At 56.9% G+C, this 205456-nt stretch carries 167 protein-coding genes (1 of these 167 running past the window's edge); 24 read left to right on the top strand and 143 right to left on the bottom strand.

Annotated elements, in window-relative coordinates; translation table 11 throughout:
- Positions 1 to 294: 294 nt before the first annotated feature.
- From I8J29_RS05885 to I8J29_RS05870, 4 genes are all read right to left on the bottom strand, one after another.
- On the bottom strand, positions 295 to 573 hold the full coding sequence (locus I8J29_RS05885; protein WP_208846720.1) for a hypothetical protein: 279 nt from the start codon (positions 571 to 573) through the stop codon (positions 295 to 297).
- Between the two features lie 186 nt (positions 574 to 759).
- Positions 760 to 1269, bottom strand: coding sequence for a DinB family protein (locus tag I8J29_RS05880; protein WP_208846719.1), 510 nt, complete (start codon positions 1267 to 1269; stop codon positions 760 to 762).
- Positions 1270 to 1570: 301 nt separating this feature from the next.
- Positions 1571 to 1828, bottom strand: coding sequence for a hypothetical protein (locus tag I8J29_RS05875; protein ID WP_208846718.1), 258 nt, complete (start codon positions 1826 to 1828; stop codon positions 1571 to 1573).
- Positions 1829 to 1965: 137 nt separating this feature from the next.
- On the bottom strand, positions 1966 to 2457 hold the full coding sequence (locus I8J29_RS05870; protein WP_208846717.1) for a SpvB/TcaC N-terminal domain-containing protein: 492 nt from the start codon (positions 2455 to 2457) through the stop codon (positions 1966 to 1968).
- A gap of 754 nt (positions 2458 to 3211) precedes the next feature.
- On the opposite strand from I8J29_RS05870, the gene I8J29_RS05865 reads away from it, so the two are divergent.
- The gene (locus tag I8J29_RS05865; protein ID WP_208846716.1) at positions 3212 to 3628 is read left to right on the top strand and encodes a VOC family protein; all 417 of its coding nucleotides are present in this window, start codon (positions 3212 to 3214) and stop codon (positions 3626 to 3628) included.
- 75 nt (positions 3629 to 3703) lie between these two features.
- Here I8J29_RS05865 and I8J29_RS05860 read toward each other — a convergent pair whose 3' ends face one another.
- From I8J29_RS05860 to msrA, 8 genes are all read right to left on the bottom strand, one after another.
- The gene (locus I8J29_RS05860) at positions 3704 to 4129 is read right to left on the bottom strand and encodes an SRPBCC family protein (RefSeq protein ID WP_208846715.1); all 426 of its coding nucleotides are present in this window, start codon (positions 4127 to 4129) and stop codon (positions 3704 to 3706) included.
- A 73-nt stretch (positions 4130 to 4202) separates the two neighbouring features.
- Complete coding sequence (locus tag I8J29_RS05855; protein WP_208846714.1) at positions 4203 to 5159, bottom strand: sigma-70 family RNA polymerase sigma factor; 957 nt, start codon at positions 5157 to 5159, stop codon at positions 4203 to 4205.
- Between the two features lie 151 nt (positions 5160 to 5310).
- On the bottom strand, positions 5311 to 6630 hold the full coding sequence (gene melA, locus I8J29_RS05850) for an alpha-galactosidase (protein ID WP_208846713.1): 1320 nt from the start codon (positions 6628 to 6630) through the stop codon (positions 5311 to 5313).
- A 49-nt stretch (positions 6631 to 6679) separates the two neighbouring features.
- Complete coding sequence (locus I8J29_RS05845) at positions 6680 to 7408, bottom strand: carbohydrate ABC transporter permease (protein ID WP_240545908.1); 729 nt, start codon at positions 7406 to 7408, stop codon at positions 6680 to 6682.
- A gap of 212 nt (positions 7409 to 7620) precedes the next feature.
- Positions 7621 to 9000, bottom strand: coding sequence for an ABC transporter substrate-binding protein (locus I8J29_RS05840; protein ID WP_208846711.1), 1380 nt, complete (start codon positions 8998 to 9000; stop codon positions 7621 to 7623).
- A 22-nt stretch (positions 9001 to 9022) separates the two neighbouring features.
- Positions 9023 to 9898 (bottom strand): carbohydrate ABC transporter permease, encoded by an 876-nt coding sequence (locus I8J29_RS05835; RefSeq protein ID WP_240545907.1) that lies wholly within the window; start codon positions 9896 to 9898, stop codon positions 9023 to 9025.
- A 245-nt stretch (positions 9899 to 10143) separates the two neighbouring features.
- Positions 10144 to 10941, bottom strand: coding sequence for a helix-turn-helix transcriptional regulator (locus tag I8J29_RS05830; protein WP_208846710.1), 798 nt, complete (start codon positions 10939 to 10941; stop codon positions 10144 to 10146).
- 469 nt (positions 10942 to 11410) lie between these two features.
- The gene (gene msrA, locus I8J29_RS05825; RefSeq protein WP_208846709.1) at positions 11411 to 11911 is read right to left on the bottom strand and encodes a peptide-methionine (S)-S-oxide reductase MsrA; all 501 of its coding nucleotides are present in this window, start codon (positions 11909 to 11911) and stop codon (positions 11411 to 11413) included.
- A gap of 383 nt (positions 11912 to 12294) precedes the next feature.
- On the opposite strand from msrA, the gene I8J29_RS05820 reads away from it, so the two are divergent.
- On the top strand, positions 12295 to 13185 hold the full coding sequence (locus I8J29_RS05820; protein ID WP_208846708.1) for an alpha/beta fold hydrolase: 891 nt from the start codon (positions 12295 to 12297) through the stop codon (positions 13183 to 13185).
- 91 nt (positions 13186 to 13276) lie between these two features.
- Positions 13277 to 14659 carry an MATE family efflux transporter gene (locus I8J29_RS05815; RefSeq protein WP_276316249.1) on the top strand — a complete coding sequence of 461 codons (1383 nt, stop codon included), beginning with the start codon at positions 13277 to 13279 and terminating at the stop codon, positions 14657 to 14659.
- Positions 14660 to 14793: 134 nt separating this feature from the next.
- On the opposite strand, the gene I8J29_RS05810 is transcribed toward I8J29_RS05815, so the two are convergent.
- The 13 genes from I8J29_RS05810 to I8J29_RS05750 form a co-directional block, all read right to left on the bottom strand.
- Positions 14794 to 15603: a sugar phosphate isomerase/epimerase family protein gene (locus I8J29_RS05810; RefSeq protein WP_208846706.1), complete on the bottom strand. Its 810-nt coding sequence runs from the start codon at positions 15601 to 15603 to the stop codon at positions 14794 to 14796.
- 56 nt (positions 15604 to 15659) lie between these two features.
- Positions 15660 to 16754, bottom strand: a complete 1095-nt coding sequence (locus I8J29_RS05805) for a Gfo/Idh/MocA family protein (protein ID WP_208846705.1) — start codon at positions 16752 to 16754, stop codon at positions 15660 to 15662.
- Between the two features lie 77 nt (positions 16755 to 16831).
- Entirely contained in the window at positions 16832 to 18169 is a 1338-nt protein-coding gene (locus tag I8J29_RS05800) for a hypothetical protein (protein ID WP_208846704.1), read from the bottom strand.
- Positions 18170 to 18247: 78 nt separating this feature from the next.
- A complete protein-coding gene (locus I8J29_RS05795) occupies positions 18248 to 18748 on the bottom strand; it encodes a hypothetical protein (RefSeq protein WP_208846703.1) in 501 nt (166 codons plus the stop codon).
- A gap of 15 nt (positions 18749 to 18763) precedes the next feature.
- Positions 18764 to 19639: an SMP-30/gluconolactonase/LRE family protein gene (locus I8J29_RS05790; protein WP_208846702.1), complete on the bottom strand. Its 876-nt coding sequence runs from the start codon at positions 19637 to 19639 to the stop codon at positions 18764 to 18766.
- A gap of 105 nt (positions 19640 to 19744) precedes the next feature.
- Positions 19745 to 21373, bottom strand: coding sequence for a glycoside hydrolase family protein (locus I8J29_RS05785; protein ID WP_208846701.1), 1629 nt, complete (start codon positions 21371 to 21373; stop codon positions 19745 to 19747).
- A gap of 239 nt (positions 21374 to 21612) precedes the next feature.
- The gene (locus I8J29_RS05780; RefSeq protein WP_208846700.1) at positions 21613 to 22647 is read right to left on the bottom strand and encodes a zinc-dependent alcohol dehydrogenase; all 1035 of its coding nucleotides are present in this window, start codon (positions 22645 to 22647) and stop codon (positions 21613 to 21615) included.
- Complete coding sequence (locus I8J29_RS05775) at positions 22625 to 23803, bottom strand: ABC transporter substrate-binding protein (RefSeq protein WP_208846699.1); 1179 nt, start codon at positions 23801 to 23803, stop codon at positions 22625 to 22627. The genes I8J29_RS05780 and I8J29_RS05775 overlap by 23 nt, the downstream gene beginning before the upstream one ends.
- Positions 23804 to 23815: 12 nt before the next feature.
- Positions 23816 to 24655 (bottom strand): amidohydrolase family protein, encoded by an 840-nt coding sequence (locus I8J29_RS05770; protein ID WP_208846698.1) that lies wholly within the window; start codon positions 24653 to 24655, stop codon positions 23816 to 23818.
- A gap of 17 nt (positions 24656 to 24672) precedes the next feature.
- Positions 24673 to 25467, bottom strand: a complete 795-nt coding sequence (locus I8J29_RS05765) for an IclR family transcriptional regulator (protein ID WP_208846697.1) — start codon at positions 25465 to 25467, stop codon at positions 24673 to 24675.
- Positions 25468 to 25479: 12 nt separating this feature from the next.
- Positions 25480 to 26643: a mandelate racemase/muconate lactonizing enzyme family protein gene (locus I8J29_RS05760; protein WP_208846696.1), complete on the bottom strand. Its 1164-nt coding sequence runs from the start codon at positions 26641 to 26643 to the stop codon at positions 25480 to 25482.
- A gap of 20 nt (positions 26644 to 26663) precedes the next feature.
- Entirely contained in the window at positions 26664 to 27425 is a 762-nt protein-coding gene (locus I8J29_RS05755) for a PIG-L deacetylase family protein (RefSeq protein ID WP_208846695.1), read from the bottom strand.
- 23 nt (positions 27426 to 27448) lie between these two features.
- Positions 27449 to 28105 carry an RraA family protein gene (locus I8J29_RS05750; protein ID WP_208846694.1) on the bottom strand — a complete coding sequence of 219 codons (657 nt, stop codon included), beginning with the start codon at positions 28103 to 28105 and terminating at the stop codon, positions 27449 to 27451.
- Positions 28106 to 28716: 611 nt separating this feature from the next.
- Between I8J29_RS05750 and I8J29_RS05745 the strand changes: the two genes are divergently transcribed.
- The 4 genes from I8J29_RS05745 to I8J29_RS05730 all read left to right on the top strand — a co-directional run bounded on the left by I8J29_RS05745 (position 28717) and on the right by I8J29_RS05730 (position 33844).
- Positions 28717 to 30474 (top strand): extracellular solute-binding protein, encoded by a 1758-nt coding sequence (locus I8J29_RS05745; protein WP_208846693.1) that lies wholly within the window; start codon positions 28717 to 28719, stop codon positions 30472 to 30474.
- Positions 30475 to 30573: 99 nt separating this feature from the next.
- The gene (locus I8J29_RS05740; RefSeq protein WP_208846692.1) at positions 30574 to 31539 is read left to right on the top strand and encodes an ABC transporter permease; all 966 of its coding nucleotides are present in this window, start codon (positions 30574 to 30576) and stop codon (positions 31537 to 31539) included.
- 12 nt (positions 31540 to 31551) lie between these two features.
- On the top strand, positions 31552 to 32436 hold the full coding sequence (locus I8J29_RS05735) for a carbohydrate ABC transporter permease (protein WP_208846691.1): 885 nt from the start codon (positions 31552 to 31554) through the stop codon (positions 32434 to 32436).
- Positions 32437 to 32464: 28 nt separating this feature from the next.
- A complete protein-coding gene (locus tag I8J29_RS05730) occupies positions 32465 to 33844 on the top strand; it encodes a GH39 family glycosyl hydrolase (protein WP_208846690.1) in 1380 nt (459 codons plus the stop codon).
- Positions 33845 to 34202: 358 nt separating this feature from the next.
- On the opposite strand, the gene I8J29_RS05725 is transcribed toward I8J29_RS05730, so the two are convergent.
- From I8J29_RS05725 to I8J29_RS05705, 5 genes are all read right to left on the bottom strand, one after another.
- Positions 34203 to 37244, bottom strand: coding sequence for a DUF4082 domain-containing protein (locus I8J29_RS05725; RefSeq protein WP_208846689.1), 3042 nt, complete (start codon positions 37242 to 37244; stop codon positions 34203 to 34205).
- A 351-nt stretch (positions 37245 to 37595) separates the two neighbouring features.
- A complete protein-coding gene (locus I8J29_RS05720; RefSeq protein ID WP_208846688.1) occupies positions 37596 to 39236 on the bottom strand; it encodes a glycoside hydrolase family 5 protein in 1641 nt (546 codons plus the stop codon).
- A gap of 312 nt (positions 39237 to 39548) precedes the next feature.
- A complete protein-coding gene (locus I8J29_RS05715) occupies positions 39549 to 40073 on the bottom strand; it encodes a DUF3231 family protein (RefSeq protein WP_208846687.1) in 525 nt (174 codons plus the stop codon).
- A gap of 57 nt (positions 40074 to 40130) precedes the next feature.
- Entirely contained in the window at positions 40131 to 40475 is a 345-nt protein-coding gene (locus I8J29_RS05710; RefSeq protein ID WP_208846686.1) for a DUF2512 family protein, read from the bottom strand.
- Positions 40476 to 40714: 239 nt separating this feature from the next.
- Positions 40715 to 41569, bottom strand: a complete 855-nt coding sequence (locus tag I8J29_RS05705) for a manganese catalase family protein (RefSeq protein ID WP_208846685.1) — start codon at positions 41567 to 41569, stop codon at positions 40715 to 40717.
- Between the two features lie 189 nt (positions 41570 to 41758).
- Here I8J29_RS05705 and I8J29_RS05700 point away from each other — a divergent pair, with 189 nt between their 5' ends.
- Together I8J29_RS05700 and I8J29_RS05695 are read left to right on the top strand one after the other, a co-directional pair.
- Positions 41759 to 43048: an MFS transporter gene (locus tag I8J29_RS05700; RefSeq protein ID WP_208846684.1), complete on the top strand. Its 1290-nt coding sequence runs from the start codon at positions 41759 to 41761 to the stop codon at positions 43046 to 43048.
- Positions 43049 to 43222: 174 nt separating this feature from the next.
- Positions 43223 to 43408 (top strand): hypothetical protein, encoded by a 186-nt coding sequence (locus tag I8J29_RS05695; protein ID WP_208846757.1) that lies wholly within the window; start codon positions 43223 to 43225, stop codon positions 43406 to 43408.
- A gap of 90 nt (positions 43409 to 43498) precedes the next feature.
- On the opposite strand, the gene I8J29_RS05690 is transcribed toward I8J29_RS05695, so the two are convergent.
- Positions 43499 to 44074, bottom strand: a complete 576-nt coding sequence (locus I8J29_RS05690; RefSeq protein ID WP_240545906.1) for an NADPH-dependent FMN reductase — start codon at positions 44072 to 44074, stop codon at positions 43499 to 43501.
- Between the two features lie 79 nt (positions 44075 to 44153).
- Positions 44154 to 44375, bottom strand: coding sequence for a DUF896 domain-containing protein (locus I8J29_RS05685; RefSeq protein WP_208846682.1), 222 nt, complete (start codon positions 44373 to 44375; stop codon positions 44154 to 44156).
- Between the two features lie 265 nt (positions 44376 to 44640).
- On the opposite strand from I8J29_RS05685, the gene I8J29_RS05680 reads away from it, so the two are divergent.
- Positions 44641 to 45108, top strand: a complete 468-nt coding sequence (locus I8J29_RS05680) for a hypothetical protein (protein WP_208846681.1) — start codon at positions 44641 to 44643, stop codon at positions 45106 to 45108.
- A gap of 125 nt (positions 45109 to 45233) precedes the next feature.
- Here I8J29_RS05680 and I8J29_RS05675 read toward each other — a convergent pair whose 3' ends face one another.
- From I8J29_RS05675 to I8J29_RS05605, 15 genes are all read right to left on the bottom strand, one after another.
- Entirely contained in the window at positions 45234 to 45545 is a 312-nt protein-coding gene (locus I8J29_RS05675; RefSeq protein ID WP_208846680.1) for a WGxxGxxG family protein, read from the bottom strand.
- 132 nt (positions 45546 to 45677) lie between these two features.
- Positions 45678 to 46583 carry a hypothetical protein gene (locus I8J29_RS05670; protein ID WP_208846679.1) on the bottom strand — a complete coding sequence of 302 codons (906 nt, stop codon included), beginning with the start codon at positions 46581 to 46583 and terminating at the stop codon, positions 45678 to 45680.
- 109 nt (positions 46584 to 46692) lie between these two features.
- Positions 46693 to 47673 (bottom strand): Ldh family oxidoreductase, encoded by a 981-nt coding sequence (locus I8J29_RS05665; protein ID WP_208846678.1) that lies wholly within the window; start codon positions 47671 to 47673, stop codon positions 46693 to 46695.
- A gap of 117 nt (positions 47674 to 47790) precedes the next feature.
- The gene (locus I8J29_RS05660) at positions 47791 to 48657 is read right to left on the bottom strand and encodes an aldo/keto reductase (RefSeq protein WP_208846677.1); all 867 of its coding nucleotides are present in this window, start codon (positions 48655 to 48657) and stop codon (positions 47791 to 47793) included.
- Positions 48658 to 48755: 98 nt separating this feature from the next.
- Positions 48756 to 49841, bottom strand: a complete 1086-nt coding sequence (locus tag I8J29_RS05655; protein ID WP_208846676.1) for a Gfo/Idh/MocA family protein — start codon at positions 49839 to 49841, stop codon at positions 48756 to 48758.
- A gap of 26 nt (positions 49842 to 49867) precedes the next feature.
- Positions 49868 to 51334 (bottom strand): alpha-ketoglutaric semialdehyde dehydrogenase GucD, encoded by a 1467-nt coding sequence (gene gucD, locus I8J29_RS05650; RefSeq protein WP_208846675.1) that lies wholly within the window; start codon positions 51332 to 51334, stop codon positions 49868 to 49870.
- A 68-nt stretch (positions 51335 to 51402) separates the two neighbouring features.
- Positions 51403 to 52278, bottom strand: coding sequence for a fumarylacetoacetate hydrolase family protein (locus I8J29_RS05645; protein WP_208846674.1), 876 nt, complete (start codon positions 52276 to 52278; stop codon positions 51403 to 51405).
- A 97-nt stretch (positions 52279 to 52375) separates the two neighbouring features.
- Positions 52376 to 53134: an IclR family transcriptional regulator gene (locus I8J29_RS05640; RefSeq protein WP_208846673.1), complete on the bottom strand. Its 759-nt coding sequence runs from the start codon at positions 53132 to 53134 to the stop codon at positions 52376 to 52378.
- 224 nt (positions 53135 to 53358) lie between these two features.
- Positions 53359 to 54960: an extracellular solute-binding protein gene (locus I8J29_RS05635; protein WP_208846672.1), complete on the bottom strand. Its 1602-nt coding sequence runs from the start codon at positions 54958 to 54960 to the stop codon at positions 53359 to 53361.
- A 92-nt stretch (positions 54961 to 55052) separates the two neighbouring features.
- Entirely contained in the window at positions 55053 to 55913 is an 861-nt protein-coding gene (locus I8J29_RS05630; RefSeq protein WP_208846671.1) for a carbohydrate ABC transporter permease, read from the bottom strand.
- Between the two features lie 12 nt (positions 55914 to 55925).
- Positions 55926 to 56885 carry an ABC transporter permease gene (locus tag I8J29_RS05625; RefSeq protein WP_208846756.1) on the bottom strand — a complete coding sequence of 320 codons (960 nt, stop codon included), beginning with the start codon at positions 56883 to 56885 and terminating at the stop codon, positions 55926 to 55928.
- 108 nt (positions 56886 to 56993) lie between these two features.
- Positions 56994 to 57842 (bottom strand): SDR family oxidoreductase, encoded by an 849-nt coding sequence (locus I8J29_RS05620; protein WP_208846670.1) that lies wholly within the window; start codon positions 57840 to 57842, stop codon positions 56994 to 56996.
- Positions 57824 to 58918, bottom strand: coding sequence for a mannonate dehydratase (uxuA, locus tag I8J29_RS05615; protein ID WP_208846669.1), 1095 nt, complete (start codon positions 58916 to 58918; stop codon positions 57824 to 57826). The genes I8J29_RS05620 and uxuA overlap by 19 nt, the downstream gene beginning before the upstream one ends.
- 28 nt (positions 58919 to 58946) lie before the next feature.
- Positions 58947 to 60107: a Gfo/Idh/MocA family protein gene (locus I8J29_RS05610; protein ID WP_208846668.1), complete on the bottom strand. Its 1161-nt coding sequence runs from the start codon at positions 60105 to 60107 to the stop codon at positions 58947 to 58949.
- A 19-nt stretch (positions 60108 to 60126) separates the two neighbouring features.
- Complete coding sequence (locus I8J29_RS05605; protein WP_208846667.1) at positions 60127 to 60813, bottom strand: GntR family transcriptional regulator; 687 nt, start codon at positions 60811 to 60813, stop codon at positions 60127 to 60129.
- Positions 60814 to 61200: 387 nt separating this feature from the next.
- On the opposite strand from I8J29_RS05605, the gene I8J29_RS05600 reads away from it, so the two are divergent.
- Positions 61201 to 62124, top strand: a complete 924-nt coding sequence (locus tag I8J29_RS05600) for an AraC family transcriptional regulator (protein ID WP_240545905.1) — start codon at positions 61201 to 61203, stop codon at positions 62122 to 62124.
- 156 nt (positions 62125 to 62280) lie between these two features.
- Here I8J29_RS05600 and I8J29_RS05595 read toward each other — a convergent pair whose 3' ends face one another.
- Positions 62281 to 64584 (bottom strand): glycoside hydrolase family 3 N-terminal domain-containing protein, encoded by a 2304-nt coding sequence (locus tag I8J29_RS05595; protein ID WP_208846666.1) that lies wholly within the window; start codon positions 64582 to 64584, stop codon positions 62281 to 62283.
- Between the two features lie 290 nt (positions 64585 to 64874).
- Positions 64875 to 65546 (bottom strand): NAD(P)H-dependent oxidoreductase, encoded by a 672-nt coding sequence (locus tag I8J29_RS05590; RefSeq protein ID WP_208846665.1) that lies wholly within the window; start codon positions 65544 to 65546, stop codon positions 64875 to 64877.
- Positions 65547 to 65695: 149 nt separating this feature from the next.
- Between I8J29_RS05590 and I8J29_RS05585 the strand changes: the two genes are divergently transcribed.
- Positions 65696 to 66052, top strand: a complete 357-nt coding sequence (locus tag I8J29_RS05585; RefSeq protein ID WP_276316248.1) for a winged helix-turn-helix transcriptional regulator — start codon at positions 65696 to 65698, stop codon at positions 66050 to 66052.
- 903 nt (positions 66053 to 66955) lie between these two features.
- On the opposite strand, the gene I8J29_RS05580 is transcribed toward I8J29_RS05585, so the two are convergent.
- The 5 genes from I8J29_RS05580 to I8J29_RS05560 form a co-directional block, all read right to left on the bottom strand.
- Complete coding sequence (locus I8J29_RS05580) at positions 66956 to 68788, bottom strand: ABC transporter ATP-binding protein (protein ID WP_208846664.1); 1833 nt, start codon at positions 68786 to 68788, stop codon at positions 66956 to 66958.
- Positions 68769 to 70508 carry an ABC transporter ATP-binding protein gene (locus I8J29_RS05575; protein WP_208846663.1) on the bottom strand — a complete coding sequence of 580 codons (1740 nt, stop codon included), beginning with the start codon at positions 70506 to 70508 and terminating at the stop codon, positions 68769 to 68771. The genes I8J29_RS05580 and I8J29_RS05575 overlap by 20 nt, the downstream gene beginning before the upstream one ends.
- Before the next feature lie 249 nt (positions 70509 to 70757).
- Positions 70758 to 71576 carry an arsenite methyltransferase gene (locus tag I8J29_RS05570; protein ID WP_208846662.1) on the bottom strand — a complete coding sequence of 273 codons (819 nt, stop codon included), beginning with the start codon at positions 71574 to 71576 and terminating at the stop codon, positions 70758 to 70760.
- 64 nt (positions 71577 to 71640) lie between these two features.
- Positions 71641 to 71991 carry an ArsR/SmtB family transcription factor gene (locus I8J29_RS05565; protein WP_208846661.1) on the bottom strand — a complete coding sequence of 117 codons (351 nt, stop codon included), beginning with the start codon at positions 71989 to 71991 and terminating at the stop codon, positions 71641 to 71643.
- A gap of 15 nt (positions 71992 to 72006) precedes the next feature.
- The gene (locus I8J29_RS05560; protein ID WP_208846660.1) at positions 72007 to 72303 is read right to left on the bottom strand and encodes a hypothetical protein; all 297 of its coding nucleotides are present in this window, start codon (positions 72301 to 72303) and stop codon (positions 72007 to 72009) included.
- A gap of 77 nt (positions 72304 to 72380) precedes the next feature.
- Between I8J29_RS05560 and I8J29_RS05555 the strand changes: the two genes are divergently transcribed.
- From I8J29_RS05555 to arsC, 3 genes are read left to right on the top strand one after another with little or no spacing between them, the layout of a single operon-like run.
- On the top strand, positions 72381 to 72695 hold the full coding sequence (locus I8J29_RS05555) for an ArsR/SmtB family transcription factor (protein ID WP_208846659.1): 315 nt from the start codon (positions 72381 to 72383) through the stop codon (positions 72693 to 72695).
- Positions 72696 to 72708: 13 nt separating this feature from the next.
- Positions 72709 to 74157, top strand: a complete 1449-nt coding sequence (locus I8J29_RS05550; RefSeq protein WP_208846658.1) for an arsenic transporter — start codon at positions 72709 to 72711, stop codon at positions 74155 to 74157.
- Positions 74158 to 74159: 2 nt separating this feature from the next.
- Positions 74160 to 74582: an arsenate reductase (thioredoxin) gene (gene arsC, locus I8J29_RS05545; RefSeq protein ID WP_208846657.1), complete on the top strand. Its 423-nt coding sequence runs from the start codon at positions 74160 to 74162 to the stop codon at positions 74580 to 74582.
- A 356-nt stretch (positions 74583 to 74938) separates the two neighbouring features.
- Here the strand turns inward: arsC and I8J29_RS05540 are convergent, their stop codons facing one another.
- The 4 genes from I8J29_RS05540 to I8J29_RS05525 form a co-directional block, all read right to left on the bottom strand.
- Positions 74939 to 75358, bottom strand: a complete 420-nt coding sequence (locus tag I8J29_RS05540) for a DoxX family protein (RefSeq protein WP_240545904.1) — start codon at positions 75356 to 75358, stop codon at positions 74939 to 74941.
- Between the two features lie 139 nt (positions 75359 to 75497).
- Positions 75498 to 76583, bottom strand: a complete 1086-nt coding sequence (locus tag I8J29_RS05535; RefSeq protein WP_208846656.1) for a GerAB/ArcD/ProY family transporter — start codon at positions 76581 to 76583, stop codon at positions 75498 to 75500.
- 39 nt (positions 76584 to 76622) lie between these two features.
- Positions 76623 to 77780 (bottom strand): Ger(x)C family spore germination protein, encoded by a 1158-nt coding sequence (locus tag I8J29_RS05530; RefSeq protein ID WP_208846655.1) that lies wholly within the window; start codon positions 77778 to 77780, stop codon positions 76623 to 76625.
- A complete protein-coding gene (locus I8J29_RS05525) occupies positions 77777 to 79222 on the bottom strand; it encodes a spore germination protein (RefSeq protein WP_208846654.1) in 1446 nt (481 codons plus the stop codon). The genes I8J29_RS05530 and I8J29_RS05525 overlap by 4 nt, the downstream gene beginning before the upstream one ends.
- Before the next feature lie 119 nt (positions 79223 to 79341).
- Between I8J29_RS05525 and I8J29_RS05520 the strand changes: the two genes are divergently transcribed.
- On the top strand, positions 79342 to 80013 hold the full coding sequence (locus tag I8J29_RS05520; protein ID WP_338113055.1) for a beta-propeller fold lactonase family protein: 672 nt from the start codon (positions 79342 to 79344) through the stop codon (positions 80011 to 80013).
- 114 nt (positions 80014 to 80127) lie between these two features.
- On the opposite strand, the gene I8J29_RS05515 is transcribed toward I8J29_RS05520, so the two are convergent.
- From I8J29_RS05515 to I8J29_RS05505, 3 genes are all read right to left on the bottom strand, one after another.
- The gene (locus tag I8J29_RS05515; protein ID WP_208846653.1) at positions 80128 to 80874 is read right to left on the bottom strand and encodes an SDR family NAD(P)-dependent oxidoreductase; all 747 of its coding nucleotides are present in this window, start codon (positions 80872 to 80874) and stop codon (positions 80128 to 80130) included.
- Between the two features lie 63 nt (positions 80875 to 80937).
- Complete coding sequence (locus tag I8J29_RS05510) at positions 80938 to 81690, bottom strand: SDR family NAD(P)-dependent oxidoreductase (protein ID WP_208846652.1); 753 nt, start codon at positions 81688 to 81690, stop codon at positions 80938 to 80940.
- A 276-nt stretch (positions 81691 to 81966) separates the two neighbouring features.
- Positions 81967 to 83142 carry an MFS transporter gene (locus tag I8J29_RS05505; RefSeq protein ID WP_208846651.1) on the bottom strand — a complete coding sequence of 392 codons (1176 nt, stop codon included), beginning with the start codon at positions 83140 to 83142 and terminating at the stop codon, positions 81967 to 81969.
- Between the two features lie 287 nt (positions 83143 to 83429).
- On the opposite strand from I8J29_RS05505, the gene I8J29_RS05500 reads away from it, so the two are divergent.
- Both I8J29_RS05500 and I8J29_RS05495 read left to right on the top strand, forming a co-directional pair.
- Positions 83430 to 83717, top strand: coding sequence for an ArsR/SmtB family transcription factor (locus tag I8J29_RS05500; protein WP_208846650.1), 288 nt, complete (start codon positions 83430 to 83432; stop codon positions 83715 to 83717).
- 327 nt (positions 83718 to 84044) lie between these two features.
- Complete coding sequence (locus I8J29_RS05495; protein WP_420831098.1) at positions 84045 to 85163, top strand: DUF2515 family protein; 1119 nt, start codon at positions 84045 to 84047, stop codon at positions 85161 to 85163.
- 114 nt (positions 85164 to 85277) lie between these two features.
- Here I8J29_RS05495 and I8J29_RS05490 read toward each other — a convergent pair whose 3' ends face one another.
- The 12 genes from I8J29_RS05490 to I8J29_RS05435 all read right to left on the bottom strand — a co-directional run bounded on the left by I8J29_RS05490 (position 85278) and on the right by I8J29_RS05435 (position 108073).
- Entirely contained in the window at positions 85278 to 86873 is a 1596-nt protein-coding gene (locus I8J29_RS05490; protein ID WP_208846649.1) for an extracellular solute-binding protein, read from the bottom strand.
- Positions 86874 to 86949: 76 nt separating this feature from the next.
- A complete protein-coding gene (locus tag I8J29_RS05485; RefSeq protein WP_208846648.1) occupies positions 86950 to 87822 on the bottom strand; it encodes a carbohydrate ABC transporter permease in 873 nt (290 codons plus the stop codon).
- Positions 87822 to 88748, bottom strand: a complete 927-nt coding sequence (locus I8J29_RS05480; protein WP_338113054.1) for an ABC transporter permease — start codon at positions 88746 to 88748, stop codon at positions 87822 to 87824. The genes I8J29_RS05485 and I8J29_RS05480 overlap by 1 nt, the downstream gene beginning before the upstream one ends.
- A 314-nt stretch (positions 88749 to 89062) precedes the next feature.
- The gene (locus tag I8J29_RS05475; RefSeq protein ID WP_208846646.1) at positions 89063 to 91357 is read right to left on the bottom strand and encodes a helix-turn-helix domain-containing protein; all 2295 of its coding nucleotides are present in this window, start codon (positions 91355 to 91357) and stop codon (positions 89063 to 89065) included.
- A 259-nt stretch (positions 91358 to 91616) separates the two neighbouring features.
- Entirely contained in the window at positions 91617 to 96230 is a 4614-nt protein-coding gene (locus I8J29_RS05470) for a DUF5722 domain-containing protein (RefSeq protein WP_208846645.1), read from the bottom strand.
- 139 nt (positions 96231 to 96369) lie between these two features.
- Positions 96370 to 97272, bottom strand: coding sequence for a carbohydrate ABC transporter permease (locus I8J29_RS05465; protein ID WP_240545902.1), 903 nt, complete (start codon positions 97270 to 97272; stop codon positions 96370 to 96372).
- Positions 97273 to 97285: 13 nt separating this feature from the next.
- A complete protein-coding gene (locus I8J29_RS05460; protein WP_208846644.1) occupies positions 97286 to 99202 on the bottom strand; it encodes an outer membrane protein assembly factor BamB family protein in 1917 nt (638 codons plus the stop codon).
- Between the two features lie 151 nt (positions 99203 to 99353).
- Entirely contained in the window at positions 99354 to 101054 is a 1701-nt protein-coding gene (locus I8J29_RS05455) for an ABC transporter substrate-binding protein (protein WP_338113053.1), read from the bottom strand.
- Between the two features lie 340 nt (positions 101055 to 101394).
- A complete protein-coding gene (locus I8J29_RS05450) occupies positions 101395 to 102495 on the bottom strand; it encodes a GntR family transcriptional regulator (RefSeq protein WP_208846643.1) in 1101 nt (366 codons plus the stop codon).
- A 184-nt stretch (positions 102496 to 102679) separates the two neighbouring features.
- Complete coding sequence (locus I8J29_RS05445) at positions 102680 to 105058, bottom strand: family 78 glycoside hydrolase catalytic domain (RefSeq protein ID WP_208846642.1); 2379 nt, start codon at positions 105056 to 105058, stop codon at positions 102680 to 102682.
- Between the two features lie 97 nt (positions 105059 to 105155).
- Complete coding sequence (locus tag I8J29_RS05440; protein ID WP_208846641.1) at positions 105156 to 106865, bottom strand: glycoside hydrolase family 71/99 protein; 1710 nt, start codon at positions 106863 to 106865, stop codon at positions 105156 to 105158.
- Between the two features lie 473 nt (positions 106866 to 107338).
- On the bottom strand, positions 107339 to 108073 hold the full coding sequence (locus I8J29_RS05435) for a phytanoyl-CoA dioxygenase family protein (protein ID WP_208846640.1): 735 nt from the start codon (positions 108071 to 108073) through the stop codon (positions 107339 to 107341).
- 469 nt (positions 108074 to 108542) lie between these two features.
- Here I8J29_RS05435 and I8J29_RS34580 point away from each other — a divergent pair, with 469 nt between their 5' ends.
- Positions 108543 to 109025 carry a DUF2798 domain-containing protein gene (locus I8J29_RS34580; protein ID WP_208846639.1) on the top strand — a complete coding sequence of 161 codons (483 nt, stop codon included), beginning with the start codon at positions 108543 to 108545 and terminating at the stop codon, positions 109023 to 109025.
- A 210-nt stretch (positions 109026 to 109235) separates the two neighbouring features.
- On the opposite strand, the gene I8J29_RS05425 is transcribed toward I8J29_RS34580, so the two are convergent.
- The 24 genes from I8J29_RS05425 to I8J29_RS05310 form a co-directional block, all read right to left on the bottom strand.
- On the bottom strand, positions 109236 to 109808 hold the full coding sequence (locus tag I8J29_RS05425) for an NAD(P)H-dependent oxidoreductase (RefSeq protein WP_208846638.1): 573 nt from the start codon (positions 109806 to 109808) through the stop codon (positions 109236 to 109238).
- Between the two features lie 41 nt (positions 109809 to 109849).
- A complete protein-coding gene (locus tag I8J29_RS05420; protein WP_208846637.1) occupies positions 109850 to 111358 on the bottom strand; it encodes a YhgE/Pip domain-containing protein in 1509 nt (502 codons plus the stop codon).
- Positions 111359 to 111427: 69 nt separating this feature from the next.
- Entirely contained in the window at positions 111428 to 112021 is a 594-nt protein-coding gene (locus tag I8J29_RS05415) for a TetR/AcrR family transcriptional regulator (protein WP_208846636.1), read from the bottom strand.
- Between the two features lie 265 nt (positions 112022 to 112286).
- A complete protein-coding gene (locus I8J29_RS05410) occupies positions 112287 to 112847 on the bottom strand; it encodes a hypothetical protein (protein ID WP_208846635.1) in 561 nt (186 codons plus the stop codon).
- 84 nt (positions 112848 to 112931) lie between these two features.
- Complete coding sequence (locus I8J29_RS05405; RefSeq protein WP_208846634.1) at positions 112932 to 114230, bottom strand: glycoside hydrolase family 5 protein; 1299 nt, start codon at positions 114228 to 114230, stop codon at positions 112932 to 112934.
- Positions 114231 to 114271: 41 nt separating this feature from the next.
- Complete coding sequence (locus tag I8J29_RS05400; RefSeq protein WP_208846633.1) at positions 114272 to 114814, bottom strand: GNAT family N-acetyltransferase; 543 nt, start codon at positions 114812 to 114814, stop codon at positions 114272 to 114274.
- Positions 114815 to 114918: 104 nt separating this feature from the next.
- Positions 114919 to 115833: a phytanoyl-CoA dioxygenase family protein gene (locus I8J29_RS05395; protein ID WP_208846632.1), complete on the bottom strand. Its 915-nt coding sequence runs from the start codon at positions 115831 to 115833 to the stop codon at positions 114919 to 114921.
- Between the two features lie 55 nt (positions 115834 to 115888).
- Positions 115889 to 116971 carry a glycosyl hydrolase gene (locus I8J29_RS05390; RefSeq protein WP_208846631.1) on the bottom strand — a complete coding sequence of 361 codons (1083 nt, stop codon included), beginning with the start codon at positions 116969 to 116971 and terminating at the stop codon, positions 115889 to 115891.
- A gap of 82 nt (positions 116972 to 117053) precedes the next feature.
- On the bottom strand, positions 117054 to 118010 hold the full coding sequence (locus I8J29_RS05385) for a carbohydrate ABC transporter permease (protein ID WP_208846748.1): 957 nt from the start codon (positions 118008 to 118010) through the stop codon (positions 117054 to 117056).
- A gap of 63 nt (positions 118011 to 118073) precedes the next feature.
- Positions 118074 to 118979 carry a carbohydrate ABC transporter permease gene (locus tag I8J29_RS05380; RefSeq protein ID WP_208846630.1) on the bottom strand — a complete coding sequence of 302 codons (906 nt, stop codon included), beginning with the start codon at positions 118977 to 118979 and terminating at the stop codon, positions 118074 to 118076.
- Positions 118976 to 121552, bottom strand: coding sequence for a DUF5696 domain-containing protein (locus I8J29_RS05375; protein WP_208846629.1), 2577 nt, complete (start codon positions 121550 to 121552; stop codon positions 118976 to 118978). The genes I8J29_RS05380 and I8J29_RS05375 overlap by 4 nt, the downstream gene beginning before the upstream one ends.
- Before the next feature lie 14 nt (positions 121553 to 121566).
- Entirely contained in the window at positions 121567 to 122187 is a 621-nt protein-coding gene (locus tag I8J29_RS05370; RefSeq protein WP_208846628.1) for a Yip1 family protein, read from the bottom strand.
- Positions 122168 to 123637: a gluconolactonase gene (locus tag I8J29_RS05365; RefSeq protein WP_208846627.1), complete on the bottom strand. Its 1470-nt coding sequence runs from the start codon at positions 123635 to 123637 to the stop codon at positions 122168 to 122170. The genes I8J29_RS05370 and I8J29_RS05365 overlap by 20 nt, the downstream gene beginning before the upstream one ends.
- 13 nt (positions 123638 to 123650) lie before the next feature.
- On the bottom strand, positions 123651 to 124517 hold the full coding sequence (locus I8J29_RS05360; RefSeq protein ID WP_208846626.1) for a carbohydrate ABC transporter permease: 867 nt from the start codon (positions 124515 to 124517) through the stop codon (positions 123651 to 123653).
- 3 nt (positions 124518 to 124520) lie between these two features.
- Positions 124521 to 125432 (bottom strand): carbohydrate ABC transporter permease, encoded by a 912-nt coding sequence (locus I8J29_RS05355; protein WP_338113062.1) that lies wholly within the window; start codon positions 125430 to 125432, stop codon positions 124521 to 124523.
- Positions 125433 to 125504: 72 nt separating this feature from the next.
- Positions 125505 to 128441 carry an extracellular solute-binding protein gene (locus tag I8J29_RS05350; RefSeq protein ID WP_420831095.1) on the bottom strand — a complete coding sequence of 979 codons (2937 nt, stop codon included), beginning with the start codon at positions 128439 to 128441 and terminating at the stop codon, positions 125505 to 125507.
- 242 nt (positions 128442 to 128683) lie between these two features.
- A complete protein-coding gene (locus tag I8J29_RS05345; RefSeq protein ID WP_208846625.1) occupies positions 128684 to 130102 on the bottom strand; it encodes an ABC transporter substrate-binding protein in 1419 nt (472 codons plus the stop codon).
- A gap of 653 nt (positions 130103 to 130755) precedes the next feature.
- On the bottom strand, positions 130756 to 131832 hold the full coding sequence (locus I8J29_RS05340; RefSeq protein WP_208846624.1) for a LacI family DNA-binding transcriptional regulator: 1077 nt from the start codon (positions 131830 to 131832) through the stop codon (positions 130756 to 130758).
- 59 nt (positions 131833 to 131891) lie between these two features.
- Positions 131892 to 132785, bottom strand: coding sequence for an ATP-binding cassette domain-containing protein (locus I8J29_RS05335; protein ID WP_208846623.1), 894 nt, complete (start codon positions 132783 to 132785; stop codon positions 131892 to 131894).
- A 3-nt stretch (positions 132786 to 132788) separates the two neighbouring features.
- Positions 132789 to 135674: an ABC transporter permease gene (locus tag I8J29_RS05330; RefSeq protein ID WP_208846622.1), complete on the bottom strand. Its 2886-nt coding sequence runs from the start codon at positions 135672 to 135674 to the stop codon at positions 132789 to 132791.
- 22 nt (positions 135675 to 135696) lie between these two features.
- Positions 135697 to 136710, bottom strand: a complete 1014-nt coding sequence (locus tag I8J29_RS05325) for an efflux RND transporter periplasmic adaptor subunit (protein ID WP_208846621.1) — start codon at positions 136708 to 136710, stop codon at positions 135697 to 135699.
- A complete protein-coding gene (locus I8J29_RS05320; protein WP_208846745.1) occupies positions 136703 to 137443 on the bottom strand; it encodes an ABC transporter ATP-binding protein in 741 nt (246 codons plus the stop codon). The genes I8J29_RS05325 and I8J29_RS05320 overlap by 8 nt, the downstream gene beginning before the upstream one ends.
- 358 nt (positions 137444 to 137801) lie before the next feature.
- The gene (locus I8J29_RS05315) at positions 137802 to 138335 is read right to left on the bottom strand and encodes a GNAT family N-acetyltransferase (protein WP_208846620.1); all 534 of its coding nucleotides are present in this window, start codon (positions 138333 to 138335) and stop codon (positions 137802 to 137804) included.
- 160 nt (positions 138336 to 138495) lie between these two features.
- A complete protein-coding gene (locus I8J29_RS05310) occupies positions 138496 to 138948 on the bottom strand; it encodes a VOC family protein (RefSeq protein WP_208846744.1) in 453 nt (150 codons plus the stop codon).
- A gap of 198 nt (positions 138949 to 139146) precedes the next feature.
- On the opposite strand from I8J29_RS05310, the gene I8J29_RS05305 reads away from it, so the two are divergent.
- Positions 139147 to 139536, top strand: coding sequence for a YmaF family protein (locus tag I8J29_RS05305; protein WP_208846619.1), 390 nt, complete (start codon positions 139147 to 139149; stop codon positions 139534 to 139536).
- Positions 139537 to 139687: 151 nt separating this feature from the next.
- Here I8J29_RS05305 and I8J29_RS05300 read toward each other — a convergent pair whose 3' ends face one another.
- A complete protein-coding gene (locus tag I8J29_RS05300; RefSeq protein ID WP_208846618.1) occupies positions 139688 to 140356 on the bottom strand; it encodes a Type 1 glutamine amidotransferase-like domain-containing protein in 669 nt (222 codons plus the stop codon).
- Between the two features lie 210 nt (positions 140357 to 140566).
- Between I8J29_RS05300 and I8J29_RS05295 the strand changes: the two genes are divergently transcribed.
- Entirely contained in the window at positions 140567 to 140989 is a 423-nt protein-coding gene (locus I8J29_RS05295) for a hypothetical protein (protein ID WP_208846617.1), read from the top strand.
- A gap of 67 nt (positions 140990 to 141056) precedes the next feature.
- On the opposite strand, the gene I8J29_RS05290 is transcribed toward I8J29_RS05295, so the two are convergent.
- The 8 genes from I8J29_RS05290 to I8J29_RS05255 all read right to left on the bottom strand — a co-directional run bounded on the left by I8J29_RS05290 (position 141057) and on the right by I8J29_RS05255 (position 153412).
- Positions 141057 to 142853 carry an RCC1 domain-containing protein gene (locus tag I8J29_RS05290; protein WP_208846616.1) on the bottom strand — a complete coding sequence of 599 codons (1797 nt, stop codon included), beginning with the start codon at positions 142851 to 142853 and terminating at the stop codon, positions 141057 to 141059.
- A gap of 317 nt (positions 142854 to 143170) precedes the next feature.
- Entirely contained in the window at positions 143171 to 144010 is an 840-nt protein-coding gene (locus I8J29_RS05285) for a phytanoyl-CoA dioxygenase family protein (RefSeq protein WP_208846615.1), read from the bottom strand.
- Between the two features lie 18 nt (positions 144011 to 144028).
- Positions 144029 to 145564: an extracellular solute-binding protein gene (locus I8J29_RS05280; RefSeq protein ID WP_208846614.1), complete on the bottom strand. Its 1536-nt coding sequence runs from the start codon at positions 145562 to 145564 to the stop codon at positions 144029 to 144031.
- Between the two features lie 163 nt (positions 145565 to 145727).
- The gene (locus tag I8J29_RS05275; protein WP_208846613.1) at positions 145728 to 146588 is read right to left on the bottom strand and encodes a carbohydrate ABC transporter permease; all 861 of its coding nucleotides are present in this window, start codon (positions 146586 to 146588) and stop codon (positions 145728 to 145730) included.
- Positions 146582 to 147547, bottom strand: coding sequence for an ABC transporter permease (locus tag I8J29_RS05270; RefSeq protein ID WP_208846612.1), 966 nt, complete (start codon positions 147545 to 147547; stop codon positions 146582 to 146584). Before I8J29_RS05270 ends, I8J29_RS05275 begins: the two co-directional genes overlap by 7 nt.
- 129 nt (positions 147548 to 147676) lie before the next feature.
- A complete protein-coding gene (locus I8J29_RS05265; RefSeq protein ID WP_208846611.1) occupies positions 147677 to 149434 on the bottom strand; it encodes a cache domain-containing sensor histidine kinase in 1758 nt (585 codons plus the stop codon).
- A gap of 6 nt (positions 149435 to 149440) precedes the next feature.
- Positions 149441 to 150997, bottom strand: a complete 1557-nt coding sequence (locus tag I8J29_RS05260) for a response regulator transcription factor (RefSeq protein WP_208846610.1) — start codon at positions 150995 to 150997, stop codon at positions 149441 to 149443.
- A 165-nt stretch (positions 150998 to 151162) separates the two neighbouring features.
- Positions 151163 to 153412, bottom strand: coding sequence for an FAD-dependent oxidoreductase (locus I8J29_RS05255; protein ID WP_208846609.1), 2250 nt, complete (start codon positions 153410 to 153412; stop codon positions 151163 to 151165).
- 133 nt (positions 153413 to 153545) lie between these two features.
- On the opposite strand from I8J29_RS05255, the gene I8J29_RS05250 reads away from it, so the two are divergent.
- Positions 153546 to 154337 (top strand): AraC family transcriptional regulator, encoded by a 792-nt coding sequence (locus I8J29_RS05250; RefSeq protein ID WP_208846608.1) that lies wholly within the window; start codon positions 153546 to 153548, stop codon positions 154335 to 154337.
- Positions 154338 to 154545: 208 nt separating this feature from the next.
- Here the strand turns inward: I8J29_RS05250 and I8J29_RS05245 are convergent, their stop codons facing one another.
- From I8J29_RS05245 to I8J29_RS05125, 26 genes are all read right to left on the bottom strand, one after another.
- On the bottom strand, positions 154546 to 155292 hold the full coding sequence (locus I8J29_RS05245; RefSeq protein ID WP_208846607.1) for an SDR family oxidoreductase: 747 nt from the start codon (positions 155290 to 155292) through the stop codon (positions 154546 to 154548).
- Positions 155293 to 155493: 201 nt separating this feature from the next.
- The gene (locus I8J29_RS05240; RefSeq protein WP_208846606.1) at positions 155494 to 156333 is read right to left on the bottom strand and encodes a hypothetical protein; all 840 of its coding nucleotides are present in this window, start codon (positions 156331 to 156333) and stop codon (positions 155494 to 155496) included.
- A 75-nt stretch (positions 156334 to 156408) separates the two neighbouring features.
- On the bottom strand, positions 156409 to 158271 hold the full coding sequence (locus tag I8J29_RS05235; RefSeq protein WP_208846605.1) for a sensor histidine kinase: 1863 nt from the start codon (positions 158269 to 158271) through the stop codon (positions 156409 to 156411).
- Positions 158272 to 158294: 23 nt separating this feature from the next.
- Positions 158295 to 159743, bottom strand: coding sequence for a response regulator transcription factor (locus I8J29_RS05230; protein ID WP_208846604.1), 1449 nt, complete (start codon positions 159741 to 159743; stop codon positions 158295 to 158297).
- Positions 159744 to 159901: 158 nt separating this feature from the next.
- Positions 159902 to 161341 (bottom strand): extracellular solute-binding protein, encoded by a 1440-nt coding sequence (locus tag I8J29_RS05225; RefSeq protein WP_338113050.1) that lies wholly within the window; start codon positions 161339 to 161341, stop codon positions 159902 to 159904.
- A gap of 269 nt (positions 161342 to 161610) precedes the next feature.
- Positions 161611 to 162507 carry a carbohydrate ABC transporter permease gene (locus I8J29_RS05220; RefSeq protein ID WP_208846603.1) on the bottom strand — a complete coding sequence of 299 codons (897 nt, stop codon included), beginning with the start codon at positions 162505 to 162507 and terminating at the stop codon, positions 161611 to 161613.
- Positions 162501 to 163481: an ABC transporter permease gene (locus I8J29_RS05215; RefSeq protein WP_420831094.1), complete on the bottom strand. Its 981-nt coding sequence runs from the start codon at positions 163479 to 163481 to the stop codon at positions 162501 to 162503. The genes I8J29_RS05220 and I8J29_RS05215 overlap by 7 nt, the downstream gene beginning before the upstream one ends.
- Before the next feature lie 340 nt (positions 163482 to 163821).
- Positions 163822 to 166134: an eCIS core domain-containing protein gene (locus tag I8J29_RS05210; protein ID WP_208846602.1), complete on the bottom strand. Its 2313-nt coding sequence runs from the start codon at positions 166132 to 166134 to the stop codon at positions 163822 to 163824.
- Positions 166135 to 166177: 43 nt separating this feature from the next.
- Positions 166178 to 167989, bottom strand: a complete 1812-nt coding sequence (locus tag I8J29_RS05205; protein ID WP_208846601.1) for a hypothetical protein — start codon at positions 167987 to 167989, stop codon at positions 166178 to 166180.
- Between the two features lie 18 nt (positions 167990 to 168007).
- The gene (locus I8J29_RS05200) at positions 168008 to 169585 is read right to left on the bottom strand and encodes a hypothetical protein (protein ID WP_208846600.1); all 1578 of its coding nucleotides are present in this window, start codon (positions 169583 to 169585) and stop codon (positions 168008 to 168010) included.
- Positions 169586 to 169609: 24 nt separating this feature from the next.
- On the bottom strand, positions 169610 to 171607 hold the full coding sequence (locus tag I8J29_RS05195; RefSeq protein WP_208846599.1) for a phage tail protein: 1998 nt from the start codon (positions 171605 to 171607) through the stop codon (positions 169610 to 169612).
- A complete protein-coding gene (locus I8J29_RS05190; RefSeq protein ID WP_208846598.1) occupies positions 171600 to 173579 on the bottom strand; it encodes a putative baseplate assembly protein in 1980 nt (659 codons plus the stop codon). The genes I8J29_RS05195 and I8J29_RS05190 overlap by 8 nt, the downstream gene beginning before the upstream one ends.
- Positions 173580 to 173600: 21 nt before the next feature.
- A complete protein-coding gene (locus I8J29_RS05185) occupies positions 173601 to 176783 on the bottom strand; it encodes a putative baseplate assembly protein (protein ID WP_208846597.1) in 3183 nt (1060 codons plus the stop codon).
- Positions 176784 to 176808: 25 nt separating this feature from the next.
- Positions 176809 to 177210, bottom strand: coding sequence for a GPW/gp25 family protein (locus I8J29_RS05180; protein ID WP_208846596.1), 402 nt, complete (start codon positions 177208 to 177210; stop codon positions 176809 to 176811).
- A 14-nt stretch (positions 177211 to 177224) separates the two neighbouring features.
- Positions 177225 to 177488: a PAAR domain-containing protein gene (locus tag I8J29_RS05175; RefSeq protein WP_276316247.1), complete on the bottom strand. Its 264-nt coding sequence runs from the start codon at positions 177486 to 177488 to the stop codon at positions 177225 to 177227.
- A gap of 59 nt (positions 177489 to 177547) precedes the next feature.
- The gene (locus I8J29_RS05170; protein ID WP_208846594.1) at positions 177548 to 178198 is read right to left on the bottom strand and encodes a phage baseplate assembly protein V; all 651 of its coding nucleotides are present in this window, start codon (positions 178196 to 178198) and stop codon (positions 177548 to 177550) included.
- Positions 178195 to 179280: a phage late control D family protein gene (locus I8J29_RS05165; protein WP_208846593.1), complete on the bottom strand. Its 1086-nt coding sequence runs from the start codon at positions 179278 to 179280 to the stop codon at positions 178195 to 178197. Before I8J29_RS05165 ends, I8J29_RS05170 begins: the two co-directional genes overlap by 4 nt.
- Positions 179281 to 179284: 4 nt before the next feature.
- Positions 179285 to 179914: a CIS tube protein gene (locus I8J29_RS05160; protein ID WP_208846592.1), complete on the bottom strand. Its 630-nt coding sequence runs from the start codon at positions 179912 to 179914 to the stop codon at positions 179285 to 179287.
- 21 nt (positions 179915 to 179935) lie between these two features.
- Positions 179936 to 180775 (bottom strand): hypothetical protein, encoded by an 840-nt coding sequence (locus tag I8J29_RS05155; protein ID WP_208846591.1) that lies wholly within the window; start codon positions 180773 to 180775, stop codon positions 179936 to 179938.
- Between the two features lie 3 nt (positions 180776 to 180778).
- On the bottom strand, positions 180779 to 181186 hold the full coding sequence (locus I8J29_RS05150) for a phage tail protein (protein WP_240545896.1): 408 nt from the start codon (positions 181184 to 181186) through the stop codon (positions 180779 to 180781).
- 42 nt (positions 181187 to 181228) lie between these two features.
- A complete protein-coding gene (locus I8J29_RS34405; protein ID WP_338113061.1) occupies positions 181229 to 181393 on the bottom strand; it encodes a DUF6760 family protein in 165 nt (54 codons plus the stop codon).
- Between the two features lie 11 nt (positions 181394 to 181404).
- Positions 181405 to 181773, bottom strand: a complete 369-nt coding sequence (locus I8J29_RS05145) for a phage tail assembly protein (protein WP_208846589.1) — start codon at positions 181771 to 181773, stop codon at positions 181405 to 181407.
- A gap of 28 nt (positions 181774 to 181801) precedes the next feature.
- Positions 181802 to 182239, bottom strand: a complete 438-nt coding sequence (locus I8J29_RS05140; RefSeq protein WP_208846588.1) for a phage tail protein — start codon at positions 182237 to 182239, stop codon at positions 181802 to 181804.
- A gap of 36 nt (positions 182240 to 182275) precedes the next feature.
- The gene (locus tag I8J29_RS05135) at positions 182276 to 184087 is read right to left on the bottom strand and encodes a phage tail sheath family protein (RefSeq protein ID WP_208846587.1); all 1812 of its coding nucleotides are present in this window, start codon (positions 184085 to 184087) and stop codon (positions 182276 to 182278) included.
- 39 nt (positions 184088 to 184126) lie between these two features.
- Positions 184127 to 184744 carry a Pvc16 family protein gene (locus I8J29_RS05130; RefSeq protein ID WP_208846586.1) on the bottom strand — a complete coding sequence of 206 codons (618 nt, stop codon included), beginning with the start codon at positions 184742 to 184744 and terminating at the stop codon, positions 184127 to 184129.
- Positions 184741 to 186918, bottom strand: a complete 2178-nt coding sequence (locus I8J29_RS05125; RefSeq protein WP_208846585.1) for an ATP-binding protein — start codon at positions 186916 to 186918, stop codon at positions 184741 to 184743. The genes I8J29_RS05130 and I8J29_RS05125 overlap by 4 nt, the downstream gene beginning before the upstream one ends.
- A 250-nt stretch (positions 186919 to 187168) precedes the next feature.
- Here I8J29_RS05125 and I8J29_RS05120 point away from each other — a divergent pair, with 250 nt between their 5' ends.
- Complete coding sequence (locus I8J29_RS05120) at positions 187169 to 188293, top strand: response regulator transcription factor (protein WP_208846584.1); 1125 nt, start codon at positions 187169 to 187171, stop codon at positions 188291 to 188293.
- A gap of 107 nt (positions 188294 to 188400) precedes the next feature.
- On the opposite strand, the gene lepB is transcribed toward I8J29_RS05120, so the two are convergent.
- The 4 genes from lepB to I8J29_RS05100 form a co-directional block, all read right to left on the bottom strand.
- Positions 188401 to 189807, bottom strand: coding sequence for a signal peptidase I (gene lepB, locus I8J29_RS05115; RefSeq protein ID WP_208846583.1), 1407 nt, complete (start codon positions 189805 to 189807; stop codon positions 188401 to 188403).
- Entirely contained in the window at positions 189797 to 190360 is a 564-nt protein-coding gene (locus I8J29_RS05110; protein WP_208846582.1) for an RNA polymerase sigma factor, read from the bottom strand. The genes lepB and I8J29_RS05110 overlap by 11 nt, the downstream gene beginning before the upstream one ends.
- A gap of 261 nt (positions 190361 to 190621) precedes the next feature.
- Positions 190622 to 191773 carry a serine hydrolase domain-containing protein gene (locus I8J29_RS05105; protein ID WP_208846581.1) on the bottom strand — a complete coding sequence of 384 codons (1152 nt, stop codon included), beginning with the start codon at positions 191771 to 191773 and terminating at the stop codon, positions 190622 to 190624.
- Between the two features lie 51 nt (positions 191774 to 191824).
- The gene (locus tag I8J29_RS05100) at positions 191825 to 192844 is read right to left on the bottom strand and encodes a phosphotransferase family protein (RefSeq protein ID WP_208846580.1); all 1020 of its coding nucleotides are present in this window, start codon (positions 192842 to 192844) and stop codon (positions 191825 to 191827) included.
- Between the two features lie 275 nt (positions 192845 to 193119).
- Here I8J29_RS05100 and I8J29_RS05095 point away from each other — a divergent pair, with 275 nt between their 5' ends.
- Complete coding sequence (locus I8J29_RS05095; protein ID WP_208846579.1) at positions 193120 to 193923, top strand: S8 family serine peptidase; 804 nt, start codon at positions 193120 to 193122, stop codon at positions 193921 to 193923.
- Here I8J29_RS05095 and I8J29_RS05090 read toward each other — a convergent pair.
- From I8J29_RS05090 to I8J29_RS05060, 7 genes are all read right to left on the bottom strand, one after another.
- A complete protein-coding gene (locus I8J29_RS05090) occupies positions 193920 to 197567 on the bottom strand; it encodes a hypothetical protein (RefSeq protein WP_208846578.1) in 3648 nt (1215 codons plus the stop codon). The two genes, I8J29_RS05095 and I8J29_RS05090, sit on opposite strands and share 4 nt — an antisense overlap.
- Before the next feature lie 57 nt (positions 197568 to 197624).
- Positions 197625 to 199166, bottom strand: a complete 1542-nt coding sequence (locus tag I8J29_RS05085; RefSeq protein WP_208846577.1) for a hypothetical protein — start codon at positions 199164 to 199166, stop codon at positions 197625 to 197627.
- Positions 199167 to 199204: 38 nt separating this feature from the next.
- Positions 199205 to 200203, bottom strand: a complete 999-nt coding sequence (locus I8J29_RS05080) for a hypothetical protein (RefSeq protein ID WP_208846576.1) — start codon at positions 200201 to 200203, stop codon at positions 199205 to 199207.
- Between the two features lie 7 nt (positions 200204 to 200210).
- Positions 200211 to 200843, bottom strand: a complete 633-nt coding sequence (locus tag I8J29_RS05075) for a DUF1906 domain-containing protein (protein ID WP_208846575.1) — start codon at positions 200841 to 200843, stop codon at positions 200211 to 200213.
- Positions 200844 to 201209: 366 nt separating this feature from the next.
- Positions 201210 to 201884 carry a response regulator gene (locus I8J29_RS05070; RefSeq protein WP_240545895.1) on the bottom strand — a complete coding sequence of 225 codons (675 nt, stop codon included), beginning with the start codon at positions 201882 to 201884 and terminating at the stop codon, positions 201210 to 201212.
- Positions 201881 to 203116 (bottom strand): ATP-binding response regulator, encoded by a 1236-nt coding sequence (locus tag I8J29_RS05065; protein ID WP_208846573.1) that lies wholly within the window; start codon positions 203114 to 203116, stop codon positions 201881 to 201883. The genes I8J29_RS05070 and I8J29_RS05065 overlap by 4 nt, the downstream gene beginning before the upstream one ends.
- Positions 203113 to 205456: the 3' portion of an ATP-binding protein gene (locus I8J29_RS05060; RefSeq protein WP_208846572.1), read on the bottom strand. It continues 986 nt past the right edge of the window; the window shows 2344 of its 3330 coding nt (coding positions 987-3330); the start codon falls outside the window, past its right edge; its stop codon occupies positions 203113 to 203115. The genes I8J29_RS05065 and I8J29_RS05060 overlap by 4 nt, the downstream gene beginning before the upstream one ends.

Here is a 205456-nt window from a genome sequence, read left to right as displayed (position 1 = left end):
CTCATTGCTCATCCTCCCGCATGCAATATAGTCGAGCAAGCCTTGCTGTAACAACTTAATTATAAGAGTCCTAAAAAAGGATGAAATATCACTTTTCTGCCATTGATAGCACTTTCATATCTGATTCTCGGTTGAGATCGCATTAAGATCGAACGACATCACGTGTTACCGCATTTTCCTACACCAAAAAAACCATCGTGCTAAAACGATGGTTTTTTAATGCGAGATCGTTTGGGAAAGCCAAATCTTGAGCTGCTTGGGCAGCAGAATACACGGTGAAAGAAGCGCCAAAACCTAAGAATTCAAGAATTTATAGGTAGTTTTTTCGATTAACTTTATTCTTTTTTCGTTATTCAAATAACGTCCTAGCGTTAAGCCGTTTGAATGATAGCAATGTGCGTAACTCTTAATTACACGTCCATCCTTCATAATAAATTGATATTCATCTTCATGTGGTCCCTTACCTAAATAAAAATGAATCCCTCCTATTTCCTCTACTTTATAGGCCTCAATCCGTTTTATTTCAGCTATTTCAATGTCGGCACGCTTCCTAAAAAATATGTACTTGCTCATCTTTTCGCCTTCAATTACCCAGTAGTATCCGAATTGCAGCCCGATCGTTCCGAGGCCGGCTGCCGTCGTGTCTGGATTGGGCAATCGTGTCCCGTTCGTTGAATGATTTTTTCTTGTGCTGCTGGTTTTTCAACCCGTCTTATCAGTTTATGAACGGGGCGGGAAGAGTGCCCTAAGCAAGGACGACTAACGCAAGTAACGATTTCGGATAACCCCTACATGATGAAGCTCGTGTCCTGCCATGCCGTAAGCGAGGGCGCGCGCCGTAATGCTTGCGTTGTTGGCTGTGCCCTTGCGGGACCACGCCTCCGGCGGCAACCCGCGCAGCAGCGTGATCGTCGCTTGCCGTACGGCCCGGTAGTCTTCGGCCAATTGCGCGGTTGTCCAGCTTCCGAAAGGCGAAATGAACAATTCCTGGTCGAAACCGGGCAGCGCCGTCTCATCCCCTCTTGCAAATCGGAGCAGCCGGTAGGACATGACGCGTTCACTGTCTGCGATGTGGCCCACGACTTCCTTCAGCGTCCATTTTCCTTCCGCATACCGATAGGCGCTCTGGCTTTCGGTCAACGATGCCAGCAGCTCGGTCATTTGCTTTTCCTGGGCGAGCAGAATGTCGATGATGTTGCCTTCGGGCACCAACCGGATATACTCGCCGGCGTCTCCTGCGTATTCTTCTTCTGACGCTCTTTGGTTCATGCGTAGTCACCTTTCTCTGAAGATATAGAAAACGAAAAGGCGCTTTCCAATTGCGCTGCCGCGATTTTTTCGCGAAAATCGCCTCTTCGGCATAGCTAATGAATTCGCGAGAGAATAGAACTTCCCTTCCATCAGTCGAGAATAAGCAGCCACTAAGTCGGTTGACCGCCACGCTAAATTGCCCGTTCGCACAGCGGCGGCTGCCGATCGTTCTAAGGCCGGCTGCCGTCGTGTCAGGATTGAACTATCGGGTTCCGCAATGAAAACCGTACACTAGCAATAAAGGAAAAACAGCTGGCCACTATGCATTCCACGTTATCGCAAGCCACAAGTCGGCAATGGAATTTTCGCCGAAGAATAGTTTCAACTCTCCCTTCGGTTTTGCCGGCAAGGCTATGCCGGTTGCTCCGCCGGTAAGCTTGCCGATCAGCAAGTTGGACAGTTCTGCTGCCTTGGCTAGGGTATCCTTCTTCGCCTCCTGCGGCTGATCATTGACTTGGTCAAAGACGTCCATGCTTGCAGGGGGCTGGGCCTTCGCGCTGCGTACCAAGATGTCCACGCGTGACACACCATTCAGCAACTCTCTAGCCCAGAACGGATAGTGCTCCGGCCGCAAGGCGAGGGACAATTCATACCGTTGACCGGGTGCCGTCGTTGGGGTCAGGAACTTGGCCCATTCAGACGGAAACTCCTGTCTTACGGAGAAGAGCCGGACAGAGCCTGCAGCGGTGGCAGGTCGCTCAGGTAGCGGGGGCGCCGGCCCTGGGCATCCAGCAAGGGCTTGAGGTTTCCGTACAGCACCCGCTGCAGGTAGCGTTGCGCGGTGCGGCGCGGATCGGAGGCATGGCCCCGGTTGCGCTGGTGGACTTGATTGAACGGATCGGCTTGACCTGGCCGGGGTTGGCAGGCGCCGTCCTCCTTCTTATAGAGGTAACGAATGCCGTTGCCCTTGTCATCGCGCGATTCGCAGATCAGCCATGAAAAGATGCGGCTAGCGTCGAGCGGGTCGGCAATGCGCGAATTCGCGTCATAGCCGTAGAGGGTGAGGATGTTGTCCTTGGAGATCGAGCGCCAATGGAGGGGTACGCTCATGGAACCGGTGCCCGTGACCGGGTTGGCGGCGAACTTCTCGCCCATGGCGCGGATCGCCCCGCCGCCCTTGGGCAATGTGATGGAAGGTGTCGTCAATACATGCTCGTCTTTGTTTTGACTTGCAGATTTATCCGACCATAAAGGTCATCCTCTTGTAACGGCGTATCCCACTCCTTATTATTAGTTTAATGGATAATTATTCCAATAAGTCCAAGCGACCATTTATTTTTGTCGCGTTCTTTTCAATTCGTCAATATCCCTCGGCATACCGGCCAGTTCGACCAAAGCAAATGGTTATTTAGGCATATATGCATTTTCATGCGTTACGCATGCGCTTGCGGCGAAGTTCACATTTCTCCAGAGTTCGGGAAATTGATCATATCCCTTGATACCGCTGATTTAATGAAGACTCAAAGCCTACATACCGGCGTGCATTCTCCATTCATTTCTCGCGTTCATCATCATTGAGCCGCCTTGGCTTGGAGGTTTCGAATCCGTTTTTTCAGATTCATATGCCTCCCATAAATCACTCAACATCCCACGTGCAACAACGGTACGGCAGCCGTTCATCCTAAGGCCGGCTACCGTCGTGTCCTATGAATCTACCGGGTCTCGTTCGTCGTTATTGTTCAACGTTCATCCTCTCATCGAGCGAAGGAAAAGCCGCTAAAGGTTCAGCATAACCGGCCACGCTAACTTGCCCGTTTGCGTGATGAATTCTGCCGAATCGTTCATTTTTCAATAGGTACGCTTTCGAATCCTTGAGACCGATGAATTCCCGGATCGGCTGTCGTCTATATAAACGAAGGTATATAATCACAAACTAATTTGACGAAGAGGAGTTTTGAAAATGGCATTAACGTCCGCATTCACGAGCTTCAACCTGCCTGTCAAAAACGTAGAACAATCGAAAGCGTTCTTCACCGGACTCGGATTCGAGCTCAACCCGCAATTCCCAGGGAACGAGAATTCGGCAGCCATCGTGATCGGCGACAACTTGCAGGTCATGTTGATCAATCAAGCCTTCTTTATTACGCTCACGGAGAAAGAATCCGTCGATACGAGCAAGTACGCGCAGATGACGATCGCATTGGCCTTCGAGAGCCGGGAAAAGGTCGATGAAATCGTGAATACCGCGGTCTCCTTGGGCGGGAAATTGCACGCCGAGCCGGAAGATCATGGGGTCATGTATCATTGGGGCTTCGTGGACTTGGACGGCCATCTGTGGGCCATTAACTACATGAACACGGATGCGGCCCGAGGTTAAGGCGAACGGCACGCTCGTGCATAGGTTCAACAAGAAAGACGCCGGGCATCTTCCCCGGCGTCTTCTTCGCGATGATTAGTTTTGTTCGGCATAGGCTTTGAAAGCGTCCAAGATCGCTTGCCAGCCTGCTTGCTGGAACTCGACGGGATTGGAGCTTTCCGCGTCGAACGTTTCCACGACCTTCGTTTCATTCCCTTGCGGGGCGAAAGCAATATCCACTCTTCTCCCGTCTTCCATGGCGTAGCCGATCGCCTCATGCCGGTTCACGACATCGTAGACGCCGCCAAAATCAAAGCCCATGCTGCCATCCTTCGCTTCCATCCGCGTCAGGAACTTGCCGCCGACCCGCAGATCGTTTTCGGCTCTCGGCGCATGCCAGTCCTCGGACGCTTGATTCCACTGCGTGATGTGATCCGGCTCGGTCCAATAGCGCCATACCTTCTCGACAGGGGCTTGAATGACGGCTTGCACGGTTACTTTGATCGGTTGACTCGTTTCCATGTTAAATAGACACCTCTTTCATGATATTCGTCGTTTGGTTCTCGATGATATAGACGAAAGCCAATGACGAAATTCATCGGTCCATTCGCTCAGGCAGCCCAAATCGCGAAAATAATGGCGTATGAATGAAGTTCTGAACGTGCAGGATTTGATTTTCTTTGGTTTCGATGACGTGAATGCCCCAGGGTACCAAGCCAGTGCCCTCTTCGCCCGGCATATACTGGGCCAGCGCCGGATAACCGCCATTGACCGTAATGGGCACGAATCGCGAACCTTCGCAATGCCAGCGCGTAAGCGAATAGAAGGCGGACAGATCTTCCTTGCCGCGGATCCACATCTCGAAGGGCGGCATCGACATGCAGCCTTCCTCGTGGAATAACGCGACGAGCGCGGCAATATCGAATTGCTCGAAGGCTTCCACATATCGGGACAGCAGCTGCTGCTCCGGTTGAACGTCCATGCTGCTGAGCTCATCCGAGCGAAGCTGCGCCCGGTCCATCGTCTCTCGCGCTCTTTGCAAGGCGCTGTTCACCGCTGCCGGCGACATCGCCAACGTTTCCGCGATCTGCTTGGAGGACCATTCGAATACATCCTTCAAAATGAGTACCGCGCGCTGCCGCGGAGGCAAGGTCTGCAGGAGCGCGATGAAGCACAGTTGAAGGGTATCTCTGCGGACGAGCCGATCCTCCGGATTGCCCCCAAAGTCGGGAGACGGCCAGATCCAGGCTGTGTCCGGCAGCGTATCGCGCGGCTCGGCGATGGCGACGGCCGGGTCGAACAGGTCAACGGGAAGCGCGCGGCGTTTGGATTGTCTCAGCTTGTCCAAGCATAGGTTGGAGGCAATCCGATAGACCCACGTTTTGAACGAAGCATCCTGTCTGAACGTGCTCCAGCTCTGCCAGACCCGAATGCACGTCTCCTGAACGGCGTCATCCGCATCGTCCATAGAGCCTAGCATTCGGTAACAGAACGACGTTAAGCCCGGCTTCAAGCCGGCAAATAATGATTCGTCAAATGCGGTCTCGTTCATCGCGGCCTCCCATAACGATCTCGCCGAAGGGGGTTTACTTCCACCCCCCTCTAACGCGGAAATACATCCTACACATTCTACGCCTCCAATACTTGGATAGTTGCGCCAAACTGTCCGATCGTTTAACAAAGATTCGAGTGCCTTTTGGCCTTTAACTCAAATGCTTGAACTGCGGCAGATAATCCCGGTTCGCTTCGAACAATTCGTCGACCATGGATTTGATCTCATTCAAGCTAAGCACGGCCGATGTCAAGGGATCGAAGCATACGGCATGGAAAATCTTCCTCGGATCCCCGGTCAGAGCGCCTTCGACAGCCATCTCCTCGCATCTGGCGCTGATATTCGTCAACGCGGCCAACTGACTGGGCAGCGCTCCCACATGAATGGGTTCGAGCCCTTTTCTGGACGCCAATACAGGAACCTCGACGCAACAGCCGCCTGGCAAATTATCAATCAGGTTCGTGTTGCGGACATTGCCGTTAAACTTGAATAACGTCCCGTCCCCGATCGTAGCATTGAAAATCGAAGCCGCATATTCCTCGCCTCGCTTCAAATCGATGGGTTCGTCCATCCATCGTTGCATCTGCGCTCTCCAATCGCTCTGCCGCTTCTCGTAGCCTTTGACGATATACGCGTATTCGCCCGGATTCCAGCCCGTTCCGTGCGTGCAGTATGCCTCGATCAAGTCGGGCCGCTTTCGGAACCACGCGTTGTACTCCGAGTTATGGCCGCTCGATTCGGTCACGTAATAGTCGAGATGTAGAAACATCTCGTTTCGTACTTGCTCCTCGTTGTAGATCTTGGCATCGTTCATCGCTTCCCGGATAAGCGGATAGGCGTCTTTGCCGTTCCATTGGAAGTCCAAATAAAACGCCTGATGGTTAATGCCCGCGCATAGATAAGTAATTTCATCCTTCGGCGCGCCGATCCATCTTGCCAGCATGGCAGCCGTCCCTTGAACGCTATGGCACAACCCCGTCACGGCGACGTTTGTTTCGCTCTGCATCGCCCTGCATAGCATCGCCATCGGATTCGTGTAATTCAGAACGATGGCCTGCGGGCAATACCGTTCGATATCGCGGCAAATGTCCAGCATCGCCGGAATCGTCCGAAGCGCCCGGAAGATGCCCGAGGGTCCCCGGGTATCGCCGACATTAATATCAACGCCGTATTTCTTCGGGATTTCGATATCTTTGCGCCATACGTTCAAGCCGCCGGCCAGGATCGTGCATACGACCCCGTCCGCTCCGGGAAGCGCGTCTTTTCTGTCGGTATGCGCTTCCACTTGGGCGCGATACTGCCCGGCGGCGATGATTTGCTCCACCGTCTTCTTCGCGTAGCCGAGACGTTCCTCGTCAATATCGACCAGCGAGATCGTACACGCGGAGAATGCGGGAAACGTAAGCAGATCGCGAACGAGATTTTTGGTAAAGACGAGACTGCCCGCACCGATGAATACGATTTTTTTCATCGTCAATCCTCCCTTATGATCGCGTAACAGGTTCCGGCAGGACGCCGGGTCATCCTTTGATGCCCGTCGTTGAAATCCCTTGAATAAAGGTACGCTGGGCGAAGAAGAACAAAACGATGATCGGCAGCGTCGCAACGGTCGAAGCCGCCATCAGCATTCCCCACCTTGTGCCGTACTGACCGATGAATTGCTGCAAGCCAAGCGAAACCGTGAATTTCGTTTCATCGCTCAAATAAATCAACGGCCCCATAAAATCGTTCCAGTTGTTGATGAACGTGAATAACGCCACCGTAGCGAGCGCAGGCTTGGCAAGGGGAAGAATGATCTGCCAGAACGTCCGGAATTCCGAGCAGCCGTCAATCTTTGCCGCCTCGGACAATTCGTGCGGGATCGTCAGGAAAAACTGCCTCAGCAAGAAGATGAAGAACGCCCCGCCGAAAAAAGCGGGTATGATGAGCGGCTTAAAGGTGCCGACCCAACCGATTTTTTTGAAAATCACGAAGATGGGGATCATCGTCACCTGGGAAGGCAGCATCATGGTGCTGAGCATGATGATAAACAGCGCGTTTCGCCCCGGCCATTGGATTCTGGCGAATCCGTAAGCGACAAGCGCCGAAGACGCGCATGTGCCGACCATGGCCCAGATGCAGATCGTCAACGTGTTGGTGACATACTTGCCGAACGGAACGAACGTCAGCGCTTCCGGGAAGTTGGACCATAAGAATTGATCCGGAATCCACTCCGGCGGCCAGATAAAGATCTGCGCTTCGGGCTTCAAGGCGGTAGACAGCATCCATACGAATGGAAACAGAAACGATAAGCCGAGTACGATCAAGCTAATATGGGTGATAACATGCGCGAGGGTCCCCCTGCTCCGCTTGCTTAAACTCCCCGAACCTTCCGTTTTAACCGCTAGCATTGAAACACTCCTTTCACGGTATCCGCCATAAGGCGGAAGGAAGCGGCTTCCTTCCGCCCGGCGTCGGAACGTTAGTTATCTTTGGCGATTTCGGCCTCGACTTCTTTCTGCAAGTTCTCCAGCGCTTCCTTCGGATCCTTGTTCGCGGTCATGACGGATTCCTCGGCTTTCGCCGCCCGATCCCAATAATACTGCTGAACCGGAATGACGGGCGTTATCTGCGCATTGGGGCTTCCGAGCAATTCGACGAACGTTTTCCTGGCCGGAATTTCATTGATGAAGTCCTGGTACGCCTGTTTCTCCGTAATGATTGGCGAAGGCGGAATCCAGCCGCCTTTGGTCAGCATGCTGGCCGCCCAATCTTCGTTATGGTAGCCGGTCAGCCACAGGATGAATTCCCATGCTTCCTTCGGATGTTTGGCCTTCTCGGGAATGATGTTGAAATTCCCGTTGACCCAGGTTGCATTCTCTTTGCCCGCTCCTTCGGGGTAAGGCAGCGGCGTAATGCCATACTTCAGATCCGGCGCGTAGTTTTTCAAATCCTCAAGGCGCCACATCCCGTCCATGGCGAAGACCTGTTTGCCGCTCAGGAACGGCCAAGCTGAATTCACGTTGGACGACATGCTCTTGTTGAAGGCGGCTACTTTCTTCGGATCGAACTTCTTGGCATAGGATCGGAACCATTCGAGCGTCTTCAAGTTATTCGGATCGGTCGCCGTTGGGTTGCCCTCCTGGTCCGCCCATTTTCCGCCGAACGACGGCGTCCACATCGTAAGACCGCTCGGCATATAGCCGACACGCTGGATGAACCCGCGGCTGTCCGTCTTCCACAATTTGTCCTGCATGGCGTCAAGCTCTTCAATCGTCCTAGGCGGGTTCTCCGCATCGAAGCCTTCTTCCGTCAAGATATCCTTGTTGTAGAACATGGCAAACGAATTCATGGAAAATGGAATCGCATACATGTGTCCGTCGTATTTGCCGATGTCTCTTACCGTCGGATACATCCAATTTTCAATGTCCGGCGCATCCGCTTGGATGTAGGGGTCGAGCGAGGCAATGGCTCCCTTCTTGGCCCACGACGGAATGATCTGGTTCCATTGCGTCATGACATCCGGCGGATCTCCCCCGGCTTGCGCGGTAAGAAACTTGGCGTTGGCATCGCCGGTAATGGACAGCGCGTTCACATGGATGCCCGGATGAGATTTGTTGAATTCATCGACAAGACTATCGATCAGCTTCTTCCAATCGCTCGTCCACATATGCCAATATGTAACTTCAACGACTTTGCCGTCCCCTTGGTTCCCTGCATTGGAAGGTTGATCATCGGCGGCGGAATCGGCGGCGTTCGGATTGTCTTCCTTCGCCGGGTTCGTGCCCGACGAAGAACAGGCGATTACACTGACGGACATGGCGGTAATAAGAGAAACCGCGATCAATCGTTTAAGGATCATGGACCTACACCTCCGGTATTGTCTATCTTTCTCCCCCGTAGAACACCCAGCGCGCGGAACTCCTGAATACGAGCAGCGTAACCGCCATGATGAGCAGGAACAAGATCCATGCCATGGCCGAGGCAAGTCCCATATGGAAGTAAGAGAAGGCGTTCTTGTACAGATACAGCGAATAGAACAAGGTAGAGTCGTTAGGACCGCCGGACGTAATAATATACGCCTGGGTGAAGTACTGGAACGATCCGATCAGCCCCATGATGAGATTGAAGAAAATAACCGGACTGATCATCGGCAGCGTGATGTAAACGATCTTGTGCCACCAGACGGCTCCGTCGATTTGCGCCGATTCATACATCTCCTGCGGGATATCCTGCAGACCGGCAAGATAAATAATCATCGAGCCGCCGACACCCCAAAGCCCCATCACGATCAGGGCGGGTTTGGACCAAGACGGATCGACAAGCCATCCCGGACCGGCAATGCCGAGGGCATTCAGCATGCTGTTGACCAGCCCGAACTGCGGGTCGAACAGCCACAGCCACAAGATGGAGGACGCCACGACAGGAACGATGCTGGGCAAATAAAAGATCGTTCGGTAGACGACCATTCCTTTGATCTTGATATTCAGCAGCAGCGCCAAGGCGACGCCGAAAACGATGCCCAGCGGAACCGCGAAAACGGTATAGTAGATCGTGTTGGAAATCGATTTCCAAAACAAAACGTCATTGAACAATTGCGTGAAATTGCTGACGCCCACCCACACGGGCGAACTTACCGCATCGTAATTCGTGAAGCTGTAGTACAACGACAATAGAAACGGAATCAATGAGAACACGGCAAACCCGACCAACCACGGCGATACGAAGAGCAAGCCGTTCCGGAGGTTTTTTTTCGTCATGCTGCTCATCTTGCGGGGGGTTGAACGGATTTGAAATGCGTCTCCAATCTCGGTCCTTGCGCTCGTCAAGCGGTCACCTCCCATAAACGACTCGGTAAAGCGGTTACAACACGACATGGCGGACGTTTACCTTCAAAACCGTCGGCCCTCCTTCCTTCATCTATTTAACTGACATGGCCATTTTACCCATATACGTCGGATGGGTATTTATAAATAAAAGGACAGTCTTTGTAAAAAAGAACACTTCAATCCTCGCGGCTGGCTATATGGTCTTTTCGCCATAGGGATGGCGATGCGCCCGTCTCTTTTTGAAACCAGGCGGAGAAGGCGTGGATACTGGGAAACCCGACTTGCTGGGCGATTTGCTGTATATTTTTGTCCGACAGTTTAAGCATCATTTTGGCTTCCGACATGCGGTATCGTTGCAAATATTGTTTTGGCGATAGGCCGTAGGTTTTTTTGAAAGAGGCGCGTAATCCGCTCTCGGATACATGCATCATTTTAGCCAGCTCGGAAATCCGAATATCCTTATCGATATTGGAACGAATATACGCGGAAATGCTGCCCAACGTAACCCGGTTATCCCGGTTTTCGACGCATTCCAATAAAAACAACAAAAACAGTTGGACCCACGTCCGAACGAATTGGTTAAACAGTTTCGTCGCGCGCAAGGATGAAATGTGGATCCAGATGCTAAACAGTTTCTCGTATCGTTCCAACGCATAGTACGCGAGGGGAAACAAGCATAGCGATTCTTCATTCGTGATTTGATGAAAGAGCTGTCGATGCTCCGAGGACAACGGGTCCACTTGCAAGACGGCGATGCGAATCGGCGTCTTGGAGCTGAAATCATGAGGCACGCCGGGATTAATCAGAATGGCATCCCCCTGCTGAATCGAATAGTGCCGGTCTTCTGTATAAACGGCGCCGCTGCCCAACATCACGACGGCGATTTCAAAATGGGGATGTTTATGCATCCCCATTTTCCACCCGGATGGGTAGTTATCGATTGCGGTGTATAGCGATGGCATCTCGTTCATCATGTTCCTCCTCTATTTCACGATTGTTGTAATCGAATGCCGGAATGTCGCTCCCTCTCTCCAAATAAGCCCAATGAAACCTTTTATTTACTGGACCGCATCTTATTAGTTTTCTCGCTGTTCTGCGCGAACTCCCTTTATAGGCATGAGCCTTTCTAGCGCGCATGGCAAAAAGACGTGCGGGGTATATTCGCTAAAAGCCTCGCACATCGCTCACTCCGGATCACGAGTGAAAATAAAAAAGGCTGCCGGAAGGCAGCCTCGACTTGCAGCTTAATTCGCACTCAATCCATGCCGTTCCTTTATTAAGAACGACCTCAACAATCGCATTTCGTTGGCCAAGCGATGGAACCTGAGGTTCCCAAATAAAAAAAGCCGCGGTATTCGCAGCTTTCGATGAGATCCTGTTCTTGTCCGCCCGGCTGTTACCGGAAGGTTTGTTTTTGAATGTCTGCTTGCGGGGATACTTCCATCAAGAATCTCTCCTGGGAAGGACCCAGTCGGGACGCGGGAAGTGGCAGGTGTAGCCGTGCGGATAGCGTTCCAGATAGTCCTGGTGCTCCGGCTCTGCTTCCCAGAAGTCGCCGACAGGCGTCACTTCGGTAACGACCTTGCCCGGCCACAGATTCGACGCGTTCACGTCGGCGATCGTGTCCTCCGCCACCTTTCTCTGCTCGTCGCTCGCATAGTAGATCGCCGAACGATAGCTCATGCCGACATCGTTGCCCTGACGGTTCCGCGTCGTTGGATCGTGGATTTGAAAGAAATACTCCAGTATGCGCCGATAGCTCGTCTCCGCGGTATCGAAGACGATTTCGATTCCCTCCGCATGCGTGCCATGGTTGCGATAGGTCGCGTTCGGAGTGTCGCCGCCGGTATAACCGACGCGAGTCGAAACGACGCCGGGAAGCTTGCGGATCAAGTCCTGCATTCCCCAGAAGCATCCCCCGGCGAGTACAGCGCGCTCATGCATGTTAAACCTCCTCAGCCTGATCGGGATATTGCCTTAGCCCCCGCTCTCCACGTCGTCGCGCGTTGGAAAGGCAACGTATTTTCGACTAACTTGAACCTTCGTGAGGCCATCAACCATTATACCCGCGGTAGGCGTGACTCAAACCTTCCGCCAAGTCGGCAGCCCTCATCAAGTTCAACTTGGCAGGCCCAATCCAATTATACGGCCAAATCACTCATCTCGCTCTAGTGATATACAAATCAACAAGATAAGCAGCCCAATCAGCTAAATCTCTCTACCGTGACCGTTCAACCTCACGCTTATAATTCTCCTGTACCGATTTTTATCTACGGGACGCTCCTAACGAGGCACGATTACCCAACCAACAGAAAGCAGGTAAATTTATGAATAACGCCGCGCTAACGCCGGGCACGCACGAGATTCGGATCGACGGGCTTCGGCAGACCTATCACGTAATGGGCAGCGGACCCCTTTGTCTTGTTCATCCCGGAGGACCTGGTTTTCATTGGAACTATTTACGTATGCCGCTACTTGAACGCTTTATGACGATGATTTATATGGAGCCGATCGGTACAGGTCAATCGGATTGGTTACCGGATGGCGAATATCGAATGGCCGCCTACGCTTATTTCTCCCGGAAGGTGCTCGAGCATGCGGGGGCTCCGCATGCCTATTTTCTCGGACACTCGCATGGCGGTTTTGTCGGGCTTCAATATGCGCTGGATTATCCGAATGAGCTCGCAGGGCTGATCGTGTATGACGGCGCTCCATGCAACGGGAAGGATTTAGGCAGGGAAGCGACCAAACAAATGGACCTCTTCGCGCGGCGTTGGCCCGAACAACCGGAAGCGCAAGAAGCAAAGCAGGCATGGGCGGATATGACGAGCGGGGCCATCTCGGTCAACGACAGAGAGTCGTTCCTTAATGTCATGCAAAGACTCCTGCCTGCTTACTTCGGAAACTATTGGGCTATGCCCGCGGGGTTTGACGATTGGAAAGCTTCAATCGACGCGACCATGGATCCGAATCGAAAACCGGCGATGTGGGATGTACGGGATGCGATGCGTACAATCCAGACCCCGACACTCGTCCTGGTCGGAGAGCACGACTTCATCTGCGGGACAAGATGGGCCAACGAGATGTCCGCCGCTATTCCTGCGTCGACGCTTGTATCCATCGAGCAGTGCGGACATATGGGGCATATGGAGAAGCCGGCGTTGTTTTCCGAAGCGGTAAGGGACTTCATGATTAGATCGGTCAAATACATGAAATAATTACAAAAACCAGCTAGATATTATCGCGAATGCCCCTATATAATAGTAGTTATGTCTGCTTGAACTCGGATTGGAGTTCAACGCAATAACGATGTGCAGGAGGCTTTCGCAGGTGCAGCTGGCAAAACGAATTTTACAATTAGCCTTACCTTCTATCGCTACGTTCTCATCGATGACCTTTACGGGGTTGCTCGTGCTTATGATCGTAGGGAAGCTTGGCGCGGCGGCCATCGCGGTCGTCGGCGTGACGAACATTCTCATTTACAATATGTGGGCACTGTGCGCCGGCATCCAGAATGCGATCAACTATCTGGTCGCCCAAAATTTCGGCTCCGGCGAAATGCGTTTAGCCAACCAACGGATGCAGATCGCGCTGCTGTTGACCGGTATACTCGCGTTCCTGTTATTCGCCGGCAGCCTGCTTGCGCCCGAGCTCATTCTGAGGGCGATGGGGTTGAATGAAGAGATCATCTCGCTTGGCTCCGATTACGTGATGGTGCGGATGATCGCGCTGATATTCAATATTTTTAGCGGCGCGTTCTTCGCCTACCTCCGCGCCATTGGCGACACCAAGACGCCCATGACGATCGCGCTCATCAATAGCGGCCTGGTGGTCGTGCTCACGTACTTGCTGGCTTACGGAAAATTCGGTTTCCCGGATCTGGGGCTTCAAGGTGCCGCGTGGAGCATCGTGATTGCGGAGCTCGTGCAGCTCGGCATGTGTCTTTGGGTGTATTACGGCTACCTGAACGCCACGTTGCTGACCCGGAGCCGCGAGCGGTTCGACCGGAAGCAAGTCAAGCTGATGATCAGCGAAAGCGCGAAGCTCAGCACGATGGAAATGTCCAACAGCTTAGGGATGCTGGTCTTTACCATGTGCATCTCTCGCCTCGGGACAGTCGCCATCGCGGCGAACGAGATCGCATTGAATATCCTCTCGTTCGGGTTCATGCCGTCGAACGGCTTCGGAGCCGCGGCCACAATCGGCACGGGACAGGAAATCGGAAAAGGACGGCCGGAGGAGGCGAAGCGCTTTGGTCTGATGACGGTCGTGCTAGGCGTCCTGCTGATGGTGCTGATCTCCATTCTGATGTTCATCTTCGCGCTTCCCATCGCGAAGCTGTATACGCCGGAGCGGGCGGTATACCTGGCCGTCATTCCGCTGATCCATCTGGCGGCGTTTATTCAAATCTTCAATACGTCGGGCATTATTTTCGGCGGAGGGCTGCGCGGCATTGGCGACACGACGTATCTGTTCCGCGTGGCGTTCGTGCTCAATTGGATCGTCTTCATCCCGGGTACCTTACTGCTGACCGTAGTACTGGATTACGGCCAGGTCGGCGCCTGGATCGCGCTGTGCAGTAACATGGTGCTGGGCGCGCTGTTAAACGGCTTGCGATACAGCAAGCTGGATTGGAGTCGAACGCGTGTCAAGTCGGGAAACGTGCCGACGGCCGCCATGGCTTCGCACTGAGTTATCCGGCGAACGGTGCCGACAGGAATGTTCGTTCAGTAAAAAAGTGCCCTCTAGTCACGACTAGAAGGGCACTTTTCCTTTTTTCCGGGCATCGGCTTTCGTTCACTGTCTCGATGCGGGCCGGAACTCGCCTAGCCAAGCGATTGGATGAACCGGATGTAAACAGGCAGCGCCGCTTCCGGCTCTTCGATATGCGGATGCCACTTTTTCTCCCATTCGAACGAAAGCCATCCGTCATAGCCGTTCCGCTTCAAGATGGAGAGGCAGTCCGCCAAGGGCAGGTCGCCTTCGCCCGGCAGCCGAATCGCTTCTTCTTTCCCTCTGCCGAACGAATCTTTCAGATGCGTATGCTTAATGAATGGCCCGAGTTGCCGGAAGGTTTCCTCCACGCTTTCGCCCCGGCCGTGCTTATACGGATTGTTGACGTCCCACAACACGCCGACGGCCGGGCTTGACGTGCGGTCGAGAACGGCCAGCACGTTTGCCGACGCTGAAAAATCGCCGTGAGTCTCAAGCAGCACTTGCACGCCTTTGTCCGCTGCGTAATTGCCCAGCAGTTCGAGGGCTGCCGACACCCGGTTGATGATCGCCGTCTTGTTCGCGCCGACGGGAATCGCGTCGCCGAAAACGCGGATAAAAGGCGCATTCAGTGTATGGGCGAGGTCGATGCTTGCAACCCCTTCTTCGATTGCCGCTTCGTATCGGTTCGGATCGTGAAAGGCGCAGGATGTATCGATGCAGCAGATTTCCAGCCGGTTGTCTTCGAGCTGGCGAAGCGTATGTTCGATGGCGTCCGGCCGAAAAGGCGGACATTTCGGCAAGTACAGCTCTCCTTCGAGGCCGCGCAGCTCAATGCCGTCGTATCCGAGCCTTGCCGCTTCGTTTACGATTCTATCCCAGCTCCAGGCCGGACAGGCCAGGGTCGTAAAAGCCGTTTTCATCCGATCAGCCTCCAAGAGAATAAGCGTTATTCCGTCGAAACCGCTTCCGTAACGCTTTACGATCCGCTCGATTTCCGATGCTTGCTTGCGAAAGCCTCGTTTTGTTCGAAGCATTGTTCGATAACCCGAATCTGCCTGCGGACTTCTTCAAGCGTGATCGGAAGCGGTTCCCCGAGCGCGATCGTATTGTACAGCGCCCGGTAATACGACTCAGCCGCCGCGGTATACGGGTTCGCTTCCCGTTCATTCGCCGGTTCCCAGCTTTCTTCGTACCACGTCAATTGCTCCGAGCAATACGCCGGCGTTCCGTCCGCATGCTGCAAGGCTTCCGTAATCAACCGCTGCGCTGGCGCTTCTTCCGGCTTGAAATATTTCCAATCCAACCGGCCGTGCGTGCCTTTGATGCCGCCATGCGTACCCTGCACGACGTAAGCTGCGCCGGGATAGGCCGAACAGGACGACAGTTCAATATCAACGGTAGGCCGCCCGGCTCCGTGAAGAATCAGCTTGACGTAATCTTCGGCATCGCCGAACGAATTCGCCCGATCCATCAGGCAGAACACTTCCGGCTGTCCCCCCTGCCCGAATAACCGCACGCCCTGGTCGACGGCATGCGCCCCCGTATTGAGCAGGTTCCCGCCGTTCTTTTCCTGAAGCGTCTGCCAGTCCCATCTTCTCGAGAACCCGTTGAAGGAAAGACTCGCCTGCACGACGCGTCCGATGCGGCCCGAATCGATAATGTCGCATAGCTTACGGAATGCGGGGGCGAACCGGAGCTGATGATATACGGCAACCCGTTGACCCGTCTGATTCGAAACCTCGATCAGCCGATCCACGTCGGCCGTCCACCGCGCGAGCGGTTTTTCGCATAGCACGTGAAAGCCGCGTTGCATGCACGCGATCGATACGGGAACGTGCATGTGGCTCGGCGTGGCGTTCACGATCAACTCGATGTCGCTCATCCGGTACAAATCCTGATCGTCGGCCGCGACGTCGCAGCGCAATTCCTTCCGCGCCCGCTCGCGCCGTTCCGGAACCGGGTCGCTGATCGCGACGATTTCGAACAGCTCCGGCATGTTCATCATCGTGGCGGCGTGAATATCCCGCCCGCTTCGTCCTTGACCGATAATGCCGACTTTTACTCTTCTCATCTCGAACCGCCTTTCCGGTGTCGTCGTCCTGAATCCGCCGTTCGGATGAACGGCTATTTCCCGATTTTCGCAAGGGTTCAGCCGGAATTGGTCAACGTCCAGGATTTCGGTTCGTATACCTGCTGCCCATCCGTCCAGCTCGCATCGCCGAAGTTAACCGTCACGACGGTTCCGTCTTGAAAGGCCGTTCGCTGTACCTGCCCGTTCTTGGTCAGCGCGTCATAAGCGACGATTCTCTGCCGGCCGACTTTTTGATGCAGATCGGCAATCGGCTTGGCCAGCATTAGCGCATATTGAGTCTGTTCATCATGGAAGTCCATCTCATAGAAGGTATAGCCGTTCGAGAAGAAAACATCGTCCGCGGGACGATACATCTTGCCGCAAAGGAATACATGCGGAGGCGTTCCCTGCAAAGCATCCCAGAGCGATTGTTCGAGCGCCTTGCCGCCGCCCGCGGGCGTTACGTATAAGTCCCGATGATGCTGCCGTTGATGATGCGGATTGTTGTAGCTGTCGCATTCCCACCACACATTCATCGCGCTGTCATGGAACACGAGGGAATTCAGCGGTACCGTCCACCAATCGCGTTCTCCCCAAGACGGATACGCCATGACGCTTCCGCAATGAATCGCCTCTTGAAAGCCGTCGCAGAAGCCCTCCGTCGATACGGGACCGACAACCGACGCTTGTTCGAATAGATGCCTCCGGCATTCCGCATCGGCGGCTCGATCAAACGTCTTCTTCCCATACAAGTGGGGAAAAACAAGGTTGCCGGTCACGTCGAAATGCTGCGCCGTTAACTCCGGCCACATATGCCGCTGCGCCCAATGCATGAATTGGACTTGCGCATCCCCGGCGACGCTATACCACTTGTAATCGCCCGTCGACCAGCCTCCGGCATAGTCCCCTTCCTCATTGAGCCCCATGATCGCCCATAAGCCCCGATCGGAATTCGATTGCACGGCCGCCTCTCCGGGCCATGACCAGGAAGCAACGTGATAGCCTAAGCGCTTGATGTCCTCGTGCAGCCGGCTGATATCGATCCACCTTGCCCCTTCTTTCAGCGGCAGATCCGGATTGAAGCTGCGGAACACGGTGGGGTATACGAAGGCGTTATCGAAACCCATCTCCTTGGTCTGCTTCATCGCCGCCAGGTAGTCATGCCCGCTATCGAAGTAGCCGATGAAGAATTGAGCAGCTCCGAACATGGATTCGAGTCCCGGCGTCGTTTGCAGCTTTTCGTCCCAGGTGACGAATTGCCCTTTCGCTATTTTATAATCGCGGTAGGTTTGAGCCACATCGAAGACGCGAGAACGGCAAGGGCGGAAATACGTCGTATAGGATGGCGCGTATTGTCCGAACGTGGTCATCGGCACATATGCGATCTCGTCCTCCAGGTTGTCGCGCGCGCGCACATAAAGGTCATGCTCCCAGTTCAACTCGACGATGGCCGAGAGCGCGCCGTCCGATCCGAGCAGCCCCGCTACGCCGAGTTAATAACGGCCATGCGAACCGGGCGCAATGAGCGCCGCATACTCTCCCTTGTGATGCACGATCCCTTGGTAGATAGGCACGACGGCCGGCGATTCTCCGGACGCCGCTCGAACAATGCCCGGTGAAACCAATCGCGTCTCCGCGTTCCCATAGTCCCACGCTATAACATCGGTTCGTACGCGCAGGCCGATGGCGTCGAGCTCCCATACCTGAACGATGCGCCCGCCTGGGCCGGCAAGCTCGACGTGCAGCGCTTGCTGATCGGTTAGGACGGACTGCACCGCCCATTCCTCCTGGGCAGCGAGTTCCACCTGATCCTTCCCGCAGTGATGATTTACGAAAAAAGAAGCTGCCGGGACGGTAACCGGCGTGACGTTGACGGCACCGAGCGTCGCTTCCGGCCACAGCCAACGCTGACCCGACGACCGGTCCTCGAGAAGGATTCCCTCCCCTTCGCGGTATTGTAAACGGTACGTATGTGCATGCAGGATTGCGGACATCGCGAACAGTCCCCCTTAACCCATGAATGGATGGCTTAACGTCCCTCTCACGCCAACTTTGACTCGAAACAGTCCTCCTGCTTGAGGCTGCTCCGATAATGCCTTCTCATCAAGGCCGCTCCGGGCCGTCGTGATGTAGAGCTCGTCAAGCCGATCGCCTCCGAAAGCGCAGGAGGTGACGCGCGCGGCAGGTAACGAGATGGCGTCTATCCGGTTTCCGGTGCGCGGATTCCAGCGGGAAACCCGGCAGCCGTCCCATTGTGCGACCCAGAGCATGCCTTCGGCGTCAATCGTCATTCCGTCCGGCACCCCTTCCCCGTCCGGGATCGTCACGACGGTCCGCTTGCGGGTAATCGCGCCGCTGCCGCGATCATAATCGAACGCCACGACCTGCTTCGTAGGCGAATCAATATAGTACATGGTCGTATCGTCCGGGCTCCAAGCGAGCCCATTCGAGCAAGCGACCTCTCCGAACAGATGTCGAACTTGTAAATCCGTATCGAGGCAGTAGAGGCTTCCGGTCGGATCCGAACCTTCCAGCGGCATCGTACCTGCCCAGAATCGCCCCATCCGGTCGCATTTACCGTCATTGAAGCGATTGAGCCGCGGCTCTTGATCCACATGGGCCAACAAGGTCACGCGCGCTTGGTCAACGGCATAGAAGCCTTGTTTCATGGCGAGGACGACGCCGCCCGATTTTCTGACCGCGACGGCCCCGGGGCTTTCCTCAAAGACGAACGTCTCATTCGTCTGCTTGGCAGGACTGTAGCAATGGAGCTTCTTCTCGATGATATCGACCCAGTACAGCCGCTTGTTTGTTTCGTCCCAGCAAGGTCCCTCGCCAAGCGTCGCGCGCGCGTCGACCAGCAGTTCCAATGCGCTCTCTGTCATCAAGAAAGCTCCTCCTTGATAGCTGAATAGGCTTTCGACTCCGCTTAAGTACCGGCGCGGATCATCCCTGAATCATACTCCGTTCTGCCTTGATAGACGCTGCGTTCATTGCGCCTGCCTCCAGCTCTCGCCGAGCAGCGGGTCGTGACCCGGGATGTCGCCGCGAATGGAGGCGGAGAAGTTGGCGACAATCGTCGTTCCGTCGGCAAAAGCGGTTTCCTGCACGTTGCCGTCTTCGGACAAGATACGGAAGTGGATCATCTCCTGCTTCCCGATTTTCCGATGCAGCCGCGCGACCGGAAGCGCTTCCCGTAGAGCGAATTGAACTTCGGGATCCTCGAAGCGATAGCGATAGGCAAAGGTTTCTTGCCCTTTCCCCGTCCACATATACTGGGCTCCGAACGGAAACACGTCCGGCGGGCAGCCCATTAAGGCGTCCATCGCCGCTTGAATCCTTGCGCGGCCCCCTCCGTACTCGTACATGTTGTTCCCGTTGATCCGGCCGAAATACGGATTATTGTAGCTGTGCATTTCCCACCAGGAATGAATCATGCTGTCGTGATACACGAGCATGGTGAGCGGAATCGGCCAAAACGGCCATTGGTTGAACATCGGGAACGCCTTGACCGAGCCCAAGTCGTATTCCTTCGAATACGCGTCGTTGAAGCCTTCGGAACTCACGGCTCGCGTGCCGGCTTGCCCCGCGGCCAGCAATTTTTTGATCCATTCCCGGTCTTCCGTTCGCGAGAGCGGACGTCCCGCGTGGGCCGGATGATCCAGCGCGTAACATTCGTTGTTGGCTGCGCAAGTAATGACGTCGAAGTGATCCCACGTCATGTCCGAGAACGCGCCGGCGTTCGCTTGTTGTTGGAATGCCTCCATAAATGTCGTACACGCCCAATACCACTTTTGATCGTCGATCGCCCAATGCGGGATACGATTGCCGTCCGGGCTCTTCCGGTAGATGCGCTCGACGAAACCGGAATTGTCGTCAAGCGCCTCGTTCAGCCAACTCCATGGCGCAAGGTCGTAGCCTAACCGTTTGATTTGTTCCACGGTTTGGCGGCTCATATGAATCGGGGGCAAGCCGCCCATCAGAATGTCATTGTTATACGTGTTGAATCGAGCCGGATAAATCAAGGCACGGTCGAATCCGAACTGCCGCAGTTTTTCGCATTCCTTGGCATAATCAAGTTCGTCTTGGCAGTAGCCCGCGAAGCACATCAAACTGCCGAACAGCCGCTCAAGCGCCGGTCGTTCGGCAATCTTCTCTTCCCATCCTTTGAAGTTGCCTTGCGCGATGATTTTGCTTCGGTACGTCTTGGCAAGCGAGACGATATCGGGTTCGGTAACGTAAATTCGAGCTACCCTGTCATATCTTAACGTTCCGAGAGATTGGGTTTGCAAGTAGTTCGCCCAGCAGCGGCCGGTCGAATCCTTGCCCACTCTGAGCTCCAGATCGTCTCTTGTCTCCGCGGTGACGAGCAGCCCGCCGCTTGGCGACAGATAGCCGACAAGCGGCATGGCAAATCCGCCGTGCCTGCCTTCGCCTAATCGCCAATCGAATGGCGCTCCGCCGCCGCGCCAGAGCATGCCTTGCATAATCGGGAGCACCAGCTCCAGCGTTTCGCCGGATGGAACGAAAGAGCCGGGAAGGGAGACGTTTCCCGCTTCCCGCAATCGATCCGCCAGTAGACGTACCTCTACATAGTCCGCTTCCATTCGATATCGCATCTCGACTTCTTCTTCGCCGGCAAGATACGAAACCGAAAGACAGCGATCCTCCGTTAGCCCTGCTTTGAACGGAATCAGGCGCCGGGGAGCTGATTTGGCGCTTGGCTGGGCAGGATCCGCATCAAAGCCGAGCGATTCTTCATCCATCTCCCAGCGACTCCCTCTGCGCAAATCGACGAGAGCCAGACGGCTTCCGTCTTCCTTGCAGTAAAGGGCGGCATGAGCGTTTCGGATGCTTATCATCGCTTCGTCTCCTCGTCCTGATGGAGAATCATGGCTTTGATCGGATGAAATCGATCGGCAACCAGCCGGTTAAGGGATGCTGCCGCCTCTTCGAAGGAGAGGCGGTGCGTGATGATGTCCCTGACGTTGACTTTACCCGCCTCCACGAGATCCATTCCCTTATTCCACAGCAGCGGCGCCGAAATGCATGTCACGAGGGTCAGATCCTTGGAAACGATAAGATCCGACTCGATCGTCGGCTTCTTGGACCCGTTAAGTCCGTACAACACGATCGTTCCGCCCTTGCCGACATATTCAAAACTATCCGTAACCGCTTCCACGCTGCCGGAGGCTTCGATCGCGATATCGAAGGTTTCCTCTCCGAGGACTTCCCGCAACGACGAAGAAGCAAGGTTAATCGTGCGATCCGCCCCAAGCCGTTTGCCCAGCGCGAGACGTTCGTCACTCATGCCGACGAGCGTTACGCTTAGCGCGCCGTAGGCCTTCGCGAGCTGAAGGAATAACAGCCCGGCCGGTCCCGGTCCGAACACGATGACCTTGTTGCCGGCGACGCGCGGAACGCGCTCCATGGCGCCGAGCGTACAATTCAGCGGTTCCATCATAGCGCCTTCTTCGAACGTCAACGCATCGGGCAGGCGATACAAATTGCTTGGTTTGACGGCAACGTAACGGCCGTATCCCCCGCTGCCGAAGGTAGTGCCCAGTTCGCCGCCGGATGCGCACAAGTATTTTTTTCCGGATAGACAGGGCCTGCAATGTCCGCAAGTGACCACCGGGTCGACGACCACTCGCTCTCCGGCGAGCCAACCGGTCACTTTGGGGCCGGTCTCGGCGATTACGCCCGACATTTCGTGACCCAGCACCCAAGGCGGTTTGGCAAAATCCAGCGTTCCCCTGACCATATGGATATCCGTCATGCATACGCCCTCGGCCCTGATCTCAACCAACACTTCATCGTCTAGCAACGCGGGCTTCGGCCAATCCGCATCGAACCGAATCGTCCCGTCTTCAATCCACACGAGTGCTTCCATTGGACCCTCCTACTTCGCGAATACGTTGGGTTGCGCCGCTTAGCGCTTCGGCAGCCGACTTCTTCAGTCTCAAGCAAGCCAGCATCTCGGGCGTGAGCGCGTCGGCAAAGCTTAGATCGGCCGTCGGAAAAGCACCGCTGTGGACGACCTGCTCGGCGAATACCGAAAATGCCGAATCTTGGTCGTACAAGCGCATGCCCTTCTGCACCGGAAGCATGCCGATCGTGCGAATATGACGCGCGAGACGCTCCGGCCGAATCAATTCGCGCAGCCATTCCGCGGCTTCGGTTACGGGCTCTCCTCCCGATACCAGACCGTAAAAACCATAGGAGGCGAAGGATAACGGTCTCCCTCCTTGCGGACATGGCATCATCGCGACGCGCAGCCGCGTCCGCGGATACCGCTGCCTTTGCAGCAACAGCCAGTCGGATGGCCCGACGGTCATGCCGATTCGTCCATCCAATAGCTGCTCCGCAATCGAATGGCTGGGCGAATCGAGCGGTATGTTGGCCAAGCCCCGCGCGACCATTTCCTGCAAAAACGCGAGCCCTTTTACCGACCACTCGTGATCAAAGCGCAAGTTTCCCTGGTCGTCCGTCCATTCGCTTCGACCTCCGGCAAACAAATAGACGTAGCCATGGTCGATAAAATGTCCGTCCGAATCATCGTTGATTCCATAGGGAATCACATCCGGGAACCGCCTCTTTAATCTGTCCGCACAGGCTTTGAGGTCCTCCCAGGTCTCGGGAATGGATGAAATGCCTGCCTCTTCAAACAGCTGCTCGTTATACATGAAGCACCAGACTGCTCCATAAGCGGGAATCCCGAATTGCGCTCCGCTCCATGCCCCGATGTTGAAGACGGAATCGGGATAAAGCGCTCGCCAACGTTCGATTTCAAGCGGCATGCACGACGATAGGTTGCGCAGCATTCCTTGCGATGAAAGAGCGGGCAGCCAGCCCCCCGGGATGTAGATCAAATGGGTCGAGCCGTCTCCTAAGAGGCCGGTCAAGTCATGCGCCCACGTCTCCCAGGGCTGCTCGATCAACGTGCCCGAGATCCCCTTGCTCCGCCGGATCTCTTCGAACTCGCGCCGGAGAAAATGTCTCTCGGCTCCGGAAGGACCATGGGGAGGCTTATGAACGATTACGCTCATCGGCGGTTCCGCCTATACGAAGCCGAGAATTTCCGGCGTATTGCGATGAATGATCGCTTCGATGGTCTCCTCCGGTATGCGGGGCAGCTTGGTTCCTTCGGTTAAATCATTTATGCGCCGAAACGAATCCATCGTCTGCGCGGTCGTAAAGAAACTGTAATCCGAGCCGAACAGCACTTTGTTCGGAACGCCGTATTCGACGACATTCATCATGGCGTTATAAAATTGCCAAGGACGGCTGCCGAGCGCGGACATGTCGGCGTATACGTTCGGATTCTTGCGGATCAAGGACACGCATTCGCCGTGCCACGGATGCCCCAAATGGGCGATGATCATTTTCAACTGCGGAAACGTCCGCGCGATCGGGTCCAGCATAGCCGGCCTCGACGCATCCAGAAAGCCTTGGGATACGAAAGAAGTGCCCTGATGCCATAGAATCGGAATGCCGAGTTCGTCCGCTTTGGCGTACAACGGAAAGTACCGCTTGTCGTCCGGATAGAAATTCTGGTAGATCGGCGCCAGCTTCAGCCCCGACATGCCCAGCTCTTTGACCGCATGCTCCAGCTGATCGGGCGCATCCTCGTCGTGCGGATTGACGCTCGCGAAGCCGTAGAGCCTGCCCGGATGCCGGTTCACGTACGTCGCCACGTATTCGTTCGGCACCACGACGCCCGTTGCCGGACAATTGAAGGCCAGGACGATCGCGCCGTCGAACGACTTGACCGTCTCCCAATGCTGCTCGGGCGTGGCGATCAATTCATATTGCTCGCCCCATGCCCGCTTGGCGTCCGCCAAAAAGCTCCCGCCCACGTGACCGGGTCCGAAGACATGCGTATGACAATCAAATATCACGTCTATTCCTCCGTCTCTTAAGTAGGCGATACGGCCGATTGCCCGTGCTGCTCGGAGAAGCCGAGCTGCCGCGACAGCGCTTCGGCCGCCTGCTTGACTTTCTTGCCCGTTACCGGAATCAAATCATGCAGCAAATCGGATTGCAGCGCGGTGATGCTTACCGCGGCGATGACTTCGCCCTCGTGGTTGAAGACGGGCGCGCCGACGCAGCGTACGCCGAGCTCGCCTTCCTCGTCCTCAATGGAATATCCGGTTTCGCGAATGGAAGCGAGCACCTTCTTGAACACGTCCGGCGACGTGATCGTGTTGGGCGTGTATTTCCCCATTCCCTTCTGCTCCAGGATTTCGCACAGCTTCTCCTCCGGCAGATACGCGGCCATCGCTTTGCCGAGGCTGCTGATATGCAGGTCGGAGCGCATCCCTTCGAAGGTCGAGAACTTAATGAACGATTTCAACTCCACCTTGTCGACGAACATGATCTGGCCGTCGACCAGAATACCGAGATGCGCGGTGTAGCCCGTATCCTTCGCCAGCGCTTCCAGGAACGGACGCGCGAGCTTCTTCAGCTCGATCTTCGTCATGTAGCGCATGCCGAGATTGTACAGCTTGACGCCGAGCGAATACCGCCCCGCCGCGTTCTTGTACACCATATCGTACATCTCCAGCACGTTCAGGATCATGAACGCGCTCGTCTTGGGCAAGTCCAATCGAACATGAATTTCGGTCACGGTCATATCCGCTTCGGCTTCCGCAAGGAGCTCCAGTATGGCCATTGCTTTATCTAATGCGGGAACGCTGTATTTTTTCATCATTCTGCAGCTCCATTAATCAAGATCGGTAATGCGGGTATGTTCCACGGTATATTTGGCGATCACGTCATGATTCAGTTCCAGGCCGAGACCGGGCTTATCCGGCACGACCAAAGTCCCGTCCGGTTCCAAACGGAGCGGTTCGCATACCAGCTCCCGGCTCAGCGGCGTGTCGTTGGTGCAGAATTCCTGAAAATGCGGATGCTTCTGATAGGCGTTCAAGTGCAGCGACGCGGCCGTCAACACATCGGAGGTCCAGGCGTGCGGAATGAGTATCTTGCCCGACTTCTCCGCGAGATCGACGAGCCGGCGCGCTTCGGTGAGCCCGCCCATGCGCGAGACGTCCGGCTGGATGACGTCGACGCCGCCTTCTCTGATCAGCTGCTCGTATTCGTACATACCGGCAAGCTGCTCCCCGCAGGCGATGCGGACGTCGACCGATTCGGCCAGCTTCCTGTAGCCGTTCAAATTGTCGGAATGAAGCGGCTCCTCGACGAAGAAGACGCCGTGGCGTTCCAGCTCCTTCACAAGCTGGATGACGAGCTTCACGTCGGCGGACCACATCCCGTCGACCATGATCTCCATCTCGCTTCCGGCTGCCTCGCGCGCGGCCGCCACGAGCTCGACGACCTTGCGCGGTTCTTGCGTGACGACGCCCCAGCCGAACTTCATCGCCTTGAAGCCCATGGCCCGATACTTCTGTACCGCGTCTTTCATTTCGGCCGGGGTGCCGCGGAACAGCGTGCTGGCGTAGGCCGTGATCCGTTCGTGATTCCGGCCGCCGAGCATGACGCTGACCGGATTGCCCGTCGCTTTGCCGATAATGTCCCAGACGGCGATGTCGATCGCGCTCATCGCATGAATGGCGGCGCCTCTGCGGCCTTGGTAGAACGCCGATTGGTACATGGCCCGCCCTATTTTCTCGTATTCGAAGGGATTCTGGCCGAGCACCGCGTACTTCAAGCCTTCCGAGAACTTCGAGATGTAGCAGGGTGCATCTATGAAGGCTTTGATAACATGCGGATGCGAATCGCAGTCGGCGATGCCCGTAATGCCTTCGTCGGTGTGAAGCTGGACGATCAAGGCGTACTTGGGACCGCGGGAATCGCTGTTGCCCGCATCGATGCCGTAATTGTACGGACTTTCCAGAATCGAGAGTTCAATGCCCGTGATTTTCATGCGTGCGCCACCTTTTCGGATCAGATCGATTCGATGCCGTTTTGCGTCGTTTTATAGATGAAGCGGCTCTCGCCGCTCCCGACCGGAAGCAGCCTTCGCGACAGTCCGCGATACCAAGCCTCCACCTTCGTGAAGCCCTCCGCATATTTGCAGCCGGCCTGATAGCCCCTGAACTTCCCGACCGTCTCGACGACGTCGTGCAGATCGACGTCCAGCAGGTCGCGGAAAATCCGGGTTTGGCTGGCATGCTGGGCAAGCGCCTCTTGCTTGAGCGCGATGGTCTCGGTAATATCGACGAATTCCGTCGGCTGAAACGCGATGCCGCCCAAATTATCCATGAAGTAAACGGTCACCTGGCGGTCCGTCGCCGGATGTTCCGTCTTGACGTTGCCTACGCCGGCTAGCGTAACCGCGTCCCACACCAGCTCGTGCGTATACCGATGGTCCGGATGATAATCGTTCGGGCCATGCGTAATGACCAGATCGGGATTGACGCTTCGAATCGCGTCGACGAAACGAAGCCGGGCCGGCAAGTCGTTGATCAGCATTTCATCCTCGTAACCGAGCCAAATCGGCGTTGCGCCGATAATCGCGCAGGATGCCCGAAACTCCGCTTCGCGGACGCGCGCCAGCTCCGACGGCTCCACGTCGAAATTGCCTTTGTCCCCGTTCGTCGATACGGCCATGAAGACTTCATGGCCCTGCTTGGCGTACATGGCCAACGAGCCGGCGCATTGCAGCTCGATGTCGTCCGGATGGGCGCCGATTGCCAATACTCGCATGATTCCCTCTCCATTCCTGCGGATTATAGGACACCGTATTTATCGTACACTTCGCGCAGTAACTTGCCTTCGAGCAATTCCCGCCGCGTATTGTTCTCGCTCTCGACCTTCCCGAGCGCTTGTTCCACCGTCGTCTCGAACACTTCCTTCGGAATAACGGCCACGCCGTCGATATCCGCGAAGATCACGTCGCCGGGCTTCACGATCACGCCGCCCGCGTCGACCGGGCAGTCATAGTCGATGACCATTCCCCTGCCCTTCGAATCCACCGGTTTAAAGCCGGTCGAGAAGACGGGGAACGCAAGTTCCAATATCTTTCTCGTATCCCGAACCAAACCGTCAATGACCGCTCCGTTTGCGCCGCGCATTTTCGAAGCCGTCGACAGCAGCTCGCCCCACAACCCGTTCCGCTTCGATTGGTTCGTGGCGCCGACAACGACTTCGCCGGGCCGGATGCTGTCGATGGCTTCGATTTCTTTGTCGTAGCAGTTGTCGTGCGCGTAGAAGGTGTCGACGGCGTGAATCGTCTTCGCCCTGCCAACCAGGATGTCGCCGGTTCTGAGCGGCCGAATATTCTCGGCCATGGCCTGATTGCGATAGCCAAGCGCGTCGAGCGTATCGCAGATCACGCCGGTGTAGAGATTGTTCCTCATCAGTTCAAACAACTGCGCATCCTGCATGTGAGCTTCCTCCTCGAATTAGGTGCTTGTGCCGCCATCCCCGGCAAGTCCCTCATGAAGCGCTATCGCAAGCGGGGATAACATAAGACTCGGAAGTATTCCAATTAGCCTACCGCGCAAAACGGTCGACGCCGGCGATGGTCGCGATGCGTTCGCTGATTGAAGAATGCCGTCCTCACATGAGACTGCGGAGCGAGCGTCTGCTGCAAGCCGTAGTAATAAGCCCTGCTTATAGCATCGGCCATGCTTCAGCTTTCCGCAACCTCTCTACCGTTTCAATTTCAATATATTTCCCCTCCCCATCAAAGTCAACCATAAAATTCAATATATAAAACGTCGTTCGTAAAAATTTCGAACCCTTTCCTCCTGTGTGACGAAGGATAAAAAAGGGAAAAAGAAAACTTCCGCGTCTTGCTTCCAATTTCATTAAAATCGCCATAAATCGCGAAAAATCGACTTGTATAATGAAATAAAACTCGAAGAACAACGACTTTCAATGAATGAATCCACCAGTTTACAAATTCCAAAAATCATGTTGACAGTTCCTATAGCCGTCCATTAAATTCTATATGTGGAACGTCGTTCAAATAAGTTGAATGAGGGGGATACCAATGGGAAAGAAGACAATGCTTGCTGCGCTATTGCTGACATCTTCCGTCCTGATCAGCGCTTGTTCCGGTAACAACAATGGCAACGGCGGCAACAAAGCCGCGAACGGCCCGTCCGCTGCGCCGGCCAACGGCTCGGCGAACGGCGCTTCGCCGGAGGGAACGTCACCGCCTGGCTCCGATCTTCCGCTCTACACGATCAAGGTTTTCGCCGACCCCAACTTTGCTACGTACGGCATCACGAAGAGCGATCAAACCGTGATCGGCAAGGTCATCAAGGATAAATTCAACATTGTCTTCGAGTACATTACTTCCTCCAACACGGCGAAGGAACAACTCAATCTCATGCTCGCCGGCGGGGATTACCCCGAGATCATGCGAATCGAAGATCAAGACCTCCTCGCAAAGTACATCGACTCCAAGGCCTTGGTTCCGCTCGACCCCTACATCGAGAACGCGCCGAATTTCCAGAAGCTATTTAAAGACGCCATTCCGTATTGGAAGTTCGAATCGGGCGACGGCAAAATCTACAACTACAGCATGAACCTCCCGCAGGACATGATCGGCTTCCCGGAGCATAACGACATCTACGTCCGCACCGACCTCCTCGAGCAGCAAGGCTACCCGAAACTGCTCAGCACCGATGATTACGTCGAATTCTTCAAGAAGGCCAAAGAAATGAACCCGACGACGAACGGCCAGACTACGATGGGCATGGTCGCGCCGTTCGCCGAGCCGTGGGGCATGGCGGGCATCGCGCCGGTTATGTACGAGAAAGGCGGCAAGTACGTTCAGATCGCGAACAACGCCGTCATCTGGTCGCCGACGGAGGATAAGTTCGTCGATATGCTGAAGGACGACTACGCCGTCGGATCGTTCAAATTCTTGAACAAAATGTACGTCAACGGCCTGCTCGACCCCGACAGCTTCACCGACAAGACGGACCAGGTCAATCAGAAGCTGGCTACCGGCGCGCCGATGGCCTCTTGGTACATCAGCAACTGGCAGGCGAACGCCGGGCAGGTCGCGGCCGGTCATCCGGAGCTGCAGTACATCGTGCTGCCGATTCAATTGCCGGCGCAGATCGCGAGCGGCGAGAAGCGCCTCAAAATGACGCAGGCGACGCGCCCCTTCGACATGGTCGTCATCACGAAGAACGCCAAGGATCCGAAGCGCCTGTTCGACCTGATCGAGTGGGCATCGTCCAACGAAGGCCAGCTGCTTCTGCAATCCGGCATCGAAGGCGTGCACTACACGATGGAGAATGGCAAACGGGTGCCGACGGACGAATACATGAAGAACCATAACGATCCCGCTTGGAGCTACAAACAAGGCTTCGGCGCGGGCGCTCCGCTTCCGAGCGCTCTGATCGCCGCGCCGGACGGCGAACCTTACGCGCTTTCGAAGGTCACGATGGTCAAGGAAGCGGGAATGGACGCGCGGGTCAAGGATACGTACACGAAGCTGGGCTGGACGGACTCCGAGCAATGGTGGCGCGAGAATTCCACGGAAGCGATCGTCGGTACGGCGCAAAGCATCTTCATGGATCCGAATTCCGAAGAGGGCCGTCTGGAGCAGCGCCTCGTCGAAGTGCGCGTGCGGAATACGCCGAAGCTGATCATGGCCAAGAACGACGCCGAATTCGACAAAATCTATCAGGACGTGCTGAAGGAATACGAGGCGCTCAAACCCGAAACGATCGTCGACCTCTACAATGAGCGCTACAAAGCCGCGAAGGCCGATCTGGAAGCCGCGAAGTAACCAGCCTCTCCCATTCAGCCGAAAGCAAGCAAGAGCAAGGGAATGCCTTGATTCTGCATCCGGGCATTCTCTTGCTCGACCTAAGAAAGGAGCCGAACGATGGCCATCGCGGAGACTGCCAAGATCAACAGTTCGCCCGACATCGCCCCCACCCGAAAGTTCTTGAACAAGCTGTACCGTCAGCGCTACCTGTTCATGATGCTCGCGCCGGCCGTGCTGCTGGTATTCACCTTCAGTTATTTGACGCTCGGCGGCTGGGTGATCGCCTTCAAGCAGTACCAAATCGGACAGAGCATGTGGAGCGCGGACTGGGCAGGCTGGTACCATTTCAAGTCCTTCCTGCTGGAAAGTCCCGACTTTGTCCGCCTGCTCGAGAACACCCTCTCGATGAACGTCATGATGCTGGTCGTGAATCTGGCGGCGGCGATGATCTTCGCCATCCTGCTCAACGAAGTGAAGTCCCGGAAATTCGCCAGAGTCGTGCAAACGCTCTCCTTCTTCCCGTTCTTCATCTCTTGGGTCATCGTGTACTCCATCATGAGCGCGCTGATGGCCGTATCCAGCGGCGCAATCAATGTGTCGTTGATCAAATGGGGCCTTCTCGAGCAGGGGCTTAACATTCTCGGCGATCCCAAATTCTCGTGGTGGCTGGTGGTCGCCTTAAGTTTATGGAAGTCGATCGGATATAACGGCGTCATTTTCATCGCGGCGATCGCCTCGATCTCGTCGGAGCAGTATGAAGCGGCCGACATCGACGGCGCCAGCCGGTTTCAGAAGATCATCTACATCACGCTGCCGAACCTCCTCCCTACTCTGATCGTGCTGCTGATCATGAATAGCGGATGGATTCTCAACTCCAACTTCGACATGTACTACCTGTTCTCGAACGCGACCAATTACGAACGCATGGAAGTGTTGGACATCTATATTTACAATTACGGCATCAAGCTGACCAACTACTCCTATGCGACCGCCGTCGGCATCATGAAGTCCGCGGTCAGTATCGCGCTGCTTCTCTTCGTCAACGCCATGGCCAAACGAATCAATGACAAGTCGATCATGTAAGGAGGAGGATCCATGAGGAAAAGCAGCAGCGCAAGCGGCCTTGCATTCGATTGCCTCAACGTCATTATCATGCTTGCCATCGTTGTCGCGACCGTGTATCCCTTTTTGTACATTTTGAGCTATTCCTTCAGTACGGCGAGTAAGATGACAGGCGGCCTGATGCTCTTCCCGGAGGGCTTCAATCTGGATTCCTACCGGATCGCGCTCGGGAACCCCGCTATTGTGAAAAGCGCCGTCGTATCCGTGGAACGAACGATCCTCGGTCCGCTCGTCATGATCGTCGTCACCTCCATGGCCGCCTACTGCATCACGCGGGACGAACTCATCGGCGTCCGGTACATACGCCGTTTCTTTGTTTTCACCATGTATTTCTCCAGCGGCCTTATCCCGTCTTATATGCTGATCAAGAATTTGGGCATGATCGGATCGTTCTGGGTGTACATCATTCCGTCCGCGGTCAACGTGTTCAGCATGATTCTGATCAAGACCTATATCGAATCGGTGCCGAAAAGCATGGAGGAAGCCGCCATCGTCGATGGCGCTAACGATTTCAAGCTTTATTGGCAGGTCGTCTTTCCGGTATGCACGCCCGTCATCGCCGCGGTCGTCCTCTTCAGCGCGGTAGAACAGTGGAACTCCTTCGTCGACACGCAAATCTACAACACCATGTATCCGAAGCTGTACACGCTTCAATACGTGCTCTATCAAACGCTGTCGGGCGCTTCCTCGTTGAGCCAGATCAAATCGCAGGCGATTACGGGCACGCAGTCCTTCGTCTCGCCGCAGACGCTGAAGATGGCCATTACGATCATTACGGTCGTGCCGATTATGTTCGTCTATCCGTTTCTGCAAAAGCATTTTACGAAAGGCCTGCTGATCGGCTCCGTCAAGGGCTGAAGCAAGCCGCAAAAAAGGAGATGGGCTCATGCTGACAAAACGCTTCTATTCCATGCCGCGTTCCGTCGTCCGTGTCGATGCGCAATCGCCCGAGGGACCTTACGAATGGTGGCGGCATACGATCAGCCACGGCGGCATCAACAGCCATCCGCTTCCAGAGCGGGTCGTCCAAGGCGCGAAGAAATTAAAGCCGCGGCTGCTCCGCACGTTCATCCAGGAATATTTCGCGATTTACCCCGAACACGGCCGTTTCGACTGGACCAAGCTCGACCCGTATATGGATTCCCTAGCGGCGACCGGCGCCAAGGTCGTAGCCGCGGTCACCATCAAGCCGAAGCCGTTGTATCCGGCCGTCAATCAGTACGAAGTCATGCCGAACGACATCGCCGAGTGGCAGCAGGTCATTCGCGCGCTCGTCAACCGGTATTCCGTCGAAAAACAGATCGTGACCTACTGGGAGATCGGGAACGAAGGCGATATCGGCGAAGACGGCGGATGCCCGTATTTCTTCCGCAACCCGGACGATTACAATGAATATTACCGGTTTACGTCCGAAGCGATTCTGGATGCGTTTCCCGAAGCGGTCATCGGTGGGCCGGCGCTCGCCAATCCGGACCATGCCATGATGAAGTCGTTCATCGACTACTGCGCGGCCGGGAATGCACCGCTTGATTTTATCTCTTGGCACGTCTATAATCGCGACCCGCAGGTGCACCGGGCGTACACGAACAAATTTCGCGGCTATTTGGAACAATCCGGGATCGTTCCGCTTCCGGAGATGCTCGTAACCGAGTATAGTACGAGCTTCGATACGGTTCACGTGGAAGAGCTGGCCTACGCGCCGGAGCGCGCTTCGATGATCGCGGCGGGCATTATGGCCATGATGGACGCCGGCCTCGATTATTCGTTCTACTACCACGTCTGGGACCAGGTCAATTACGTCCATGAATTCGAGCCGTTCTACGAGCACGTGAACAAGATCATGACGCGGCATTGGAACGAAACTCCGCACCGCTTCGGCATGTTCGGCGTCCATACCGAAGTCCGGCCGCATTACTTCGTCTATCAGATGCTCAGTCGGATGGGCGACGAGAAGCTTGCCGCGTCATCGGACCGGGACGACCTGCTGATCCATGCCGTTCGAAGCCAGGGCCGAATCGCCGCGCTGCTGGTCAATTACGGCATCGAATCGGCCGAAGACCGGATCGTAAAGCTGGCGTTTGCGAACCTGGCGCCCGGCCGCCGGATGATCCGCGTGTACCGGATTGACGAGAAGCGAAGCTGGTCCGCCGAATCGCTGGAGCTGCTGCCCGTCGAGCAGCGCGAGGTCGATACGGCCGCCGCTTTTTTCTGCGAAGTCTACAGCCCCGCATACAGCGTGACGATGTTTACGTTCGAGGACTTGTAACCGGGCCGGTTTAGAAAAATCGGAACCTCTCCCTAAGTTGATGGTTGAATTGATCATGCCGCATTCAACGAGGTCGCCAGCGCTTTCTGGCCGACCTCGTTTTTTTAGGGTCGTTAGCATTCGCACAGCCGGTTGGCGGACTATCGCCCCCGCGACTCCCCCTTTCTTCCCCCTATCGCCTCTTTATCCGCGGCGCGGCTTTTGGACGCAAATGCTCCCCTTCAAGCGCGATCGACAACCGCTCTATTTGAAGGGGAGCACATGCGACCGGAGGTGCCGCTTGCGATCCCGCGAGAAGACTGCCGGGTTCAACCGGCAGTCGGGCAGGCGAAGCAGCGCGTCGCTTCATTCGAGTGCATCATTGCTTGACGATTCGATAGAGATGGACGCCATAGCCCGCGAAGCTGTCCGCAAAGGCGCCGTTCTTGACGGCGAGGCTGCGGTTCTCGCCGATGACCTCGACGGTCTTGCCGTAAGGCACATGAATCGTAGCCTTCGTGTCTTCGCTGCTCGCGCCGGACGCGAATACGTACAGGTCCCCGTTGTGTTCCTTTGCGACCGAATCGATCCGAGCCGCCGAATTGGCCGCTGTAACGGATACGCCTTGGGCGATGCTACCGCTGTTGATAACGGGAGCGAGACTGCGGATTTGCCGGTTCAGCTTGGCAAGCGCCGCCTTCATGGTCTCGTCTTGGAGCGGCGTTGCCTCGATGAAGGTCGGATTGAACGAGTGCGTGAAATATTCCAAACCCGAGGCTCCTTGAATGATCGCCATCCATACTTCGGATCGTACCTGCTCCGGGGTAGGCGTATGACCTTCCACCCCGTTGTAATTAGAGGTCTCGATTACGGTCCAGACGGGTTTCCGGCCTTCCGTCCACGTCTTCAAGTTACTCACGCCTTCAGCGACCAGATGGAGCTTGCCCGCGACCGGCGCATCCGTCGAATTGACCGGATAGATGTCGAAGGATACGATGTCGGCGCCCTTCGCGTATTCCGGATACAGCTCCTGCTTGCCGGTATCCGTGCCGCGCCCGTACCAATCCTTCCACGCCACGCCTTGACCGAGATTCAGGAACACGGGTCGGGTTGGATCCGCCGCCTTCCACCGGTTGTAGTTCTGCACGACCGCGTCCGGCTGAATGGGCGGACCGTAGCCGCCGCTGCCGTCCGACTGCGCGTTGTCGGGTTCGTCAGACTGCATCCACGCATAGATCATCGAATCCGGCCAGAATTTGCGATCCGTTGCATCCTGCCCGAGAATCAGCTTCATATGCGCGGCGTCATATAAGCGATAATTGGCATCGGTCAGCCCGGAAGAAGGTCCCACGTACATGTTGATGCCGATATTTCGATAAGCCATCGCGTTGCTCGCGCTCTGCTGCCAGACGCCGACCGGATAGAAGTTCGGCTGGCCGACATCGGGATCCACCACGCTGTACAACAGGGAGACGGCCTTTGCCGTGGTGAGCTTCTGATTCGCACCCAGCCTGTCGCCGGAGACCGGCTTCAGATAGCCGCCTGCCAACGCGGCGTTGACGTATTTTCGATTGTCTGGCTTCACCTGTTTGGCATCCTTGTAGTTGTCGAGCTTGTTGACGGCAACGCCGGTATCGAGATTGGCGATTCGGGCAACGAGAACCGCGCCGTCCTCGATGGTCAACGGTTTGCCGGCGGGATAACCGAAGTCGCTCAAGCGAAGTGCTTCCCCGTCGCCGAGCTGCAGCGCGCGGTTCGCGAGTGCCGCGAATTCGCTTGCGGTCATGATCTCGTCCGGACGGATCGTGGCATCCGGATGACCGACGAGGAAACCGCGGTTGATCCAATCGGCCAGCATGCTTTCCTCCGGCCGCCCCTTGATATCGCCGAAGACCAAGCTGTCGAACCTGGCCTGTACCGCGGCCTGGTCGGCATACCCGGCAGCAGGCCGCTTCCGGATCATTTCCCGGGTAACCGCCTTTCTCTGCGTCTCGCTCAGCTTGTCGAAGAAGCCCAAAGCCAGCTGCAAATCGGGCGAGAGAAGCGCATCCTCCATCGCTTCCGGCACCGCCGCCCAATTCACGTATTTCAATGCCTTGGTCATCGATTGCCGCCGAACGTCCGCGATCGCGGTATCAAGCGCGGCTTGCGCGTCGGCCCGGGAAACGAAGCCTGTTTCGGGACGCTTCGCGAGAAGCAGCTCGACTGCCTGCACCTTCTGAACCACGGTCAGCCTCTCGTAGTCGGACAAGTCGAGGTGTAAATCTTGAATCGCGCCAAGCGCCTCGATCGTGTCCTTAACCCGGTTGAAGCGTTGGATCCCCTGAGGAATCGAGGCGTTCGGCTGGAACGTGATATCCCTTAAATAATTGCCTCCGCCGAAGGAATCCTTCGGCATCGCGCCGACAGCGGTCGAGAACACGCCCGCATTCGCCGGATAAGCGAGATGGCTTCCATTGGAGCCGGCTTTGCTCAGACCGCCCGGAACGACGGGATAATACTTGGCGTCGTCGCTGCCCGTGGACACGGCTGCCGTATAGGTGACGCCCGCTTGAATGCTCAATCGCTCCGGAAGCTCGAAGGCGACCCAGTCGTTGTTGCCCGCGAAGGCGAAGGTATACGGACCGGCGAGCAGCTTTCCATCGTCCGTCGACCAGATCCGAACCGTGTGGTCGCCCGTCTCGCCTTTCACCCCGAACACGTTGACGGCGGTGATCCAGCCCGCTGCGTCGGAGGAGAACTTCACGCCGAGCTCGTACGGAATGGCGTCCGTAGTCGGTTCCGGGCTTTGGCTCTTCCCGAACAGCGTCTCCGCCTCCGCCGCCTTCGGCACGAAGACGACGTCGCGGAAATAATTGGCGTCGCCGAAGGACGTAGAAGGCATTTGTCCCAGTTTGGTCGTGAATAGACCGCTCCCTTTATACGTAATGAGATTGCCATTGATGATCGGCTTGGAGAAACCGCCGCTTTCATGGGAATAGTACTTGTCTTCGCCATTCGAGACCGCGACGATATAATCCGTATCGCCGGCCGCCTCTACCGGCTTCGGCAGCTCGAATACCTTCCAGCCCGCCGTCCCGGCTTCGAAGGTCCATTCATAAGGGCCTCCGACCACGGCCGTCTCTTCCGCGTTCCAAATCCGGACGGTGTGCGTCCCGCCTTCGCTCGCCGATGCGTAAAGCCGAACCTTGGTAATGAGGCCGTCTACCTCCGCGGCGAACCGCGTTCCCAGTTCATAGCGCGTATCGCTGTCGGAGCCGGTCGGCGTCTGGACGGTGAAGATGGTCTGCTCTTCGCTCTGTCCGCTTGCCGCCGCATGAATCGGCTTGCCTCCCGTTGTGACCAGCGCCGTCAACATCGCAAAAACGACCAGCGCGGCGATCTGCCGGTATTGCTGTTTCATCCTTTGCATCGTTTGCATCGTTTCGCCTCCGATTAATTGTAATGAAGACTTACGCTCGGTTCACCTCCAATATTGAACAGCGTTTTATTAGTAAAATCATCCGCTTCTGAAGCCGATAATAAATCACGCGCGGATAGGTGTCAACGAATAAAAACCCTGCAATTTCGACGCCATTCCCCGGCATTTTCCGCGTAATTCGAGTTGACTTTCAAAAGAGGTTACTAGTGCGATGCATATTTTGAACGGTGTTTAAAATAGGCGCCTTTCCGACTTACCATGCCGCTATTCCAAGGCGTATACGCGAACGGCAAAAAAGGCCGCGGGGCGCTCCCGCGGCCGATCTTTGGAATATCTGGACGACGCAATCGCTCACTGAGCGTCCGCGCCGGTCGTGCGGCGCACGATATCGGCCCAGCCTTCGTGCCGGCGGCAGTTCCGCAGCAGGAACGACTGCATCATGCCGTCGATCTCCGCCTCGCTCAGCGCGGAGAATTGACGGGCGAACGGAATCTGCAGCTGAACCGGCGCGATGCATTCGCTCAGGCGGAACAGAACCGTTCGGTTCAGCTCCTCGGCCGAGGCGCTCCCGTCCAGGCCGCCAATCGTTTGATGGATATGGTTGCCGAGCTTGCGGCACAAGGCGATCCAATCGTTCTCGTCCGCATGGTCCGCGAACGGATTACAATGCAGCGCGTCGATCGCGCGGCTGACCGGAGCGGTGCGCCTCACCCACTCCGATGCCGGATCGACATGGACGATGCCGGTTTTGCCCAGGTCCTTGTAGATGCCGAACGTCCAGGAATCGCCCTGCTCCTCGGCGATCGAGAGCGTATCCTCCAGAAAACGCATCCGCGATGCTTGCGAGACCGAAGCGGGAAACGTGACGCTCGTCTCGCCGAACCAGTTGGGCACGCCATGCTTGCGCATGAACGCGCTCCGCTCGATATATTCCCGTTTCAGCGCTTCGCGGTCCCAGTATCGGCCTGAATGCGGATCCGTCCCGGGATATTCCGTATTTCCCATCCCGCAGGCGGAGTAGTAATGCATGCTGTACACCGCATTCTCGTCAAAAGGCGGATCAAGCTCGTCGAAGCGGGTCGCATAGCCGTCGCCTTCGATAAACACGATATGCCGCTCGTCCACCTCGCGGATAGCCCGAACCGCCTCGAGATAGAACCGGTTCAACTGGCTGATATGCGGCGGAATCGGCTCGTTCAGCAGATCGTAACCGGCAATGGCCGGCTCGTCCCGGTATCGGCGGGCGATCTCCCGCCATAATGCGGATGCGCGGTCCCGGTGGGATTGGTGGTCCCAGAAGGCGGCGTGCCCGGTTATGGTGTCCGAGTGGAAGTTCGGATTTTGCCCGCCCTGCGCGGCATGCATATCCAGGATCACGTAAATGCCGTTGTCGCGCGCCCAACCGACGGCTTGGTCCAGCCATGCAAACCCCTCGGGCAAATAGCCGTAGGGCGCCTCGTCCGATTCGAAATGCCGATAGTTGAACGGAATGCGCACCAGATTGCAGCCCAGGCTCCGGATGAAGCGAAAATCGTCCGCTTGAATGAAATGGTTCAAGAAGCTTGTGAAGAAATGCTCCGCGCGCTCTGCGCCCAGCACGCTTACGAGCGCCTGACGCACGCCCGTTTCATGCCCCGGCATGCCGAGAATGAAATTTTCCCAATTCAGCCAGCTCGCGAACGAAAATCCGCGCAGACGCACTTCGCGGCCGCGGCCGTCGACGATTCTTCGTCCCTCAACCTTCAGAAAGTCCATCGTTGCTCTCCTCCAACCGTAAGTGAATGAACGTGTTTGGGAAGCGCCTTCATTTTCGGCCGTCCCTTTGTTCGCGTTCCCCGGGGTTGACGCATCCGCGCCGGCCTTATTGCCTTCATTTTCGTTGCCGGCCGCGTTGACGCCGTTCCCGTTCGGCGTGCAGCCCGCCAACGAGCCGGTCAGCAGCACTGCCGCCGCCGCGAGGGCAAGCTGAATTTTCCGCGTGTTGACTACCATCCTGACACTCTCTCTGCTTGTGCTTATATTATAGCATCGGAATCGGTATCCCGGCGATATCGCGATCGGTCTGCCGCGACGTTGAGATTACGCAGGATAAATTCCTGTGTTATTTTCGCTTCCGAGCAGTTAACGCCAGTCGTACGAATGCCGCGCGCGGACGTTCCGCGGCGCGAACAAGCGGCGGGATGCAAAAAAAGCCCTGACCCAACCGGGACAGGGCAAGCCGTAGAACATAGCGTGATTGCGTTGCTGAGCTTTTTGTCTAAAATGGACACGCCATCTGCTCGAAACAGGCTAACGCCAGTCCGTTTAGGCGTTTACCTCTACCGTTTCCGGCTTATTTAATACCAAGGGCGGAGGGATCAGCCAGCCTTTTTCTTTGCTCAACCTCAATATTTTAAGCCCGGTCGCTGCTTTTGCGTCATGATATTTTTTGAAGAGCGCCGCGAGATCTTCCCGGACAGACTTTCCAATGGTCTGGCTGCATGCGACCAACCCGGCAGCTATATCTACGGATACCATTGGCGCGATTTCCTGGTCAGTAAACCGTGCGCCTGCCGGAATATCCTCTACGTTCGCTTTCGGACGGTCAGGAAACGTCGGTGACGGAACAATGCCATTCTTGATTAAAATCGTATCGAGTTCGCTCGCTTCCAACTCGGCCTGATCAATGACGTCATCCAGGATTTTTCGCAAATCCTTGTCCCCGCAATGATTTTTAAGCAAACGATAGGAGGAGATGCAGCCTTTGGCAGCCGTGGAAGCCGACCATATGTCAAAGACCTCTCCATAATGCAATGGCTCATGCTTGGGATTACCGCTTAAAATGCCCATCGGCTCACTCCTTTTCATAGTAGACGAAGAATTCAAGTTTTCCTATACATCGTTCTTTTATCGTGTTGGCCGGACCTCCAAATCGGATTGCAGCACATACCGATGAATAAACCACTCCGCGATGCCTAAGACGACCGCGATGATTAGGATTTCCCCGACGCTCAGACTCCAATTAAAGGAATCCGCCGCAAGCCATAGAAGAACGTAAGCCAATATGGCATCCGCGATCGTTGCTACCGGGTTGTTCGTCATCCGTAAAATCAGCTGATCGCCCACGAAATAAGCAATGATCGTAATGACGGTAGCGGTCACAATGGCATACCACAGCGAGGCGTGGGCGTAATACATCAACGACGCGACCATGATCGCGCCGTTAACGATCCATTTAAGTACGAACTTCATGCTATTCCCCCCAACAGAATCCGCGCTCTTACTTGCGCACATGCTATAACGTTTGTTGAACGCGAAGGAGCTATACTTGCCAGCTTCAGACAATCAATCTGGGCTGACCATCCATTGCAACCAGGAATTCGACTCCCGCTTCAAATGAATCCAAACCATTGCTTGATGCCATCAACGGATATTCCGCCAAACGCAAAAAACCCGAGATCCTCTCTCGGGCCCGTTCGCCATACGATTCGTTAGTTCATCATGTCCACCAAGCCCGGGCTATGCTCGTTCGGCATATCCGGGAGCTGCGGCACCGGGAATCCGGCGGGCGGCGGCGTAACCGTGAAGGCCTCGCCGTTGCGGCTTGGCGACTTGCCGTAGAGCACTTCGCCGATTCGGGTATCGTCCAGCCGGAAATTGAACTGCACGTTGTGGTACCCCATATCCACGAATTTACGGCATTCCGGGTACTTGTTAATATCGTAATTCGGTACCGGGAAGAGCTTTCCCCATTCGACGCCCAGTGCCTCGAGCGCTTTGGCGAACGCGTTCTGATGGGCATTGTCGCGGACGATCAGGAAGCCGAGCGTTTCGCGGAAGGCCTTATTGCTGCTCATTTCATAGATTCTGGTCTTCTGCAGGACGCCCGTCGATTCCAAAACCACGTTGTTCAGCATATCGGCGATCAGATTCCCGTGGCTGTAGACCCAGGAACCGTTCCACGGATTGCCGCCGGCATCCACCGGAAGCGAGCTCTTCGCCCCCATGATGAAATGATGCGGATTCGCGTGCTTGATCGCTTCGTTCAGCGGCGCCGCATCCGCGGCTTCATTGCCCGGCATCGAACCGCCCGCTTCGTTCAACAGCTGGTTGATCGTGTTCTGGACAAGCTCGACATGCGCGATTTCTTCCAGGAACACGCCGCGGAGCAAGTCGCGGAACGGCTTGTCTTTCCCGCGGAAATTAGAGCTTTGGAAAAAGTACTGCATCATCGTCCGCATCTCGCCGAATTGGCCGCCCAGCGTCTCCTGCAGCACCTTTGCCGCCGCGGGATCGGGTTGGTCGACTTCGATCTTGTTGATTAATTCCTCTTTGTAGTAATACATGCGCAGCGCTCCTTATTCGGTATCGTCAGCCACCATTACAATCTCCTGGCGGCTTCTCCCCTATTCGGCATACCGGCGAGTTTTTTGGCCCGCGCGACGGATAATTCCTACTAAATAGAGAGACATTATATCCGTTTCATGCGCGGTCGATGAAGTCGAACGGCTGCCGGAGACAAGAAGGAGGCCGACATGAAGGAAAAAAAGAAGCTGGATCTGGCGGCCTTATCCACGATCCCGCTGATCATGACGCTCGCGAACTCCATGCTCATCCCCGTTCTCCCGTTGATTCAGCGGGAACTGAAGATATCCGGGCTGCAGACCAGCTTGATCATCACCGTCTACGCCGCCGTATCGATCTTCTGCATCCCCGTCGCCGGCTATTTATCCGATGTCTTCGGACGTAAACGGATTATCCTCATCGGGCTTTGCATCGTGGCGGCCGGCGGGCTCGTATCGGGCTTGGCGGCTTGGCTCATGCAGGCACAGTGGGGCTATAGCCTGATTCTGCTGGGCAGGCTTGTCCAAGGCGTCGGGGCGGCCGGCGCCTTCCCGATCGTGCTCCCCTTGGTCGGCGATATGTTCCAAAGCAAAGAGGAAGTGAGCAGCGGTCTTGGCATGATCGAAACGTCCAATACTTTCGGGAAAGTGCTGAGTCCGGTGCTCGGCTCCGCGCTGGCGGCCGTTGTATGGTTTTTGCCCCTGGCCGTCATTCCGGCGATCTCGGTCATTTCGATCCTCGCGGTCGCGTTCCTGGTGAAAACGCCCGCTCCGCGCGATTCCGACGCGGCGGCGGATCGAGGCTTTGGCAAGTTCGTTCATACGACCGCGTCCCTCCTCGCCGAGAAGGGACACTGGCTATACGCGATCTTCGCGATCGGCTGCCTCAGCATGTTCATCATGTTCGGGTTCCTGTACGACCTCTCGACGGTGCTCGAAGACCATCACCGGATTTCCGGGATTCGCAAGGGGCTGCTGCTCGCGATTCCGTTAAGCGCCATCTGCCTCTTGTCCTACCTCACGGGTAAAATCGTCGGCGAAAACAAGCGCCGCATGAAGCTGTTCAGCGTCGTCGGGCTAATCGTGCTCATGGCCGCCATGCTATCCTGCGGGATCGCCGATTCCCGAAGCATGTGGTTCCTGATCGCGCTGATGTGCGTGAGCGGTGCCGGGATCGGCCTTGTCCTTCCGAGCTTGGATGCGCTCATTACGGAAGGCATCGAGAAGGAACAGCGCGGCACGATCACGTCCTTGTACAGCAGCGCGCGATTCATCGGCGTTGCGCTCGGCCCGTTAATCGCCTCGGTCATGATGAACCGGGAAGCCTGGCTCTTCTACCTCTTCGCCGGCAGCGCGCTGATTTGCTCGGTATTGGCGCTTTTTGCGATCAAGCCGAGTCCGCCTTCATCCACAACCAAGTCTCCGTCTTCGGGAAAGGCTCGTGCCCGGGCGAGACATAATCGGCATAAAAGGAGCGGTTAAATATCGGGCAGCGGCTCTTGTATAGTTTGGCGATTTCAATTGGAATCGGCAAATGGTTCGGTTCAAATCGAATGACGGGAAACCCGGAGGGACATACTCTAATTGGCGACCAGCGCGTCCTAAGTCCAGCCAATTGCACCGAGTTTGTTGAATGGAACGTTGGAGGTGATAACAATGACATCTAGCCGGAATCATCAAGAAGCCCACGGGATTGGTCAAGCCGAAGCGCAATTGAATCGGCAGGCCGAAGCAGCCGCGGCCATCCAAGGCGCGAACGAAACCGATCAAGCCATTATTGAAACCGCAGAGCGCGATGTACATACCTCCCTCGACGAGGTCATCGACGCGGAAAATTCGTAATTCCGGTTCATATGTGATCTCTCCTTACAAAAAACGGCGCTTCAAGACGTGAACCAAACGTCTCGAACCGTCGTTTTTGCATGGAGGCCTTTAATCCAAAGCACGAGCTTGATCGATCCAAAGGATGAATTGCTGCACGTATCGCTTCAGATACTTGCGGGTTGTGTCATCCGTTAAAGTTCGCCGTTCCGCGTCTACCTTATCGCCCACTTGCGAAACGTACATTTTATGAAAAGGAAGCACGCGGGCTTGAATGGCTTCCAACGTCTGTCTAATCTGCTGCTGCGACAGAATCGTACCCTTGACGCCCGGAGTAGCGCCGACCAGCCCGACCGGCTTGCCGCGCAGCGCGGCGGTTTTGGCCGGAGTCGAAGCCCAATCCAGCGCGTTCTTCAGTACGCCGGGAATGCCCGAGTTGTATTCGGGGCTGACGATGATGACGCCATCGACCCGATTGATCGCTTCGCGAAAGCGCCGGACCGGTTCGGGACCGTCTCCATGATCCACATCTTCGTTATAGAGCGGAAGATCCGCTAAGGGGATCCACTCGAATGCAAGAGATGTATCCAACTCGGGGATAGCCGCGGCAATGATGCGATTAAACGAGTGTTCTCTTAAACTTCCTACGATCAATCCTACCGTTTTCGTTCGACGTTCAGGCGCCAATTTGTTTGCCTCCTTAGACTTAACGACCGTCATTCGCAAAAATCAGCCTTCGGCACAGCGTTTAACGATCCGTGGAACCTTATTCGAATCGGCCTTGCTCCCTTTTTAATCTCTCGGGCGTTACGTCAACGCCGTTCGGATCATAAATGGTCACATTCATGAGAATGCTGTTGATCGAGCCGCGAAATTGCTGGAGATATTGTTGACGAAGAGCAGCCTGCTCCGTTTTTTCCATTTCGCTTAAGCCATTCATCGTTTCCATTCGGGATAACTCATTTATTCTTTGTAGTAGGCTGCGCATATACGACTCCTCCTTAAAATAAGGTTACTGATCCGACTGAGTAAATATCTTTAAATCAATTATCTTAATATAAAGATATATCATTTTCTTTACCAAGTCAATGGCTTCGTTACACGAACTATCCCTACTCGGACGCCTGCTGGCTCGGCTGCCATCGCGACCATGAAAGGCAAGTATAAATACGCAGCGATTGAAACGGTTGACCGGCATCGCGAATGTTCTGCCTGAGGCGGGGAATGCTACGGGTGAGGTGACCCTATACAAGATGAGACAAACGTTGGCGTTCATTCTGCTGTTCTCTTGGGTTCTGGGAGTTTCGTCATTACCCGCGCATGGCAGCTCATACGAGAAACCGTCGTACGATACGCGGATCGGGAACCAAAAGGAAAACGAACGAACCTATACGGTTCAGCCTTATCGCCGCGGCGCGATACGCTCACCCAGACAAAGCTTTAATCCCGGAGTCGGCCCCGGCCGCACGGCGCCCAGACAAGACCAAAATGTCCGGAATCCGGGGGCACCGAGAACGTCCCCCGCGCAGCGGACCGGATTTGGCGGAATTTTCGGCGGCCTTCTCGGAGGGCTGGCATTGGGTACGATTGTGAGCTCCCTGTTCAATCCGTTCGCCGGTTTTACTCTCGGCTCTCCCTTGCTCTCGCTGCTAAGCATCGGCTTATGGCTGATCGTGATCTTCGCGATCTTCCGGATGTTTCGAAGCCGAAAAAAATATTAACAACTCGATGTCTCAAATCAAAAAAGCTGCGATTCACGCAGCTTTTTTGGCATTATGCTCTTGACGCCCTGACTATAAGCGCCGCCGGGTCCTATTTATTTGCTGTTCGGCTCTATAGATAGTGACTATCGACGCTCCGGCTCGCGATTATGACTGCGTCCTCTCAAGCCGAACAATCCGAGCAGTCCCAACCAGCCCAGCCAGTCCCAATCCATGCCATTGTCATCGTTCGCAGCAGTGGCGCGATAGTTGCCGCCTGCAGTGGATGTAGCATTGTAGCTGTTTGCGTTCATCCCTTGGCTGTTATACGTTTGGTTATTCATTCCGCCGTCGTTAGCGTTGTTCGTGACTGTTCCACGAGCGCTAAGTACACCGGCGCTTACTAGTAAGGTCAAGCAACCCACCAGCACCAAGGTAAGAAGAAATTTTTTTCTCACGGTCATTCACTCCTCCACGGGTAGTTTGCATTTCTTAGTTGGTTTTCCCGCAGCGGAGCCGAATTATTCTTCTTGCTCCGGTGAGCCGCTTCGCTTGCCTCGAAATGAACTTACAGGAAGAGAAGACGATCTTCAAACGCTTCGATCGCCCGGGAGAAGGTTCCGGATCGTCTCAACCGAATTCCTGAACACGATCGCTTTTTCCTTATCGCGAAACAGCGAAGCGCCTGCAAATACCTGAATGCCCCATGATGGAACCTCGGATCGCGCGGTTTCCTCCAGACTCTCCGGGTAATCCAACGCATCCAAAATCAGTTGAGCCTTGCGGCCTTCGGGAACAAATCCGGCTGATTGTGCGAGCCATTCCCTTCCCCAGGCGGGGCCGCGCCCGCTTTTCGAACCATAAATTAGCGGCGTATACACGTCAATCGCTTCCGCAAGGTCGTGATAGCTCTGGGCAAATATTCGGGTCAGCGCGCCATCGAATTCATCGGGGGTCCATGGACACATATAAGCGCCGACGATGCAATCCGGCCCATGTGCCTTGATCAACCTCGCATAGTGGAGCGCGAAATCGGCGATTTTACGACATTTATGCTGCTTCCATTCTTCCGAATAGCAGGCCAATATTTCTTGCGGATCCGCGGCGTCGACAGCGGCGGTATTGCAGAAGTCAGCAATGCAGTCCGGGCAAAAGCAGCTTTCCTGCAGATCCGGCTCGGAAGTTTCGAACCAGCCGGCGTAGGTCAAATAATCGAGCCATATTCCTCTGGGTTTAAATTGCTTGATGCCCGCCAGCAGTTCCTCTTCGATTTTGGCCAAGTACTCCTTTTGCGATAAACAGATTCCTTGAACCAAGCGGCCGTAACGAATCGGTTTTCGGTCGACTCCGATGGGAATGAGCTCGGGATGCGCTTGAAAATCGGCACGGAACGTTTTGAATTCCACGCAGGCTTCCAATTCCTGCTCCGCGCAAGCTTCGAAAGCGGCTTCGTTAAACAGGTGAAACCATCTGGCGTTGACGCCATAGTCTTTCACGTCAACGGGGAGCTCCCCGCTCCCGTACGGACCGAATAATAAAGGGATTGCCATCCGTATTCACTCCTCTCGTTATCCTCCGTTCGCGGAGGGGGTGATGGAAGGATCTTCAGAAGGGCATCTCCACGCCGAATTCAGCCGCAGCCTCGGATAGGACAGCCTTATGATGCTCGTCTACCGGAATGCCCGAGTTGCCGAAATCGACCTCGCGCTCGGATTCCAGCACGCCGGGTAATGTCGCCCTATCGTACCCCGGCATTGGACGCATGTGGCTGGTTAACTTCCTATAAGCTGCCATTTCATGTTTGAAGGCTCCGGTATCTATGAATGAACCCGGATCCAGCGCAATAATCAGAGAACCCTGATTGGCGCCTTGGTACCTGCGCGCAGCCCGCTCTTCTTCTACCGGAACGCCTGCCAGAAAGCCTCCCAAGGCTTGGCACATGAACCCCAGTCCCATGCTGCGAAAAACAAGGCCGGGCGCTAATTCGAATAGCTGCGATACATGGGGAGAGTCTTCATACAAGTCATGCATGGCGCCAAAATCAAGCACCATCGGACCCTCTGCCCCGCCGGGCACGGCGAACGACATCGGAGAACCTCCCGCTGCCCGCATAATGGAATCCTCGGGGCGCAGCGATAGCTGATGTCCGGACGTGACATAACCAATGAGGTCGTTCTCGGCCAATAAACGGGCATAAATCCCCGCCGCGCCGATATGTCCATGATTGCGCGTAACGGCGACCGCAATTCCGGTCTTGCGGCAGCGGTCGATTAATTCCTCTGCTCCCCTGAAAGCAGCAAAATAGCCAAGACCTCCGTCTCCGTCGATCATCATCGTCGCCGGGGAATCCGTTGCGATACGGCACTGCGGATCCGGATTAATCAGTCCGTCGCGCATAATCCGGGCATAGGCGGCGATCTGTACGGTGCCGTGACTAAATATGCCTCTAAGGTCGTTTTTGACTAATAATTCGGCTAGAAATGCCGCTTTTTCTTCCGGCATGCCGACTTTTTGCGCAATGACGCGAACCAAACGTTTCAGCTTTTCCTTGTCGACTTTCATGCCTTCTCTTCGATCCGTATTCATGCAGCCATTCCTCCAGGATTGTAAGGTTAAGTTCGGCCCGTAAAGATCCGCGGAACCGGGTGCGTAAAAAACCATCACCCGCTTGGCGATGGTTTCGTACATACATACCCGATGGAATTAGGCCGTGATTTGAGCGGCGATTCCGTTTAACTCGTCGATGTCCGCGGCGGAAAGCTTCACGTCGGTAGCGCCGGCGCAGTTCACGATGTTCGCCGCTTTGCTGGCGCCGGGAATCGGCAGAATCACGGGCGACAACCGCAGCAGCCAGGCAAGCGCGATCTGCTGCGGCGACGCGCCATGGCTTGCGGCGATCCGGGATAACGTCTCGTTGCTGCCGATGCCGCGCGCGTTGCCCATGCCGTTCAGGGGGCTGTATGGCAGGAACGCGATACCGAGCTCTTCGCAGCGCTTCAGCACGTCCATGGACGAATGGTCAAACAAATTCATGCGGTTTTGAACAGACGCGACCGTTACGATCTGGCGGGCTTGTTCCAATTGAGCAACGGAAACGTTCGACAGGCCCACGTGAACGATCTTCCCTTCCCGTTGCAATTCCGCGACGGTTCCCACGGATTCCGCAAACGGAACCTTAGGATCCGGCCGGTGGAATTGATAGAGCGTGATCGCTTCCACGCCGAGCGCGCGCAAACTGTCCTCGCACGCTTGACGCAAGTGTTCGGGACGGCCATCGGTTTCCCAGCGTCCTTCCGGACGAATGTGGCCGCCTTTTGTCGCGATGACCGCTTCGGGATGATGCTGCAAAGCTTTGGCCAGCAGTCGTTCGTTATGACCGTTCTCGGTCGCGTTCAAGCAGTACGAATCGGCCGTATCGAACAGTGTTATGCCTTGCTCCCATGCGGCATGCACCGTTCGGATGCCGTCTTCCTCGGAAGGGCGCCCGGTAACGGACAGCGGCATGCCGCCCATTCCGATTTCCCCCACGATGATTCCCGTCGAACCTAGCTTGCGTTGCGGCATTGTCATGGTATTGCCTCCTTAGAGTTAGGCATGAAGTTTGCGGGAGTAGAGCTCATATCTTCCTTTTGGACGGCGCAGCTTGTCGGTCTAACGCGCCTTGCCGCTTATTTCGGCGCCCACGGCTGGCGGACGGACGGCACGTTCTCGCCGGTTTGAATGGCCTGCTCGATCAAATAACCGAGATAGCAGTCCTGCGACGCTTCCGGCAGCCCGTAAAAATCCGGCCCGCCGGCGGCATAAGCGGCCATCTTCTGTAAGCAGGAAGCGATCGCGATCTCATCGTCGTACAGCCTGCCCGGCATGAACGGATTCTCGTATACCCATTGGTCCCCCGCCATAATCCCCTGCAGGAAATACCCTTCGGCGTTTTCCCATTCGCCCTTGTTGATCCGCCGGAATTCAAGCGGCCGCGCCGTCTTGTAATCGTGCAGGAGACTCAGACGGCGGTCGAAGATTTCGCCGCGCACGCCGCGGACGGACAGATGATTGGAGCGAATCCAAGACCGGTGCTGGTCGGAGGTGAAATCGTAGATGCCGAGCTTATTCCCGAAATCGAGCCAAGCCAGATCCCGCCGCGAGGTCGCGATTTTCTCCTCTTTCGGCGGACCGCTCCGGTTCGGGCCGGCCAGCCAGTCGGATTCGAACCGCATTCCGCGAATCGCGACGTCCTCGAACCCGATGCCGAGCATTTTGCGCAGCAGACTGACGCCATGATACAGATGGGATATCGATACGGTCGCCTGCGTAATTTCCCCGAGCCTTCCGTCCCGAATAACGGCCATTCTGGCCTCGTTCAGCGGGTGGAATTGGTACTGCTCGGCAACTTGAATGCGGGCGCCAGGGAGCGTCAGCTTCTCGTGCAGCTCGATCAGCCCTTCGAGGTTCGGCGCGGGCGGTGTTTCCGCCAACGCCGGAATGCCGAGTTCGGCGAGCTGAAGCAAATAGCCCGGCTGCGCCGATCCGCTGACGGACACCACGACGAAGTCCGGACGGTCTTTCTCCAGCATCTGCTCCATCGTCCGATAGGCCGGCACCTGCCACCGCTTCTCCATTTCCCGTCCTTTAGCCTCGTCGCGGACCGTCATGGCGCTTACCCGAAACCGGTCGGGAAGCGCCTTCGCAATGCGGAGATAATATTGCGCCCGGAATCCGGCCCCTCCGATAATGCTGAATACCGCGGGTTTGCCCAACTTTCATTCCACCTTATCCGAAGCGGTTACGGTTTAATAAACACCGTTTTGACGGACGTATAGAACTCGATCGCCGCCTGTCCCTGCTCTCTCGAATGCGAGCTCGACTGCTTCATGCCGCCAAACGGAGCCTGCAGTTCCACCCCGGCCGTCTCGGCATTGATCCGGACAAGACCGGCATCCATCTCATGAACGAAGGACAGCACGTTGCCGATATCCCGCGTATAGACCGAGGCGCTCAGCCCGAATTCCGTATCATTCGCCAACCCGATCGCCGATTCGAAATCGTCGGCCTCGATCAGCGTCAGCACAGGTCCGAAGATTTCCTCCTGCGCGATCGCCATCCCGCTCGTCACCCGGTCGAATACGGCCGGCGTGACGTAGAACCCGTCCGCCAACTCCGCGCCTTCAGGCCGTTCGCCGCCGCACAGCAGGACCGCGCCTTCCTCTTTGCCCCGATTGATGTAGGACAGGACGGTTTCCATCTGCTTCTCGTTGGCGCAAGGCCCGAGCCACGTCGATGCTTCCAAGCCGTCGCCGACTTTAAGCGCTTTGACCTGGCTTACCAGCTTTTCCTTGAAAGCCTCGTACACGTCGCGAACGACGATAACGCGGCTCGTAGCCGTGCATTTCTGGCCGGTGGAGCGCAGCCCGCCGCTAATCGTCGCTTCGACGGCCAGATCGAGATCGGCGTCCGCGGCGATGACGATCGGATTCTTCCCGCCCATCTCCAGCTGATATTTCGCCCCGCGGCTCAATGCGGTTTGGCCGATTTGCTTGCCGACCTCGTTGGAACCGGTGAACGTCACGCCGTGAATGCCGGGATGCGAAGCGATCCCCTGCCCGATGACGCGGCCGCCGCCGATGACCATGTTCAGGACCCCGGCCGGCAGTCCCGCTTCATGGAAGCATTCCGCGATTTTCGCGGCGGTTACCGCCGTCTCCGTCGCCGGCTTCCACACGACCGCGTTACCGTAAATCAAAGCCGGGGCCATCTTCCAGACCGGAATCGCCACCGGAAAATTCCACGGCGAAATCACGCCCACGACGCCAAGCGGCGAACGGGTCGTAAACATGAACGCATCGGCGTCGGTCGACGGAATGACGTCGCCGATTTTCCTTATGCCTTCCCCCGCATAATAGCGCAGAATCGCCACGCCGCGCGCCGTCTCGCCTTTCGCCTCGGCGAACGTCTTGCCCATCTCCCGCGACATCGTCCGCCCGATCTCGTCGAGTCTGCGCTCCATCGCGTCCGCCGCCTTGAACAGCAGCGCGCCGCGCTGCGAGCCGGCCAGCTTGCGCCAAGACCGTCTGGCCGCTTCCGCCGCTTCGACGGCCTCATTCAGATCGCCGATCTGCGAATCGGGCACGTAGCCGACGATTTCGCTCTTCCTGGCGGGATTGATGCTCGGCGTACTCCCGCCGCCTGCCGGCGCCTTCCACTGGCCGCCGATATAATTGCCGATCATTTGAGGCTCTTGAACAGCATGCATGGACGATCCATCCTCTCGCAAAGAAATATAGAAATGAACGACTTCCTATTAAACAAACGCGCTTAGCGCTAAGCGGAGACGGCCGTATTCGTCAGCGTGCCGATTCCCGTAATGTCGATTTCGATCCGGTCTCCGGGCGCCAGCGTGAATTGATTCGGAGGCACGATGCAAGTGCCCGTCAGCAGCACGGTGCCGTCGAACAGGATGTTGTCCTTGGCCAAATAAGCGACCAGCTCATCCAGCTTCCGCTTCAATTGGCCCGTGCTCGCCGATTCCTCGACGACCTTCTCGCCGTCCCGGAAAATTCGGCACGTAATCGTCAGCTTGTACGGATCGGACATCGTGTCGGCCAATCTGATCGCCGGACCGATGGAGCAGGATTGACGCCAAATTTTCGCCTGCGGCAGGTAGAGCGGATTCTCGCCCTCGATATCGCGGCAGCTCATGTCGTTGCCGATGGTGTAGCCGATAATGCCGCCGCCGCCGTCGAGCACGAGCGCAAGCTCGGGCTCCGGCACCTGCCAGGACGAGTCGCTGCGCAGACAAACGTCGCCGCCCGGTCCTACCGTACGGGCAGCCGTCGATTTCATGAACAGCTCCGGCCGTTCCGCGTCGTACACCTTGTCATAGAACGTCGAGGCATCCAGCCGGCCGCCCGTCGCTTCGTAATTGCGCGCTTCCTTGCTCCGCAGATAGGTAACGCCCGCCGCCCACACTTCGGGAGCATCGATCGGCGCCGCGAGAGCGAGGGACCCGAAGTCCTTATCCGAAGGAACGGCTCCGGCAATCTGGCGGTTAACCGCTTCCAATACCGAGCAACCTTCGCGGTCCGCTCTTCGGACAAGCGTCATAAAATCGGAGTCCGGCAGCGGGTACACCTGATTCTCGTCCGTCAATGCGGCCAGTACGCGAGCATCGCCTTCCACAAATCGAATGATTCGCATAAGATCACCCATTCATTTTAAAGTATAAAACCACGTTCGCGAAAAATATGGAAGATGCGGTCGCATCGAACAACCGCGGCTTGCATAGGGTCAAGCGCTAATCGCGGTAACCTAAATGCAACGAAATCTGTTTGGTTGCCTCCAGCAGCAGCGAGACAAAACGCGCCAGCATCGCTTCGTCGACATGGGAAAGGAGCGTGGACATGCTGATCGCGGCGGCGACATGGCCGTTATGGTCGAATACCGGAGCGGCGGCGCAGCGTACGCCCGCTTCGTTCTCCTCGCGGTCATAGGCGATTCCGCTCTCGCGCACCCGTTCGAGTTCCGCGAGAAACGCCGGTTCGCCGTCGATGGTATGCGGCGTGTGCCGACTGTAGCTGTATCCGCTTAGCATCCGCGCGAGCATATTCGGCGGCTGATACGCCGCGAGCACTTTGCCGACCGCGCTGCTGTGCAGCGGCACGCGCCGCCCGATCCGGGAATAGCGGATAACCGCCTTGGCCCCTTCGACCTTATCGATGTACACGCCTTCCGCCCTGTCGAGCACGACCAGATGAGCGGTTTGCCCCGTCCGCTCGGACAGCTTGAGCAGATGCGGCCTTGCCGCTTGGCGAATGTCCAAGCCTTGCAGCAGCAGCTGTCCCTTCTCCACGAGCCGCATTCCCAGCCGGTATTTGCCCGTTTCCTCGTCCTGGTCGATGTAGCCGTGCAGCTGCAGCGTCTTGAGCAGCGAATGAACGGTGCTTTTGTGCAAATTCATCTGCCGGCTGATATCGGTTATTTTCAGTTCCCGGTTCTGCTCGTCGAACAGGTCGATGATTTTTAACGAGCGGTCCAACGCCTGGATGATGGGCATGATGATCAGCCTTTTCTAATGTTCTATAATATCAAACAGCATGCTATAATATAATTTCATCTTAGCAGAGGAGCGTTTTTCCGTCCAGCAATTACCGGCGGTCAACAGCCGCGGCCGGACTCTAACAGACGCTGTAGACGACCCCTTTCGCATGCAAAGGAACGCGCGGGGTCGCTGTGCAAAAAAATAGCCGCTCAAGGCGACTATTTGGACTCTACGCGGGGTTATTTGCTATTCTGATCCTTGTAGTTCTTGATATACTCGTCTTCGACCGCCTTGCCGCCTTGATCCATGTACTGCTGAACCAATGTTTGGTACAGGCTGTCTACTTCGGCCGGTTTCGCAACGATCAGTTTGGCAAGCATTTGAGCCGAGAGATTCTTAAGCGCCGCGTTGTTTTTGGCATCGGCCGCATTCGGTATGGAATAGAAGTAATTCGTATAATAGTCGACCATGCCTACCTTCAACGCATTCTCGACATCCTTCTCATAACCGGGATAACCCGTGGAAATGGCGGCTTCATTCTTTTTCGGATCCCCAAGTTCGATCCCGTTCGAAAGAATATCATAGTCGAGGTTGTTGGCTACCGTCATCATCTTATCGCCGGAATTCGTCGTCCCTGTCTGTTTGGGAACGCCGTTCACCATGTTGTAGTCGACGCCTTCCTCGCCGTTCTGAAGGAAGAGGGTTACCTTAGGGTCAGCCATCCAGTTCAGGTACTGTATGGCAAGGTCAACATTCTTGCTGGATTTAGGGATAATGACGTACATGCCATTCGGGCTGTACCCGTTCTTCGGATGCTTGCCCGCGTCGTTCTGCCAAGGATCGATCGGAATAAGCTCGGCACCGGGAACGTTCTTTACCAGGTTGGCGTAGGTACCGGGAGCCGTCCTGTACGGACCATCCCAGTTCGTTTGGAATGCTCCGACTTTCCCGTTGGAAATATCCGCATCCGACAGTTTTCCATCCTTGTCGGTTGCGAAATTCGGGCTGATCAAGCCTGCATGATACATCTTGTTCATGTATTGAACGGCTTTATCAAACCCTGGCATGCTCCAGTTCGCCTCCCATATCGCTTTCGGCTGAAGCGTGGCAACCTGTTCCTCGGTAAGATTGGATGGTTTGAAGGCTTCCGGTATATAGCTCAGCCCGGGATTTGCGGGTTGCAGGGAATACGCATAAGGAATGACGCCGGTAACCTTTCCGGGGTTCTTCTCTTTGAACGCAACCATGGTATCATAGAATTCTTCCGGCGTAGTAGGAACGGGAAGACCCAATTTATCGAGCCAGTCTTTGCGGATAAACGTATTCGAACCCGCGAGAACCGTCCGCTTGCCCGGTACGGCATACTGCTTGCCGTTGAATTTGCCGTACTTTAAGACATCATCGCCAAGATACTTCGTAAGCGTGGATCCATGCTCCTGAAGGACCGAATCCAGCTCTGCCAAGCCGCCCTGCTGCACATAATTATAAACAACGCCCTGGTTGTACGTGTAGGAAATGTCAGGGGCCTGTCCGGCTGCCATCAAGACATTCAACTTGTCGACTTCCTGGGCTCTGGGAACGGACACGAATTTGACCGTGGCATTGAACTGTTTGCCGAAGTTATCGTTGATATACGTGGTCCAGAAGTTATGATTCAAATCCGGCTGTCCGGGTTTGCCTCTGTCGAACACTTCGACCGTTAGGGTTCGATGTTCGTCTGCGGTGCCTGCTGCGCCATTTTGCGCGTCGCTTGGCGAATTGCTCTGACAAGCGGCCAACGCCGATGAAAATGACAGCGCTACCAAAGCAATGCAGATCGATCTTTGTGCTTTTGCTTTCAAATGAAATCACTCCTTTTTAATTTTGCCAGTCAGCAAATTGATTTATATAAATTCGCGAAATAGATCGACATCATCCGTTTCGCGTACCTATATCAACCTTTAACGGCGCCAATCATAATCCCGGATACAAAGTATTTCTGGAGCCACGGGTACACGAGCAGAATCGGAACCGTACCGAACATGATGCTGGCTGCTTTCAATGCCTCCGAAGGCAGATTCACGTTGACGTTCTCGCCGGACATTTGCTGCGATATATTGATCACGTTATACAGCTTGAGCTGTATCGTATAGAATTGCTGGTCGGTAATGTAGAATAGCGCATCCTGAAAATAGTTCCACCGGAATACGGCATATAATAAACTGACGGTGGCAAGAGCCGGCTTGGAAAGAGGCAGCACGATCTTAAGCAGAATCTGCAGCTCGCCGCATCCGTCCAAGTGCGCGGCTTCCTCCAGGCTATCGGGCAAGTTCTGAAAGAACGATTTTAAGATGATCATATAGTAGACGCTCATCATACCCGGAAGAATCAGCGCCCATGGCGTGTCCAATAGGCTCAGGCTCTTGACGTTCAGATAATCCGGAATCAACCCGCCGCTAAAATACATGGTAAACAGCATGATTAACAATAACGCATTCCTGCCCTTGAGTCTTTTTTTGGTCAGCGGGTACGCCGCCAGTATGGTAACGGTCAACGCAAGGAGCACGAATACAACCGTCAAGATCACCGTATAGAACAAGGCGTACAACATACCGGCATCCCCGAATACGACTTTATAGGCTTCGATGTTAAAGTCGATCGGATAGACGGTGACCGCCTGCGAAATAATGGCCCTATTAGAGCTAAGGGATTGCGATAGAATATAGAGAAAAGGAACCAGGCATACAATGACCGTCAATAAAATAACAAAGGCTGCCGTATAATCCACGATTCTATTTTTTGAAAGATGCGACATGTCGGTACCTCCTCACCAGATTCCGTTTTCGCCTAATTTACGGGTAAGAAAATTAGAGGTCACCAGGAAGATTAAGCAAATCACGGACTGGAACAGGCCGACGACCGCACCGACCGAAAAGTTCGCGGATTGAATGCCTACCCGATAAACATAGGTGCTGATAACGTCGCCGTAATCCATCACGAGGTTGTTTTGAATGTTGAATGGACGATCGAAGTTCACCGCCATAATATTGCCGAGCTGCAGGATCAGTAGAATCACGATGGTTGGTCTGATCCCCGGCAGCGTAATATGCCATATCCGCCTGAATCTTCCCGCGCCATCCGCGTCGGCGGCTTCATACAGCTGCTTGTCGATTCCCGTCATGGCGGCAAGATACAAAATCGTCCCCCAGCCTGCGTTCTGCCATACGCCGACCAACGCATACGTTGCCACCCACGCGTATTTGTTCGTGAGGAACGGGAACGGCTCGCCGCCCATATGGCTAATCAAGGCGTTTAACATCCCCGTGGGAGAAAGCAGCTGCGCGACGATTCCGCCGATAATGACCCAGGAAAGGAAATGCGGCAGATACAGGATGGTCTGGCTTACCTTTTTGAACGTCTTCCATACCAGTTCATTCAGCAAAAGAGCCAATAGTATCGGCGCCGGAAATCCCATAATCAAATCCAACCCGTTCAGCATCAACGTATTGCGAACAACCTGAAAGAATTGCGGCGATGAAAAAATTTGCTTGAAGGTTTCAAAATGATTCCACGGACTCCTGCTGACGCCTTGAAAAAGGTTGTAATCCTTAAATGCAATCTGGATGCCATACATGGGCGCATATTTAAAGGTCACGATATAGGCAACAGGGACCAGCAGCATTAGGTACAGCACAACATCTTTTTTAAGATAATAAAACAATCCTTTCTTCTGTTGCCGCGGCTCTCCAACGCTGCCCTTCCTATCCAGAGCAGCGCTGCTATTCATGGCTTTCATCAACGACCACCTCCGTTTGCTGGTTTCTCGACTTGCTTTGAGCGTAGGCTTGGAAGACGTATCCCAACCCCGTTCCCCCAATCCGAGACCGTTTCCCTGTCATACGCCCGAGTAAGCCATGAACCCCCCGTCTACCGGCACCGTGATACCGGTTACAAAACCGGACAGCTTATCGTCCGCCAGCCACAATAACGTGCCCAGCAGATCTTCCGGCTTGCCGAATCTTTTCATTGGCGTATGGGCGATGATTTTATGAGACCGGTCGGTTAAGGAGCCGTCTTCGTTCTGAAGCAGCCTTCTGTTTTGCTCCGTCAAGAAAAAGCCCGGGGCGATCGCATTGACCCTGATGCCCGCATCCGCCATATGAACGGCCAGCCACTGCGTAAAATTATCAATCGCCGCCTTCGCCGCGCTATACGCCGGCACCTTCGTCATCGGGCTTGGCGCGCTCATCGAAGAAATATTGATCATGACCGCGCCTTGGCGATTGATCATCGTTTTGGCGAATACCTGCGCAGGAATGAGCGTTCCGAGGAGATTCAAGTTAAGCACGTGGCTGAAGCCTTCCTCGGTCAGATCGAAGAATGTCGTGATTGCTTTATTTTCCAGATCCTCCGGCCTCAGCGTTTCATTCGTCGTGCTTCCCATGGGATGGTTGCCTCCCGCCCCGTTGATGAGCATGTCGCAGGCGCCCAGCCGGCGCGTCACCGTTTGTTCCGCCGCCTTCACGCTTTCCGCATCCAGCACGTTGCAGGCAACGGCGATCGCTTCCCCGCCGGCTTCTCTGATGTCCGCCGCAACCTTCTCTCCCGTTTCCGCCGTGCGGTTTAATACGGCCACCTTCACGCCATGCCGGCCAAGCTCCCGCGCCATGGCGGAGCATAGCACGCCGCTTCCTCCCGTAATAACCGCTACCTTGCCTTTCAAATTCACGTTGATTGCATGCATGCCGCCGCCCCCCGTTTCGTTCTTTCGAGCGAGTCCCATATGCCCCACAAATACATAATGCCGAGAGCCCGGTCGTACAGTCCGTATCCGGGACGGCACTGCTCGTTCCAAATTTGTCTGCCGTGGTCCGGCCTGGCATAGCCCGTAAAGCCCTTCTCATGATACGCCTTGACAATATCGCAGATGTCGAGCGTGCCGTCCTGGGATCGGTGAGAAGTCTCGATGAAATTGCCGTTGTCGTACAGCCTGACATTTCGGATATGGGCGAACGGAATGCGGTCCGCGAATTCCCTCACCATGTCCGCGACATGGTTGTTCGGGTTGATTCCAAGCGACCCGCTGCACAGCGTGACGCCGTTATAAGGGCTGTCCACCAAGCTTAGCAGCCTGCGGATATTGTCCCGGTCCGTGATGATTCTCGGCAGCCCGAACAGCGACCACGGCGGATCGTCCGGATGAAGCGCCATTTGGATGTCGTTGCTCTCGCAAACCGGGATGATCTGCTCCAAAAAGTAGCGGAGGTTGTTCCACAAGTCCTCTTCCGTCACGTTCTTGTACGCCTCGAACAGCGCGGGCAGACGCTTCATTCTAGCCGGCTCCCAGCCCGGCATCGTGAAGTCCGGATTCTCGTTGATGACGCGCACCAGCTCCTCGGGATTATTCATGCTGTCGATCTTGGCCTTGTCATAAAAGAGCGCAGTGGAATTGTCCGCCAGCGGTTCGAATAAATGCGTGCGGATCCAGTCGAAAACCGGCATAAAGTTATAGCAAATCACTTTCACGCCGACCTTTGCCAGCCTCTCGATCGTTTTTTTATAGTTGTCGATATAGTTGTCCCGGGTCGGCAAGCCCAGCTTGATATCCTCATGAACGTTAACGCTCTCTACAACCTCCGTATGAAAGCCGTATTCGTCCGCCTGCTTTTTGATCTCCAGCATTCTTTCGAGCGGCCATTCTTCCCCCGCAGGGATGTCGTGAAGCGCCCAGACAATGCCTTCCACGCCGGGAATTTGTCTGATTTGGCCAAGCGTTACCGTATCATTGCCTTCGCCAAACCATCTGAATACCATTCTCATCGTCCATTCCTCCAAAAGGCGTCATGGGTTACTTCTTATAATCGCTGCCAAGCGTAATGTCGTTCTTCGAGAAGGAAACGAGCGACGAGGTCTTCTCGTAAAAACGCGGAGCGTTCGCGAGCAAGCCGTCCCTCGAATAGAACGGGCTGTCCTTCGTTAAAGGCAGGCTTACGCTCTTGCCCGTAGCCGCCGCCTCATAGATGGCCGTGATCAATTCCAGTGTGTTGCGTCCTTCGCCACCGTCGATGAGCACGCTCAGCGATCCGCTTTCAATCGCCTTCATCACATCGTCGATTTGTCCGGCGTGACCGGTATACGGGAGGTCCGCCATGCCGTTGTAGGCGTCCTCGAGCTCCTCCTCGAGCGCGGTGTTCCGAACGGGAAATCCGTTTTCCTTGGAGGTGGACGCATCTACCTTCCAAGGGGCGGAAATTCTGGCCTTCTCCCCTTGGAAAATAAGCTGCTGTTCCTCGCCGTGATGCACGACGGAGCTTGTAATTTGCGCCAGGCTTCCGTTGCCGTAAGCAAGAATGGCGATGGAGATGTCCTCGACTTCCGCGTTATCGTGCGACGTATTGCTCATCACCGCATGGACTTTGTCCGGCATTCCCATCATCCACTGCAGCATGTCAATATGATGAACGGCGTGGTTCAGCGTACAGCCCCCGCCTTCCTTTTCCCAGGTGCCTCTCCACCACAGATCGTAATAGCAGTGCCCTCTCCACCAGTGCGAATCCACCTGCGCGTGCACGATTTTGCCTGCCTTCCCGGTGTCGAGCGTACGCTTCAGCTTCATGATCGGATCCCTGAACCGGTTTTGCCCGATGACGGACAAGATGCGCTTCGACGCCGAAGCCGCTTCCAGCATGCGGTCGCATTCTTCCATGGAAGAAGACATCGGCTTCTCTACCAATACATGCTTTCCGGCTCGCAAAAAATCGATCGCGAGTTGAGCGTGCGTATACGGCGGGGTGCAGATCGACACCAGATCGATATCGCTGTCCAGCAGCTTGCGATAGTCTTGTTCGACTCTGCAGTCGAGCTGAAATCTCTCTTTATCCCGGACTGCCTTCTCCTCGTAAATGTCGCATAACGCAACGACCCGGCATCTTCCCCCGAACGCGGAGACATACGCCTCCAAATGCGCATTTGCGATACCGCCGGTACCGATAACGGCTACTTTAATCATCGTTCTTCACTCCTTAGTCCTATTTAAAAAATTTGGCGTGCTTCTGTTTTAAATTTTCCTTCTCGATCACGACCAAATCCAAATGGTCCCTTAGCATGCTTTCCGCTTGGTCGGGATCCCTCTCCTTGATCGCGCGAACAATGCCGCGATGCTGGGCAAGTATGATTTTCCAGTCGGAATCGGAAGCGAGCCGTAAAATCCGAATGCGGTTGTCGTGGGTTGCCATTTGTTGAATCAATCCCCACGTACGGGCTCGGCCGCAGCCGATCATAATCGATTTGTGAAACTCTTCATCGAGCTCGAACAAGCGCCCGTAATTCTGTTCGGATTGGCACAGCTCTTGCAGCGAGACGAGATGCTGCAGATGAAGCACCTGTTCCTTGTCGAGCAGCCCGCAGGCTTCCCGAACAACGGCGGATTCCAGGGTTTTTCGGACAAACCGGGATTCTTCCGCATGCTGCAGATCGATAAGCGATATGATGGAGCCCTTCTGAGGAGTGGTTTCGATTAATTCCTCCTGCGTGAGTTTGACTAATGCTTCGCGAATCGGGGTCCTGCTTACTTGCAGCATTTCGACCAGTTCTTTTTCCGAGATAAACTGCCCCGGTTCGAGTCTCAGCTCCATGATGTTTTTCTTCAAGGCGGCGTATACGAAATCCCGGATGAGTCCTCTTTTGTCTCTTGAAACGTCAATCTGAATGCTCATACGATTCCTCCAACACGATGAATTGCGATTCCACTCCGGCAGGTACGAAACGCACGTACGATAAGCGCTTACAAAAAGCGCAAGCAAAAAAGTCAGGATGACTAGTTATCCTAGTATACCGGCATGAGCGGCTTGTTCCGGATCGCCGTATGAGGCTTTAATCGGCCGTCCGCTTTGCGTGGATGCTTGCCAACCATCCAATCGGTTAACGTCTTGCGGATCGATTGATTGCTCGCTCTGGCCTGTGATATGACTAACATACCACCCCCTCAGCGGTATTGACGATGCGCTAATCGTGAACAACATTTACCCATTTCAAGCATTTCTCGCAAATGAAAGCGCTGTATAATCGGTATGGAAGAGTTTGGAGGACAAGGGGGACGTAGAATGATGTCTGTAATGACCGCCGAAATTGAAATAGGCAGGCTTCCCGACGTTCGAATGGCCTTTCATCTGATGGGGCTGCATATTCGCGAAGTGAGTTCCCGTTGGACCTATCCATCCCATGAACATCCGATGTACGAGCTTCATTGGATGATCGAAGGGGACATGAAAATGATCGTCCAAGGCCAGAACTACGTTCAAAAGAAAGGAGATCTGCTCTTTATACGTCCGGGAATCATCCATTCGTGCAAGTCGGCAGGCTCTCATGGCTTCACTTATTTTTGCGTGCATTTCAGCGTATCCGATCCCGTTTTCACCAAGGAGCTGGAGCGCCATCAAACCGCCTGCTACGAAGTATCTTCTCCCCTTGTCCAAGAATTGGCCCCCTTCCTAACGGACTTATGCAAGCTTGCGACTGAAAACAGGAGCCGACCGCTTTCCGCCGCCAAAACCATGAAGGTTTACGCGGCCGTGTTTGAGCTTCTAGGAACGCTGGTGGACCAGCTGTCCCAAACCGATCACGTCGTCCTTACGAAAAAGGAATTATTGGCCGGCCGCATCGCCGAGAATATCGAGGCTTCGATCCGCAGCAGCCTGCTTCATGGCCAACCGGAAGACAGCGGAAAAACATACGTTCAAGATATAGCCGAATCCTTGAAATTGAGTTCATCTCAAGTGAATCGGATCTTTCAACAGGTTTACGGGAAGGCTCCCCGCAAATATAGGTCGGAAATGTTGTTAAGCGAGGCCCAGCGCTTGCTGCTTCAAACGGACATGTCGATCGACCATATCGCAATGATGCTCGGGTATAAAACAAGCGCCCACTTCAGCCGCCAATTCAAGCGCTGGACCGCCATTACCCCAAGCGAGTGCAGAAGCGGCGCGAGCGTGATCGCCCCAACGGATCGTACAGGAGGAAGCGATTAATCCCCCTCTCTCATCGATTGGCTTCCTTCAGTGAGCGTTCATTTCTATCCCGGAATGATGAAGCTCAATAAGCGTACTTGAAGCGCCCGCGCCGGTCGTATGCCAAAAAAGCACCTTACCGTATTTCTCGGTAAGGTGCTTGTCCATGATACGTCGTTACATAATCGCAAGCTCCGCTTGGAGTGTTTGCCGCAAACCGCCGCCGACCATGACGGTCACCTTGCACGCCTTCACGCCGAAGTTCATGGCGTTGTCCCAATGGCCTAATTCCTCGGCACCAAGGCTGAACGCGATCTCTCTCGTCTCGCCCGGCTGCAACGCTACCTTAGCAAAGCCCTTGAGCTCCGCGATCCGTCTGGTAATGCCTGATTCACGGGCTTTCAAGTACAACTGCACCGTTTCCAAGCCTGCAATGTCGCCCGCATTTCGAACGATGACGCGCACCTTCACTTGCTCGCCGTTCGAGAGATCCGCAGCGGCGACCGAAGCGGCGGACAAGCTGAGCTCTTCATAGACGAATCGGGTGTAGCTGAGCCCGTGTCCGAACGAATATAACGCCGCGGACGGCATATCGACGTAATCGCGGACCCGCCCCGGGTCCTTCTGGTTATAATAGACCGGAAGCTGAGCGGACGAACGCGGCATGGAGACGGGAAGCTTGCCGCTTGGATTTACGATGCCGAACAAGATTTCGCCGATCGCCTGGCCGCCTTCCTTGCCCGGATACCAAGCGCATAGGATCGCGTCCGCCAGCCTGTCCACCTCTTCGATGGCATGAGGGCGGCCTTGGATCAGCACGACGACGATCGGCACGCCGGTTGCCGCAACGGCTTCCGCCAGCCGCCGCTGCGCTTCACCCAGCCGCAGATCCGCAAGATCGACGCCTTCCCCGCAATCCATCTCGTATGCTGTCTCCTGTCCGATGACCGCTTCGCCGTTGCCGTCGAACAGACCGCCGAACTGTCTTGCGCTGCTGCCGCCCAGCACTAACACGGCAACATCCGAAGCCTTGGCTGCGGCAACGGCTTCTTCCAATTCTTCTGCGGACGACGAGCGGATGCCGCAGCCGCGCGCATAGACGATGGAAGCATCGGCAGGAGCAGCCATGCGGATGCCTTGAAGGACGGTCGAGCCCGTCTTAGGACGCTGCACGCTCGTATAGTCGCCAAGCTGATTGTACATCTGATCCGCATTGGGTCCGATGACCGCGATGCGCTTGCCGCTCCCGTTCAGCGGCAGCCGGTCGCGGTCGTTCTTGAGAAGCACGGCCGATTCGCGCGCGATGTTCAGATTAAGGGCTGTCAGCTCAGGGCTGCCGATGCCGGAAGCCGCTTTCGATTCGTCCGTGTAAGGCTGGTCAAACAAGCCCAATTCGAACTTTAGGCGAAGCACGCGCCGTACGGCCCGATCGACTTCGGATTCGTCGACGAGTCCGGACGACACCGCCGCTTCGAGCGTCGTAAACGACTTGTCCCATAAGCTTAAGTCGACGCCCGAGGATAAAGCGAGCGCAGCGGCGCCTTCATGGCTGCCCGTTAACGCCAGCAGCCGGTCAATCGCTTGGCCGTCGGCCATAACGATGCCATCGAAGCCCCATTCCTCCCGCAAAATATCCGTCAACAACTTGCGATTCGCATGACAAGGCATGCCGTCGATCTCGTTATAAGCCGCCATGAATCCTGCCGCTCCCGCCTTAGCTCCCGCGAACGCCGCGGGTAAATGGATCTCCCGCAGCTCGCGTTCCCCGATGTTGGCGGGACCGGCGTTCTTGCCGCCCATGCCTGCGCCTTGGGCGCAAAGATGCTTCAGCACGACGGCGACGCTTCCGTCGCTCGCAAGGCCGCCCTCTCCCTGCATGCCTCTTACCGCCGCTCTCGTGAACGCAGCAGCCAAATACGGATCCTCGCCAAAGCATTCCTCCGTGCGTCCCCATCTTGGATCTTGTGCGATATCGAGCACGGAGACCAAGCCGAGATGGGCGCCTCTGCCGCGAATTTCGGCTGCGGTCAAGCCGTATGCCCGCTCCATCAGCTCCGGATTCCAGGTCGAACCCGCGTTCAGATTGACCGGCAGCATGGTTCCGTCCAGCGCCTGATGGCCGTGCGGGCTTTCTTCGCTCAGCAGCACGGGAATGCCCAAACGGGTATGCTCCTTGACGTACCGCTGGATCTCGTTGGCGACGGCCGCGCTGTGTTCCGCGGCAATGCCGTTCGCGTAATCGACGCCCGACCACGGATCGCTTCGGAACAATCCAAAGAGAGCGCCCATGCCATCGAACCGCTCAACCTCTTGCTTGAATGCGTCCGTTATCGTATACGCGCCGTCTTCCTTCTTCTCATATGCGTCCCAGCCGTACATCCGTTGATTCAGTTGACCAACCTTTTCCTTAAGCGTCATTCTCGACAACAAATCGTCGATGCGCTCGCTAACCGGTCTGTCTTGCCGTTTGTACGTTTCCATTGCCGCCTCACCTCGATTGATTTCGTGTTGCCTGCCGTGCTTGGTTTGAATAGGTAACTGTGAAGACGCTGACGCCGCAAGACTAGCAAATCTTCCTAAACGTACCATGCTTCGCGCTGGAAATAAAGCCGTTCCTTGAAAGCGGCGAACTGATCTAGCTGAACTCCCCTCTCCGTTTTTACCTGACAACCGAAATGAAGTTCGAGTCTATTCTCTTCTATCCGACTAAAGAGCGTTTGCCGATCGCATGCAAAAGCAGCCTCATCCCTGGAGGATGGGCTGCTTTTTTATCATCGCCATGCTACAAGCTTTTCCATATCACTTCTCATTTTGGCACGATGCGGCTCTTCTTTCCGGTAGCCTAACGCCAACATAACGGCGCTTTGAAAGTTTCCGTTCTCCAACAAGCCTTCATCTGCCAGTATGCGGTCGACTTCCGCATAATCGAATCCCTCCATCGGGCATGAATCAATGCCGATTAACGCTGCGGCTGTCATCATATTGCCCAATGCGATGTAGGCTTGCTTCGCGGACCACTCGTACCGCAGCCGCTCATCGTCCAGCATGCCGCGCGCTTGTTGAGCATCCTTCAAAGCACCGGATATATAGTGTACAACCTCCTCCGGCATTTGCTGTACTTGTCTCATATGATCCAGCACATAAGGGGAATTATACTGAACATTCGTTCTGGCCAAAATAATAACAAAATGGCTGGCAGTGTCCAGTTGTCTCTCTGCTCCAGGCGCAAACGGCTTGAGCTTGTCTCTGAGTCGGCGATGCTGCACCACGACGAATTTCCACGGCTCAAGGCCGACGGAGCTTGGCGATAATCTGCCGGCTTCCAAAATATACGAAGCATCCAAGTCGCTTATTAACCGTTCCGAGTCAAACGCTTTTGTCGCATGTCTGTTCTGCAAGGCTGCCAACACCTGTTCTTTGCTGATTTCTCTCTTACTAGCCATATCCGCACTCTCCCTTGTTTGTTGTTCAAAAAGAATATCATAGGATAGTTTTCTATCGTATAATCGTATTATAAGAACGTTGTTCCTGCGTTTCTACGCTATAACTAGAGCGTAAGTATGTCATTGGATACTAAGCGAAAGAGGTGGCGATGATGCCATATACTAATGAAATGCTGGAGGAATGCGGTTTCACCAGTGCTCAAAAAATTTTATCGGGCAAATGGTCGATGCTGATTATTTTGTTTTTGAGTGAAAAAACCATGCGCTTTAATGAAATTCAACGCTTATTTCCAGACATTACGCATGCGACATTGACTAAGCAGTTGCGAATACTGGAGGAATACGGCATTATAGAGCGAACCGTCTATTCCCAAATACCGCCGAAGGTGGAATATGCTTTGAGCGATATCGGCATGCAGCTCAAACCCATTCTTGACGCCGTCATGTTATGGGGAGAGGAATACAAAAAGCACCAACCAAGATCGGCGTCAGCCTCTACAAGGTGAACAAATAAACATCAACTAACCCGCCGCCTCGCGTGCTATTGCCGGGCGGCGGAGATCGTCACGCGCTATCAACAAAAACCCATTCGTATTTTACGAATGGGTTCTTGTAGCTGCATGCCTTCACCGCTAGGTTAATCTCGACGCATGCTAATCCGCATAACGGTTTGTTTTCATTTGTCGGGCTAACCGTTACGTGCATGCATTGTAACTAAGACACGCGTATACATACGAATGGATTGGAGAATTACTATAACAGGTACACGACACTTTCAACAATTCGGGGTAGGATCAAATGCCGTTTATCGCTTTGGACGTATTTTTCATACTTGCGGCATGGCGCTGGGGAGATTGGCGGCATTGGCAAACCTATCATTCAACCCTCTTGTTTTTCTTATTGGGGAACGTTTTTTATCTGCGTCTAACATGCAATTATCCGTTATGGCAGCATCAGCCGTGGCATCCGATTCCTAGTTATATCGGTGTCGAACTATGCTGTTTGATCTGCTTTGCAACTACGTCGCTGATCTACCTGGGGTCCTTCCCGAAGGGAGTCATGAAATCCATACGCTGGATGGCATTGTGGGTCGTCATTTATTCCGCGATCGAAGTCCTCTATATTTTTTTAGACGCGATCCGATATTTTAACGGGTGGACGAAGTCCTCTATATTTTTTTAGACGCGATCCGATATTTTAACGGGTGGAATCTGTTTTATTCGGTTGTATTCAATATGATCATGTTCCCGTTGCTTCGGTTGCATTTCTCCCGACCCTTGCAGGCGTATCTGATTTCCATCCTGTTTGCCGTTGCAATCGTGGTCTTTTTCAAGGTGCCGATCAATTAACGGGCACTCCCGAGCGTCATATAGCCAATAACCTTCATCCCTTACTGCCGCCTGCACCGGTTATCGCTCCAGCTGGCCATGATACAGTTCGCTATACAGCCCCTGCTTGTCCAACAGCTCTTCATGCGGCCCCTGTTCTACTAAACGTCCATCCTTAAGCACCAGAATGCGGTCGGCCTCGCGGATCGTGTTCAGCCTGTGGGCAATGACGAAGCTCGTTCGTCCCTCCATTAACCGCTTCAAGCCCTCTTGGATCTTGATTTCGGACACGGTATCGATGCTGCTCGTCGCCTCGTCCAGCACGAGAATGGCCGGATCGGCCAGAATGGCGCGCGCGATGGCAAGCAGCTGCCGCTGTCCCTGACTGATGCCGCTGCCATCGGCAGCCAGTACCCGGTCATATCCGCCGGACAGCCGCATAATGAATGAATGGGCATTGGCGAGCCTGGCGGCCTCTTCCACCTGGCTGTCGGTGGCTTCAAGCTTGCCGTACCGTATATTGTCGCGGATCGTTCCTTCAAACAAAAAGGAATCCTGCAGCACGAATGCCATATGGGAGCGGAGGCTTTCCCGCCGGATCGTCCGGAGATCCCGTCCGTCCAGCGTGATCGTCCCCGCATGCGCATCATAGAAACGGGAGAGCAGCTGAATAAGCGACGTCTTCCCGGCTCCAGTAGGACCGATGATCGCGATCGTTTCACCGGGCTTCGCCTCAAAGCTGATCTCCTTAAGCGTGCTTCCTCCCGCCTCGTAAGCGAAGGATACCTTATGGAAGACGATTCCGCCCGCCACGGTATCAAGCGCGACCGCCGCACTCTCGTCCGCCTCTTCTTCCGGTTCATCCACGATTTCGAATACCCGTTCTGCCCCTGCGATGGCGGACAAGAGGGTATTCCACTGGTTGGCCAGATCGTTAAGCGGTCTGGTAAACTGCCGGGCGTACTCGACGAAAACGACGATGACGCCAACGGTTATCGCCCCTCGGATGGCCAATAGTCCGCCGACGCAGGCAATAATCGCAAAGCTCAGATTGTTGAGACCGTTCATTAATTTGGGAATGAAGCCCGATATGGTCTGCGCCCAGAAGCCTGAATGCTTGATGCGCGCATTGTGTTCATGGAACACTTGAATGACCCGCTCTTCCTGGGAGAACGCTTTGATAATCCGCTGACCGGACAGCGTCTCTTCCACGAACCCGTTCAATTCGCCCAAATTGCGCTGACGCTCCTTGAATAGCGCGCCCGTCCGCCGCGTAATCCACCGCATGCCGAGCGCCATCAACGGAACTACCAAGAAGGTCAGCAGCGTAAGCAGCGGACTGAGCAGCAGCATGACGACGACCGTGCCCGCCAGCATGAGCACGCTGGATAACAGCTGGATCGCCGAGCTGTTGAGCGTAGAGCTCACGCTGTCGATATCGTTGGTCATGCGGCTCATGAGATCGCCCTGCCGGTTCTTCCCGAAGAACGGGATCGGCAGGCGATGCAGCTGCGCGAAGAGATCGGTGCGCATCCTCAGAACGGTTTCCTGGGCGATCTGAATCATCCAGATATTTTGCAGCCAACCCACAAGGGACTGAAGCACATAGACGCTAGTCAATCCGAGCAGAAACAGCAGCCATGGCCGGCCGCCCGGTCCCTCCAGATAATCGTCGATCGCCATGCCGATCAGATACGGACCGAGCAGCGTGAGCCCGCAGCTTCCGATAACCAGCAGCATGACGAGCAACAGCCTGCCTCTCCGGCGGGACAGATACTGCCAGATCCGCTTGAGCGTTCCCTGCCAATCCTTGGCCTGGGACTTGGCCCGCTTGCCCGTTGGAGAAGCAACCGGAGCGGCATCTTTCACGGACGGCCCGGGATACCGGAAGGGCTCACTTATAGCTTTCCACATACGCTGCCCGCTCCTTCCCGATTTGGGATTCGTAAATTCGCCGGTACAAGCCATCGCCGGCCATCAGCTGCCCGTGGGTTCCTTGCGCGATGAGACTGCCCTCGTCCAGCAGCAGAATCAAATCCGCCCCGATCGTGGAGCTGATCTTCTGCGTAATCAGAAGCGTCGTGCAGGACATGCCCTTGAGCGCCTGCAGCAATGCCGCTTCCGTTCGGGTATCAAGCGCGCTGGTGCTGTCATCCAGCAGCAGAATAGCCGGCTTGCGGATCAAGGCGCGGGCGATGGACAGCCGTTGCTTCTGCCCTCCGGAGAGATTGATGCCCCGCTGTCCGAGAAGGGTATCGTACCGATCCGGCAGCTTCTCGATCGTCTCGTGAATTTGCGCCAGCCTAGCCGCTTCCATCACCTGCTCCATACTGGCATCCTCCAAGCCCCAAGCGATATTATCGCGTATCGTGCCCGAGAACAGCAGCACCTCCTGGGAGACATAGCCGATAGAGCGGTGCAAATCGTCCAGATCCAGCTCGCGGGCATCCCGACCGTCGATGCGCACAACCCCGGCGGTTTCCTCGTACAGCCGCAGCACAAGCTGCATCAGCGAGGATTTGCCCGAGCCTGTAGCCCCCAAGATCGCCACGGTTTCACCCGGACGGACCTTGAAGCTAATATCCGTCAGCACGCGCGCCTCCGAGTGCGGGTATTGGAAGGAAACCTGATCGAATTCAATCCCCCCTTCACACGTTCCTTCGGGATTTCGGCCTGACCTCACCGGCGCCTCGCTGTCCGTGTGAAGCGCTTCATCGACCCGCTGGGCAGACGCGCGGGCTCTGGAGAAGGCCGCCACAATCATGGAGAAGGCCGACAGGGCGCCCGCCGTGCGAAGCGAATAATTCACGACCGCCACCACTTCGCCCGCCGTCGCGGTCCCCATGCTGATTTGCCGCTGCCCAAACCACAGCACGGCAATAATGCCCGCGTTCATGATCAGCAGGATAAAAGGCATCGTAATCTCCGTCAGACGCAAGGCGGAGACCGTGCTCTTCATTAATTCCCGGCTCAGCCGCGCAAACCGGCTCGCTTCTTCCGCACGCCGGACGAACACGCGGATCAGCCGCATGCCGGACAGATTTTCCTGCATCACGCGGTTCAGCGTATCCAGTCTCATTTGGACGGTTTTGAATAATACGGAAGCCCGCTTCATAATCCAGATGACGAATACGAGCAGTGCGGGAACGGTCAGGGTAAGCAGGAATCCCAGCTGCACATGCACGACTAGCGCCATAATGATGCTCCCGATGACAACAAGCGGCATGCGCAGCATAAACCGCAGTCCCATGAATACCGTATCCTGAAGCTGCGTCACATCATTCGTTAGCCGGGTGATGAGGGATGAGGTAGCAAAGCGATTAAAAACCGGATAGGCGAATTCCTGCACCTTGGTGTAAAGAGCTTCCCGAACATCGAACGCAAACCCCTGACTGGCATGCGAGGCAAAAAACGAGCTCAGAATACCGGCGAGGAATGCGGCAGCCGAGCCGCCTACCAAGATTCCGCCCCACAGCAGCACCACCGACGTATCCTTTTGCGAAATACCTTCATCAATAATGACCGAAATGAGATAAGGCTGAATCAGCTCCACTGCCAGCTCAACCAGCACCATGACGACAGCCATTCCGGCCGCAACCCTGTATTTCCCCAAAAAACGCAACATGTTGGTCATGCTTGGTTCCTCCGCCAAGTTAGGATCTTACCTATGCAGCCTGTCGTTTTTTCAGCTTGTCAATCTACCATTGCCCCGTCGTTCGCTTCTCCCGTACAGCCAGTCCCTGTTTCGTTTCTTTCGTTCATTATATACAAGTTAGAGGCCTTATGGCGATCGGTAAATCGATAAACTTGCGCCGCTTTAACGCAAAAAAGCCGTTTCCAACTTGGAAAACGGCTGTTCAATCGCGCATTTTGTTGCATGGTTTCATGATTGCGGTTTAATTCCTTCCTTCGTTGCCTGAATGACAGCTGATTGAATATAATCTGCGATATTCGCGCCCGGAACCCAATCTTTAATGAATGACCGGGAATCGTCTTTAGGTTCGACAACGATGTCGATAAAGCCGCTCGCGCGCAGCATGGCTTGAACCTCTTCCACGGTTGAAGCCCCGGAAATACAGCTCGCTAAGGCGTCCAAATTCCCCTTTACCTCTGCCGGCAGCTCCGTGGTCGTCACGATGTCCGATATGGCGAGTCTCCCGCCTTTCTTCAATACGCGGTGGGCTTCATTGAACACCTGCTGCTTATCGGGAGACAAATTAATGACGCAATTCGAGATGATGACATCGATGGACGAATCCGCAATCGGCAAATGTTCAATTTCGCCAAGGCGGAACTCGACATTCGCATACCCGTTCGTCACGGCGTTCCCGCGTGCGCGGCTCACCATCTCGGGCGTCATATCGACCCCGTACACTCGGCCGGTCTCCCCCGTTTGTAGCGAGGCAAGAAAACAATCGAACCCTGCGCCGCTCCCCAGATCGAGGACCGTTTCCCCGGGCGCAATGGAAGCAATGGCTTGCGGGTTCCCGCATCCCAGCCCGAGATTTGCGCCTTGAGGCGCCGCCGCGAGCTCTTCGCTTGAATAGCCGAGTTTAGCCGCAACGTCATCGACGCTGCCGCAGCAGCCCGAGCCCGCCGAAGAAGGCGAGCAGCAGTTTGAATTATTGCTGTCTTGGGTGGCGATTTCCTTATATCGATTGCGCACATGTTGACGTACCTGGTCGTTTTGAACCTGACTCATTTTCATCTCTCCTTAAATCAAGTTATTTTGATATAGAGGACAATATAAAACCCACGGCGCGGGCTTATGAACAGCAGTCGTTTGGACGCTCCTCCGCTTTACGGAATACACAGCACAGTTCGGGCGACAGCAGGCGGTTCACCTCGGCCTGGTTCAGCTCGTAGTAGCTCCAGGTGCCTTTCGTCTCGCGTGTGATGAGTCCGGCGTCGAGCAGAATCTTCAAATGATACGATAGTTTGGATTGGGACATAGCCACGATCTCCGCTAGATCGCACACGCACACACTGCCCTTCTGGGTCAGTTCGTACATGATTTGCAGCCTCTTTTGATCGGATAACGCCTTGAATTTGGCTTCGTAGGCTGCAAAATCAACTGCTTCGCCGGGAGCGAAGTTGACCGGAATTTCTTTTATCATCGAAATCGCCTCCCGTTAGCAGCACACCGGACAGCAAGCTAGTGTCGTCTGCTTGAAGATGCGTTCCCTACGGGCCGCTTCCGCATTCGTGCTCGATTTTTCCCGCTTCCATGCCTGTCTTGCACGTTGCTCCAATTCATTCTGTTGCAGCTTCATCAGCTTTTCGATCGCGTAATGATTCAACATCCGGTCACCGCCCCATTCATCAAAATTTCTTGATGGAGCTAGCGTAGCATGGAGAAAATGGAAAATCAAGAGAATATCAAAAATATTTGATTTAACTGCAACATCACTACTCACTAATATAATCATTTACTTATATCATAGGGCAAGTATAATACAAAGTAGCTGGATTAATCGCTAACGTGAGGAAAGGTGGTCCGACTTATTTGCAAACCATTGAGGAAATGTCCGATTCCCTTAAGCTTCTCTCTGATAGAACCAGACTAACCATCATGGCTTTGCTCCGCCATAGGGAAATGTGCGTCTGCGACATCGTTGATTTATTGGAGACGACGCAGCCGAATGCCAGCCAGCACTTGAAAAAGCTAAAGACCGGTGGCCTTATCCATGAAGAACGGCGGAGTCAGTGGGTTTATTACTCCTTGAATCTGGACGATAAGCCTTATTTGAAGCAGGTGATCGATCAACTTCCATCGATGCAAGAAAAGATCGATGCTTTTAAATCACAAGGTTGTACTTGATGCAGGAGGCATTATGCTAGCACTTGCATCGATTATCTTTCTGGTCACGTTAGTATTCGTGATCTGGCAGCCGAAAGGCCTTGCTATCGGTTGGTCCGCATGCGGTGGCGCGGTCGTTGCCCTGCTTTGTGGTGTCGTTGATTTTCATGACGTATGGGATGTAACTCAAATCGTATGGAACGCCACCTTTACATTCGTAGCCATTATTTTAATCTCACTCATTCTTGATGAGATTGGTTTTTTTGAATGGGCAGCGCTCCACATGGCCCGTTTCGCCAAAGGAAATGGCAAACTCATGTTTGTGTACGTTATCTTGCTTGGAGCAGCGGTCGCCGCGTTCTTCGCCAATGACGGGGCGGCCCTTATTTTGACGCCGATCGTATTGGCGATGGTAAGGGCACTTAAGTTTGATGATCGTATGATTCTCCCCTTCATTATGGCAAGCGGATTTATTTCCGATACGGCATCCCTTCCACTCGTCGTCAGCAACCTTGTGAATATTGTTTCTTCGGATTTTTTCGGTATAGGGTTTGCTGAATATGCCAGTAGGATGATCGTACCCACGCTCTTTTCCGTTGCGGCCAGTTTGCTCGTGCTTTTCCTTTTCTTTAGGCGAAGCATTCCTGAGCAATACGAACTTGGCCAATTGAAAAGGCCGGTCGATGCTATTAAGGACATGAGGTTGTTTAAGATCTCGTGGGTCATCCTGGCAGTTTTGCTTATTGCCTATCTGACGAGTGAATTGATCGAGGTTCCGGTATCTATCATTGCAGGCGCAGCGGCTATCGTCTTCTTAATTCTGGCTCGTCAAAGCCGAGAAATTCACGCCTGGAAGCTCGTCAAAGGCGCACCTTGGGCCGTTGTCGTCTTCTCCATCGGCATGTATGTGGTCGTATACGGCCTACGTAACGTTGGCTTGACGGATGAGCTCGGCGATGTATTCAAATGGACGGGGGAACAAGGCTTATTCGTTGCAGCCGTAGGTTCCGGTTTAATTGCCGCCATCCTTTCTTCGATTATGAACAATATGCCAACCGTGATGATTGACGCGCTGGCCATCCAAGGTACAAATCCGACAGGTATAATTCGTGAAGCGTTCCTATACGCCAATGTGATTGGTTCGGATTTAGGCCCAAAAATCACGCCGATCGGATCGCTTGCCACCCTGCTCTGGCTGCATGTGCTATCGAGCAAAGGCGTGAAGATCACTTGGGGACATTATTTTAGAACAGGCATCATCCTTACCGTTCCGACTCTCTTTATCACCTTAACGGGATTGTATTTGTGGCTTCACATGATCCATTCAACCAGCATTAATAGTTGGTTTCTGATCGGCATTATCGTTGTAATTACGGTTCTCATCGCAGTACTGATGAAAGCTCTCTTCCGTTCAAGGAAGAACAAAGAAGACCTAAATAAAGTGTTAAAAATCAATCGAATTCAGGATAAAGGAGATCATTAATCATGAACAAACCGCTCGTCTATTTCCTTTGCACCGGCAACTCTTGCCGCAGCCAAATCGCCGATGGTTTTCTTACCGCCCTTGGAGGCGACAAATACGAAGTGAAAAGCGCGGGGCTTGAAGCGCATGGGCTGAACCCTCGTGCCGTTCAAGTCATGAAGGAAGCCGGCGTCGATATCAGCGGCAATAGCTCTAACGTCATCGATTCGGAGACGCTCAACCGCGCGACCTACGTGATTACGCTTTGCGGACACGCCGATGAGCATTGCCCTGTAATTACGAACAAAACCGTGATCAAATGGCATTGGGGCTTTGAGGATCCTGCGAAAGCGCAAGGAACCGAAGAAGAGATTATGGCACAATTCCGGAACGTTCGAGATGCCATCCAAGCACGAATCCAACACTTCTTGAGCGACGGTGAATGAGCAGGAGCGTCGATCAACCGCAAGAAGACCAAACGCGACTCGGCGCTGCAACGCAAAAAAAGCGATGGAACAGATCCATCGCTTTTGCGCCCGTACCTTCTACTTCAGGGCTTACTCCTCTTTCTTAGGCTCCTCGACTAGCTCATCTTGGTCGCTACCCCAAATGAAGTCGATTCCCGACTCATTCATCGCCTGAGCGTTCTTATGCTTCGCTTGGCTAACCTCTTGTTTGGGATCCGTTATTTCATTATTGTTCATCTGAACATCCCTTTCGCCAAATGATGGAACCGCCAACCTTATCCTATCCAATATCGGCAAATTTATGTAAGAGCTCAGGCCGGGCGCAAGCGTCGTTCTTACGAGAGGAGTCTGCGCAGCCTCTCGTCCCGCAGCCAGAACGCCCACCAGAACAAAACCGCGACGTAAACCGGAAAGAGAATGTTCGTAAACAGCGGAGCATCCACTCTAATTTGAGCGGCCACCGCACCGCCCAGATACGCGGTCAACACGAGTCCGCCAATGAACGACGTGCGGGGAATCGCGCATAATAGAGCCGATACCAACCCCAAAATGCCCATTGCCGCCATATGGCGTTCCGTAAATCCGAGCGCGAGCGTGCCTTCTACCGCGGACGTAAGCCCGGCGATCTTCCCGATTCCATCGAATAGCATGAACAGAATGACAATCCAGCTCATGATCCTTGCCGTCCATAACCGGCCGCCGGCTGCAGCCGTCCCGAAGTTCATCTGCTTTTCCCGTTCGATATTCATCATCATTGTTCCTCCTTATGAATGACGGGCGCCTGCTTCGCCGAATCGGTTCACCCGTATGAAGTGCCTTACGCTTAGACAACGAATAAGGAAGACCGCGATCGACACGTCCGAACAACGAATATGAAAAATATCGGAGCGGCGTTTACGCGTTTACGGATTTTTTTCTCGCGGCCGACAGGATCCAAAGCAGAAGAGGAACCCCGATTCCGCAAATGGGAATAATCGCGTCCTGCCATAATTTCTGAAACATCATGATCCACGTTTGATTCGGAACCATAATCGCCGAGACGAAAATGAGCGGCGCTCCGAACAAAATCATTTTTCGCCAATCCTTGACATTGAACCAGTTCGACATTTCGTAGCTGGTCAGGAACAAATAGAGCGACAGCTTCGCAAACACGCCGAAAATCCAAATGTAGATGACGAAGATATCGACGTTCTGGATAAAGTCTAAAATATTGATGGACCGTACGATCATAAAATACGGAAACCTGAACTCGGCGGACAAATTGGGGCCGAAAACGAGCAATACCATAGCGGTTGCCGCGAACACGCCGAAAATGGTCATAAATAGGCCGATCATCGATCTCGACATCGCTTTTTCCGGCTTCTTCATGAACGCAATGACCGAAAGCAGCATGAAGGTTTCCCCGAAGAAGGAACCGGGAGCGACCGAAGCCTTCGCGACTTGCTTCCAGCCGACGTCGTTGAATACCGGCGTCAGCTGGCTCCAATCCACATTGGCCGCATTCATCAAGAAGGTGAAGATCATGGTGATGACGGTGAGGGGGCCGGCGATCTCGCAAAACCGGCCGATGGATGTAATGCCGCCGGCAAACGTAATATAGGCCATCAACATCACCATGATCAGTTCGATCAGCCATACGGGCGTCTGGTCGAGCAGGATCAGATGGATAAAATCGGTGAAGGAGCGGAGCACGTCGATCGACAGCATATACCATGCCGCAAAGTACGGCAGCACGATCGCTCTGCCGAACCATTTCCCGAGCAGCTTCTGGCTGTACTTGACGAGCGTCTGGCCGGGATGGAGCATGCTGACGCGAACGGCCAGGAAGGTCAAGACGATGCCGATCAGGCCGGCAAGCAGCATCGACATCCAGGCGTCCTGCTTGGCAGCCTCGATCGCGGGCGATATGCGGAGCCAGACCTCCATGACCAATTCGGCGGTCGCGATGATCCACACGACCTGAATTCCTGTCAGCTTCACGAGTCGTTCTCCCTCCTGTCCGGCCGGCAGCACAGGCTTTTAGCCGGCTTTAAAATGATTCTTCAAGGAAGAGCTGGTCTGGCCCGGGTCCTTGCATTGAATGTCCACCTTCACGGTGATATGAACCCGGGGAAAGGTTTCCTTCCACTTGGGCATTACCGTTTTCCACCGAACGGGTTGCTGCCGATGGAAGTTTTCCCCGAACGCGAATATATCCGCTTTGTACTGCTTCTGCACCTTGTTGACCATCTCGGCGATCGCCGTCTGAGTCGACTCGCTCAGCGTCTTCTGAATCGTCATGAGATCCGTCCGCTTCGTCGGATCCAGGTCGGAGTTGTTTTCGACGATGATGCCTTTCCCGGTTAAATGGACGTCGACGTCTATATGCGAACCGGAAGGTTTCACGCGAACCTGATGTTTCATCGTGCGCATCTTCACGCTGACGTTGCCGTCTCCGTTCTTGACGGGGGCGGTGACGGCGAATCGTTTCAGATTGCCGAGTATCCAGTTCGCATACTGCGCTTCTCTGGCGTCCAGGAACCCGATCAGCTTCAGGTCGTCATCCTTGTTTAGGATAGCGCCTCCCGCATACACGTACTTATGCAGTTTATTCTTGCTGATCAGCGGCACCAGCGGCTGCGTCGTCTGGCTCATCGATACCGTCAGGAAATCCCGGAAATAGTAAGGCTTCAAGCCCATCGACCTGATCTCCCGCGCCAGCGTCGGCGTTATGATGGGGTCGAAGATCGGCGTAATGGTAAAAATGTCCTTCGCCTCGGAATTTCTCACCACGAATATCGTGGAGCGCAGCTCCGATTGCGGGTTGCGGATGAAAATATCCATAAAACCGCCGATACCGTGGACGGCCATCCGGTGACCGATAATGATGGTCTGACGGTGGCCAAAGAAGAGCGTCCGCGAAATTTGCTTCTGGAGATTTTCCACCGCGTCGTACACGTTCTTGCCGTTTGCCTTCATCATGCGAAAGCTGTCTTGCTTCTGGGTGCCGCCGTCTTCCGAGCCGCCGATGCCCGAAGGAATGACGATCTGGGAGCTGAGCATGACTTCCCCTTCCTTCGTATAATCAAGCCCGGCCCCGAGGACGAATGCCTGCTCGTCGGGTTCCTCGAGATTCCAGCAGGCGGTAAGCGGCACGACCAGCAGCAGCAGCAGCATGAGCTTGCCCGCCCTCCTCATGTCGGTTCAGCCTCCGGATCGGACTTTTTGACAAGCTTGCGCGGCCGCCGCACCAGAATATCCTTAAGCCTGCGGGAGGCGAGCGGCGCGACCGGACTGAAAAACGGGGTGCCGAAGGAGCTCAAATGGATCATATGGATCAGGATCGCGATGATCCCGGCGGCCATCCCGAACAGGCCGAATAGGCCGGACAAAATGAGCAGCGGAAACCGGAGCATCCGCAGCGGATAGCCGGCGCGGTAGCGCGGAATGACGAAGGAGGCGATGCCGGCGGCCGCTACGACGATGACGATCGGCGCCGAGATGATGCCGGCCCGGACGGCCGCCTCGCCGATGACGAGCGCCCCGGCGACGGTGACGAGCGGGCCGATCTGCATCGGCAGGCGGATGCCCGCTTCCCGCAGCCCCTCGAACATGAGCTCCATCAGCAGCACTTCAATGACGGTCGGGAACGGCGATTTCTCGCGCAGCATCGCAATCGTCGTCATCAGCTTGAGCGGCACCATTTCCTGATGGTAGTTGGTCAGCGCAATATACAAGGACGGGAAGAGCACCGAGAAGAGAATGAACGCAAAGCGGATCCAGCGGCTGAAATCAACGAACAAGAACCGCTCGTAATAATCATCGGGCGCCTGCAGACCGCCCCAGAACGTGACCGGGGCGATAAGGACGAACGGCGTTCCGTTGGTGATAATGGCGACTTTCCCCTCCAGTAATTCAGCCGCTGCGACGTCGGGACGTTCCGTGTTGCCCAACTGCTGAAAGGGGGTGAAATGAAAGTCCTCGATCGATTCCTCGATGTAGCCCGACTCGAGAACGCCCTCCATCTCGATTTTGCCGATCCGCTCGCGCAAGGTCTTCAGTACTTCCATGGCAACCTTGCCTTCAATATAGCTGATGACGATTTCCGTCTGCGTCAGGCTGCCGATCGTATACGATTCCATCTTCAGCTTCGGCGTCCCGAGTATGCGGCGAATCATGGCGGTATTGGTCCGAAGGTTTTCGGTAAAGCTTTCCTTGGAGCCCCGGAGCGTCGTTTCTTCGGTAGGCTCCTCGATGCTGCGGGTTTCGAAACGCTGGATATCCGCGATAAGCGCGTTCGGTTCCCCGTCGATCAGCAGGCAGAGGTTCCCCTTTATGATCAACTCGGCAATAGCCGTCGTATCGGACAGCTTCTTCGTCTCCAGGATGGATAAGAGCTCCTGATCGAACATCTGGGCCATGCTGTCCATCGCCCCCAAGCCTTTCGGCAGCCCGTTATAAAGAAGCGGCTTAAGAACGTGCGACAAGATGATATCCGTATCGACCATGCCGTCCGTGTAAATGATGAGCAGCCTGGGCTGGTCGTTGATCGTAATCTCACGAAATTTGACATCCGAACAATGCAGAAAAATGTCCCTGAACGCTTGTTCATTCGCTTTGAGGTCTGCACCAATTTTCATGATTGTTCTCAACTTTCATGAGGGAGTGGGTAAATCGATACGCAAGTTAGTTATAGATTACCTCAATACAGGAACTTTATGCTTTATTTGGAAGACTGCGCGAATTAAGCCCCTTACAGGTGCCGGAATCCCTGAATGCAAAAACAGCAGAAGGAGAAATCAACTTCTTTTCATTTTCTTCCGGGCAGATGAATACGATGAATCGATTATCTAGAACCCCATTGGAAGGAGGAGAGCTATCCTATGCCGGGGATGGTCTCAGCGTATTTAATGTGAATCGTGATGGTTCGCTCATAGGCCCGGTAATCAACGAATCTAGCGGAACGCTGCCATTCGGTTCGCTCTTCCTGTCATCTGGCGTCTTGTTGGTTACAGAAGCAGGCTCCAGTGCGCTCTCCTCGTATTCCTTGAACCGCGATGGAAACCTTAGCGTCATCAGCGGATCCGTACCAAATGGCCAAAAAACTTCATGCTGGGTCGCTGCAACGCGGAATGAACAATTCGCCTACACCTCAAATACCTTAAGCGGAACCATAGCGATTTACCGTATCGACTATAGTGGCGCCGCATATTTTATTCGTAACGTTCCCAGCACTCCTCCAGGTATCCCAACAGGGCTTCCGATCGATATTCGAACAAGTAAAGATGGACGTTATTTCTATGCGCTCAATGGGAATCAGGGCACAATCTCCGTATTTCAAATCGATGAAGACGGTAGTCTCAGACATCTGCAGGTTGCTGCTTGGACCAAACTTCCTTATTTTGGATCGCAAGGTTTAGCCGTTCTTTAAAACGAAGACGTTAAAAAAGGTCGCTTCCCTAAAGGAAAGCGACCTTTTCATTCCATGATTCAGCGGATCATTCCGGGTATTCCTAGTTACCTCGATCGAAAAATACGACGAGAATTAATGCACGCCGCCCGAAGCGCTGATCCGTTCGCCCGTCAGCCACGCTGCTTCATCCGAAGCGAGGAAGACCACGGTCGGCGTAATATCCTCCGGACGTCCGAAACGACCGCCCAGCGGGGTAGACGCGGCAAGCGCCCTTCCTGCTTCGCTTGCGACGAATCCGGCGTTGCCCTCCGTATCCGTGAAGCCCGGAGCAACCGTATTGACGCGGATATTACGCGGTCCGAGCTCCTTCGCAAGCGCCGCCGTCATCGTATCTACCGCGCCTTTGCTCGAAGCATACAGCATCGAGGTCGGTACCGGGTTCTTGCTTGCGATCGTACCGATATTGATAATGCTGCCGCCTTCCGCCGGGAAATGTTTCAGTGCTTGCTGCGTCGTCAGAATCGGTCCAAGCACGTTAATGTTGTAATGGCGATGGAACAGCTCTTCCGTTACGTCCTCGATCGGTTGGAACTCGAAGATGCCCGCATTGTTGACCAGGATGCTTGGCGTCCCGAGCGCCTTTTTGGTCTCCTCGAAGAGCCGTTCGACATCCTCGGCCTTGGCCATATCCCCTTGAACCGCGATGGCCCGGCCGCCTCGCGCGGTAATTTCCTCTACCACGCGGTCAGCACCCTGCCTGCTGGACGCGTAGTTAACGACGACGGCCGCGCCAGCCGCTGCCAAGCCAGTTGCGATGCCGGCACCGATCCCCTTCGATGCGCCGGTTACGATTGCTACTTTTCCCGTTAAATTTGCCATTGTTGATATTCTCCTCTCGATTGTTGGTTCCAAATGAGTTCGTTTCATCGAATTAACAAATAATTAGCGTATCCCGCCGGAAGCGTTGATTCGTTCACCCGTCAGCCACGCAGCATCGTCTGAAGCCAGGAAGACTACCGCAGGTGCAATGTCTTCGGGCTGCCCCAAGCGACTGCCAATGGGGGTACTTGCCGCAAGCGCCTCTGCATGATCGCTGCCAACCAGACCAATCCGATGCGTTCCTTCTGTTTCAGTATGACCTGGTGCCACCATATTTACCCTGATATTCCGAGGCGCGAGTTCCTTCGCGAGCGCTAACGTCAGCGAATCGATGGCAGCCTTCGTCGATGCGTAGAGCACCGAACCCGGAACCGGGTTCTTGCTTGCGATGGAGCTAATGTTAATGATGCTTCCGCCTTCGCGGGAAAAAAAGTTTAGCGACTCCTGAATCACAAGGATGGTCCCAAGCACGTTCGTGTTGAATTGACGATGGAACTCCGCTTCCGTCACTTCTTCCACCGGTTCAAATTGGAACACGCCGGCATTGTTTACAAGGACATCAACCGAGCCCGAGATTTCTTTTACCTTCATAAACAAGGCTTTTACATCTTGAGCCACTGCAACGTTTCCTTGAAGCGCGATCGCCTTGCCCCCATCCTGTTGAATGTCTGAAACGACTTCATCTGCTGCCTCTTTACTTGATGAATAGTTGACGATAACGAAAGCGCCTTCTTTGGCCAAGCTTTTCGCAATACCGGCGCCGATTCCTTTGGAGGCACCCGTAACCAATGCCGTTTTGCCCGTCAGCCTTTTCATGCTCCTCGACCTCATTTCGTATGATGCTTTTACAAGCATCGAATTGAAGGATAAAAAAATTTCATTGCCCTGATAAACCTTCAAGCATCCGTGCCGCTGTTGTAAATATCGATTTGACACTTTTACAATCATCGAAATGAAGTTCAAAAAAAATGTTTGCCTCGCTAACGATATTGATACACATTTTGCTTCGCCATTTTTACTCCCTTCGTGATTTCATTTTCGTGGAACGGAAATAAACACTACATGAATTCTTGATGATTGTCAACCACAAATTTAATTCATATTTATTAGTGCTTTGTTAGGGTGGTAAACGGACATTCTTATCACAATAAATACAAAACCAAGTAAAATCAACAGTAATCCTGCCCATATGACTTCATGTGTTCCGAGTCCAGTAATAAACAATCCGCCTATAGTGGTGCCGATTGTAATGCCCAAATTGGAAAAAGACACAAATAAGCCATTAGCCATATCCGGCGCTTCCGGAGCGACAGAGGTAATCCAATATTGCGCGAAATTCAATGCAAAAGTAAATAATACTCCCCACAACGCAATAAAAATTGCCATCAGGACTGTGCTGTGACCAAAAACGAATACAAGAAAATAAATTAATGCGGCTAACAAAGGGTATCCTATAGCTGCTTGACGGGGCTTTTGGCTTAGCCATTTACCAGCAAGCATATTGCCTGCAATTCCAGTCAATCCAAACAAAATCAGCATCAAGCTAATTTGATTGGGTGACATGCGCGTTACGGTTTTCAAGTATTCCGCGAAGTAGCTGTAGACCGCATACATGCCCGAAACAATAAAAATGACCGCGCCGAGGCTGATCCAGACGATGGGCTTTTTCATGACCACAATTTGCGTTCCATAAGATTGCCTGCCTGTTACGGGCATTGACGGGATAAAGAAAACCATCGTTAAGAACGTGATTGCATTAACAATGGCAAAGAAAGCCATTGCATACTCAAGCGATGAAATGTCGGCAATAAAAGACGTTATCGGTATGCCGATGACCATCCCTGCAGTTAGTCCCATGAATACTTTAGCGATGGCTCTCGGTGCCTGTGTTTGACTGACCGAAGCGGCCGCGGTCGTAAATGCAGCCGAGAAGTATACAGGGTGCAGGAACGCCGGTACGACGCGAGCCACTAGAGCAACCGTAAAATTCGGGGCAAATATGGATACGACGTTGGCAATAACGAAAACGGCAACTACAAACAACATGGAACGCTTCCGGTTTACCCCGGAGAACAGTAACGGCAGAAACAATCCTGAGATCGCTACAGCCAGCGCAAAAAGACTTACGAGCAACCCGGCTTGAGATGCGCTAATCCTATAATGCTCCGCAATTTGAGGCAAAATGCCGATAACGCCCATCTCAGTATTGATGATGCCGAAGATTCCGAATGCTAAGATATAAATCATAAACGTTTGCGATGTTTTCATTTGAGTGCTCTCCTACATGTATATTTTGAACAAATGAAAGAATTAATGGTTTTTAATGAATAAATATTAATACTCATGCTGTTTCTCCTCCTCCTCATCGTTTCGACACTTATAAAAGCGTCGCAATCAATCATGCAACGTAAAGAGACGTTTGTCAATAAGATATTTAGATAATCGTAAAAGCATAATCGAGAACAGTTGTACAAGGGATCGCATTCCAATCGATTGACTCCATAGTTAGATGGATATATAATTTTATAAAGATCATTTACATGGAGGCGGGTTATATGACTGAACTTTCCGATCAACAATTTGCAAGGATTTCTCGAGCGCTTGCTGAACCGAGACGTTATCAAATGCTAAAAGAAATCAGTTCTTGTACGGAACCGATGCCTTGCAGCGTCTTGCAAGAAAAACATAACGTCAGTCCCGCCACGATTTCGCATCATCTCAAAGAGCTCGAAATTGCAGGCCTTATTCATAACATCCGTGAAGGAAAGTATATGAGTCTTGTTTTTCAACCGGATATTCTGCGAGCCTATACAGAAAAACTTTCGGAGATATCCGATATCTAATTGTTGTTATAGAATGTAAGAAAGACGCCCTGATAAGGCGTCTTTTTTATTGCGATTGAGTTTGACACTTGTCGTTGCAGGATCTGCAGGGGCAAATTTGTTATTGCTCTTAACGATTACCCCCCTCACCTTCCCGTTCAATAATTTCATCCGCACAGGCGTCAAGGGCAGGCTTGCTCCTAAATGCCGAGTTCGCCAGCAGTTCGGCTGCTCCGCCATTTCCCATGCTGAACAGCTGAATTCATCATCAATCTCTAACGTCCATAATACATTGATCCTAGAAGCATCGCTAGAAATACGCGTTCAATTAGTGGGAGGGAAGCGCCTATCTTTTTTACTAGAAACCGTCAAAAACCGCCGCTTGAAGCGATCCGCGAGGAATTAAAGAAACGATTAAAACACGCCCCGGACGTCTCGAATGCGTTAACGCCTTCGGAGAAAAATCTCTTGGACCACATAAACGGGATGACCCGGGACCTTAACCTGAATAATGTAACGAGAACAAAAGCCTATCTTGCCTATTATCTCCGTCACCCCGAAATCCATTGGGCGTTCTTAGGTCATATGGTATCGCGAAACGGCGGCTGGAACATGACCGATCTAAAGGGAGAGTTTCTAACGAACCTGCTCTCGGAAAAGGAGCGCGACGTCTATTTCCGTTTTTTGGAACGCGGCAATTGGCTGATTTTCCAAGACGTCTACCCGCAGCTTCTGCTCTATGAAGAGAGCGTAACGACAAATAAACCGCTGTTTTATTTACTCCCCCGTCTGAAGGTTTCGATTTTCATGGAAGCGGTTTGGCACTCTTTTTGGAGAGCGCGGGATCCGCATATTCTCTGTATCGGATTAGTCATTAACGAACAAAGTTACTTGGAAGAACGGGTCATTCAGAACCCTTATTATCAAAAAGAAGTCATAGCGAAATTTCACCTTCAGGATTGGCTGTCCATCAATCAAATTCTTCTTCCTGCCGAAGGCAATCAATTACAGGGGCAGACGCTATCTCGATTCCAGTCGCTCCATGAGCGAATCTTATTGGGAAAAAGGCTCTATGCCGTTTTGTTTAAGAATCCGGAATTTAACAGGCAGGCCTTGGAATGGGCAAAACGCAATCCGCATACGGGATCGAGGAAGGATTACTGGCCGCATCTATTCAACAGCGTCAATGAAGGCGTGCCGGGAATTCCCTATCCCTTAAGGCTAAAAGCATGCCGAATTCAAAACGATGCACAACGATTTTATAGTCCTAAATTGGAGGATGCTTGGAAGAACGCAGCTCAGCCGGAAGCCGAACCGGGGGATTGGTTTCATGATCCGCGCGCGGCGGATTATTTGGAAGACGACCTGGAGCCGATAGACGGGGCGATCAAGGAGGCATACTGCAAAACGCTGGAGCGACTCGAAATCGCCGCGCTTGCCAAGAAAGCCATTCACTTCATCGAGTAGAATTGCTCCGAACGATAAATAGGAATCAGACAGCCGTTCAACGAGCGAACGGCTGCCTGACGGAAGATGCCGGCGAGAACGGAAGCGATCCTCTCATCTCGGCGATGCTGCCGATTACTTGGCCGCGCCGGCCAAATAAGCGTCCAGCTGCTTCTGGTATTCGGCGATGACTTTATCGACGCCCGCAGCCTTCAATTTCTGCTGCGCCTGCGCGATGTGGCCGTCGTAATCCACGACGCCGGCATAGATCGGCGCGATGTCGGACGTGATCGCCGCCTTCACGTTGCCGAGCTCGGTCTTCACCGGCGTGGCGTCGAAGAAGAAGCCCGAGGAAATGAAGTTCTTCGCTTCGTCGTCCGGCTCGTACAGCTTGCGCGTCGCCGTAACGATGTCCCCGACGCGAATGAAGTTCAGGTTGCCGATCATCCAATCCGCGTTCGGAATGAGCGAAGCCTGCGTCTTCGGATCGAGAATCGCTTCCATCGATTTATCGCCCGTCTTCTTGTACGTCTTGCCTTCGATCCCGTACATGAATAAGTCGTAGTTATCTTGGTTGGCGTACAGCCAGTTCAAGAATTGGATGACGGCGTCCGGATGCTTGCTGTTCGCCGCCACGACGTTGAGGTTCTTGGCGTTCGTGAAGCGGTAGTGCCCTTTCTCCGGATTGAACTCCTGCAGCGAGAAATCGCCGAGCTTCGCGCCTGGCAGGTCTTTGTCGAGCGCGGCCTGCGTGTTGGCAAGCGTGCCCATCTCGAAGCCCCAGTTCATTTTCCCCGCTTCCTTCTGCACTTGATCCTGCTTCAGCGTCAGCACGTCCGGGTTGATCAGCTTCTTCTCGTACGCTTGACGGAAGAAGGCGCTCTCCTGCTTGAACTCGTCGGTATCCACCCAGTCCTTGACCGTGCCGTCGTTGTTGATCATCGCGATGCCGTCGCGGACGTCGAACGGGAACGAATCGAAGGTCCGGTGCAGGAAGTCCATGCCGGTCGCGGAGACGTTAATGAGCGTGAACGGGAATTGCGGCTTCGGCGCGGGCGCCTTGTCGTACAGCTGCGCCATCGCGTCCAGCATCTCCTGCGGCGTGGCGACCTTGCTGTCGATGCCGTACTTCTTCAGCAGGAAGTCGTTCGAGGTGAACAAGTCGACGACCGCCGGCTCCATCCAGTTGGCCGGGATGCCGTAGATTTTGCCGTCCTTCGTGACCGCATTGAAGATATCGTCGCTGATCGCGGTTTTGATGTTCGAACCGTATTCGTTCAGTTCCGCCGAAATGTCTTTGACCGCGCCGCGGGCAATATAGTTGGACAGCGAGACGACGTCGTTCATGACCTGGAACATATCGAAATCCGCGCCGGTCGAGAGCATCAGGTTCAGCTTCTGATCCCATGCCGCCCAGTCGATGTACTGCTCGTCGATCTGCACGTTCACGCCGTCGGCAAGCAGCTTCTTGTTGACCGCGTCTCTGACTTCCTTCCAGCTGGCCGGCTCGGTGCCCGGAATGACGTACTTGATCGTGACGACGTCTTGCTTGGCGGCGTTGCCGCTGCCCGCATCGGCGTTGGCGTTCGCGTTACCCGAACCAGAGCCGCTATTCCCCGCGTTGCCGGAATTGCCGGAGTTACCGGAATTGCCGCCGTTATTGCCGCATCCCGCCAAGAGCGCCGCGCTCAGCACCGCTGCGGTAAGCATGTAAGCCGATTTTCTTCTCAACCTGACCCACTCCCTTTGATTGATGTTTCCAGGCGTGCCGCTTATGTCCTGCTCGTCGGAGATCGGTTCTTCTCGATCAGCCTTTCACGGAACCCACGATTAAGCCTTTCACGAAATAACGCTGGAGGAACGGATACAGCAGCACGATCGGCCCGATGGTCAGCGCCACGGTGGCCATCTTGGTCGATTCCGCCGGGATCGTCGCCATTTGCGCCCCCTTCGGAATCATGCTCAGCGCGTCGATGTTGGATTTGATCTGCAGCAGCAAGTACTGAATCGGATACAAGTCCTTGTCGGATACGAGCATGATCGCGTTGAACCAGTCGTTCCAATAGCCGAGCGCGTAGAACAGGCATACCGTAGCGAGCACGGGCAAACAGAGCGGCAGATAGATTCGGAACGAGATCCGCAAATCGTTCGCCCCGTCCACGTAAGCGGACTCGCGCAGCTCGCCGGGCAGGCTGTCCATGAAGTTGCGCACCAGGAACATGTTGAACGCGCTGAACATCAGATTCGGCACGATCAAGGACCAGACGTTCTCGAGCAAGCCGAGCTTCTGGCACATCAAGTACCACGGCACGAGCCCGGCGCTGAACAGCGTGGTAAGGAAGAAGTAAAGCGCCAGCCCGTTGCGGTACTTGACGTTTTTGTTCGCCAGCGTATAAGCGGCCATGCTCGTGACGAGCAGGGCCAGGAACGTGCCGGCGATCGTGACGATGGCGGAGATCAGATACGCGTGGAAGATGATCCTGCCTTGCGAGAACACGAGCCGGTAGGCGTCCAGCGTGAACCGGTCCGGGAACAAGCTGTACCCGTGCGCCGTAATGCTGTTCTCGTCCGAGAACGAGACGATGATCGTCAGCACCATCGGGAAGAGGCAGAACAGGGAGAACACCGCAAGAAACGCGTAAATGCAGGCGGAAACGACGGAGAAACGGCGCCGGCTCATTAGTACAACGCCCCTTCTTTATAAAATTTGCGGGTCATGAAGTTGGCGATGAAGACGAGCAGGAAGCCGACGACGGATTGGAACAGGCCGATCGCCGCCGCGTTGGACGGATCGCCGATTTGCCGCAGCGCGCGGAACACGTACGTATCGATGACGTCGGTGGTCGGATACAGCACGCCGTTATCCCCGATGATCGCGTAGAGCATCCCGAAATCGCCGTAGAAGATTTTGCCCAGGTTCAGCAGCGTCAGAATCGCCACGGTCGGCGCCAGCAGCGGCATCGTAATGCTCCGGATTTTCCGCCAGCGCGACGCCCCGTCGATATCGGCCGATTCGTACAGCGACTGGTCGATGCCCGTAATCGCGGCCAAATAGATGATCGAGCCCATGCCCGCATCCTTCCAAATCTTCATGCCGGTCAGCAGCCAAGGCCACATCTTCGCCTCCGAATACCAGTTAGGCGCGCTTAGGCCGAGCGCATCCAGCAAGCGGTTGACCATGCCGCCGTCGGTCGCGAACAGCATGTACATCAAGTAACTGACGATGATCCAGGACAGGAAGCTCGGGAATATCATCGTGGACTGCGCCAGCTTAATGAACAGCTTATGGCGGATTTCATTGAACAGCATGGCCAGCGCGACCGCAAAGACGGTGCCGAAGACCAGGAAGAGCACGTTCAGCTTGATCGTATTGGCCATGACGGTCCAGGCGTCGCTCGACTTGAAGAAGAATTCGAAGTTTTTGAACCCGATCCACTCGCTGCGGAAGATCCCTTGTTGATAGTTGAATCGTTGGAAGGCGATGACCAGATACGGATAGGTCGCATACGAAAAGATAAACACATAGATGACGGCCGGCAGCGCCAGTAAATACGAGAAGCGATTTCTGGACAGCTCGCGCAGCACGCCCGGCTTCTTCGGCTTCACCTTCCTCTCTATTGGATTCGAAGACGGATTCAAAGATGGATTCAAAGATGGATTCGAAGACGTCCGAAACTTTACGTTCGCGTCTTTCATCGGCATGCACTCCTTCTGTTTCTTGCCTCAGCATATCCCGTCCGGAGGCGCATCGTAAATTTCAAGCTTGCGCTATGACTTGCGAAAAACCGCTATTCGCTCCATTTCGAAAGCGAGTGCGCGAAACGAAAAGACGATAAGCGGGGTAGAAGCCGCTTATCGTCTGCCGCATGAACCGTATTGATGCGCGCCGCTGCCTCCGCAGTCCGTCCGGGTCAATCCCGCTAACCGGTAATGCGATGATTCTCCCTGTACTGCGACGGCGACATGCCCGTATGGCGTTTGAACATCGTGGAGAAATACGCGGCGCCCGGAACGCCGACTTTCGCGCCGACCTCGGAGACGATTTCGTTCGTCGAGGTCAGCAGACGTTTGGCTTGTTCGATGCGCACGAGCGTCACGTAATCGTTGAACGTCGACCGCGTCTGATGCTTGAACAATTTGCCTAAGTAGCCGGTAGACAGGTCAACCTGCCCTGCCGCATATTCAAGCGACAAGCAAGCGTCGGCGTAACGCTCCTCGATCAGCTGTTTGACCTCTTCGATCACGCGCGTGCTCTTGAGCGAAGCGACCTGCTGTTTGTTCTCCTCCATGACCGTCACGACGCGTCCGCAGAAATCCGTCAGCGCCGCTCCGAGCTGATCCAGCGTCTCCACTTGCTCGATGAGGTGGAAATACGCGTACAACCCGTTCGTATTCGTACCGCCGAGCTCCGAGATAGGGCCGAATTCCCGGATCATCGTCAGCAGCAGGAAATTGGTGAACTGCATCGCCCGCGCGTACGTACACGCGGAAATAAACGAGATCCAGTCGGCGATGCCCGCCTGAACGGACTTCGCGTTGCTCAGCTTGACCGCGTCGATCAGCTTCCGCTCCTTGAAGGTCGGGTACTGCAGATCCCCGTCGCGGTTCCGGTTCGCCCGTTCGGCGTCAATGATGGCATTATAGCCGAAGAAGAGGCGATAGTCGCCGTATTCCTGGGCGGAGCGGTACGAATCGTGCAGGCCGGCGAACGAATCGCAGAGACCGCCGATGCTGACGGTGACGCTGATTTTGTAATAAGCGCGAACCGCGTCCTGAATTTCCGAGAGCGTCAAATAGAGCGTATCGCCGAGCGCTTCGTCCGGCAGCTGCAAGATGGCGGCCAGCTCGTCCTCGGTCACGGCGGCGGCGTTCTCGAAATTGCCGCCGAGCAGCTCCTGGGCGATGTTGCCGATCGCAAACCGGATCAATTCCCTCTCGAACGGCGGATACGTTTGCTTAAACAGCGCCTTGTCGTCGATCTTGAACAGCAGGACGCGAAAATAAGGTCCCGTCAGCCGCTTCCCCCATTCCTCTCCGATCTGTTCCGCCGTCAATTTGTCGATGCCTTGCAGCAGGGATACGATCGAGCTGCTCTTCAGCACCCTCCGGGAACGGTTCAGCTTCGATTCCAGCCTCTCGGCCGACTGCCTGGAATGCAGGAACGCGTTCGTCAGCTGCGCGTACTCGTCCTGATGCAGCAGCGTCCCGCCAGCTTGCTCGGCGGTCTGGACCGTCGTGACTTGATCAAGCAGCCTGCGGATCGGATTGTAGAAGTTGCCGGTCAACAGCAGCGAAATGCCGACGCCAAGCACGATCAAGAGCAGCGAAATGATCCAGGTCCAGCTGCGCAGCGTATGAATGTTCGACAGGAGCTCGCTGTACGGCTGCGAACTGACGAAGTACCAGTCGAGCGCGGGCGATCTCACGTAGGTAATCAAATTCTTCTTGCCGCCCGTCTTCTGCACGAAGCTGCCTTGATTCCGTCCCTCGCCCAAAATCCGCTTCACTTCGTGCCGTCCCGAGAAATCGCGCATGAAATTCGCGGCGTCGGAATGGGACAGCACTTCGCCGCTCGCGTTCATGACGTAGGTGTCGCCCCGCTTCGACGACGTATTCAGGCTTCCGATCGTATTCTGGATCGACGCCTCGTCCAGGTCGAGCACGAGCGCATACTTCGGCGTGTTCGTGTCCAGCTTCCGTTCCGGCACGATGCTGAACGTCAGCAGCCGCAGGCTCGCATCGGTATCGACGATCGCCGCGCGCGGATAGAAGCTCAGATAATCCGCGTTCGACCGCGCGTTCACCTTCGGATCGCGCGGCAGTCCGAACGTATCGATGTATTCGCCGTTCGTAAAATTGTACATGCTGATATCTTTGATGAACGGGTAGACGCTCTGCACCTTCGCGATGATCATGTAGGCTCTGTAATTCTTCAGCTTATCGACCTCGTCGGCATCGAAGAAGGACATCACGTCCTTGTCGACCAGGAGCTGGCTGGACACGTCTTGAATCTGCTGGTACACCACGTTAGCCGTGTAGCTGACATGCGACAGCACCTGCTTGGACGAGCGGTCGATCTCCTTTACCGCTTCCAGCGAGAACAGCGCATACAGAATCGAGCTGACGACCGCGATCGACATCACGATCAGGACGAGATAGGACATGATCAGTCTCCGATATACCCGGTATTGACGGATCCGATTCACAAACGTCACTCCGCGATCCCCTCCCCCGAACCAGTATACCAGCAATGTAAGCGTTTAACGTCACAAAGTTTACCTATCCGCGGACGATTTTCCGCACGTCCTCGCGTCGATTATTCCTGTCCTAGGAGTAAGGCTCTCCGATATGCGACAAAGGCGGCATCCGAGGTTCGGAAGCCGCCTTTCAAATCGATGTTATTGCGTTTCATCGCGCGCTCGCATCGCCGAGCCGTCTAAAGTCCCTTGATGAATGAATGCGAAACGCATGGTCCTAGGGCAAAAACGTAACCCGGTACTGCCCGAACCGGTCCGCATCGAACGAAATCGTGCCGGTCATGACATCGTATCTTCCGCTCGGAACCGGCAGCGCTTTGCCCGCCTTGTCGATGCGCTTGACGACGATCCGCTCGGGCGAACCCTGCTCGGCCGCCGTCGCCGCATAGGGAATCGTGACCGCGATTTTCGCGCCCGGAACGTTCCAATCCTCCGGTTTCCCGTCCATGAGCAGCGAGAGCTTTATGCCGGTTCCGTCGACGGCTTCCACCCGAATCCCGACGGCTTGCGAAGCAGCGACCCCCGGCTGATGGAACAGATTATTCGGAATCGTCACCGTTCCGATCGGCGTCATCACCGTAAGCAGCTCCGAAGCCCTGTTCGCCGACAAGCTGCCGGCGGTAAAGGCCAATACGTAAGTTTCGGCACCGCCGACCGCGGGAACGTTCACCGTGAGCGACTTGACGCCGCGCCGATCCGGTTCCGTATCGGCGAACGCCGATGCCAGGAGACCCTGCGGCAAATCGACGTTCAGAATCCCGGCCGCCGGATCGAGCGTTGCCGTCGCGCTGCCGCCTCCAATGGGGATGCTTACGCTTTCGGGCGCTTCCGTCCTGACGTGATCCACGTAGAAATGTCCGCCCCAGGCGCCCGAGTAGTAGGCGGTATCCTTGCCCCTGTATGAGATTTCAATCGCCGTTACGTTGGTTTTGCCGGCGAAATTCGTCAAATCCGCCGCCAGATCGACCCACGTATTCGGGTTTACTTCCTGCTCGGCGGTCACCGACGTGCCGTCTGCGGCGGTCAGCTTCATCTTGGCCACGTAGGCGGACGAAGTGCCGCCCCAGCCGAACAGGTCCGCGCGTACCTTGACATAACCGCTCAAATCGACCGGGTTCTTGAAGGTTTTGACCACCTTGCTCTCCGTCGTCGCGACGTCCGCGGACTTCACCGCTTCCAGCATATACGTCCCGTGATGCGCGGCCGAAGGCGCGTTGTTCTGCGCGTCTTTCTTCACGGACGCCACCGCGGCCGTCTTGCCGCCCGCGATCCAGCCGTCCGTGCGGCCGGACTCGAAATCGCCGAATACGAGCTCGCCCGCATCCGCCGTATAATCCGGATAGCCGGCTTCCGTCAGCGTGAAGACGTACGTGCCGCCGTCCACGGTTACCTGCAGCGCGCCGCTTCGGTAATCGACGGGCACGAGCGAATCGATCTTCGTCCCGACCGCCGCTTCGCCGCCGGCCGGAATCGTCACCGGAACGCTGCTCTTATCTACGGTGATGCCGTTCAGTCCTGCGAGCCCGACATTGCCCGCGAAGCTTCCGTTCCCCGAGTTGCGGATATGAACGGTCAGCGTATCTCCGGCGGCCGGCTTGCCCGGCGCATCGAGCGTGACCTCCAACTGCTTGACTACGGCCGACGCGGCGGCGGATACCTCATCCACTTTCAGCGCGCCCGACGACCAGACGACCGGTTTCTCCGGCTGCGCCCACATCTTGAGGCGGTCGACGCTTCCGAGGCCCGCCCAGCCCGTCAGGTCGATCGCGACCTCGTTCCAGGCTTCGGCCGCCGCCGCGACCGAGCCTTCGATGACGCGGTCGCCGCTATAGACGCGGATCATGAAGCGGGCTTTCTCCCCCGCGCCGATGCCGACGGCTTTGACCGCGGCCTGGACGACCGGCGTCGCGGACAGATCCTGCGGCGAATCGAACACCCGGGTCACGCCTTTGTAATCCTGCAGACGCGAGCCCGTAACGCTTGCCTTCAAGCTGCCCGCTCCGGCCGCCTGATCCGCCGTGTCCAGCGCCGCGCCGGAGACGTTGTCCGTCGCGAACCAGCCGTTCAGATCGGCGTCGAAGCTGCTGAGCGTCACTTCGCCCGACGCGTCCGAAGGCGTGCCCATCGGCGCCGACGCCTGCGCCGGCCGCTCCTCCAGCTTGGCGGGATCGAATTCCGGGATGGCCTCCGTCCAGTCATTCACGCCGATAATGCCCTTGGCGAACGCCGTAACGCCGAGCGAATCCGCCGTATCGATCTTCTTGAAGACGTCATAAATGACCTTCTGCGCGTAAGCTTCGTTCGTTTGGCCCGGCATGTTGGTCCAGAGCCCCAGGTTCAGCCCGCCTTCCGCCGCATGGTCCACGTGACGGTGCAGGATGAAGGCGTCGATGCCGGGCAGCGACTTCACCTTATAGTACGCGTACGCATAGGCCGCGGCCTGCACCTCCTGCTCCGCCTGCGTATTGCCGCCGCTGTGGAAGCCTTGCTCGGAGAGGATGACATGGCGCTGCGCGCCGTTATAGGTTAAGGCTGCTTGCTGCAGATAATCGGTCAGCACCTGCAAATTCTTGAAGGTGATGCGGTACGTATCGAAGCTGTCCGTAGCCGTGACATCGTTCCACGTCCGCGGATTGAACAGATCCTCCGGGTACGGATGGAAGGCGATGTTCCAATCGTAGTTGCCGCCCTCTTGGGCCCGCTTGTTCAACTTATCGACGACCGCCTTGTTATCGTAGACCCACTGCGATTCCGGGGAGTTGCCGGCATTCCAGAAATGGTCGAGCGAGATGTACACCCGGGCGTTCTCCATCTTGCTCTTGACGATGTTATAGGTGGCGCGCAGCGTCCGTTCGTATTGGTCGACGTAGTCGTCCAGCAGCTTGGGCCCCATGTTGTTCCATACTTTGTTCTGGCCCACTTCGTTGCCGACGATGAAGCCCATTACCCTGCCGTATTTCTTGTCCGCCCTGGAGTAGCGTTCGGCGATGAAGCTCGTGATGGCTTCGTAGTAATTGACGCCGGTCTCGTCGGTCAGGTTCGGCGCGAACACCGTGCCGTCCGGCGTGCTGTCCGGGTGAACCAGATCCTTGTTGGGCGAATCCGGGTCGGTCATGCCCGTGCGGTAAAGAATGAGAATGGCCGTGACCGCCATGCCGTTGTTCGTCATGGACGAGATTTGATTGTCCAGGTCAGAGACGGACGATTTGCGGAAATAATAGGTGCTGCCGTTAAACGCATACGGAATGGAGTTCGCGCCATGGTCGCTCACCGTCAGCAATTGATCGTACGCGATGTTGATCGCGCCGTGCTGCACGCCCAGCCGCTCGGCATCCGCGGGCAGCTGCACCTGCAGGCCCTTGATGCTCTTGGTCGGCGTGTACGGATCCTTGTTGGGCGCGAGGATTTCCGGGTTCGTCACGTATTTGGCCTTATCGAGCAGCGCGTAAGCGCCGCTGCCGTTCTTCAGGACGACGGCGAACTTGGAATACGCGCGGGTCCGGGTGTTATCGAGGACGGCGAAGCTTAGGCCGACCGTCCCGGAAGCCGCGCTTGCCGCGAGCGGCGTCATGGCCGCATAGTCCGCCGTCTTCTCGTCGGCGTAGACGGGCAGCTCGAACGCTTGCGCTTCCGCGCCCGGATTGGCATTCAGATAATCGGCGTTCACGCTGCCGCCGATCGTAATCGCCGTACCGCCCTCGTCGATGGCGGCATGGTCGATGCTGCCTTGATAGGCATAAGCGTCCACGTTCCGCAGCGAGAAATCGATCCGGTCCAGATCCAGCATCGTGCCGGCGGCCGCCGCGACGGGCGAAATCCGGATCCGGTCGATCGTGTCCTTCCAGGCGGCGCCGGACATCACGAATTCGTAATCCGCGAACGCAGCCGAATCGGACAGGTCGAACGACATCGATTTGGCCTCGTCCCAGCCAGGGTCCCGATCGGTGATCCAGGAGATCTTCAGCTTGGCGGCGCCGGTGTCGTTCTTCATGCGCAGGTTGACGACGTTGCGCTTGGACGCGTCAAGCCCCAGCCCCGGCGATTCCAGGTAGGCATTCGCCGGGTCCGTGATGATGTATTGCAGCGAGCCGTTCGTCGGCGAGACGGAGACGTCCGCGGTGCCGCCTGCTGCCGCGAAGCCTTCCGCGACGCCCGGAACGTTGAAGTCCAACCCCGCGATCTTCGCGGCGCTCAGCCGGTCGAGCTGAAGCCTGCCGTCCCAGTACGCATAGCCCGGATCGCCCGGCGACATGCCGTCCAGGTCGTAGTTTTTCATATACGAGAACTCGATCCGGTCGATCGCGTTCCGATGCGTCCAGTTATGGATATCGAAGTACATGACGTTCCATTTGTTCGCCCCAAGGCCGGACACCGCTTCGAACGTATCGGAGCCGCTCGTGAGCGTCATCTTCAAGAAGAAATCGTCCTGCTTCCAGCCCCAAATGTTCGCCGCGAGCGCGATGAAGTTGTCGCCGGAGAGATCGAGCGGCTCCGGGAACGCCCGCGAAATCGTCCGCCACTCGTAAGCCTTGACCTGCTTCGGCATGACCTCGAGCGCGCCCGCGCCTTCGAACGGCGATCCCGGGGAATTGAGCAGCGAACTTACGACGCCTACCGAGTCGACGTTCGTGCCGGCGGCCCAGCCGGCCGCTTGATCCGGCGAGTTGAAGTCGTTGATCACGCGGTCCGGATAGATCGCATTGCCGGCGTACGCGTCCTTCGGGACGAGCGCGGGATCGTAGGCGCCCGCGAATGCGCCGGCGGGCGCGAGCAGCTGCAGGATGAATGCGGTTACAATGGCAAAAACGACGCTTCTCCTTCTGGTCTTCATAACGGGTTTCCTCCTTTATGGAATACCTTATCCTTACGCGTTCGCCGGCCTGCGCGATTGAGCGGCCTGATTGAATGACCGGGGTCTGCAAGCCCGGCGGAACGCATTCGAACCGAAAAGCTTCCTTGCCGAATGCCGCTTACATCTTCAATGCGCCCTGGGTCATGCCTTGGATGTAATATTTCATCCCGAACGTGAAGATCAGCACAAGCGGCACCGCCGAAATGGCATACGCGGAAAACTGGATGCCCATGTCCGAGATGCCGAACTGCTTCTTAAAGATCGTCAGCCCCACCGCGATGACCTGCAGCTTGCTGTCCTGGATCGTGAGCAGCGGCCAAATGTAATCGTTGTACACGCCCATGAAATGCATGATGAACAGCGTCGCGAGAATCGGCAGCGACAACGGAATGACGATGCCGAAGAACACCCGCGCTTCCGACGCCCCGTCCATCCGCGCCGCCTCGAACAATTCACCGGGCAAGCCCGCCATGTAGCTGCGGCACAAGAACGTGCCGAAGATTTGGCCGCCTGCCGCGCTGGCGACGATAATCACCCACGGGGTATTGGTGAGTCCGAGGTTTTCGTACAGCACATAGGATGGAATCAGCGTCAGCACGCCCGGGATCATCAGCATCGCGAGCATCATAACGAACAGGAATTCCTTGCCCGGAAACGTCTTCTTGGCGAACAGGTAGCCGGCCAAGGAAGACAGCAGGATGACGATCGCGCTCGCGACGATCGCATAGCCGAGCGTGTTGACGATATACCGCCAGATGCTCGCGAATGCCTCGCCGTAATTCCCCCAGCGGATGGGGTCGGGCATGGACCAGAAGCTGCTCAAGATCTGCGCGTTGCTTTTCAGCGAGCTGAATACCATGAACAGGATCGGGACGAGGGTGAGCAGCACGAGCAGCGCCAGCAGCAAAATAATGACGGTCTGATTCACCGTCTTCATCTTTCCGTGACGCCGCCTGCTTGCCGCCGGCTTCGCGCCGGTCGCGGGCATCGCGGATCCGCCGCCGTTGGCAGAGGTTATCATAGTCCGGTCCTCCTCATTCGTTCGCCGTTTTGATGACTTTCAGATTAATGACCGTGATGACCAGAATGACCAGGAACATGCCGACCCCGAGCGCCGACGCATACCCGAGATCGTTGAATTTCGTGGCGGCGTAGTACATTTGCAGCGCGGGCACGTACGTGGAATCCATCGGCCCGCCGCCGGTCACGATCAAAATACCGTTGAAGTCCTGCACCGTGCCGATCAAGGTCAAAATGATCAGGAATTTGAACTGTCCCGCCAGAAGCGGCAGGTGAATGGAACGGATGATTCGGGCCAGGCTGGCGCCATCCATCTTCGCCGATTCGATCAGCTCGCCCGGAATTGACAGCAGGCCGGCGTACAGGACAAGCAGCTGGAGAATCCCGACGAACGGGAAGCCGATGAAGATCACGGCCCAGAGCGCCGACTTGGGATCGCCGAGCCACCCGTGGGCCCAGCCGCCGAGTCCGATCAGCTGCAGGAAATTATTGATGAGTCCGACGTTCGGGTCGTACAGGTTCTGCCAGATTAGCAGCAGCGCCACGCCGGGAATGATCATCGACGCCGTAAACGATGTCCGGAACACGTACTGCAGCCGCTTGCTCCGAAGATGATAGATCAGCTCCGCGGTAATGAGCGGCGGCAGAATCGATTTGATCAGCCCCGTCACGATGAGGATGAGCAGGTTCCCGAGCCCTTTGGTCACATACGCGTCATGGAACATCCGCTTGAAATTATCCAGGCCGACGAAGATCGTCCTGCCGCCGGGCTGCCAATCGTACAGCGAATGGAACAGGCCGGAGAACGCGGGCACGTAAAGAAACGCGATAAGCAGCACGAAAGTCGGCGCAAGTCCGAGATAGATCAGCTTCGCCCGCCAGATCTGCCGGAACACGCCGAGGCGCCTCCGCTTGTGCAGCATGCGCAGCCCAAGCAGCATAAGCGCCAGAATCAGCACCGGCACGGCGATCAGAATCCCCGTTCGCAGCCGGGCGTCGGATTTCGCCTGCCCGATGGCTTGGCCCGTATCGTACGCGAACAGCCGGCCGTCTTCCGTGCCGGCGTAGAGCGTCTTGCCGTCACGATCCAGCTCGACGTTGCGCCCGGGGGCATCGACGTTCGTCTCCCACAGCTTCTTGCCGTTCTCGCCGAACAGGTAGAACCCGCCCGACAAGTCCGAGGCGCCGATCACCTTGCCGTCCCGGGAAAACGAGACGTCCGTGACGTCGTCGCGGGTCGGCAGCGACTTGTGCCCCTTGCCGCCGGCGTCGAATAGCTCGACTTCGTTCGAGGCCGTTGCGGCGGCCACGGCGCCTTCGTCGGAGACGGCTACCGCGCTAATCTGGTCGGCGGCCCCCATCTTGCGCAGCTGTTTCCCCTGCCCGTCGAGCAGATAAACGTACTGGTCGGTCGTCGCGGCGGCGATCCATTGCCCGTTCGCGGATACTTTGAGCGCCCGCATCGTCGTGCCGATCGGCGCGGTTCCCCTCACCTCGCCCGTGGCGCCGTCAATGAAGGCGATCTCGTTCGAACGCTGCAGGATCACGGCGATAACCGAGCCGTCCCGGGAAGCGGACATCGCCGTGACTTGCTTCTTCAGATTGGTATTCCAGAGCGGTTTGCCCTGGCCGTCATAGGCGTACAGGTGCCGGTCGTCCGACGCGACGAGCAGCTCGCCGCCTGCCAGCAGCTCGACGCCGGTCACGACGTTGTTCGCCTGCGCCTGATACTGTTCCTTCCCGTCCGGTCCGTATACGTAAGCCTTCGCCCCGTAACTGCCGACCGCCAGGCGGCCGCCGTCCTCCGCGACGGAGATGGAGGTGATGCTGCCGGCGCCCTCGATCGTCCAGTTATCGGCGCCGAAGACGATCTGCGGAAGCAGTCCGGCCCCTAGCAGCAGCGCGAACAGCGTAAACAAGGTTCTTCTCATGTCTGCCTCCTCGTCCGGGCGCAAAGAACGGCATTCGCCTTACCCGGCGCGCCGCGCGATGCGGATTTCCTTCGGTACCCGGTTGTTAAACAAAATGCGATCTGCACGGCGAAAGGCCCGTGCAGATCGTGATCATGCCGTACGCTCGGTTTTATTTTTTGCGTTCGGGCGGCTTGCGTTCCGGATTCTCCAAATCGGACGGCTCCAGATTCCGCTCCTTCAGCACCGCATTGAAGTTCTTGTCGACGTTGGCTTGCAGCTGCTCCAGATACTGCTTCGTCGTCAGCTGGCCGCCGAAGAACTTCTGCACCGTGCCGACCCATTCCTGAACGGACGGCTGATAGTCCCACAGGCCGCGGGCGAGATTGTTGCCGGGACTCGAGAAGCCCTCGGTATTCCCGATCGGCTTGAAGTCGGCGAACGCCTTGCCCATTTCGTCCGGCAGCGTGATATCCTTAAGCGCCGGCGCGCCCGACAGCGCCGCGTCGGTACTGTCCTGAATGGCTTTCAAGTAGACGTTGTAGCCTTCGGGGCTGGTCACGTACATCATGAAGTCGGCATCGAGCGCGTTCTGCTCGGCATCCTTGTTGACGAAGCCGTAGAAGCCGATCGGGATCTGAATCGTCCGGACGGGCGCCATGACCTCCGGGCCCTCCATCGTCGGCATTTTGAAGAATCCGTAGTCGAACGGCTTGACCGCGCCTTTGGCCCCGGTCTTCGATTCGTCCTGGAAGTCCTTCGGCAGCTGCCAGTAGGACGCCGGCGTGCCCACCATCGTCGCCGCCTTGCCGGTCAGGAACAGATTGTACGCCTGATCCTCCTTCAGACCGAAGAACCCGTCCGGAACGTACTGGAACAAGCGCTTCAGATTATCCGCGTACGCCTCCCACTTGGGATTGCCGGCGATTTTATACGGACCGGCTTTATCCTTGATGGCTTTCCACGCGCGCAGGTCGTTCTTCGTGACCTTGCTGTTGGCATCGTTGAACGCATCCGCCGCGTCGAACTTCCAGCTGTCGTCGATATCCGGCAGGTACGTATAGTCCTGCTCCTGCGAATGCGAGATCGTGATGTAATCGCGCAGGTATTGGTCGGCGTAGATTCGGACCAGCCAGCCGGCTTGGCCGCTCCACATCGAATTGGAGTCGCCGCCCAACGCGAGCGGCGTGTATCCGGCGGCCTTCAGCTTCTCGAAGTCCGCCATCAGCTCGTCGAACGTCTTCGGCGGATTCGCGATGCCGACCTTCTGGAAGATTTCTTTGTTGTAGACCCAAACGATTTGAACGGATTCGAAATTCAGGTTGTAGAGATGGTCGTCCGGACCGACGCCGTCGATGTTGATGCCCATCGTCTCCAGGTCCAAGCTGTCCTTCCATGCTTTGCCGGTATACGGATTCGCCTTATCGAAATAAGGATATAAGTCCATGAATGCGCCGCTCGACATCAAGCCCGCGACTTCATTGTTGACGACGAGATCGACGTCGGGTTTGCCGGCAGCGAGCTGGGCCGTCAGCCATTCCTTATAGCCGTCCGAGGGTTTGTTGTCGACCTTGACTTTGACGCCGGGATTCTTCGCCATGTAACCGCTTGCAACTGCGTTCCAGACGGAAGCCGACGCGTTCGGCAGCGAGATGTTGATCGTGCCCGTCCGAGCCGGAGCAGCGGGTTCCTGCTCGTTCGCATCCGAATTCGCGGGCGTGTTCGCGGAAGCATCCGCATTGGCCGGCGTGTTCGAGTCGTTCGGGTCGTTCGCCGCATCCGTGCCGGAATTGTCGTTCTTGCTGCAGGCCGCCATGACGGACATCAGCATAATGCCGCTAGCGAACGCGGCAATGACTTTCCTTTTCTTCACCTGAATCGCTCCCCATTCGTCTTAGTTTCGATCAACCCTCCGGCAGAATGCCGCATGCGCGCGCAGCCTAACGGCTGTCACGCCAACCGCACCGCCGTCCCCCAAGCAAAGTATAATATACAAAAGTAAGTATACTTTATAAGTCACAGTATACAGAGGGTAGTGGGCAAATGCAACGCTTTTTTGGTTCGATCGACCATCAACCTGAAGCCTATACTCAACTGGTAGCACGGATAACATTGTATACTTTCGTTTAGCCCTCTTGCACCATACAAATAAGCCGGCACCGATCGTCTCGATCGATGCCGGCTTTCCTGATTGCCGCTTGCTTCGCATGCCCTTACTCCATGACGGGTCCCGTGCTGCCTCTGATGACCAGCGCCGGCACGATTTCGTCTTTGACGGACCTGACCTCCGCATCCTTCAACTCGAACAACAGGATCTCCGCGGAACGCTCCCCCAGCTTCCTCGTGTTCTGGTTGACGGTCGAGAGCCCGGGATTCGTCAACGCGCTGATCAGCACGTCGTCGTAGCCCATCACGCTAACGTCCTCCGGCACGATGAGGCCGAGCTCCCTTGCGCCGTTCAGCGCCCCCATCGCCTTGTAGTCGCTCGTCGCGAAGACGGCCGTCGGCGGATTCGGCAGCGCCATCAATTGTTTGAACCCCGTTCTCCCCATGCTCGTGCTCTCCACTTCGCCGCTGACGACGGAGACGAGCTCGGGATCGAACGGAATCTGATGCTGCGACAGCGCCAGCTTGTAGCCTTGCAGCCGGAGCGAGAATTCCTGGTTCAGCTCGAGGATCGAGGCGCCCGTCAATATAATGCCGATCCGCCGGTGCCCGTGGGATATCAAATGCTGGGTCGCCAGATAGCCCCCCGTGAGATTGTCCACGATGACATACGGAATGCCGAGATGCGGGTAATAGAAATGCACGGTCACGATTTTCCGGCCTTCCGTCTGCCAGGCGGCCAGGCGCGACAAATCGAACGAAGGGTTCCCGAGCAGCACGATGCCCGCTTGCTTGTCTTCGGGCAGCGCATAGTCTTCGCCCATGTCCCAGACATGAAAGCCGATGCCGTTCTCCATGCATACGTCCCGGATCCCCTGAAACATATCCGTGAAGAACGGGTGGTTGAAGTTGGTCGCGTCATGGTCCCGATGGACGAAATAAATTTCGCGCATCGCCTGCGCTTCGGATGGCGCCGAATGCTCTTGGACGAAGCTGCCTTTGCCCCTGATGCGGTAAACGTACCCGGCCAGCACGAGCTCCGAGAGCGCGCGGCGCGTCGTAATCTCGCTCGTGCCGTATTGATTGGCCAGATCGATCTGGGGCGGCAGCTGGTCATGCGGCTTCAGGCGGCCGGTCTCGATCTTGCGCTTGATGTCGTCCATGATATATTGGTACATCGGCGCTTTGGCCGGCTTATCGGTTGTCATTCGTATGCGCCCCCTTGTTTCGGATTAAGTATACGTTAATCGGAAACACAGCGCAAGCAAAGGCCACACGGTTGCCGCCGGCTTTTTGCCGCGGCATAGCGGAGCAGGCGACCGACGGGTTCCGGGCATAGCGCCGGGTACTTCTCCAGGCATCCATTCCTTATACCAAATGAATATTTCACTGTTACGGCATCGATGCCGCCCGCTTCCGGGTCGCCTGGACGATCCCCGTCACGACGACGGTTCCGGCTTCTTCGGCGGCGGCGACTTCCGACAGCTGCCCGGTCTGCCAAGCCATGCCGACCGGAAGCTGGACCCGGAACCGGATCGAGCCATCGGTTTCTCGCCTCCACGAGGCTTGAATGTCGCCGTGCGGCGTGGGTACCGTCCCTTCCGCCCAATCGATGCCGGTAACGGGCGCCGGATCCAGCACGACGGCGCCGGTTCCGACGGCCGAAGCGTCGACGCCAAGCACCTCCTTCGTGAGCAAATAGGTCGGAGACGCTCCCCAGCCGTGCGAGAAGCTGACGGGGATGGCATCGTGGAGGTATGTCGGCGTATGGCCCAAGTAAGGGCTTGGCACGGTCGGGAACGGAAGCGTAGGATCAAACGTCTCCCACCATGTCGTCGCGCCTCGATCCAGCATGGCGCCCCAATAGTCCCGGATTTGCCGGCAGGCCTCCTCCGCGTAGCCGTGGCGGAACAGCGTTTCCAGCACGATGTGATAGAAGAAAGCGCCGCGGATGCGCGGCAGACGCCCCTCCAAATAGTAGTCCTCCACGAACCGGATCGTCTCCGGCTCCTCCATGATGCCCGACCAGGCAGCGGCGAAATTGGTCTGCGCGGTCATGCTGGCCGACAATCCGTCCGCGGACAAACAATCCGCGTAGACCGACGTCCCCGGAACGCGCAGCTGCGCGCGGACCGCGGCGCGCAGGCGCGCCGCCTTCGAACGAAAGCCGCCCGCTCGCCCGGGTTCGTTCAGCTGTTCGGCGATCAGAGCGGCCACGTTCAGAAATTTATAATAGAAGCAGGAAAGCGCGGTTACGCGATCCTGTCGCTCGATATCGTCCGTCCAATCGATGAAGCACCACCAGCCGTCCCGGCTCGCGTTCGCGAACAGCCCCGTCCCGTCCTCCTGCGCGGCGAACCAGTCCGCGAGCTTCTCGGCATGCGGCCAAGCCTCCCGCAGAAAGCCGTCGTCCCCGGTATGCCGGTAATGCTCCCACACGCCGAACAGCCAATGCGCGCAGAAGTCCGGAAGCAGGAACCGGTTGCGCTGCGGCCCGGTACCCGCGATGGAGCCGTCCTCGTTCTGGATGCGCGCCGCCTGCAGCAGCGATTTACGCGCGAGCGCCGCATCTCCGAAGGTTTGATACACGACCTTCGCCATGACGACCGAATCCGCCACCCATAACGATTGCTCGCGGTAAGGGCAATCCTCGAAATGATGCTGGCTGTTCACGATCGTCGTATAACGGCCCGTCTCCCAGATGCGGTTCAGCCTCTCGTCGCTGCAGACGAACCGGCCGCCTGCGCGGAACGGATAATGCACGAAGACCGCCTGAAGGCTGCGCAATCGGATCGGAACCGGCGTCGCGAGAACGGCCGCCTTCAGGTAGCGGAACGCGCGCCGGCCATGCGGACGCAGCGTATTGCTCCCCTTGCGAAGGAGGAACGTATCCATCAGCGCAACCTCGAGCGATTCCCCGTAGTAGAGCTGGAGCACGCCGCCTTCTTCCGCCTCGACCTCCAGCTCGGGATAACCGACGATCTCCTTGCCGAAATCATACGTCAGCTGCGGAAAGGATCCCGGAACGGAAGCGTCGATCGCCGCCCCGTCCGCGTCGCTGCCGCTTAGGACGGCATCCGGCGATCGCACCGCTCCCAGGAAGGCTTCGGCCGACACGACGGATACAGGCCGTACGAGCGTCTCCCGCAGGCGGGGAATTTCGCTCGGGATAAGACGCGGCCAGGGGGTACCCGGCTGTTCGGCTTCGGCCACGACGACGGCCCGCGGCCACGATTCATCCCCGTAGTCCGCCCGTTCCCAGCCGTCTTCCTTGGACAGATCGAGGATTTCGCGGTAGCCGCCCCACAGATGAAGGCGGCTTGCCCCCTTTGCCCAGCGCGGCGAACGGCGGCATCTCCACCCCTCGTCCGTGGCGACCGTCCGTTCGGTCACCGTGCCCGCTTCATCCTCCAACGACAGATCCAGCTGGCAAATGAGTCCGCCCGGACCTTGCAGCTGTTCGGTAACAATACGGTCCGTTCCGAAATTATGCGCCAGAATGGCGATCGCGTTATCGCATCCCTCGCGCAGGCAAGCGGCTACGTCATACTCGTCGTACGACATCCAAGCCAGGTCGGCGGGTGCCGGCCCTCTGCCGACCCTCGTTCCGTTCAGGCTAAGCTCATAGGTTTGGTTGGCCGATATGCGCAGCTTCGCGCCGATGACCTTCATTTCGATCGGAAAGGTGGTGCGTGCTTCGACATAAACGTCGTTTTCCCCGGCCGTGCCCGCCGACCAAATCCATTTCGCGCGCCATTGCTTCACTTCCATAACCCATGCCTCCACGTATGAAATGATATCATTGTATACTTTAATATAAATAAAATATACTTTTTTGTCCATGGGTTATATTGCGTCTATCATGCGCTTAGGCGGACGCGCTGTACATAAAGTGCAGCCGGCCCTCCGGAGCCGTATCGCCATGCTGCAGCGCATCCAGCATGTCGCCTTCCTGCTGCATGTTATCGATCCACTTGAAGCCGATGCGCAGCTCGCGGCCCGGGTCGACGATTCCCAGCGCGTCTCGCGGAATCTCGAGCTGCAGCTCGTTTCCGCCGACGGCAAAGCCGATTTCCGTCACCGCGTGCCAATTCCAGCCGCCGGAGCTCCTCTCCAGCAACGATTTCGCCTCGGTCGTTATACGGCGGTTCACGATATAGTGGTAGCCCTCCCAGCCTTCATCCGCCGCGCCGTAGACGCGAATCAGCAGCAGCATCCAATGCCGGCCCGTATGCGGAGTGATCGCTTCCTTCGTGCGGACGTAGAAATAAAGATGCGCGTCGGTATGGGCCGCTTTCATGAGGATCAAGTCGTTTCTCCCCGTCTCGTCGCGGTAATGGAGCTCGCCGTAGCCGGGATGGTTTCTTGGCTCCGTATCGCCTTCGAAATCACGGTATTCCCGGCCGCGCGCCGCCCACGGTCCGAAATCCGTTCCGATCGGGATGCTTTGCTCCAGCCGGAAGCCGCCCGGGGGTTCGGACATGCCTTTGAACCGGCGAATATACCCGGCCAGCTGCATGAAATAATGATCCCCGTACCCGCCCTTCATCGGCTCGATGTCGCGGCTGAATGCGAGCGTCGCTTGATCGACGAACAGCACGGGGCGTTCCTTCGGCCCCTGCAGGCGCATCGCGATCCACTCGTTCCAGCCGGTGACGAAGACGATCCGCGGGTCCTCGCGGAGCGCGAATTCCCATTGCTCGGCGATATTGAGTCCGCGCATGACCGCTTCGTCCGAATCGATAGCCGTATCGCTTCCTTCCGTTTCCCCCCGGTAACCTCTGCCCCAATTGTCCCCGTACCCGTAGAAGGGCGTGTCGCTCATCGCCACGCTCGGATGCTGCGCCACCGACACGCTGATGATTTCCTTCTCCCCCTCGTCATTGAAGAAAACCCGCTGGGGTCGCCGGAATTCGATCCATGGGAAGCCGTTAACCTTGGCTTCCTCGTTCGGCCACTGGTTGAGGCGGAAGGTGAAGAAGCCGCGGATTTCCTCGCTGCATTCGCCGGGGTCGCCGATGATAAGCGGCCTGCCCTTCCAGCGGAACCAAAGCTCCGGATAGCGCCCCGGCCGGTAGATGTCCTCGTAGAGCTCCGTTACCGTCCTGCCGGATTCCGTATTGGTATAGAAGACTATTCGGGGCACCTTGAAGCCCTGCGCGCGGACGTGATCCATGATGCCGAAGAGGACGTCGTACGCCTGCTTGTAGGTCGCCCTGTTCGTCGTATCGAAGACGAGAAAATCGACCCCCGCCGTCGTCAGCAGCTGGACGTGCTTCCGCAGCACGTACGCATCGTCGCTCAAGTAGTATCCGAACAGCGGCTCGCCCCAAAAGTGAAACGACTTCGCCGGTCCCCAGGCGGGATGATCCGGGTCCTTCGCCGCCTCCGGCCAACGCGCCAGAATCCGCGTGTTGTCATGCGGACCCGACTTCCCGTGCTGCCCAAGCCACAGGAAGTAAAACAACCCGACGAACCGTCCCTCCCTAAGCGGCCCCGCATCGGCATACGCGGGCAGCTCTCTTCCCAGCCCGTCAATGCCGCCCAATTGATCGCTTCTGAATCCGTTGTCCCGCATGTTCCCGTTCCTCCCCGATCGGTTTCGTGATCTGCCGCGCGAGCGGCTTCGTTCGAAGCAGCCGGGTTGAAGCGCGTCCCGGGACTGCTCGGCGCGGATCGGCGCGGATCGGCCTGAATTCCGCGCCCCGTTCGTTCCGCGGCCGATGCTTCGTTATACCCTTCGCTGCCAAGGGTTGCATGCTGTTCGTACTATAACATACTTTGCCTTCATTGATCACGACAAAATATACATTGATTGATAAAGTATTCTTTGAATCTTCTCATTGGACTGTTATTCGGTGATTTTATGCGCAGAGAAGCAATCATCTATGGAACCCGGTGACTTTAGAGTCGACCTTGGTAAGGCGCCCGGACTTACTGTGCATGAATTTAACGCGGTCACGCGTTAAACGATTTGGACGAAGAAAGGGCTGCCGAGACGTTCTCGGCAGCCTGACAAACAGCAAGGCTTAGGTTGCTTTTATTGCCTTCTTACTTCTTTCGGCTCTGCCCAAAATAGCGGTAACCTAATGAAGACGGCGCTTGAACGATTACTTTCTGCCTTTCCGTCAGCAGGTCGAGAAGCTCTGGAGACCTGTTGAACGGTGCCCAGGCTATCATCGCCGGCGAATATTTATAGAGCAGGGATCTCCGTTCGTGCGCGGCTTGCCAGGCAAACGTGCCATGTGTCAGCGCTTCCGAGAACAGGATCGCGTCTCCGGCTTGTTGCGGTATATGGACCACCGGCCCGATTTCCGAATAATGCTTATATTCGGCCGGTGTTCTGTAGTTCGATTTATGGCTGCCGGGAATGCAACAGAACCCCCCGTCCTCCGGGCCGATATCCGTAAGGGCATAGGATACGACCGTCAATCCGCTGTACATTTTCCCATCTTGGAAAGTATAGTATTGACCGGGGTCATACGGAACGCCTCCCCCGTGAAGACCAAGCGGCGGCGCTCCCTTCCGATGAATAATCGAATATTCATGATCCAGACGATATTCCTCACCCAGAATTTCCGTCAGATAAGGCTCTGTTTTGGGATCGTCAATGAGATCGCGGAAGGCTTGTTCTTCCCAAAGCATGAAGCTTTTGCGCGCTTCCGGCGCTATGTCCGCTTGCTCGTCGATGGCCTTGTTCAGCTTCGTCAGCTGCTCCGCAGTCAAGACATCTTTAATGACAATAAAACCTTGTAAATCAAATAAGTACTTTTCTTTTTCGTTCACGCCATCCGCCTCTGTCATTTTCATTCTCTATTAGCAGTCGGCACTTGAACCCTCGTGATGATACGAACGCTTCTCGTTCTGCGTGCCACGATCGCCGAGGTCTGGCCTTTTCGGCGCAGAAGCCAACTAATCGCGATTAGCGAGCGAGCAGCACCTTCGCTGCGTGTTATTCCCTCCAAGAAACGGAACGCCCGGTTGAGGTCCTATTTCTCCTCCTTTAAAGGTAATTTTCTTATCTCACCTCAAATAATAGCAAAAATCATTTGTCGTAATATCGAGAAGCATGTCTATAGCATTTTTTACGGCAAAAAAAAAGATCCCTCGTTAAACAAGGTCAGCCTAGCCTTAGACGATATTTAGTCAAGATATGCGACAAGCCGTGCATACCCGCAACCCGTGTTAAGGTCGTTCGTCATGTCACAACTCAATATTGTTAATCGTTCAATTGGCATCAAATGAAAAAAGGAGCATGGCGATGAATGTAAGCTCAAAGAAACGCCAAATCGTATTTTTGTTGCTGTATTCCCTAATACTCACATTTCTTGTGTCTGGAATATTAGTACTTACTCTGAGTGGAGGAATTAAACCGCATTTTATGAGCTCTTGGATCGAAAATTGGACGGTTGCTTTCTTAACTGCCTACGTCCTGAACTTATTCCTGCCCAAGCCGATTAGATACCTTGCACGCAAATTTCAGCGTGGGAGTAAGATCGTAACTCTTTTCTTATTTCCCCTCATCATGACGTGCATGATCTCCTTTACGTTGACCCTCTTTAATCAGCGGGGTTTTGATTCGAATTTTTCTGGAACATGGATGGAGGCTTGGAGTATCGCCTTCGTTGCCGTATTTATTATCAGTCGCTTTCTTCCGCATTTTGTCGGAAAACTAGTGAGTCGAATGGTTGCATATTCATCATCGCGGGCTTATGTCAAGGAGACTGAAGGAGAATAAGGATTTGCCCATTCAAGCCGACAGGCGAAGATACGCAAGCAGCCGACCGGTTATGGTCGGCTGCTTGCGTATTCATCCTTTACCTAGCCGGCACCCGTCGGACGGACGAGGATTTTCGCTCGCGCTCGCGTCGTTCGGCTGCCGGATCGTGATGATGGAAAGATAAAATGGGAAATCTTGATCAAGCGAACAATTATTTATAAAAATGACTTAATACTGCGGCAATCCACCATGCATTTGCTTGCCTGCCGCAATGGTAAGTGCCGTATGGGCCACGCGCTTGCCTAGGATTTCCCCTAGTCCGAGCCCCTTCTTGAACAGCGATTGAATCAGCTCATCGTTGGCATCTTCCACGGGAGACGTCACGCCGACGCCATAATAACTGCCATACAGCGCATTCTCCGGAATGTTCGCCGGCAAGCCGACAACCATCATGCCTTGATGCAGCATGGGCGTAATCAGGTTCAACAAGGTCGCTTCGATTCCGCCATGAATGGTAACCGTCGTGCAAAATGCCGCGCCGATTTTATCCACTAGGGTCCCGTTCGCCCACAAATACCCGAGTTTATCGATCCATTCCTTCAAACCCGAGCTGATCGTGCCGAAGTGTCCGGGACATCCCCAAATAATCGCATCCATATCGGCAAGCTCTCTGACGTTCGCCTTATTAACGTGATTAATGAACACCTCGGCGCCGGGCACGCTTTGGGCGCCTTTGGCAATGGAACGGGCCAGTTGTTCCGTATGCCCCGCTTCGCTATCATAAACAACATAGATTTTCATCGATTGATCTCCTCTCCGGATGGTTGTTCGAACGCGCTTCCTTACTCGGGTTCCTTTTGGCGTCCCGTCAATTTCTTCAGCGTTTGCCGGTAGGCTTGATCGGGGGACATTTCTTCGTATCGGTCCGTCTCCTTGATCATGGCATCCTTCAGCTTCAGCAGCGCCTTCCGGTACTCGTTGTCCGAGAAATGCCCATCGTCAATCGCCGGCGGAGAAGGGGTTAGAAATTCTCGGATGGCATGGCGGAATTCGCGATCCTTGATTGGCAAGTCCGCGTGAGCCGCCGCCTCCGCGAAAGCCGGCTGCGCCAACGGCTCGCTCGCTTCCAAGCGGGAAAAATCGCCGGGAACCTTCATGGCCGGGAGCTGATTCTCCAATTCGTTATCGGCCGACCGATGCCGCTTCAGCACCGATAACAGGATCAAGGCGACGCCAACGCCGCCGATCGCGGCCAGCGTCCACGTCGGACGGTCCAAATTCAATCCTCTGAAATAAAACAGATCGCGAAGTCCTTCCGCCGCGAACCGGAGCGGCAGCCAGTCGTACACGAAGCGCCGGCTGAACGCCGGCAGCAGCTCCGGCGGCAGCGCCAGGAGCGGCGCCGCGAAGAAGAAGAGCAGGATGAAGAGCGGCATGCCCGCGAAGCCCAGCCAGCTGACGACGGTCGTCTGGACCAGGAAGAACACGAAGCAGACGAAAAACAAGTACCAGCCGATGCCGGCGTAGTCCGGAATGCGCAGGCCGAACCATTGGCCGGCGATCCAGAGGATGCTGAGCGCGGCGGCGCCCGACGCGGCGATGCCCATCAGGATTTGGGAGACGCGGATGCCGAAGCGATGCAGGCGGAACCCGTTTGCGGTCGCCCGGTTCGCCGCCACGAACAGCATCATCGTCGAGACCATCGCGGCGAACCAGACGAGCTGGGTCAGCACGACCGGCGCGCTGCCGTTCGAGCTGTTCGGGCCGACGGCGTTGATGCTGCGGCTCGTTACCCGGATCGGCTCGGCGAGCGCGTCCGTCTGCGCGGGCGTCAGCGCGCCGTCCGGCCCGGATTTCGCCAGCAGCCGATCGCGAAGCTGCGCGTTCGCGCCGCCGAGCATCTGCGTCACGATGCCGCTTGCCATCGTCGCGCCGTTATAATTCATGCCCTGGTTCACGTACAAGACGGCGGAAGCGGACTGCGGATCGGGCGAGAGCAGGCTCGACAGCTTCTTCGAGAAGTCCGCCGGAATGACAAGCGCGGCATAAGCCTCTTCGCGGTTCATCGCCTCGATTGCCGCCTCCTCGGAAGCGACGACGCGCCAGACCAGCGCCGGTCCCTCCCCTCCCGGCGGCACGGCATGCCGAAGGCGCTCCGATAGATCGTGGCCGAAATTCGTGCCGCCGGCGGGCGTCTTGGTCCCGGCATCGCCCTGCACGAGCAGTACGGGCAAGTCGCGCGGCACCGGGTTAACGCTTGAACCGAGCTGGGCTAGGCCGAGGACGAGCACGACGAGAAAGACTAGGAAGACGGTAAGATAAGGATGCCTCTGTCGAAAAAAACGGATCATAACAAGTTCGAGCCTCCACTTGATTCTTAATTCATTCTACGTTCGGTTAACAAAATGACAAAAAAGAAATCACTTTCGCCATTGGGACACGGAGAAAGCGACCATGTTACGGATATGACTCTCGATTTCGACGTCAACCACGTTAATGAAGGAAACCTCGCGGAGCGCGCAAACGACGCCGAGCGCCAGCAATTGATGCGCTGCCAACGCATAGTCCATCTCATGGATTTCGCCTGCCTCCGCCCGCTTCTTCAGTACCTCGGTGAGCGATTGGTGGCGCAGCTTGATCATCTCGGACATGAAGTTGCGCTGCTCCGATTGAATGGACTCCGCGTCGCGGAACATCATTCGGATGAAAGCCCGGTCCTCCGTCAGCGTTCTGTACAACCCGATCAGAAACTGGGCGAGCGCGTCTTCCAGCCGCTGGTTCAGCTCGATCGAAGCAAGCAGCTTATCCATGCTGGCCATCCGCGCTTCCTGCGCTTCGACGAAGACGGTTTCCAAGATCTCCTGCTTTCCGCCGGGAAAATAATGATACAGCAAACCGTCGGTAATGCCGACGTGCTTATTGATCATCCGCATCGAAGTGCCGTGAAAGCCGTGCTCCGCGAACAATTCCTTGGCCCCTTGAAGAATTTGGCCTCTCCGCTCCGCCGCCTGCATGTCTCTGCTCGTTCTGGGAATCCTAGTCACTGCATTCGCCTCACTGTCCTTCGATTTCATTCACCGTTTGTATAACGAGATAGTAAACGATATTTATGCGTAAGTCAATGCAGGAGCGGCGAGGAGCATCATGCGAAATATGGAAGGGAACCGGGATTTCACACCTCCTCGCGACAAAAATAGTCCAGCCGATAATTCCGGCTGGACTAGCATGATTGCGGGTATCGATGCCGAATGCCGGCTGCCCGCGGCGTCTCGAACATGGTTATGATCCCTTACCCATTGAACCGTGCCATTCCGCGATTCCCCATTTGCGGATGATTTCCCGGGCTATTTCGGACGGCGGCTTGGTTTCCGCGTCTACGACGACGTGCTCCAGCTTCTTGACGGCGAGTTCCGCGGCGAGTTGGGTCGAGCGCCGCAGATGCCAATTCAGTGATTCGGCGGTCTTTTCCCTGCCGCGAATCCGGGCATGGTTGACGTCAAGCGAAGCAACCAGACGAACTAAGAAGAGCTCGGCTCCGGGTACCGATCGTCGAATCTTGTTCAGATCCTCTTGGCTTTCCATGACGCTGGGAATAATCAGGCACTTGGCGCCATGCGAGCGATAGTTGCTCCAGACGGCAGCCAGGTTGTTAAAGCCGAGCTCCTTGTTGAACGGATCGTCTTGGGGCGGAGGGAAGCCGCGTCTCACATGATCCAGATCGACCACCGCATGCGGAAGCCCATGGTCGTACTCCAGCACTTCCGACAGGGCGTCCGCGGTACTCGACTTTCCGATGCCAACGGGTCCTATGATTATTAACACGGGAACTTGCGCGTGCATAGCATTCACCCCTTAATGAAACGTTCGTAAGCGTTCGTTAATCCCTTTCGCCTTACCTGTCTGCCATTTTCCATACAGTCCCCTTCAATGGGCTTGGTTCGGCGGAACGAGCGCGTCCAGCAATTCCTGCCGATACTGATTAGCCGCGGGGTCATAGACGCCGAAGCCCGCGCAAAATTCCCAATAAGCCCAGCCGAAGCCGCGCTTCTCCGCTTCCTCGCGCACGGCGGCCGTCCAGCGCGCCCGCGAAGGCATATCGGCTTTGCTGTACGCGCCGAATTCGCCGAGATAGATGGGACGATGATGCTCCTTGGCCCAATTGTCCGCCTTATCGAAGGCTTCCGCGATCGAGCGGGGACTTGCCGGATTCGTTTCCGCCGGATTCGCATTGTAATCGCGGAACCAATCGTCCACCCATTTCACCTGCTTGGCAGCCGCGATCGGTTCCACCTTCCGCGACGGGGGGCCCGGCCACTCGACGCCGACGGTCCCGATCTCCGGCCCTGCCCACTCCGCACCCTGGTGGGTGAAGGGAAAAGGATCGTAATAATGGAACGTCACGATGACGTTCCGTTCGTTATCCGGAATGTCGAGCGACGCGAGATCCGCGAAGTTGCTCCAGTTGACGGAACCGATCATAACGGTATGCCACGGATCCTCGCTCCGAATCGCATCGAGCGTCTTCTTCAGCAGCCGGTTCCATTTGGACCACGTCAGAGAACCGTTCGGTTCATTGAGCAGCTCGAAATACACGTTGCCGGGAAGCTCCTTGTACCGCGCCGAGATTTGCTTCCATAGCGCCAGGAAACGAGGCTCCTGCTCAACCGAATCCAGATAGAGCTCATCGTAATTATGCATGTCCAGCACCACGTTCAGCCCCTGCTTCAGCGCCTGGCCGATGACCCAATCGATGCGGTCGAAAAATCCGGCGTCAATCGCGTAAGGAGCCTTCGCATCCGCATGCCCCGACCACTTGATCGGGACGCGGACCGTTTCGAAGCCCGCATCCTTGATCGTCTTGAAGTAGCTTTCCTGTAAAGTAACTCCCCATTCCCCTTCCGTCGGCGCCTCAAGCGCGTTGCCGAGATTGACGCCTCTCCCGAGCTGGTTCGCCTGTTGAAAGACGTCAAGGGGCGCCGACTGCGGGGCGCGCTTCGGCAGCTTCGGGTCCGGCGCCGCTTGGGACGAAGCAGCCGGAGCCGGAGCCGGTTCCGGATGGGGAGACGGCGGACGCTTCTCCGCGTCGTTCGCCGCCTCCGCCTTCGCGACAGGCTCCGCCTTGTCGGCTGCCTCCTTTTCATGGGTTTGCGCGTTGCCCTTGCATCCCGCTGCCAAAACAAACGCGAGCAGCGAGACCGCGAGCGCAATCGTCCGTAATTTCAATGCCAACGCCCCCCTCAGCCGATCTGACCGGTCCGCTCGCGCTACGTTTCTTGCAGCGCCTTGGCCAAGATGAAGATCACTTCTTTGGGATTGTAGCTGCGTCTTAGCTCTTCTCTTCGCAACCTCCCGCTTTCATAGTCATCGACCCGGACGCGCTCCCATTGCTCATGGTCGGCTCCGATGACGACCAATTCCGTCGGTTGATAGCCGTTTTTCAAATAAAACGCTTCTACTTTGGGATCATCCGCCGAGCCTACGCCCAACGTCTTATATCCCTTTTGCTTCGCGGCTTTTTCGAATACAAGCAGCATGTTCGTTCCCAGCCCGACTCTGGCATAAGGCTTGGTAACGTCCAGATTAACCGCGATCCCGTTCACATTCATGACCGCCTCGTCTTTCTTGGACGGACTTCCGTAGCACACGCCGACCACGTCTCGGCCATCCGCGGTGACGAAGTACAAGTCAGGCTCGCTCTTCACCCGCCGCATAAAATCCTCATACGTCTCGCGATCCAAATACTCGCATTGAAAGGCATAAGCTTGCTCATAATCCGATTCCTCGATCAATCTGATCGCGATCTCCACCGGGCAGCCCTCCGTATTCATCCATCCATCCGATTGCCGACGAGTAACAAACCTACAGGTCCAGGGAGCCGCATGCGGGACTCGGATCGTGCAGCCGATGCAGCTTAGCGATAGACCGATGCCCGGATGCTTCGCTCGAGCGGCGAGTAACCGTCCGCTTCTTCCCGCTGCAGCGACAGCCGCTCCTTCAGCGGCGACGTCCGGTTGCACATGAACCGGACCTTCCCGCTGTGGTTCGGCGATGCGGCATGCACGAGAAACGGATGGCACAGTATGACGTCCCCGGCCTCGCCCGTCGTCTCCGCGACCCGCAGCCGCGTGCCGTCTTCGTCGATATAGTCCCGCTCCATGAAATAAGCGTTCCGTTCCTCCGCGCTCAGCGGTTCGCCGTCCCGTCCCGTCAGCTTGGCGAAATACGGGTGCTCGGCATGCAGGGCGCGAATGCCATCCCCCAGCTCGACGCCTTCCGGATACCGGGTCAGGTGGCGCGCGACCGTCTTATGCGAGCCTTCCACGACCAACGTGCCGCCGCCGTGCGGCGCGATATCCGAGAAGAGGCACAGGCAGAGCAGCCCTTGCTCCGGCGAATCGACGTAATGCCGGAAATGAATGCCGTCCCAGTGCCAGCCGTTCGTCGGCACGGACCAAGGCTCGCCCTTGCCGACGAAGAAATTGACCGGCCACCAGCCCCAGCCCGGCAGCTTGCCGCCTTCCGTCTCGCCGGCGACGAAGCGGTGGATCGTGCGGCCCGCGCCGGTCAAGTCCTCGACCGCGTCGGCGAACAGCGCCGTATTGCAGACGTCGAACGCGGCGTGGCGGTAATTTTCGCGGATGTTGACCATCGGCTCCCGCCACGTCGAGGGATCCTCGCGCACGACGCCGGCTTTCTCTTCCAGCTTGCCCCACAGGAACGACTGCGCCTCCAGAGCCGCTTCCCGCGGAAAGGCGCCTTTAATATGCACATAGCCTTTGTCGATGAACTGTTCGATTTGTTCGGCCGTCAGCACGCGCATAGGCATGATTCCATCAACTCCTCTGCTAGAATTGGACGCTTTCCTCATCGGAATTCCCGTCCTAGACGGCTCCTGAAGCGTCTTCGGCTTCGGGTGCCTTGCCTTCGCGATTCGTCCGGCCTTCGGGATAACGGAGGAGATCGGGCAGCTCGTCGCGCGTCACCGTGAAGGGATGCCGATAGACTTTCCGAAGCATCTCCGCTTCGGTATAGCGCTCCGATACGACCGTCTCGCCATCCTCCCGCTTATGCAGAAAATCGCCGTACCACGTGCAATTCCACAGCCAGAGCGCGCCGCTTGCGATCATGAGATCGGGATCCGGAAGCGGTCCGTTCTCGGAGAGCGCGATGAGCTTCGCGGTCTCCGTATAGCTCAACGCCTGCCGGAAGCGGTCGGCGTGCGGTTCATAATTCCGCGCGGGCGAATACGCGTCTTCGCCGATGATGTCCACGTAGGCATCGCCCGGATACCAGTCCTTATGCTGTCCGTTCCACACCCAGATCAGATTGTGCAGGCCGTGCAGCCCCGTCATCCGGTCGTACATCAGCCTCCAGAGCCGGACGCACGGCTCCGGTCCCTTGGCGCCCCACCAGAACCAGCCGCCGGACGCTTCGTGGAGCGGCCGCCACAGGACGGGGACGCCGGCTTCCCGGAGCCGGGCGAGCAAGCCGGCGATCGCGTCGATATCGCGCAGCAGCAGGGCGTATTCCTCCGACGACGGATCGTCCATCGCCCGGGCCAAATCGAACGTCGTGGCCGTGGTATAGAAGCCGCGGTGCCAGCCGTTGTCGGGCGGCTGATCGACCAGATCCTTCGGCGCGTTCCAATGCCAGCAGAAGGTGACGATGCCGCCTGCCCGCCACCATGCCAAGGCAAGCGCCGTATCGGTACCCACGGCGCCGCGCTCGACGCGGGACGGCGAATCGTTCATGAAATCGAAGCCGCCGACGGCCGGATAACGCCCCGTCTCCCGGAAGATCACGTCCATCTCCGGCGTCGCGCGGACGCCGATCTGCTGACCGGTCAGCATCCGTTTGCCGTACGTATCGCACAGATACGCCATCAGCCGCTTCGCGCAATCGTCGGCTTGCGGGTTAATCAGGTTCGGTTCGACGTTCATCCGCCGCGCCCATTCGACGTTCATGCCGCTTCCCCCTTGTCGGTTCGCTTGTTCTTGCCGTGCTTCTCCTCCGCCTTGCCGCGCTTCTATTCCGCCGTTTCCGTGCTTAGCCGACGACGCCCGAACGCTCGACGCTCTCGACGAAGAAGCGCTGCACGAACAGGTACATCGCGATCAGCGGGGAAATCGCGAGCAGAATGCCGGTGTCGACGATCAAGGACACTTGGTTCGGATCCACCTTGACGTTCGTGCCGCTGCCAATGCCCATGATGCCCGGCAAGTACTGGTTCACGTCCGCGGGCAGCGAAGATACCTTGATCGACATCAGGTCGCTCGCGCTGTTGAACAACGAGGCGTAGAAGATGTCGTTGTACTGCCAGACGAACGCGAACAGAATGACAGTAATGAGCGGCGGAATCGCGTTCGGCAGCATGATCGTGAAGAAGGTGCGGATGCCGCCGGCGCCGTCGATGAGCGCCGCCTCTTCGATTTCGCCCGGCATGCCGCGGAAGAACTGACGGAAAATGTAGATGAACAAGCCGGACTTCAAGCCGTTGGCGAAGGCGGCCGTAATCATCGACGGGCCGTACGTATTGAGCATGTTGATGCCCCCTTTGCCGGTGATCAGATGGATGACGCCGAACAAATCGAACGAGCGGAAATGAATGTACATCGGGACCATCAGCGTGCTGGACGGAATCAAGATGGTCAGCACGACGAGCGTGAACAGGATGTTCTTCCCCGGGAAGTTAAACCGGGCGAAGCCGTAGCCCGCCAGCGAGCACGAAGCGGCCTGGAGAAGCGTCGTCGACGCCGCGAAGAGGAGCGTGTTCTTCAGCAGCGGCCAGTAATTCAGCACCGCCATCGCATACCGCACGTTCTCCATCGTGAAATGCACCGGAATCATGTAGATCGTCGGATTGTAGATATCCGCCTTATCCTTGAAGGCGACCGACAGCTGCTGCAGGATCGGATACAGAATGATGAACGAAATCCCGATGATCAGCACGTAACGGAATATGAGCCACAGCAGCGACGCCGTCTTGTTGCGCGCCTTTTGCATTTGTATGACGACGGCTTCGTTTTGCAAATCGGGGAATTTCAATGCCTTCGCCCTCCCATTCGCTCAATTGTAGTAGAACACCCTTCTGGACACGAGAATGCCGACGATGATGAGAATGACGCTGATGACCGCGGTATATATCCAGGACATCGCGGCGCTGAGCCCGAAGTTTTGCGACTGGAACGCCGTATTGTAGATCGTCGTCGTCACTTGGCTGTTCGTGAACGAGTCGATGATCGTATAAATGATGTTCGTCAAGATTAGCGGGCTGACCATCGGGAACGTGATCTTCCAGAACGTCTCGTACGCCGTCGCGCCTTCCATCTTGGCGACCTCGTACATGGACACGGGAACCGATTGGAGCGCGGCCAGGAAGATCAGAATCTGCACGCCGGAGCTCTTGATGATCTCGTAGATGCGCTGCACGGCGCTGATGATGTACTCGATAAACCACATCGGCAGTCCCGCGTCGGACAACGTGAAGGCGAGCGTCAGCGGGTCGAAGCCGTTCTGCTGCTGCCCCAGCTCCTTCGCCATCTCCGAGCTGCCGGTCAATTGAATGAGGCCCGACGTTTGGGCCGCGGCGATGGCGCCGGAGGCCAGAATGACCGGCAGGAAGAAGATCGCGCGCGCGAACGGGCGTCCGACGAACCTCGTGTTCAGCATCGTCGCCGTAAACAAGCTGAAGAACAGGATCATCGGCACGTTCCATGCCATCTCGCTCAAGGACTGCGTTAGAATGCGGTTGAAATTCGGATCGATCGACAGGGCGTTCTTGAAGTTATCCCATCCGATGAAGTCGAGCGTGTACCCGCCTCCCGGGGCGATCTTCATATTGCTGAAGCTGAAATGAATCGATTGAAACAGCGGCGTCGCGAACAAAAACACGAAGCCAAGCAGCCAAGGCAGGATGAACAGGATGCCGAGCAGCGCGCGTTTCTGCGTCAAGGTCAATCGTCGGATGTTCACGGTTCGTCACCACCCACGGTAAAATTTTTCGCGCCGACTCGCACGTCTTGAACGTTGACCGGCTGATCCGTATAGTTCACGTAAATCGACGTCCCGTTGCTGTAGCCGACCTTGACGACGCCGGGCTTTAACCGCGCATGCTCCGTGATCGTCTCGCGCTGCAGCCCGGCCAGCACGCTGTTCAGCTTCCCGTACAACTCCGCCGCGTCCCCCAGCCAATCCGAGTAATGCGTCGAGAACAGCGACTCGTACGCCGTCAGCTTCAGCTTGGAAGACGACTCGTAAGACCAGAAGAAATGCGGCGCGGCGCCGTATTCCAGCGAATGGAGCAGATGGTACGTCAAGTCCTGCTCGTCGTCCAGGTTGATCGGCGCGCCGGCGTACTCCTTGTAGCCGTGGACGACCATCTCGTAGAACGGAACGGCCTCGTCCTCGATGCTGAACGCGCTGGAAGCCATCGGCACGTTCAGCAGCCGGTCGGCATACTGCAAGGCGTAGCGGTTGCCCCCGGTCATCATCACGTTCGGATAGCTTTTTTCGATTTTGGCGAGCTGATCGGTCACGATATTCTTGGCGACGTCCCGGAACACGACGCGATTGACGCGATAATCGGCCGTCAGCGTATCGCCCATGTCGCGCAGCGCGACCGAATCCATGTTGTACTTCTTATAGCTATCGACAAACCGGTCCACGAAGTACGGCAGCTTCGCCGGCGACAATAGATAGAAGGAGCCCCACTGGGCGTTCATCGCGTTCAGCGCCCGGTCGTACGGCTGCAGCAGCGCCTGCTCTCGCGTGACGAAGCGGGCGGCGTCCGATGCCGGCTTGAAGTCATGGTTTTCGCGCAGCACATGCTGGAAAGCGACGTCGGGATACAAGTTGCCGCCCATGTCCTTCAGCTGAGCCGCCAGCTTGGACAGGTCCGATTTGCTGCCCAGCCGGCCGTCGAGCTTGACGGTCTCCGGGATCGTGTGATCGATTCCTTCGTTGAACCAGCCGACGTAGCGCATCTGCACGTTGGACACGCCGGCGTCCTTGATTTCCTTGGCGATCTGGCTCGCTTGGCCGATCGTCGTCATCGTCATCAGCCCTTTATACGGCACGCCGAGAAACGATTTGCGTATGTCCACCGCGCCGAGCAGATCGACGTAGAACGGCAGCTGCTCTTGGGCCTTCAGCGGCTGCAGCACGCCTTCCTTCGCCAGATTGTTCCGGTACAACGCCGCCATGCCCGAGTACGACGCCCGGTCGCCGGAAAGAAAATCGTACCGAAGCTGAATGTCGCCCGCGAAACGATCGTCCGTCAGCAGCTGGAATTCGTCCACCTTGTTGCCTTTGTACAGCTCGAGCTCGTCTTCGCCGCGAATGGCGAAGCTGGCGTAGGCGCTGTTGTAGGAATTTTTGCGTCCGCTGACGTCCGCGTTGATGCTGGCGATGCCCTCGCCCTTCTCGATCGTGGCGAACCATGCCTCGTCGCCCGTCTTCATGCCGAACACCGGCAGCCGCGCGGCCTCCGCGATCTGCCCGCGACGCTTCGAATTGTCGTTCTCGTCGTCGCCGTACACCCGCTGCGCGTAGACCTCTTCGCCCGTTTTGCCGTTATTCAGGTTGATCAAGCTGCCCGAACCGTCCGGAACGAGCATGTAGCCTTGCTCATCTTGGCCCGCCGCGCCGAAGAAGTCGAGCAGCTCGACGGAGCGGATCTGGTAGCCCGGGCTCTCCCGAATGTCCTTCACCGGAACGCGCACGAGCAGCGAATCGCCGGAGAGCCGGTATTCGATCGGAATCGTGAAGTTCGGCTTCGCCTGCGCGCTGCCGCCGGACGTGCCGTTCTCGTCGTTGTCCGCCTTCAGATCCTCCGGCGTGTACCCGGCTTTGGCGAAGGCGTCGAGCATCCGCTTCAGCACGAGCGCCCGCGACACTTCCGTATCCAGCCGCTCGAGCACGTCCGGATTGTCGTCCAGCGGATAATACCGGTTCGATACGTAATCCGCCGTCTTCTTGTCCAGCTTGCCGAGCACCTTCTCCTCGAACCGTTCCTTACTGATCCGCTTCGGCAGCGCGTCGATCCCGAGCGACGTATCCCCGATCGTATAGGTGATCCGCACGCCGTTCCCGATCCCCTCCGCCTTGAACTGCTTCCGCTGGATGCTGTCCGTAAAATTGGTGATCGCGCCGAGCGTTCCGATCGAATCGCGGTAGTTCAGCGTTACTTGCGCGGCCAAGCGGTCTTTCTCGAACGGAGACGCTTTGGCATCCGAGCCGATATCCCCCGGATTGCTGTGCCACGTCTTGCCGCTTGCCCGGTTAAGGACGGCGATCTCGGTCGTGTCCGGATTCATGTAGAGCGCGAGCGCATCCGTCCGCGCGACGAGCTTCATGCCCGGGACGGCGTTGCTGCCGTCCGCCATATACGTCAGTTCGTTCGCCGCGGCAGGCTTCACGTCCGATCGCGCGAACGCCGCGATGTCGGCCGCGGGAGCGCCTTTCGCGTACAAGCGATAGGCGAATGCCGATACGACGATAATCCCGGCACAGGCCAGCGCCGCATACCATTTTGTTTTTCGTTTCATGGGCGCGGCCTCCTTTAGGTCCGGAATATGAGTTCACGGTAGACGTCATAGATGAACCAGTAGATCTGCGAACCGAGGCTGAACGCCAAGGTGGCGATGAAGACGACGAACCCCATGGCGATGACGGTCAGCGCCATCGTCAGCACCGTCTTGGCCGGCGTGTATTGGTGGACGGTCATGATCCCCACGAACAGCAGCACGACGAACCAGAGGCTGGAGATGCTGTTCAAGAGATAATAGAACGCCGTCTCCTCCTGCGTCATGAACCGGCTGACGAACGTCATCGGCAGGTTGATGAGCACGATCGGCAGCAGTGCGTACCCGGTTGCCATCACGATCTCTTTGAACTTCCCTTCCCCTTCCATGAGCGTCGTGATCGACCAGTTCGCGATGCAGAATAACAAGAAAGGAAGAATCGTGAACTCCAAATCGTCCAGGCTGTTGAGCGAGCGCGGATCCGCCATGTTGACGAGAAAGCCGGCAAATTGCTTCTGCAAGATCGTCGTCAGGACGAGCGCGAGCAAGATCAGCAGCGCAACCTTCAATTTGCCCTTGCCCTCGTACTTCATGTCCCAGAATCCGTCGAACGGACGCACGATCAGATGGAGCGGAAATTTAAGAAAGTCCTGCTTCACGCTTCACAGCCCTCCTTCTATTGACGAGTCTGGCAACGCGATACGCGATAAACGCAATGACGAGGGTTAGCACGACGGTCATGACCGTGCCGAACTGCTCCTTCAGCACTTCCCGGCGATAGCGCTTGTACGCGATCGAAAAGTTTTTGCGGCTCATGCCGAGCTTGAAATATTCCATCGCCTTCTCGTTGTTCTTCTGCATCAGGAGCGACTTGCCGATGCCGAGGTAAGCAATTTCATAGTTCGTGTTCAAGCGAAGCACGTCGCTCCATAGCTGGACGGCGACGTCGTCGTTGCCGTTATAGTGCTCCGTCGTCGCCCGCCGGACAAGGGTGCCGAACGCCGTCGGACGAAAGAGGACGATGTTTTTCTTGCCGCTGTCCAGCACCGCGAGCCGATCGCCGATCTGTTCGACGGCGACGGGCGTATTGAAGACCCCGAGCTGGTTGCCCCGGCCGCCGAAGGCATACAGCAAGTCGCCTTCGTCGTTGTAGGTGAACAGCCGCGCGCGGTTGGCGTCGAGCGCGGCGTACATGCCGCCGCCCAGCACCTTGATGTCGGTGAACTTGGACGGACCCGAATTGTTGCCGAACATCCGGAAGCGGATATCGCCCTTGACGGGCCAGTAGCCGAGCCGCTTCAGGACGTCGTCGCCGGACGGGTTCAGCCGCCTGATCGGCGTGTCGGACGCGATATCGATCGCGGTCGCATACACGAAGCCCTTGGGGTCGATGTCGGCATTCGAGAATTCGGTCGGGATGAACAGCTGCATCTGCGCCTTCTGCGCCTTGGTGGACAACGACTTCCAGAGCCGGTCCCAGACGGAAGGCGACACGTTGATCGTGCCGACATAGCCCATGAAACTATTCTTGTCGTCGAACTGCATGATGCCTTCGAATACGCCGCGCGCGATGACGAATACGCGATCCGCCGCATCGACCGTGACTTTGAGCGGCACGAACTTGAAATCCGCGGGCAATATATCCGACTTCGGATCCGCGATTATGCGGATCAGCTCGCCTTGCTCGGACAGCACGACGACGCGGCCGTGGTCGGTGTCCGCCACGTACAGCTCGTTCTTGTCGGAGACGAACAGCCCTTGCGGCGCCGCGAAGCCGTCCTTCCTGCCGTTGTTCGTGAACGTCTTGATGACGCGATCGACGCGCAGCTCCGGATCCAGCACGATGATCCGCGCGTTGCCGCTGTCCAGGATATACGTGGTCTTATCCGGCGCAACGTACATGTCGCTCGGTTCTTTGAAGTCGCCGACCCCCAAGCTTTCGCCCGTTATCGCGGCATCCGGCACGTACGGGGCCGGCAGCGGCGATGAATCGCCGTAGTAATCGTACGTGTAGGCTTCGTATGGCGCAGCCGCAGCCGCCGAGGGAATGCCGATCGATGCGGCCAGCGACAGAATGGCGGCCAGCAGCAAAACTCTCTTCAAGCGCACGCTTCCACCTCCCTTAGTCCTTCATGCCGGAAGTCGTCATCGTTTCGATAATGCGGCTTTGCGAGAAGACGAACAGGGCGATCGGCACGCTCATCAGGATGAGCGCGACGGCCGAGCCGACGCCGGCGCGCGCGATGCCGCCGAAGATGATCTGGTTGGACGCATAGTGAAGCGTCTTCAGCTGCTCGCTATAGATGAAGCCGTTGCCGTCCGTTCCCCAGAGCATCTGGAAGAGCAGGATGACCAAGGTCAGCCAAGCCGGCTTCACGTTCGGCATGACGATTTGCCAGAAGATCCGGTATTCGTTCGCGCCGTCGATCTTGGCCGACTCCAGCAGCGCGTCGGGAATTTGCTCCATGAATTGCTTCATGAGGTACAAGCCCAGCGAGAACGCGAACGCCGGCACGATCACGGCCCAGTACGTATCGATGAAGCCGATCCAGGACATGACCATGTAATTCGGAATCGCCGTTACTTGCGGCGTGAACATCAGCGAGAGCACGACGACGGTGAAGACGAGCTTCGACCCGGGAAACTTGTGCTTCGCGAGCGGATACGCCGCGGCCGAAGCCAGCAGCACGTGACCGACCACGCCCACTCCGGTAATGAAGAAGGTATTGAAAATGTACCGGGAGAACGGGACCCACGATTGGCCGAGCAGCGTCATCAGGTCGATGAAGTTGCTCGTCGTCGGATGCCGAACGAAGAGCGTCGGCGGGAACAGGAAGATTTCGTCGAGCGGCTTGAACGCCGCGTTGATCGCGTATACGAGCGGCAGCGCCATGAAAGCGGCGACGGCAGCCAGAAACACGAACATCCAGAACGTCCCGGCGAACGAACGGTTCACTCGTTTCTTGCGAATGGGAAGCGCTAACCTCATCTTCTATTCCCCCACCCTCCTGAGAAGTCGCTGCACGATCAGGTTCGTCCCGACCATCAAGGTGAACAGCACGGTCGCGATCGCCGATGCGTAGCCCATCTCGAAGCGGATCGTGCCGAAGTCGATCAAGTGCGTGACGATGGTTTCGGCCGCGTAGTTGACGCTCGGGAACCCGGCCAGGTAGATGGACACGTCCGCGATCGCCAAGGACGAGGTGATCTGGATGACGGCTCCGAACATCAGCTGCGGCTTCATCGAAGGAAGCGTGATGTACCACAGCTCCTGCCAGCGGTTCTTGATGCCGTCGACCGCGCCCGCTTCGTACAGCGTTTTATCCACGGTTTGGAGTCCCGCGATGAAGGCGAGGAAGCCAGTCCCGAGACTGAGCCAGAGCTGCACGAGGATGATGATCGGCATGATGTACTGCTCCGTCTTCAGCCATTGAATCGGGTCGAGCAGCACGCCCGTCTTGATCAGGAACCCGTTCGCGATGCCGTAACGGTCTCCCGAGAAGATCATCTGCCAGAGGAAGTAGACGTTCCCCGAGATGGACGGCGCGTAGAAGATCAGCGTCATGAACGCGCGCAGCTTCGGGCGAAGATCGTTGATGATCCAGGCGAAGACGAAGCAGGCCATATAGCTGAGCGGTCCGGTAATGACGGCGAAGAGGATGGTATTCTTGATCGCGATCAAGAACACGTCGTCTTCGAGGAACAGGCGGGAGTAGTTCTGCCAGCCGATGAAGCGCGGGAATTCGAGCATGTTGAAGTACGTGAAGCTGATGACGACGGACATGATCACGGGCAGCACCGTGAAGACGGCGAACAGCAGCATGTAGGGCGACATGAGGATATAGGAATGCTTATGCGCCTTGATTTCCTTCCATTTGATCGCCAGCCAGCTTGACGTTTTCACGGCTGGCGTCCCGGCGGCTACGGTCACGGAAGGCTGACTCGGTGTACCGATCGTTGACACGCGGATCCCTCCTTATTCCGGCAGGCCGAATTCTTTGCGCTTCGCTTTGATCTCGTCTTGGATGTATTGGGTGTAATCCATGATCGCTTCGCGCGCTTCCGTGTTTTTCTCGACGACCACTTTCAGGAACGCGTTCTGCAGATGGCGCCCGGTGAAGTAGCCGCCCGGCACCTCGGGAACGCCCCTGACGTACGCGAACTGCGCTTTGAGGTTATCGTAATCGGCGACCGGCCAAGGCAAGCTGTCGAGCGCTTTGATGTTCGCCGTCGGATAGCGCGCGGAAGCACCCATCAGCGCCTCCATCTCCCGGCCGAAATTCGTTTGGGTCTTCTCGTCGGTCCACCATTTCATGAATGCCCAGGACGCGTCCTTGTCCTTCGCGCCGCTCAGCATCAGCGTGCCGTTGCCCGTGCTCGGCGTATCTCTGCGGATGGTGCCGTCCGCCTGCTTGGTGCCCGGAATCGGCGCGAAGCCCCACATGCCGCGGATTTCCGGCGCGAATACGGTGAGCTGATTGTACGTCGTGTAATCGACGATCCCGATCGGCATTTCGCCGGTGCGGAACCGGTTCGCGAAGTCGAATTCGCGTTCCAGCTTATAGTCGCCGTACAGGTCCGTCCACGTCTTGAACGTTTCGACGCCGATTTTCGAATCCAGATCGGACGCTCTGCCGCCCTCCCGGTAGAATTGACCGCCGTTCTGCATGAGCAGCGAGCCGTAGATCGAGTTCGGCGGGATGTTCTGGCCCGGCACCGGCACCGATGTCTGCGGAACCGTGATCGGCATGCCGAACTGCATCCGGTTCTTGCTTAGGACGGTGAGCAGCTTATAGACGTCGTCCCACGTTTGCGGCACTTCAAGCCCAAGCTCCGCCAGCACGTCCTTGCGGTAGAAGAGCATATTGAAGGTTTGCGTCTCCGGCAGCGCGTAGACGCCCTGCTCGTACGTGTACGGAACAAGCGCGCTGTCGCGGAACCGCTTCGCCACTTCCGAATAATCGGAGAATCGCGACAAGTCGGCGGCAGCGCCGCGCATCGCGTAGTTGACCGGAATATCGTTGCTGATCTGCATCGCGACGTCCGGGCCGCGGCCGGCCAAGGTTGCCGGAAGCAGCGTGTTCATTTGCACCAGCTTCAAATTCACGTTGATGCCCGTTTGCGGCGTGAACGTTTCGTCGATCATCGCCTTCAGCGTGTTTGCCTGGTCCCGGCCGCTGCCGATCCAGACGGTAATCGACTTTTGGTTCTTCTCCTCCGAATCGTTGCCGATCTGGTTGTAATCGATCACGAAGGAATACGCGAACGTCGAGAGCTCGTGCTTCAGCTTCGAGAAGAAGCCCTCTCCGGACGAAGGAAACGTCTTGTCCGGCGACGCAATGTACAATTCGTCGAGCTGAAGCGGCATCTCGATCGCTTTCTGCAGCCAGGTGCCGAGACCCCCGGCGTTGCTCTTGAACGCGGCGAGGCGGCGGGGAATCGTATCGGGCTCCTTCACCAATTCTTTCAGCTGCAGCGCCATCGTCTTCAGGAGCGCTTCGGAATCGCTGCTTCCGCCCGACAGCCGTTTCAGCTCTGCGCCGACGGCGGAAAGCCGTTCGCTCTCGGATTGGAACGTTTCCAGCATCTTCGGCACTTGCTTATCCAAGCGGTAATCCCGGTATTTATCCGGCGATGCGCCGGTAATCATGATGATCTTGCGATACATGGCATTGAGCGTGTACAGGCTCTCTTTCACTTCGCGGATGAGCGGAGCGAACTCGCCGAGCGTATCTTCCATGCGAATGACGTTCTTGCCTTTCTCGAGCTTGAACAGGTACGGCGCGTCGCCGCCCATGACGTCGATGCGGTAGCCGTTCTTGTAGCGGAACGGAATTCGTTCGGCTTCCTTGAACGGAACCTCGCCGTTAATCAGCAGTCGGCGCGTCGCGTACAAGCCGCGAACGAATTCCTGCTTGGACTTCAAGGCGATTTTATAGAGTCCCGTTTCCGGCGCGTCGACTTCCCACTCGATCCATTGTCCCGGCAGACGCCAGTTATAGCCGCCGATCGTATTGACCCGGATGAGCTTCGGGCTGTATGGCGTAACGGAGGAGGTGGAACGCTCCGTCTGCGGATACAGCGTCGGCGACGACTTCGCGACGGCCGCTTCGCCCTGCACGGTAATCAACCGGCTGTCGGCTTTCTTGAGCCCGTCCTTCTCGTACTGCTTGAGCGCGGCTTCATAAGACGGCGGCTGCTTCTGCCGAAACAGCTTCAGCTGATGTAGAACCATCGGCTCGCGCTGCGAGACGAACGTGAGCGTGTGCTGGCCGGCGCTCAAGTAAAACTTGAACGGATCGGCGTAGTAGCCGTCCGAATCCTCGAGCAGCGCATCGCGCCACGCCGGCTTCTCGATTTGCTCCGGGCGCAGGTCGTTGCCCAGATTGTCCTGCTTCACATGATCCAGCTCGTTGTCCCATACGCGATCGAATTGCAGGTAAGACGCTTCCGTGAACGGAACGACGCCGTCGATCTGCAGCGATCGCTCGATGCTCGAGCTCTTGCCCGCGATCGGGTAATAGTCAAGCCCGATGTTATAGAAGCCCTCTTGCGTCACTTGAATGTCCCAGGATACGCTGCCCTGCTCGCCGGTCTTAAGGGACGTGCCGGCCCGGCCTTCATAATCGTCCAGCTTCTCGAAGCCGCCGCCCTCGACCTTGGCGTAGCTGGCGGCATCGAGAACGATCTCTTGATCGGCGAAGCCGGCGTTCTCGTGCTTCGACAGATAGTCCGCGTAATCGCCGCGCCCCTCCTGCAGCGTCGACCAGGCGCCTTCGGCGAACGCCGATCGGCTTCCCGCGGCTGCCGTGCCGTCCTTTCCCGATCGGGTCCATACGGCGAGCAGCGCAATCGCGATGACGGCGCATGCGGCCGTCATTCCCCATTTCTTCAGGCGTTTTCTCCCATTCAATGTCAGCCCTCCCAAGCGGCGGCTTGATCTGCGGTTCTCGCATCCCGCTGACGAAAGCGCACTCGCGTACCGTCGTCTTCCTGGAACGCACCTATATGGACACCAAACACGTTAGCCTAATGTTTGATCGTATTATCCGTTTCGTTAGCCGGTTGTTAGGCTCGCTTTGCATAGAAAAGGAGGGTTGTACCGGCACGTCCGGCCTCCCCTCCCTTCCTTCCCTATCAACAGGTGTCCAGGCGTTATTTTAATTTATCGAGCGCGGCTTGCGCAGGCGCTTCGTACTTCTTGACCGTGGCGGTCACGGATTGGTTCTTCTTGATGATGTCGTCCAGGACCGAGAACCACGGGTAGTCGGCAACGCCTTCTTCAAGCGAGATCCGCCCGGTATTGTTGATGTGCTGCAGCGCCATGTCGATGTCCGCTTGGTTTTTGAAGAGCGCCTCCAGACCGTTTTGGCCGAGGTATTCTTCCGTGGAAGGCACGTCCTGCAGCTCTTCGTAGATTTGGTACACGATTTGCGGGTCTTTTACGCCCTTCGGAATGACCCAGCCATTCTGGGCGGTGTTCGCGTAAGTGAACTTGCCGTCGCCGCTCGGACCTTGCGGGTTCGGCACGACGCCGACCTCGAACGGCAGGCCGCCGACGTTCCAATCGAAGTTCGAGGACATCGCGACGTCGCCGTCTTTGAACGTGGACGTTTCATCCCAGCTGTTTTTGTCGCCTTTTTTGACTTTCACGACGTTTTCTTTGTTGTACAGCCGGTTGATGAATTCCAGCGTTTCGATCATTTTCGGATCCGTGAAGCCGACGGTCAGGTCGTCGTTGACGAACAGCGCGCCGTTCGTTACGCCGAAGTCGCGGGCCGCGCCCGGCGCCCAATCCGAGAAGCCCCAGGTATCCGGCTTGCCGTCGTTATTCGTATCCGTCGTCGCCTGCTTCGCGACTTCGAGGAATTTATCCCAGTTCCATTGACCGCCCGCGTACAGGTCCTGCGGATCCGGCAGGCCGAGCTTCTTGAACAGATCGCGGTTGTAAAACATGCCTACGGTCGATACGCCTTTGCCGCCGAAGAAGTACTCGTCGCCGAGGAGCTGCGGAAGCTTGACCGTGTGTTCTTGTTCGTTGTTGATATCGCTGGTGCCTTGGGTGTACTCGCTGAGAGGAAGGATCAAGCCTTGTTTGATCGGGGCAAGCGCGCGCTTGAACTCAAGGATGGAGATGTCGGCCATCGGCGTTCCGGAGAGCGCGGCCGTCGTGAACTTATCCATGTATTTATCGAACGGGATGTTGTCGTATTTGATTTTGACGTTGTATTTCTTCTCGATTTCGTGCAGTTTATCGAGCGCTTTCTTGGAGTCGGCCGTGTCGCCCTTCGGCGTGCCGTCCCACCAGGCGGAGATATGGATTTCGCGGCCGCCGAGGTCGAGCGGAGCGGGGGCGTCCTCGTTCGTCGCCGCCGCGTTGTTGCCGGAGGCGTCGTTGCCGGCCGGAGCGTTGTTCGCAGCCGGGTCATTGCCGGTTGCCGTGCCCGTCGACGCGTCGTTGGCAGGCGGATTGTTCGCGGCGTTGCCGCCCGCGTTATTGCTGCCGCCTCCGCATGCCGTCAACGTAAGCATCGTCGTCGCAAGCAGAAATGTAAGTGCTTTCACTTTTTTCATTTGCAAAACAACCTCCCGCTTTTTAATGAGCAATATCCGTTTGCTCCGGCAAGGTCTACCGGTTTCCGAGATGGATTTTTTAGTTCCCTCTTCTTCGTAACCGTTTTCATTCTATTGTTTTAGCGTACCCCCATCACCACCGGTTTGCGAAGTGTTTGATGACTTGCATGTCAATAATAGCATCGCGATCCAAAATCAGTCAATCAAATTTTTGCAACATTCACAACATTTTGGCAACATTAATGTAGTTTTGTTTTCATTTTGTTATTTTATTAGGGGTATTCGATCGCCCGTAACCGCGCGCAAAAAAGAGCCCCTCCTCGCATCGCATTGGTTTGTAGCGCCTACAACCTACACTGAAAGGCGGAGACTCCGGGTCAAGCCATGTTGAATCCGATCGTTAATATTGATCTTTCTTAGCGCGAGCAGGCTGCGTATTCCTCTAGTTGGTGGCAGGCAAAGCGCGATGAAACGGAGAGACGGCGCAGCGAGGATGACAAGCCGCTTACGCAGCCGTAAGACGGCCCATTTGGGCCGGGAGAGGGAAACAACGGTTAGACGTAGGATTCGGTGATCCGATGCAGGCAAACGAAATCAAATCGGCAGCGTCCACGGCAAATTTTTTAGCAAAAATTTAGGTTGTCTGCCGCTTGTTATTGCGCTTCTGCCTCCGCTGCCTCCTGCTCTTCTTGCCCGGCTTCGCCGCTTAACGGGTAGGCGAAGTTCTCCCGCAGAATCACGTCCGCATAGATCAGTTTTTTCTCATGGGCGGTTCCCGGGTTTTGAATGCGCCATAACATCTGGTCCACGGCGCGCATCCCGAGCAGCTCCTTGTTCACGTTCACCGTCGCGAGAATCGGATGGGTATCGCAGGTGTTGTCGAAGCCGGTTACCGCGCAGCGGGCCGGCACTTCGATCCCCAGATAGCCCAGCTGCTCGATGAGGAACTTCGCGTTGACGTCATGCGCGCATACGTAGACCTCCGGCAGGTCGACCGGCCGATATTGCTTGAACAAGAGATAGATATCCTGCGCTTCGGGGCCGATCAGCATGGGGTCCTGCTGCAGTTCGATCTGGCAGTTCTCCAGGGCGGAGCGGAAGGCCAGCCATCGGTCGAAGTAGCTTTGGGCATCCTTGATGTTCCCGACGAATTGAAACTTGCGGTATCCTTTGCTGATCAGCGTCATCATCATCTGCTGCATGCTGTTAAAATTGTCGGTGAAGATCGTATCGCACGCAAAGACGGGATCGCTGTGGTCGACCATGACGACGGGAATGTCCATTTGCTTGATCTTAAGCAGCATTTGCGTCGAGACGGTCCCGATCGTAATTATGCCCTGAATCGCCGCCGGATTCAGCAGCTTGAATACGTTATCGTCGGAAGGCTCCGTTATGGTGATGATGTCGAGCCCGCGCTGGCGAAGACGCGAGGACACGCCTTCGAATACCGGCCCCCAATAAATGTGTTCCTTGTTCTGGTACCGCAAGTTCGGAAACATGACCACGATCGTGCCGTCCCACTTGACCTCCTCGAATTCCTGCAGCTCGCCCGTGAATCGCTGCTGCTGCTGCTCGTTGTTCTTGAAGTAACCCAACTGGCCGGCGACGCGCAAGATTTTCTCCCGCGTCTTGGCGCTCACGCCGCTCTTCCCGGACAAGGCGCGAGAAACGGCGAACTTGGATACACCCGCTAAATCGGCGATTTCTTGAATTCTCACTTTTCCTCTCATGATGTCCCATCCGTTTCTCTTTTTAATTTTTCGTTTGGTCGTCGTAGCGTATAGCGCGTTCAGCCCCCCGTTTTGCCTGCCGGCGAGAAGGGCCGCAAAACGATATGGTCCTCTTCCAGCCGCAGCACGACCTTGTCCGCGTCCTTGGCGCCTATGGCTTCCAAGTAGCGCTCCGGCACTTGAATCCGGCCGGAACGATCCATGACGGCGTATTCGATATGGGTATCGAGCTCCGTCTCTTCGCCCGCCGCGTCTTCCGCCTCGCGCTCCTCCGTTCGCCGGATCATCTCCGACGACGTCCGGCCGTCCCGGATGAGCACGACCCGCTGCACCTGTTTGGCCAGATCCAGATCATGCGTCACGATGACGATGGTCAAGCCCATTTCGGCGTTCAATCTGCGGAGCAACGCCATGATTTGGTCCGACGTCCGCGTATCCAGCGCGCCCGTCGGCTCGTCGGCGAGCAGCAGCTTCGGCCGGTTGGCCAGCGCGATCGCGATGGCCACGCGCTGCTGTTCGCCGCCCGAGAGCTGCTGAAGCTTGTGGCCGGTCCGCGAACCGAGTCCGACCGCTTCGAGCAGCTCGATCGCCCGGAGCCGTTTTTGCCTCCGGTCGTGCAGCAGCATCGGAATTTCGACATTCTCGCGCGCGGTCAAGTAAGGGACGAGATTTCGCGCTTTATTTTGCCAAATAAACCCGACGGTTTCGCGTTTATAGACGTTCAGATCGTTGTCGGTCAGCTTCAGCATATCCTTGCCGGCGATCGTCAACCCGCCTGCAGAAGGGCGGTCCAAGCCGCCCAGCATGTTCAGCAGAGTTGATTTGCCGCTGCCCGAATTGCCGATGACCGCTACCATTTCGCCTTGATTCACCTGCAAGTTCAATCCTTGCAGCGCAACGACCTCGACTTCGGCGGTTTTATAGATTTTAACTAGATTCTCGCATGTAATCAATAGCTAATCCTCCCCGAGCTTGACCGCTTGGTGAATATTCATCCGCTTCAGCAGCCAGCACAGAATGACGAGCCCGGCGGCAAGCATGAGACAGGTCGAGATGCCGAGCCGGAAGACGTCCGCATGATCGCTGATGACTTGGAAAGGCGGCACGATCCGGCCCGGATCGAAGGAAAGCTGGAACAACGGCACGTATATTTGCCCGGCGGCGAATCCGGTCGCGATGCCGATGAAGAAGCCGGCTCCGGTCGTCAGCAGCTGCTCCAGCGTCATCATGCCGAGAAGCTGCTTGAAGGAAATCCCCATCGCGCGATAGATGCCGAATTGCAGCATGCGCCCCTGGAGCAAGAGCAGCCAGAAGAGCATGAAACCAAGGAAGCTGACCGCGAGCGAAATGATGAAGCCGAGCGTCATGACGCCGTTGATCGCCATCCGGAACGGATCCATGCGGCTCTCGGCAATGCTGCCGATCGTATCCTCGAACTTCTCGAGCTTGATCCGGCGCTTCTCCATCTCGCCTAGCAGCGCCTGCCTGTTCGCGCCGGGCTTCAGCTTCAGCCAGACGTCGTACGGCTCCATGCCGAGCTCGTTCTGGATCGTATCCAGGTGGCCGACGATCAGCATCGGATTCCGCGGCTTGCCGTCGCTGTCCTTCGGCCCGGCGACCGGATTCGGGTTGAAGGCCGGAAAATAAGGCACGATGCCGTATACGACGAGGCGCGTCGGACGAATCCCTTCCCAGCCCACGTCCAGCGTATCGCCGACTTTGGCGCCGTAATAATCGGCCGCGGTCTTCGACAGCAGCACCGCATGCGTATCCGAAGCGATCACGTTCAGATAATCATAGAACGGGTACGGCGTCAGGCCGTCCTTCATCCACGCGGCATTGCCGAAGGCGTCCGTATCGATGCCCACCAGCTTGACCTTGCCGCTCTTCGTGCCCAGCCAGGCTTCCCCTTCTTCCTTCGTAAACACCTTGGCGGCCGTATCGACGCCCGGCAGCGATTCGATCCATTCGAACGGCGGCTCCATGTAATGGATGATGTCCGGCGGCGGCGCCGACTGCACCGGCTGCGTCGCCTGCGGAACCGGCGAGGCGGCCGGCGGCGCATCGTTCTCCCAGTGCTGGCGAAGCACGATGTCGCTGCCGCCGGCGTACCGGATTTGGTCTTCCATGTTCACGTTCAGCGTGCGTGCCGTATTCGCGTTATAGATGCCCGTGCCGACGGTCAGAATCAGAAACAGCATGAGCCCGTGATAGATGCGGTTCCGGCGAATGACCAGCAGCAGCGTCGTGTAATATTGCGGCGCCCACAGCCTGCGCCCCATCCGGTAGACGAGCGCCACGAACAACGGATACAGCCGAATCATCAGAAGGCCGAAGCCGAGAATGAACAGCGTCGGGATCGTATACAGCAGCGGATCGGCGGACAGCGATTTACCGTCCAGCCCCAGCTTGACGAGATCCGTCATCCGCTGCCGGAACACGTAATGGCCGTACAACGCAATGGCGATCAGCACGAGGTCGACGGCGAAGAGCTGCCAAACGGGCCGTTTGCCGTCGCGCGCCTTCGCCCGCTTCTGGTCGACGATCGAATGCTTCGTTGCGATGAAGACCGGAATCAGGTTGAGCATCCAGGCGGCGATTACCGCGCCCGCCGCGTATTTCCAGCTCTCGGCGTCCATATCCGCCTTCATCGATCCGCGGTCGACGAAGTTCAGGAACGTGCTCGTCGCTCCGAGCACGCGCGTAAAGGCGACGCCGAGCCAAGGGCCGATGGCGAAGGCCGCCAGGGCGAGCAGCCCGAATTCGGCCGCATACATCAAGACGAGATGATTCCGCGACGCGCCGCGGCTGCGAAGCACGGCGATCTCCGACTGCTGGCGCTCGACGAGCATGCTCGTCACCATGAAGAAATAGAACGCGATCAGAATAAACAGCGGCACGTTCAGCGACCAGAGCAGCGCGCGCAGCGTCTTCTCCCGTTCGCCGTAAGCCGTCATCGCCTCGCTGCCCGGCACCGAGACGGAGGAGCTGACCGAATAGTTGTACGCCCCCATCATGTCCGGCGCCAGGTTCGTCTTCAGCTGCAGCGCGTAAGCGGCCGTATCGAGGTCGAATCGCGAATAATCGCCGATCGCCGTCCCGCCGAGCTTGCCGATGATGATCGGACGCTTCGCGATGAAATCCCGTTCGAACAACCGCTCGGGCAGGAACAGCGTGTTCTGGTCGTTCTTCAAATCCTGCATGCCCCAGAACGGATCGTTCAGATCCTTCTCCGCGATGACGGCGACCGGCTTGACGCGGATCGCTTGATCTTTCACTTTCGGATCCTTGATGTCGTATTCTTGCCCGAGCAGCATGCCGAGCTGTCCGAGCGCGCTGTCCGTGACCATGACCTCGTAGACGCCGTCCGCCTTCGCCGCCGAAGGCAGTTTGCCGTCGACCAGCCGGACATGGTCTTCGATGCCGGAGCGCATGGCCAGCTTGGCGCTGCGCTTCGCGTTCGGATCGACGCGCGTCGGATCGGCCGGCGCGAGCCCGAACCGAACCGTCTCGACCAGCTTCTGATTCTGCGTCACGTGGAGCAGCGGATTCCCGGCAACATGCGAGGACCAATAAGCGTCGAACCGCTTCAACACGCTCGCCTGCACCTTCGCGTTGTCCGTTTGCATGGTGAACTGCGCGGCGATCATGCCCGGATGCTCCCCGGTCTGTTCGTAGCTCCGCTCCAAGTCCAGTACGAGCATATGATGCAGCACGGCGTTCTTGTAGATCGGCATGCTCGACGTCAGCGCGATGCATATGAGCATGCCGCCGAACAAGCAGATGACGAGCCAATAGTTTCGGGCCATCTTTCGCAGCAGCATGATGAGAACGGATAGCATTCCCTCGATTCCCCCCGGTGGCTTACGGAAGAATGATCTTCATTCCTTCCTGAACGCCTTTCACGATCTCGTATTCCGTCGCGGTCGCGAGACCGGTCTCGATATCGATCTCCTTGCGCCGCTCGCCTTCCAGCACCTGCACGAACGTACGGCCGAAATACGCGCGGATCGCGCTCTTCGGGAGCACGATGACGTTGTCGCGGCGGGCCGCGACGATCGTCGCCTCCGCATGCGCGCCGAACGCGGCGCCTTCGGGCAGCTTGCCGAGCTCGATGTACACGGTCTTGCCGTATTCGTCGCGCAGCCGTTCATCGGCGGTTTCCGGAGCGGAGGCCGGCGTCTGCGTCACCTTGCCCTTGTACGTTTTGTCCTTATACGTGACGTCCGCTTCCATGCCAATCTTAATATCGGCCAGCGCCGGATTGGCGGCCGACTCGAGCGCCAGCCGCATGCCGTCCGGCTGCGCGACCGCCGCCAGCACGCGCCCCGCGTCGAAATGATCGCCGGGCTGCAAATCGGTCGAATAGGAGACGACGCCGTCCGTTTTGGCGCGAATGACGCTGCCGTCGGCCTTCTTCTTCGCCTTGTCGTACAGCAGCTCGGCAAGCTCGAAATCCAGCTTGGCGATATGCGCGCTCTCCGCGTCTCCGTCTCGATTCGCATCGTTCAGCGCCTGCTTCTTGCGCTCGTATTCGATTTGGCGCTCCAGCAGCTCGATATCGGACCCGTTATTCTCCAGGGTGACGAGCACGTCGCCTTTCTTCACGGCGCTGCCGGCCCTGACGTCCACCGACCGGATGACGCCCGCGTCCTGCGGTTGGTAGTACGCGATCTTCGTCGGCACGAAGGCCGCGGAGCCCGAAACCTGCTTCACGATGCTGCCGCTCTTGGCGTCGATCGTCCGAATCTCGGCCTGCGCCGGCTTGACGAGCGGAGGCTTCAACGGCGCCTGCTCGTTCGGCAGCAAGCTGCAGCCGGCCGACGCGGCGCTCGCGATGAGCAGCGCGCCGAGCGCCAGCGCCCGGGCTTTAGACACGCTTGATGGTATCCGAACCAATTCGTCCATCCTCCAGTGCATGAACCTGATCGACGAGATTCATGATGTGCGGGTCGTGGGTCGTGAGCACGACGCTTACGCCTAGGGTGCCTACCAGTTCACGGAATACTTCGATGATTTGTTTGCCCATGCGGGAATCCAATTCGGCCGTCGGCTCGTCCGCCAAGATCAGCTTCGGCTTGTGGGCGATGGCCCGGGCGATCGCGGTCCGCTGCTGCTCGCCGCCGGAGAGCTCCTGCGGGCGATGGTGCATGCGCTGCGCCAGTCCGACGAAGGAGAGCGCTTCTTCGGCCAGCCGTTTGCGGTCGGAAGCCGGCGCGCCGGCAATCCGGAGTCCCAGCTCGACGTTCTCGAACGCGCTCAAGTACGGCACCAACGCGAACGATTGAAAAATCAAACCGATTTCTTTTTTCCTCATCTCGTTTTTTTGCTGTTCGCTCATTCGGCTTCCGTCTCTGCCGCCATAGAAGACCGCCCCTTCGCTCGGAGCGTCCAGCGCGCCCATAATATTCAGCAAGGTCGTCTTGCCCGAGCCGGACCGGCCCTTCAACGCGATCAAGGAACCCGCGCCGACGCTGAGCGTGGCGCCTCTTAATGCATAAACCCGCGTTTCCCCTCTTCCGAATACGCGCGTCACGTTGCGGACATCCAGTATCGGAGCCCGCGAAGCCTCTGAATCACGCAAAATCAATCCCCCTTCGTCAAGCGGCATCAATTTGGTAAACGCTTTCATTTCCATAACTCTACTATAGCAAACGGTTATCAAATAGTACATTGCCTGTTATGCGATTTTCATTTATTTGTTATGAATATTTTTAGGATCGCGCTAATATTCCGCCGAACCCTAATGCATAAGGAAAAGCGTTCCCTCTTCGCCCATGCAAAAAGCCCAGGATCTTCATCCTGGGCTTGCGCTAGACCGAGTAAAACTCATTATGCGGGTTCCTAAACGTTTTTCGGTCCCGTCCGAATTTGGTTTGCTAGCTCGTCCATTCGGTTGCGAACTCGTTCGAATCCGACGTCGCCCGCGCCTTAGCAGCTGCGGCCTGTCATCGAATCGGTTAGCGCGGTTAGAGCGGTTTATCCATATAGGTCACAACTTCAGCGTCCATCCTGGTGTTCCCTTCCGCATCCATGGAACCCCAGCGAATCGTAAAGTCGCCATGGCCCCAATCGACGTAGCCGAGCTTTTCGTAAAGCCGTTTCGCATCCGGATTGTCGCTGCTGCCGACTTCCAAGCCGATACGGGTACAACCATGCTCTTTTGCCAACCGCTCCGCTTCGCCTATGATTGCCGTAGCGACCCCTTTGCGCCGGTATTCATCAATCGTCAATCCGCCTTCAAGAAAGGCGCTGTTCGCCACATCGATCCGAGCGGATACTGCTTCATCCTGAGGCCCGCTCCATCGAACGAGGAAGCCGCCGACCGGAGTTTCGAGATGCCAGGCAATCAGATATACGCCTTCGCCGTTGCTCTGGACCTCGTATCTTCGATGTTGGGGGCGGGAATAGTCCCCGGGCGAGAAGATGCGATGCACGCAATCGATTTGAACCGCATCAGCAGGTTTTACGACAAACTCAAATGGCTTTTCCGGATCATCCATATGCTGTTCCTCCGCAGATCATGACAAATAGTAGTTGAAGTGCGCAGTCCACTCCGTCGTGTTTACGCCCGTTAGTCGAACAAAGGCCTCCGAACCATCTTGGTCGGCCGCCTTCGTCAGCGGAATCCCGTCCGGGTCGTCATGCGATTTTCAAGGTCGCTTATTTATTTCCGAGTTGTTCCGCCAAACCGATTAAAAGTCCTTCGTGTCCGCGAATGTAGCAGAGCCGATACGAATTTTCGTATTGAACCACTTCGCCAACGAGCTGAGCGCCATGCTTCATGAGCCTGGCTACCAATTCGTCAATCTCTTCAACGGCGAACATGACGCGTAGATATCCGAGGGCATTGACAGGGGCAGTACGGTGATCCGATATGGGAGGCGGGGCGAGAAATCGCGAAAGTTCAAGGCGGCTGTGGCCATCCGGGGTCACCATCATCGCAATCTCGACACGCTGCGAACCCAGCCCGGTTACGCGGCCGGCCCATTCGCCTTCGACGGTAGCCCGCCCTTCGAGCTTCAAGCCGATCTCCTCGAAGAAAGAAATGGCGCCGTCAAGGGATTCTACGACGATGCCGACATTGTCCATTCGTAGTAATTTGTTTTTTTCCATCATTTATCTCTCCTTAGGGGTGCATTGTACTGCCTGATCACCTTCCTATTGATTTTATCAGAGATTTCTAATTCCTTCCAAACGCGTAACATCTATCACGGGTAAAGTTTGTGCTGGGCGGGCTTAAGCCGCTTCCCGCATCCTCTATCTCCATAGACTAATCCTGTACTTTATGCCTTTAAAGAGAAGGAGCCCCTTATGAAAATTCCCGTTACTGGGTTTGTAATGGATTCTGAAGACGATGATCGTCAGCACTCACACAAACTTTATATCACTTCCTTCAATGGAAGCCCGGTTCATGTTCATTCCATTTCCGGTATAACAGCCATCAATGACGGACACTCTCACCAGTATGCGAGCTGGACTGCCACAGCCCCTACCGGTGTGCCTCATGTCCACAGCTATGATACCTTTACTTCCATGAATCAAGGTCATGCGCATCGCATTCAGGGGACCACGGGTCCTGCCATCGCGCTTCCGGGCGGCGGACATTACCACTTATTTGAAGGGTTTACGACAATCGACGGCAGTAACCCGCATTCGCATGCCTATAGCGGGCGATCAAGCAATGAAGTCGGTAGTCGATAAGCTAGGCATACGGCTTACTCTACATTTTAATAGGAATCGTAACGATCCCGCCCATCGGCGCAACGAAATAATGGAGCAGCTGCCGCCGGCAAGCTGCTCCAAGATACGTTTGAACCGATCGTGTCCCGTTAGCTCCGCAGCGATGTAACGGTCAGGGTGAAAAAAGTTTCCACTGTCCTTCGGAGACCACTTCGACTGCTCCGTCGATCACTTTGATGGCGGTCTGATCATCCATCGCATACGCCGGTCCCTGCATCCCGGCGGCCCATCTCTCCGCGGCAGCCATGGTGTTCCCCGGCAGCATTTCGTGTTCCAGATGCGGAAAGATCGCGAAATCGACCAGCTTCAGCGCTTCGTCGCCGCCGCCCGGCGGCGTCCAGCCGACGAAGTACTCCCCGATATTCGGTGCCATCACCATACTCCCGGCGCTCAGTCCCACATAGACGGCGCTGAGCGACGGCAAGAGATCGGCCAGTCCGGACTGCCGCATCCAGTGGCATAGGTAAAGGGCGTCGCCGCCCGACACCAGCAGGACATCCGTCTCCCGGACCAGCGGAACCCAGCGGTCCTCGTCGATGCTTGGCAGCGCCGTGAGCTCCAGCACGCCGACGGACTTCCAGCCCAGGTCGACCAGACGATCCTCGGAATTCCCGCTGATGAACTGCCAGGTTTTGACGCCGGGGCCGACCCAGGGGTGCCCGTACATCGCGGTGGGGATGCACAGGGCGTTGGCTTCGGCGATCGGCTTGCCCAGCATGTCAACCAGCGCGTCGCGTATGCTTTTGTTAATGATGCCTCCCGATGTGAGCAATAATTTCATACCATTCACTCCTTTACGTTGTGTGCGTCTGTCGTCCTTTAGACGTTTCAAGGCAGGGTGCGATTGTCTATCGGGACAGCTTCAGCTTCCTGCATGGACTGTGTTCGAGATCAGGATCGCGCGATCCTGCCCGCCAACTCTTCATTGGTCTGTAACTAATGAAGGAAATTTCCGGATCATACCGAACATACATAAAAGGAGGCGATACCCGTGGCTACAGAAGCCTTTACTAGATTGAAAGCGTTGTCCTGGCAAGAAGCGAAGTTCCTCGCATTTATGGCACATGTCCATGAGCTTGACAAGATTACATACGCCTTTGAATTCAGAACCGCAGAAGCGCTTCATGTTTTCTATCTTACCGAAAATTCGCTGGATGAGGTCACTTCTTACGAAGGGGATCAGCTCTCGGTCAGCTTGGATGCCATTTCATTCAAGGACATCAACAAAATCAACATCACGTTCAGTGCGTTCAACATTGATCCAGACGATGACGTGGAATTCAGTAGGCTTCCTTTCGTCGCAACCATCTCGACCGCAGCAAGAGAATTCACGTTGGACTTCTCCGATGAAAGGAACCGCTACAAGCTTAAGGACGTAAGAGAGCTGCTCTTCAAGCTTAAGACATTGATTTAGCCGCTCTCCGGAGCGGTTTTCTTTTTCCGCATCCGTAACCGGTCTCTTCCACGCCTCCGTACGTTCTTCAGCGACGATCCGATTGAATCGTCACATACACGAATACCTTCTTCGTCGGACTGTAATCTTGGTCCGAATGTCCTTTCACGCTCCACGATGCGGTGTACCCTTCCGGTATATCGGCAGCGCTATGCTCGATACCGTCCGGGAGCTTGTCCGTCGTGATCGGTAAGGGGTGACCGTCTCCCGAGGCCTCCATGATCAAGTCATAATTTTTGCCTGACGGCGATAGCATGGAGACATTCACTTTCCCATGCTCGCCTTTTGGGAAGGTCCACGATCCGCTCAACACTTGGTTTGGCGACGAAAGGTACCCGTAATATAACGAAACCCGATACGCGTGCCGGTCATCCGAATAGGTTTTGGAATCGGATAGCTGAAAAGAACCGGAAATCGGAACGGCAGTCGTGGCGACGATCACGCCTTGGTTCAGACTTTCATGATTATCGGCATCGACGGCGACCACTGTAAAGCGGTAGTAGGTTTTGGGAGACAGCCCCTCCGCCGCATAGCTGTTCGCGTCCCCGTTCAGAGTAGCCAGCAGCGTATCGTCCCGGTATACCAAGTACTTATCTACGCCCGTATCATCCGAAGCCGGCTGCCAATTCAGCCGTACGCCGGTAGAGGTCGCATCGGTAACCGTCAGCACGTCGCCCTTAGGCCACTGCGGCGTATCTGAAGCGGATCCGCCAATGCCTTGAACTTGTATGGGCGTCGTGGCGTTAATCGCAAACCATCCCCAACTCCAGACGGTTCCGTCGCTTGAAAGCGCCAAACTGTCTTCACCTCCCGCAGCGATGGCCTCCACCGAGCCCAGACCTTTCACTGGAGCGGGATAAAAACGGCGCGTCGTTGTTCCATCACCCAGTTGGCCAGAAGAATTACCCCCCCACGCCCAGACGGTTCCATCGCTTTTAAGCGCCAAATTATGGTCGTAACCCGCAGCGACGGAACGGACAGACTGGAGGCCCTTCACTTGTTCAGGCGTAAAACGGTACATTTCGCCGCCTGTCGTAAATCCCCACTGCCATACCGTCCCATCGCTCTCGACGGCCAAATTGTGATAACCATTCGCAGAAATGGCGACCACCGAACTTAGTCCCTGCACCTGAATGGGGATATTGGATTTGTCGATGTCCCGGTTACCAATGCCCAGCTGGCCGTACACATTTCTCCCCCACGCCCAAACGGTTCCGTCGCTTTTGAGTGCCAAACTATGATCTATTCCCGCTGCAATCGCGACTGCCGAACGAAGATCTTTCACCTGAACGGGACCGGCGTTATCCGAGGGGCTCCATCCATCGCTCGACGAATATCTTCCATCGCCGAGTTGGCCCCATAGATTGTCCCCCCACGCCCAGACGGTCCCGTCGCTTTTGAGTGCTACATTATGAATAGCCCCTGAAGCAATGGCGACCATGGAGCTAAGGTTGCATACTTGAACGGGAGTCGAGCGATCGGAACCGTCCGTCGGATCGCATAATCCGAGCTGGCGCTCGTAATTACTGCCCCACGCCCAGACGGTTCCGTCGCTTTGGAGCACCAAATTATGCCGAGTACCTACCGATGTGGCGGCTGCAGAACCGAGTCCTTGCAGCTTAACGGGAGTTCGAAAGCCCGGCGACCACTGCCAAACGGATCCGTCCTCCGTAAGCGCTTGACCTCCGGCATCAATCCTCGTTACACCCGATTTCGAACTCCCCGCCGCCTTCGCGGAAGCGGTTTCGGCGGCGGATGCCCGAAAGGGTAAAAGCAGCATCAGCAACAGCAGCCCGCAAAAGAAAAGCAGCAACGACCGTTTCATCCAACTTTCCTCCTATCATGGATTTTCTACCTTAATCTACCATATTACGGAATGCTTTGGACCCGCTTATGGCACTAATTACATATCCCGATTATGAAGAATACGATAAGGCAGCCGAGCTACCCGGATCGGCTGCCACCTATTCGGGGCAACTACCGAGTTACTTGGATCCGTTCGTTACAAACGAAAAACGGCAGCCTCGGACTGATGTGAAAGTCCTAGACTACCGCGGTTTCATCGATTATTCGCGTCCCGTTCGTTCAGCAGCGTTTGCATGCGATTCCATGATGCCATCGAGGGGCTTGTCGCGTGCCGCGTTATTCATTCGAATAGGCGTCATGACCGTGGCCGGCTCCCAGCCATAACGATTTGAGCGGCACCATCGATTCCTCGGGCACGTAATACTTGAAGCAGTTGCTGCTGATGTCGCCAAGCAGCTGGCGCCGGATCGGCGAAGCCCCTTCGAGCAAGCGGTCCGAAGCCCGGTGATAATCGATCGGCCGCATCCATATCGGGCTGTAGCCGATAAACAACTGCCGCCGCGTAAAGCCGGATCGGTTCGGGGCGCCGGCATGCCAGAGGTTTTGCGGGAAGATAAACGCATCGCCCGGTTTGCCGCATACCTGGATTTCCCCTTGGACCGGCACATCCACATCCGTTTGCACCGGCGAGAAGTCGGCCTTCAGGTGACTGCCGGGTATGATCTTCGTATTGCCGCGATCCGGTTCCGACATATCGCTCAAGATGTAGCCTACTTTCACGTAATAGATCGAAGTCAGCCCGTGAATGCGCGGAAACTGCGGATGCGGTCCATCCTGATGCCAATTGATGAAGCTCTGGGAATTCGTCTTGATATCGTCCGGATTCGGCTTGCGCACCGTTAGGTGCGAGATGTGCAGCTGAATATTGAACCCGAGTAGATGGACCATGAGCGGCAGCAATGACGGTTCATCGATCAGTCCGGCAATTTCCGGATGCCGCTCGACGCTGTTGTACCAATTATAGGACAGCGATTCGGCTTCGCCGGCCAGCAGTTCATCGACGGCCAGATTCAGCCGCGCTACCCGTTCTTCCGACAGCGCGTTTCGCAGAATCAAGTACCCGTCCCGGCGGAATTGCCGGACCAACTCCGCCATATCGGGCTGTTGGGTTGTCATGGCGACCCCTTCCTCCTTTTATTTGCCGTATCCGAGCTCCTCCAGCTGCTTGGTCGACGCATCCATGTACGTTTTGAAGTTCATGCTCGATTCAAGCGTCTGAAGGAAGGCGTCGTATCCGGTGAGCGGGCTTTTGCCGTAGATGAATTTCACGAATTCTTCTTCGATGAAACGGCCGGCATCCGCCGGGTTGTAGCCATCGGGATTGGTCAGGAAGCCGTTCAGAATTTGAATTCTCGGCTGGCTGTTGGCGAATTCGATGTACTTCGTTTGCGGCGCGAATTTCGTCTGCAGGTAGGTCATTTCCGGCCGGCCGGTAAACTGGTACAGCCACGTGAAGCCCGCTTCCTTGCCCATTAGCTCGGTTGGCACGACCTTATCGCCATCCAGGTTGTAATGCGTTCCGCTGATGCCGAACTGCACGAGCATCGAGCCGTCCTGGCCGGAAACGTAATTCAGCAGATCGAATACTTTCTGCAGCTTATTCTTGTCGTTCTCCAGCGCCTTCGGGATCGCGTAAATGCCGGAGGTGCCGCCGATGTCGAACGGACCGTCGTATTGACCGCCCGGACCTTTCGGAGGGGCAAGCTGGATCCAATCCGCGTTTGGATTCACTTTTTTGATTTGCTCGGTAAATTGATCCTTGCTGAGGTTCGGCCAATCGATCCAGACGATTCCCGCTTGCCCCTTGATCGCCTTCTCCTGATGCTGAAGGCCGGTATTGGCCATGATTTCCGGGTCGACGGCCCCGGTGTCGATCAGCTTCTTGATATAGCCGAGCGCGTCTTTCATCGCCGGGTCGTACAAGGAATTAGTCAGCTTCCCGTCCTTGACGTAGAACGTGTTCGGGTCTCCGACGCCGAATGCGCCGAAGATCGGGGCGAACGCGGAGAGCTTGCTTCCGGTAAGGCCAAGCGTGTCTTTCTTGCCGTTGCCGTCGGGGTCTTGATCGGCGAACGCCTTCACCACGTTCAGAAATTCGTCGGTCGTCGCAGGCGGCTGGAGGCCGAGCTTATCGAGCCAATCCTTGCGGATCCAATAGGTATTGTACGGGATGTTGGGCGCTTTCGGAATGGCGTAGACTTTGCCGTCCATCGTCGTCTTCTTCAAGCTGTCGTCGCCGATAAAGCCTTTAACCGGCTGCAGCTTATCCATGTAGGGGGTCAAATCGAGCAACAGTCCCTGCTCCACGAATTGCTTCAGCGAGGCGCGGTCCGGCACCTGGAACAGATCGGGAAAATTACCGGATGCCAGCCGCACGTTCAACTGGTTTTTGTAATCATCCCCGGACGCGTAGACGGTTAAGTTCAAATCCGACTGAATCGCTTTGTCGATGGCTTGTTTAATAAAATCCTTATCCGGGGTCGGCAAGTTATTGCCGGTTTCGATGATGTCGAGTTTGACCGCGCCGGCCGGTTCGGCGGCATTCGCGGTGCTGTCGGCCGGCGCGCCGCCGGAAGGCTCTTGGTTGGAGGAATTGCCGGACGAACAGCCCGCAAGCACGAGGCACGACAGGATACTGACGGTAAGCACATTGCTAAACGTTCGCTTCATGAGTTACGCTCCCCTTTCTAATAGGGCCGGGCGATGAAGAGGCGGCGGATCCAATCTCGGGATGCAAGTCATGTTTGCTCGGCCAACGTTCTCGCCAGACTCTAAAACCCTTATATTGTTTCAACCGGCCTCGCCCGTTCCTGCAGTAACGGGGGGCCGAGCTTCAACCTTTGACGGAGCCGAGCAGCATGCCTTTCGTAAAGTGCTTCTGCAAAAACGGATACACGATAATAATGGGCAGGCTGGCCAGAATAACGGAAGCCATTTGCAGCGTTTCGCTCGGCGTCATATTTTCGGCGTTTTCGAGCGGCTGCTGCGTTTGAATCAAAATCTCCCGCACGACCACCTGAAGCGGAAACAACGAGCGATCGGTCACGAACATGATGGCTTGAAAAAATTCGTTCCAGTGGCCCACCGTATAGAACAGTCCGATGGTCAGCGTGACCGGCACGGACAGCGGGACGACGATTTGCAGCAGGATGCGAAATTCCTTGGCCCCGTCGATTCTCGCGGATTCGAACAGCTCTTCGGGGAGCGACTCGTAGAAGCTCTTCATGATGAGCACGTTGAAGCTCCACACGAGGTTCGGCAAAATCATCGCCCAAATCGAATCCAGCAGCCCGAGCGACTTGACGACCAGGTAAGTCGGGATGATCCCGCCGCTGAACAGCAGGGTAAACACGACCATCATGAGAAAAAAATTGCGGCCCGGCAGCTGTTTGCGGCTGAGCGGATAAGCCATTAACGCCGTGATGGCCATATTGAGCATCGTGCCGACGACCGTGATCAGCACGGTAACGCCGAACGCGCGCGGGATATTCGATTCCGTGAGCAGCTTATGGTACGCGTCGAAGGTGATCGATCTCGGAACGAGAATGAAGCCTCCGTTTTTGAGCACCTCGCTGAACGGCGTGAGCGAAACGGATAGGACGTACAGCAGCGGGAATACCGCGACGAGCCCGCAAGCGAGCAGGATCGCGAAGACAACGGCGTTCGCGATGCGGTCGTTCGCGCTTTTTACCATATGCCTTCCCCCCAACGCTTCGCGAGTTTGTTCGATCCCAGCACCAGGATCAGCCCGATCGCGGCCTTGAACAATCCGACCGCGGACGCCAGGCTGAAATTCAGCTGCTGCAGACCGGTACGGAACACCCAGGTATCGAGTATGTCGGCGACGGCATACACTTGGATGTTGTACATGATGTAAATTTGCTCGAAGCCGGCATCGAGGATATGGCCCAGGTTCAAGATCAGCAGCATGATGATGACGGTCCGGATGCCGGGGAGCGTAATGTGCCAGATCATCCGCATTCGTCCCGCGCCGTCCACCCGCGCCGCCTCGTAAAGCGTAGGGTCGATGCCGGAAATCGCGGCCAAATAGATGATCGCCCCCCAGCCTAGATTCTGCCAAATTTCCGATCCGACCAATAGGGATCGAAAGTATGACGTCGAGGTCAGGAAGGGAATGGCCTCTCCCCCCGCGTCTTTCACCCATTGATTCACCAATCCGGAGCTTTGGGACAGCAGCGCGAGCAAAATGCCGTAGATGATGACCCAGGACAAGAAGTGCGGCATATACGTTAAGGTTTGGATCAGCGACTTAAACCATTTGATCCGGCATTCGTTAAGCAGCAGCGCCATGGCAATGGGCGGTATCATGCCGAAAATCAGCTTGTAAAGGCTGATCAGGAACGTGTTCGTCAGCAGCTGCGAGAAGTAAGGCGAATGAAAAAAGGTTAAAAAATGCTTGTTCCACGGGCTTGCCCACGAGCTGTTCCAGATCCCTTCCATCATGTTGAAATCCTTGAACGCGATGATGACGCCGTACATCGGGATGTATTTGAAGACGATATAATAAACGAGTCCCGGCAACAGCATCAAATAAAAGGCCTTGTAGCGCCAAACGGTTCTGCCGAGGGCGAAAACGACGCCCGGCTTCGGCGCGGTCTCCTGGACGGGCGGCACTGCGGTCCGTTGGCTCATAGCATAGGATCACCTCGCTTCGTTGTAAGCGCATTCTTCGAATGGCCAACCCAAGTATAGCAAGGCAAGCATTGCCTTAACTATGCAGCGATCTTACGAAATCAAGCACAAAACCGACACTCTTTCCGATCATCTTCGCTCAACGGGGATCGTAATGCAGACGACCGTTCCCTTATTGGGCAGGCTGCCGATCCTTAGCCCGTAAGACGCGCCGTAGCGCAGCCGCAGACGGTGGTGAACGTTCGCCATTCCGATGCCGGAGGCGTGCCCTCCGATCTGATCCGCCTGCTGCTCGTTAAGCGCTTTCAAGAGCTTCGGCTTCTCCATCCCGGTTCCGTTATCGCGGATAAAGAACCGCAGTTTCCCTTTGCGCGCGGATCCCCGTACGCGAATGAGTCCGTCTTCGCGGCGGCTGGGCGCGATCCCGTGAAAGACCGCATTCTCCAATATCGGCTGCAGCGTCAGCTTCAGGATCCGGCAAGATAACGCTTCGGGATCGATGTCCTGCTCGTACCTGAATTTATCTCCATACCGGATCTTCTGGATTTGCATGTACATGTTCAGCCCTTCCAGTTCTTCCTCCACCGTCAAGAACTCCGATGTTTTATCGAAGCTGAACGATAACACGCCGACAAGCGCCCTGATCGTTTCCTTGACCTCTTTGGTCCGATGCTGCTTGGCCAAGCTTCCGATGCAGGCCAGCGTATTGTACAGAAAATGGGGGGCGATCTGGCTTTGCAGCACCTTCAATTCGAGCTGCTTCTTCCGCTCTTCCATGCGCTTCGTTTCCTGAAGCAGATTGCGGATCCGCTCCATCATGGCGTTGAAGCTTTGGGCGAGACGCCCGATCTCGTCCTCCCTTCTCACGACAAGGCTCGGAATCACGCCCATGTCGTGAACCCGGTCCATCTTGACCGCCAGCATCCGGATCGATTTGGTCATATAGCGGGACATGGCAAACGCCATGAACAGCAGGACGCCGAGCCAAATGCCGGCCGCCGTCTTGTAATTATCGAACAGGCGGATGACGTTCTGATAGAAATACCGGTCTTTGATCAGCACGAGCAGCGTCCAGCCCAGCCGGTTCTGTCCGGATTTGACGACGACCAGCTTGCCGGTCGGCCCGCTCAGATCGGTTGCCGTCACCGGGAGCCCGGCCAGCCGATCGACGAACGCTTCGGGGAGATCCTCGTGATACGTGCCCGGTCGTTGCGGCAGCATGCCGTTATCGCGGTCGAACGTCACCACCTTGTCCTTATCGGACATGATGACGAACGTCTGATAGGTGCCGGAAGTCAGTTCGCTTATTTTCCGGTTCAATTTATCCAAGTCGAGCTCGATGACCGCAACCCCGATAATTTCCCCGTTGTCGGCGCTGATCGGACGGGAGATGGCTACCGTCTCGCCGGAGAGCGGCGAGACGTAGGGCTGGCTCACGACGGCCGCCCCGTAGGTTTGCTGCGACTTGTCATAGATCTCGTTCAGCTTCGGATTGCCGATAATCTCGTAATTGACCTGGGAGCTGGAGAACACCTTGCCGTCCCTGCGGATGACATATAACGTTTTCACGAGCGCGCTGTTGTTTTCGGCGATGAACCGGAGCGATTCGGATAACTTGCCGCCGTCCCCTTCCCGCAGCAGATTGGCGTCCGTCGACAACAACAGCAGCACGTTCCGGCCGTTGTCCAGATAGGTGTCGAGAAACTGGTTGGTACGCGCGACCAAGACCACGGAATCCGATACCATCTGGTTCTTAAACAAGTCGGCCGCCCGATAGTAGTTATTCCAGGCCAATAGGATAAAAAACGCAAACGTGACGATGAATAAAAACAAAAACTGCCTGGTCGCCAAGCTCCATCTTCGGTACCAGCGATAGATCCGGTTCATTCGCCATCACCCTTTGCCGCCTTGTTCTGCCAGCCTTAGCTCGGTCGGAGCAGTTCCCGTCCATTCGCGAAAGATGGCGGAGAAATAGCGATAGCTCGGGATGCCGACCTGCTGCGCGATCTCGTATACGCGAAGCGAGGTGTGCTGCAGCAATTCGGTCGCCTTCTCTATTCGCGTCCCGGTCACGAAATCATTGAACGAAATGCCGGTTTCTTCCCGAAACAGCCGGCTCAAATAATTCGGACTTAACCCGACCTCCCGGGAAACGGCGCTCAGCGTGATATTCTTCTCCAAATTCTCCGCGATGAACGCCTTGGCATCCGCGATTTCCCTGCGGCACTTCTTGATCCTGGCGTACGACTCGAGGATCTCATGAACGAAAACTTCCGCCAGTTCGTGGAGCGTACCGGCATCGGCGATCCGGCTTGGCGCCTTCCGTCCGCTGCCGCCTTGCGCCGCTTGTTCCCGGTGCCGATCCCGGAGCCGCTCGGCGACGAACATGCGCAGCTCCTCGGGCGCGAACCGTCCGCTCATCGCCCAAGCTATGAAATCCCCGCGAATGACCTTCGCCAGCTGCTCCCGGTCCCATTGCGCTTTGCGAAGCTTGTCCGACATGTCGTTCGCCGATTGTTCGTCGAGCGAAGCCGGTCCGGCTGACGGCATCGCGAATACCCGGCCGGTGCCGTCATAGAAGACCGCATCCGGCCTCTCGCAAACGCCTCGGTACGCAGCGCCAAAATCCGCGCTTCTCCGGATGGGCTCGCTGATGACGCCGTACAGCCTGTACGCATCGCTAAGAAAAGGAAGCCTGAGGTCGATCGAGCGATACAGCTCTTCCGTGATCGTCTCCATTTCGCGCCATACCTCCGGCGGATCGCCTTCTTCCGCACGAAACATAAGCACGTAAATGCCGGTATCGGCCGGAAACCAAGAAAACGGCTTCAGGTTCTCCAACGTCGTCAGCGATTCTTCGATGGCTTGATGAACGAATAAACGGCTTTCTTTTCTCGCTTCCGCATGAAGCGCGGCAAGCCGTAACGGAAACCGGCTTCGGAAACCGGCTTGCAGCCAGGCCGCAAGCCCGCCGTCATCGGCCGACTGCCGAATCATGACCATGAGCTGCTCCGGCCTCTTCCGCCGCAGGCGTTCCGCCTCGCTTTGCTGCAGCGATTTTTCGCGATACGCGCGCTCCTTCGCCCGCTGCAGCGCTTCTGCGAGATCGCCGTCATCCATCGCGACTTTCACAAGGTACTCGACCGCGCCGAGCTTGACCGCTTCCTTCGCATAGGCGAATTCCGAGTGGCAGGTCAGCAGAATCACCTGGATGCGCGGGAACTCCGACTTCAGGCTACGAAACAGCTCGAGTCCGTTCATGACCGGCATCGTAATATCCGTGATGACGATATCGGGCGCCAGGCATCGGCAAAAACGCAGCGCGTCCTCGCCGTTCTCCGCTTCTCCGATCCATTCGGCCTGATGCTGCTCCCAGGCAAACAAACGAAGCTCCTGCCGGATCGGCAGTTCGTCATCGACTACCAATACCGTGAATCGATCGTCGTTCATATGGCACCTCCCCCGATAGAAACAATCAACTAGTAACGTTCGGCTAGTAACGATAACTAACAATCAAATAGAATCGAATAAAAAGGATCGATGAAATAGAAACGGACAGCAAGAAGATGGCCTGCGGAACAGCCGCAGTACCATCTTATTGTTATCGCCTATGATCTATTCGTACACCCGGACTTCGACGATTTCGGCGCGCGGGCTTCCGTTCGTCGCGTAAACCGAGATCCGGATCCGGTCCGTGGCGACCGCCGCGTCAAGCGTGTGGACGCGTTTGCGTTTATGATTGTTTTGTTCTTCCGCTAGCGTCATCCATTCGCCGTTCGCATACCCCTCGATGGCATAGTTTCGAACGAGTTCCGGCATGATGGGAAACGGCGTGCGGTGGTGATGAAGATTGATCAAGTCCTCGTTGACGTCGTCGTTGAACGTCACATGGACCGACCGGACATGCGCCTGCTTCGCCCAATTCAGCTCCAACCATTCCGGCGCGTCCGGCCGCATGGCGACGGACGACCACTGATGCGGCCCCGCGTACGGACGGTGATAGCCGTCGACGGCTTTCTCCGGGGAGAACGCATCGGTCCGCGAGAGCAGACGGAAGCAGAACGGCTTGCGAACGAACGGCCGCATGCTCCATTGGATGACGGGCTGCGACGGCTGATGGTCCTCGAGGTCTGCCGATACGATCGGCGTCGGTCCTTTGACGAACGACAGGACGCCCGTTTGCGGTTGAGCGGACAGATACAACGACAGCCGTTCGTTGCCCTTGATCACAAGAAAAGCGTTCTGCGGCGCAGCCGGTTTCCAGCGCAATTCCAGCTTCACCCACTGCCTCGCGCCTTTGCCGACCTGCGTCGATGCAGCCGTCTGCAGCGTATGCGGCACGTAGTTCTCGCCCCGGCCCGTATTCCAGAGCTCGACCGTCAGCGTCGCCGCCTCCGCGGCATCGACCAACAGTTCGATGCCGTCAATGTCCGGGTCCGCCGGCAGCAGCAAGCCGACGTCGGACGCAAGCGGATAGGCTTCCGCCGGCGCGTCCGCCGCGAAACGGGTCATCGTGCTGGATGCCTTGACGTTCGCCCGCAGCGCCAGGTCGGCCGGATCCTCGTTGCGCAATCCGATAATCGAGGCATCCTGCCTCAGCATCGTTTGCTGCAACGCATGCAGATGGCCGTTATGCAGCTCGCGCGGCGTGATGCCCTTCTCCACGCTTAAAGCCGCCCCGGTGCCCGCGGCTTCCCCGATAACGGCGCAGGTCGCCATGACCCGCGTCGTGCCGAACGCGACGTGCGACGCGCTGATGTCGCGGCCGGCCATGAGCAAATTGTCGACGTTCACGGAATACAGCGAACGGAACGGAATATGATAGATGCCGTCCATATGCAGGTGTTTGGATCCGCTTTCAGTCGAATACATGCCTTGCGGCGGATGCAGATCGATGGACCATCCGCCGAACGCGATGCGGTCCTCGAATTCGCGCTGCGCCACGATGTCGTTCTGATTGAGCACGTAATCCCCGATAAATCGGCGATACTCCCTTTTTCCGGGGAGAGAGCCGACCCATTCCAGCGTCATCGTCTCCGCATCGAACTTGCCCGAGTTTTTGATATAATCCCAGATTCCGTAAATCGCGGCCCACAGCTCGTCGCGTATCCGCTCGTTATCGTGAACCGTATCGAATTCGCCGCCCCATTCGATCCACCAATAGGCGCAGCCGTTATCGCCGCTGCGGATGACCCGTTTCAACGGAATCGTCGTCTGCGTGATGTCCTTGGCAAAGGAAGGCGGGATGTAGGTCACCGGCTGGCCTGCATCCTTCGTGTAGAACAGGAGCGTGCTGCCGAGCGTGATGTCGTCGGCGACGGCTGGCGCCCAATCCTCGTTATATTCGTCTCTCGCCTCGCGGCCGACGCGATGCTTGGCTCCGGCGAGAAACCCCACCAGCCCGTCGCCCGAGCAATCGAGATACACGGCGCTTTCGAATCGGATCCGCCGCTCCGATCCCATCATCCAGCCGGTAACGGAGCGTATCGTCCGGTGATCCTCGTCTCCGTCGGCTTCGACTTCATGCACGTCCGTATTGAGGAATAAGCGGATATTCGTCTCCGCCCGCACCGTCTCCATGACGACCAAATCCCAGAAATAGGGGTTTCCTTCCATATTGCGATACTGGTTTTGGATGAACATTTCGCCCATAATGCCGGTTTCCCTCGCATAGCGGTGCGTTCCGTGCGCCGTAGCGCCGCACACCCATACCCGCACCTCGCTGCTGGAATTTCCGCCGAGCACGGGCCGGTTCTGAACCAGCGCTACCGTTCTGCCCAGCCGGGCCGCGGCGACCGCCGCGCACACCCCCGCCAACCCGCCGCCAATAACCGTAATATCCGACGATACGACTTCCTGCCTCATGTCGCATGCACTCCTTCGAATGGGATGAATATCCGTAATTTCATCATATAAGTTCCTCTTTCCAAATAACATGCACCGTATTACGATTATGGATATACTTTATTTCATAGGTTTGACAAAGGCGGTGACGCGGATGAAGTCGGGTGAAGACGCACGGTTGGTTTCGCATGTGTACTGGGACCGGAAAGAACGGTTCGCGCTTGACCGCGATCGTTATCCTTACTGGTCGATGTTTGCTGCCGAGGAAGGCAGATTCGTCTATTCCATACAGGATCATACCGGGGAGGCCGGTTTTGGCGACTTGGTGATCTGTCCGCCGAATACATGGTTCCATCGTCGAACCGTGAGCCCGCTTAGCTTTCACTTCTTCCATTTCGGTTGGGAGGCGGATACGGAATCGCGGTCCGCGGAAGAGCTTGGACCCAAGGGGAAGATCAGCGTCGCGGATGCGGAACGATTGTCGTCCGACTTCCGTTATTTGAAGCGATTGGCACCGGAACGGGACCGGATCGCGCAGGCGCATAAACAGCATTTATTGAACGACCTGCTGCGGCTGTCGAGCTTGGAGCGGGGAGCCGATGCGAATCCGGTACAGGGCGGCATCGCCACGGAGCTGCAGGAAGCGCATCGATATATGACGGTCCATGCCTACGCGCCGCTGAACATGCGGAGCTTAGCGCATTCGCTGAAGCTGACGCCGGTTCAGCTCACCCGGCGGTTCCGCGCGGCCTATGGAATGACGCCGTCCGAATTCGTCACGGAGCTCAGGCTTGCCCGGGCATGCCGGCTGCTGGAGGAAACCACCCTCAGCATGGATAAAATCGCTTCCCGGTGCGGGTATGAAAACGGCTTTTATTTAAGCCGCGTATTCCGTCACAAGCGCGGCATGACCCCTTCCTTTTACCGGAAAGCGCATCGGGTGTAGCGCTATTGTACGCCCATCCGCGCCGTGTTCCCAGCAAGACGCCGGCCACCCGAACGGCTGCCGTCGTGCAACCCAAGCACTTGAATGTCAACTCCGTTTCCTTCCCCGTCTCTCGCGGAACGCCAACAACCCATTCGTAGATACGAATGGGTTGTTGGCGTTTGCGCGCTTGCGACGTAAACCTCGGTATGATGCTTCGCCAATGGGATCAGAACATCCCTCCGCCGGCTCCGATTGTCTGGCCGGTGATCCATCGCGCTTGATCCGATACCAGGAACCCGACAATGTCGGCGATGTCTTCCGGCGTTCCTACGCGAGCTAGCGGTGTAATCGCGATCTCTCCGTCGATAACCGCCTGACCGGCCTGTATCAGCGCCGGCGTGAGGGTGGCGCCGGGAAGCACGCTGTTGACGGTGATGCCCCGAGCGCCGATTTCATGCGCAAGCACGCGAACCAATTGGTCGGCAGCCGCCTTGCTCGCTGCATAGACGCCCGTTCCGGGACGGGGCATGCGCGTCAGCCCGGCCGAGATTGCCACGATCCGCCCTCCGTCAGGAACTCGGATCGCGGCTTCTTTGAGGGCAATGAAGCTTGCCCGCGCGTTTGTCGCGAATAGCTCATCGAACTGTTCATCCGTGGTGTCGGTGATGGTGCCGTGCTTCACGTTGGCGGCGTTGAGGACCACGATGTCCACGTGACCGAATTGCTCTTCCGTAACAGCGAACAGTCTGCGTAACTGAGCCGGATCGGCGATATCGGCTTCCACGGCAAGAGCGCTGCCGCCTCCTTGCACGATACCGCGCGCAACCTCCTCGGCCTCTTGATGGAAACCGGGGTAGTAATTGACGATCACGCCGGCGCCGTCTCGGCCAAGCCGTTCGGCGATTGCCCGCCCGATTCCCCTCGACGCTCCGGTTACCAACGCCGCTTTTCCTTGCAGAGATAATCGTTCCAAGTCCATTTCCTCATTTCTGCGATATTTTCCGACCCCCCATTGCCTTATCTGTTGCCTCATTGTATGAAATCCGATTAATTTGATCAATATCGAAATATCGATGACCATCATAGAAGAGGTTAATCGAATAAAGGCAGCCGGTCATGAATGACCGGCTGCCTTCTCCTGCCCGTTGAGCTTATCGTGACCCTTTCCGCCCATTTAATGGTTCATTCTGAATTGTTCCAGCTTGCGGTTGCCAACGGCAACAAGCCACAACACGAGCAGACAGCATGGCCCGTAAATGAGCCAATATTGCCATAACGGAATCCGGACCCGCAATATCCCGAGCTTCATGAGGACCAGATTCGCGGCGAGAATAACGGCCAGCGAAATCAACCTGCGCCAATGGTGACGCGTTGCCGTCACGGTGACGGAAATCACGGCCGCCTTAAAGAACCCGTACATCGCCGAAAGAAAGATATCGTCCCGATAGGGATCTTGGAAATACCCGCTATGAAAGACGCGAATGCCGGTTACCGCCAACGTGAACACAACCGTCGCCACGACGCTCCACGCAAACATCAGCAGCGTGACGAACCGGAACGCGCGGCCGCGTTCAGCCAACCAGACCAACCATTGCCGGGCGAACCGGAAGAACAGGATCAACGCGAGGATCGTATACCCGGTTCTCCACCAATGATGCTGGTAGATCCCCAATTGGAGAAATAACCATTCCACCCCGCCGTACGCCAGCGATAGGCCAACGATCCACCTCCAGCTCAACCGGTAAACGGCGATAAAGAGAGCGGCAACCGGCACGGAAAGAAGATTGGAAAAGACAGCCCCTAACACGTTGTCGTAATAAGGGATCGCGAGCAGATGAGGCGAATAGCGGTAACAATCCTTCAGCACGAAAATGTAAAATTCAAACACGTAGATCATGCCGGAAAAGGAAAGGAGCAGAATGAGCGGCCACGCCGCGCGTTTATGAACCAGCAGCACGGAAGAGGCGATCGCGCAAATCGCGATCAGAACAAGATACGGCATTGCGTTCGGCACAGTAACAAGATCCCTTCCGGTCCATTCGAAGTCGTTACTATTGTCACCACTCCGGAACGAAAACAGACCTGCGCTTTACGCGCCTTCCAATGGCCTTCCCCCTGTCGCATCACGTTTATTCCGTTCCGGTGCTTGGCTCAGCGACGGAATTTTGACGGTTACGGTCGTTCCGTATCCCGACCGGCTGTCGATGGCGATCCCGTACCGCGCGCCGAACAGGAGCCGAAGCCTGTTGTGGATATTGGTCAGTCCGATGCTTTTCGCCGAATGGCCGAGCGGCTCGCGTTCCGACAGCGCCATGTTCAGCTTCGTCCGTAGGGCGGTCAGCTCCCCGGTCTCCATCCCCTTCCCGGTATCCATAATGCGGAAGCATACATCGCCGTTCGCATCCAAGCACCCGGTCACTTGAAGCCTCCCCCCTTGGTCCATCCTCTCAAGCCCGTGATAGACGGCATTCTCGACAAGAGGCTGCAGGATCATTTTGGGGGTTTTCAGCTCGAGCAGGCCTTCTTCGACATCCATGCCCATCGCGAATTTATTCTCGTATCGAATGGCGATAATCTTGATATAGGCCTGTATGCAGTCTACTTCTTCCTTGAGCTGTACAAGCTCGTCCTGTTTGATGCTGTACCGGAAGATTTTGGACATGCAGGACGTGATTTGCGCGATCTCCCTGCTTCCGTATTCCAATCCGATGCCGCTGATGCAATTCAGCGTGTTATACAGAAAATGCGGGTTGATCTGGCTCTGCAGGGCGGAAAACTCCGCCTGCTTCTGGCTCAACTCGGATTTGTACAATTGAGCTTGGGTCGTGAACATATCCCTTGTCATGTCGTCCATTTCATCCATCATCCGATTAATGTCGCGGGCCAGCGAGCCCACCTCGTTGGTAGACCGGACTTTAATGCGGAACCCCCTGTCCCTTCTCCCTACCCGCTTCATATCCATGACAAGCCCCATCACCGGAGCCATCAGATTGTTCATAAAAAAAAGGCCCATCATGATCAGGATTAATATAATCCCGATCCCCACGATGATGCTGACCTTCCGCATGGGGTTCATATCCGACGTCAGTTCAGGAACCGGAATCATGCTCACGATCCGCCATCCGTCCGCCTGCTCCAAGCCCTTGACCTGGACGAGGATCTCTTCCCCGCCGATGGTTGTCTTCACGCCGTTAAGCAGGACGTCCTTATCCCTGGACAGCGCATCCTTGAACCATGTGCCCCGGGCCTTGGCATTCGTGGACGCAATGACCTCATCCTGGCTATTCAGAATGTACAAGGTGGAGTTGGGCGTCAATTCCGTATTTTCCACGAGGCTCTGCAGCTTGTCCATGTCGATCATCACGGTGCAGTAGCCCGTGATTTGCGAGAAATGAATCCCTCCGATCGATTCCACAATCGGCGCGATATAGAAAAACTGTTCCGTTTTCGTTCGATCGTCTTTTAACAGGGTCGTGAACATCCCTTTATCCCGAAGAGAAGGATCGTCCTTATACGTCCGGATAAAGCTCGCATACCGATGGAGAAAGAAAATATCGCCGCCCGAGGAATCCAAGCTGTAAAGCTGCTTTCCCCGAATGTCGTCGATCACGATTCCGTTCACGTACGAATTGAAGGATCTCATATAGTCCATGAGATCCAGCGCATAATTGCCGCTATCGAACGCCCTCTTGTAATCGTCGTCCTCGACGGCGTATTCCTGAATCAGTTTGCTGTTGACCGCGATGCCGGCGCTGACGCGAATGTCGTTGAACACGGAATCGATCTTGCTACGGGTTTGCTCGATCATTTGATTGCCGAATTTGGCGGCTCTAGCTTGCGTTAGATGAGAGAAGCTATAAAAGAAATAAACGACCATGACGGCGAACAGCGCGATGGCGATAAAAAAGATCAGCCAAATTTGATGTTTCAATTTCAGTTTACTGGTCTTCATGGCGGCCTGCCGCTCCGTTCGCGTTAACTTTTTCTGAATTTGGTAGGCGTGATTCCGCAATGCTTCTTGAACACTTTATTGAAATAGTAATATTCCGCATACCCGGTCTTCACGGCGATTTCCTCGATCGACAGGTTCGTCTGTCTCAGGAGTTCGCGGGCTTTCTTGATCCTGAGCTCCGACACGTATTCGGAGAAGGTCTTGCCCAGCTTTTTTTTGAATAATTGACAGCAATACACTTGATTAATGTAGAATTGGGCCGACAATTCCTTCAAATACAACCGCTGTTCATAGTGACCCTCAATATAGGCGACCATCCGGTTAAAGCAGGACAAGATGTCCCCTTCCGGCAATGAACGGCTATTCCCTTGCTTGATGGATGCGAAGACGTCGTGCAAAAAGCCGCACAGCGACGCGAAGTGTTCGAACCGTTCCTTAATCTCGGCATAATTCAGGAATTCGAGCTCCATATCCTTCCATTCCTCGGCGTAGGCGTTGATCAGGATCCCTACGGCCTGATTCCACAAGTAGACCACTTCGCTCATGCCGAGGCGATGAACCTCGAAGTAAGCCGGCAGCCCGTTTATGTACGCCTCCATATAATCGTCATATTGGTTTCCTTGAACGATGCGATGGAGCTCGTCGATGCACGGTTTGACCAAATGAACCTTCGGCTCGTAATGAACGGCGCCCGGGTCTTCGTTCAAAAAAACCTGGGAGGCCGACAGGTCCGCTTCTTTAATCAGCTTGCTCATCTGGGCGAGCTGGCCGGAAATGCTGCTAATGCCCATCGCATGAATGCCGGGTGGTCGACTCACGGTTAATTCATCCCGGAGTCCTTCCAAGCAAGCTTTATCCTCCGCCATCAGAACGATCAACCTTTTTTGGGTTCCGGCCTCGACCTCCAGCGCATAGACGGGCTTTCCTTCCAAAGCCAGCAGCTGTCCGAACTCTCTGTCCGCTCCTTCGAAATCGATGGCAAGCACCTGGAAATAGCACGCCTCCGCGGAATCGGGAAGCGGCAGGCAACGCTTGATTTCAGCCAGATCCGACGAGGTCAGCGACTCCAGAATGAGGGGATTGCGCGCTGCGCTTCTCTGCGCGAAATGCATGGCCAGCCCCGCAAGGAACGGATCGGCCATATCCACATCGAGCGGCTTCAGGAAATAATTGAGCGCGCCGCAGCGCAGCGCTTCCTGGGCGTATTCAAACTCCGCGTATCCGCTAACGACGACGAATTCGGTGTCTAGCTCATGCGCTTTTGCCCGCTTCATCAGATCCAATCCGGAAATGTCCGGCATGCGAATATCCGTCACGACCAAATCCGGTTTGTTCGCTTGTATGGCATCCCACGCCGTGTAAGCGCTTGTAAATTGTCCTATGATTTCAAAACCGTGCTTTTCCCAGTCAAAGGCGTTGCGGATTCCTTTAATCGCCCACGACTCATCATCGACAATCATGACCTTGTGCATGGGGTTCCTCCTGAACTTGTGGATTTCTTGGAAATAATAGCAAAGGCCTGAGGGAATGGCAATCGAAATACGGATAAACCACGCGGAGGCTCCTTCGATGGTTTATCCGTATAGAGAAGATGATTTGCCGATCGCGAGGAGGATTGACGGATAGCGGCTTAGTTGCTGCCCGCTTTGATTTCTCTGTAGTGCTTCACGTTTTCGTCTTGAACCGCCTTGCCGCCGGCGTCCATGTATTCTTTCACCAGCTTATCGTACAAGGCGTCGAACTCGGCCGGCTTGGCCACGATCAGCCGGTCCATCATTTGTTTGTTCATATCGCCCAGCGTCTTGCCGTACTTGATATTCGCTTCGTTCGGGACACCGTAGTAGAAGCCGGTATACCCGTCCGTCGTATTGATCTTGTAGGAATCGACGGCCAGTTTCTCATAGCTCTGATCTCCGGTTGCCAAAGCCGCCGCGTACGTTTTGACGTTCTTCTCGGTATCGCCCAGCTCGGCGCCGTTGACGATCAGCGTATAATCCAGATTCAGATTGCTCATCTGCATATTGTCGCCGGTTTGCGCGATCCCTTGCGGGATTCCGTTCACCATCGTGTGGTTGACGCCTTCTTCCCCGAACTGCAGGAAGAACAACACATCCGGGTCGGCCATCCAGTTCAGATATTTCATGGCCAGCTCCGCGTGTTTGCTGCTTTTCGGGATGAAGGAGAACAGACCGTTTTCATTGTACATTTCTTTGAGGTATTTCCCCTCTCCGTTCTTAAAGGCATCGATCGGAACGAAGCTGGCCTCCGGCGCGTTTTGCTTCAACGGTTCGCGGATTTTTTGAACCATCGGATAATCCCAGTTCGCGGCGTAGAAGCCTACCTTGCCGTTCGTGACGTCGGCGTCCGCTTGCTTGGCCGTCTTGTCCAGCGCAAAGTCGGGGCTGATCAGCTTCTCGGCGTACAGCTTGTTCAGCCATTTGAACGCATCCTTGTTGCCGGGCTTCAGCCAATTGGTCGTGGTGACGAATTCCTCCTCCGACATCGGACCCCAGAAGGATTGAACGAGATTGCCGAACGCGTAGTTCATGCCGGCAGCCGCCGTGGCCCACGGAATCACGCCGTTGATCTTGCCGGGGTTCTTGTCGCGGAAGGCAACAAGCGCGTCATACAATTCATCCCGGTTCGTCGGAACGGGCAGTCCCAGCTTGTCCAGCCAATCCTTGCGGATGAACATGCCGTTCCACGCAAGCAGCGTCCGCTTGGCCGGAATGGACACTTGTTTGCCCTCGTATTTGCCGTAAGCCAGCACGGTGTCCCCCAGATAAGCTTTCAATTGCTGGCCATGCTTCGCGAGCAGGTCGTCCAAGGTATACAGGCCTTTGTTTTTGGCGAAGCGGGTGACGGTGGTACCGTCGTACGTGAAGGAAATATCGGGCGCTTCGTTGGCAGCCATCAAGACATTCAGCTTGTCGACTTCCTCGGAGCGGGGGACGGTAACGAACTTGACGACGGCGTTGTTGGGTTTGCCGAATTTCTCGTTGACATACTTGGTCCATGTATTGTTGTTTAGATCCGGCTGTCCCTGAATCCCTCGATCAAACACTTCCACGGTCAACGTTTCCGGAGAACCGGAAGACGCGGCCGGTGCATCGTTCGATGCCGCCGGCGATTCATTGCCTCCGTTTCCGCAACCGGCCGCAACGCCGGCCAGCAGAACCGTACTAACCAGAAGCGCTGCTTTCTTCTTCATGCTCGCGTTCACTTTCAACCACCCTTTCGTATCTGATGCATGCCTATCTTCCATGCTCTCAATCTCTTGGATCTTTCTTTCATCCAACAGCCCTGCGATCACCCCTTTCATCTTGGTCCGGTGCTCCGTCAGCCCTTGATCGCTCCGGTCATCACGCCGTCCACGAAATACTTCTGGAGCTTGGGATAGACGAGCAGTATCGGGATGGTCGTGAACATGACGCTGGCCGCTTTCAGCGACTCGGGCACAATGTAGGCGCCTACGCTGCCTTCTCCCCCCTGTTGGCTGTCCAGCTGCTGATTGGCCGAAATGATCTGGTACAGCTTCATCTGCAAGGGATACAGATTTTTATCCGTAATGTAGAACAGCGCATCCTGGAATCCGTTCCATCGGTCCACCGCATAGAAGAGGCTTAACGTGGCGATCGAAGGCAGCGACAGCGGGAGCACGATCCGGATGAGAATGCCGAAGTCCGAGCACCCGTCGATGGCTGCCGATTCTTCCAGACTCTCCGGAAGATTGGTGAAGAAGGTCTTCAGGATAATGACGTTGAACACGCTCATGGCGCCCGGTAACACCAAACTCCACATCGTATTCATCATCCCGAGGTTTTTAACGAGCAGATAGGAAGGAATCAACCCGCCGCTGAAATACATGGTGAAGACAAGCGCCGACAAGATAACATTTCTGCCCATCAGCCGTTTCTTCGTTAGCGGGTACGCCGCGCAAATGGTCAGGAACATGCACGCCGTGGTGTAGATCATCGTAAGCACAATGCTGTATCCAAGCGTATAAAGCATCTCCGCATCGCTTAGGATGGTTTTGTACGTGTCGACGGTGAAGCCCACGGGCCAAAGCCCTACCTTCTGCGAAATAATCGCTTCGTTGGAGCTGAGCGAAAGCGCAATCATATACAAGAACGGCACAATGCAGGTGAAGGACAAGGCTACAATAAACACGATGATCGCGATATCCGCTGCACCGGTTTTTTTCTTAATGCCCATGCGGCTTGCCAGACTCACCATATCCCATCCTCACCCAATTTCTTCGCGATATAGTTGGCGGCAAGCAGCAGGATCAAGCCAACCACCGACTGGAACAAGCCGACCGCCGTTGCCTGGGAGAAATCGCCCGAGCTGATGCCCACGCGGTATACGAACGTGCTGATGACATCGGAATAATCGCTGACCAGCGAATTCCCCATCACGAAGGGACGGTCGAAGCCGATGGACACCATCCGGCCGATTTGGAGGATCAGCAAAATATTGATCGTCGACTTTATGCCCGGCAGCGTGATATGCCATATTTTGCGAAGCCGGGTGCACCCGTCGATATCGGAGGCTTCATACAATTCCTTATTGATGCCGGTCATGGCCGCCAAATAGATGATCGTGCCCCAGCCGATATGCTGCCATACGCCGACGGAGATATAGGTGACCAACCACGGTATTTTCTGAGACAGAAACTCGATCTTCCCGGCGCCGAGGCTTGCGAGGAACGTGTTGACCATGCCGCCGTTCGAGAACATCAGGTAGACCATCCCGCCGATAATCACCCAGGACAAAAAGTGAGGCAGATATAAGACGGTCTGCGTGATTTTCTTGAGTCTGGCCATCCTCACTTCATGGAGCAGGATCGCGAGTATAATCGGCGCCGGGAAGCCCGCGATCAAGTCATACACGTTCAGGACCAGCGTATTCTTCAAAGCGCGATAGAAGCTGTCCTGCCCGAAAATAAAACGGAACACATCCAGTCCGACCCATTCGCTCCCCGAAATCCCCGCAAAAATGTTGTAATCTTGGAAGGCCATGATCACGCCGTAGATGGGAGCATACTTGAAGATCAGGATATACGCAAAGGGCAACAGCAAGAGCAGGTATAACCAGGCGTCCCGTTTGACGTTATGCAAAAATCTGTTTTTCTTCGCTATGGAAGGATTCCCTGGGGAAGCATCCCCCGGGGAAGCGTTCGCTCGAGACTCGTCTAAAACCGCTTTCATTTCTCTCATCCCTCCGGCCGTAGTAAGGAGCTTTCATGGTTTCATTATAGCTTTCGGGGAAAATTAGAAAATGTACTCGTTTAAATGAATTTTGTACTCGCTTAAATGGTTGGCGGGCTGTATCCTGGCATGGCTAGCAATACAAGACGGATGATTCCGTTTTGTTCATATCGAAAAAGGAGCCCGGCGGGATACGCCAGACTCCTTTATTTTCATTCCGCTAGTTGGGCCGAATCTTCTCCCTGACCGGAAGCGTTAGTCATTGCCGTTCGCCGCGGGTTTCCGGTCGCATGCTTTTTGACCGAAATACGAATATGCAATTGAACCTCTATCCGACTGGCTAAAAAGGGGATTGAACCGATGAAATCACGAACCAACGGCCGTTGAAAAACGCAGGATTGCGCGGAGGCACAATGAATTCTTCTCGCGGCTCATGCTCCGGAGCATCGTCCGGAAAGTTGTACTTCACCTTCTGTTTGAAGCTATGCAGAGGTCCTGCCGCCATATTCATCGTTCCGTCCAAAGGCCAAAGGTTCGCATAAGTATCTTCTCCGCCGAACGCCAAGTCGACGACGTGATCCGGTTGACAGCTTTTTTCCCACATGTCGAATCCGAACTCTTCCAAGTCCTCCCGGTATTTCTTTGTCACTGACGTGTCTCTCGGGGTAGGATCTCGCTGCAGCTTCGTTCCGACTTTCGGCCAGATTTTCGCACCGATGAATTTCGAAGAGCGCGGAAGGCGTTTTCGCAAGTTCCGATAATACGGCTCTTTCCTATCGTGCGGATCCGAACGGTCCGACGGATCGAACTTTAAGTAGATGGGATTGCGATACCCACGAAGCGGCTTATACCAAATCATCTTGATCGGATCGTCGATTGCGCCTGTCGGCGCTTTGTGAGTGCCTCCCGGCTTAGGCTTCGGTTTGCAGACTGCCTTCGCTTTTGACGTAGCGTCGGCATTGAGTGGCCCGGGCATCGTCAACTCCGTCTTGGCGGAGCCGAACAGATTCTGAAGAACGCCGGAAGCCGAGAAGACGCCGTTAAGGCTTGCCGGCGCGACGCCGATCAGGCTATTGGCAGCTCCGCTTTCTTCGTCACCCCAAGAATCGGAAGATCCGCCTCCTCCCGTAGATCCGCCTTGCGCAGCTGGATTGTTGTTGGCGAGCGTAATGGGGATGTTCCAGCATTTCTCCCAAGCATGATCCGCAAGATGCCAGGAGCCGGAAGCGACCGGGTAGTCCAAGATGAACAGACTCAGCATACCGTCCAAGGACAGCGCAAAACTGGCGCACGGATCGAACGAGATATGATCCTGCAAGAAAAATTCTCCGTTCTCGTAGTCGAGCTTCACTCGCCTATTCAACTCGGCGGATAGCGCAGGGGAGCCGGTCACCGAGAGCCCGCCTTCTACCCTGACGATCTCCTTGACGCAATTCCAATCGGCTACGCCGCTTAATATGCCGGTCATCGTTAAATAAGCAGCCACGTCGACTTGACCCGATAACGTACCCCAACCGCTGAAGCTCTTTGTCTTGGTATCGTATTGGAGCAAGAGCTCCTTCAATTGCACTGGTCCGACTCCAACTTCGCCGGATACGTCCAGTTCTCCCCGTCCGAGCACGGATAAGAACAGAAAACCGAGCTCCTCCAGTTCCATTGTATATTGCCCGAGCAACACATCGTCGGTGGCGTCGTTCCAAGCCGTCCCCTTCGCGAATCTGCGGAGCAGCGTCACGTTGGGCAGATTGAGCGAAATGACGCCGTCTTCGACCGTGAGTTTGCCGCCGAATTGGCTGATAATCGCCTGAGCAGCGCTCAGTGCGAGCCCGAGAACAACGTCAGTCGCGCTTCCCTCCCCAGCCTCGCTAACCGCTTCCATAGCTTCGGAAGCCGCACCCGTCGCGGCATCCCATGTCTCGCCGGCGGCGCTAGACACGGCATCCCATGCTGACGTTGCGCCTTCCTCGATCACGCTAAGCGATTCGGAGACGTCATCGAAGAAATCCCGTTGCACCTGGCGGTTGCTGCCCTTGGTCTGCTGAATCACGTGTGTCAATTCATGCGCCAGTAACCGGTCTCCTTCCGGTGTGGCAGGTTGGTATTCACCCGGCGCGAAAGCGATATTGCCGCCAACGGTGAACGCCCGCGCTTGAAGCAATTGGGACGTTCTGGCCGCCTCGGCGTCCGTATGGACGCGCACGTTTCCGAAGTCCCAGCCCATGCGGTTCTCGAAAAAGCTTCGAGATTGCCGTGACAGCGGCGAACCTCCTCCTTCAAGAGAGCCGATGCGGTTCTCCATGCTTGAAGAAAGATTCGTTGCGGAGGAACCGTCATAACGACCCGACAATTGCGGTTGCGCTTGCACATGACCGTTTGGAAATCGGCTCAAGACAACATCCTCTTCCGATTCGCAAGCGGCGCATTTTCTTTGAACTAAAGGAACTCGATTTACAGAGGTATAGTCCGAAGAAGTGTTAGTCGCCGGCATCCGCATCACCTGCTCCGCGACCCGATCCGCTTCCCGTTCATACGGGTCTCCGGGCTGGCTGACGGTCAGCTTGGTTTGGATCCACGGAGACGGCTTGGATGGCCGAACCGTTTCTCTGCTTGGCGTGGAGCGCGACTTCTTCTCTGCCTCCATTGCTCCTCTCATAGGAACCACTCCCGATCGGAATCATATTGCGCAAATGGCGAAGTCAGACGGCCACGTACATGTCGCCATCGACATGCTTCACGACGTTATCGTTGCTCAGTTTTTCCATAAGAACCTTTAAATCGTCCACCTTGACTTTATCTCGCAATAGCGGGTCGATGCTGAGTTGCTCGATCGTGAGTCCGCCGAACAGGATCAACCGGCTAAGCACGTAATCTTGAAACGAAAGCTCGCCTTCTTTATCCGCGTTTTGCTTGATTTCGGTCGGCGGGATGATCCAATATCGCACGCGATACGAGCATTTGACATCGCCTTCTTTGGGACGCGGATCTTGGAGCAGGATTTGGAAACTGTAACGGTTCAAATCGTAAACGGCTGACAAGCGCGCGTCCCGATCGGCTAGGTCGCCGATGAAGCCGATGAGCGTCTCGGAGGTTGGCGACGCATATTCGATGGCCAATTGGATGGCGCAAGGTTGCTTGATCGGCAACGCGATTTCCTTCGAGCTCCGAAACTCGGCGGGTTTGACGTCCTTGAAATTCACGAAGCCCGTCACGACCGGAGGCCTCTCATCCGGTATCAGGCCCCCGCCTACCCCCGTAATGGTTACGACGGCTGCTTGACCGTCATGCGCAACCGCTACGCCGTCGCCGACGAACCGAATCGCGGTCGCTTCAATCGCAGCTCCGCCGCCATCGAGGACGGTCACTTTTTGCGGTTGCGCCAGCACGCCCGGAAGGTCGGACACGTCGAGCTGATCCGAGCCGCCTGCCATGTGGCTTAAGCGATGACGGAGCAGTTTGCCGCCTGCATCGTCTCCGCTTCCGATCAGCTCAGCCAGCAGCGGATTGCTATATACGTATTCGCGCACATGGGGAGATATCTCGGTAATCGACCGATTGTCGCCCAGCTTCAGCTCCGCGAGATACACGACCGAGCGTTCGGGCGCGAGCCAACCTCCTTCCGATTGATCCGCGAAGTGCTGCTCGGCGATATGCTCGTAGACGGCCTCTTCCGCGATCACCGTGACGCTGCTTGCGGGAGACGCGGCAGCTGCGTTCCCCGCAGCTGCCTGAACGGCCGTCTGCCCTTCTATCGTCGCGACGCCCGGCTCGTTGCCTGCTCTAACGACGTACGATTGCTCGAACGCGGTACCCGCCGGAACGTCGGTCAACGTGAAGACGAGCGCGTCTTGGAACAACATCGTGCAAGCGTCCGGAAGAATCTCCGTCACTTCCACGTGGACGCTCTCCGCCGCCGCAATCGTTTCGTTCACGGTCAGCCGCAGCACGACTTCGAAAACATCGTCCGCTTGAACCCATTTCGGAACGATGCGCGCCAGATCGAGCTGATCCGTATGAAGCAGCGTCGTCGCCTCGTGCCGATGCCCGCGTCCGATCCCGACCGGCGCCTTGGGCGCGATGTCCGTGAGGGCGAACTTGTATCCTTCCCGAATCCGGTTCGGCTCGCAATCTTCTTTGCAGGACGGGGCGTTCACGAGCACCGGCATCGGTTCCCTGGGGCACTCTTCATACTGAAGAACCAGATAAAGCAGCTTCGATTCCTCCGCCTCCGAAGGATACGCGTGCAATCGGCGAAGATCGACCCGTTCGGCATCGTCGACGACGATTTCGCGGCCGATCTCGTCCAACGCGACACCGGAGCCGACCTCGAGCACATGGTTGCCGACGTCTTGCGCTTCTTGAACGTTCAGCCCCCATACGATGCCATGACCATGGATCAGGCGGTTCAGCAAATACCGCTTTTGGTTGAAATACGTTTGTTCCTCTTTGAAATCGCGGCTCGTCAGCAACTTTCCGTAAAAATAATGGTTACGCTCGAACACCAGGGACATCCTCGGACCTCCTCGTTCTTAATCAAGCAGCGTGCTGCCCACCTCGTTCGCCTCATGGGTCGCGGCAATGGCCCACCAGCGAAGCGTGTTGATCTCGGATCTCATCTCGCGATTGTCGGTGATGCGGAAGCGCAATATCTTCTCCGTTCGAAAATAAGTCGCGATGACTTCGATGTCGTTGCGATTCGTAAAGGTAAGCACGCTTCGCGCCTCATGCATGCCGTAATAGATAAGCGGATCGTCCAGATCGAGCGTGATCGCATCCGACACGAATACCGACCCGCGAGCGCCTTTCTTGAATACGACGGTTCCCGAGTATACTTGCATGCCATGCGAAGCGCGGATCCGCACCGCATCTTCGTCGAGCTTCTCCACGGTCAGCCCTTCTCCGATCCCGATCTTCGAAGCCAGAGCCTTGTCTTTCCCGTCATTATAGATAATCGCGACTTTCTGCGCATCGGCGAGCGTGCCGAAAAGGCCGGTGACCTCAATCGGATCGCTTCCCCCCTGTTGATGGGTTAATGCGTGCAAGGGAAGCTTGCCGAACCGATCCTCGTCGCAGCTCAATCGCTGGTGAAGATAGGCGTTGCCGTACACGTACATCCGATCGGAACCGTCGAGATTCGTGATGACGCCCTGCGCGTTCACCGACAGCGTCGCGATTAAGACGGCGGAAGGGACGACAGCTTCATCAAGCAGCGCCATATCGCGCTCCATCAGCTGCTGCCGATACAGATACGGCGATAGGATTTCCACGTGGGTTGGTTCGAGTGTCCAAGCCTCCTCGCTGCCAACCGTCACGGTTCCCGTAATCGCATAATTTCCGCCGCTCTCGCTTGTCTCTACCCGTACCGTATATCGCTTCTCGAGTCGACTCCCTTTGGCCATTCCCTGGTCGAGCGCAAACGCCGGGTCATCGGAATGAATCATCGCAAGCGGAAACGTTGTCCGATCGGCGATCAGGTATCGCGGGCTCCCGTCGATCTTGCGCTGCGTGGTCAACGTTAGCGCAACCTCGAACACTTCGCCGGGCCGAACCGCCGACGGAGCGGATCGTTCGATCGTCACGTTCGCATCTTGGAAAATGACCCGGGTATCCCGCATGAGCGAGCACACGCCTTCGCCGGCATCCGGAGCCGCCGCGGATACGGACAGCGAGAACCCTTCCAGAATCTTGTTCGCTTCGCACGCCTCGCAGCAGCAGGATGCCACGTGCGCCTTCGGATGCATTCGCTCGCGCGCGCACTCTTCATAATGCAGCAGCAAATATAGCGTTTTGCCCCCGTTTGTCTCGGCGGGGTATCCGTTTAATTTCGAGATGTCCGTTAATTGATCGTAATCTCGGCTGACGACGATTTCTCTGCCGCAGCCGTCGATGGCGACGCCCGCTCGAATAAGAAGGCCGCGATTGTCCGCGCTTGCGCTCAAGGCCTCCGCTTGAAGGCCGTACGCGATGCCGCACCCGTGGACGAGCCGGTTCAGCATATGTCTTTTCTCGTTCAAATAGCTTTGTTCGGTCTGAAAATCGCGCACCGTCATCAGCTTGCCGCTATAATAACGATTCCTCTCGAAAGGGTGCAGATGAACTGGGGCCATGCGTCCCATCCCTCCTTGGTTCTGTTAGGCGAGCGCCGTAAAGTCGGCTTTTAACGAAGCGCTTCCGACTTGGCCGTAAGGCGTCGGATTCCGAAGCGCGGCATCGCGCGGAATTACGCCCGTCCCGAGTCTCGGTTCCGGTTCGGTCAGGCTGCTGTTGATCCCAACGTAGGTGTGCATATCGAGATAGATATAGGACTGCAGATGAAGGACGCCGCCGTTCGTATGCGCCGGTTTCTCCGCGTCCACGATTCGCTTCACCGTCGTGAATTCGCCGTCCGTTCGAATCTGCTCGGGCTTCAGGAGAACGCAGAAGCTGTAGGGATCCGTTCCGAATAAGCGTTCCAGCAAAGCGGCGATCTCCGGATCTTCCGCGGATCGGATCCGATATTGTTCGACGATAATCGGCCGTATGCCGGTAAACAACCGGATGAGATCCTCCATTCCATCCCGGGTTCCGCGCTTGCCGTACAGCGCCGGAATGGCGTGAACCAGCTGCCGCAGCTTATCCTCCGGCCAATGCTCGTCATAGGCGATCGCCAGCCACGAGGCCAGCCATCGCAAGTAATCGCCGCCGACGCTGTCCGCGTCGAACCAGCGGGCGATCCCGTCGATCTGCCGTTCGGAGCTCGTCATCATCGCTTCGAAGATCGACAAATACCGTTCCAGGAAATCCCGGCTATTCTCCTCTTCTTGGTACACCGCGGGCAAGTAGCGCAAATAGGAAGCGCGCGGAAAGACGGCTTGAACGCTTCGGATGCGAGGGGATTCGTTTTCGCTTCCGACTAACGTGAGCTTGACCCAGAGAAATTGCTTGTTGCTTCGCGGAATCAGCATCTGCTTCGGGTTGAATTGCGGCTCGGACCAATCCGTCCTCGCCTCGACGTTGTCGATTTCTTCGTCATCCGTTACGTACGACACTTCGATCTGCGTATTCATCGGCAGGTCTGCGTCCACAACCAGCTTATGCCACAACGATCTCGACTCGGTCTTGTCGAACGCCTTCGAATAATATGTGCCGACCGCGAGCGGATTGCCCGGTGCCCGGTACAGCGCTTCGGCCAGCAAAAACACCGTGATCGTGCCGGCTTCCCGGTCCAGGACGTACAGCCTCTTCTCGCCGTCTGCCCGAATGCGATCCGCGTTTCCTTGATACGCGGCCAGCGTTTCCAGCGGTTCGCCGTTCAGCGAGAGCTTGAAGATCGCCCGGTCGTCGCCTTGCCCGAGCGGCTTTCGGCTTTCGCCTAGGTAGAGGAAGCCCTGGCCATCGACGTCCATGGCAGAAGGGGATTGCAGCGGCGGAAGGGCGAAAGAAGAGGCTGGCTCGCCTTGCGCGAATGCCAGCATCTGCCGACCTTGCAGATCCAGCACGTACAGCGTGCCGTTCGCGGATACGGACACCGCGACGGGCTGTTTGCCGCCGAGCTCCGCGACCCCGATCTCGGCCCGGAATTTCCCGTGCTCATCGAATTGGAGGACGCGGCAGCGCTGAGCATCGAGCGCGAAAAGCAAGCCGTCGGCATCCGTTTCGATCTGATCCGGTTGGAAGCTTTGCCCTGCGGCAACGTTTAACGGCCTCCCGTCGGCATCTTCCCGATCGCCGACGCGCCAGGTAAGCTGCCCGTTCAGCTCCGCAAAATGCAACAGCCGATGGGCGCCGGCGCGATCCGCCACGATAATGCCGCCGCAAGCGTATGCGATGGAGGCCGGCGCCTTGCAGTAGCTCCGCAAACAGACGAATTCCTCGCAGCGGCCGTCGATCGAATCATAGCGATAGATCACGCTCGCGACCGCATCCAGTACGTAGAGCGTCCGGCATGGGCCGATCGCGAAATCGGCAAACGCGCAGCCGCGCGGGAAAGCCTCGGCTTCGATAACGGCCTCCTGCAAATAGCGGTTCATCGTGCGAAGCGACAATCGGTCTTGGCCGCGCGTTTCGACGTTGATCCGCAGCCCTTCCTCCCAGGCCGCGCGATGATTAATCGCGAGCGAGGTAAACTCGTTATCTTCATTGTTAGCCATGGCAACCTCCGCGCGGTTCGCAATCCGCTTCCGCGGTTATCGTGTCGATGCGATGGGCTTCGGAATAGACCAGACTGTGCGGCGGCAGGAAGACGCTGCCTTCCGCGTCTTGCCGAATCCCTTTCCCGGCAGCGCTCATGCGGACGCGACGCACGCAATCGACGCCCGGACTGCGCTTGATGACATCGTAAATTTCGGACGCGTAAATCGGCCGGCCGAAGGGCCAGCCCGTTCGGTCGCTGCCGCCGTTCAAGGGATGCAAATATTGAAGCAGCGCCTCGACCGCTTTTTGTCGCGTTGCCGCGGCATCGTATCCCGCTTGCACCTCGATCTCCGCCTCGACGGAAGCTTTCACGTAATCCGGCGCGACGACCCGCAGCTTTGTCGCGAGAAGACGATGCGGATGAAGATGCCGGCAAACCGTGCTTAGAAATCCTCCGCTCGGCACCGGATTCGCGTTCTCGCCGTAAGGGACGACGACGACCATGACGACGCCGGGGGCGGGATTGTCGTCCCGGTCTTGAAGCGGTATCGCTTTCGCGCGGGCAACCCTTAAACCCGGCGTGGACAACGCCAACGTTTCGTAATCTTCGGATGTGACCGCGCTGTGAGCGCTCTGCAGCTGTTTGCGCGTTCGCATTTGAGCTTGCTCAAGCGTTTCCTGCGGTGCACCGCCCGAGGCAGGTTGCCAATTGGTCAGCTCCAGCGCGTCAAGCGGCGAAGTCGGATCGGCCCATCGCGTAATGGCAGCGGCGCCCACGTTCCCCTTGACGCCCTCGGTGGTTTGATAACGCGCAGCCTTGATCGTGATGGCGTCCTTCGGGTGCGCCGGCCGAGGGATGGCGCCGTTCACCCCGTCTCCGAACAGGATCCGGCCCGAATCCGGCAGCAGCCTGTAATGTGTATCCGTCGGCTTCGAGGCATCCAGGCTATCGACGCGCTTCCATTCGACCCATTCGGAGCCCGCGCCTGATGGCTCTTCTACGAGGAGCCGCAAGGATTCCGGCAGGACGGGATACCGCGTCAGATCGAAATACTGCTCGGGCAGTCCGTTCGAGCTGCCGACAGGCTCATCCTTCACCGACTCGCGCTGGACGACGGGAACCGTATTCAGCAGCACGCGCTCGAGCTTTGGCGGGAGTTCATACCCCGCCTGCTTCACCGTCGCGCGAATCCAATAGAGCTCCTCGCCGATCGTGCCGACTTTGCGGGCAAGCGCATCGTCCGGCGCGGTGAACATCACGCTGCCGCTGAACGTCAGCCTCAACGTTTCGTCCGCTTCCAGGGCAAGCGGCAACCAGGACCCGCCGCCGGCTCCGGAATAATAGTCCCACTCAAGATCGGCGGATGGCTGAATCCAAAGACACCGATCGTCTGCCGCAACCGGGTTTCTGGCAACGGGGTAACGGTCGTATAATTCGAATTCGATCGGAACTCGCGCGCCGGCTGGGAACGGCCGGTCGAATCCGAGATACAGCCTGCTGCCCGCTTCCGCCTTCGTCCCGAACGCGGCAAAATGCAGGCCATGGCGTACGTTCGCCTCGGAATAATCGGCGACCCCCGTCGGCAGGATGCTGACGATTTTACGCAGCTTTACGGCGGTCGCCAGCAGCGTCTCCTCCGTCTCGAACGTCACATCCCCTTCGCGCGTCGTGACGGGGGTATGGGCGGGAATGAGCACGGAAGCATCGCTGCCGGCTCGGTGCGAGACCGTGATTTGCGCCGAAGCGGCTTTCGCGGCCGACGGTTTCTGACCGAGCAGCTTCAGAAACTTCAGTTCGTTGTCGCCGCGGATTTGATCCAAGTAATAGTGCTGTTGCTCCGTCAGCCAAGCAAACAGCTCGATGAACGTGATGCCGGGGTCATGGGCGTTATGATCCGTCCAGACGGGGGCTAGCGGCGGTATTCGCTTCTTCGCGTCTTCTACGAGCTGCGCGTACGTTCGATCATCCAACTTCGGCAATGGCAACACGATCTCGCCCTCCTCCTCATCCTAAGAACTTATCGCCAAACCGGAGACGACCAGCTTGTGCTCCCCGCTATAGATCAGCATGTATGGCACGGAACGAATGGCTGCGGACGTGTTCGGCGTCACGTGAATCGTCGTTCCGCTCGCCGGATCGCGGATCGTCATCGCAAGCCCCTCGACGTGATCGACGTTCCGGTCCGCTTCGAAGAGCGAATACAATTCGCCCAGACACGGCAATTCGCCGAAATCCCAGCCGCGTCCGTCCTTCCCGCCCGTCAGCGGGTGCAAATACGCGGTTAGGTTCCGGTACGCTTCCGTTTCCGCCGCCGGCATCGCGTCGAACGAGCTGGCGATCAGCTCGGCGGATACGGACACTTCCGCGTACACGGGTCCGAAAACCTTGATATGTCTCGGATAGGCGGCGACGTTCGCGGCGCGGCTTCTCAAATACGCTTCGGCTTGCTGCCTTAACGGCGGCGCGGGCACGGGCTTCGCGTCGCTGCTCTGCGGCACGATCAGGACGGTGACCCACCCCGTCTCCCGTTCGCCCTTGTCGTTGAAGTTCGGCAGACACTTTGCCCTGGCAATGCCGCGGGACGCTTCGAGCGCCAGCTGCTCGTAATCGGCGGCGGTAACCGCGCGGTTTCGGGTTCTGATCTTGAGCGGCCCGCGTTCCAATGCATGGCTAAGCGGCTCCGTGTCATAACCGCAATCGTACGCATAAGGATTGTTCGGGCGATCGAGGTACGCGATCGAAGTTCGCATGATGCCGAGCTCGCCCGCGCCGATATTCCCGGCGCTTCCTCCGCCCGCTTGATAATCGGCGGCAATGTTGTCCGAGCCGACCGGCGGTACTTTGCCATGGATGCCGTTGCCGAATTGCACCGTGCCGAACGTCCGGTCAATCTCGTAGTGGCGGCTGTCCTCGCCCGATTCCGATAGGTTATCGACCGCCGTCCACCCCACCCAGAACGCCGTCGTCACTCCGGCATCGTCTTTCTCCTCGCGCACGCGGACGTTGCGATTTGCCCGGAGCGCGGCCTGCTCCTCATCCGATAAAGCACCGAGCTCGTTGACGAATACTTGCTCGTCCAGCACCGGAAATTTGGCAAGCGCGTACGAGGACCCGGCAAGTCCCTGGCCGGAGCCGAGAATCTCGCCGATGATGCTCTCCGATTGGGACGCCATCGTCGTATTGAGGAAGATTCCGTTCAAGAGCGGCGACGGGACTCGCCGTCCGCCGGCTGTCGAGGAGAACCGCGGGTCGAACAGCGCGAATTGGCCGCAAGGCTCAGGGCTATCGCAACCGCAGCCGCATGTGTCGTCGTTCTTCACGCGTGCGGAATGACGCCGGCCGCTAGATTGGCTAAGCCCGTCCTTCTGCGGTTCAATCGGCCGGAATCGATCTTCGGCGTCGATCGCGCGCAGCCAATACAACGAAGTCCCGAACAGCGAATCGGGCACGGCGAAGTCCGGCGCGCCGACGAATTCCACGCATCCGCTCTGCGTCAGATGGCGCGTGCCGTCCCGCACGTCCAATCTCGTCCACCCCTTCTTTCCGCCGCTTACCCGGTAATACTCCCACTCCAGCCGCGGAAAATCGGCTTCGCTGTATTCCTGATCCTGCACGCGAAAATAGACGCTGACCGGCCCCTTGAGCGGAGGCGTATCGAATCCGAGATAAAGCGCGGGATGCGCGTCGGCGAGCCGGTAAAAGGGCTGAATCGGCCGACCACCCGGCCCGATCTCGGAGGTGCGGTCGCGGTACTCCAGATTGTTACAGGTCACGATTCGTTCGGCGCGCTCGCTCTGAATCGCGTAGGTGATGTTCAAATCGCTGATTCGGGGGACATAGAATCGGGGCACAAGCGCCCTGCCGACAATCGCTTCTTTGCCGTAATGGCCGCCGGCTATCTTGCACCGGATCCAATAGCCCGGTTGCCCTTGTACGACCGTCTCGGACATCGCGCTCGGAATCGTAAAGGTCAGCGTAACGGGTCTGCCGGACTCCCCCGTCTCGTCAGCCGTGATCGGGAAATCTTCGTTGAGGTTCCCTATACGCATCCAGCCTTGCCCGTTCCAATATTCCCAAGAGAGCTGCGCGGTTATGACCTTTTCCCCTGCTGTTGCGGCTGTTGCGATTGCGGGCGTATCTCTAGTCGGCAGCCAGTCGGTTTCGTGCTTCAACGTGAAGCTGAGCGTAATTGTCGCTCCTTTTTTGGAGAAGGCTTCTTTGCTGGACACGTAAAACGCATCGTACAACCGGGGCGTCAGCCCGAACGGATAATAGTCGTTTTTCCCGACATCCTGCGGAACGTTGTTCGCAAACGCCATGTCGGGATGCGGCAGCACATTGGACATCGTTATCGCGAGCGTACCGAACTGAACGAGCTCGGCGTCCTTGATTCGATTCGGCTGTACGATCGCGCGAATCCAACGGTTGTGAAGTCCGTTTACCGCCGTTTCGGCGATGCCGGTCCACGCTCCCGTATCCAGATGGATACGCCCCTCCTCGATCAGCGCTTTCGCGAACGTGCTCCAACCGTCTTCCGTGCCGTATTGCCATAGCACGGTTTGGGATTGCGCCAAGCGCGCAAGCTGACGCGCGGCACCGGCATGGGTTTCGGAGAAATCCAGCACGATCACCGATTGGGAAGTCATGTTGAACAAATCGGCATGGCCGATGTACAACGCATGCGTTTGCAAGTCCGATTCCGAGAATAGCTCGAACGGGTCCCCGGAATGCGCGCCAAGAAGCGCCGAATCGGCTTGGGCAAGCCGATCTTGCTTGGGGTAATAGGTCATGGCTTGCATCAATTTGGCGGGCGTTGCCACGATCGTCCGTTCCGTCTCGAACACGAACGGCTTCCCTCCGCCCGTCGGTTGCGCGGCGACTTGCGTACGTGAAGGAACCGTAACGGGATCGATGGCGCCCGAGCTAAGCGCGAACGTTACCGGTCCTCTCGCCTGACTGGCCGGGAGCAGCTTGATTCCGAGCCGATTCAGGAAAGCGATGAAGTTCTTGTCCGGCACCCGATTGAGACGTTCCAAGATTCCGCCATACATCCGGGCGAAGATATCCATCACCGCGGTACCGGTATCCCGGTCCGAATCCGGCGTCCATTCGGGCGCGAAGAACGGAGCCAGTTCCCGCATTTCCTTGAAGATCGCGTTCAAATCCCTTGCATCGATTAACGGAGCTTTCATGGCTTCACCACCGGACGGAAGTCATTCAACCTTCTCTCAAGTAAAACGGATACACGAGGTTGCCAGGCTGATTCGTGGCGCGCACCACATACTGGATGTCGATCAGGAGTTTCCCGAACGAAATCTCGACCGGATCCTGCGACACGGCCACCTTCGTCACCGCGATGCGGGATTCCCAGCGCGCAAGCGCATCGCGCACGCTGGATTCCATCAATCCGATCGTCGCCGTATTCAGCGAAGCAAACACGTAATCGTGAATGCCGCAGCCGAAATCCGGACGCATGACGCGTTCGCCTTTGACCGTAAACAAAAGAATGCGGATCGCCTGTTCGATGTCCTGCTCATGGGAAGACATGGCGATGGCGCCCGATGAACCGTTCACGTTAACGGGGAAGCGCCAGCCGACGCCTAGAAAATCGTTTGCCATACTCGAACTCCCCCTTATCCAATCATCACGTTCTGCGCTCCGGACAAGATCGCGTTCGGAGGGCCTCCTTCTACGATCGAATCCCCAAGCCGGGCAGCCGGCACCCTATTGATGAATACCGTTGCGCTCCCCATCGCGACGACGCCGCCGCCATGCGGATTCGGAGTGGCAAGCGGGCACGCGTGCGCGTCCGACGCCGCACGCCATGCGGGCATTCCTCCGATGAGCACGTTCACGCTTCCCGGTCCCGGTCCGAGCGGCGATCCGTGACTCGTCATGTCTCCCACTCTCGCTGCCGGCGGCATCGGACTCACTCCCCCATAACTCGTTCTCGTCGTTAATTGATTTGCACCATAGCGCCTTGAATCGTAACCGTCGCCCCTGCCTTGATCGTCAGCATGGCATCCGCGTCGATCTCGATCGTCTTCGATTTCAAGACCAGCTTCAAGCCGCTTTCCATCTGAATCTCGTTCTTGACCGAGTCGATCACGATTTTGTTGGCGCCCGTATGATCGACAATCTCGATTTTCTCGGACCCGGACGTATCGTCCATGACGATCCGATGACCCGCTTTCGTCCGCAGCGTCACCTTCTCATGGCCTTTCTTGTCGTCGAATTCGAGCTCGTGACCGCTTCGGGACTTGATTTTGCGTATATTGTTCCGTCCGTCCGCGTTCGTGCCCGGCGGGATGTCCTTGCCGTTCCAGAAGGCGCCGATCACGTAAGGGTGGTCGATATTGCCCATCTCGAACGCGACGAGCACTTCGTCTCCGACTTCCGGGATAAAATAGCAGCCTCGGTCCTTGCCGGCCATGAGCGTCGCCACTCTTGCCCAATGGCTTTCGTCCTCGCAGCCGCGCCAGGGGAATCGGAGCTTTACGCGTCCCATATGGTCGGGATCTTGGTTGTTCGTGACGATCGCGTTGGCGACGCCCTGCACTTGCTCTCCGTTCCGGTCTCCGGGCTGCATCAGATCCAGCAAACTCATAACGCATTCTCCTTGACATGGAAAGTCGTCGCATAACCTGAGCCGCCTATCGTATGGGTGCTCTTCTCGACGTAATACGCTTTGCTGAACCGCTTGCCGAGACCGGCCAATTCGATTCGCTTGCCCGGCTGAATGTCCGGTATGCCGATCGACTCCGCGCTGCCTTTGATCAACCCTTCCGCGTGCTGGTTCAGAATCGATCGCGCGAGCTGATCGGCTTCCTGCTGCGAGAAGACGGGATAGCGCGCGTTCTCGCTGATTTTGGCGGAGGAAGAGGAAGCGACGAGCTCTCCGCCGCTTTTCTCCTTGGGGCGGGACTGCTTGCCCGCTTCGTCTCCGACGCGCGCCGTCCCCACGATTTCGCTTTTGGTTCCGGGATCCCAGCCCCGTACTTCGACTTCTTGCACTTGTCCGGCGAAGTTGAGCTCCGGCTGGAAGCTGATCAGCGTCTTGCGCCATTCGAGCTTCGCGACGGGTGCGCTGTCCAATGCCGGCGCGCGGAACGTCAGCGTATCCCCGAACACGAAAAACTCGAAGTAGTTTTTTTGCGCGAGCGATTGAATCAGCTGAAAATCGTTTTTTCCGGAGTCCTTGGTAATCTTCGGATAGGGCACTTTCGTGTCTTCGACATCGCTCTTCAGTCCGTATTCCGACGCGAGCGCGGCGACGACGTCGCTGTGCTTCATCGTGTTCCAGGACCGCGGCTCCTTCTTCTGCATGAGCCGGTTCGAGAGATCCAATCCGCTCACTTCCAGCTGCGGCGAGCCGCCCGATGGGAATTTGACCGTCATGGAAGTGACCATGCCCACGAGCATGAGCTTAAGCTTGCCGGCGTAGCCCATTCGAATCGTCAGACGTTTGGTCGCAGGCAAGAACAGGTCCATCCACTTGATATCGCCCGCGATCGCATCGAACGCATGATCAATAGTGAACGAGAAATGATCCGCTTCTTCAAGCGATTGATCGACGGTCACGCCGGAGATGATCATGCCTTCCCGAATCAAGCTTCGGCCTTCGATCTCGATCTCGAATGCCGGCGCGTAAAAATGGCCGTAAGCGTTGTCCAACTGCGCGAAATCCATGCGATCACTCCAACGGAGGTACGGTTATCGGTTGTCCCGGCGTCAATCGGCGAGGGTTCGCGATGTTGTTCGCTTGGGCGATCTCTCGCCATCTGCCGGGGTCGCCGTATTGCTGCTGCGCGATGGCGGACAACGACGTGCCGGCGTTCGCCGTCACTTGTCTCGTCTGACCGGTCGCGGTACTTGGGGACAATTGTTCTTGAATCGTCTTGTATTCCTTGAACGACACGTTGAGCGTCGCGCGCACCGGGATGCCCGAATCGACAAACATCGTGAATTTCTGGGACACTTTCTCGATGACGCCCTTGAACTCGAGCTTCCCCCAGATAAACGCGCAGACCGGCGGCGCGCGCAGGAGACCGTCGATGTCGAGCAGATCGGTCACTTGACTCGTGTAGGCGCGTACGTCTTCGCCTCGTTCGTAACTGTCGAAAAACAGATCCATCGTCAGCGTCCGCGCGTTCCCGCTCACGAACTGCGTCGCGGGTACGGATAGGCCCGGAATCGAGACGGATTGGTATTGGTTGCCCTTCTCGATCGAATATTCGCTGGGATTGAACAGCACTCTGACCGGTTGTCCGCGATGTCCGCCCTGTTCGTCCAGCGGCTGAATGAGCGCTTTCTCCAAAGCCATGGGCGCCTCCCGGAACTTGGCTTATAAGCCTTTTCTTTGTCGTTCGATGCGCAGCTTCCGCTCGATCGCTTGATACACGTCGTCGGTTAACCGCTTCATGTCGAGGGAAGGCGCGGCCGTCACGGGTGGCGCAGGCGCAATAGGCGGCGCGGCATGGTTCAGGGCTTCTTCGCGACGAGGCGGCGAGTTGACCGGTGCCGCGTTGGGCGTCGGACTGGCGTGCAGCAAGGTGACGGAACGAGCCGCGCGATACGTGCTTGATGATTGCGCATGCGTAAGACGCTGCGGATGCGAGATGCCTGCGGTTGAAGGCGCGTCCTTCGGCGGCGACGCAGACGCATGAACCCAGGAGGCTGCCATCGGAACGGTCTTCGGCGGTTGCTGCGCCAATTGGAATCGATAATTCCGTATGAAGGTCGGGTGATGAACCATAGAGCCGAGGCGCATGACACGTTGGGATGCGAGAAACGTCTGCTTGACGTGCAGATGCAGGGGAGCAGGATTCGGATCGCGCTCTTTTCGCGCTTCCCGATCGATCCGCGACAAGCGATGATGCTCCTGCACCGCCTGTCGTAAAATGCTCATCCGCTCGTGATGGGCATATCGTCGGTAGGCATGCGTATGATCCGCGTGCCGGATGGTCTTTGGATGCCAAGCGTTCACGAACAACCGCACCTCGATCGGCCGGACGATCGTCAGCCGCTCGCGTCGTTCCATGAACCTCTCCCGCAGGACGTGAACGGCGCGGGCGGGAGACGCGGCGGCAAGGTACACCAATGAGGCGCGTCCCTTCGTCTGCCGAGCCGCAAGGCCGTACTTGGTTAGGATGCGCTCGGCGAATTGAAGCGGCGTCGTCGTCATCCGTCATCCGTCCTTGCTGAAGCCGTTATGCACGAGCTCGATCGATTCGAAGGCGACGCTGCCGCTGTCGGACTTCAGATCCGGCCCGGTCCACTTGACCGGAAGCGCCTCCGTGAAATTCCAGCGCCATTGCTCCCCGCCCGCCGCATCGACCAAGATGACAGAGCCGCTTCTGCGCGTAATTCGGCCGTTCTTCGTATCTTGGAACCACGTCCACAGCGTGTCGGAGTTCGTCAGCCCTCGTTTGATCGTCAAGCTGGGCACTTTCGACGCCTTCACGAACTTATGGACGTAGCCGTTGACGCCGCCTTCGCGATAGTCCTCGGTCTCCAGCTCCGCTTGCACGCCGGACACCTCGGAGAAGCCGCCGACGACGAGCCCCTCAAGCTCGATCTGAAACCGAAAGTTCATCAGTGGATCCCTTCGTATCGCCGTGGGCATCCCGAATCCCTCCTATAGCTTGAATACGTTGTCCGGCGTCTGATTCAGCTTCCGGTGAATGCCCGAGATTTCCTCGCAGAAGCGGACTCTCTCCCGATGCTCCAATTGCATGATTTCCGAATGCGGCCAATGAAAATAGTAGGCGAGAAAGGCTATCTCCTCGTAAAGCTTATCCAGAGGGTAGCCGCTTAAGCTTCCCCCGGCGCCAATACCTCGACGGCGAACTTATGTTCGCAGCGCGGGCATTCGGCTTCGACGCCCGTGGAGCCGCTCTCGTTGATCTGCCGGTAAAGCTGCTGCAAATACGCCAGATCGGTGGAAAACAAGCCTTCCACGACGCCGGGATTGATCGCCTGCACCTCTCCCAGCTTCGTCACGACTCTGGAGAGCAGGATAATCGTGAGATAAGCGGGATTTTGCTGAACTCTAGGGTCCTTCAGCGGCAAAATCTCATCGGCCGCGGTCGCAAGCCGCATGATGCCCTCGCGGTGCAGATTGCCGTGCCTGTCTACGTAGCCTTTGGGCAGCGTGAATTCGAATTCGGTGACGAATGCCATTCGGATGCCTCCTGATCGATTCGATGGTTTAGCTGACGCGGTTCATGCCTTCGTGAACGATTTCGAGCGATTCGATGGCGATATCGTTGCCTTTGGCGCTGAAATCCGGGGCATCGTATTTGGTCGGCCACGCGCCGGCGAAATCCCAGCGGCCCTTGTCGTTGCCGGCTTCGTCGACGACGATGACGGACATGTTGCGGCGCTGGATGCTGCCGGCAATCGCTTCCTTGTGCCAGTTGTACAAGTCGAGCGAATCCGTCTGGCCCCATTTGAGCGTAATGTTGCCGTACTTGGTCAAGCCGGGCAGTTTGCGAGGGCTCGTCGGGTCCGTCCCTTCCCGGTATTCGATGACGTCGATGGTCGAGTCGAAGCCGCTCGCGTCGCTGAAGCCCGCCTGCTGGATGCCGTCGATCTCGACGCGGAACCGGAAGTTGCGGAATGGATCTTTACGCTGGCCTGTTGGCATTCTGGATATCCTCCTCTATGACTCGGGTTCACCGGCTTAAGCCTGGTTAATGTCGGTGCCGGAAGCGACTTGCGCGATGCGGAAGATGACGAATTCCGCCGGCTTCACCGGCGCGACGCCGATGAGCGCGATCATTCTGCCGTTGTCGATATCGTCTTGCGTCATCGTCGACCTGTCGACCTGAACGAAGAACGCTTGGTCTTGCATCGCGCCCATGAGCGCCCCGTCCCGCCAGACGCGGGTCAGGAATTCGTTGATCGTGCGCCGGACTCGCGCCCACAGCTTCGCGTCGTTCGGTTCGAACACGACCCACTGCGTGCTCTCGTCGATCGATTCTTCCAAATAGTTAAACAGTCTTCGCACGTTGATATATTTCCAGGAAGGATCGCTGGACGTCGTGCGGGCTCCCCAGACGCGAATGCCGCGGCCCGGGAATTGGCGGATGACGTTGACGCCAAGCGGATTGAGCGTTTCTTGTTCCGCCATCGTAATCTGGAATTCCAGGTCGATCGCGCCGCGCACGATCTCGTTGGCAGGCGCTTTGTGAACGCCGCGCTCGGCGTCCGATCTGGCGTAGATGCCCGCGACATGCCCTCCCGGCGGCACTTCGATCGTATTGCCGCTTGTCGGATGCACGATCTTGATCCAAGGATAGTAGTACGCGGCGAACATCGAATCGTACGTAGCCTTGCGAGGATCGACCGCTCGGATGTCCGCGGCGCCGGGTTTGGAGTCGATGATCACGACGCGGTCTCTCAAGTTCTCGCACTGATTGATCATTTCGGTCGTCAGTCCCGCGATTTCTTCCGAGTAAGGGGCATGCAGAATCGAGATGTCGTCGATATCGGCGATCGCCGTCAAGCCCTTCCTGCCGGGCTTTGGCGTCGCGGAACGGACATAGTCGTACAGCGCAAGGCTCGAATTCGGATTCGTGATTCGGTAGTCGGAATTCGCATCCGGAGCGGGGTCAAAGTCAACGTCGAACGTCACCGAATTGGAATCTTTATCGTAAGCCTTGATCGAATATTGCTTATCCTTGCCTGCGCCCTCCACGATCTCCAGCACCATGCCGACCAAATCACCATCGACGGCGGCTGCCGTATCCGCGAGTTTAATGGTCTTGTCAGCCGCGTTTACCTCTTTCGGTTTGCCTTCGTCTACGATGCCTTTGAAATCCAAGCCGCCGGACAAGCAGGCCGGTTTATTCTTCTCTTTATTTTCTACCTCGGGCAATGCCCCGGTGTCGCCGTCCTCGACCGAAATCGTAATCAGAGCGGAAATCCCGTTGACTTTGATGCCATAGAAATCCGGCGACGAGGCGTCGACCGAAACGTTGTCGAACGATTCCGTTACGGCGGGCTGGGGCGATTTTTTGGGATCTGCGATCGTCTCGCCAAGCTTGCCGTCTTCCGGAAGGGCGCCTTTCCAGTAGTACACGCTAATCTTGAATGCTTCCTTTTTCAGAGACGCTTTCGACACCGCGACGGCAATCCGATTGCCCCATTCGCCTTCGCCTACGGCGGATACGGTCATGACGGCTTTGTCGTCTTCGTCTATCAGTTTCCGGGTTGCCGAGACGGCGCTCGCTTTGGTGATCCGCGCGATATAGCAGCGTTTGCCCCCGTTATCGAAGAACCCTTTCACCGTATGCGGCAAGTACGGCTTATCGCCGAGCACTCCGCCGTACACGCGCTGAAACTGCAGCCAGCTCGTGATGAATCTCGGCGTCGTCGGACCGCGTTCGGTCTGGCCGAGAAATCCAGCCGTGCTCGTGGACACTCCTTCGATCGGTTTCCCTCCGAGTTCGATCTCTTCCACATACACGCCGGGAGCGAAATATTGCGGCATCTTCTCTTGCCTCCTTATCGTTCTGCGCTTGAACTATCGTCAAGCGTCATCGTCTTCTTGCGCGATCACGTTCATAGGCGCGGCGAATTTGAAGATTCTCGTATCTACCGTTCTCGCCGGCGAAGGCGCCGCAGGCTCCGGCAAAATGATGAGCGGCGATACGACGTAACAAACCGACGGGCGCAAGTTATTATCCGAGAAGGCCGTCCAGATGTCGGATAGCTCCGGTACGGGTACCGGATCGAGCGTGACGCGCAATTCCTGCTCGCTGCCGGTCAAGCTCCCTTGCAGCGCTGCGCCTCCAAGCGAAGCGTGATTGTGCAAGACGCTCATCGCCCTGCCAAGCAGCTGATGCTCTTCAAGCGTCCGCTCCGTCAAGTTCTGCGCGGCCGAGTACGCCGTCAGCATGTAATGCAGATCCAATACGAGCGGGGGCAGCTTGTAGGCCGCGGTCGTCGGAAGCATGCCGTTCTGATAGCGCATGTACGGATTTTCAAGGATGTTGTACAAGAATAACGTTAAGCGGATGTTCGAAGCGACGATTTCCGCGGGTGAATGCAGCACGATCTGATTGGCGTTCGGTACCATGTCCTTCATCCCGTCCTGCAGCAGCAGGAGCAGCGTGCGCCCGACATCCGCGATTCCGTTGGAGCTCACGGTCCGCTCCCTCCCAATAAGGCGTAATAAGCGCCGAAATCTTCCTTGGACGTCAGCTTGCCCGTCTTGTCCATCTCTCGCTTGACGGAAGGGATCAGATGCTCCATTCCGATGGGCCGGCCTTCCTTCGCCGCAAGAAACGCGGCGGACAAGACGACGTTCTTGATATGACCGCCCGAAATGTGAAATTGACGGGCCAGGAACCCGTAATCGATGCTCTCGTGCCTCGGAGCCTCATCCGGGAACATCGCTTTCCATATCTCGCGGCGCTGGCTGTCGTCCGGAATCGGAAATTCAATGCTGTATTGCATGCGGCGGATGAAAGCGGCGTCCATGTTGTGGAGGAGATTCGTCGCTAGAATGGTGATCCCGTCGTATTCTTCCATCTGCTGCAGCAAGAACGCGATCTCCGTATTCGCATGTCGATCCAGCGCGTCCTTCGCTTCGGTTCGTTTGCCGAACAGCGCATCCGCTTCATCGAAGAACAGCATGGCGCGGCTATCCTCGGCGCCTTGGAAGACGGCGTGCAAGTTTTTCTCGGTTTCGCCGATATATTTGCTGACCACTTGAGCGAGATTGATCCGATAGAGGTCGAGCTCCAGCTCGTTCGCGATCACTTCGGCCGCCATCGTTTTCCCCGTGCCCGGCGGACCGTGCAGCAGAATATTGAGGCCTACGCCCCGAGACAATTTCTTCCGAAACCCCCATTCTCCATGAACGACGCTGCGGTACTTCACTTGATCGATGATTTCTTGCAGGCGTTTGATTTGATCCGGAGGCAGTATGAGGTCGCGCAGCGTTCCGACCGGCGTCAATGGATCGGCAAGCCGATCGAGTGCATGTTCCGGCTGCGCGCAACAGGAGGCTTGCAAGTCCTTCATGCTGACTCGTGCCTGAACCGGATCGCGCCATATCGCCAGATTGCGGGCCATCGTCATCGCGTTTTGGATGCGTCCGGGGGTGAAGCGGAATTTGTCCGCGACGGCAGCCAAATCCACGCGTTCCTCCATCGGAACAGGTGCGGCCAGTCTGTTCCATAGCTCTCGTCGCAGCTCGGGACCGGGCAATTCGAACGCGACGTCAATAAGTCCTTCGTTGCCGCAGGCTTTCAAAGCCGGCCAAGCGCGGGTACCCAGCACGAAAATCAAGTTGGGAAACAGCTCCATCGCATCAAGAAATGCCGCGATTTCTTTCGAATGCCGGTCTGGGTGGGCAAAGAGCGAATCTGAATGGAGGAGGCATAAAGCAGCGGGGTGCAGATGCGCTTCTCGGCAAAGGAGGAACAAACATTCCGCGAACGTCATGGGGTGATCAAGCATTTTGGCGATATCTCCGATGAGCAGCGAAATCCCGAGTTCGCGGCATACGGCTTCCGCCGATCGCCGTTTCCAGGATCCGGTCTCGCCGGAGAAGACGAACATGAGCTTGCGATTCAAGGCTCCGCTCGGATCGAGCTGAGACCGGATCAGCTTCTGCATGCGGCCGAGGAGGTCTTCATGGAGCCATGCGATATCGGGATCGGGGAGCCCCTCCGCAAAATAAGCCGCCGTTCCCAGTCTTCCGTCCAGCTGCTCCATTCCGATGATATAGTTCGCGATTTGCGAATCCGCGCAGAGGCCGCGGGAGCCTAGATAAGGCGAAGAATCGGATGCATGGAGCCGGAGAAGCCGGAACTTCACCAGGTTTGCCGACGGGTCCAAGATCGCCTGCGCCAGCATCCGGCCGGGTCGGCGCGTCTGCAGCAGCTGCATCGCCAATTCGACGCTTGGCATGGTCCGAGCAGCATCGTGCTGCATATCGGCATACTGCTTCGCATAGTTCAGGTCCAATTCGGGCGCCAAGGCAATCATCAGCACCAACCGTTCGATTTCGGATAATCGGAAAAGCAGGGCCAAGCGCGGAAGCGCCAAATGAACGCCCGCGTGCTTGCTAAGCATCGTTCTGCGCAGCATCCGGGCTTCGAGGACATTGAAAGCTTGCCTTTGCGCGTCTTCTGACCCGACATGACCGGCGGATGGATCAGCCAGCAGCGCGGATGCCGATCCCGAGCGCAGCCGATGGATATGGATCATGTAGTCGAGACGCGTTAATTCGTCCTGAAGATACGCTTCATTGTCCGCATAAGGCGCTTCTGCAAGACTTGTCTGTTCGCTGGGTTGCAGTACGCGATCCATTGGGATACGGCTGGCCCCCTCTATGTATAGCTTCGTCCGGAAAGCGGCGTAACGCTTGAATCCAACCCTGAATAAACCTTGCCCGAGCGCAGCGCCAAATCCGCCCCAATCCCCGGCGTGAGCATCCCTTGACTGCGATTGGCCATCGCCGGGCTCTCCCGTATTTAGCTTATTTCATTATAATCCCATTGATGATACACTCTGTATGCCAACTTATTGGGGGTAGTTTTTTCGTTTGAGGAGGCGTTCAATGGTGAAGGTCAGCGGCCGCTATCAACGGGCAATGGTTCAAATTAAACGCTTGTGTTACTCCGGCTTGGACGACCGGCAATTGCGTAACGAAATCATCGGCCTCTTGCTTCCCATCATGCCTTCCGATCTTTGTTGCTTTCAAACGGTTGACCCTGCAACCGGGCTGATCACGTCCAATGTGCGGGGAGGGATTCACGATCACGCGGTGAGCGATGTCGAGCAGGTGTTTTTCGAGCACTTGTATTTCGAGGAGTACCTCCCTGCATACCGGCGCTTATTGCGTTCCGGCTGTCCGGTTAACCGCTTGTCGGAAGAAACGATGGGAAACCCCGATAAAGCTTACCGCCATCGCATGCTGTACGCCCCGATCGGTCTGGACGACGAAATTCGAGCCGTTCTGTACTCCGGCAAAAATATGTGGGGCACGATCGTGATGGCTCGCGGAAAAAACGCCGCTCCTTACTCCGAACAAGACGCATGGCTGCTGGCCAAGCTCGCTCCGCATATCGGGACAGGCTTTCGCACGGCCATGCAGCAACGGATAGCCGCTTTAGAATCGGCGGCTGCCTTGCAGGAGTTCGATATTCCCGGCCTGTTGATTTACGATCCCGCCGGGTTTATCGAGTCGTATACGGATGCCGCCGTCCATTGGATGAACGAATTAGGGGAACTCCATCCGGATTGGTGCCGCAAAGAACTTCCCGTATACATAACGCAGGTCGTAAGCGCCCTTCGAAAATCGCAAGCGATGTTGTCCGAGGATGACTTCGAGATCGTGCCGGAGATGGCTCGCTACGGGCGGAATGGACGCTGCGTCACCATCAAGGCCTATGAAATGCGCGCGGAAGACGATCGAAATCGGAAAATCGGGATTATTCTGGGTCCTGCCGTGCATCGCGATCTGATCCGATTTCAGACAGCCGCATATGGATTGACCGCGCAAGAGAAAGCAGTCGTTCACCTCGTGGCGAAAGGAAATAATTCATTGGAGATTTCTTCAAAACTAGCCATTTCGCCGTATACCGTGCAGGAGCACCTCAGCAATATTTTCGACAAGGTTGGGGTACGAAGCCGAAGAGAAGTCGTGAAGAAGATCTTTTTAGCCAATCTGATCGAAGGGTAAAACGGATCTAAATTAGAAATATGTCCCATAAGAGGGGTTTATGCCCGAACGCCGGACCGCAAACGCAAAGAAGCCGCGAGGAGATCCCGCGGCCCGTCAATGGTAGCTTAGCGCAAGTCCGCCGCCGAGAACCGAGCAGGAATCAGCGCTCCGTCCTTCATTCGGTACTCCGCTTTTATCGTCGCTACGTAGGTAGCGGGAGTGGCGAAAACGGACAGGTCGGACACGAGCCGGCCATGCTCGATCCGATAGTAGACGACCGCGCCTATGCCGGGTTTGTCAAACCACAAGCTCGCATCGTCGGCATCGTAGGTCCGCTCGATGGTCTTCCCGCCGATAGCCAGTTTAACTTCCACCTTGTCCTTGCTCCGATTGATCTCCGCCGCTTGCGTCGCTGCTCTTGCCGACACCGCCGGATCGGCCACCGGAATTTCGGTCAGACCCCGCCGAAGAACGTGGACCTCCGATTGCACGGACTCGGTTCCGGTGCCGATAATCAGCGCAACGACCGCTTCGTCCTCCCCGTCATCGTCCAAATCGGTCATCGTCACCGTCGGCGGATAGCTCGGGTCCGTGGATCCCGTCCAGTAGAATTCCTTGCGCTCGCCGCCCCAGTCCGCCAAGTAACGCTGATAGACGCCGCTTTCGGAACGGGCCGCTTGAATCGTCAAGCCGCCTTCCCGGTACAGCTCGGTCCAGTCGGTATGCTGTATATCCGGCGGATCGTAGTAGCCGATCGCTTTGCCCCGTATTGACGCCATGGCAAACGCGCCGTGCGATTGGCTATCGTTGAAGCTTCGCGACCATACGTCGCCCAGCAAATAATACTGCTCCGATCCCAGCTCGATCTCCTGATCCCTCGCGGAGCTGCGCTTCGCGTCCTTACGGCCTCCGTTCTCTTTGCCGTAGTTGGCTTCGAGCGGACGGCCGTCAATGTAGATGCGCCCTTTCGCGATGCGAATCGTTTCTCCCGGCAGCCCGATGACGCGCGCGATGTCATGCGGCTCCCGTGCCGCCTCCGGGTTCTCCGCGGCCGTCTCGTAATACACGATATCTCCGCGGGCGACCGGACGATCGGAGGACTCGGAGCGGGTCCGATAGTAATCCAGATCGACGACGACCGGGTCGCCGAGACCGAGATGAGCGCTCCGGGCCATGGCATCATTGACGATCGTATGGACGATTCGCTGAGAACCGAGCGAGGATACCGCCGGCAGTTCATCCGGAGTTGCGGGATCCGTAACCGGCGGCGTCCGGGATTCGAACACCCCGGCAAGTTTCTCGCTGGCTGCGCGCAGAAGTCCGGGCTCAACCTTCATCGCCGCCAGATAACCGACCGCCAACGCGGCCAATACGGCCAGCATGACTGCCGAACGGCGAAGGATGGGCTTTGCCGGTTTTTTCGAATTCGACGAGACGCTGGCTTCCAACCGGTCCCACATGCCGGCCGTAAACATCGGCTTGCGAAACGGCTTGCCCTTCAGCCTCTTCTCCCAATCCGGCTCAATGCTCATAGCGCTCGCTCCCTTCATGGCCGCCGATCTCCAGCAACCGCGACATTTTCCGCCTTGCCTTGAACAATCTGGACTTGACGGCGGATACGGTCAGTCCGAGCGTCCGCCCGATCTCTTCCATCGACAGCTCGTAGCGGGCGCGCAATATCAGCACTTCACGGTATTTGACGGGAAGCCGCAGCACCGTCGTCCATATATCGTCCGACATCAGGCTCCGCATGTACGTCTCCTCCGCGGATTCCGTCCTGCCGCCGGCCGGCTGCAGACCGACAAGCGTCATTTTCCGCATGAAGGCGGATCTGCGCCAGGTATACCAGCTGTTTCTGGCAATCGCCAGCAGCCAGGTCTTGACCGAGCTTTCGCCGCGATAGGAGGCCATCCCCCTGAACGCTTTAACGAACGTCTCTTGGGCCAGCTCATCGGCCGTATCCTTGTTCCCGGTCAAAAAGTAGGCGTAGCTCCACACGTCGTCTCCGTATTGCTCCATGATCCGCCGGAAATCGGCGGCGCTGAGCGAAGACGCGTATTTGAGCGTATCGCGATCCTCCGGCAAAACGTCCCCTCCCTTTTCCTCTCTACCTCTACCTAATAGACTGCGCAGCAGAATGAAAGTTGCCATTTTCCGGATAAACAAATAAAGCCTTCGCCCTTTGTGAAGTTGGGCTAAGGCTTTTGGCATTGACTGCCGAACGGTACTCGGTACTCCGTATATCGAACGCAAACGGTCCGGCAAGTCGATCCAGGACAGCATACAACCGCTTTTCTTCGCCACTCTCGACTCCCCTTCGGGCGAATGCCGAAGTGAAGCATGACATCAGTCTTCCCAGACGCTCGCATAGGCATAATTGCGAATCGTGCCGTGCCAGCGATACCAAGGCGAACCGCCTTCCTGCTGCGCATAGAACAGCGCCACTTCCGCCTCGGGATCAATGGCCGCGTAACAGCCGCGGGCGCCGTCCCAACCGAACTCGCCGTTTTGGCTTAACGCGTTGTTCTCCTCCCGGTCCACGAGCGTCCGTACCCCGAGCCCGTAACTGTACCCGCTCTTGCTCACGCCGCCGAATTCGGCGAAATCCCGCTGCGCCTGCGGACTTAAGCGCCGCGTCCTCATTTCGTTGACCGTCTCCTTCCGCAGGATGCGTTCGCCGTTCGGCGCCAACCCGTAATTGCACAGTGCCTCCGCGAACAGGATATAATCCCGTACGGTCGAGTACAATCCGCCCCCGCCGCTCTCGTAAGCCCGGCCCGGCTGCAGGTTGAAGGTCTCTCCTATGCTCGCGGCGGCATGCGTCTTCCCGTCGAAGTTGTTGTACAGCTTGCAGAACCGCTTCTCGTCCTTCAGAACGAACGACGTATCGCGCATGCCGATCCTGTCAAAGAGGTTCTCCTTTAAATACGTCCCGAACGTCTTGCCCGAAAGCACTTCGACTAACGCGCCCAGCACATCATGGCAGGCGCCGTATTTGAAACGGGTGCCCGGCTCGAAGAGCAACGGCTCCTTGGCAAGCGCCCGGATGACGTCCAGCGTTCGGCCTTCGCCGCCCGATGCCTGAATTACGCGGTCGGTCTCCGCGGTATCCCGCCGGTCGATCCCCGCGGACATGCTGAATAGATGCTCGATCGTGATCGGGTTCTGCGCGGAACGCAATTCCTCCGCCCCGTCTTCCCGCCTATGCCTCACGACCATGTCCTTGTATTCGGGCATATAGGCATGCAGCGGATCGCCGAGCTTGAACGCCCCGGCTTCGAATAACTGCAGGAGCGCCGTGCAAGTGATGACCTTGGTGGCGGAATACAGCCGAAAGATCGTATCCGGTCCGAATTCGATGCGGTTCTCCACATCGGAGAATCCCGCATAATGCTCGAAGACGGGCTCTTGCTTGTAATACACGGCGATTCCCAGGCCGGGAATGTTTTTCTCCGCGTAAAACCGGTTCAGGTAGTCCTTCAGTTTCGAGAACCTCATTTGCTCCCCTTCCCCTCCGTTCGACTTATCGCGTTCACGGCCGCAATCGGATCAGTTGGCCCCGTGCAGGGCCGTCTTCATGTCATGGATTTGCCGGAGCGTACGGACAACCTTCGTCCTCTGTTCATCGTCTTCCGCGTGAAGATACCCAGCCGTTAGCCGATACCCGAATTTGAGAAGAATCAGCTCGTAGACGCAAGGATCGGCGATGGAAGATACGTTCGCATACTCCGAAAAGCCTTCGTAATACGCGGGGACGCAGCGCCGGTAGTAGTCGACCATGCGATCGATGTCCGCATCATCCGCAATCAGGCTTGCGATATCCTCGCCTAGGCGGCCCCATCCGCAGGTATCCCAGTCGATCAGCGCGAGCTTTCCGTCGGCAAAGATGAGGTTGGTTACCCAGAAGTCCCGGTGGCACAGCACAAGGGGCAATTTTTCGATGCGGGCGAGGATCTCGTCCGCTTGCTCGTCGATGTCGACGAGCATCCGCCTCAGGTGCTGCGGGAACGCGCAATCCTCCGAGCGCAAATAATCGTGGACGACCGGCCATGACCGGTCATGCAGGTACGTGCGCTTCATGAAATCCGCATCGCTCAGGTTGGTCAGGCTCCGCAGGACGGCGGGCTGCTCCGCGTACAGCTTGCCTTGATAGCGCCCTAACTCCAGCGCGGCCTGTTCAACCATGTCGCCGGTCAAGGCTAATCCGCTTATGCCTTCGATATATTCCAGCCACAGCCGAACTTCGTCTTCTTCGGCATTGAGCTCGGCCAGATAACAGGCCGGCCAGCGGAAGGCATCCGAGAACGTCGCTCCCAAGCCGGACGCATACAGATCGTATTCCCGGCGCCAAGAACCGGGATCGCCGTACCGCTCCCATTTCTTCTGGATTTTCAGCACGATGCGGTACGGCAATGCATCGCCCTCCGCGGTTTGGGCGATCCCCGTTACCAGGTACACTTGTCCCACGGTTCCGCCCTTAAGCGGCATGGACTGACAGTCGGCGGAGACGACATCCGCCTTGAACCGTCGGGCCAGCACCACGATCAGCGTATCAAGGTTAATCTTCATTTGCGTCCATCCTCGCCTCCAAGAACGTCTTTTCTACTGTCAATAAGATTCAACGGCGAATGGAAGTATCCTGCTTGAACGTGGCGAAGACCGCCGCCCCTAGCAATCGGTTTGCCTTGCAAAATCCGTCGTATACGCGGCTGTTCATGGTACTATATTCTTGAAGCAGGGCGGCGGCCGGCTTGGCGCGATCGCCTCGGCTTTGACCGACAAGCTCTCAGCTGCGCCTCTTCATCTCGCCTGCTCTCCTGACATGAAAGAAAGAAGGTTTGCCCGTGATCGAACCGACTCCCTCTTCTATGACGATCGCCGTGCTGGATTCCGGTATCAATGCCGATCGGCTTCCGCCGGGTACCGTCGTGCTGCCCGGCCTTAATCTAAGCGGCGAAGGCGGCGAGGAAGACACCGTCGACCGCAGCGGTCACGGCACCGCCATAGCCGCGACGATCGTCGGCATCGCGCCGGCCGCCCGTATTCTGCCGGTGAAACTCATGGATCGCCGCGGCGCGCTCCGCGACAAATCGAGAATCGAGGATGCCTTCGCATGGATACTGGCAAACGCCGAGCAATTCGGTATCGGCACGGTCTGCGCCGCGTTCGCGGACTCCAGCCATCGCGTATCCGACGAAGCGCTCCGGGGCACGAATCCGCAGCGTTATATCGCGGCTTTGCGGGCGTCGGGCATCCTGACCGTGACGGCCGCCGGCAACTGGTATCCCGAGCATCGCGGCCGCAGCCCGCACGGCATGGCCTGGCCGGCCATTATTCGCGAAACCGTAAGCGTCGGCGCGCTGGCGGAAACGGAAGAAGGCGCCGGTCTCGCCAGAGCGAGCCAACGCCTTCATGCCAGCCTGAACACCGGCTGCAGCACCGCCTTCTTCGCCCTGCCGGGCGAACCCGGCATGACGAGCGGCGCGGCCGCCGTCGTCGCGGGCTGCTTCGCCGCGCTGCGGCAAGCTTATCCGCAGGAAGCCGGGGAGCGACTGCTAGAGAGACTGCGCGCCGGCTGCCGGGAACTCGTCGACGAGAACGGCTTAGCGTGGCCGGTCATAGATCCCGGCGCGCTCGCGCTCGGCTAGTTGGTCATCATGAGTCCCGTATTCATCGCGACCGGCACGCGGACCATATTCAGCACGAAGGAGAGCCCTTTGCCCGCGCCTCCGCCGCCGAGCAGCAAGGCCTTCGTCTCTTCGTCGTCATCCAGGTTCGCGGCCGCGAGCAGCGCGTTACCGGCGTGATCGAATAAGCTCTGCATCCAAGCGAGCGATTCCGATAGATTCTCGTTGCTTGCGTTGCCCGACCCGGATTTGTTGGTATCGTCGATGACCTTGCCGAAGACGGCCGTGCGGAATATGAAATGGATCACGTTCCCCGCAAGCTCGATGCCGGAGTTGACCTTGCGCAGCGTCTTGGAATCGGCGCCCGGCTTGTTTTCCGCCAAGAGGAGGGCTACCGTCTTCGAAGCCATGAGACCCGACAGGGCGAGCATCGTCCATTCCATCGCCGAGACTTCCTCGCCTTTGTCCACGTGCATGCCGAATTTCTCCGCCACGACGCCGACCGCTCCGAATCCCGCGCCGAGCCACAGCTTCCAAGCTTCCGTCGGTTCGGACTTGCCGCTCGACGCCGCGATGCTCCCCTGAACGTACGCCTGATAGCCCGCGATGATCAGCTTCACGAACGAGGCCGTCAGACCGCCCACCCACGAAAACTTGCGCAGCTCGTCGACGTCGGACTGCACGGTCACGTCTCCGAACGGGAACGCGATCACGCTGCCTTTCTTGAACGGCGCTTCGCCGGCAATGAGCTTGTAAGCAATCGTGGCCGGAATGGCGCAGAGCAGCATCATGCCGTCGATCATCCGGAACGACGTATCCAGATGGGTGCCGGGCGCGACCAGCTCCGCCAGCTTCTCGATGAACGGGAAGCGGATCTTGGCGAACAGCGCGTCGCGCGCGACGCCGATCAGGTCTTGCATCAGATCGATCGTGCGCAGGACGAAGTCGCGCAGACCCGTCAAGAGCCCTTCAAGCAGATCGGCCCCGACCGTGACGATGGCATCCTTGATCGTCTGGAAGTTCACATCGCCCGGCGAAGGAACCTTGCCGCCGAAGACGCTTCCGAGGTCGGCCTGCAATTTATCCCAGGTTGCCATCAAATCGTTGATCTCGTCCCCGAGAAGTCCCTCCGCGAAACGGTCCGCCGCGTCGATCGCTTCCTTCATGACGGAAGGACCCTCCACATGGACGATATCGTCCATCAGCCGCCCGATGCGCTGCGTGACCCAACCGACGATGCTGTTGCCCTGCACGTCGTCCATCACCTTCCGGATCGGCGACGCCGCTCTGCGCAGCTCGTCGATGACGCTCTGGCCCGGTCCGGGACGGCGCGGCTGGGCCGGAACGGGTGCGCCGCCGCCGTTCGTCCGCCATTGCTCGATCTGTGCGATCGCGCTGCCGAAGCCGTCCGAGACGTGCGTCTTCAAGCTGCCGACCGACTGTCTGACCGACGTCAACGCGGCGTCCGTCGCCTCGACCATCGCGTTGCGGACGAGCACGATATCCTCCCATTGGAACAGAAACTTCAGGTAGTCCCAGAGCTTCTCGATGCCCGTCTTGACCTGCGTCCACAGCCACTTGAAGAAGGCGCCGGCCTCCTCGAGCGTCGTGAGCACGAATTTCTTGATATTGTCCCCGATCGCGCAGATGAACCGGAACGCCCCTTCCGCCTTGTGCAGCACGAAGGTAACGGCTTCTTTGGCCTTCTCGCCGATTCCCTCGAAGAAATCGGCGATCGAATGGCCGAGATTCACGAAGAACCGCTCCGCGCTCTCTGCCGCGCCGACCAGCTTGGAGATGATGTCGTCATGCACGAGCCGTACCCCGTTGCCGTCCGCTTGAATACCCCATCGGTAGGAATCGGGGAGCGCGTCGGGCCGCAACGCGGAGCTGAACGGCGCGTTCGCCGGGACGGCGCGCACGTCCGGCGCGGAGCCGTCCGCGGACATGGCGAGCTTCGCCGCTTGGTTAAGCGAGGCGGCGACCGCGTCCACTTGCGCCCGGTCGGCGCCGGTACGGAAGCTGTCCGGCAGAAGCGGCACGTCTCCGTTCGGCGTGCTGACGACCGCGCCGCGAAGCTCGTCGGCGGTCATCGAGCGGAACCGGTCGAACACGCCGGAGGCCGGATTGACGTCGACGTGTCCGTCGAGGCCGTCGATCGTGAAGCGGTATACGGCCGGTGTCAGCGATCGGACGCGGTTATACACGTTGACCCCGCCGTTCATGTCGGTCACCGCGGCCACGGCCTGATCGGGCCCGATCAAGACCGCGTTCCCGTTGAGGGAGACGCTCGAAAGGACGGAGGCCGTTACGGAGACGTTGACGCCCCGCCTCGGTATGCCGGCGTCGTCCAGCAGCCGAAGCGTCGTTCCGTAACACGCGACCTTCATGACTTGATCCGGGTCGGCGACGTTCACCGGCGCTTCCTGCCAGGCGTTCGCGGCGCCGTCCAGCCAAACATGCCCCGCATGCGCATCGGCATATACGATCAGAAGCGATGCAGACGAATGACGGTCGCCCGGGATCGGCGCCATCGCCTGCACCCCGCTCCGGAGCCGCAGCGAAGGTCCCCATTCATCGGCCGCTCCCGCGCGGCGGACGACGTTCAAGTCTCCGTTCTGCAGCAGCGCCCATACGGATACGCTGCCGTCCGCGGCTTCTCCCGCGACGAGGTCCCGCACGTTCGCGGCCGCTGCCGCCTCGGCAATCTGGATCGTCTCCGCGGCTTCCGCGTTGTCGAGCTCGGCGCCGGTAATCAGGTGCAGGCCTTGCCCGCCGATATAGAGGTTCGCTCCGTCCTCCGTCGTCAAGCCCGTCTCCAGCACGTTGGCGCCGGCCGGGCAAGGCAGCCCGACGATCGGAGGAATCGTAACGGGTTTGCCGGCGTTGTCGTATTCGGGGAACGGCCGAAAGGTCAGCACCCGGCTGCCGCTGCCGATGCCGAGCACGTGCAGCCCGCCGCCGTAAGTCGGATGAACGCCGATTTCGAAATCCAGCACCTCCTCCAGCGTGACGGCGGGATTGAAGACGAGCGCGCCGGCGAAGGAAGGCGTCCTGTCGCCGCGCATCAGATAGATCGCCTCGTTCGGTCCCGCGCTGCCCGCAAGCGCGACCGTCCACGTCCCGTCGCCTTCGTCCAGCACGCGAATGCCTTCGATGCGCGCATCCTCCCTTGTGCCGCAATCCGTCCAGGCGACCCGGCTCCAATCGCCGGCCGCGCTGGACAGATTATAGGCGACGAACACGCGGCTCCGGGTTTGATCGGGGCCGGCATCGACCGCGATCGCGACCGTGATCCGGTCGTCGTCGGTCCACCCTGCGCCCACGGCGCGAACTTGCGGCGTTCCTCCGACCGCGGAGGCAATCGGCGCGGCAAGGTCGGTCAGACGCCAGCCGCTGTCCGCGGCTTTGTCGTTGCGCACGAGATACAGGCCGTTCTGGTTGCCGATCGTCAGCATCATCGGGGCAAGGGCTCCCGACCGATGGTCGGGAAGCGCGATCACGCGTCTCTGATAGCGGCCGTGCGCGGACGGGTCGGCCAAGTCTTCGCGGCCGAAGGTCCGGGCCGCTTCGATATGGTCGATGATCTCGTTCGATACGGTGAAAGCTTGCGGGTTGCCCGCTTGGTCGTTTGCGGTGAAGCGTACTACTCGCGGATTGTTCATCGTGGGAATCCCCTTTCTTCAATCGGAATGAATCGTCGCCGGCGTCGTCCTGCCGGTTTAGGGCGCTTTGTAGATCACGTCGAACATCATGTCTCCGGTCTGATCGGAGAACCGGAGATTCTGGAACGCGAACGCGCCTCCGCCCGGCGGAATGAAATGGTGATGGGACATGTCGACGGCAATGTGGCCGAGCGCGTTCTGCAGCGCGGCGTTCAAGGCGTTGACGTTATCGGCGACGATCTCGCCCAGCATCTCGAGCAGGGTGCCTTTGTTGATGCCGAGCAGCTTCGGAATCCAGGACATCGCGTTCTCGACCTTGCCGAAACCGCCGGCCGCTTCATGCGACCGCAAGTCGCCAAACGCGTAATTCAGCGCGGCGTCGACGCTGAACGCCGACGTGCCTCCCGGCGTCGAGAGCGCGACGGAGCCGCTCAGCGCCTTGCTGCCCGAGCCTTCCAGACGCGCCGTCTCCATGCCGGCGGGGCCGAGCGTATGCTCGGTATAGGTGAACGAGCCGTCGATGCTGCCGGTAATGGACAAGGCGTTGCGTCCGGGGACGATGGCGATTTCCAGCCAGTACCCTCTCGTATCCACGACTTTCCGGTCCACGAGGTCGCGGGACGTATGGCTCTGGGTGCTCGTTGCCGCGAAGCGCCGTTTCAAACCGTCGACGATGGGCGTCACGCCCAGTACCTGCGTGAATTGCGGCATCAAGTATTGATCCAGGAAGACTTCCTTGCGAATCGCCATCACGCCGGATACGAGCGCTTCGGTTCCGTCGATCATGCCGGGGCTGACCCAATCGCCCGATAGCTTCAGCCGGGCCGCGTTGCTATCGCTTGGCAGGCTCCGGCCCGCGAACACGCCGAGGTAGCTTAGGGTCGCGGCATCGGCATTCGTCCAATTGGCGTGCACGTCGAAGAGGAAATCCGTCATCGCGAAGGTCGGCGCCGCGTGCTGCGTATTGCGCCGAACGACGGTCCCGAGCATGAACTCGCCCATGTCGCCTTGAAGCAAATGATTCAGGCTGCCGAGCGCCTTGGTCCGCGCGGACGCGTTCACGCCGTCCGGAATGTTCACGTTCTTGTTGTCCGAGAGCAGCAGGTCGACCTCGGTCAACTTCATGAACAAATACTCGATCGCGAACACGCTGTCGGGCAAGCCGCTGCCGGCGATCAGCCGCGAGGCGACGTCATGCGCGTCGGGGTCGATGGCGGCAAGCGCCGCGAGGTCGACAGGCTTCTTATCCAGATCGGTAAGGAAGGATACGCGCCAGTTCGAGATCGCTTGATCGGCCGCTTCTTCTTGATCCTCGTCGAAATAATGAACGCGGCCGGACACGAGGGTCAAGGTGACCTTCACTTGGCCGAGCTTGCCGTTCTCCACGTTCAGACTTACGTCGAGCGGGGCCACGACGGCGGTCAGGCCGAATTTGGACGGGGTACCGTCTTCTTTCTTCGGATACAGGCTCAAGGTGTCGCTGAATTGCTTCCGGCGCTTCCACGCCTTCCATGCATAGGTCATCTGCGAGTTGATGGCCTTCTGGGCAAGCGCGAGGCATAAATCGAAATCCGTCAACGCGTTCGGGCTGTCTTTCACCGTTCATCTCTCCTTTAATGTAATCGGGTCGGCGATGCTTACGCGCTCTTCGTCCGGTCGATCGACTTGCTGGTCAGATACCCGGCATGACTAAGGCCGAGCAGCGCCAGCAGCCCTTCGCTGACGGCCGGGAATTCCGTGATCGCCCCGGGAGCCCGGCTGCCGAACATGTGCAGCAGCAGCGCGCCGTAGCTAAGCGCGGCGACGAGCGTGAAGAAGAACATTTGCAGCTTGGCGATATCGACGTACGCGGCGTCCTTCAGCTCGTCGCCCTTGAACAGATCTGTCCAAGAAGCCTCCGCAAAGTTGGGACGGACGCTCAAGATGCCGTCGCTGCCTGCGACCGCGGCGGGCTGCAGCTTCGCCGCTTCGTCGTCCGCGATCGTCTTGGCTTGCTTGTTCATGTGGATAAGCGGCGTGGCGACGAGCGATGTGAAGCTGATGCCCATCAGCGCCCAGAGATGCCAATCCAGCGCGACGTTCAGCGCCGCCTCGCTATCTTGCAGGCCGTAGATGCGCAGCGAAGCGGCCGTGTAATAGGCGGAAAGCAGCACAATCGTCCAAAGCACCGTCTGAAACCGCGAGAGATCCATCAGATTGCGTTCGTTGACAAGCAGCCCGAAGGTCTTGCCGGTTATGCGAAGGCTGACGATCAGGAAGAAGCAGGCCATCAGCAGCAGCGTCGCGATCCACAGGGCGCCTTGACCGGCGTCCATTCGTTCGTTCAAGGCGGCCGCCAGCTTCTGCTGGGCGCCGGACAATACCGGGGCAGTGTCGCCTTGCCCGCTTGCGGCGGCCAAGATCCGGTTCGCTTCCGCCTTCATCACGCGTGGATCGGCTGCCTCCTGCTCCGTCAGCGCTTTGCCGAACAGCTCCCGGTCCAGCTCGATGACCAGCTCCCGCGTCTCGGGCTTCGTCAAATTCGCGTGAACGAGGAGGCCGGGAAGCACGAGCATCAGCGCGATTATGCCGAGAAGCCCGGTGAATCCGGTCAGGCCGACCTTTCGCGGCAGCGGGGAGAGCCGCAGCTCCGCCATAAGCCGCTCACGCTCCTTCCACTTTGAAGCCGCCGCCGTCGCCGTTCGCGATATTCGTGTCGACCGGAATGCCGGCGACCGTCGCGCCGGCCATCTGCTTAATGTTCCACTGCTCGAACTTGCCGTAGCCGCTCCACCCGCGCGATTCCGCGAGCCACGCATACCGGATGCCGGGGCTTCCTCCGAAGGCGTCGAGCATGCTGCCGCACGTCAGGCCCGATCCGTAGATGCCGACGTCATACCGGACGCCGGCCGCTTCTTCCTCCCGGAAGGCATCGAGCACGCCGCGCATGTAACGGTTGACGGCGCCGGACAGGTCCGCGCGCGACGCGTCGTAATCGACCGTGAAATAAATCGGCGTGCCGGCCGGCTGGCCGACCGAGCGGGCGCAGCGGTGCGCGTCGCGTCCGTCCTTCTTGCCGGCTTCGTACGAGAAGTAGTCCGGCGACGTCGGATAGCCGTTCTCCCATACCGCGACGACGTGCAGCCCCGCGCCCGACAGCGCCTCCGCTTCTTCGCGGGTCAGGTTCTTCCCCGGATTGTTCCGGTTGTAGTAGCGGCATACAAAATCGTAACCGGCTTCCTTGATGCTTCTTGCGAGCGAATGGCAATTGACCGTCGTATCGAGTCCTCTTCCCACTTGCGCTCCTCCTTTCGCGTTCCATGCGGTATTGTCTTGCTACATCCGTTATACCGCGAATGACTGTCATGGCGGCAGTTACGCCCGTCATCGATTTTGTCATGTGACGCAAAAAAGCATCCGACCGTTTCCGGTTCGGATGCGAAATGCGAACGAAGCTTACGAGAACGCAGCTTATGAGACTGCAGCCTATGAACCGCAGCCTATGAGACTGTTGCCTATGAGACTGTTGCCTATGAATCGCAGGCCTATGAAACTCTAGCTTATGAAATGCAGTCTATGAGACTGCAGCCTATGAATCGCAGGCCTATGAAACTCTAGCTTATGAGATGCAGTCTATGAGACTGCAGCCTATGAATCGCGGGCCTATGGCCGCGTCAGCCAGTCCTGCAGGGCAAGGAGCGCCTTGGCGCGGTCGCTTACGCCGATTTTGGAATAGATCACGCTCACGTAATTGCGGACGGTTCCTTCGTGCATGAACAGCTCCTTGGCGATCTGCTTGTTGGTCATGCCTTCCGCCATCAGCTTGGCGACTTCCGCTTCGCGCCCGGTGAGGCGGAGCTCCCGGCGAAGACCGCCGCGGGCTTCCGCGTCCAGCTCGGCCGCCGTCGTCCGGCGCGTTAAGTTGGCCGCCAGCTTCGCGGCAATGACGGCCGGCATCATCAGCTTGCCGCTCGCGGCGTCGCGCACCGCTTCGATGAGCCGATGGCCTTCCATATCCTTCAGCAGGTAGCCGCTGGCGCCGTTCGAGAGCCCGTCGAGAATGTACTTGTCTTCGGCGAAGGTGGACAGCAGGAGAACGACCGTGTCCGGCGCCTCCTCCTTCAACCGGCGCGTGCATTCGATCCCGTTCATGACGGGCATCTCGATGTCGAGCAGCACGAGATCCGGCTTCATCGCCCGGGCCATCTCCAGCGCCTGCAGCCCGTTCTCCGCCGTCCCCGCCACCTCCAGGTCCGGCTGCAGCTCCAAGATCGTCTGAAGCCCATCCCGCATCAGGGCTTGATCGTCGGCAATGATTAACCGCAGCGGCGGCTTCATGGCAGCGCCTCCGATCCCGGGACGGCGCCCGCTAAGGGAAGCAGGATGCGCAGTTCCATCCCCGCTTGCGGAGCCGCCTCCAAGCATAAGCTGCCGTGCGCGAGCTCGACCTGGTCCCGCAGGGCGCCAAGGCCGAAGCCGAAGGCAAAGGCGCGCGGAACGAGACCGTCGTTGCGCAGCGAGAACGCGATGCGGCGGTCGCCGGAAGCGTAAGCGAGCTTGAAATGGAAGCGCGTGCTCCCGCCGTGGCGAATGCCGTTCGTAAGCCCCTCCTGCAAGGCATGGCAGAGCAGCTTGACGTGGAAGAAGCTCAGCTTCGGCATCGGTTCGATCTCGCAATGGATGCGGACGCCGGCATGCGCCTCCGTGTCCCGGATCAATCTGGCGAGGTCCCGCTGCAAATCGACGGTTTCCCGTTCATCCGCCAGCTGATGGACCGAGCTGCGGATTTCGTCCAGCCCTTTGCGAACGAGCTGACTGGCCAGGTTCATCTTCTCGGATACCCGGTCGGCATCGATGCCGACCAAGTGCTTACCGGCTTCAAGCTGCACGACCGCGGCGGTGAGCGTGTGGCCGACGACGTTATGGATATCCCGCGCGATCCGGTTGCGTTCTTCCAATACCGACACCTCCATCATGGCTTCGTACGCGTGCCGGATGGAGGCCTGCAATTCGCGCGCGCGCGCCTCCAGCTCCCGCGTCCGTTCGCGGACGCGCTGTTCGAGCGTATCGTGGGCGGCGGCGATGCCGGTTAAATACCGATACGTCCGGATCGACGTATACACCGTGCTGAACAGCTTCGTGCTGGTCAGCTCCGTCTTTTCTTTGTAATCGCTGATATCGTAGGACCGGATGACCGCATGCTCGGGCGCTTGCCCGGGCTGCCCGGTCCGCAGGATGATCCGCACCAGCCGGTTGCCCATCTGCTCGCGCACGCGCTTGACGAGCTTCAGGCCGGCATCGTCCTCTTCCATGACGACGTCCAGGAGCACGATCGCGATGTCGGGATGCCGTTCCAGGACGGCGGCCGCCTCGATGGCCGAATACGCGCTGAAGAACTGCAGCTTGCCGTCTTCGAACGTATGCCCTTCCAGCACCAGCTTCGTGACTTTATGAATATCCGGGTCGTCGTCGGCGATGAGAAATTTCCAATACAGCGCCGTTTCCTCTTCGGCGTCGTCGTCGGCGATCAAATGCAGCGCGTCGGACGCGTCAATCATGCTATCGCTCATCCCGTCCCCTCCAATGTTGCGCGTGGTAACGGCAATACCAGTTGGAACGCCGTTCCGTGTCCGGCCACGCTGTCGCAGACGATCGTACCGCCCCAGGTTTGGACGACCAGGTTATAGACGACGCTGAGTCCGAGACCGGTTCCGCCCCGCCCGCGCTTCGTCGTCACGAACGGATCGAAGATCCGCGGGATCAGCTCCGGTTCGATCCCTTTGCCGTCGTCCGCATACGTCACGGTCAGCGCTTTCGCGTCGGCCTCGGCGCGAATGACGATCGTCCCTGCTTGACCGTCGTCGTACGCATGCAGCAGCGAATTGAGCAGCAGATTGGTCATGATGTGATAGAAGGCGCCCGGGAATCCGACGGTTGCGAGCGACGGCTCGATGTGCAGCACGACGCGATGGCGGCTTTGTTTCAGCTTCGGCGAAATGCTCAGCAGGATTTCCTCCATGTATGCCCTTACGCCGAAAGACCGCCGTTCCTCGAACGTCTGGTCGACGGCCACCTGCTTGAAGGTGGCGATCAACCGCTCGGCTCGCCGCAAATTGCCGAGCAGGATGTCGGCGGTTTCCGAGGATTCGGCCAAGTACGCCTCCAGCTCGCTCTTGCGCAGCCCGCCTTCGCCGTAACGCGCGAGCAGCGCCTTCGTTCGCTCGGCGAGATGGGACGAAGCCGTCACGCCGATTCCGATCGGGCTGTTCATTTCGTGCGCGATGCCCGCGATCAGCTCGCCCAGCGATGCGAGCTTCTCCGCTTGAATCAGCCGGTTGCGGGCCTGTTGCAGGGAGGCGAGCGCTTCCTCGAGCTGCTCGGTCCGTTCCTTGACGCGGCGCTCGAGCGCGCGGTTCCAATGCGCCAGCCGCAAATGAAGCCGGATGCGGGCCAGCAGCTCGCGCTTGACGACCGGCTTCGTCAAATAATCGTTGGCGCCGGCGTCGAAGCCTTCGATCACGTCGACGTCCAGCGGCTTCGCGGTCAAGAAGATGACCGGCAGTTCGCCTGCCGAATACCGTTCGCGGATACGCGCGCACAGTTCGAAGCCCGACATCCGCGGGAGCATGACGTCCAGGATCGCAAGGTCCGGCTTGAAGCCCGATTCGAGGCGCATCAACGCCTCCTCGGGATCGGCGGCTTCGATGACGTCGTAGCCGTCCATCGTCAAGTGGTTGCGCAGCACCTGCAAATTGACCGCTTCGTCATCCACGATCAGGATGCGCGCGCCGGATAACCGGCTGCCGTCCCCGTCCTCCTCCTCCGCACCCGGCTCGCGCATCGCAGCCATGTCCTCGGTCTCCGCGGCCGTCCGGCTTCCGGTCCTGGCTTCCCGACGCGGTACGCCCGCTGCCGCTTGCGGCATAGGAGCCGTTTGCCGGGCCGGCCGCGGAAGGGTGAACACGATGCAAGCCCCGCCGTCCGGCGGCGTCTCGATGCGAATCGTTCCGCCGTGCAGCTCGACAAGCTTCTTCGTGACGGCCAGGCCGAGCCCCGTTCCTTCCCGCCGGACGCCGCCGGCTTGCTCGTAGGCGTCGAATATGCGCGCCCGGACCGCCTCCGGAATGCCGCTGCCCGTATCGGTTACCCGAACTTCGACGTCGCCTCCCGCTTCGGACGCCGACACCGCAATGCTGCCGGAATCCGTAAACTTGACGGCGTTGCCGATCAGATTATGCAGAATCTGCTGCAGCCTGTTCTCGTCAGCCGAGACGTTCAGCCGTCCAGGCACGTCGTTTGCCAGCCGCACCCTTCGGCCGCCCAGCAGCGGCTCGTTCAGCTGCAGCGCGACGCCGACGGCGCTCCGCAAGTCGATATCCGAGCGGATCAGCGTCAGATCTTTGTGCTTCAGCTGGGCATAATCCAACACGTCCCCGACGAGCGCGGCCAACCGCCTGCCGCTCGAGACGACCAGCTGCAGGTTATGCACGGCTTGCTCCGGCAGCTCGCCGGCTACGCCGTCGATCAGCGATTCGGACAGCCCGATCATGCCGTGCAGCGGCGTCCGCAGCTCGTGCGACGTTTGGGCCAGGAATTCATCCTTCGTTTTATCCATGTCCAGGAGCCGGCTGGACATCCGCTCGACTTCCGTGAAGGCCCGCACGAACCGCCCCGCCAGAATGAGCGACTGCATCGCGATGAAGATCAGCAAGCCGTAAGGAGCGAGCGACCCGAGATGGGTTATCTCGCTCATGTACAGGAAATCGTGAACGATCGTGCCGGACAGCCCCGCGAAGCCGATCATGAACGTCAGCGTGCCCGCCTGGCGGTCCCGCATCGCCCGAATCAGCACGTACAACGTATACCCGATGAAGCCGCATGTCAGCAGCTCGTAAGGGATAAGCAGTTTA

This window comes from Paenibacillus artemisiicola (genome assembly GCF_017652985.1).
Classification (GTDB): domain Bacteria; phylum Bacillota; class Bacilli; order Paenibacillales; family Paenibacillaceae; genus Paenibacillus_Z; species Paenibacillus_Z artemisiicola.
The sequence above is the reverse complement of the archived record's forward strand: the minus strand, read 5'-3'. Positions and strand labels throughout refer to the sequence as shown.

Coding starts and splice junctions, on each gene's coding strand:
- I8J29_RS05885 (WP_208846720.1), bottom strand. CDS start 573: ATGAGCAAGTACATATTTTTTAGGAAGCGTGCCGACATTGAAATAGCT.
- I8J29_RS05880 (WP_208846719.1), bottom strand. CDS start 1,269: ATGAACCAAAGAGCGTCAGAAGAAGAATACGCAGGAGACGCCGGCGAG.
- I8J29_RS05865 (WP_208846716.1), top strand. CDS start 3,212: ATGGCATTAACGTCCGCATTCACGAGCTTCAACCTGCCTGTCAAAAAC.
- I8J29_RS05860 (WP_208846715.1), bottom strand. CDS start 4,129: ATGGAAACGAGTCAACCGATCAAAGTAACCGTGCAAGCCGTCATTCAA.
- I8J29_RS05855 (WP_208846714.1), bottom strand. CDS start 5,159: ATGAACGAGACCGCATTTGACGAATCATTATTTGCCGGCTTGAAGCCG.
- melA (WP_208846713.1), bottom strand. CDS start 6,630: ATGAAAAAAATCGTATTCATCGGTGCGGGCAGTCTCGTCTTTACCAAA.
- I8J29_RS05840 (WP_208846711.1), bottom strand. CDS start 9,000: ATGATCCTTAAACGATTGATCGCGGTTTCTCTTATTACCGCCATGTCC.
- I8J29_RS05835 (WP_240545907.1), bottom strand. CDS start 9,898: ATGACGAAAAAAAACCTCCGGAACGGCTTGCTCTTCGTATCGCCGTGG.
- I8J29_RS05830 (WP_208846710.1), bottom strand. CDS start 10,941: ATGATGAACGAGATGCCATCGCTATACACCGCAATCGATAACTACCCA.
- msrA (WP_208846709.1), bottom strand. CDS start 11,911: ATGCATGAGCGCGCTGTACTCGCCGGGGGATGCTTCTGGGGAATGCAG.
- I8J29_RS05820 (WP_208846708.1), top strand. CDS start 12,295: ATGAATAACGCCGCGCTAACGCCGGGCACGCACGAGATTCGGATCGAC.
- I8J29_RS05815 (WP_276316249.1), top strand. CDS start 13,277: ATGTGCAGGAGGCTTTCGCAGGTGCAGCTGGCAAAACGAATTTTACAA.
- I8J29_RS05810 (WP_208846706.1), bottom strand. CDS start 15,603: ATGAAAACGGCTTTTACGACCCTGGCCTGTCCGGCCTGGAGCTGGGAT.
- I8J29_RS05805 (WP_208846705.1), bottom strand. CDS start 16,754: ATGAGAAGAGTAAAAGTCGGCATTATCGGTCAAGGACGAAGCGGGCGG.
- I8J29_RS05795 (WP_208846703.1), bottom strand. CDS start 18,748: ATGTCCGCAATCCTGCATGCACATACGTACCGTTTACAATACCGCGAA.
- I8J29_RS05790 (WP_208846702.1), bottom strand. CDS start 19,639: ATGACAGAGAGCGCATTGGAACTGCTGGTCGACGCGCGCGCGACGCTT.
- I8J29_RS05785 (WP_208846701.1), bottom strand. CDS start 21,373: ATGCGATATCGAATGGAAGCGGACTATGTAGAGGTACGTCTACTGGCG.
- I8J29_RS05780 (WP_208846700.1), bottom strand. CDS start 22,647: ATGGAAGCACTCGTGTGGATTGAAGACGGGACGATTCGGTTCGATGCG.
- I8J29_RS05775 (WP_208846699.1), bottom strand. CDS start 23,803: ATGAGCGTAATCGTTCATAAGCCTCCCCATGGTCCTTCCGGAGCCGAG.
- I8J29_RS05765 (WP_208846697.1), bottom strand. CDS start 25,467: ATGATGAAAAAATACAGCGTTCCCGCATTAGATAAAGCAATGGCCATA.
- I8J29_RS05760 (WP_208846696.1), bottom strand. CDS start 26,643: ATGAAAATCACGGGCATTGAACTCTCGATTCTGGAAAGTCCGTACAAT.
- I8J29_RS05755 (WP_208846695.1), bottom strand. CDS start 27,425: ATGCGAGTATTGGCAATCGGCGCCCATCCGGACGACATCGAGCTGCAA.
- I8J29_RS05750 (WP_208846694.1), bottom strand. CDS start 28,105: ATGCAGGATGCGCAGTTGTTTGAACTGATGAGGAACAATCTCTACACC.
- I8J29_RS05745 (WP_208846693.1), top strand. CDS start 28,717: ATGGGAAAGAAGACAATGCTTGCTGCGCTATTGCTGACATCTTCCGTC.
- I8J29_RS05740 (WP_208846692.1), top strand. CDS start 30,574: ATGGCCATCGCGGAGACTGCCAAGATCAACAGTTCGCCCGACATCGCC.
- I8J29_RS05735 (WP_208846691.1), top strand. CDS start 31,552: ATGAGGAAAAGCAGCAGCGCAAGCGGCCTTGCATTCGATTGCCTCAAC.
- I8J29_RS05730 (WP_208846690.1), top strand. CDS start 32,465: ATGCTGACAAAACGCTTCTATTCCATGCCGCGTTCCGTCGTCCGTGTC.
- I8J29_RS05725 (WP_208846689.1), bottom strand. CDS start 37,244: ATGCAAACGATGCAAAGGATGAAACAGCAATACCGGCAGATCGCCGCG.
- I8J29_RS05720 (WP_208846688.1), bottom strand. CDS start 39,236: ATGGTAGTCAACACGCGGAAAATTCAGCTTGCCCTCGCGGCGGCGGCA.
- I8J29_RS05715 (WP_208846687.1), bottom strand. CDS start 40,073: ATGGGCATTTTAAGCGGTAATCCCAAGCATGAGCCATTGCATTATGGA.
- I8J29_RS05710 (WP_208846686.1), bottom strand. CDS start 40,475: ATGAAGTTCGTACTTAAATGGATCGTTAACGGCGCGATCATGGTCGCG.
- I8J29_RS05705 (WP_208846685.1), bottom strand. CDS start 41,569: ATGTATTACTACAAAGAGGAATTAATCAACAAGATCGAAGTCGACCAA.
- I8J29_RS05700 (WP_208846684.1), top strand. CDS start 41,759: ATGAAGGAAAAAAAGAAGCTGGATCTGGCGGCCTTATCCACGATCCCG.
- I8J29_RS05695 (WP_208846757.1), top strand. CDS start 43,223: ATGACATCTAGCCGGAATCATCAAGAAGCCCACGGGATTGGTCAAGCC.
- I8J29_RS05685 (WP_208846682.1), bottom strand. CDS start 44,375: ATGCGCAGCCTACTACAAAGAATAAATGAGTTATCCCGAATGGAAACG.
- I8J29_RS05680 (WP_208846681.1), top strand. CDS start 44,641: ATGAGACAAACGTTGGCGTTCATTCTGCTGTTCTCTTGGGTTCTGGGA.
- I8J29_RS05665 (WP_208846678.1), bottom strand. CDS start 47,673: ATGAATACGGATCGAAGAGAAGGCATGAAAGTCGACAAGGAAAAGCTG.
- I8J29_RS05660 (WP_208846677.1), bottom strand. CDS start 48,657: ATGACAATGCCGCAACGCAAGCTAGGTTCGACGGGAATCATCGTGGGG.
- gucD (WP_208846675.1), bottom strand. CDS start 51,334: ATGCATGCTGTTCAAGAGCCTCAAATGATCGGCAATTATATCGGCGGC.
- I8J29_RS05645 (WP_208846674.1), bottom strand. CDS start 52,278: ATGCGAATCATTCGATTTGTGGAAGGCGATGCTCGCGTACTGGCCGCA.
- I8J29_RS05640 (WP_208846673.1), bottom strand. CDS start 53,134: ATGCCCATCATCCAGGCGTTGGACCGCTCGTTAAAAATCATCGACCTG.
- I8J29_RS05630 (WP_208846671.1), bottom strand. CDS start 55,913: ATGTCGCATCTTTCAAAAAATAGAATCGTGGATTATACGGCAGCCTTT.
- I8J29_RS05625 (WP_208846756.1), bottom strand. CDS start 56,885: ATGAATAGCAGCGCTGCTCTGGATAGGAAGGGCAGCGTTGGAGAGCCG.
- I8J29_RS05620 (WP_208846670.1), bottom strand. CDS start 57,842: ATGCATGCAATCAACGTGAATTTGAAAGGCAAGGTAGCGGTTATTACG.
- uxuA (WP_208846669.1), bottom strand. CDS start 58,918: ATGAGAATGGTATTCAGATGGTTTGGCGAAGGCAATGATACGGTAACG.
- I8J29_RS05610 (WP_208846668.1), bottom strand. CDS start 60,107: ATGATTAAAGTAGCCGTTATCGGTACCGGCGGTATCGCAAATGCGCAT.
- I8J29_RS05605 (WP_208846667.1), bottom strand. CDS start 60,813: ATGAGCATTCAGATTGACGTTTCAAGAGACAAAAGAGGACTCATCCGG.
- I8J29_RS05600 (WP_240545905.1), top strand. CDS start 61,201: ATGATGTCTGTAATGACCGCCGAAATTGAAATAGGCAGGCTTCCCGAC.
- I8J29_RS05595 (WP_208846666.1), bottom strand. CDS start 64,584: ATGGAAACGTACAAACGGCAAGACAGACCGGTTAGCGAGCGCATCGAC.
- I8J29_RS05590 (WP_208846665.1), bottom strand. CDS start 65,546: ATGGCTAGTAAGAGAGAAATCAGCAAAGAACAGGTGTTGGCAGCCTTG.
- I8J29_RS05585 (WP_276316248.1), top strand. CDS start 65,696: ATGATGCCATATACTAATGAAATGCTGGAGGAATGCGGTTTCACCAGT.
- I8J29_RS05580 (WP_208846664.1), bottom strand. CDS start 68,788: ATGTGGAAAGCTATAAGTGAGCCCTTCCGGTATCCCGGGCCGTCCGTG.
- I8J29_RS05575 (WP_208846663.1), bottom strand. CDS start 70,508: ATGACCAACATGTTGCGTTTTTTGGGGAAATACAGGGTTGCGGCCGGA.
- I8J29_RS05570 (WP_208846662.1), bottom strand. CDS start 71,576: ATGAGTCAGGTTCAAAACGACCAGGTACGTCAACATGTGCGCAATCGA.
- I8J29_RS05565 (WP_208846661.1), bottom strand. CDS start 71,991: ATGATAAAAGAAATTCCGGTCAACTTCGCTCCCGGCGAAGCAGTTGAT.
- I8J29_RS05560 (WP_208846660.1), bottom strand. CDS start 72,303: ATGATTATATTAGTGAGTAGTGATGTTGCAGTTAAATCAAATATTTTT.
- I8J29_RS05550 (WP_208846658.1), top strand. CDS start 72,709: ATGCTAGCACTTGCATCGATTATCTTTCTGGTCACGTTAGTATTCGTG.
- arsC (WP_208846657.1), top strand. CDS start 74,160: ATGAACAAACCGCTCGTCTATTTCCTTTGCACCGGCAACTCTTGCCGC.
- I8J29_RS05540 (WP_240545904.1), bottom strand. CDS start 75,358: ATGATGATGAATATCGAACGGGAAAAGCAGATGAACTTCGGGACGGCT.
- I8J29_RS05530 (WP_208846655.1), bottom strand. CDS start 77,780: ATGAGGAGGGCGGGCAAGCTCATGCTGCTGCTGCTGCTGGTCGTGCCG.
- I8J29_RS05525 (WP_208846654.1), bottom strand. CDS start 79,222: ATGAAAATTGGTGCAGACCTCAAAGCGAATGAACAAGCGTTCAGGGAC.
- I8J29_RS05515 (WP_208846653.1), bottom strand. CDS start 80,874: ATGGCAAATTTAACGGGAAAAGTAGCAATCGTAACCGGCGCATCGAAG.
- I8J29_RS05510 (WP_208846652.1), bottom strand. CDS start 81,690: ATGAAAAGGCTGACGGGCAAAACGGCATTGGTTACGGGTGCCTCCAAA.
- I8J29_RS05505 (WP_208846651.1), bottom strand. CDS start 83,142: ATGAAAACATCGCAAACGTTTATGATTTATATCTTAGCATTCGGAATC.
- I8J29_RS05500 (WP_208846650.1), top strand. CDS start 83,430: ATGACTGAACTTTCCGATCAACAATTTGCAAGGATTTCTCGAGCGCTT.
- I8J29_RS05485 (WP_208846648.1), bottom strand. CDS start 87,822: ATGAGCCGGCGCCGTTTCTCCGTCGTTTCCGCCTGCATTTACGCGTTT.
- I8J29_RS05470 (WP_208846645.1), bottom strand. CDS start 96,230: ATGAAGACCAGAAGGAGAAGCGTCGTTTTTGCCATTGTAACCGCATTC.
- I8J29_RS05465 (WP_240545902.1), bottom strand. CDS start 97,272: ATGATAACCTCTGCCAACGGCGGCGGATCCGCGATGCCCGCGACCGGC.
- I8J29_RS05460 (WP_208846644.1), bottom strand. CDS start 99,202: ATGAGAAGAACCTTGTTTACGCTGTTCGCGCTGCTGCTAGGGGCCGGA.
- I8J29_RS05450 (WP_208846643.1), bottom strand. CDS start 102,495: ATGACAACCGATAAGCCGGCCAAAGCGCCGATGTACCAATATATCATG.
- I8J29_RS05445 (WP_208846642.1), bottom strand. CDS start 105,058: ATGGAAGTGAAGCAATGGCGCGCGAAATGGATTTGGTCGGCGGGCACG.
- I8J29_RS05440 (WP_208846641.1), bottom strand. CDS start 106,865: ATGCGGGACAACGGATTCAGAAGCGATCAATTGGGCGGCATTGACGGG.
- I8J29_RS34580 (WP_208846639.1), top strand. CDS start 108,543: ATGGCGATGAATGTAAGCTCAAAGAAACGCCAAATCGTATTTTTGTTG.
- I8J29_RS05425 (WP_208846638.1), bottom strand. CDS start 109,808: ATGAAAATCTATGTTGTTTATGATAGCGAAGCGGGGCATACGGAACAA.
- I8J29_RS05420 (WP_208846637.1), bottom strand. CDS start 111,358: ATGATCCGTTTTTTTCGACAGAGGCATCCTTATCTTACCGTCTTCCTA.
- I8J29_RS05415 (WP_208846636.1), bottom strand. CDS start 112,021: ATGCAGGCGGCGGAGCGGAGAGGCCAAATTCTTCAAGGGGCCAAGGAA.
- I8J29_RS05410 (WP_208846635.1), bottom strand. CDS start 112,847: ATGCACGCGCAAGTTCCCGTGTTAATAATCATAGGACCCGTTGGCATC.
- I8J29_RS05395 (WP_208846632.1), bottom strand. CDS start 115,833: ATGCCTATGCGCGTGCTGACGGCCGAACAAATCGAACAGTTCATCGAC.
- I8J29_RS05390 (WP_208846631.1), bottom strand. CDS start 116,971: ATGAACGTCGAATGGGCGCGGCGGATGAACGTCGAACCGAACCTGATT.
- I8J29_RS05385 (WP_208846748.1), bottom strand. CDS start 118,010: ATGCAAAAGGCGCGCAACAAGACGGCGTCGCTGCTGTGGCTCATATTC.
- I8J29_RS05375 (WP_208846629.1), bottom strand. CDS start 121,552: ATGAAACGAAAAACAAAATGGTATGCGGCGCTGGCCTGTGCCGGGATT.
- I8J29_RS05360 (WP_208846626.1), bottom strand. CDS start 124,517: ATGAGGTTAGCGCTTCCCATTCGCAAGAAACGAGTGAACCGTTCGTTC.
- I8J29_RS05345 (WP_208846625.1), bottom strand. CDS start 130,102: ATGAAAAAAGTGAAAGCACTTACATTTCTGCTTGCGACGACGATGCTT.
- I8J29_RS05340 (WP_208846624.1), bottom strand. CDS start 131,832: ATGAGAGGAAAAGTGAGAATTCAAGAAATCGCCGATTTAGCGGGTGTA.
- I8J29_RS05330 (WP_208846622.1), bottom strand. CDS start 135,674: ATGCTATCCGTTCTCATCATGCTGCTGCGAAAGATGGCCCGAAACTAT.
- I8J29_RS05320 (WP_208846745.1), bottom strand. CDS start 137,443: ATGCCGCTTGACGAAGGGGGATTGATTTTGCGTGATTCAGAGGCTTCG.
- I8J29_RS05315 (WP_208846620.1), bottom strand. CDS start 138,335: ATGGATGATCCGGAAAAGCCATTTGAGTTTGTCGTAAAACCTGCTGAT.
- I8J29_RS05310 (WP_208846744.1), bottom strand. CDS start 138,948: ATGGAAAAAAACAAATTACTACGAATGGACAATGTCGGCATCGTCGTA.
- I8J29_RS05305 (WP_208846619.1), top strand. CDS start 139,147: ATGAAAATTCCCGTTACTGGGTTTGTAATGGATTCTGAAGACGATGAT.
- I8J29_RS05300 (WP_208846618.1), bottom strand. CDS start 140,356: ATGAAATTATTGCTCACATCGGGAGGCATCATTAACAAAAGCATACGC.
- I8J29_RS05290 (WP_208846616.1), bottom strand. CDS start 142,853: ATGAAACGGTCGTTGCTGCTTTTCTTTTGCGGGCTGCTGTTGCTGATG.
- I8J29_RS05285 (WP_208846615.1), bottom strand. CDS start 144,010: ATGACAACCCAACAGCCCGATATGGCGGAGTTGGTCCGGCAATTCCGC.
- I8J29_RS05280 (WP_208846614.1), bottom strand. CDS start 145,564: ATGAAGCGAACGTTTAGCAATGTGCTTACCGTCAGTATCCTGTCGTGC.
- I8J29_RS05275 (WP_208846613.1), bottom strand. CDS start 146,588: ATGGTAAAAAGCGCGAACGACCGCATCGCGAACGCCGTTGTCTTCGCG.
- I8J29_RS05270 (WP_208846612.1), bottom strand. CDS start 147,547: ATGAGCCAACGGACCGCAGTGCCGCCCGTCCAGGAGACCGCGCCGAAG.
- I8J29_RS05265 (WP_208846611.1), bottom strand. CDS start 149,434: ATGAACCGGATCTATCGCTGGTACCGAAGATGGAGCTTGGCGACCAGG.
- I8J29_RS05260 (WP_208846610.1), bottom strand. CDS start 150,997: ATGAACGACGATCGATTCACGGTATTGGTAGTCGATGACGAACTGCCG.
- I8J29_RS05255 (WP_208846609.1), bottom strand. CDS start 153,412: ATGAGGCAGGAAGTCGTATCGTCGGATATTACGGTTATTGGCGGCGGG.
- I8J29_RS05250 (WP_208846608.1), top strand. CDS start 153,546: ATGAAGTCGGGTGAAGACGCACGGTTGGTTTCGCATGTGTACTGGGAC.
- I8J29_RS05235 (WP_208846605.1), bottom strand. CDS start 158,271: ATGAAGACCAGTAAACTGAAATTGAAACATCAAATTTGGCTGATCTTT.
- I8J29_RS05230 (WP_208846604.1), bottom strand. CDS start 159,743: ATGCACAAGGTCATGATTGTCGATGATGAGTCGTGGGCGATTAAAGGA.
- I8J29_RS05220 (WP_208846603.1), bottom strand. CDS start 162,507: ATGGTGAGTCTGGCAAGCCGCATGGGCATTAAGAAAAAAACCGGTGCA.
- I8J29_RS05215 (WP_420831094.1), bottom strand. CDS start 163,481: ATGAAAGCGGTTTTAGACGAGTCTCGAGCGAACGCTTCCCCGGGGGAT.
- I8J29_RS05210 (WP_208846602.1), bottom strand. CDS start 166,134: ATGAGAGGAGCAATGGAGGCAGAGAAGAAGTCGCGCTCCACGCCAAGC.
- I8J29_RS05205 (WP_208846601.1), bottom strand. CDS start 167,989: ATGTCCCTGGTGTTCGAGCGTAACCATTATTTTTACGGAAAGTTGCTG.
- I8J29_RS05200 (WP_208846600.1), bottom strand. CDS start 169,585: ATGGCCCCAGTTCATCTGCACCCTTTCGAGAGGAATCGTTATTATAGC.
- I8J29_RS05195 (WP_208846599.1), bottom strand. CDS start 171,607: ATGGCTAACAATGAAGATAACGAGTTTACCTCGCTCGCGATTAATCAT.
- I8J29_RS05185 (WP_208846597.1), bottom strand. CDS start 176,783: ATGAAAGCTCCGTTAATCGATGCAAGGGATTTGAACGCGATCTTCAAG.
- I8J29_RS05180 (WP_208846596.1), bottom strand. CDS start 177,210: ATGGCAAACGATTTTCTAGGCGTCGGCTGGCGCTTCCCCGTTAACGTG.
- I8J29_RS05175 (WP_276316247.1), bottom strand. CDS start 177,488: ATGACGAGTCACGGATCGCCGCTCGGACCGGGACCGGGAAGCGTGAAC.
- I8J29_RS05170 (WP_208846594.1), bottom strand. CDS start 178,198: ATGAGTTTGCTGGATCTGATGCAGCCCGGAGACCGGAACGGAGAGCAA.
- I8J29_RS05165 (WP_208846593.1), bottom strand. CDS start 179,280: ATGGATTTCGCGCAGTTGGACAACGCTTACGGCCATTTTTACGCGCCG.
- I8J29_RS05160 (WP_208846592.1), bottom strand. CDS start 179,914: ATGGCTTTGGAGAAAGCGCTCATTCAGCCGCTGGACGAACAGGGCGGA.
- I8J29_RS05155 (WP_208846591.1), bottom strand. CDS start 180,775: ATGACGACGACGCCGCTTCAATTCGCCGAGCGCATCCTAACCAAGTAC.
- I8J29_RS05150 (WP_240545896.1), bottom strand. CDS start 181,186: ATGAACTTTCGGTTTCAGATCGAGCTTGAGGGGCTCGTCGTCGGCGGC.
- I8J29_RS05145 (WP_208846589.1), bottom strand. CDS start 181,773: ATGGCATTCGTCACCGAATTCGAATTCACGCTGCCCAAAGGCTACGTA.
- I8J29_RS05140 (WP_208846588.1), bottom strand. CDS start 182,239: ATGCCAACAGGCCAGCGTAAAGATCCATTCCGCAACTTCCGGTTCCGC.
- I8J29_RS05135 (WP_208846587.1), bottom strand. CDS start 184,087: ATGCCGCAATATTTCGCTCCCGGCGTGTATGTGGAAGAGATCGAACTC.
- I8J29_RS05125 (WP_208846585.1), bottom strand. CDS start 186,918: ATGGATCGCGTACTGCAACCCAGCGAACAGACAAGTCTTGCAGAAGCG.
- I8J29_RS05120 (WP_208846584.1), top strand. CDS start 187,169: ATGGTGAAGGTCAGCGGCCGCTATCAACGGGCAATGGTTCAAATTAAA.
- lepB (WP_208846583.1), bottom strand. CDS start 189,807: ATGAGCATTGAGCCGGATTGGGAGAAGAGGCTGAAGGGCAAGCCGTTT.
- I8J29_RS05105 (WP_208846581.1), bottom strand. CDS start 191,773: ATGAGGTTCTCGAAACTGAAGGACTACCTGAACCGGTTTTACGCGGAG.
- I8J29_RS05100 (WP_208846580.1), bottom strand. CDS start 192,844: ATGAAGATTAACCTTGATACGCTGATCGTGGTGCTGGCCCGACGGTTC.
- I8J29_RS05090 (WP_208846578.1), bottom strand. CDS start 197,567: ATGAACAATCCGCGAGTAGTACGCTTCACCGCAAACGACCAAGCGGGC.
- I8J29_RS05080 (WP_208846576.1), bottom strand. CDS start 200,203: ATGGCGGAGCTGCGGCTCTCCCCGCTGCCGCGAAAGGTCGGCCTGACC.
- I8J29_RS05070 (WP_240545895.1), bottom strand. CDS start 201,884: ATGAAGCCGCCGCTGCGGTTAATCATTGCCGACGATCAAGCCCTGATG.
- I8J29_RS05065 (WP_208846573.1), bottom strand. CDS start 203,116: ATGAGCGATAGCATGATTGACGCGTCCGACGCGCTGCATTTGATCGCC.